Origin of the sequence: Pseudomonas sp. DWRC2-2 (assembly GCF_049897885.1) — a bacterium.
Classification (GTDB): Bacteria; Pseudomonadota; Gammaproteobacteria; order Pseudomonadales; family Pseudomonadaceae; genus Aquipseudomonas; species Aquipseudomonas azotoformans_A.
Window position 1 is genome coordinate 332,091 of the sequence record NZ_JAFCXD010000001.1, and the last position, 229,385, is coordinate 561,475.

The window sequence follows — 229,385 nt, forward strand, 5'->3', positions numbered from 1 at the left end:
CCGCTCCCACATTTGGTTTTGTGCTAGGCAAAAGATCGAATGTGCGCCGCCAGCTCTGCCAACTCAGCATCATCCGCCCGCCCATGATCATGGGACGAGATATAGCCCTCATACGCCTCGAAGAACTTGTCCACCTTCGAACTCAACGGCTTGAACGCACTGTCCGACCCAGTGCCATGCATGGGAAACAACTTCGCATGCAGATGATCCACCCCATAACCCTCCAGCATCATTCCCGTGCGCGCCACATCGGGAAACGCCCGGTCGATCTGCAACGCGGTCTTCTTCGCCGCTATCGCGAGCCCGGCCAACACCTCATCCGACTGCGCAAACGCATAGCTGCCGTAATGCTGTTTGGGAATCACCACGCTGAAACCCGGCGTGTTGGGGAAGATCGACAAAAATGCCATATGCTGGTCGTCTTCCCACAGGATGTGCGCCGGGGAAGTTTTTCGAACAATGCTGCAGAAAATACATTCCATTTGAATCTCCGCCAGTTGGGTCGTGGCGACCATCTAAAGCCAGGATGGGGCGAGCGTCAAAACAAATAGAAACTTTCAGACATGTCCTAAGGACGTATGCGATGAGCAAAACCTACACCCCCGCCACCGCCGCAGCCGACGTCGAGACCACCCTCGCCTGGCTCGGCGGGCGTTGGAAATTGATCATCCTGTTTCATCTGTTCGGCGGCCAGGTGCAGCGTTATTCCGACCTTGAGCGGTTGATCCCGGAGATCTCGCAGAAGATGCTCGCCCAACAACTGCGCCAGCTTGAAGCCGATGGCCTGGTACAGCGCACCGTCTACCCGGTGGTGCCGCCCAAAGTGGATTACCGCATGACCGAATGGGGCCAGAGCCTGTGCCCGGTGCTGGATGGCCTGCTCAAATGGCAGGCCGCCAAGCCTGCGATCTAGACCGTGGGCACGGTGCCGCCGTCGATCACGTACTCGGTGCCACTGATCGACCCGGCGCGGGGCGAGACCAGGAACGCGATCAAGTCCGCCACTTCCTGAGGCTTGGCCGGCCGGCCCAGCGGAATGCCGCCCAGCGCTTGCATGATGATCTGTTTGCCGCCTTCGTAATCCGTGCCCGCCTCATCTGCCAGACGCTCTGCCAACGCGACCGCAGCGTCTGTCTCCACCCAGCCCGGCGAAACCCGCACCACCCGCACACCCTTGGGTGTCACTTCTTTCGACAGGCTCTTGCTGTACGTCGCCAGCGCCGCCTTGGCAGCGGCATAGGCCGTGGTCGATTCCGGCAACGGCAGCTCCCGCTGGATCGACGTGACATGAATGATCACCCCGGCCCCGCGCTCGACCATCCCCGGTAACAACGCCCGATCCACCCGCACCGCCGCCATCAGGTTCTGGCCTAGCGCATTCATCCACTGCTCATCATCGAGCACTGCAAAACCACCACCTGGCGCACTGGAACCGCCGAGGACATTGACGATGATATCCACGCCGCCAAATTGCTCTTTTACCGTCTCGGTAGCGCTGGCACAACCGGCCGCAGTGCCCAGGTCGGCAGCGATGAAATGCACGCCTTCGGGCGTCGAATCCGCCGCCGAACGCGCGACTGAAATCACCTGGGCGCCCTGCTCCTGCAACACGGCAACCACCGCCGCACCGATGCCCTTGGTGCCGCCGGTGACCAGCGCGCGAAGGCCTGTCAGTCCGAGATCAAAGCTCATGGAACCTACTCCTGGATAAACGAAGACCGCAGGATAGGAACCGGGCGGACAGCCCACAAGAACGCACGAAAAGGTAATGGGCTAACCCAAAAGTTAGTGTCTGGGTTCAGGGCCCCTCGTAACACACCCAACTGTAGGAGCCGGCTTGCCGGCTCCTACAGGGGTAATGAGGGCTCGTCCTTACAGGATCGGCGCGCCAAATCTGTTCAGGCGTGGCATCCAGTGATCCAGGATCTGCGCTGATGCCAAAATGTGATGCGCGCGCCCGATCAACAACCGGCGCGGCACAAAACCGATATACCGGGAGTCATCGCTGTTATCGCGGTTGTCCCCCAGCATGAAGTAACTGTCAGCCGGCACAGTGACCGGGCCAAAATTGCGCAACGCCCGCACTGTCGGCATGAACTGCACCGTGCGCTGACGGTTGGCCGCCCGCTCCTTCAGCTTGATCCCCGGCACTGTATGACCGGGCACGATGGGCTCGCTGATGTCCTGCGCATCACTGTAAATGGCCGGCACGCCGTTGACCCACAGCACCTCGTCTTTCATTTCCAGGGTGTCACCGGGAATACCGACGATGCGCTTGATCAGGCGTATGCCATCCTTGGGCGATGAAAACGTCACCACATCGCCGCGCTGGGGGTTGTCGAGCTTGGCCAGGGAAATATCGGTGAGCGGCACCTTGAGGTCATACGCCACGCGGTTGACCAGCACCACATCGCCCTCCAGCAAGGTCGGACGCATGGAGCCGGAGGGGATCGGATTCCAATCGGCCAGGGAGGTACGGAAAACGCCGAAGCACACCCAGAACATGATTGCGTAACGGTAACGGATCAACCAACTTCGCATACATCCTCGCACTGCAGAAAGGGCGTCAGGGTTATTTCTTCGACATTCGGTTTTTGCATGGGCGGATTAAATTAACATTAGCGTCCAAGCGCACAAAAAGGAGTTTCGCGATGGATATCAAATGCTCAGTCTTTATAGCTGCCAGCGTCGACGGCTTCATTGCCCGCTCGGACGGTGATATCGAATGGTTGCACCAACCCGCGTATGAAACCGCCGAGTTGAAGAGTGTGACCTATGAAAGCTTTATCGCTACGGTGGATGCGCTGGTGATGGGCCGAAAAACCCTGGAGAAGGTCCTGTCCTTTCCCGAGTGGCCCTATGAGGGTACGCCGGTCATTGTCCTGTCTCACCAACAACTGGAAATCCCGGCGCATCTGGAAGGCAAGGTTGAGGTCATGGCGGGAGACGTGACCACATTGGTTGCGACGTTAGCCGAACTAGGCATGAAACATCTGTATATCGACGGTGGGCAGACGATCCAGGCGTTTCTTGAAGCCGGCCTGATCAATGAGCTGATCATTACCCGTATCCCGGTTTTGCTGGGGCAAGGTATTCCACTGTTCAGCCAGGTTGCCAGTGGGCATGAGCTGCGCCATGTCGGAACCTACGTGTCGGACAATGGGTTTGTTCAGAGCAGGTATGACGTAGATAGTAAGCATTGAGGCCAAGCCCGCGTCCAAAAAAACGCCCCGAACCAGTCGGGGCGTTTTTCATTCAGCGTTTACCGATCAAACCTGATCAGCCAACCGCCACGTCGTCCCACCCTTCCCGTCTTCCAACACCAAGCCCATCGCGGTCAGTTGGTCGCGGATACGGTCGGATTCCGCCCAGTCTTTGTTAGCGCGAGCAGCCAGACGCGCCTGAATCAACGCATCAACCTCAGCAGCATCCACACGCCCTTCGGCGCCGGCCTGCAGGAAGTCCTCAGGCTTCATTTGCAGAACCCCAAGCACGCTGGCCAGCTCTTTCAAGCGCGCCGCCAGACCCGCCGCCGCGTCGAGATCGCTCTCACGCAAACGGTTGATCTCGCGCACCATCTCGAACAGCACGGCGCAGGCTTCCGGTGTGCCGAAGTCGTCGTTCATCACTTGGGTGAAACGCTCAACGAACGCTTCGCCGCCAGCCGGGGCGACAACGGGCAAACCTTTCAACGCATGGTAGAACCGCTCCAGGGCGCCCTTGGCGTCCTTGAGGTTGTCTTCCGAGTAGTTGATGGCGCTGCGGTAGTGGCTCGACACCAGCAGGTAACGCACAACTTCAGGATGGTACTTTTCCAGCACGTCGCGAATGGTGAAGAAGTTGTTCAAGGACTTGGACATCTTCTCGCCATTGATGCGGATCATGCCGCAGTGCATCCAGGCGTTGGCGTAGGTCTTGCCGGTGGCGGCTTCGCTCTGGGCAATTTCGTTTTCGTGGTGCGGGAACTCCAGGTCGCTGCCGCCGCCATGAATGTCGAAGGTCTCGCCCAGGCAGCAGGTGGACATCACCGAGCACTCAATGTGCCAGCCCGGACGACCGGCGCCCCATGGCGACTCCCAGCTCGGCTCGCCCGGCTTGGTGGCTTTCCACAGTACGAAGTCGAGCGGATCCTGCTTGGCTTCGTCGACTTCGATGCGGGCACCGATACGCAGGTCTTCGATTTTCTTGCGCGACAGTTTGCCGTAGCCCATAAACTTGGCGACGCGGTAGTACACGTCGCCATTGCCTGGGGCGTAGGCGTAACCCTTGTCGATCAGGGTCTGGATCATCGCGTGCATGCCCGGGATGTGGTCCGTGGCGCGCGGTTCCATGTCCGGCTTGAGGATGTTGAGGCGGGCCTCGTCCTCGTGCATCGCGGCGATCATGCGCTCGGTCAGCGCGTCGAACGACTCGCCGTTTTCGTTGGCGCGGTTGATGATCTTGTCGTCGATGTCGGTGATGTTGCGCACGTAGGTCAAGTCATAGCCGCTGAAACGCAACCAGCGGGTCACCAGGTCGAAGGCAACCATGCTGCGGCCGTGGCCGATGTGGCAATAGTCGTACACGGTCATGCCGCACACGTACATGCGCACCTTGTTGCCATCCAGCGGCTTGAAGACTTCTTTGGTCTTGCTGAGTGTGTTGTAGATCGTTAGCACAACGGCTTCCTTAGAGAATCACTGGCCCCACGAATCACGCAAGGTCACGGTACGGTTGAATACCGGGCGACCTGGTTTCGAGTCCTTGATATCCGCGCAGAAGTAACCTTCGCGCTCGAACTGGAAACGGTCTTCCGGCTGTGCTTCGCCCAACGAGGGTTCGGCACGACAACCAGTGAGTACTTGCAGGGAGTCAGGGTTGATGTTGTCCAGGAAGCTGGCGCTGTCTTCGGCCTTTTCCGGGTTCGGCGAGCGGAACAGGCGATCGTACAGGCGCACTTCGCACTCGATGCTGGCAGCCGCTGGCACCCAGTGGATCACGCCCTTGACCTTGCGGCCTTCAGGGTTCTTGCCCAGGGTGTCCGGATCGTAGGAGCAACGCAGTTCGACGATGTTGCCATCGGCGTCCTTGATCGCTTCATCGGCACGGATCACGTAGCTGCCGCGCAGGCGCACTTCGCCATTCGGCTCCAGGCGCTTGTAGCCTTTTGGCGGCTCTTCCATGAAGTCATCGCGGTCGATGTAGATTTCACGGGCGAACGGCAGCTTGCGCACGCCGAGTTCTTCTTTTTGCGGATGACGCGGCAACTCAAGGTTGTCGACCTGATCTTCCGGGTAGTTGGTGATCACGACTTTCAACGGACGCAGCACGCACATGGCGCGCGGGGCGTTGGCGTCGAGGTCCTGGCGGATGCTGAATTCGAGCATGCCGAAATCGACCACGCCGTCGGAACGGTTGGTGCCGACCATGTCGCAGAAGTTGCGGATCGACGCAGGCGTGTAGCCACGGCGACGGAAGCCCGACAGCGTGGACATGCGCGGGTCATCCCAACCGTGGACGTGCTTCTCGTCAACCAGTTGCTTGAGCTTGCGCTTGCTGGTGATGGTGTAGTTCAGGTTCAGGCGGCTGAACTCGTACTGGCGCGGGTGCGCCGGTACCGGCAGGCTGTCCAGGAACCATTCGTACAGCGGGCGATGGCTTTCGAACTCCAGGGTGCAGATGGAGTGCGTGATGCCTTCGATGGCGTCCGACTGACCGTGGGTGAAGTCGTAGTTCGGGTAAATGCACCACTTGTCACCGGTCTGGTGGTGATGGGCATGGCGGATGCGGTACATGATCGGGTCGCGCAGGTTCATGTTCGGCGAGGCCATGTCGATCTTGGCACGCAGCACGCGGGCGCCGTCCGGGAACTCACCGGCGCGCATGCGGGCGAACCAGTCCAGGTTCTCTTCCACCGAACGGTCGCGGAACGGGCTGTTCTTGCCCGGCTCGGTCAGGGTGCCACGGTATTCCTTGGCCTGTTCCGGGCTCAGGTCGTCGACATAGGCCTTGCCGGCCTTGATCAGTTCGACGGCCCAGTCGAACAGCTGGTCGAAGTATTTGGAGGCATAGCGCACTTCACCGGACCATTCGAAGCCCAGCCACTTGATGTCGCTTTCGATGGCGTCGATGTATTCCTGGTCTTCCTTGGCCGGGTTGGTGTCGTCGAAACGCAGGTGCGTGACACCACCGAATTCCTGGGCCAGGCCGAAGTTCACACAGATCGACTTGGCGTGACCGATGTGCAGGTAGCCGTTGGGCTCTGGCGGGAAGCGGGTGACGATCTGCGTGTGCTTGCCCGAATCCAGGTCCGCCTGGATGATCGGGCGCAGGAAATTGACCGGGACGGCAGGTCCGGCCTTGGCATTCGAGGTAGGGTCGACAGTGGGCTTGCTCATAGGATCCTTGAACAGACAAGTACGTGGCCGGGCTAGGCCGACAAAACAAAGGCGATATCATAGCCGATGCTGTCAAGTACCTGACAGGGCGAGGTCGAAAACTGCTGCATTTATTGCACCGGCGGTAAAAAACCACCTCGAAATTCCTGCAGGGCACGCTAAACTGCGCGCCTTGGCCGCAGTTTAGCCATACCGGTCGTGGTGCCCAGGCACCCAAACCCACGAATTCCCTGAAAAGAGTAGTGAACATGACTCAAGTCAAACTGACCACTAACCACGGTGACATCGTCATCGAGCTGAACGCCGAGAAAGCGCCGATCACCGTCGCCAACTTCATCGAGTACGTGAACGCCGGCCACTACGAAAACACCGTTTTCCACCGTGTCATCGGCAACTTCATGGTCCAGGGCGGCGGTTTCGAGCCTGGCATGAAAGAAAAGAAAGACAAGCGTCCAAGCATCCAGAACGAAGCGGACAACGGCCTTTCCAACGACAAGTACACCGTCGCCATGGCCCGTACCATGGAGCCGCATTCGGCCTCCGCGCAGTTCTTCATCAACGTCGCCGACAACGCTTTCCTGAACCACAGCGGCAAGAACGTGCAGGGTTGGGGTTACGCGGTATTCGGTAAAGTGACCGAAGGCCAGGACGTCGTTGACAAGATCAAAGGCGTGCAGACCACCGGTAAAGCCGGTCACCAGGACGTTCCGGTAGAAGACGTTATCGTCGAGAAAGCCGAGATCGTTGGGTGATATTGCTGATTTCAGATTTGCATCTGGAAGAGGAGCGCCCGGATATCACCCGGGCGTTTCTGGATCTGCTCCACACCCGCGCCCGAGGCGCCCAGGCGTTGTACATTCTGGGGGACTTCTTTGAAGCCTGGATTGGCGACGATGGGATGACGCCCTTCCAGCGCTCCATCTGCGAGGCTCTGCGCGAGCTGAGCGACAGCGGCACCCCGATTTTCATCATGCACGGCAACCGCGATTTCCTGATCGGCAAGGCGTTCTGCAAAGCCGCAGGTGCCACCTTGCTCAAGGACCCGAGTGTCGTGCAGCTCCATGGCGAGCCCGTGCTGTTGATGCACGGCGACAGCCTCTGTACCCGCGACGTCGGCTATATGAAGCTGCGGCGCATCCTGCGCAACCCCATTGTGCTGTTTATCCTGCGTCATCTTCCTTTGAGCACCCGCCACAAGTTGGCGCGCAAGCTGCGCAGCGAAAGCCGGGCGCAAACGCGCATGAAGGCTAACGACATTGTTGATGTCACCCCCGAGGAAGTGCCACGGGTGATGCAGCAGTTCGGCGTGCGCACCCTGGTCCACGGCCACACCCACCGCCCCGCCATTCATAAGTTGCAGATTGGTGACCAGGCGGCCAAGCGCATTGTGCTGGGGGATTGGGACAAGCAAGGGTGGGCATTGCAGGTGGATGAGCAAGGGTTTCAGTTGGCGGCGTTTGATTTTGTAAACCCGCAGTTGGCGCTACCCGGCGCCTGATGCACCGCGTTCCGGCTCGCTTTTTTGTGGTGAGCGAGCTTGCCTCGCGCGGGGCAAGCCCGCTCACCACAAAAGCAGGGTCAACCTACCAGTTAGTGGCCGGAAGCTGCCGGCCCCGCCTTCGCGGTAAACGGCGGCTTCGCCAACCACACCAGCAACATCAACCCCATGAACATCCACCCTAGCAACGTGAAGTAGTCCACGGTGGACATCATGTACGCCTGGCTGGTGAGAATCTGATCCAGCTGCGCATACGCCTTGTGCCCTGCCCCGCCCAGCGCCTGCAAGGCATCGCGGGTGGCGGAGTCGTAGGTGGTCATGTTTTCGCTCATGTACGCATGGTGCTGGTCCGCCCGACGGATCCAGATCCAAGTAGTCAGCGACGCCGCAAAACTACCGCCCAAGGTCCGCAGGAAGGTGGCCAGGCCAGCGCCATCGGCAATCTGGTGCGGCGGCAGGTCGGACATCAGGATGCTCAGGGTCGGCATGAAGAACAGCGCCACACCGATGCCCATGAACAGCTGCACCAGGGCGATGTGCTGGAAGTCCACTTCATTGGTGAAGCCAGCGCGCATGAAGCAGCTCAGGCCAATCGCCAGGAACGCCAGGCCCGCCAGCAGGCGCAGGTCGAACTTGTGCGCGTACTTGCCCACGAACGGCGACATCAACACCGGCAGAATCCCGATCGGCGCTACCGCCAAGCCAGCCCATGTGGCGGTGTAGCCCATCTGGGTCTGCAGCCATTGCGGCAGGATCAGGTTGATACCGAAGAAGCCTGCGTAACCCAGGATCAGCACAATGGTGCCGATGCGGAAGTTACGGTAGGCGAACAGCTTCAGGTTGACCACCGGGTGTTTGTCGGTGAGTTCCCAGATGATGAACACCGCCAGGGCAATCACCGAAATCGCCGCACCGATGATGATGAAGTTGGATTCGAACCAGTCCAGGTCATTGCCCTTGTCGAGGATGATCTGCAAGGCGCCGACGCCGACGATGAGGCTCAACAGCCCCACGTAGTCCATCGGTTGATGGCTGGTGACCACGGGGCGTTTCTTCAGCTGGGAACGCACCACCATCACCGCAAAGATGCCGATCGGTACGTTGATGAAGAAGATCCACGGCCAGCTGTAGCTGTCGGTGATCCAGCCGCCGAGGATCGGCCCGGCAATCGGCGCCACCACCGTAACCATCGCAAGCAACGCCAGGGCCATGCCGCGCCTCGCCGGGGGATAGACCGCGATCAGCAGGGTCTGGGTCATCGGGTACAACGGCCCGGCGACTAAGCCTTGCAGCACCCGAAAGCCGATCAGCTCGGGCATCGAGGTGGAAATACCGCAGAGGAACGAAGCCAGCACAAACAGGATGGTCGCCCACAGGAACAGCTTCACCTCGCCAAAGCGGCGGCTCAGCCAGCCGGTCAGTGGCAAGGCAATCGCATTGCTCACCGCGAACGAGGTGATGACCCAGGTGCCCTGCTCCGAACTCACGCCCAGGTTGCCGGAAATGGTCGGCAACGCCACGTTGGCGATGGTGGTGTCGAGCACCTGCATAAAGGTCGCCAGCGACAGGCCAATAGTGGCCATCAACAGGCTGGGTGGCGTGAAGGAGGCGTTATTGCTCATCAGCGTTGCACAGCCTTGGGCGCGGCGAGGCTGTTGTCATGGATCAACTGGTTGATCATGGCGTCGGCTTCAGCGAGTTGGCGGTCATACACATTGGTGGTAAACGAGGCTTTCTGCGGTGCCTGTTGCGCCAATACCGGGCCGCTCTGGTCGTGCAAATCGACGTTGACCAGGGTGCTCAAGCCCACGCGCAGCGGGTGCTTGGCCAACTCATCGGCATTGATATGGATGCGCACCGGCACCCGTTGCACGATCTTGATCCAGTTACCGGTGGCGTTCTGCGCCGGCAGCAGCGCGAACGCACTGCCCGTGCCCGCACCGAGGCTGTCGATGGTGCCGCTGAATTTCACGTCGCTGCCGTAGATGTCCGACTCGATGTCTACTGGCTGGCCGATACGCATGTCGCGCAGCTGGGTTTCCTTGAAGTTGGCGTCGATCCACAGCTGGTTCAGCGGGATCACCGCCATCAACGCGGTGCCCGGTTGCACACGCTGGCCCAGTTGCACGGTGCGCTTGGCCACGTAGCCGGTGACCGGTGCAATCAAGGTGCTGCGCGCATTGGTCAGGTAGGCCTGGCGCAATTGCGCGGCGGCGGCCTGCACGTCCGGGTGGGACGAGATCACGGTGTCATCCACCAATGCGTTGGTGGTTTTCAGTTGCTGCTCAAGGTTGGTCAGCGCGTTTTTCGCCGCGGTCAGGCTGTCACGGGCGTGGGACAGTTCTTCCTGGGAAATCGCCCCGCCCTGGGCCAGGGTTTTACGGCGGTTGAAGTTGTCCTGGGCGGTTTGCACATCGGCTTTCTGTGCATTGACTTGGGCCTTCATGCCGTCGACGTTGCTGTACAGGCCGCGCACCTGGCGCACGGTGCGGGCCAGGTTGGCCTGGGCACTTTGCAGGCCGACGGCGGCGTCGTTCGGGTCGAAGTTGACCAGCACCTGGCCTTCGTGGACCAGGTCGCCATCATCGGCGCCGATGCTGACCACGGTGCCGGTGACCAGCGGGGTGATCTCCACCACGTTGCCATTCACGTAGGCGTCGTCGGTGCTCTCGTTGAAGCGGCCGTAAAGTTCGTACCAGCCCCACACGCCCACCACCGCCAGGATGACGATCAGCGCCAGGCCGATCAGCATCACTTTGCGTTTACGGGGGTTATTGTCCTGGGGTTGTTCAGTTGCGTTAGTGTTTTCGGCAGTGGCCATGACAAATACCTCAAATTATTCCGAGCGGGCGGGGGTGGTCGCGGCCATGTTCCTGGCGTCGTATCCGCCACCCAGGGCCTGCATCAATTGAATCGACAGATCGATCTGCGCGGCATTCAGCGTCGCCAGCTGACGCTGGGCCTGCAGCAATTGCTGCTCGATGCTGAGCACATCCAAGTAGTTGCCGATGCCGGAGCTGTAGCGCTGCACACCGGTGTCGTAGGACTGCTGGGCAATGTCCGCGGCATGTTGCTGGGCCTGGATCTGCCGGCCGGTGTCGCGCAGTTGTGAAAGGGTGTTGCCAATATCGCCCAGGGCTTGCACCAGGGTCTTGTTGTACTGCGCCACTGCCAGGTCGTAGTCGGCGTCGCGGGCATCGAGGTCGGCGCGCAGGCGGCCGCCGTCAAAGATCGGCAGCGAGATCGTCGGCGCAATGTTGAAGAAGCGGCTGGCCGAACCGAACATCGCATCCCCCAGCAACGACTCGGCCCCGGCGCTCGCGCTCAGGTTGAGGTTGGGGTAGAAGCGGGTCTTGCTCGCGTCGATATTCTTGCCGGCCGCTTCGACGCGCCAGCGCGCAGCGATCAGGTCCGGACGACGGCCCAGCAGCTCGGCGGGCAGCACCGATGGCACGGCAACAGCGCTGGGTTTCAGCACGTTGGGCCGAGCGAGTTCACTGCCACGGTCCGGGCCTTTACCGAGCAACACCGCCAGGGCGATCTTGGCGCTTTGCAGCTGTTTTTCCGCGTCGATCAGTTGCGACTGCGAGCTGGCTTCCAGGCTTTCGGTCTGCTGGTACTGGTAGTGGCTGTCGATACCCGAGTTCAGGCGGCGCTGGCCCAGGTCGAGCATCTGCCGGGTGCGCTTGAGGTCGTCGTTGGCCAAGTCCCGCATGATGTGGGCCTGACCCAGGTCGCTGTAGGCCTTGGCCACGTTGGCAGCCAGGGTCAGGCGCGCGGCCTGTTGATCGACCTGGGCGGCACGCGCCTCGCCCAACGCCGCTTCCCAGACGGCCCGCTGGCCGCCCCAGAGGTCGAAGTTGTAGTTGAAGCTGGCGCCGATGTTGCGCACGGTGGAGTAGGCATCGCCTTCGCCCCGTGGGTCCTGGTCTTTGGCCAGGCGCGAGCGTGTCACACCGGCGCTGGCATCCAGGGTCGGCATGCGCTCGGCGTTGGCGGCATAGGCAGCGGCTTCGGCCTGATGGGCACGGGCGCTGGCGACTTGCATGTCGGGGCTGTTCTGCAGGGCTTCCTGGATCAGGCCGTCGAGCTGTGGGTCGCCCAGGCTTTTCCACCAATCGGCGCTGGGCCAGGCCGCGCTCGACAGGGTCACGCCGCTCAACGTCTTGCCGGTTTGCAGGCTAGCCGCGTCGAGGCGTTGGCCTTGGGTGTCGAGGCCGCTGTAGTTGGCGCATCCGGCCATGCTCATGGCCACCAGCACCAGGCTAAGTGCGCGTCTGTTCATTCATTACCTACCCGCTGGATGACGATCGCGTCACCGGCAGCTACCAGAATTTTCTTGAGGATCCGTTCCAGGGTTTGCAACTCGCCAGGCTCCAGGGCGCCGGCCAGTTCGTTCATCGACTGCGCGCCGATGTGCGGCAGCATGTCCGCCAGACGCTGGCCGTCTTCGGTGAGCACCAGCCGCACCTGGCGTCGGTCCTGCTCGGAACGCTGGCGTGCCAGCAGGCCCTTCTGTTCCAGGCGGTCGAGCATGCGGGTCATGGAGCCGCTGTCCAGGGACAGGTTGCGGCACAGCTCCGCCGGGGTATCGACGTCGAACTGGGCAATGATGATCAACACCTTGAACTGCGCGGCGGTTACACCGTGCGGCTCCATATGGGTGTCGATAATGCGGTCCTTGAGCAGCGCCGCCCGGCCTAGAAGCAGGCCAAGATGGCAGTTGCGAAAACTGTCAGGGGTGAAGTGGGGCATCGGAAGTCACCTTATTACTGCCTAGGCAGTGAATGTATGACAAGATGTTACTGCTTAGGCAGCGAATGTCAAATGGAATTATTAGCTTGCTTGGTAATTGCGCGATAAGCGGTTTTAAATGCAAGCAAATGTGGGAGCAAGCCCGCTCCCACATTTTTCACCGAGTAAGGTTTAGAAATCGCGTTTGTAGAAGATATCCAGGGAACTGGCCACACCACTGGCCACTTCCAGATACACCTTCTTGCTCAACAAGTAGCGCAAGGCGATCGTACTGGCCGGTTCGAACACCCCTACCCCATACCGCAGGCTGAGTTTCTCGGTGATCTTGCCGCTGGCCACCACGGCGGTGTTGTTGCCGCTGCCCTGGGTGTCGAGCTCAAAGTCCTGGATCCCCAGGTTCTTCGCCAGGTCCGACGTCACCCCGGCGCTGCCCATCAAACCCAAGCCCAATGCGGCCTGGGCCAGCATGTTGTTATCTTCACCGGTCGTGCTTAGCGGACGCCCCAGCACCAGATAGGACAGCGCCTGTTCCTGGCTCATCGCCGGTTCGGAGAAGATCTGCGTAGTGGGCTGCTCGGCGCTGCCGCTCAGGCGGATACCGGCGATCACATCGTCGGTCTTGCGGATCGCTTCAATATCCAGGTACGGCTGGTCCAACGGCCCGGCAAACAGCAACCGCGCACGACGAACGTCCAGCTTCTGGCCGTAGGCACGGTAACGCCCATCGTTGAGCCACAGCTCGCCACGGGTGTCCATGTTGTCGCCGATATGCACCTGGCCCTGCACCTTGGCGGTGAGGCCGAAGCCTGAGAAGTTGAGCTTGTCTTCACCCACCACTACGTCGATGTCCATCGCCATCGCCATCGGCGGCTTGCCCTCTTCGGTCTGGCTGCCGATGATCACCGTGTCATCCGAGACCTTGACGGTGGACGGTGGCAGTTCGCGTACGGTGATATCGCCGCGCGGAATGTGCACTTTGCCAGCGATGGCCAGCTTGTCGTTCTTCAGGCTGATTTTCAGGTCGGGCGCCACTTCCAGCACGGCGTAGGGTTCCACCGTGACCGGCAGCTGCGAGCCTTGCAGGCTGAGGTCCACCACCAGCGTCTGGCCCCAGTCGATCTGGCCCTTGAGGCTGCCCTGCCCGGCCTTGCCACTGCGCCAGCCACCGTTGAGCTGCACGCTTTCACCCGCAATCAGCGCCTGCACGTTCAAACCTTCCAGGCTGATGGGCAGTTCCGGACCGGAAATCTCGCCGCCCACCAGGTTCACGTTGCCGTTGACCTGGGGCGCCAACAGGCCACCGGAGATGCGCCCATTGCCATTGAGCTTGCCGCTGAGGGTTTCCACCATCGGCACAAACGGCCGCGCCACGGCGAGATCGAGGCCGACCAGGCTGAAATTACCGGTGATCGGCTTGTTCTTCGGCAACGGGTTGATCTGCGCCTGCACCATCAATTCGCCTAGCTTGCCGCCACGAAAACTCAGTTGCGTGTCGATACGCTTGGGATTGAGGGTGGTTTCCAGCTTGAGCGTGTCGTAGGGGAAGTCCAGCCACTGGTCCTTGTCCTTGACGCGCAAGGTGCCGCCACTGGCATCCACGGCGACCACGCCTTTAGGGCCGCTGTCGGGCAGGTCCAGTTGCAGGTCGGCGTTGAGCTTGCCCTGCCAGGCGAAATCCTTTGGCAGGAACGCCGCCAGGCTGTCGATGGGGAATTGCTTGAGGTGGTAACGCAGCTTTGGCTCAGGCATCAGGCGCTGGTCTTCGCCGCACAGGCTCGCCGGGCCGGACACCCAGCAGTGCGCGGCAAATGTCAGCTTGCCATCGGCCATGCGTTCGATCTTCGCCGGGGCTTGCAGCTTCCAGTCCTGGCCGCCGGCTTGGACATCGCCGCTGGCCAGGCGCCCACGCCAGTTGCCTTTGTCGAGGTTGCCATCCAACGCGAGGGCGAGCTTGACCAGCGGCCCGACCAGGTCCAGTTGGACTTTCTGGTTCTTGATATCGCCCTGGGCGCTGGCGGTCAGGGTGCCCACCTGAGTGTCGCCGGATTGGATGCCGCTGCCTTTCAGGTCGATCTTGGCGCGCTGGGCACTGTCGAGGTTGGCGTCGAGGGTGAGGTCTTGCAGGCGGTTATCGGCAAATGCCAGTTGCTGGCCCTTGAGAGCGAGCTTGCCCTGGGGGGCGTTGAGGCTGCCGGCCACGTCGAGTCGACCGTTGACCTGCCCGCGCAATTGCGGCCAGAGCTGGGCCAGGCGCGCCAACTTGATATCGATCTGCCCGGCCAGGCGCTGTTGCAGGCTGCCGCTGCCGTTGATGCGGTTGTCACCCAGGCGGATATCCAGGTTGGCCAGCGTCCACTGCTCGCCCGTGCCTTCCGCCTTGGCCGCCAACACAGCGGTTTGCCCGCGCAGGCGACCCTTGAGGTCGAGGTCGGCGTTCAGCTTGAGTTGCTCGTGCTTGAACTCGCCCTTGCTGCGTAGCGGCCCGGCCAAGGTGCCCGGCAGTTCTGCGACCCAGTACGCCGGGTTCAGCGCCGACAGGTCCAGCGCGGTGTCCCAGGCAATGCCGTCGGCGAATTGCAGGTTCAGGTGGCCTTCGGCCTTGCCCTGGCCGGCGGTGAGTTTCAGCTCGGGCAGGAAAATTTGCTTGAGGTCGCCACTGAACGGCGTGACCACATTGAACTTGCCCGCCGGGCCGTCGAGGTCGGCCTTGAGGTTGCCCAGGTAGTTGCCGTCCTTGTAGGAAATCTCACCATTGAAAGTACGCAGCGCGACTTGTGGCTCGTCGATCACCGGGTAGAGGCGGTGCCAGGGGAAGTCCAGCCAGTCGATTTTGGCATCGGCGCTGAAGCCCTGTTGCCAATCCAATTGGGCCGTCAGCTTGAGGCTCTGTTTGTCACCGGCATTCAGGTCCAGACCGGCGATCTGCGCGCCCTTGGCGTCGACCCGACCTTGCAGCAACAAGTCCACCGGACCTTTTTCCGCAGGCAGCACGGCCTTGCCCAGCAGTTGGTAGCCGCGGCTCAAGTCGCCTTTGGCGGTGAGGTCGAGTTGATTGAGTTGCAGGGTGTCGGGCAGATCGGCGCTGGGTTTGAAACCGTCGGCGGTGATGTGCACCTGGGCTGGAAGGTTGTCCGCCAGAGGTTGCAGTTCGCCCGTGAGCTTGGCTGGCAGGTAACCGCTGCTGTCGGCGTCGAGCTTGAGGGTCTTGAGCAGGTCGCCTTCAACCTTGAGTGCCACCTTCCACGCTGCGCCGCCCGGTGCGTAGGGCAGGCTCAGGTTACCGGTGGCACTCAATGGCCAGTCGCCGGTGGGTTGCAGCAGGCCGGCGAGGTCCAGCACCAGGTCATCCCGTTGCAGGTGTACCGAGTCGATCTGCATGCCGGCCGCCGTCCAATGCGCCGCGAGTTGAAGCCCCTTGAGTTCTTCGCTGCCATTAAACAGAAGGCTGCCAACGCGAACGTCGCCCAGCTGGATGGCTAGCGGCAGTTTCAAATCCGGCAGTTGGATCGGACCGCTGCTTTCTTCGGTGCTCGGTGGAAATTGCAGGCTGACCTGTTCCACATCCAGTTGATTGATGCACAGCGTCATGCGCAACAGGCATGCCGGCGACCAATCAAAGGTGGGGGCCTTGAGTTCGACGCGGCTGCTGTCCTGCTGCCACAACAAATGGTCGGCGCTCCATTGGCCACCCAGATGCCCCTGGAAATTTTCTACCGTCAAACCCGGTACACGGCCCAACGCCCAGCGGCTGCCTGCCTGGGTGCCGAGCACCGACCACACTGCCAACAACAGCACGGCAAGGATGGCCACCACGGCCAGCCCCGCTATTTTCACACCACGCATCACAGCTCAGGCCCCATGGAAAAGTGCAATCGAATGCCGCCCGGATCTTCGAGGGCATGGGCCAGGTCGAGGCGGATCGGGCCGACCGGCGAAACCCAGCGGATACCCACACCGACGCCGGTTTTGAGGCTGGGCATTTCCAGGGTATTGAATGAGTTGCCCTGGTCGATAAAAGTTGCGACCCGCCATTTCTCGGCGATGGAATATTGATATTCAGCGCTCAGGGCCACCATGTAACGGCCACCAATGCGATCACCGCGGTCGTTCTCGGGCGATAGCGTCTGGTACTCGTAGCCCCGCACACTCTGGTCACCACCGGCAAAGAAGCGCAGCGACGGCGGCACCGATTTGTAACCGTTGGTGGCACTGCCGCCCACCTGGGCACGGGCGAGGAAGCGGTGGTTGTCCCACAAGGTGGTCAGGCCTTTGACCATGGCCGTGCCATAAAGCAGGTTGGTATCGGACCCCAGGCCTTCTTTGGCGACCTTGGTGTCGAATTGCAGGCGGTAGCCGTTGTGCGGGTCGATGCGGTTGTCGCTGCGCAGGTAGGAATAGCTGACACCCGGCATCACCAGGTTACTCAGGCCGGAGTCATTGCCCAGACGGTATTCTTCGCGCTGGTACTTGAGCGAAATCACCCGGGTCCAGCCGCTGGGCAACTTGCTGTGCCATTCAGGCCCGAGGGTCAGCAACTTACTGACCGTATCGGTGTTGGCGATTTCTTCGTTCTGGTAGCCACCCGCAAAACGTAGCTTATCAGTGAGCGGCGGATCGAGCGGGATGTCATACCACAGGCCGACGTTCTGCCGGGGCGCCGACAGCTCAGCTTCCCAGCCATAACTGTGGCCCTGGGGGTTGACCCAGTGACGGGTCCAGTTGGCTTTGCCGCGCGGGCCGACGTCGGTGGAAAACCCCAGGCCCAGGCCCATGGTGCGCGGCTTGCGGGTTTCCAGGCGCACGGCCACCGGGATGATGTCATTGGTTGAAGCGGCCGGTGCGGCGTCCACACGCACGCCTTCAAAGAAGCCACTGCCTTGCAGGTTCTGGTTGAGTTCGGCAATCAGTTCGGAGTCGTAGGGCGTGCCGCTTTTGAACGGCACCATGCGTTGCAGCAGGTCTTCGTCAAATGGCGTATCGCCAGCAAAGCTGACTTTGCCAAGGGTGTAGCGCGGGCCGCTGTCGTAGATGAGTTCGATATCGGCGACGCCAGCTTGCGGGTCTACCGCGAGTTTCTGGCTTGTGAAGCGCCCGCTGAAAAAGCCGTAGCGTGAGGCCTGGTTCTGGATCAGACGCTTGGCGTCTTCGTAATGGCCGTGATTGAGCACGGCGCCGGATTTGAGGTCGTTGCTGACGGGCACGCGAAAGGCCTTGAGGTCGGCGGCCTGGCCGTCGACCCGAATGGTCACGTTACGAAAATGCACCGGTTCGCCGGGGTCGATGGTGAGGATCAGGCGCGGGTTCTTGCCGCCCTTCACGTCACTCTCGATCTGTGGCTGATAGAAGCCTAGGGCCTGGGCGGCTTTGCGCGCCTGCTCCTCGGCGCCACGGCTGAACCGCAGCAAGGCTTCTTCATCACGATCGCCCACCCCGCCGATATAGCCTTCGATGTTGGCTTTCAACGCGTCGTTTGAGGGTTTGATCCGCACGTCCAGTTCGCTTTGCGCCAAGGCGCCGCAGCTTGTGAACAGCAGAATCAAGCCGCTGGTAAATCTTCCTGGAAACTTCATAGGCGCGGATGCTACACGACCTGGGGAGCCTCTTTGAACTCGGAAATGTCTGAATAATTCTGTACTAAGCCGTTGCAGCATGTAACGACTGGGGATTGGGGTGAAAAAACACATGCTCCAGGACAGGTCCTACAGCGACTTCACCGATTTCCTCATAGCCCTGACGCTTATAGAACTCCAGATAGCGTGAGTTGCCCGTGTCCAGCACCACGCCAGAAGAATGCGGGTCTTCGGCGCACCAGTTGTGCACGGCCTCCAGCAACTGCTCGCCGTAGTGTTTGCCCTGGAATTGCGGGTGAATGCCCAGCAACGGCAGCACATGCACCGACTCACTGGGCAGGCACGCCAGCACGGCGTGATGGTAGTCGAGGTAACGTCGCGTACCGCGCACGCCCGTACTCAACCACATGCGCAGTTGCCAGGCCCAGCTTTCGGTAATCCCCAGGCGCCGCTGCGGTGGCGCGATCAAAGCGATGCCGATCAGCCGGTCGTTGACGAACAGACCAATGGCCGGCAGTTTCTGAAAGAAGTGCTGCTTGACCAGCTCACGCACGGTGGCGCGTACCCGCTGTTCATAGCCAGGACGCTCGGCTTCGAAGATGTAGGCAAACGTCGGCTCATGCCGATAAGCCTGGTACAGCAAGGAACGGGCTTCGCGGGAATAGCCGCTGTTGAGCAGGCGAATTTCAGCAGTTGCAGTTGAAGTGTCCGGCATACCGTCAATCTCCCTGGGCGCGGCTCAAAAGGCCGCGTTCTTATGGGTACGAACCTACACAGCACCAGTCGTTCCCAGACATTAGCAGTGCAACTGCCCTACCGCCACGCTGGCCCCCGTCCGACTTGTCCGCTAGCATCGCCCTTTTGCCAGGACTGGACTGCCGACCATGAAAATCGTCTCCTTCAATATCAACGGGCTGCGCGCCCGCCCTCATCAGCTGGCGGCGCTGATTGAAAAGCACCAGCCCGACGTGATCGGCCTGCAGGAAACCAAGGTCCACGATGACCAGTTCCCACTCGCCGAAGTACAGGCCCTTGGCTATCACGTGTACTACCACGGCCAAAAAGGTCACTACGGTGTGGCCCTGCTCTCGCGCCAGCCGGCGTTGAGCCTGCACAAAGGCTTCGCCAGCGACGAAGAAGACGCCCAGCGCCGGTTTATCTGGGGCACCTTCGCCGATGAGAACGGCCAACCGGTCACCATCATGAACGGTTACTTCCCCCAGGGTGAAAGCCGCGACCATCCCACCAAGTTCCCGGCCAAGCAGCGCTTCTATGAAGACCTGCAACAGTTGCTGGAAAGCCAGTTCAACAATGACCAGGCGCTGGTGGTGATGGGCGACATCAACATCTCCCCGGAAGACATCGACATCGGCATTGGTGCCGACAACGCCAAGCGCTGGCTCAAGACCGGCAAATGCAGCTTCCTGCCGGAAGAGCGCGAGTGGATGGCCCGCCTGAAAAATTGGGGCCTGGTGGACAGCTTCCGTCACCTCAACCCAGAGGTTGCAGACCGCTTCAGCTGGTTCGACTACCGCAGCCGTGGCTTTGAGGATGAACCCAAGCGCGGCCTGCGCATCGACGTGATCCTGGCCTCCAACGGCCTGCTGTCGCGGGTCAAGGATGCCGGGGTGGACTACGAATTGCGCGGCCTGGAAAAGCCGTCGGACCATGCGCCGATCTGGCTGGAACTGAGCTGATCCCCTGATGGGGCCGAACCCTCGGCCCCGTCATATTTATGCAACCTGCCTGACTTATTCTCGCGGCACTCCCTTTGGCTTGAGAAGGTGCCGGCATGAGGCTGCGCGTTCTGTTCCTGCTGGTGCTGTTTCCCCTCGTCGCTGTGGCCGCTCCCCTTCCCGTTCCTGATCAAGGTCCTGCCTTGCGCATCCAAGGCTCCAATACCATTGGCGCAGCGCTTGGCCCGGCATTGGTCAAGGGCTTGATGGAGCATCAGGGGTTGCAGGCGGTGCACAGCGAACCGGCCGAGGGTGTCAATGAACAGCGCGTGATCGGCAAGACGCGCCAAGGCAAGACGGTGATCATCGAAGTCGCCGCTCACGGATCAAGTACCGGCTTCACGGCGCTAAAAAAATCCACCGCGGACTTGGCGGCTTCATCGCGCCCGATCAAAGACAGCGAACTGGTTGACCTCGAGCCCTTGGGCGACCTGAAAAGCCCTGAAGCCGAACAGGTGATCGCCATCGATGGCCTGGCCATCATCCTCCACCCGCTAAACCCGCTGAACACCCTGAATACCGAGCAGCTGGCGCAGATCTTCAATGGCGAGGTCGCAACCTGGGAGGCGCTCGGAGGCGTCGGCGGGCCGATTCATCTGTATGCGCGGGATGACCAATCCGGCACCTACGACACCTTCAAGGAACTGGTACTGCGCCTGCGTGGCAAACCGCTCGCGCCAGGCGCCACGCGTTTCGAGTCCAGCGAGCAATTGTCCGACGCGGTCAGCCAGGATCCCCAAGGCATTGGCTTTATCGGCCTGCCCTATGTCCGCCAGGCCAAGGCGGTGGCAATTGTGGATGGCGACTCGCAACCCATGTTGCCGTTGAACAGCCTGATTGCGACCGAGGATTATCCACTGTCACGTCGGCTGTTCTTTTACTGGCCGCCATCGAGTCGCAATCCCTGGGCCAAGGCGTTGGTGGACTTCAGCCAGAGCAGCAAAGGCCAGGCAATCGTGGCCGCCAATGGCTTTATCGCCCAGCAGGTACAGGCGATGGCCGTGGAGCCGCGCACGTCGATGCCTGCGGACTATCAAGCGATTGCGCGGGATGCCCAGCGCCTGACGGTGAATTTTCGTTTCGAGGAAGGCAGCGCGAGCCTGGACAACAAGGCCCGCCAGGATTTGCAGCGGGTGGTGGCGTATCTGAAAAGCCACAACAAGCTGGATAAGCAGGTGACGCTGGTGGGTTTTGGTGATGCCAAGAACGATCCGCAGCGGGCGGCATTGCTGTCAAAGTTGCGGGCAATGGCGGTGCGCCGGGAATTGGTCAAGAACGGTGTGGTATTGCGCGATATCCGCGGGTTTGGCGCGCAGATGCCGGTGGCGGCGAATACAGCGGATGAAGGGCGGATCAAGAACCGGCGGGTGGAGGTTTGGGTGTATTGAATACCCGACCTCCCCGCCTATTGCTGTTTATTGCCCGCTGCGCATCAGCTCTTTAGGCACATACTTGCCAATCTCGAACTTACCGATCGCCGCCCGGTGCACTTCATCCGGGCCATCGGCCAGGCGCAAGGTACGTTGCATGGCGTACATATAGGCCAGCGGGAAGTCGTTGGAGACACCGGCACCGCCATGGATCTGGATCGCGCGGTCGATCACCTTCAAGGCCACATTCGGCGCGACCACCTTGATCTGGGCGATTTCGCTTTTCGCGACTTTGTTACCCACGGTGTCCATCATGTACGCCGCCTTCAAGGTCAGCAGGCGCGCCATGTCGATTTCCATGCGTGAGTCAGCGATCTTGTCGATATTGCCGCCCAGGCGCGCCAATGGCTTACCGAATGCAGTCCGGCTGACGGAACGCTTGCACATCAATTCCAGCGCGCGCTCGGCCATGCCGATGGAACGCATGCAATGGTGGATACGGCCTGGACCTAGGCGGCCCTGGGCGATTTCAAAGCCACGGCCCTCACCCAGCAACACGTTTTCGTAGGGTACGCGCACATTGTCGAACAGCACTTCGGCATGGCCGTGGGGCGCATCGTCATAGCCGAACACCGGCAGCGGGCGCACGATTTTCACACCGGGGGTATCCACCGGCACCAGGATCATCGAGTGCTGCTGGTGGCGCGGTGCGTCCGGGTTGCTCAGGCCCATGAAGATCAGGATCTTGCAGCGCGGGTCGCAGGCGCCGGAGGTCCACCATTTCTTGCCATTGATCACCCACTCGTCGCCCTGGCGTTCGGCACGGGCGGCCATGTTGGTGGCATCCGAGGACGCCACATCCGGCTCGGTCATGGCGAACGCGGAGCGGATCTCGCCGCGCAGCAATGGCTGCAACCAGCGTTGTTTCTGTTCTTCGTTGGCGTAGCGCACCAGCACTTCCATGTTGCCGGTATCGGGGGCGGAGCAGTTGAACGGCTCCGGGCCCAACAGCGAACGGCCCATGATTTCAGCCAGCGGCGCGTATTCAAGGTTGGTCAGGCCGGCGCCCAGCTCGGATTCCGGCAGGAACAAGTTCCACACGCCTTCGGCTTTAGCCTTGGCCTTCAGCTCTTCCATGATTGCGGTGGGCTGCCAGCGGTCGCCTTCGCTGACCTGGCGTTCGAACACCGGCTCGGCCGGGTAAACGTAAGCGTCCATGAACGCAGTGACGCGTTCACGCAGTTCCTGAACCTTGGGCGAATAGGCGAAATCCATGAGCAGCTCCCTTCTCTGAGAGGTTGTTTAGGTCATGCAATCGATGCTAGAACAGCGTTGATAATTTACCTAGCCTATTCTCGGCGTGTATTAACATTCATCACCGATATATGATCGACGTATGGCCACCTAACAATAAGAGCGCTACGAAATGAATCTGAGCAAGGTCGACCTCAACCTGTTTATCGTCTTTGACGCGATCTACACCGAAGCCAACCTGACCCGCGCCGGGCAGATTGTCGGCATCACCCAGCCGGCGGTGTCCAACGCTCTGGCACGTCTTCGGGAAACCTTCAACGACCCGCTGTTCGTGCGCACCGCTCAAGGCATGGTGCCCACGCCCATGGCGCAGAACATTATCGGGCCGGTGCGCAATGCGTTGTCGTTGCTGCGGGTGTCGGTACAGGAAAGCCGCATTTTCAACCCGCAACAGGCCGCCAAGACTTACCGCATCAGCATGACCGACCTCACCGAAGCGGTGATCCTGCCGCTGCTGTTTCAACGCCTGCGCCGCCTGGCGCCCACGGTGGTAATCGAGAGTTTCCTCTCCAAGCGCCGCGAAACCACCAAGGAACTGGCCGCCGGGCGCCTGGACTTTGCCGTGGACGCGCCGCTCAACACCGACCCACAGGTACGTCACGTCAAGCTGATGGAAGACCGCTATGTGTGCGCCATGCGCAAAGGCCATCCGCTGGCGGGCAAGGACAAGCTGACTCTGGATGATTACCTGGGGCTGACCCACATCCATATCTCCAGCCGCCGTAACGGCCTGGGCCATGTGGACCTGGCGCTGGGAAAAATGGGCCTGCAGCGCAAGATCGCCCTGCGTTCCCAGCATTATTTGATGGCCTCGCAGGTTTTGCAGCAGACCGACATGGTCATGACCGTGCCCGAGCGCTTCGCCCGCCGCCACGAATTGCATTGGTTCAACCTGCCGGTCAACGACGTGCCGCCGGTGGAAACCCACCTGTACTGGCACGAAAGCACCGACCAGGACCCGGCGAATCGCTGGATGCGCGAGCAGATGATCGAGTTGTGCCAGCAAGTGACGGCCCATGAGAAGAAACTGGATGGCAAGCAGGCTTGACGTTAACGTCAACCTGCCATTAGCTTAGCGCCAAGACTTTCTTGAGCGCCATCCATGAGCACCACCTACAGCATCTCCGACCTCGCCCGCGAGCTCGACATCACCACCCGCGCCATTCGCTTCTACGAAGAACAAGGCCTGCTGGCCCCGGAACGTCGGGGCCAGGAGCGCATCTACTCGGCGCGGGACAAGGTCAGCCTCAAGCTGATCCTGCGGGGCAAGCGTATCGGTTTCTCCCTGGCCGAATGCCGTGAACTCATCGAACTCTACGACCCCACCAGCGGCAACCACGTGCAACTCAATAGCATGCTGGCAAAAATCGCCGAGCGCCGTGAGCAGTTGGAACAGCAACTGCTGGATATCGAACAGATGAAGCTGGAACTGGACACCGCCGAAGAGCGCTGCACCCAGGCCCTGGCCCACACCCTGCGCCAGGCTGGCCATTGATCAGAAGGTAACTGCCATGTCCCTCCCCTCACACGTGCGCCTGGTGGAAGTCGGCCCGCGCGACGGTTTGCAGAACGAAGCCCAGCCCATCAGCGTGGCGGACAAAGTCCGGTTGGTGGACGCCCTCAGCGCGGCGGGCTTGAGCTATATCGAAGTCGGCAGTTTTGTATCACCCAAGTGGGTGCCGCAGATGGCCGGTTCCGCCGAGGTGTTTGCGCAGATCCAGCGCACGCCCGGTGTGACCTATGGTGCGTTGGCGCCGAACCTGCGTGGTTTCGAGGACGCACTGGCGGCTGGTGTGAAGGAAGTGGCGGTGTTTGCGGCCGCGTCCGAGGCATTTTCCCAGCGCAACATCAACTGCTCCATCAGCGAAAGCCTCGAGCGCTTCGCACCGATCATGGCGGCGGCCAAGCAGCACGGTATCAGCGTGCGAGGTTATGTGTCGTGCGTGTTGGGTTGCCCGTACGAAGGTCAGATCGCGCCGGAACAAGTGGCAACAGTCGCGCGGGAGTTGTACGCCATGGGCTGCTACGAGGTGTCCCTCGGTGACACCATCGGCACCGGCACGGCGGGCGCCACGCGGCGGCTGTTCGAGGTGGTCGGCGCCCAGGTGCCTCGGGAGAAATTGGCCGGGCACTTCCATGACACCTATGGCCAGGCCATCGCAAACATCTACGCCAGCCTGCTGGAAGGAATCGCGGTGTTTGACAGCTCTATCGCGGGCCTCGGCGGCTGCCCTTACGCCAAGGGCGCCAGCGGTAACGTCGCGACTGAAGATGTGCTGTACCTGCTCAACGGCCTGGGTATCGAGACGGGTATCGACCTGGAGGCATTGATTGGCGCGGGCCAGCAAATCAGCAAGGTGCTGGGCCGGCCGACAGGGTCACGCGTAGCCAAGGCGCGTAACGCCGGTTGAGTCGCTTAGCCGTGACAATGTGTTACCGCACGCCTACACATCGAGTAACACGGGAACATATTTTGTCGTATTTTCTGCAGGCCGAATCCCACATAAAAATCAAACCATTGATTTTAAAGGATTTTTAAAAGTTGGCACGGCTTCTGCTATCTCTATGGCATAACAAGAATAAAAAGCGCCAAACCTAATAAAAATAAGACGAAACGACTCTGACATAACAAAAACAACACGGCAGAGACGCAGCTAACAGATTTTTTTGGAGAAGATGTGCTTCGCAGGGTACGGCGTGCCGAAACCCGCAACCGGTTAGAGAAAAATAAAACTACCTCAGGTAGCTACCCACTGGTTGGATCGTTAACGAAGAAGCAGATCAGCGCTCAAAAAAATACGTTTGCTCTTGACCCCGGATGGGGGTCGCCAAAAACAGCGGTAAAGGGTAACGGTTGCCAAAAACAACAATAGACCGCCCCTCAATAATAAAAAAAGAGCACGCAACGACAAATTAAAGGGGACCCTCGGGTCCCCTTTGTGCTGTCTGCACTCACCGTTTTAGAGCGATGTTCCGTCTGTTGCCGCGAAATTGTTCAGCACCCTGCGCGTCAGCACTTTCAGGGATCTCTGCTCCAGTGCATGCCGTTCGGCCCCCAACTGATCGAGCTCTCGCTGGTAAAACGCACTTTGCATCGAGCCATTCACCAGGATTTCATCCCTGCGCTTGCCCAATAAGCCCGCCAGGCGGTCGGCCGCCTCGTCGTGGGTGGTCTGCCACTCAGGGCTTGCGTCCTGCTGGCGTTCCAGCTCTGAGAGTTCGAACAATGCATCAACTTTCTCATTGATCGGCTCAAGCTCTGGTGCCATCAGCGTGTTGAGCGCCTGAAGGTAGCGTGCACGAAGGTGTTTCTCCCAGAATGGGCGCCCGACAAAAAAGGCTTCCTCATCAGCAGGCTTGCGTTCGTCCCTGAGCACCTGATCGTACGCCGCATTGAGCGCTGTCTCGGACACATCAGCCTGTTGGGGAAACAACATCTCGCGGGATTTGACCGGCAACGCCAGTCGGTCTGCAAGTCGCGTCCGATAAGCCAGGACAACTTCAACCTGCTCGGTGAACCCTGGCCCTCTCGCCGCAACATCCCGTAGCGCAATGGCGTCTACCAGCATTAAACGAAACAGCTTTCTAGCCGTGCCAATCAATGCACCCTCGGCATTTTCCGTGCCCGCCAGCGCAAGAGCCTTCGCCCCCATCAACTCACTCTCAAGGTTCATGAACTCGACCGACGTGCCGTCCCCACAGGTCACCCGATCATCGGCGGCGGCAAACAACGCCCCACGGATGTCCTGGCTTTCGCTCGCGGCCTCCAGCATGTCCCACACCCGCTCGGCCAATACCGGACGGGCCACTTGGCTGGCATACTCGGCACTGCGGGTGATATCGGCCACGACAGTAAAAAACGCCGCCGACTCAGGGCTGCCTTTCAGTTCATCCCAGACATCTCCACGCCGCGCCAACTCCTCGGAAGGCATTCCCTCCAGCCACAAGCCACGTGCCTCGTCCACAGTGATGTGCTCACCCCACTGCGCCGGATTGAAAGGCTCACCCAGTCGGGCAACCGTAGCGGCCGACAAGGGATTGTCATGCACATTGATGCGCTCAAGATGCTGGTAGGCGTACTCGGGTAAGGTAGTGATCCGGTTTGAATGCAGATCGATGCGGGCCAGGTTGGGCAGTTGCTCGGCGCCGACGGGAAAGGTGGAGATGTCGGTGCCCGCCAGGTAAAGCTGGTTCAAATGGCGCAGGCGGCGCAGGTCGGCCTGCCAGCCCAGGCGACGGTTATCTGCCAGGTTGAGAATCTTCAAACTCTGCATACCTTCCAGGCGAAGACGGCTCGGTTCGGTCAGCTGGATATCATTTCTGCTCAAGTTGAGTTTCGTCAGCCCTGCCCCGCCATTGGCGAATTCCGGTAGTTGCGTAAGGTGGTTGTCGCTCATGTTCAGCCAGCGCAAGCCGCCGAATGCCTTCAGAAACGGCAGTGAACTGTCCGACAGTGCCATTCGACGTAAAACCAGGCTGCCCACGTGATCCATATTCGCGGTAATCGCTGGCAGCTCACCGATCGCCTCATCCGACAGGTTCAGTGCATAGCCGATTGGCGTGCCGTCCCCCGCGAACTCCTCGCGCCCTATCCTGCGCCACGCGGCCTTGAGAGTGCCCGACACTCTGCGCCTGGCGCTTGCATAGCCCGACCCTCCTTCCTTCTGCCAGTTGCTCAGCGTCGTATCCAGTTCAGCGAACTCCGCCTCAAGCTGGGTCAGCTTCGCCAGCAACACAGCGTCTTGCGCATTACCCAGTTCAAGCATCGCCTCGACCTCGTCCATGGACTTTGACGGATAGAGCGACATTGCTTTCATGCGACAAACAGAAGGACGCTCGGCAGCGCCACCCACCGGGCTGAGCGGATAACCGAAACGCCCGTCAGCCAAACGCATGGGTGACTTGAACCCGGCCTTGATCGCTTGCAAGCCCAGTGCACGCCGGCTCGCTGGCTCACTCAACGGCTGTTGCGCTAGCCGCACCTTTAAATGTTGCGCAGCCCTATTGAACTCAGCCCACCGTGTGAACTTGCCACTGCTCGCCATCCAGAGCGCGTTAAAGAACGCATCCTTGTCGCTGCGCCAATACTCTGTTTTTTCCGGACCGCTGTAGAGCCTCCACTCCTTCAGGTCAGAGTGGACAAGACGCAGTTGCCGGGGGGCGCCCAAATCGCCTACGCGGTCGAGTAATGGGCCGTCGTAAGTCCCGCCGCGGAGCTCCAGGGCTACACCCTCCAGTAGCCCGGGCAGGGAAGCCATCTTGTGCAGGGCCAGGCGTACGACGTCCAACGTGAGTGGGTTGTCGAATAAAAGATCGGCATGTGCGCGCATGACACGCGCTTTCTGCACGTAGACACGCGCTTCCTCGGCCAGACGCAACGGCAAACGTGAACGAGACTGCAGGCTTGCCAACTCCTGACTGTTGGCATGGCTCACTATTTCTTCGGCGGCCAGTTTAGGCAGACCGGGAAAATCGCGCTGGATCAATTGAACATTGGCGTCACTGGATACATCACCGGCGGCTATCTCGCGATTGAACAGCTCGCCTTTGGTGCTGTACGCCGCTTCTAGCAAGCAGTCCCGGTAGCGCATCCCCCTTGCGAAGGGTGTGCGCAAATAGTGCATCAACGGGTCAGTATCTTCATCGTCATCTACAAGTTCTTCGCCAGAGGAAGGCAAAGCTTCGGATGAAACATCTCGGGTCCTTAGAAACAGGTATGAGACAGCTTCTTCCGTCATCGTCTTCTCGCCTAACAAGTGGCGGATCTCGCGCTCCGTCAACTGCTCCCTGAATGCTGAAAAGAGGCGACCACTGGCCAGTTCTTCATGTCCGAGCGTGACCGTCGAGGTTGAATCACTCGGGTCAGCTGAACACCACACTTGATTCCCCTCTTCATCGAGCGCCACCAACACACGCGACTCGGGCCACATCCCACACTCGACCAACAACTGTACTTGTGTGTACCAATCGACCTGGCTGAAAACCTCAGGATTAGGGTGCGTTAATTGGTCGATAAATGCCTGATACCTGTTCGCGCATTCGAACCGCCGGAGCATGTCCTTGAACAGCGGCGCAGGCGCTCGATGCTCGATAAATACCCGACGCAACTCATCATCTGTCACACCACTGATCGCCCTGGCTTGCTCAAGCTGGCTATCGCTCAGGCTATCGACGGTGTGTCCCATACGGCGCAACAGGGTCTTGCGATCCCACGTCAACGGGTCTTCGAATTCATGCACCCAGGCTCCCTCGCCGTTGTGTCGCAGGCGTGGCGCATATCGGGAATCGCCTTCAGGGTGCAGTAGCCTGAACTCATCATCAGTGCCGCTGGCCTGGACCTTGTAGTGACCACCGTCCGGTGCCGGCAGGTACAGGCCTGCTTCATGGGCATACAGGCCATGCGCGTTTGGCCGCTGCCCTTCGGACAAAGCGATTCGGTGCACATAGCGACTCGGGTTGAAATCATACAAACGCGGACGCCCGCCGAGTTCTATATGCGCCAGGCGCTTGATGAACGCCGTTTCTTTGGCGGCCACCAGCACCTTGGGCACCGCCAGCCCCGCCAGATTCAAGCCCACCGCTGAAAAGTGTGCCCAGACCGCTTGGGCGTCGTCGTGGGACCAGGCATCAATGCCTTCGCCAATTTCATACACCACCTGCACAGCGGCGACGACCAGCATCACCTCGCCCAGGAACGGCACCACAAAAGCGGCAAGGTTGAGAATATCCAGGGCTGCGCTGCCAAACGACCAGAGCCAGGCGTTGAACACACGATCGTCGACATCCTGGGTGGCCACCACGCTCGTGCTGGCATTGCTCATGATCAATTTTATCCGCTGCTGCGCGCAGTCCATCCAGACATCGCGCCACGGTGGCGCGTAGGTGCCCTGGCGGTGGATGCGGCTTTTCTGTGCCGGGGCAAAATCCTGGTCGTGGGCGTACAGCGCGCCGGGGTCCAGCAACACCTTCAGTTGCGTGAAGAATGCATCCTGATCGGCAAGCGCCACGAACTGGCTGAAAAACTTGCGGTATTCGACACGACACAGCCGCGTCGTCAGGTGGTCGGTAAAGGCCGCGATATGGTCATAGGCCTTGAGCGGATGAAGTGGATCGCCAGGGATATAGATCAAGCACGGCAAGGGCACGAGCTCTGCATTCCTCACATTTGCCCGCCACACAACCGGACCGATGATCAGGATGTTCTCGATCACAACGTTGAGTAATCGCAACGGCGAACACTTGACCGCTTCCCCTTGCCACTTACTCTTCACTTGATCAATCAGCAGGTCATTGATCACCTGACGGTGATCAGTTTCGATGTCGCCCTTCATCAAGGCGATCTCGGCGGCCAGTTTCAACTGGTTCCGATGGCTGGTGATCAGGGTACTGTAGAGCTTGCCAATTCCCGCCGGTGTGGTGGTTATCCGAATCTGGTTGTTGATAAAGGTGCGCACGTACTCGTAGTAGGAACTCCCGAGGTCCAGGTCCCGACACAGTTTTGCAAACTCGTGCGCCTTGATACGCAGCGGAAGTGACTGGACGTTGCCGGGAGAATGCACCTTGGTCGAGGGATACTGATAAAAATTGTAATAGGTAATCAGGTGGCAATCCGTGCAAACCGGCTCGCTGGCTTCGTCCGAGGTAAAGTTGTTCAGCGCCGCTTCCAGCAGGCTGATGCCTCGGTAGAAGTAGAACTGCGGGGCCAAGGTGCTGGCGTGGGTGGTCGGGAGCTCCCTGGGGCCAGGGTCACACTCTTTCTGTTCCATCTTGCGGGCATAGAACACGGTTCTGGTGTCCAGCCGCTGCCCGAACTGTTTTTCGATCGCTGCCGTCAGCAACGGCTCGGCGTACTCTGCCGGCCCCTTGAGATCACTGAACATCTGATCGAGTTGGTTCAATGAGGTCCTGCTGCGCAGGTGGACCGCCCTCATGCGGTCGCGCGCAGTGGTCGACGCCTTTTTGTACCAATCGGGAATGCGCAGGGCCAACGCCCCCAGTTCGGTTTTGCGCGAGTCCAGCGCATCGGTGTACCAGTCCGGTGTGTTGTCGTTGATCACCCGGGCATGGGGGCTCTGTTCAGCCTGACCAGGCCGCGTCGCGGCATCAATCGTGGGCGTTGTCATCGGTATAGCCTTCAAGTGGCGAAATAATCCGCCACTTTAGGCATCGCGTTTCAGCATGGAGCCGTAGACATGCACCGCGTGTCAGGCGTCGTCGCGCAGCTCCTGGATGCTGATCTCACGCATGCGAAATTTCTGGATCTTGCCGGTGACCGTCATTGGAAACTCTTCCACGAATTTGAAGTGCTTGGGCGTCTTGAAATGCGCGATGCGGCCCTTGCACCAGGTTTGCAGTTCAAGCTCATTGGCCACATGGCCGGGATGGAACTTGACCCAGGCAACGATGGCTTCACCGTAGCGCTCGTCCGGAATGCCGATCACCTGCACATCCGCCACTGCCGGGTGGGTGAAGAAAAATTCCTCCAGCTCACGCGGGTATACGTTCTCGCCGCCACGGATGATCATGTCCTTGTTGCGCCCGGCAATGCACACGTAGCCATGGGTGTCCATGCTCGCCAGGTCGCCAGTGTGCATCCAGCCGGCGTCGTCGATGGCGTCGCGGGTGGCGTCAGGGTTGTTCCAGTAGCCGAGCATCACGCTATAGCCGCGAGTGCAGAGTTCACCGATCTCGCCGCGAGCAACGGTGTTGCCGTCGGCGTCGATGATCTTGTTTTCCAACTGCGGCTGGGTGCGCCCGACGGTGGTCACACGGCGTTCCAGATCGTCATCCGCGCCGGTCTGCAAGGACACCGGACTGGTTTCCGTCATGCCATAGGCAATCTGTACCTCGCTCATGTGCATCTCGCTGATCACTCGGCGCATTACTTCTATGGGGCACGTGGCGCCGGCCATGATGCCGGTGCGCAGGGTGGACAGGTCGAACTCGCCGAGGCGCGGGTGATCGAGCATGGCGATGAACATGGTGGGCACGCCATAGAGCCCGGTGGCGCGTTCTTCCGCGACGGTGCTGAGGGTCAACAGCGGATCAAAACCGTCATTGGGATAGATCATGGTGGTGCCATGGGTGATGCAACCCAGGTTGCCCATGACCATGCCGAAGCAGTGGTACAGCGGCACCGGGATCACCAGGCGGTCCTGCGCGGTCAGGCCCAGGCTTTCACCGACCATGTAGCCGTTATTGAGGATGTTGTGGTGACTGAGGGTAGCGCCCTTGGGAAAACCGGTGGTGCCAGAGGTGTACTGGATGTTCACGGGTTGGTCGAAATGCAGGCTGCCCTGGCGGGTGTGCAGATGTTCAGGCGGGATACCTGCGCCGAGGGCCGATAGCTGCGACCAGGGCATGAATCCTGTGGGTGGGCTGGGGTCGAGGCTGATCATGCCGCGCAGGTCAGGCTTCAATTCCTGCAGCATCGCGTGGTAATCGGAGGTCTTGAACGACCCGGCGCACACCAGCCACTGACAGCCGGATTGCTTGAGCACGTAGTCCAGTTCGCTGCTTCGGTAGGCCGGGTTGATGTTCACCAGGATCACGCCGAGCTTGGCGCTGGCGATCTGGCTGATGCACCACTCGGCGCAGTTGGGGGCCCAGATGCCCAGCCGATCGCCGGTCTGCATGCCCAGGGCGAGAAACGCACGGGCGTGCAAATCCACCGTTTCGGCCAGTTGCCGCCAGGTGTAGCGGCGCTGCTGGTGGCGCACCACCAGGGCCTCGCCCTCGGGGAATTGCGCCACGGTTCGGTCAAAGGCTTGGCCAATGGTCATGGCCAGCAAGGTCTTGTCCTGGGAGCCACGGCTGTAGCTCTGGTTCGGTTGATCCATAACGACCCCTGTTGTCTTTTTTGTAGGTTGACGTAAACGTAAACTACGATTGACAGCGCCGCAACGCAAGCTTACGTTAACGTAAAGGTGAGCGCCCTCCCCTGGCGCGCCCTCCACACAAAAACAAAGCTCACATTAAGGTGCCTGTCCATGAGTTACCCGTCCCTGAACTTCGCCCTCGGTGAAACCATCGACATGCTGCGCGACCAGGTGCAGTCCTTCGTGAGCAAGGAAATCGCGCCACGCGCGGCACAGATCGACAGCGACAACCTGTTTCCCGCCGACCTGTGGCAGAAATTCGGCGACATGGGCCTGCTGGGCATCACCGTCCCGGAAGAATACGGCGGCGCCGGCCTGGGTTACCTGGCCCATGTGGTGGCGATGGAAGAGATCAGCCGCGGCTCGGCCTCGGTGGCGTTGTCCTACGGCGCGCACTCCAACCTGTGCGTGAACCAGATCAACCGCAACGGCAACCACGCCCAGAAACTCAAGTACCTGCCCAAACTTATCAGTGGCGAACACGTCGGCGCCCTGGCCATGAGCGAGCCGAACGCCGGTTCCGATGTGGTCTCGATGAAGCTGCGTGCCGACAAACGCGGCGATCATTACGTGCTCAACGGCAGCAAGACCTGGATCACCAATGGCCCCGACGCCAGCACTTATGTGATCTACGCCAAGACGGACCTGGAGAAAGGCCCTCACGGCATCACTGCCTTCATCGTCGAGCGCGACTGGAAAGGCTTCACCCGTAGCAACAAGTTCGACAAGCTGGGCATGCGCGGTTCCAACACCTGCGAGCTGTTCTTCGATGACGTGGAAGTACCGGAAGAAAACATCCTCGGCGTACTCAACGGCGGCGTGAAAGTGCTGATGAGCGGCCTGGACTACGAACGGGTGGTGCTGTCCGGCGGCCCCACCGGGATCATGCAAGCCTGCATGGACCTGATCGTGCCCTACATCCACGATCGCAAGCAGTTCGGCCAGAGCATCGGCGAATTCCAGCTGATCCAGGGCAAGGTCGCGGACATGTACACCCAGCTCAACGCCAGCCGAGCCTATCTCTACGCGGTGGCCCAGGCCTGTGAGCGTGGCGAAACCACGCGCAAGGATGCGGCCGGGGTGATCCTCTACAGCGCCGAGCGCGCCACGCAGATGGCACTCGACGCAATCCAGATCCTGGGCGGTAACGGCTACATCAATGAATTCCCCGCCGGTCGGCTGCTGCGCGACGCCAAGCTGTATGAAATCGGCGCCGGCACCAGTGAGATCCGCCGGATGCTGATCGGTCGCGAACTCTTCAACGAAACCCGCTGAAGGAGCGCGTAATGGCCACCTTGCACACCCAACTCAACCCGCGTTCGGCAGAATTTGCCGCCAACAGCGCGGCGATGCGCCAACAGGTCGACGCCCTGCACAGCCTGCTCGCCCACGTGCAGCAAGGCGGCGGCGCCAAGGCTCAGGAGCGGCACACCTCACGCGGTAAACTGTTGCCCCGCGAGCGTATCAACCGTTTGCTCGACCCCGGTTCGCCGTTCCTCGAACTCAGCCAATTGGCCGCCCATCAGGTGTACGGCGAAGATGTGCCCGCCGCTGGCGTGATTGCCGGGATCGGCCGGGTGGAAGGTGTCGAATGCATGATCGTCGCCAACGATGCCACGGTGAAAGGCGGTTCCTACTACCCGCTCACCGTGAAAAAACACCTGCGCGCGCAGACCATTGCCGAGCAGAATCGCCTGCCGTGCATCTACCTGGTGGATTCGGGCGGCGCCAACCTGCCGCGTCAGGACGAGGTGTTCCCCGACCGCGAGCACTTCGGGCGGATCTTTTTCAACCAGGCCAACATGAGCGCCCAGGGCATCCCGCAGATCGCGGTGGTGATGGGCTCATGCACTGCGGGTGGCGCCTACGTGCCGGCCATGGCCGACGAAGCAATCATGGTGCGCCAGCAAGCCACCATCTTCCTCGCCGGTCCGCCGCTGGTGAAGGCCGCGACCGGTGAAGTGGTGAGTGCCGAAGACCTCGGCGGTGCCGATGTGCACTGCAAGATCTCCGGCGTGGCCGACCACTATGCCGACAGCGATGAACACGCGCTGGCGCTGGCTCGGCGCAGCGTGGCCAACCTCAACTGGCGCAAACAAGGCGAACTGCTGCAACGCACGCCGGTCGCGCCGCTGTACAGCAGTGAAGAGTTGTACGGCGTGATCCCGGCCGACGCCAAGCAGCCCTTCGATGTGCGCGAAGTGATCGCACGGCTGGTGGACGCTTCGGTGTTCGATGAATTCAAGGCGCTGTTCGGCACCACGCTGGTATGCGGCTTTGCACACCTGCACGGCTACCCGATTGCGATCCTGGCCAACAACGGCATCTTGTTTGCCGAAGCCGCGCAAAAAGGCGCGCACTTTATCGAGCTGGCCTGCCAGCGTGGCATTCCGCTGTTGTTCCTGCAGAACATCACCGGGTTCATGGTCGGCCAGAAATACGAAGCCGGCGGCATCGCCAAACACGGCGCCAAGCTGGTCACCGCCGTGGCTTGCGCCAAGGTGCCGAAGTTCACGGTGATCATCGGTGGTAGCTTTGGTGCCGGGAACTATGGCATGTGCGGCCGCGCCTATGATCCGCGCTTCCTGTGGATGTGGCCGAATGCACGCATCGGCGTGATGGGTGCCGAACAGGCGGCCGGCGTGCTGGTGCAGGTCAAGCGCGAGCAGGCTGAACGTGCAGGCCTCGATTTCAGCGCCGAAGAAGAGGCTGCCATCAAGCAGCCGATCCTCGACCAATACGAAACCCAGGGCCACCCCTACTACTCCAGCGCGCGCCTGTGGGACGACGGTGTGATTGACCCGTTGCAGACCCGTGACGTGCTGGCGCTGGCCTTGTCCGCTTCGCTGAATGCCCCCATCGAGCCGAGCCGCTTCGGCGTGTTCCGCATGTAAATGGAGCTGTATCCCATGAGCGATTTCAACACCCTCGAATTGATCACTGACAGCCGTGGCTTTGCCACGCTGTGGCTCAGCCGTGAAGCCAAGAACAACGCGTTCAACGCAGAGATGATCCGCGAACTGATCATCGCCCTCGACCACGTACAGGGTGATCCATCCCTGCGCTTTCTGGTGCTGCGCGGGCGCGGCAAGCACTTCAGCGCCGGGGCCGACCTGGCCTGGATGCAGCAATCGGCTGAGCTGGATTACCACACCAACCTGGACGATGCCCGCGAATTGGCAGAGTTGATGTACAACCTGGCCAAGCTGAAGATTCCGACCCTGGCGGTGGTGCAAGGTGCGGCCTACGGCGGAGCGCTGGGGTTGATCAGTTGCTGTGACATGGCGATTGGCGCGGACGATGCGCAGTTCTGTCTGTCGGAAGTGCGTATTGGCCTGGCGCCGGCGGTGATCAGTCCGTTCGTGGTGCAAGCCATCGGCGAGCGTGCGGCACGGCGCTATGCGCTGACCGCCGAGCGCTTCGGCGGCCAGCGTGCGCGGGAGATCGGCCTGTTGGCGGAAAGCTATCCGATCAGCGAGTTGGATCAACAGGTCGAACAATGGATCGCCAACCTGCTGCAAAACAGCCCGGCGGCCATGCGCGCCAGCAAGGACTTGCTGCGCGAAGTGGGCCACGGCGCCCTCACCCCGGCCCTGCGCCGCTATTGCGAAAATGCCATCGCGCGCATTCGTGTCAGCGCCGAAGGCCAGGAAGGCCTGCGCGCCTTCCTGCAAAAACGTCCACCCAGCTGGCAAGCGCAGGAGCCGCGTTCATGAGTACGTTGACGACTCTACTGGTGGCCAACCGTGGCGAAATTGCTTGCCGGGTGATGCGCACCGCCAAAGCCATGGGCCTGACCACCGTGGCGGTGCACAGCGCCATTGACCGCGATGCACGCCACAGCCGTGAGGCGGATATCCGCGTCGACCTGGGCGGCAGCAAGGCCACGGACAGCTACCTGCAAATCGACAAACTGATTGCTGCGGCCCAGGCCAGCGGCGCCCAGGCGATTCATCCGGGTTACGGTTTTTTGTCGGAGAACGCCGGTTTTGCCCGTGCGATTGAAGCAGCAGGTTTGATCTTCCTCGGCCCGCCCGCCTCGGCCATCGATGCCATGGGCAGCAAATCGGCCGCCAAGGCCTTGATGGAAACCGCCGGAGTCCCCTTGGTGCCGGGTTATCACGGTGAAGCCCAGGACCTGGAAACCTTCCGCGCCGCCTGCGAGCACATCGGTTACCCGGTACTGCTCAAGGCCACGGCCGGTGGTGGCGGCAAAGGCATGAAGGTGGTCGAGGATGTCAGCCAGTTGGCCGAAGCCCTGGCCTCGGCACAGCGCGAGGCGCTGTCGTCCTTTGGCAACGGGCAGATGTTGGTGGAAAAGTACCTGCTCAAGCCACGTCACGTGGAGATCCAGGTGTTTGCCGACCAGCACGGGCATTGCCTGTACCTCAATGAACGTGACTGCTCGATCCAGCGTCGCCACCAGAAGGTCGTCGAAGAGGCGCCAGCACCGGGACTGAGTGTTGAACAGCGCAAGGCCATGGGCGAAGCCGCCGTGCGTGCGGCCCAGGCCATCGGCTATGTCGGCGCAGGCACCGTGGAGTTCTTGCTGGACGCGCGCGGTGAGTTCTTCTTCATGGAGATGAACACGCGGCTGCAAGTGGAACACCCGGTGACCGAAGCGATCACCGGCCTGGACCTGGTCGCCTGGCAGATCCGTGTCGCCCAGGGCGAGGCGCTGCCGATCACCCAGGAGCAGGTGCCGCTGATCGGCCATGCCATCGAAGTGCGGCTGTATGCCGAAGACCCCGCCAATGACTTCCTGCCCGCCACCGGGCATCTGGCGCTGTACCGTGAATCCGCACCGGGTCCTGGCCGCCGCGTGGACAGCGGTGTGGAGCAAGGCGACAGTGTGTCGCCGTTCTACGACCCCATGCTCGGCAAGCTGATTGCCTGGGGTGAAGACCGTGAACAGGCGCGATTGCGGTTGCTGGCCATGTTGGATGAGTTTGCCATCGGCGGGCTGAAGACCAACCTGGGATTTTTGCGACGCATCATCGGGCACCCGGCGTTTGCGGCGGCTGAGTTGGATACCGGGTTTATTCCGCGCTATCAGGAGGAGTTGCTACCCGGGCCTGGAGTATTGAGTGATGCGTTCTGGCAAGCGGCGGGCGCGGCCTTCATTCAGAGCTTGCCGAAGAGTGATGGGCCTTGGGCAGATTCGCGAGGATTTCGCGCCGGGTTACCTGCCGAAGTTTCGTTGCATTTGAGTTGCAATGGCCAGGATCGGTTGGTGACGCTGGCGGCTGATACGCCACAACTACGTGGCGAACATCTGCTGATCGAGCAACAGGGCGTGCGTCACAGCCATCTGGCAGTCCGCAACGAAAGCAGCGTGTTTTTGCGCTGGGACGGCGAGCTGCAGGCCGTCACATTGTTCGACCCGATTGCGGCGGTTGAGGCCAACCAGTCACATCAAGGCGGCCTCACGGCGCCGATGAACGGCAGTATCGTGCGGGTGCTGGTGGAGGTCGGTCAGCAAGTCGAAGCCGGCACGCAACTGGTGGTGCTGGAGGCCATGAAGATGGAGCACAGCATCCGCGCGCCTCACGTCGGGGTGGTCAAGGCGTTGTTCTGCCAGGAAGGTGAAATGGTTGCAGAAGGTTGCGCGTTGGTGGCGCTCGAAACGGCCGTCTAGAACTTCGCCGTGGCTTGAACAACAACCCCCAGGATGTGGCAATCGTCGGTGAATGGCTGCTTGGGGTAGGTGGGATTGAGCGGTACCAGGTAAAGCTGGCCGCTTTCTTCCTGCAACTGGCGGAAGGTCGCCTGAGGGCTCCCGGCCCGTTGGGCGACCACCAGCTTGCCAGGCTCTGCCTGGATGGCCGGGTCGACCAGGATCAGCATGCCCGCACTGACGCTCAAGCCGCTGGGTGCGGTCATGGCGTCGCCTGTGACTGGCAGCCAGAACGCATCCCCCTGAGCAGGGTAATCCGTGAGTTCGAAGCGCACAGCGCCATAGGTCGCACGCTCTTCGCGGACCTCGCACAACCCTTTCCAATCGCTGACCGGGTAGCGGAAATACGGGTTGTAGTTTTTCTGCGCAGGCGCCTCATCGGGCCGTTCGCGAATGTCCAGCGCGACTTCCAAGTACCCCAACCCCAGCGCCGCCAACACCCGGTTCATGTCCACCACGCTGGGTGCACGGCGCTTGTTGAGCCAGTGGCCAACGCCGCCTTGGGACATGCCCAGGCGCTCAGCCAATTCACCCTGCGTGACCTTGCGGTCTTCCATGTTGGCCTTGACCAACGCAATCCAGTTATCCATGGGAGCTGACAATACGTCACGTAGTTTTCAGGGCAATAAACAGTTTGTAGTAATCCATAAAACGACATAAATACGATACGTACTATCATCGGACATAAGGTTTTCGACACCCACTACAGAGTACCGCCCCTTATGACGACCAGCCCGTATCTCCTGCCTGAACCCTCTGAAGACACCGAAATGCACGACCTGCGCAGCAGCGGTGCCGCCCAGCGCGCGTTGGACTTTTACTTGAAAGAAGAGATGCCGGCAGCAGCCCCTGACGGCGCCCTGTTCGCCATCAAGCCGGGCATCAGCCAGGAGGAAGCCCTCGTACACGCCTCAGACCTGTTGCGCAGCGCCGCAGCCACGGCCTATGAATCCGCGAGCAGCCATCAGGGCAATCATCGCGACCTGGCGTTTTCGGTGGTGTATTTGATCGATATGGCGAAAGCGATGGTGGAGCGGTCGTTGCAGGCGCCAGCGGCTCAAGCGAACGGATAACAGGCGCAGAAGAAAAATATTTCTATCTCACGGATAAAAACATTTGACTTGCAAATGATAATGATTATTATTGGACCTAGCTGATCGCGAGATCAGTCGATAGACCAAGGGACCTTAGGTCGGACTCTTGGAATATCTCCTCATCAGGCTAATCACGGTTTTTGACCCGGCTCTTTGGCCGGGTCTTTTTTTTGCCAGTTTCCCTGGCATGGCTTCAGGCTAATGAAGACTGTGTGTTGCTCGATGGCGCGCATGGTAGCAAAAGACCATCGCCAAAAGAAAGCCAGTCGAACGCTCTAGTCCAAACCTTTGCGAAATAGCGCTTGAGAATCAATCTCATAGATTCTAAGCTGCTGCGGCGTCAAGGATGACGCCCCCTCCCCCATGCAACAATTTTGCATCCAGTCTTTACCAGACTCCTGTGTAATATAGCCGCCACAACACTCATATTCAGGCAACCAGACTATGACCGTGGCCTTGACCTCCATCAGGATCAGCACCGATTTCGACAGTGGCAATATCCAAGTACTGGATGCCCACGATTCCCACCAGTTGCTGCTGGCGATCAAACCCGATACCCGTAGCCAACACTTCCAGTGGTTCCACTTCAAGGCCGAAGGCATGCACGTGGGCCACACCCATACCTTCCGCTTGAGCAACGCGGGCAAGTCGTCTTACCCGCACGCGTGGAGCGGCTACAACGCCGTGGCGTCCTACGACCATATCAATTGGTTCCGGGTGCCCTCTCGCTTTGATGGTGAAATCCTGCATATCAGCCTTGAGACCCGCGAGAAGCACGCCTGGATTGCGTACTTCGAACCCTACAGCCGTGAGCGTCACGACTGGCTGATCGAGCAAGCCTTGACCCGCGCCGGTACTCAACTGCTGGCCACCGGTAAAAGTGTCGAAGGCCGTGATATCCAACTGCTGCGTCGCGGCAAAGGTGGCGAAGGCCGCCGCAAGGTCTGGATCATCGCCCAACAGCATCCCAGTGAACACATGGCCGAATGGTTTATGGAAGGCATCATTGAACGCCTGCAACAGGACGGTGACGCCGAGCTGAAAAAACTGCTGAAAGTCGCTGATCTGTACCTGGTGCCCAACATGAACCCGGACGGCGCGTTCCATGGCCACCTGCGCACCAACGCCGCAGGCCAGGACCTCAACCGCGCCTGGCAGAGCGCGAGCCAGGAGTTCAGCCCGGAAGTGTTGTTCGTGCAGCAACAGATGGAAAAGTACGGCGTCGACCTGTTCCTCGATATCCACGGCGACGAGGTAATCCCCTACGTCTTCACCGCCGGCTGCGAAGGCAACCCCGGCTACACGCCGCGCATCGAAGCCCTGGAAAAACACTTCCGCAGCCACTTGAGCGGCTTGACCCGCGATTTCCAGACCACCTACGGCTACACCCGCGACCTGCCGGGCGAAGCCAACATGACCCTGGCGTGCAATGCCGTCGGCCAGCAGTTCGACTGCCTGTCCCTGACCCTGGAAATGCCCTTCAAGGACAACGACGACGCCCCCAACCCGCTCACCGGTTGGTCAGGTAAACGCTCGATGCAACTGGGCAAGGATGTGTTGAGCAGCGTGGCCGATATCGTCGACGTCTTGCGCTAAACCGAGTCGGCGGGCACCCGCCGACAATCCTCAGGCCCCAGCAACCGCCCATCCGCCGAGCGCAACTCCAGCGCTCGCAGCGGCTCGCCGTTGGCGCTGTCCACCATCACCGAGTGCGCCTCGCCTGCCCCATAGAAAAAACCCTCGCCCCACTGCCGCAACCCGATGATCACGTTGAACAGGCCCCGCCCCTTTTCCGTCAGAACGTACTCTTGGTACGCACTGCCATCCGACGCCGGCACGATTTCCAACACCCCATGGGCCACCAAACTGCGCAAACGCGTGGACAAAATGTTCTTGGCCATTCCCAGGCTGCGCTGGAACTCACCAAAACGGCGAATCCCATCAAACGCATCGCGAATGATCAGCAGCGACCAGCCATCGCCAATCGCATCCAGTGAGCGCGCCACCGGGCATTCGGCGCTTTCAAAGCGGGTGAGCTTGACCATCGGGGCTGCCTGTCATCGACCAAAAATGTAGTTGCAATATAAAACCGGAGTCCTTACGGTACAACTGGTTTCATTTTAAAACCACAAAGGATATCCCCATGCCTTCCTCCCCCTTGAGTAACAAAGTGGTGATGCTGTTCGCCATCGCCTGCGGCCTGTCAGTGGCCAATGTCTATTACGCCCAGCCGTTGCTCGACGCCATGGCCGAGACCTTTGCCATGGACCACGCCACTGTCGGCAACATCATTGCCCTCACCCAGGTCGGTTATGGCGTGGGCCTGTTATTGCTGGTGCCACTCGGGGATTTGCTCAACCGGCGCAAGCTCATCGTCAGCCAGCTGCTGCTCTCCACGCTGGCCGTGCTGGTGGTGGGATTGTCCTCAAACAGTTTCTGGCTGTTGGCCGGCATGGCACTGACCGGCCTGTTGGCGGTGGTCGCTCAAGTGCTGGTGGCATTGGCTGCTCATCTGGCGTCGCCCGAACAGCGCGGGCAGGTGGTGGGGTTGGTCACCAGCGGTATCGTGGTCGGTTTGCTGCTGGCCCGCACGGTGTCTGGCGCGATGGCCGACCTGGCGGGATGGCGCTCGGTTTACTTGCTGTCGGCGGGCTTGACGCTGGTGATGGCGATCTTGCTGTGGCGCGTATTGCCAAGCACCGAACAACCGCGCGCCACCGGCACTTATGGTGCGCTGCTCCGCTCGGTCTTCAGCCTGTTCAAGGAGGAAAAGGTCCTGCGTGACCGCGCCGTGCTGGCGATGTTGATTTTCGCCGCCGGCACCGTCTTGTGGACGCCGCTGGTACTGCCCTTGAGCGCCCCGCCGCTGTCGCTTTCCCATACGCAGATTGGCCTGTTCGGACTCGCCGGCGCCGCCGGAGCACTTGGCGCTGCCCGCGCCGGTCGCTTGGCCGACAAAGGCTTTGCCCAGTGGACCAGCGGCACGGCATTGCTGCTGATGCTGCTGTCCTGGATCGCCATCGGTTTTACCCAATCATCGTTGTGGGCATTGGTGCTCGGCGTGATTGTGTTCGACCTGGGCCTGCAAGCCGTGCATGTCACCAGCCAGAGCCTGATCTACGCCGTGCGCCCCGACGCCCAGAGCCGGCTGGTGGCCGGCTACATGCTGTTTTACTCAGTGGGCAGTGCGCTGGGCTCCATCAGCGCAACCGCCCTGTATGCCAGGGCGGGTTGGATCGGGGTGTGTGGCCTCGGCGCCGCCATCAACCTGCTGGCGCTGATCTACTGGCTGACCACACTGCCCCCGAGACCTGTTTCAGTCCTTGCTGCCGGTCATGCTTTGCAGCACGCCGTCACGGCGGATCAACCCATGGAACAACGCCGCCGCCAGGTGCAACAGCACCGTCAGGAATAGCAGATAAGCCAGGAACCCATGGGCCCTGCGCAGCACCGCGAACAACGGCGCGTTCGCCCCCACCAGCGCCGGCAACTGCACCGAACTGCTAAGCATTACCGGGTCGCCCGCCGCCGAAATCATCGCCCAGCCCAGCAGTGGCAATACTAGCATCAACGCATACAACACCAGATGGGACGCCTTGGCCGCCAGCGCTTGCCACAGCGGCAAGTCAGCAGGCAACGGCGGTTGGCGCGTGGAGAAGCGCACGACCAAACGCACGATCACCAAGGCCAGGATCGCGATACCCAGCGGCTTGTGCAGGTGGATCAACCACTCATGGCGCTCCGAAACAGAGGCCGCCAGGCCCGCGCCGATAAACAGCATGGCGATGACCATCAGCGCCATCAGCCAGTGCAGCAGGCGCGCCAGGGGCGCGAAAAACCGGGGTTGGACATTCATGGCTTCGACTCCTGAGGGGCGCTGTGCAACGGGCTGACTTCACCGGCGCGACGCAGGTACGAGCTGGCGTACGCCGCCGAACGGGCCGCCAGCAACGGGTCATTGGAGGCTACGATACCGCTGGGCAGAATCAGTGGATCAAAGTTGATATCGCGGCAATCGCCATTAGCCTGCGGCTGGCTGCTTTGCAGCACCAGGGTGCCGGCATTGATGATTTTATGCTCGCCGGTCCAGGCCTTGCTCGCATCGTCCACGGGATCGCCGGGGTTGGCCAGGGTCATGTTCAACTGCCAGCGCAGCGGCCCGGTCGCCAGGCGCTGGACCAGGTCCTTTTCCAGGAAATCACCGCCCGCAGTCGCGGTATCACCCGCCGCATCCTGGCTCTGCGGCACCACGCCCCAACGCACGGCCTGGCGCTTGCCATCGGCCCCTACCAGGAAGAACGCGTTAATGCCGTTGTAGGTTTCGGTCGCATAACTGGCCGAAGGCTTGGCGGTCTTGACCCACGCCAAGAACGGCGCCGTCTCGGGATGAGCAGCAAAAAATGCCGGCATGCTCGCCGGGTCGGGCTTGCCGGTGGCAGGCTGCGGCGCACCGGCCTTGAGCATTTGGTAGAACGCCTCGGGCGTGCCCACAGGGAACACCGGCATGCTGTTCATGCCGGTGCGCCACTGCTGGCCGTTGGCCTGGCTGAACTGCACGGCAAAACTGCGGATCGGCACACTGCTGTCTGGCGCATAGGGGTTGCCGCTGGGCAGAGCAAACCGACCGATCAGTGGGGTCTTAGCCTCGCTGAACACCTGGGCGCTGGAATAGGCACGGGCTTCTGCGCTGCTCTCGAAATACCCGGCCACGCACACACCCTTTGCATGGTTACGCCGGAAGCCAGGGTGCACGCCGTTGTTGGCTTCCAGGGCATTGACCAGGGTTTTCGGGCGCAAGCGCTGTGGGTCGAGGGTGCCGTTGACGTAGGCAAAAGCCCCCGCCATAACCGCAACCACGGCACCGATACCTGCCAGGCGTGCGATCAGGCTCGCAGTGCTCAGCGGAGGACGGGGCGGTGATGAGTGATCTACCATGAAGGAACTCCAGGGCCAAAGGCCTTAGGGGGTAAACATAAGGTCGGAGCATTAAGACGAACGCCGATCGGCTCTATTCCCTGGCCTTTGATTTATTTCCCAGGGTCGGGAATAACCTTCAACGCCGTACGTCTCTCTAGTCCCAGCGTAGTGACCAGCCAGATTCCCATGCATGAACTCGACGAACAGTTACGTGAACTCATCCCAAGGCTACGGCGTTTTGCCGTGTCCCTGACCCGTAACGCCAGCAGCGCCGACGACCTGGTGCAGTCGACCCTGGAACGGGCGATCATCAGTTGGGCCGACAAACGCGTCGAAGGCGACTTGCGCGCCTGGCTGTTTTCGATCCTCTACCGGCAGTTCCTCGACGCCCACCGCCGCACCCGGCGCTATGCACGCATGCTGGAGTTCTTCACCGGGCGTGACGATGCGCAGCCGTCGGTGGAACGCACGGTGATCGCCCAGTCGACCCTGCAAGCCTTCGATCAACTCAACACCGAGCAGCGCGCGCTGCTGCTGTGGGTTTCGGTCGAAGGCCTGAGCTACAAGGAAATCGCCGAGATTCTCGAGGTGCCCATCGGCACCGTGATGTCGCGCCTGTCACGGGCGCGCCAAGCCCTGCGTCAACTCAGTGATGGCGAAATTGCCAGCCCTTCCCTGCGGATACTCAAATGATCAGCCTGCCCCCCAGCGAACGCGATTTGCATGCCTACGTCGATCACCAACTGCTGGAGAGTGATCGCCGCGTGCTTGAAACCTACTTGGCCGCCCACCCGGATGTCGCCGCCCAGGTCCACGCCTGGCAACACGATGCGCAGTTGCTGCGTGCCGCGTTGGGCGGCGCCCTGCAACAGCCGGCCAACCCAGACCTGGACCCGGCACTGATCCGTCAGCGCATCAAGCGTCAATCACGGCGCCACTTTGCTACGGCCGCCGTGCTGCTGATCGCCGTCAGCCTCGGCGGTGTCGGTGGCTGGCACGCCCGTGAAGCCACCCAGCCGGCCCAACTGCCGATGGCCGATGCGATGCAGGCATTCCGCCTGTTTGCCCAGGACGGCATCATGCCCGCCGACTACAAGGTGCAGGGCGGCGGCACGATGCAAGCCTGGCTCGACCGCTACTTCAACCAGGCGCACCGCCTGCCGGACTTGAGTGCTTCCGGGTTCACACCGATCAGCGGGCGCCTGCTCACCACTGAGCAAGGCGCCGCGGCCATGGTGCTGTACGAGGACCCGCAAGGCCGGCGCATCAGTTTCTATATCCGCCCACCGGGACCGGAAAACGGTTTCCTGCCAAGAGGCAGTCGCAGTGCCGATGGCTTGCAGGCGCAATACTGGTCGGGTGCCGGCTACAACTATGCGGTGGTCAGCCCCGTGGATCAGCCTAGCCCGCCGCTGCTGAAGTTCTAGAAACCGACGTCAAGCACCACGTTGTCCAGGTAAGTGCCGGCGGGAGGCGTGGACTGGTCGGTGTAGATCTTGGCGTTGTAGTTGAACACCTGGCTGCCGATACCCAGGCCGTTGCCGGGGTTGATCTCGGCGGTGGAGCTGTCGCGACGAGCTGCGCTTACACTGCCCCAGCGCGTGGTGCCGGCGCTTTTGAAGATGTCATAGGCCAGGTAGTTGCTGCCCGAGATCATTCGCCGCCGACCGCCCACGCTGACGGCGTTCTGGCCGTCGCTCAAGCCGACGTTGTAGGCACTGCCTTTGGTGCAGGAAATACTGATGGTCTGGCCGGTGACGGCGGTAAACCCGCTGATGACAGGCGCGCTGCCAAAACTGATGTTGGGCGCGGTGATCTGGCAGTCGTTGGTGACCGTCATGCTCACCGTCAATGACGCGGTACCACTGCCAATATCCCGGCCGGCGCAGATGCCGCCGATGCCAATACCCGAACAATAATTCCAGCTCCAGGCGATGCTCAGGGTCTCGGTGTACAGGCCTGCGGCGACGTTACTGCCGGTAATGCTGCTCACGTACAGCGGCAGGGTTTTCGCGCCAGGGCCCGCAATCAAGCCAAAACTCTGAGCGATCCCGCCGGCGCCGCCGAAGTCAAATTGCGCACCGCGCGTGATCGGAAAGCTGGTGGTGTTGTTGCCGTAGATCGTGTAGCCGATCACATCGCCCGTCGGCCCAACCATACCGCCCTGGGTCGAACCGGTGATGGTGGCGTAAAAATGGTCGGTGGAGACCAGCAATGAAATCAACGCCGACGTGCATCGCAACCCCGCGTTGGTCGTCGAACTGGCCTGCGCGGCAGTGCGCACGGTCATTGAACTGATCGAGCCGAAGCCCGCCGGCGCAGTGGTCACCACTGAGCACGCCGCCATCGCCGGTCCCGCAAACATTAACCCCATCAGGCACAGCCAGCCTGTGCGTTTCATTGGCACACCAAAGGCCCGAGCAACGGCACGCCCTGTTGCTGCTCCTCCATCTCAAAACGCGCCTGGCACGTACGCCCCTCGCCTAGCGTGACCTGCAAGGTGTTATGGGCCGAGAGGTTTTCCAGGTACACCAGGCCATCCCAACCCACCACCGCCTGCTGGCCGCTTTGTTCATGCACCACCAGGCTGCCCAGGGGCAATTCCTGATGTTGGGTGTCCACCAGCGTGACACTGGCCGCGAGCACCCGACGCAATGGAAACTCCAGCAGGTAGCCGCTACCACGACGCACCGACACACGCTGCTCCACATTCGGGCTCTGCACGTTGAGCGGGAGGTTCAACGGATCGATTTCATATTTGCCGCGGTAATACGCACTGCTCCAGGGCACCAGCAGATGGCCGTTGCGGTCGGTCTCGCCGACCAACTGGTTTTCATAGCGCACCGGAATCCCGGCGAAACCCTGGGTACTCACCACCACAAAAGCGTCGTTGATACGGTTGGCGGCAAACATATCGCCGCCCATCCACACCAGCGAGCCACTGGCATCCGCCCAGCGCGTCTCGGCGTCGCTGCTGCCGTACACACCGGCCTGCAACTGCACCGACTGCAAGCGCCAGGTCAGGTCGGCCTGCCGGTACGCCGGGCCATCGCCCTGGGCATAACCGAGGTTGTAGCCCACCCCACCTTCGCTCGGCACCGCACGGCTGTAGTTGAGGCGCTGGCGGCTGGCGCCATCTTTGCTGCGCTCGGTACTCACGGCCAGGCTGCCGTTGAGGTCGAACGGGATAACCAGCTGCGCCTGCATCGCCCAGTTGCTATCGCCAATCTCACGGTTGGCCGACAGGTAGAAACTGGTGTTGTGCCACAGGGGTTTGCTCCAGCTCAGGTTGAGCAAGCGCGTGCGCGAGTCGTCCGCTGCCTGTACGTCGAAATAACCTACGCCCAGGCTGCCGAAACGCTCAAGGTTGAGGCTCAAGGTCACCTGCTCACTGCGCTTGCTGAGGCTGGCGTAGGGGGTGTCGACCAGGGTCAGGTCGGCATACTCATCACGCCGCTCGACCCGTTGGTACGACAGGCTGTAGCGCGTGCTGTTGTATGAATACCCCAGGCTCAGTTGCTGGCCGCTGCGTCCTTCGAACTGGCTTTGGCTGACGGCGGTGTTGAGCACGCCGAAGTTGCCCAGCCGCAGGTTGCCACCCAGGCCGCCGAGGGTCAGGTCACTGGACGCCTCGGCATGGCTTTCCAGGGTCAGGTTGTCGGAAACACCATAACGAAAGGTGCCGCTGGCGACGCCAGGCCCGTAGGCGAAATCTTTCAAGGTGTATTCCCGGCGCAAGGAACCGGCGGCCACCGAGAAATCCGTCAGGCCTTTTTGCAGCAGCGAACTCGTCACATAAAACGGCACCGTGGTCGACACCTGGCGACCCAACGCGTCGGTAGTCACCACCACTGCCTCACCCGCACCGTTGATAAACGGCACGTTGGTCAGGGTGTAAGGCCCTGGTTGCAGCAGTGCACTGTCGGACTTGTAGCCGTTGATAAACAGGTCCACCGAGGACGGCACGGCAGCTTCACCGGCAAATTGCGGTAAAGGGTAGGTCACCAGGTCCGGGCGCACGGCGAAGTCCCGTGAGAACTGCACACCGCCCAGGCGTACCGAGCTGCTCCAGGGCAAGGCGCCGCTGATCACGTCACCTGCCTCGTAGGTCAGTAGCCGCTCATCATCGGAGAAACGCCAGGTGGTGTCATAACGCCGGTAGCCATTGTTGAAGGTACTGCTGCTGATCCCATCGGCCAGGGTCTGGCGATACTGCCCGGTGTTGGACAAGGTGCCCCAGTTGTCGAACAGCCGCACTTCGTTCCAGGCGGCGAGGTAGCTGCCGCCTTCGTCAGTGTCGTTGAAGTACAGGTCATAGTTGAGCAAGGCACCGAAACTGCTCATCGCCTGGGTGCGCGGGTAGGTGTTGCGGTTGCCGATAAACTGTTCCTTCAACCACGCCGGCGGCACATCCAGCAGCAGGCGCTGGCCATTGCTGTCGTAGTCACTGTGCAGGCCTGGGATCATGTCCAAACCCACGCTGCCACTCAGTTCACCGGGCAGCTTCATGCCCACATCCTGCAGCGCACTGGCGGGTACGTAGAGTTGCCCGGCGCGTTGATCGACCGCGATGACGCGACCGGTGTCCATCTGGTTGACCACCAGCTCCAGAAACAACTGTGCATCGGCGACAGCCTCCATACTGCTCGGCGGCGGTGGCAGGTCGCCAGCCACGCCTTGGGGCGCAACCATTGCAGCCCATAGCCCGCTTACCACTGCTACCGACGGCCATAGACGACGAGTCCGACCACGACTCACACATGGCGTTGTGTCCTTCAATGGACATCTCCATCCGTTTAAAACCCGGAGCGTCCCGCCCCGCTACACTCGGTTACCGCTTCGGCGCGAGGCTCTCCAACTGTTGCGCCCCGTTGATCCTGACCTGCAGGGGCTGATCAGCCGACAGCGCATCCGGCACCGGCCAGCGCATGGTCGCGCCCGGCAACACGTAGCCCAATAAGCCATCGACCAGGGGTTTGGTCTGCCCGCCCTGCTTGAATGAAGCATCGGTAAGGCGCGCATGCACGGCGCCCTGGTTACGCACCTCGATATAGTTGCGCCCTGCCACCGTGACCTTGTGCCAGCTCAAGTCCGGCTTGCCGGCGCCGTTGGGGTCGCGCTGGCGCGTACTGTCGTCCTTGCTCCACAGGCCCGCGCCATACGCGAACAGCGGCACCGAGTAGCGCATCTGGAAGCGAATCGCCGCTGCAGTGTTCTTGCCCTCTGGCGGCGTCGGCACCTGCAAGGGCGAAGGGATTTCATCGATGATGATGCGGTAGGCCAACTCTTGCCCTGGTGGCACTTCGCGGGTGCGAGTCAGGCGTACCAGTTGTTTTTGCCCCGGCTCGATTCGCGCCACCGGCGGGCTGCCGATCACATCGCGCTGGTTCTGGTATTGCTCGTCGAAGCCGCTCTGGCTCCACGCAAACACACGAATCTGCAGGCTCGCAGTTTCGCTCCCACGGTTTTCCAGCCATAGCGCACTGGCCTGTTGATCGGCCTCCAGCACCGGGTCGATGGGCCAGATCAGCACAGAACTGGCTGCCTGTACGAACCCCGCCGTGCACACCGCACTCAAGGCAATACCCGCGGCCCACAGCCGCCGGGAAGGTGAACGCATAACCCCACTCCTTATACCGATTGCCTTACCACGTCAGCTGCACCTGCAGCGTGTCGCTGTATGTCCCCCCAGGCTGATTGCCCGGCAATTGCACCCGCCCGTAGATCGGCAGGCTGATGTTGTTCGCATCGCTGTACGCCACATTGACGCTCTGGCCGATCCCCAGGCTCTGGCTGAACGTCGCATCCCGAAACAACTGGTAAGCCACCCGCGCGCTGCCGCTGTTGAGCTGCAGATTGCGTCCGGTGCTGCTGTGCAGGCCGCCGTCGACGCTCATGCTCAATGTCACCCCCGGCGTGCATTGCAAGGTGACACCCCCGGTCAACGCCGCCGTGACCGTACTGGTGGCCAGGGCCGAGTAACTGCCGTAGGTCAACGCGCCGTAATTGGAGCCCCCGCCCACAATCAGGCAACCCGGTGTGATGGTCGCGCTCACCTGGAAGCTCTGGCTGGTCACCGCCGACAACGGCAGCGGCACCGCCAGCGCACAGGCCAGCAACGCTCTGAGCCACATCGCTAGAACGTCAGTTCCACGGCCACGGTGTCGGTGTAGGTGCCGGCTGGCAGCCCCGCCTTGCCCACCGCCCGACCGTAGAGGTTGACGGTCTGCGCCACGCCGGTACTGGTGGCGAGGGTGATCACGCCGTCGATTGCCAGCAGCGCGGAATGACCGCTGTCGGTATAGAAGTCGTAGGGCACGAAGTTGCCCGCACCGTCGGCCAATGCACGGCTGCCACCCGGAGACGCACCGTCATGGGCACCCGCGCGCACCTTGACCGCTGGCGTGGTGCCGCTGGAACACAGGATCGACAGCGCCCCGCCAGTGCCGGTGCCACCGAGCAACTGGGCATCGGCGTTGGTGAACAGGCTGTTGGTGGTGCCGAAGTTCAAGCTACCGAAGTTCAGCCCGGTCGCCGCGCCGGAACCGTTGACCTGGCAACTGGCGATCAATATCAGGCTGGAGGTGATCTGCCCGGTGACCGTGGTTGCCGCGTTGAGGTTGGAAGCCATCGCCAGCCCCAGCGCACAAGCGCCTAATCGCGAAACAAGTACATGCATGGTGTTCATCCTCTTGAGTTACCAGTCCAGTGTCACCGTCAACGTGTCGGTGTAGATCCCTGCCGGTAAGGCACTGGTATTTGCCACCACGGAGCCAAACACCGGGATCGGTATCTGGGTGCCCTTGGCCACGACAAAATTGCGTTGCTGGCCGATGCTGTAGGTGCTGCGGCCCTGGGGATCGGCGGACAGCCGATACGGAATCATCTGACGCCCATTGCTCAGGCGCCGCGTGGTGCCATCGCCATTGGTGCCGCCGTCGATAGTCACGGTAAAGCTCGAGACGGACGGGTTGCACGACACCGCCAACGGCGCTTTTTCGCCATCGGTGACGCCTGCGCCCAGCGTGTTGTTCCAGGTCGGGCCCTGGCTGCCGAAGTCGAGCATCGCCGTACCGCCCGTGGGGTTGACCGGCGCGCTCTCGACGCCTTTGCTCACTTCGCAACTGGCAGTGATCACCAGCCGCGCCTGGATAAACCCGGTCGCGACAGCCGCCTGCGCGTCATCCGCCAGCACCAGCAGGCCGCCCATGGCCACAACGGCCAGATAGCGGCTTACCATGTGACCGTGACCTTGAGCAGGTCGGTGTAGCGGCCGACGGCTGGGATGTCCTTGAGCGGCTCGATGCGGCCATACAGCGGCAGATCAACGAAGCCCGCGTCCGGCACGCGACCACTGATCGGCACATCCACCGGCAACGGCACGCTCCGTGCGGCGTCGGCATAAATACGATAGGGAATGGGTTTGATCAAAGGGGTAGCGCTGAGGTAACGCACTTCACCGGTGCCGCCGTGCAGGCCGCCATCCACACGCACCTGATACGGCGTGTCGGGGTTGCACTCCAGGCGCGGCTGGCGCTGGCTGATCAGTGCCGCACTCAGGGGCCCGGCCGGGTCGTCCAGACGCGCGCCGCTGCCGAAATCCAATATGCCAAGTTGCTCGATGCCAGCGCTGCGGGTGGTGCCCACCAACTGGCAGCCCCGCTGCACGTCGATACGCACCTCCACCTGGAGTTGTGCACCGAAAGCCGTGCTGCAGAGCATCGCGCCCATGACTGCCAATACTGCTCGTCCCTTCACTGCCCCAAATCCTTGTACAGGGGTGACTGCTGTGTAGGAGGTTAGTCACTCAGCGAGAAACTGCCAGTCTGGGCAGGTTTACAACCGTGACATGCCTTTTCGAGATGGCATGCAGCGCCCTTCTCTATTGGTCAAAACGCAGCCGTCGCCCTAAAGTGGGCAACCACCGAAACACAGAGTGACTTGCATTGGCCGCGTTTTCCCTGATCCGTCGCCTGCTCGGTAAGAAAACCGACGCCCTCGACGCCTCGCCCATCCCCGCGTTCTTCCAGCAAAAAGCCGAGCAACAGGGGTATACCCTCAGCGCCGGGCAAACCCGAGCCATCGCTGCCCTGGCCCGAGAAACCCGCCTCCTGCTCGCCGGCCAGCCCACCCGTAGCCTGTACCTGCACGGGCCGGTGGGACGCGGCAAAAGCTGGTTGCTGGACGGGTTCTTCCAGGCGTTGCCAATCGCCGAGAAGCAGCGCGTGCACTTTCATGACTTTTTCGCCCAACTGCATCGCGGCATGTTCACGCATCGTCAGCAGGACGATGCGCTGGCCGTGACCCTCGATGAACTGCTGACGGATTGCCGAGTGCTGTGTTTTGACGAGTTTCACGTCCACGACATCGGCGACGCGATGCTGATCACGCGCCTGTTCAAGGCCCTGTTCGAGCGCGGTGTGCTGGTGCTGGTAACGTCCAACTATGCACCGCAGGGACTGCTGCCCAACCCGCTGTACCATGAGCGCTTCAAACCGGTGATCGACCTGATCGATGCACGCATGGAGGTGCTGGAAGTCAGTTCGCCCCAGGATTTTCGCAGCCTGCCCCAGGCCCAGAGCGCACAACGCTTTACCAGCGGTCAGTACGTTTGGCCGGGGACTGCGCACCAGCGCGAAGCCTTAAGTCTTCCCGCTGCCGACTGCCCGCCGCAGCCCCTGGCCGTCGGCAACCGGACCTTGATCTGCCGCCGCCACGCAGGCCGCTCCATCGCGTTCACCTTCAGCGATCTTTGCGAGCAATTGACCGCAGTCATGGACTACCTGCTGCTGTGCCAGGACTACGACCACTGGATCATCGACGGCCTGCCGCAACTGGCGGACTGCCCGATCGCCGTGCAGCAACGCTTCATCAACCTGGTGGATGTGCTTTATGACCGCGACAAGCACCTGATCCTGATCGGCGAGCAGCCCCTCGCGATTGCCCTGGGCGGCGAGGCTATCGACCTCGCCCGCACCGCCAGCCGTCTGGGACAATTGCAACAGGCTGACCCGCAACCCGCGCGCGAACCGGTATCATGAGCGTCATTTACGCCTTCTAGCCGAGTGACCGCGCCGTTCATGCATACCCTCGCCCAACTCAAGGCCGGCCAATTGGCCGGTATCACCCGCCTGGACCTGTCCTGCAGGCTGACTGAATTCCCTCGGGAAATCTTCGAACTGGCCGACTCCCTGGAAATCCTCAACCTCAGCGGTAACGCCCTGAGCCAACTGCCCGACGACTTGCACCGCCTGCCCCACCTGCGCGTGCTGTTCTGCTCGGACAACCGGTTCACCGAGTTGCCGGCAAGCCTTGGCCAATGCGCCAAGCTGAGCATGATCGGCTTCAAGGCCAACCAGATCAGTCATGTGCCCGCCGCCGCGTTGCCGCCGTTGTTGCGCTGGTTGATCCTGACCGATAACCGCATCAGCCAGTTGCCCGACGAACTGGGCAAGCGACCACTCCTGCAAAAGCTGATGCTGGCCGGCAACCAACTGGCGCACCTGCCGGCAAGTCTGGCCAACTGCCACAATCTCGAATTGCTGCGCATCGCCTCCAACCGCCTCACCCAGTTGCCGGATTGGCTGCTGGCACTGCCGAGCCTGACCTGGCTGGCCTATGCCGGCAACCCCGTGGAAATGGCCGTGGACCTAACCGGCGATGACGCCACGCCGAATATTCCCTGGTCCGAACTGGAACTGGCCGAAGTCCTCGGCGAAGGCGCTTCCGGCATTATTCGCAAGGCCCTGTGGAAACCGTCAGGCCAGCCCGTTGCGGTCAAGCTCTATAAAGGCACCATCACCAGCGATGGCTCGCCGCTGCATGAAATGCAGGCCTGCATCGCCGCCGGGCTGCACCCCAACCTGATCAAGGTACAGGGCCGCGTGGTCGGCCACCCGGATGAGCAGGCTGCACTGGTCATGGACCTGATCGACCCGAGCTACCGCAACCTCGCGGCCCTGCCGAGCCTGGCGTCGTGCACCCGCGACATCTATGAACCGGATACGCGCTTCAGCCTGGAAGTGGCACTGCGCATGGCGCGAGATATCGCGTCGGTCGCCGCGCACCTGCACCGGCACGGCATCACCCATGGCGACCTGTATGGCCACAATATCCTGTGGAATGCAGCCGGCGACTGTTTGCTGGGAGATTTCGGCGCGGCGTCGTTCCATGCCACGACGGATAGCCTGGAAACCAGGGCGTTGCAGCGGATTGAAGTGCGGGCGTTTGGGATTTTGCTGGGGGAGTTGTTGGAGCGGGTTGATGAACAGGTCAGTGACGAGCTGGTTAGGCTGGAAAAAAACTGCTGCCAGCCAGAGGTACTGGCGCGGCCGGGGTTCGAGGAAATCGAAACCATGCTGGGTTCTATACAACACCACTAAACCAATGTGGGAGCGGGCTTGCTCGCGAATGCGCAGAGTCAGTCAACATATTGATTGACTGATACACCGCATTCGCGAGCAAGCCCGCTCCCACATTCAGATCACATGTATCCTGCTAAAAATCAGCCTGCCAAGCCGACAAACATATCCTGCACGTCATCATGGTTGTCCAAGCCTTCGAGGAAGGCTTCAACCTCGGCCATCTGCTCATCGCTCAAACCGCTCACCGGGTTTTTCGAGAGGTAGCCCAGCTTGGCCGACAGCACGGTGAAACCCTGCTCCGGCAAGGCTTTTTGTACGGCGTCGAGGTCGGTGGTCTCGGTGATGAACAGGGTAGTGCCTTCTTCTTCACCCTCTTCGAAATCCTGGGCACCGGCTTCGATGGCGGCCATTTCCGGATCGGCGTCCGGGCTGTCCGGCGAGGCTTCGATCAGGCCGACGTGGTTGAAGTCCCAGGCCACGGAACCGGAAGCGCCCAGTTGGCCCTTGCGGAAGGCCACGCGGATTTCCGCCACGGTACGGTTGATGTTGTCGGTCACGCACTCGACGATCAGCGGCACCTGGTGCGGCGCGAAGCCTTCGTAGGTGACGCGGTGGTATTGCACGGTTTCGCCGAGCAGACCGGCGCCTTTCTTGATGGCGCGGTCCAGGGTTTCCTTGGGCATCGAGGCCTTTTTGGCCTGTTCCACCACCAGACGCAGGTGGGCGTTGGTGGAGGTGTCGGCGCCGTTGCGGGCGGCGATGGTGATTTCTTTCACCAGCTTGCCGAAGATCTTGCCCTTGGCATTGGCTGCCGCTTCTTTATGTTTGACTTTCCACTGTGCGCCCATGACTCACTCTCTTTTGTCCATCGCGCCCAAACGTCTACTGGCCGGCGCTTTGGGGGCAGAGTTTATAGCGCAAAAACGCAACGTTCCACCAAAAAACCGTCAGGGCGCCAACTCGAAAAACGCCTGAATCAGGCGCAGCGAGCGGCGCCGCTCCATGCAGCCGAGCATGTGCCGGTTCACCAGCCCATCGCCCTGGACCGGCACCGCACGCACGCGCGGGTCCGGACTGACCTCCATGGACGACACCACGCCTACGCCCAATTCAGCGGCGACGGCTTCGGTCACCGCTTCACGGCTGTCCAGTTCCAGCAGCACCTTGGGCTGTACGCCAGTTGCGGCACAGGCGTCATCGAACGTACGCCGGGTGATGGAACTCGGCTCGCGCAGCACCATGATCACCTCGTTGAGCTGCTCCAGGCGGATCCCTTCGGGCAGCGCCGCCCACGGGTGACTGGCCGGCACCAGCGCGCAAATCCGCGATTCGTTCAAGGGTTGCAGATGCAGGCCGTTGCGTGGCTCCACCTCGGTGAGCACCGCCACATCCGCATGCTCTGACAACAGCGCCGCCAAGGTTTCCTGGGCATTGCCCAAGCGCAGGTTCACGGTGATGCCGGGGTAGCGCGCGCGCAGGCTGGCGATCATCGGCATCACCAGGTGCGGGCCGTCGGCCGCGACTTCCAGGCGCCCGGTGAGCAATTGGCGATTGGCCTCCAGCATCGTCTGCGCTTCGTCCACCAGGCCGAAAATGGCCCGGGTGATCGCCGCCAGCCGCGCGCCCTCCTCCGTCAATTCCACGCGCCTGGCGGTGCGACGCAGCAACGGGATCTGGTAGTGCTCTTCCAGCGCCTTGATATGCCCGGTCACCGCCGGCTGGCTGATGAACAGCCGCGCCGCCGCACGGGTAAAACTGCCCTCGCGGGCCACGGCATCGAACGCACGCAATTGAAACAGGTTCATAGCTATCGGCCTCACTGATAGCTCGCATAACAACAAACAATTTGATTGATGACAAGCCAAACTGCAATTTAGGCGCCGTAGATTCATCCGATGCTTCGCGAGGACTAATAATGACGACGCCCATCCTGCTCACGCCCGGCCCGCTGACCACCTCCGCCCGCACCCGCCAGGCCATGATGGTGGATTGGGGTTCATGGGACGACCGCTTCAACCAGCTCACCGCCAGCGTCTGCGAGCAGTTGCTGGCAATCATCAACGGCGCGGCCAGCCACCACTGCGTGCCGTTGCAAGGCAGCGGCACCTTCGCCGTCGAAGCCGCCATCGGCACCCTGGTGCCGCGCAATGGCAAGGTGTTGGTGTTGATCAACGGCGCCTACGGCAAGCGACTGGCGAAAATCTGTGAAGTGTTGGGCCGCGAGTTCAGCACCTTTGAAACCGCCGAGGACCAACCCACCACCGCTGCCGATGTGGACCGCCTGCTGCAAGCCGACAAGGCCATTACCCACGTCGCGCTGATCCATTGCGAAACCAGCACCGGCATCCTCAACCCCCTGGCCGAGATCGCCCAGGTCGTGAAAACCCACGGCAAGCGCCTGATCATCGATGCCATGAGTTCCTTTGGTGCGCTGCCGATCGATGCTCGCGACGTGCCGTTCGATGCGCTGATCGCCGCGTCAGGCAAATGCCTGGAAGGCGTGCCGGGAATGGGTTTTGTCTTCACCGATAAACAGGCACTGGCTGCAGCCCAAGGCAACTGCCACTCCCTGGCGATGGACCTGTTCGACCAGCACGCCTACATGACCAAGACCGGCCAATGGCGCTTCACCCCGCCAACCCATGTGGTGGCGGCCCTGCACGAAGCGCTGCTGCAATACGCCGAGGAAGGCGGCTTGCCCGCCCGCCATCAACGCTATGCACGCAACTGCCAGGCACTGCTCGACGGCATGGCCGAATTGGGCCTGCGCAGCTTCCTGCCGGCGCAAATCCAGGCGCCGATCATCGTCACCTTCCACGCCCCACACGACCCGCGCTACCAGTTCAAGGACTTCTACGAACGGGTCAAGGCCAAGGGCTTCATCCTGTATCCGGGCAAGTTGACCCAAGTGGAAACCTTCCGCGTGGGCTGCATCGGGCATGTGGATGCAGCCGACATGCACGCCGCCGTCACCGCCATCGCCGACGTACTGCACGCCATGGGCATCACCCTTTCTTCTTCCGGAGCACACGCATGAACTATCAGAACCCCAACACCCTGCAAGCGGTGATCCTCGACTGGGCCGGCACCGTGGTCGACTTCGGCTCTTTCGCTCCCACGCAGATCTTTGTCGAGGCCTTTGCCGAGTTCGACGTGCAAGTTTCCATCGAAGAAGCCCGTGGCCCGATGGGCATGGGCAAGTGGGACCACATCCGCACCCTTTGCGACCAACCACAGGTTGCCGAACGCTACCGCAAGGCGTTCGGCCGCACGCCAACCGATGACGACGTTACCGCCATCTACCAGCGCTTCATGCCGTTGCAGATCGAGAAGATCGCCGAACACTCGGCGCTGATCCCCGGCGCCCTCGACACCATTGCCCGGCTGCGTGTGCAAGGCATCAAGATCGGTTCCTGCTCCGGCTACCCCAAGCAAGTCATGGATAAAGTCGTCGCCCTGGCTGCCACCAACGGCTACATCGCCGACCACGTGGTCGCCACCGACGAAGTGCCCAACGGTCGCCCATGGCCGGCCCAGGCCCTGGCCAACGTGATCGCGCTGGGTATCGATGATGTGGCGGCGTGCGTGAAGGTCGACGACACCGTGCCGGGTATCCTCGAAGGTCGTCGCGCCGGCATGTGGACCGTGGCCCTGACCTGCTCCGGCAATGCGCTGGGCCTGACCTACGAACAGTTCCGCAGCTTGGACGCCGCGACCCTGGCCAGCGAGCGCCAACGCATCGAGGCGATGTTCGAAGGCTCGCGCCCGCACTACCTGATCGACACCCTCAATGACCTGCCTGCGGTCATCAGCGACATCAACGCACGGCTGGCCCGTGGGGAAATGCCGCAGAGCTACTGACCGAGGTCAAAACCACGGCATTTACGCCAGGCAAACCGCTCAAAACCGGCATACAGTTAAAGGACTCCATCACCAAAGAATGGAGGTTTGCCCTGATGAGTGAGGAAACCAGCGATGCCGTGGAAAAACTCCGATACACGTTACAGCACCATGTCGATCGCGTTGCACTGGTTGATGGTGGTGCTGCTGGCGGTGGTCTACGCCTGCATTGAATTACGCGGCCAGTTTCCCAAAGGCAGCGGTGCGCGGACGTTGATCGTCGAGATGCACTTTATGTTCGGACTCACGGTGTTTGTGCTGGTGTGGTTGCGGTTGTTCGCACGCAGCCTGGGCGTGGCGCCGAAGATCGTACCGGCACCGCCGCAATGGCAGAGCCTGTTGGCGACCCTGATGCACGTCGCGCTCTACGCGTTGATGATCGGCATGCCGATTGCCGGTTGGCTGATCGTCAGTGCCGAGGGGCATTCGGTGATGTTCTACGGCATGGAATTGCCGCCGTTGATTGGCGAGAACAAGGCACTGGCCAAGGAGATCGAAGGCTGGCATGTGTGGTTCGGCAAGGTCGGTTATTGGCTGATCGGGCTGCATGCGCTGGCGGGGATTGCCCACCACTACATCCTGCGGGACAACACGGCGTTACGCATGATGCCAGGCAAGCGCGCTAACCCGTGAAGCCCCGGTTGCCCTGAAGGCCGCCGGTGTGGACGAAGATCAGGCGAGTACCGGGGGTGAAGCGCCCGGCCTCGATCTGTTGCTTCAATGCGAGTAAGGCCTTGCCGGTGTAGAGCGGCTCCAAGGGCAAGCCGCAGGCTTGTTGCGTGGCGTCGATGAAGTCGAGCAGTACCGGGTCGACGTTGGCGAAGCCACCTCGGCTGGCGTCCAGCAGTTCATAGCCGCCCTGCACAAGGGCGTCGACGTTCTGTGCCACGCCGTGATCATCCGGCACCGCCATGGCGCCATACACCGGGTGTGCGCCCGCTTCCGCCAGCACCAAACCGGCCAAGGTCGTCCCCGTACCCGCCGCCAACCACCACGCGTCGTAATCCGCCCAGCCCAGCGTGGGCAACTGCGCGCGAACCTGCTCGACCAGCACACCACAGCCAATCGCACCGGCAAGCCCGCCACCGCCTTCGGGCACGGGATGGAGATCGGGATATTGCTCGCGCCAAGGTTGCCAAAAGCCCGGCTCATGCCGCGCACGATAGCCGCCATACCCCAGCCAATGCAGCTGCATGCCGAAGGCTTCCAGGTCTTGGATTGTGGGAGTGTCTTGAGGATGCCCGCGCAGCAGGCCAACCGTGGGAAAACCGAAGCGTTTGCCCGCCGCCGCCAGCGCATGCAAATGGTTGGAGTAGGCACCGCCGAGGCTGATGACGCCGCGAGCGTTTTGCGCCCGCGCCAAGTGCCCGGTGAGCTTGAACCACTTGTTGCCGCTGATGAGCGGGTCGATGCGGTCCAGGCGCAACACGGCCAGCTCGACACCTCCCAGCCAATCCAGGCGCAAAGGTTCAAGCGGTGCGTGGGGCAGCCAATCGAAGGGACCCATCAGGCGGGACCTGCATGAAAAACGGGGCGGTAGTCTAACACCGCCCCGCTTCGGGTCTTACAGCTCCGCAGCGAGGCGCGAGCCCTGGTTGATGGCGCGCTTGGCGTCCAGCTCGGCCGCCACGTCGGCACCGCCGATCAGGTGCACATTCTGACCGGCCGCGACCAGGCCGTCCTGCAATTCGCGCAGCGGGTCCTGGCCGGCGCAGATGACGATGTTGTCCACCGCCAGCACCTGGGGTTCGCCCTCGGCGCCAATGCGGATGTGCAAGCCCTCATCGTCGATCTTCAGGTATTCGACGCTGTTGAGCATCTGCACCTGTTTGTTCTTCAAACCGGTGCGGTGGATCCAACCGGTGGTCTTGCCCAGGCCGTCGCCGACCTTGGAGGTCTTGCGCTGCAGCAGGAACACTTCACGCGCCGGCGCATGCACCTGGGCCTTGATCCCCGCCACGCCGCCCCGGGCTTGCAGCTGGGTGTCGATGCCCCATTCCTTCCAGAACGCTTCGCGGTCCAGGCTGGTGGACACGCCCTGGTGCACAAGGAATGCCGAGACGTCGAACCCGATACCGCCCGCACCGATCACCGCGACGCGCTTGCCCACCGGCTTGCGCTCCAGGATCACGTCCAGGTAGCTCAGCACCTTGGCATTGTCGATGCCTGGAATCGCCGGGGTACGCGGCGCAATGCCGGTGGCGAGGATGATCTCGTCATAACCACCTGCCGTGAGTTGCGCCACATCGACGCGGGTGTCAAGGCACAGTTCGACGTGGGTGGTCTGCAATTTGCGCTTGAAGTAGCGCAGGGTTTCGAAAAACTCTTCCTTGCCCGGCACACGCTTGGCGATGTTGAACTGGCCGCCGATTTCGCTGGCGGAATCGAACAGGGTCACTTGATGACCGCGCTCTGCCGCCACCGTGGCAGCCGCCAGGCCCGCAGGACCAGCACCCACCACAGCGATCTTCTTGATCTGTTTGACGGGCAGGTAATTGAGTTCAGTCTCGTAGCACGCCCGTGGGTTGACCAGGCAGGTGGTCAACTTGCCGCCGAAGGTGTGGTCCAGGCAGGCCTGGTTGCAGCCAATGCACGTGTTGATCTCATCGGCACGCCCGTCGGCAGCCTTGTTGACGAAGTCTGGGTCAGCCAGGAACGGCCGCGCCATGGAGACCATGTCGGCGTCGCCCTCTGCCAGAATCTGCTCGGCGATTTCCGGCGTGTTGATGCGGTTGGTGGTGATCAGCGGAATCTGCACCGCACCGCGCAGCTTGGCGGTGACTTTGCTGAACGCGCCACGGGGCACCTTGGTGGCGATGGTCGGAATGCGTGCTTCGTGCCAGCCGATCCCGGTGTTGATGATCGTCGCGCCAGCACCTTCGATCGCCTTGGCCAACTGCACGATTTCTTCCCAAGTGCTGCCGCCTTCCACCAGGTCGAGCATCGACAGGCGGAAGATAATGATGAAGTTCGGGCCCACGGCCTCACGCACACGGCGCACGATTTCCACGGCCAGGCGCATACGGTTTTCGTAGCTGCCACCCCAACGGTCGGTACGGTGGTTGGTGTGAGCCGCGAGGAATTGGTTAATGAAATAACCTTCGGAACCCATGATTTCCACGCCGTCGTACTCAGCCACCTGGGCCAGCAGCGAGCAGGTGACGAAATCCTGGATCTGCTTTTCGATGCCCTCTTCGTCCAGCTCCTTGGGCTTGAACGGGTTGATCGGCGCCTGGATCGCGCTCGGGGCGACCTGCTTGGGGCTGTAGGCATAGCGGCCGGCGTGGAGGATCTGCATGCAGATCTTGCCGCCCGCCTCGTGCACGGCCTGGGTCACGATCTTGTGTTTCTGCGCTTCTTCGTCGGTGGTCAGCTTGGCCGCGCCAGCGTAAACACCACCCTCGTCATTCGGGCCGATGCCGCCGGTTACCATCAAGCCCACGCCGCCTCGGGCGCGCTCGGCAAAGTAGGCTGCCATGCGCTCGAAACCGCCGGGTTTTTCTTCCAGGCCGGTGTGCATCGAGCCCATCAGGGTGCGGTTGCGCAAGGTGGTAAAACCCAGGTCCAACGGGGCCAGCAGGTGCGGGTAGGCAGCAGCGGTCATGGTCAAGCTCCACAACGGATCATCACGGGACGTGGCAGGCTCGAATGGCCTGCCATCGGTTTATGTCCCACAGACTAAGAGGCAGTGGACGACGGCTCAATGACTGAAACTGACAAGTTATTGATCCAAATGCACAGCGCCCCTTGGCAAGCCCGCTCATGGGCCCTACCCTAGTCGCGAACCCTACACACGGTCTGTTGTCTGTTGCCCCATGCGTAAACTTCTCGCTTTTACCGTCACCATGGCCCTGGTTGCCGCCGTCGCCGCGTATCTGGTCTGGACCCAGGAGCGCCCCGTGGCGCATTACCTGTCGGACCTGCGCATCACCCTCGCCGTCAACGAAGGCCTGCCGGCCGACCGAGGCAACCTGCTGGGCATCCAGCCGGAGCTGTTCCCCGCCGACTACCAGAGCCTGGAACGCCTGCACTTGAAGCTCGCGGCCTACCTGCAAAAAGCCCGCGACCAGGGGCTGATCAACGACAAGACCATCGTCGTGCTACCGGAACACATCGGCACCTGGCTGATGCTCACGGGCGAAAAGAACGAGGTGTATCAGGCTCTCCACGTCAAGGATGCGATGAACTGGCTGTCGGTGAGCAACCCGTTGCTGTTCGCCCGCGCCTGGATCAGCGCCACCGGTGACAACCGCACCGACGACGCCTACCTGCGCATGAAAGCCGACGGCATGGCGCGGGACTATCAAGTCCTGTTCGGTGGCCTGGCCAAGGAGTTCGGTGTCACCTTGGTGGCCGGCTCCATCACCCTGCCCAACCCGAGTGTCAGCCAGGGCCAACTGCGCGTCGGCCATGGCGCCTTGTACAACGCCAGTGTGGTGTTTGCCGCCGATGGCTTGCCGATCGGCGATCCGCAGCGCCAGCTCTACCCGATCTATGACGAGCGCGGCTTTATCGAGCCGGGTGATGAAAACGTCGTCAGTGTGGTCGACACTCCGGCCGGCCGCTTGGGCGTACTGGTGGGCAGCGACAGCTGGTACCCGGACAACTACCGCAAACTCAACGAACGAGGCGCCCAGTTGATCGCCGTGCCGGCCTTTGTGCTGGGCCGCGATACCTGGGACCGCCCTTGGCGCGGCTTCAAAAGCGTGTCCACGCCGACCGAAATCAGCCTCAAGCCCGAAGAACTCAGTGAGGGCGAAGCCTGGCGTCGCCTGACCCTGATCAGCCAGCCACCGGTCAGCCAGGCCAGCGCCGGCATGAGTGTGTTCCTGCGGGGCCAGTTCTGGGACCTGGGCACGGCCGGGCACAGTTTTCTCAGCAGCAACGGGCAAGTCAACGCCGATGGCGAAGCCCGTGGCGCGCGCCTGTTGAATATCTGGCTGTGAAGCCCGTACGGCTGGGTGATCTGTCGGTGGGCTTCGTGCACACCCTGGCCGATGCCATTCACAGCCACGGCCTGGACCCGCAACCGCTGCTGCTGCAATACGGCCTCGACCCGGCGCGCCTCGCCGAAGCGGGTGCACGGTTGTCGATCCCGCGCTATATGCGCCTGGGCCATGCCGCCATCCAACTGACCGGCGACGCGGGCCTGGGCCTGCGCATGGGCCAGCTCAGCCGTTTGAGCCAGGCCGGGCTGGCGGGCGTCACTGCCGCGCAAGCGCCCAACGTACGCGAGGCGGCGCGCGCATTGACTCGCTTTGAAGCGCTGTACGGCTCCAATTATCGCGGGCAGTCGAGCTTTGCCGAAGATGCCGAAGGCGCCTGGTTGCGGTTCTACTCCATCAGCCCCTACAACGCCTACAACCGCTTTGTGGTGGACTCGATCATCGCCGGCTGGCTGCATCAACTGTCGAGCCTGGCCCAGCAACCGGTGCAGGCGCAGCGTATCGACATCGAGTTCGAGGCACCGGAATACAGCGATCAGTACAGCGTGCTGGGAGACATCCACTTCGGTGCCGAGGCCAACCAACTGCGCCTCAACCAGCAGACGTTGGCCCTGCGCAACCCACAGCATTGCCCCAGCACCTGGAACCTGTTGTTACAACTTTGTGAGAGAGAGTTGGAGCAATTGACCCGCACCCGCAGCCTGCGCGAGCGCATTACCCGCTTGCTCGGACCCATGCTCAATGGCGGCCGGGAACCCGACCTGGAAGAAGTGGCGGCACGCTTGAAGCTGCCCACCTGGACACTGCGCCGCAAACTGGCCGACGAAGGCACTCAGTTCCGCGCGATTCTCAATGACACCCGCCGCGACCTGGCCATGACCTACATCCGCGATACGGAACTGGCGTTCGGCGAGATCGCCTACTTGCTCGGTTTTGCCTCGGCCCAGGCGTTTCAACGGGCCTTCAGGCGATGGAACAACCAGACCCCAGGGGAATTTCGCCGCAGTCAGCGGCATTCCGCCTGAAGTCGGTATTACAGCTCTGTAGCGTCGTCAGCCGGTTCCAGCGGGTCCAACTCAATCGCGTGGTACTCCAGCAGTTCTTCCTGGTAATCGTCCATGGTGGACTCCTTCTTGAGTTAAGAGTGGCTTCAGGTAAATGACCTGCATTACCAGCCTAAAGTGCCGTCATGACGAAAAAATGTCGGCGTTATGACGTTCCTGCACCTAAGGATTGAACGTAGCAGCGTTACCGGGATTTAGCACCTGGGCCATGAGAAACCATTGCAATGATTGCAATTGCAATCAAATACAAATTTCCTTTAGGGTAATGGCATTCGTCGCCAGGTAACCCTCCCCATGTCCGCCACTACTGCACACGCCGCGCAACTCTGTATCGACGCACTGAACACCACCGCCACCGTCCACAGCTCACCGCTGTATACCGTAATGAGCATGGCCAACACCCTGGAATCCAGCCGGCAAGCCTGGGTGATTCGCGGCCAGTCACACTCCCGGCGTGTGGGTAACTGGCCCAGTTGGTTTGCACGCAATACCGCCGAAAAACCCTTGCTCTACCTGCACAGCGCGCATTCGTCGGCGCAGTTGAGTGCGTTGTCGGACGCCACACAACAGCGCGGCATCCTGTGCAACGACACTGAAAACCAGCCTTCCGCCTGGCCCAAAGGTACACAACCTTCCCTGCCACTGTGGCTCGCCACCCATCCACGTTGCACACCCTACGACCCTGCTTCCGGCGAGGAAGCCCGGACGATTGTACTGGCAGGCTTGCACACCTTGTATGTCGAGGGTGAGCCGGGGTTTTATTACCTCGCGTTGCATGATCAGCAAAGCGTAGCGGTGCTGAGCACGCAGGATCGCCAGGACGCGCTCAAGGGCATGTACCCCATCACGCGTGACCACACGGGCGACGTACGTTTGCTCGGTGCGGGCAGCGCACTGGAAGACGTGCTGCACGCCGCACGATTATTGAAGCAGGACTGGGACATCACTGCGCAGGTCTGGAGCTGCCCCAGTTACACACGACTGGCGCGCGAGGCTGCAGTAGCTGAACGCTGGAATCGGCTGCACCCTACAGCGCCCAAGCGCAGTTGCCATTTACGTGAATGCCTGGCCACAAATGCAGCGCCGGTGATTGCTGTCACTGGGTATCCGCAGGCGATTGTCGATCAGTTAGCGGGGTATGTGGATGCGCAGTTTGTGCCGCTGGGAGCGGGGTCAGTGCAAGCGGCGGCACCGAGTCGGTATTGGATCGTGGTCATGGCGCTGCGGGCATTGGCGGATGAGGGGCGTATTGCTCTTCAGCAGGTGGAAACAGCGATGGCCCGGTACTCACTCCAATGAACTGGAACGCCGCAAACTGTGGGAGCCGGCTTGCCCGCTCCCACATTGGATCTGCACTGAGTTTCAAGTTTTGCGCCGGCTGCGGGTCTGCCCCCCGGCCTCCATCGCCAGCCCTGCCGTGCGCTCCAATGCATCCGCAAATCCCTGGCGCTGCTCCGGCTCGATCTGCGACAGAAACAGCTCATCCACCGTGCTTTCGTAGATCTTCCACATCTTTTTACGCAACACCCGGCCGGCGTCGGTGATCGAGGCAAACGCCGCGCGACCGTCGCCATCGGAGCGCGAGCGCACGACCAGTTCGTCCTTTTCCAGACGATCAACCAGGCGCGTGAGGTTATAGCGCTCAATGGCCAGCACATCAGCCAGTTCGTGCATACGGCGGGTGCCGTCGGGGCCGCTTTCCAGGCCCCACAGCGCGTCATACCAAGCATACGGCGGCAGGTCCGCCTCGGCCAGGCGCCGCTCGATTTCACGGATGACCGTCCTGTGGGCCCTGACAAAACGGAACCATACATCCGGTTCTTTCGACGACATCCAACACCATCCGGGAGATTTCAAGAAGGTTGCAATAGTAGCTCATCCCGCGCTAGATTCGACCATGTAGTTGCAATTGCAATTACTTTGTCGGCACTCCCATAAGGAGCCCGCCACTTGAAACCCGCCTACCCTGGAGCCTCACATGACCCCGAACAACGCAGTCAGACGCGACGACGATCCACAGGAAACCCGCGAGTGGCTGGAGTCCATCGAATCGGTGCTGTCCACCGAAGGTCGCCCGCGCGCCCACTACCTGATCGATCAGTTGCTGGATTTCGATGTGGCGCGGCATGGCGACTTCTACGGGCGGGTCACCACGCCCTACGTCAATACCATCCCGTTGGACCGCCAACTGCCCTATCCTGGAAACTTGGCCATTGAGCGTCGCACCAACGCGTTTATCCGCTGGAACGCCATGGCAATGGTGCTGCGAGCAGGCAAGCACTCAGGTGTGGGTGGGCACATCGCAACCTATGCGTCAGCGGCCGTGCTGTATGACGTAGGCTTCGACCACTTTTTCCGTGGGCGTACCGATACCTTTGATGGCGACCTGGTGTACATCCAGGGCCACTCCTCCCCTGGCATCTACGGCCGCGCCTACCTGGAGGGCCGCATCAGCGAAGCACAACTCGACAACTTTCGACGTGAGGCCGGTGGCGAGGGCATTTCATCCTATCCGCACCCACGGCTGATGCCTGACTTCTGGCAGTTCCCCACCGTGTCCATGGGACTCGGCCCGATCACTGCCGCTTACCAGGCGCGCTTTATGCGTTATCTGGAATTGCGTGGCCTCAAGCAACATCAGGGCCGCAAGGTCTGGGCCTTCCTCGGCGATGGCGAAATGGACCAGCCGGAATCCCTGGCCGCAATTTCCCTGGCCGGGCGTGAGAAACTCGATAACCTGATCTTTGTGGTCAACTGCAACCTGCAACGCCTGGACGGCCCGGTGCGCGGCAATGCCAAGGTGATCCAGGAATTCGAAAGCCTGTACCGCGCCGCCGGCTGGAACGTGATCAAAGTGATCTGGGGCGGTGGCTGGGACGCGCTGCTGGAAAAAGACCAGAGCGGCCTGCTGCGCCAACGCATGATGGAATGCGTGGACGGCGACTATCAGAACTACAAATCACAGAACGGCGCCTACGTTCGCGAACATTTCTTCGGCAAATATCCGGAGCTGCTGGCGTTGGTTGCGGACATGTCTGACGACGATATCTGGAAACTCTCACGGGGCGGACATGACCCGGACAAGGTCTACAACGCCTATGCCGCTGCCGTGCGCCACACTGGTAGACCTACCGTGATCCTGGCGAAGACCGTCAAGGGTTTTGGCATGGGCGAAGCCGGCGAAGGCCAGAACATCAACCACCAACTCAAGAAAATGGGCGTCGACGCTGTAAGAGCCTTCCGCGACCGCTTCGCCCTGGAAGTGGCCGACGACCAACTCGCCGACATCCCTTACATCAAACCCGCCGCCGACAGCGAAGAAGCCCGCTACTTCGTTGCACGTCGCCAGGCGCTCGGCGGTTATGTACCGGCGCGGCACAGTGCGGTCGAGTCGTTGCAAATCCCTGAATTGAGCGCGTTCGCCACCCAGCTCAAAGACACGGGCGAGCGCGCGATCTCCACCACCATGGCCTTTGTGCGCATCCTCGGCACCCTGCTCAAAGACCCGCACCTGGGCAAGCTGATCGTGCCCATCGTGCCGGATGAATCGCGCACCTTCGGCATGGAGAGCCTGTTCCGTCAGATCGGTATCCATTCCGCCGTCGGCCAGCTCTATACCCCACAGGACGCAGGACAACTGAGCTACTACAAGGAAAGCAAGGACGGACAGATCATGCAGGAAGGCCTGAATGAATCCGGCGCCATTTCCTCTTGGATCGCAGCGAGTACGTCCTACAGCAACCACGGCCTGATGACGGTGCCGTTCTATATCTTCTATTCGATGTTCGGGTTCCAGCGGGTCGGAGACCTCGCCTGGGCAGCCGGCGATGCGCGGGCGCGCGGTTTCCTGTTAGGGGCCACGGCCGGCCGCACCACGCTGATGGGCGAAGGCTTGCAGCACGACGATGGGCACAGCCATATCCTGTCGTCGGTGATTCCGTGCTGTGTATCCTACGACCCGACGTTTGCCTACGAGCTGGCGGTGATCATTCGCGAAGGCATGCGGCGGATGTATGTCGAACAAGAGGACATTTACTACTACATCACCCTGCTCAACGAAAACTACCCGCACCCGGCGATGCCTGATGGCGTGGAAGATGGAATTCTCAAGGGTATGTATAGGCTGGGTGCCAGCAAGCAGGCGCAAGTCCAACTGATGGGCAGCGGCTCAATCATGCGGGAGGTCATGGCGGCGGCTGAACTGCTGGAGAAAGACTTCGGCGTACGCAGCGATGTGTGGAGCGTGACCAGCCTCACCGAATTGCGCCGTGACGGGCATGAGGCCGAGCGCTGGAACCTGCTGCACCCAGAGTACGAGCCAAGGGTGAGTTACGTGGAGCAATGCCTGGTCGGGCACACGGGGCCGGTGGTGGTGGCGACGGACTATGTAAAGCTGTTCGCCGATCAGATCCGCCCCTTCGTACCCGGTCGACGTTTTGTGGCGCTGGGCACCGACGGCTTCGGGCAATCGGACACCCGCGAAAACCTACGCACTCTCTTCGAAGTGGACCGGCACTTCATCGTACTGGCCGCCTTGAAGGCATTGGCGGACGACGGCGTGATCGCGCGTGAAAAAGTCAGTGAAGCCATCAGCCGCTACGGGATCAACGTCGACAAAACGAACCCCGTAGCAGTCTGATTTACTGCGCAGGCGTCGGCAGGGGCGGAATCGCCTCCGTCGGCGGTGGCAGGTCCGGGTTGCTGGTGGCCGGTGCAGGCTCGGCTTGCGGCGCAATCGGCGCAGCTTCGACGGGTGGCGCTACCGGCTGTGAAACAGCGGGTTCTTCCTTCGCAGGCTCGACCTTCTCGGCGGCGGGTGCGGCTTTAGGTTCCGGCACGCCGAGTTCAGCCTTGGGTTTCTCGGGAATGTTCTCGGCCTTCTTCACCTCTTGCGGGAGGAACACGTCCACCAGCGCAAAGTAACGCTCGTAGAACTTCGGCGCGGACACCGTCTCGCTGGCCACCTTCACCATCGAGTCATCGGTGGAGCCGATCGGCATCGACACCGAACCCAGCACGCCCACCCCCAGGCTTGCGGAGTTGTTGACCTTCTTCAGCGCATAGCGATCCTGAAGGGCGTTGGCAAACATCGTCGAATGGTTGGTGCCTTTGCCATCATCGGCACACACCACGTTGAAGCTGATCTGCAGATGGGTCTCGCCGGTCTGCTGGAAGCTCTTGTTGCCCACCACCAGTTTCGGATCGCTGCTGGTGATGATGTAGCCCTGGCTCAGCAAGGCACGCCGCGCGGCTTCGCACGCTGCAACGTCAGTGACCGGGTAATCCCGGGAAAACGTACCGGAGTCGTCGAAATTCTCATGTTCATAAATGGCGGTCTTGGGTGACGAGCAGCCCGCGGCGCCCGCCAGCACCAGCGCCAGCCCGAGGCTACGCAAGTGAAATGATGTCGACATTGAAAATCCTGAGGAAAACGGTCCGGGCGGTATTGTGCAACAGAACGCTGCCTTGGCGCGCGCATTCCTGTCGGTAAAACGTCACAGCCTTACGCGACGCCGCCCGTAGGAAACAGCCCGGCACCCATATGATCAATAAACACGCGCAGTTTGGCCGAGGCATGGCGACTTGATGGCCATAACATCCAGAAGCTCCCCCGGTGCTCCAGATAATCATCCAGCACCCGCTGCAGACGTCCTTCGTTCACCGCCTGATTGACCATGTAGTCCGGCAGACAGGCGATACCCAGGCCTTCGTGCACCACATGGTTGAGGGATTCAATCGTGGTGCTTACCAGCGGGGCACGCAAAACGGGATCCGAGGTGCCGGGAACAAGTCGCAGCGGCCAGTGCTCCAGTTTGCCGGTCGCGCAAAACTTGTGGCGCAGGCAGGCATGCTCGCTCAACTGCTGCGGCTGCTGCGGTGTGCCGTGCTGGCGAAAATACCCTGGTGTTCCCACCAGCACCAGTTGGTAATGCCCCAGGTGGCGGGCCATCAAGCGCGAATCTTCTGGCTTGCCGGTGCGAATCACCGCGTCGAACCCTTCCTCGATCACATCCACCATGCGGTCGGAAAAATCCACATCCAGTTCGATGTCCGGGTAGGCGCGCATGAAGTCGCTGATCACCGGCATCAACAGGCCACGCACTTGCGGCACGCTGATGCGCAACTTACCGCGCGGTGTGGCGCTGGCTTCGGTCAGCTCCCGTTCGGCGGCCTCGACCTCAGCCAGGATGCGCCGCGAGCGCTCAAGGAACAGCGCACCTTCGCCGGTCAAGGTGATGCTGCGCGTGCTGCGGTGAAACAACCGCACGCCCAGGCGCTCTTCCATCCGCGCGATGCTTTTGCCGATGGCTGAAGACGATACACCCAGCACACGCCCGGCGGCGGTGAAGCTGCGGGTCTCCGCCACCTGCACGAAAACGGAAAGGCTGCCCAGGCTGTCCATAAAAAAGTCCTTAATGATTGCGGACGTTGAAGTCCGATAAGTTCGGAACCTTAGCCTGTTTTTCCGCCGACCACAGCCCCCTACCCTGCCTGCTTGCCCTTTTGCATGGATAGAGCACGATGACCTCCCTTACCGATTCCCCCATGAAAGTCCAGCGGGACACGCTGCCATTGGGTGGTTTGCTGGCCTTGGCCAGTGCCGGTTTTATCACCATCCTCACCGAAGCCATGCCCGCCGGTCTCTTGCCACAAATGGGCGAAGGCTTGGACGTGTCACCCGCACTGGTTGGCCAATTGGTCACGCTGTACGCCCTCGGATCACTGCTGGCGGCCATCCCCCTGACGCTGTTGACCCGAGGCTGGCGACGCCGCCCTCTGCTGCTTATCGCGATTGGCGGCTTTGCTTTGGTCAACAGCGTGACCGCCCTTTCCAGCCACTACGGGCTGACCCTCGTCGCACGCTTCTTCGCCGGCGTGTTTGCCGGGCTGCTGTGGGCACTTCTGGCGGGTTATGCCAGCCGGATGGTGGCACCTCATCTGCAAGGCCGCGCGATTGCGGTGGCCATGCTTGGGGCACCGTTGGCGCTGTCACTGGGCGTGCCCGCCGGCACCTTTCTGGGCGCCGTGGTCGGCTGGCGGCTGAGCTTTGCGATCATGACCGGGCTGACATTGGTGCTCTTGGTATGGGCGCGTTGGCAACTGCCGGATTTCGCTGGCGAACCGGCTGGAAAACGCCTGGGCCTGCATCAAGTGCTGGCCTTGCCGGGGATTCGTCCGGTGCTGTGGGTGACCTTGACCTACGTGTTGGCCCACAACGTTCTGTACACCTATATCGCTCCGCTGCTGGTGCCAGCCGGCATTGCTGCGGATATCGACCGAGTGCTGTTGGTGTTCGGCCTCGCCGCTTTGTTGAGCATCTGGCTGGCCGGCGTGCTGATTGATCGTTGGCTGCGCGCACTGCTGCTGATCAGTTGCGCACTGTTTGGCGTGATTGCCTTGGCAATGGCCTTCTGGATGAACGTGCCCGCGGTCATCTATCTCGCCGTCGCGTTGTGGGGCCTGGCGTTCGGCGGGCTGCCTGCATTGCTGCAAACAGCGCTAGCCAAATCAGCGGGTGAGTCGGCGGACGCCGCCCAGTCGATGCTGGTGACCGTGTGGAACCTCGGAATAGCAGGCGGTGGGCTGGCGGGCGGTGTATTGCTTCAGGGCTGGGGCGTTGCCGCGTTTCCGTGGGCGATTGTGCTACTGATGCTACTGGCGCTGATCGGGGCCTCACAGGTTGCGTCCCAACAACTGGCCCGGCCATCCTTCCAGCTCGAACGTTGATAGACGCTGATACCCGCACGTTTCATAAAACCGCACAAGCTCCCCGGTGCCACCGGCATAGCAGTCCACTCGCAGGCGCCTCGCTCCAGCAGCACGGGCTTGGTCGTCGGCGAAGGCCAACAGCCGTCGACCCAGCCCACGGGCACGCACGTCACGCGCGGCGATCAGCAGTCGCACATAGACTTCCGGCTCGCAGGCTGCCGGCACGTAAGGCATCGGCTCGCCCAGCACCAGTGCTGCCAGAATAAGCCCGTCTGGCGCCTCGACCACCCAAGCACCCGGCAACACGCAAGCCTGCGTGACTTGCTCGACTCGCCGTGGCAGTACCGACCAGGGCTCAGTGCCCCATTGAGCGGTATTGCCCCTACTCACGAACCAGGCGATCACACCATCAAACACCTGCAACACTGCCGGGACATCCGCTGCACTCGCGCGACGGATCTCCCACGCCTCTGCTCCTTGAATGGACACGCTTGAAACTCCCTGGCTGGCGTTAACGAGCGACCAGTCTAGCGCACATGAAAAAGCCCCCGGTCTTTTCAGGCCGGGGGCTTTTTTGTTCAAACCGACATCAGAACTTCTTGATGTCAGCCTTGGTTTCCAACTGCTTGCGGTACGCCGCGAAGTCCTGCTGGCCGACACGGGAGGCGAGGAAGCGGCGGTATTGCGCCTTTTCTTCGTCCGTTGGGGCAGCAGCTTCGTTGACACCGTTCAAGCGCACGATCACCAGGCTACCATCCGCCAGGGTCACGGTGGTGAAGGTCGGCTTGTCCTTGGCCGCAGGCTTGGGCATGCGGAACAGGGCTTGCAGCACGGCAGGGTCGATCGCTTCCTGGCCACGGGTGGCCGCTTCAGTGACTTTCCACGCCTGGCCGTCGACCGGCTGGTTCAGCGCAGTCTTGCCATCACGCAGGCTGGCGATCAATTCGTCAGCATGAGCCTTGGCAGCCGCGCTGGCGCGCTCCTTGGCCATCTGCGTGCGAATCGCCGCATTGACGCTTTCCAGCGGCAGTTGCGAAGGCTTCAGATGCTCCTTGGCACGCAGTACGATGATGGTTTCCGGGTCCAGTTCGATGGCGGTGCTGTTGGCGCCTTCATCCAGTACTTCCGGGCTGAACGCTGCGGTGACCACAGCACGGTTGGCCGCAACACCTTCGCCACCGTCACGGCCAAACGGCGCGGAGGTGTGAACGGTCAGCTTCAGGTCGGACGCCGGCTGGGCCAGGTCGGAGGCTTCGAATGCTGCGTCTTCCAATTGCTTGGTCGCTTCGACAAAACGTTGCTCAACCTGCTGGGTCTTGAGTTCTTTGGTCAGCTTGTCTTTCAGGCTGGCAAACGTCGGCACTTGCGGTGCCTCAACGCCCAACAGCTTGATCAAGTGCCAACCGAAGGTGCTGCGTACCGGTGCCGAGACCTGGTCCTTGTTCAACGCGTACAAGGCAGTTTCGAAGTCCGGGTCGTAGACGCCAGGGCCGGCAAAGCCGAGGTCGCCGCCACTGTTGGCCGAACCCGGATCCTGGGAGAACTCCTTGGCCAGGGCTTCGAACTTCTCACCCTTGGCCAGGCGTGCCTGGATTTCTTCGATCTTGGCCTTGGCTTGCGCGTCGGTGACCTTGTCGTTGACTTCGATCAGGATGTGCGCCGCACGACGCTGTTCAGCGAGGTTGGCGGTTTCTTTCTGATAGGCCGCCTGCAGCTCTTCGTCCTTCACGCTGACCTGGTCGAAGAAGGAAGACTTCTTCAGTTCCAGGTAGTCGATGACCACCTGGTCCGGGGTCATGAACTCTTTGGCGTGCTGGTCGTAATAAGCCTTGACCTCGTCGTCGGTGAGTTTCACCGCGGCAGGGTTGGCCTTGATGTTGACGGTGGCGAAGTCGCGGGTCTGTTTTTCCAGACGCGCAAATGCCAGCACTTCGGCATCGGTGACGAAACCGCTGCCAGCAATACCTGCGCGAACCTGACCGATCAGCATTTCCTGGGTCAGCATCTGACGGAATTGCATACGGCTGTAGCCCAGTTGACGGATCACCTGGTCAAAGCGTTCGGCGTTGAACTTGCCGTCCACCTGGAATTCCGGCGTCTGCAGGATTACCTGGTCCAGCGCAGCTTCAGAGAAGCCAAACTTGGAGTCAGCCGCACCTTGCAGCAACAGCTTGCGATCGATCAGACCCTTGAGGGCCGCTTCGCGCAGCAGTTTTTCATCCAGCAGGGAGGCATCGAAATCCTTGCCCAGCTGTTGCATCAGCTGGCGACGTTGCATGTCGACGGCCTGGCTCAGTTCGGTCTGGGTGATTTCTTCACCGTTGACCTTGGCCACGTCCTGCTTACTGTTACCCGAAGCCTGGAAAATGGCCTCGATACCGGTGAACGCCATCAATGCGACGATGATCCCGATAATGGTCTTGGCAATCCAGCCTTGTGAATTGTCCCTGATATTTTGCAGCATGCGTCCCCCAGAAACGGTTGAACTTCAAGAATAGGCAACCGTGGAGCGTGGGTAGAGTACGGATATAAGAAAGGCGCATCCAAGGATGCGCCTTCTCGCAACTGGCGGAGCGGACGGGGGCTTTGGTTCTCCCCCCGGCTTCGCGACCCTATGCATACGTGGGTCTGCCGCCGCTCCGCTCCCAGGTCGAACCTACGTTCGTCCCGGGTAGGTAAAGGCTGGATCGAAGCTTAGTTAACAGCTTCTTTCAGGGCTTTACCGGCTTTGAAACCTGGTTTCTTGGCAGCAGCGATCTGCAGTGCTTTGCCAGTCTGTGGGTTACGGCCAGTGCGAGCTGGGCGGTCAGTCACAGAGAAAGTACCGAAGCCTACGAGGACCACGGAGTCGCCGGCCTTCAGAGCGCCAGTGACGGATTCGATTACTGCATCCAGCGCACGGCCAGCAGCAGCTTTCGGGATATCAGCGGATGCAGCGATAGCATCAATCAGTTCCGACTTGTTCACTCTAAGTCCCCTTATATATCTATTGAGTATGATTCTAAGTTTTTTGGTGAAAGCAAAAACCAGTGCTGAATGGCCTACAGACACTAAGAGCCGCTTTATAACAAGGGCTCTAAAAAGCTGTCAAGGAAGCCCCCCAGGCTTTAACACATTAATGCGTGCTAATTCTTTCCTTGGAATCAGACTCGCGTTTTTCGTCCTTGGCAACTATCTCCGGAGCCACATCCGGCAAGGGCTCCGGCGCGTATTGCAGCGCAATTTGCAGGACCTCGTCAATCCATTTAACCGGTTTAATCTGCAGATCCTGCTTGATGTTGTCAGGAATTTCCTTCAAGTCGCGAACATTCTCTTCAGGAATGATCACCGTCTTGATACCACCCCGGTGTGCAGCAAGCAATTTCTCTTTCAGACCACCGATGGCCAATACCTGACCACGCAGGGTGATTTCCCCGGTCATGGCGACATCGGCGCGCACCGGAATGCCCGTCAATGCCGACACCAAGGCCGTGCACATGCCTACGCCAGCGCTAGGGCCGTCTTTCGGGGTCGCCCCTTCCGGCATGTGGATGTGCGTGTCGTGCTTCTCGTGGAAGTCCAGGGGGATCCCCAGGCTCTTGGCGCGGCTGCGCACCACGGTCTGCGCGGCAGTGATGGATTCAACCATCACGTCACCCAGGGAGCCGGTCTTGATCAGTTGACCTTTACCAGGAATGACAGCGGCTTCGATGGTCAGCAATTCGCCGCCCACCTGGGTCCACGCCAGGCCAGTCACCTGCCCTACCTGATCCTGCTGCTCGGCCAGACCGTAGCGGAATTTCTTCACGCCCAGGAAGTGCTCCAGGGAGTCGGCAACTACCTTCACCGAGAAGCGTTTTTCCAATGCATGCTCTTTGACCGCCTTGCGGCAAATCTTCGCAATCTGGCGCTCCAGGCCCCGTACACCGGCCTCGCGGGTGTAGTAACGCACGATGTCGCGGATCGCCTCGACCTCGAATTCGATCTCGCCCTTCTTCAGGCCGTTGGCCGAAATCTGCTTGGGCGCGAGGTATTTGACGGCGATATTGATCTTCTCGTCTTCGGTATAACCCGGCAGACGAATCACTTCCATCCGGTCCAGCAGTGCCGGCGGGATGTTCATGGAGTTGGAGGTGCACAGGAACATTACGTCGGACAGGTCGTAGTCGACTTCCAGGTAATGGTCGTTGAAATTGTGGTTTTGCTCGGGGTCGAGCACCTCCAGCAACGCCGACGCTGGATCGCCACGCATGTCGCTGCCCATTTTGTCGATTTCATCGAGCAGGAACAGCGGGTTGCGCACGCCCACTTTTGTCATCTTTTGAATCAATCTTCCTGGCATCGAACCGATGTAAGTGCGGCGATGACCACGGATTTCCGCTTCATCACGCACACCACCGAGGGCCATGCGCACGAATTTACGGTTGGTGGCATTGGCAATCGACTCAGCCAGCGAGGTTTTACCCACGCCAGGCGGACCCACCAGGCACAACACCGGACCGCGAATCTTCTTCACGCGCTTTTGCACAGCGAGGTATTCGAGGATGCGTTCTTTGACTTCTTCGAGGCCATAGTGGTCGGCGTCGAGAATGTCTTCGGCGCGCGCCAGGTCCAGGCGCACTTTGGTCTGGGCCTTCCACGGCACTTGCACCAGCCAGTCGATGTAGGAGCGCACCACGGTGGCTTCGGCCGACATCGGTGACATCTGCTTGAGCTTGTTCAACTCGGCAGTGGCTTTGGTCAGGGCGTCTTTCGGGAGGCCAGCGGCATCGATGCGCTTTTTCAGCTCTTCGATTTCGTTGTGGCCTTCCTCGCTGTCGCCGAGCTCTTTCTGAATGGCCTTCATCTGCTCATTCAGGTAGTACTCGCGCTGGCTGCGCTCCATTTGTTTCTTCACGCGACCACGGATGCGCTTCTCGACCTGCAACAGGTCGATTTCGGCATCCAGCAGCGCCAGCACGTGTTCGACACGCGCCGACAGGTCGATGATTTCAAGGATGTCTTGCTTCTGCTCGATCTTCAGCGCCATGTGCGCGGCCATGGTGTCGACCAGGCGACTTGGCTCATCGATGCTGTTGAGGGAAGACAGGACTTCAGCCGGGACTTTCTTGCCCAACTGCACATACTGCTCGAATTGCGAGAGCAGGCTGCGTACAAACACTTCGGACTCGCGCTCAGGGGCCTCGACTTCGTCGATCAGCGCCACTTCAGCGCGCAGGTGGCCATCCACCTCCATGAAACGCTCGACCGCACCACGCTGCTCACCTTCCACCAGCACCTTGACGGTGCCATCTGGCAGCTTGAGCAGTTGCAGCACGGTCGCAATGGTACCGACGCGATACAGGGCGTCTTCGCCAGGATCATCGTCAGCAGGATTCTTCTGGGCCAACAGCAGGATCTGCTTGTCGCCCGTCATCGCGGCCTCGAGGGCTTCGATAGACTTCTCGCGCCCCACGAACAGCGGGATAACCATGTGCGGATAGACGACGACATCACGCAACGGCAGGAGAGGCAATTCAATGGTGGTCTTCATGATTTCGCCTCTATGACAGATGAAAAATAAGCTTGAAACCAAGATGGGGGCTGCATGCAAAAAAAACAAGCTTATTGCCAGCAGTTAAACGCAGTAAACGCCTTGGGGTAAAAAACGCCGTAAAAACAAAGGGGCCCCTGGAGGCCCCTTGTTTATACCGAAACTGCGGAACGCTTACGCGTCAGGCGCAGCCTTGGCAGCCGGCTCACTGTTTTCGTAGATATACAGTGGCTTGGACTTACCTTCTATAACGCTTTCGTCGATCACCACTTTACTCACCTCGGACTGCGAGGGGATTTCGTACATGGTGTCGAGCAACACGCCTTCCAGAATCGAACGCAGGCCACGTGCACCGGTCTTGCGCTCCAGTGCCCGCTTGGCCACCGATTTGAGAGCGTCGGTACGGAACTCGAGGTCTACACCTTCCATCTCGAACAACTTGGCGTACTGCTTGGTCAGGGCGTTTTTCGGCTCGGTGAGGATCTGGATAAGAGCAGCCTCATCCAGCTCGTCCAACGTCGCCAGGACTGGCAGACGACCCACGAATTCCGGGATCAGACCGAACTTGACCAGATCGTCAGGCTCGACTTCACGCAGGGACTCGCCAACCTTCTTGCCTTCTTCCTTGCTGCGCACTTCGGCACTGAAGCCGATGCCGCCACGGGTCGAACGCTGCTGGATGACTTTTTCCAGGCCGGAGAACGCACCACCACAGATAAACAGGATGTTGCGCGTATCAACCTGAAGGAATTCCTGCTGCGGGTGCTTGCGACCGCCTTGTGGCGGTACGGAAGCGACCGTGCCTTCGATCAGTTTCAACAGGGCTTGCTGCACGCCTTCACCGGAAACGTCCCGGGTGATCGACGGGTTGTCCGACTTGCGCGAGATCTTGTCGATTTCGTCGATGTAGACAATACCCATCTGGGCTTTCTCTACGTCGTAGTCGCACTTCTGCAGCAGTTTCTGAATAATGTTCTCGACGTCTTCACCCACGTAGCCAGCCTCGGTGAGGGTGGTGGCGTCGGCGATGGTGAACGGAACGTTCAGCAGGCGAGCGAGGGTCTCTGCCAGCAGGGTTTTACCCGAGCCTGTAGGACCGATCAGCAAGATGTTGCTCTTGCCGAGTTCAACTTCGTCGCCTTTCTTGTCACGCTGGTTCAAGCGTTTGTAGTGGTTGTACACCGCTACGGCCAGAACCTTCTTTGCACGCTCTTGACCAATCACGTACTGGTCAAGGATGCCGCTGATTTCTTTAGGCGAAGGCAATTTATGCGCGCTGCTTTCGGCCTGGGCTTCCTGCACCTCCTCACGGATGATGTCATTGCACAGGTCGACGCACTCGTCGCAGATAAAGACCGAGGGGCCGGCAATCAATTTGCGCACTTCATGCTGGCTTTTGCCACAGAAGGAGCAATAGAGCAGCTTGCCGTTGTCCTCGCCGTTGCGGGTGTCAGTCATTCGTTCGATCCAAATCCGATAGGCTTGCAACACAAGATGAAGGCTTATGCGGGCTTTTTCAAGCCCGCCAGTGGTCGGACATGCCGACCAGCCCTATTTTGAGCAGCTTATATTAAGCGGGGCGCTGGCTGATCACGTCGTCGATCAACCCGTATGCTTTCGCAGCTTCGGCACTCATGAAGTTGTCGCGGTTGGTATCGCGCTCGATTTCTTCCAGGGTGTGCCCGCTGTGCTTGGCCATCAACGTATTGAGGCGCTCGCGAATAAACAGGATTTCCTTGGCGTGGATTTCGATGTCCGACGCCTGGCCCTGGAAACCGCCCAGTGGCTGGTGAATCATCACGCGCGAGTTCGGCAGGCAGAAACGCTTGCCTTCGGCACCGGCGGTCAGCAGGAATGCGCCCATGCTGCAGGCCTGGCCGATGCACGTGGTCGAGACGTTCGGCTTGATGAACTGCATGGTGTCGTAGATCGACATACCTGCTGTCACCGAACCGCCCGGCGAGTTGATATAGAGATGGATGTCCTTGTCCGGGTTTTCCGCTTCAAGGAACAGCAGCTGCGCACAGATCAGGTTGGCCATGTAGTCCTCTACGGGGCCCACCAGAAAGATCACTCGCTCCTTGAGCAGGCGCGAGTAGATGTCGTAGGCGCGTTCGCCACGAGCGGACTGCTCGACAACCATCGGGACCAGGCCGCCAGCGGCCTGGACATCAGAGTTCTGCTGAATATAGGAATTACGGAACATGCTCTGCAGTTACTCCCAAATAGTCATGTCTTGAAAACGCATAAGCCAGCGCGAGGCTGGCTTATGGTTGTATTTCCAACGAGTTGGACAATCAGTCGGCTTGTGCTGCTTCCGCCGGTTTGACTGCTTCTTCGTAAGAGACCGCTTTATCGGTCACCTTAGCCTTCTGCAGAACAGTATCCACAACTTGTTCTTCCAGCACAACCGAACGCACTTCGTTCAGTTGCTGATCGTTCTTGTAGTACCAAGCCACGACCTGCTCAGGCTCCTGGTAGGCCGAAGCCATTTCCTGGATCATTTCGCGAACGCGGTCTTCGTCAGGCTTGAGGTCGAACTGCTTGACCACTTCAGCCACGATCAGGCCCAGCACAACGCGGCGCTTGGCTTGCTCTTCGAACAGCTCGGCCGGCAGTTGGTCAGGCTTGATGTTGCCACCAAACTGCTGAACAGCTTGAACGCGCAGGCGATCCACTTCGTTGGACAGCAGGGCCTTAGGCACTTCGATCGGGTTGGCGGCCAGCAGACCGTCCATGACCTGGTTCTTGACCTTGGACTTGATGGCCTGACGCAGCTCGCGCTCCATGTTCTTGCGAACTTCGGTGCGGAAGCCTTCGATGCCGGTTTCCTTGATGCCGAATTGAGCGAAGAACTCTTCGTTCAGCTCTGGCAGCTTAGGCTCGGAAACGCTGTTGACGGTCACGGTGAACTCGGCGGCTTTGCCAGCCAGGTCCAGGTTCTGGTAGTCAGCAGGGAAGGTCAGGTTCAGAACGCGCTCTTCGCCGGCTTTGGCGCCAACCAGGCCGTCTTCGAAGCCCGGGATCATGCGGTTGGAACCCAGCACCAGCTGAGTACCCTTGGCGGAGCCGCCAGCGAAGACTTCGCCGTCAACCTTGCCAACGAAATCGATGTTCAGCTGGTCTTCGTTCTGGGCAGCGCGGTCGGCCACTTCGAAACGGGTGTTCTGCTTGCGCAGGATTTCCAGCATGTTGTCCAGGTCCGAATCAGCCACTTCGGCGCTCAGACGCTCGATTTCGATACCTTCGAAACCGGCCACTTCAAATTCAGGGAACACTTCGAATACAGCAACGTATTCCAGGTCCTTGCCAGCTTCCAGGGACTTAGGCTCGATCGACGGCGAACCCGCTGGGTTCAGCTTGTGCTCGACAACAGCTTCGTAGAACGAAGCCTGGATCACGTCACCGACAGCTTCCTGGCGCGCATCGGCACCAAAACGGCGCTTGATTTCGCTCATTGGCACTTTGCCTGGACGGAAACCAGCGATCTTGGCCTTCTGGGCAGTCTGCTGCAGACGCTTGTTGACCGCAGTTTCGATGCGCTCAGCCGGCACGGTGATGCTCAGGCGACGCTCGATAGCAGTAGTATTTTCAACAGAAACTTGCATGGATATTCCTCGTTGCACAGACGTTAGCCGGCCATTTCCGACCCCAATCAAGGGCATGCATTCTAGTGGGTCAAACTCAAGAAGTCACCCTACTGCAAATACGCCCGAAAACAGCCGGCAATTTATCGGTACGAAGGCACGGATGCACCTCGCCCCGGTGACAAATACAACCCATCACGCCAGGGCTCTGCGCCGCCCCTCCTATATATAGAAGAAGTCGTCATCCATCTCCCTGACGGCCACCCCCGCAAACAGGGCTGGCAGGCAGCGCAGCATCATCGAGATACATAAATACGACGAAACGCCCTGCCATCGCGCCCCAATACCTGCAGCCGCTGGATATTTCGAACCGCTGAAACCAAAAAAGGCGCCAGACTGTTAAATCTGGCGCCTTTCGAATATGGGGTGGACGAAGGGGATCGAACCCTCGACAACGGGAGTCACAATCCCGTGCTCTACCAACTGAGCTACGCCCACCATATTGCGTTAACAAAGAAACCAAACCACTTCTTTGTCGAGCCCTGCCCTGCCTTTCGACGGGACCAAGCTTTATTTGGTGCGGATGAAGAGACTCGAACTCTTACGCCTCGCGGCGCTGGAACCTAAATCCAGTGTGTCTACCAATTCCACCACATCCGCGCTTGAAGCTCTTAAAGCAAAGGCGCCAGACGATTAATCTGGCGCCTTTTAAAATATGGGGTGGACGAAGGGGATCGAACCCTCGACAACGGGAGTCACAATCCCGTGCTCTACCAACTGAGCTACGCCCACCATATAGCGCTACTTGTGCCAAAGCTGCCTAATGGCGCACCCGGCAGGACTCGAACCTGCGACCATCCGCTTAGAAGGCGGATGCTCTATCCAGCTGAGCTACGGGCGCCTGATTAATCTGTACTCTTGGAGGATTACAAACTAAGTGCTTCCAGCCTTACAGAACAACACGCTATTCTGCTCGACCTTCTTAACCAGTGCTAGGCTGTGCCCGACAAGTGCGACGAATAGTATAGACGCCCTCGAAACCCGTCAAATCTTTTTTGAAAAAAACTGATTTTATTTAAGGGGTTAGGGCAATTTGCAGACCAAGCGCCTTTGCCCTCACGTCCTGGCATGCGAGAATGCGCGCACTTTTCTTCCCCCTCTCGATGGTTAATCACGCGTAATGACTGCACAACTTATCGACGGCAAATCAATCGCCGCCAGCCTGCGCCAGCAGATCGCCAAACGAGTCACCGAGCGCAGCCAGCAAGGCCTGCGCACGCCTGGCCTCGCGGTGATCCTGGTCGGCAGCGATCCTGCCTCTCAGGTTTATGTCTCGCACAAGCGTAAAGACTGTGAAGAGGTCGGCTTTATTTCCAAGGCCTACGACTTGCCTTCCGAAACCACCCAGCAGGCCCTGACCGACCTGATCGACAGCCTCAACGAAGACCCGAAGATCGATGGCATCCTGCTGCAACTGCCATTGCCCGAGCATCTGGACGCCTCCAAATTGCTGGAGCGCATTCGCCCCGACAAAGACGTCGACGGTTTCCACCCTTATAACGTCGGCCGCCTGGCCCAGCGCATCCCACTGCTGCGTCCGTGCACGCCAAAAGGCATCATGACCCTGCTGGAAAGCACCGGTGTCGACCTGTACGGCCTCGATGCGGTCGTTGTCGGCGCCTCCAACATCGTCGGCCGTCCGATGGCCATGGAATTGTTGCTGGCCGGTTGCACTGTGACCGTCACCCACCGTTTCACCAAAGACCTCGCCGGCCACGTCGGCCGCGCCGACCTGGTTGTGGTTGCTGCCGGCAAGCCAGGACTGGTCAAAGGTGAATGGATCAAGGAAGGCGCCATCGTCATCGACGTGGGCATCAACCGCCAGGACGACGGCAAGCTGGTGGGCGATGTGGTGTACGAAACCGCCCTGCCCCGCGCCGGCTGGATCACGCCAGTGCCAGGCGGCGTCGGCCCGATGACTCGCGCTTGCCTGCTGGAAAATACCCTGTACGCCGCAGAGACCCTGCACGCGTAATAACCAGGCGTACTGAAAAAGCCCTGCCTTATCGCAGGGCTTTTTATTGCCCGCAATAAACCCTGTTTTTTCTTAGTTTTTAAGAACTTTCATCGGGTTCTAGAAGAACATTCGACAGTTTCTGATCCATACTCCTAAAATGTAACGGCATTTATCAAAAACCCGTTCCCGAACGGTATTTCCTTACTTTTTTAGCGAGTTCACCCGCGTGAAAATTCGTCTCTCTATTGTCAGCCTATTTTTTGCTTTCACAGGCACCTTCGCGCACGCCGCCGAAACCACCCAGGCCCCGCGTGACACGTCCAAACTGCAAATCGCTTCCGGCAGCGCCATGCTGGTGGACCTGCAGACCAATAAAGTCATTTATTCCAGCAACCCCGACGTGGTGGTGCCAATCGCCTCGGTGAGCAAGTTGATGACCGGCCTGATCGTGCTGGAAGCCAAGCAGAACATGGATGAGTACATCGATATCAACATCAAGGACACGCCGGAAATGAAAGGCGTGTTCTCCCGCGTGAAAATCGGCAGTGAAATGCCGCGCAAGGAGATGCTGCTGATCGCCCTGATGTCCTCGGAAAACCGTGCCGCCGCCAGCCTGGCGCACCACTACCCAGGCGGCTACCCGGCGTTTATCGCGGCGATGAACGCCAAGGCCAAGGCGCTGGGCATGACCAGCACTCATTATGTAGAACCCACGGGCCTGTCGATCCACAACGTGTCCACCGCCCGTGACCTGAGCAAGCTGCTGGCCGCCGCGCGTCACTACCCGTTGCTGAGCCAGTTGAGCACCACCAAGGAAAAGACCGTGTCGTTCCGCAAGCCCAACTACACCCTGGGGTTCTCCAACACCGACCACCTGATCAACCGCGCCAACTGGGATATCAAGCTGACCAAGACCGGTTTCACCAACCAGGCCGGCCACTGTCTGGTGCTGGTGACCAGCATGGGCAACCGTCCGGTGTCGTTGGTGATCCTGGATGCTTTCGGCAAATTCACCCACTTTGCCGATGCCAGCCGTATCCGCAATTGGGTCGAGACCGGCAAGAGCGGTTCGGTGCCGGATGTGGCGCTGCGCTACAAGGCCGACAAGAACCTGAAGAATCGCCCCAACGCTGCGGAAGCCCGTCGCTAAGCGATATAAAAAACGGCGCTTTGATAGCGCCGTTTGTTTATTTGCGTTCCGCCAACACCTTCAGCGCCTGCGCCGCCGCCCGCTCCTGCCCGGCCTGGGCCGTCGCATTCGCCGAGTCCCGCCACCGTTGTGTATCCACATTCGCCGGCAACTGGCTCGGGCGCTGGGTGAGGATCGCCCAACTGCCGGCGCTTTTCCATTTGGACTCAAAGTCGCTGAAGCTCATCAGCAAACGCCGATCCATCCCCGAGCGCAACAACACCGTGCTTTTCTGCTGGTTGAACCCCACCACGACCACGTAGTGCGCGTCCGACCATAGCCCGCCGCCAATCCGCGCCATCACCGGATAACCCGCCGCCACCTGGGCCAGCACTGCCGTCAGCTTGGCCTCCAGCGGATACACCATCAGCCCGTACTCGCGCGCCAGCACCTGCATGTTGCGCTCAAGGTCGGCTTCGCCGCCCGGCAGATGCAACGGTTTATCCAACAGCCCCGGTGTCATGACAATGCCTTGTTGCGACAGCATGCTGGCTAAAGACGTAGGACCGCTTTGGTAAGCCTCGCTGCGAAAAGTCGGCACGCCATTGAGTTCGACACGCTCCGGCAGGCCGGCCAGTCTCGACGGGGTGGAGGAACACGCCGCAAGGCCCAAGGCACACGCGAGGAACAAGGATGTTTTCAGGTTCGACCGTAACCGCAATTTTCTACTCTCTTGATCAACTGCCGGTAAGGGCCCTGATCATAGGACGCTCTGCCACGCGGGTATAGCCCGCAGGCTTAGTAAAGGACGCGGATAGAGCAAAGAAGTTGGACAGACACGACCATTGGTCAATAGCAGGCAACCGCCAGGTAGCTAGACTGTCCATTGAGAAGACTGTGTGTGCCCCCTGCGGGGCGAAAGGAGGCCCGAATGAGCCTTGCAACAACGATTATCCTGTTGATCTGCGGTTGGCTGGCGGTAGCCGGCGCCATGTTGTGGGGGGTGTTGCGCATCACCCGTCGGCACCATCACCCCCACGTCAAACCCGCTGCACCCGCCAAGCCCCATAAGGTGGCGGTACATCACGCCTAGCCCGGCATGCAATTGAAGTCCTGAGTCGCCGCGACTTCCTTGCCGTGACCATCCATCAAGGATGCGCGCACGGTGGTGCCCAGGCTCGACTCCACCAGGGTGTAGTGCTCACCTGCCTTGAAATCCTTGTACTCGACCCGACCCTGGCAGTCCTGCTGGTTGTCGTCGCCTGGCTCTTCTTCGAACAGCGTCACATCCAGGCGATGGTCTCCAGGCGTCACTTCAAAGAAACGTCCGTCATCCACGCGCTTGCCGTCCACGCGTTCGGCCATCAGGTCGTTGGGGGCCTCTTCTTTCAGACCGATCCACGCTTCGCTCGGGTCGGCCTTGGGGATCGGGCCGGCGCACGCCGACAACAACAGCACAGCACCGAGGGCGGGGATCAAAAACAGAGGTTTGAGTGACATGGCAGGGCTCCAAAGAAAGACGATGTGTCCGATGGGCTACAAGCTTGAGGAGCCACCCTTTGTAGAACAAATGAATACATATGAAACGATCTTCAGTCCCTTCCTAAATGTTCCTTCACCTGCCTGAAAGGTGCGTGTTAGGTGGGTCGGGCAAGACTGCCGGGGTTTGCAATCCTGCTCCCTCCGGAGGTTTCACGCATGCTCGGGCTGGTAAAGACCGCACTGCAAAAGCCGTACACGTTTATCGTGTTGGCCATATTCATCTGCATCATCGGGCCGATGGCGGCCCTGCGTACCCCCACTGACGTTTTCCCGGACATCGGCATCCCCGTGGTTGCCGTGGTCTGGCAGTACAACGGCCTCTCGCCGGACGCCATGGCCGGTCGGGTGATCTACACCTATGAACGCTCCCTGAGCACCACCGTCAACGACATCGAGCATATCGAATCGCAATTCCTGCCCGGCATGGGCATCGTCAAGATCTTTTTCCAGCCCGGCGTGGATATCCGCACCGCCAACGCCCAGGTGACAGCGGTGTCACAAACCGTGCTCAAGCAGATGCCGCCGGGCATCACGCCGCCGCTGATCCTCAACTACAGCGCCTCCACGGTGCCGATTTTGCAGATGGCGTTCTCCAGCCCCAGCCTCTCGGAAGCCAAGATCCGCGACTTGGTGCAGAACAACATCCGCCTGCCCCTGAGCGCCCTGCCCGGCCTGGCCATGCCGACGCCCATGGGCGGCAAGCAGCGCCAGATCACGCTGGACCTCGACCCACAGGCGCTGGCCGCCAAAGGCTTGTCGGCCCAGGACGTGGGGAACGCCTTGGCCCTGCAGAACCAGATCATCCCGGTGGGCACCGCCAAACTCGGCCCCAACGAATACACGATCCTGCTCAACAACAGCCCCAAGGCCATCGATGAGCTGAATGACCTGCCGATCAAGACCGTCGATGGAGCCTTGATCACCATCGGGCAAGTGGCCCACGTGCGCGACGGCTCGCCGCCGCAGACCAATATCGTGCGCGTCGACGGCCACCGTGCGGTCCTGATGCCAGCGCTGAAAAACGGCAGCATCTCCACCCTGTCGATCATCGACGGCATCCGCCAGATGCTGCCGCGCATCAACGAGACCTTGCCGCCGTCGCTGAAGACCTCGCTGCTGGGGGACGCCTCGGTGTTCGTCAAACAGTCGGTGGGCAGCGTGGCCCAGGAAGGCATCATTGCCGCACTGCTGACCAGTGCGATGATCCTGCTGTTCCTCGGCAGTTGGCGTTCCACGATCATTATTGCCGCCTCGATTCCCCTGGCCGTGCTGTCGGCGATTGCACTGCTGGCGGTCAGCGGGCAAACCCTCAACGTGATGACCCTCGGCGGGCTGGCGTTGGCGGTGGGGATCCTGGTGGACGACGCCACGGTGACCATCGAAAACATCAACTGGCACCTGGAACAAGGCAAGGCGGTGAAGACCGCGATCCTCGACGGCGCCGCACAGATCGTCGGCCCGGCGTTCGTCTCGCTGCTGTGTATCTGCATCGTGTTCGTGCCGATGTTTTTGCTGCAAGGCATCGCCGGTTACCTGTTCCGGCCGATGGCCCTGGCGGTGATCTTTGCCATGGCCAGTTCGTTCATTCTTTCGCGTACGCTGGTGCCGACCCTGGCGATGTTCCTGCTCAAGCCGCACACGCCGGAGCCAGGCGCCGGGCATCATCCGGAAGATGCATTCATCAACCACCACGAGGGCGAGCAGCACAAGAAACCGCGCAATCGCGTGCTGCAATCGGTGCTGAATTTCCAGCAGGGCTTTGAACGGCACTTCTCGAACATCCGCGACACCTACCATGGTCTGCTGACCTTGGCCTTGGGTAATCGCAAGGGCTTTATCGTCGGTTTCCTGGCTTGCGTGCTGGCGTCGTTCCTGTTGCTGCCGAGCCTCGGCCAGGACTTCTTCCCGGCCACCGACGCGGGTGCATTGGCCCTGCACGTGCGCTTGCCACTGGGCACGCGCATCGAAGAAAGCGCCGCCGCCTTCGACCGCATTGAAGCGCGGATTCGCGAGGTGATTCCCGCCGAAGAACTCGACACCATCGTCGACAACATCGGCATCCCGCTCAGCGGTATCGACATGGCCTACAGCAGCAGCGGCACCATCGGCCCGCAGGACGGCGACATCCAGGTCAGCCTGAAAAAAGACCACGCGCCCACCGCCGATTACGTGAAGAAACTGCGCGAAACCCTGCCGGAAAGCTTCCCCGGTAGCCACTTCGCATTCCTGCCAGCCGACATCAGCAGCCAGATCCTCAACTTCGGCGCCCCGGCCCCGCTGGACGTGAAAATCTCCGGGCGCAGCGATGAAGAAAACCGCGCCTATGCGGTGGAACTGGAGCGGCGCCTGCAGCACGTACCCGGCATCGCTGATCTGCGCATCCAGCAGTCCACCGGCTACCCGTCCTTGCAGGTCAACGTCGACCGCCTGCGCGCCAACGGCCTGGGCATTACCGAACGTGACGTGACCAACAGCATGGTCGCCTCCCTCGCCGGCAGTTCTCAAGTGGCACCAACCTTCTGGCTCAACCCCGCCAACGGCGTGTCCTACTCGATCGTCGCCGCCACCCCGCAATATCGCCTCGACAGCCTGCCTTCGCTGGAAGCGCTGCCGGTGACCGGCGCCGATGGCCAGTCGCAGATCCTTGGCGGCGTGGCCACCATCTCCCGGGTGCAAAGCCCGGCAGTGGTGACCCATTACAACATCGAACCGACCCTGGACCTGTACGCCAACGTGCAAGGTCGCGACCTCGGCGGCGTGGCCCGTGACGTGCAGAAAGTGCTGGATGACACCGCGTCCATGCGCCCCAAAGGCGCGGTGATCAGCCTGCACGGGCAGATCGATGCGCTGCACGAAGCCTTCAGCGGCTTGAGCTTTGGCTTGCTTGGCGCGGTGGTGCTGATCTACCTGCTGATCGTGGTCAACTTCCAGTCGTGGGTCGATCCGTTCGTGATCATCACCGCCTTGCCGGCCGCACTGGCGGGGATCGTGTGGATGCTGTTCCTCAGCGGCACCTCGTTGTCGGTGCCCGCCTTGACCGGCGCGATCCTGTGCATGGGCGTAGCCACCGCCAACTCGATCCTGGTGGTGAGCTTCTGCCGTGAACGCCTGGCCGAACATGGCGATGCGCTCAAGGCCGCGCTGGAAGCCGGTTACACGCGCTTTCGCCCGGTGTGCATGACCGCCCTGGCGATGATCATCGGCATGTTGCCCCTGGCGATTTCCGAGGAGCAAAACGCCCCGCTCGGCCGGGCGGTGATCGGTGGCCTGATCCTCGCCACCACCGCCACCCTGTTGTTTGTCCCCGTGGTCTTCAGCCTGGTCCACGGCCGTCACCCTACTCGCGCCACTGCTGGAGAAACGTCTCATGTCGCCTGATCACAAACCCTCGCGCAAGCGTCTGATGCTCATGGGTGTCGGCGGCCTGACCCTGGCCGCCCTGTTGGTCGCCAACGGCCTGCACGCCCGCACGCTGCACGAACAATCGGTCACCGCCTGGACCGAAACCGCCGCCGTCCCGCAGGTGATGGTGTTCCAACCGCAGCAGAATGCCGCCGGCGACACCCTGCGCTTGCCGGCGCACCTGGAAGCCTGGAGCAAGGCGCCGATTCACGCCCGCGTCAGCGGCTACTTGAAAGACTGGAAAGCCGACATCGGCACCCAGGTCAAAGCCGGGCAAATCCTTGCCGAGATCGACAGCCCCGACCTGGACCAGCAACTGGCGCAAACCCATGCACGGCTGATACAGGAACAGGCCAACGCACGCCTGGCCGAAACCACCGCGACGCGCTGGCAAAACCTGCTCGCCAGCCATTCGGTATCGCGTCAGGAGGCCGATGAAAAAACCTCCAACGCCGCCGCCGCAAAAGCCAACGCCGAAGCCGCCGCTGCCGACTATGCGCGGCTGTCCGCATTGGAAAGCTACAAGACGATCCGCGCGCCGTTCGCCGGCACCATCACCGCACGCAACACCGATATCGGCCAATTGATCAAGGCCGACACCGACAGCGATCCCGAGCTGTTCAACATCGCCGACACCCATCAATTGCGCCTGTATGTGCCCGTGCCGCAGAACTACGCGGCGGTCATCCACCCCGGCCTTGAAGCCGAGCTGACTGTGCCCGAGCACCCCGGTGAGCACTTCAAGGCGCGCCTGATCGGTGATTCCACCGCCATCGACCGCCGTTCCGGCACCTTGCTTGCGCAGTTCGTGGCCGATAACCCTAATGGCGAATTGCTCCCCGGTGACTACGCCGAAACCACCTTGCCGATTCCGGCGGATACCCACGGCGTGAGCATTCCGGCCAGCGCGTTGATCTTCCGTGCCCAAGGCACACAGGTGGCGGTGCTGGATGTGCAGAATCACGTGCACCTGCAGGACATTCACATCGGCCTGGACCTGGGCGAACGCCTGGTCATCGACCAAGGCCTGAAACCCGCCGACCGCGTGGTCGACAACCCGCCGGACGCCCTGCGTGAAGGCGACCCAGTGCAACTGGCCGCCGCCGGAGGTGCGCATGCGCCTAAGGCTTAAACCCCTGGCAGCGCTGACGCTGCTGGCGTTGCAGGGCTGCTCGATGGCGCCGACCTACAAGGTGCCTACTGTTGACCTGCCGGCCGGGTATCGCGAACAGACCAGCGACGGTCCCTGGCACAGCGCGCAACCGTCCGATCAATTGGCCCCCGAATGGTGGACGCTCTACCAGGATTCGCGCCTGAACGACCTGCAACAGCAACTGCTCAAGGCCAACCCCGACTTGGCGGCGGCACTCGCGCACTTCGATGCGTCCCAGGCCTATGCCAGCCAATTGCATGCGGGGTTGTTCCCGCAGATCACCGCCAGCGCGCAGCCATTGCGCCAGCGGCAATCGGACTCGCGGCCGCTGCGAGGGGATACGCAGCCATCGGTGTACAACAGCAACACCGCAGGGTTTTCACTGAGCTACGACCTGGACCTGTGGGGCAAAATCCGCAACCAGGTGGCGGCCGGAGATGCACAGGCACAGGCGTCCGGCGATGATTTGGCGGTGGCGCGCTTGAGCCTGCAACATCAGTTGGCGACCTTGTACGTGCAGCTCAACGGGCTGGATGCCCAGGCTCGGATTCTCAAGAGTTCGCTGGATGATTTCAGCCAGGCATTGCAACTGACTCGCAGCCGATATGAGGGCCAGATTGCGTCGGAGCTCGACCTGACGCGCGCGCAGAATCAGTTGGCCGAAGCCAAGGCGCAATGGGATGAAGTACAGGGCCAACGCAACCTCACCGAACATGCGATAGGCGAATTGGTGGGCGTGGCCGCCAGTAATTTCAGTTTGTCGCCAAGCGAGAGGTTGATTGCGCTGCCGGGGATTCCTTCGCAGCTACCGAGCCACCTGCTGCAACGTCGGCCAGATATCGCGGCGGCGGAACGCCGGGTGTTTGCAGCCAATGCCAATATCGGCGTAGCCAAGGCCGCGTGGTACCCGGACTTCAGCCTGACCGGGCTGATCGGTGGGCAGACGCAAGGCGTCGGTAACCTGCTGTCGGCGGGCAATCGCTATTGGGCGCTGGGCCCACTGGTGAACTTGCCGATCTTTGATGGCGGCCGCTTGAGCGCCAATGAACGCCAAGCCAAAGCCGAGTTTGAAGAAGCCTCGGCGCAATACCGCAGCCATGTCTTGAAAGCGGTGCGCGAAGTCGAGGACAACCTGGCGCAGCTACGAGACCTGCAACAGGAAGCCCAGGATGAGCAGGCGGCGGCGGATGCAGCGCAACACACACAAACGCTGGCGATGAACAGCTACGAGGCCGGCGCGGTTAGCTACCTGGACGTGGTCACCGCACAGACGGCAGCCTTGCAGGCACAACGCACGTTGCAGGCGGTACAGACCCGTCAGTTGCAGGCGAGCGTGGGGTTGGTCACCGCGCTCGGTGGGGGTTGGCAATCTGGCGACCCGGTTTTGCACCAATCAACTTTGCCTGCCCGTCCTTCTGCTTCCCCGTCCGCGCCTCGGTGATCAAACCCGGAATCAACTTGCCCTCGGGCAGGTTTTTCCAAAACCGGCTCGGCAGATGCCCCTCCATCACCTTGGGGTTCAAGCGTGCCGGGTTGAAGATGTGGCTGTAATAGGTCAGCCACATCGCACTGTGGGGGTCCTCGACATTCTGTGCCAGCTGGCGCCAAGCCTCGGGGCACTCGCGCTGATGAACAAGCTGCTCGCCGTCGTAATACACCCCATCCAACGGCGTGGCGATCATCCAGCGATGGCGCCCCATCCGTCCTACAAAATGCTGACTGGCGGACTTCAGGATGTCGTGGGCCGGCTCATGCCAGGCCACATATTCCGGCAACTCCAGCCCCGCCCCGGCCGGTAGCGCGACAAATCGCACAAACGCATGCAGATGGTGCGCCTCGCGACTGACTTGCTTGATCCGCCGCTGCAACTCACTGCCCAACTTGTCGCCCGCCAGCATCGCCGTGCGGTCACCATGACTGACGCGCCACAACACTTCATACAACAGGCTCCAGCGCTGGTCGCCGTGGTAACAGGCGGCCGACTCCAGCAATTCCAGCAGGGCCTTGGGCACCCGCGTCTGGTAAGGCCCCAAGCCTTCGGGAATCGGTTCGTCGGTGGCAAACAGGTCCGCCACCTCGGCCTCGCCCCAGCTCACCTGGCTGGGGTCGACTTGATGGCTCAGTAGCCAGCGCGCCTGCTCGCGCCAGGTGCTGAACAGGTTGTTGCACTCCAGGCTGATCATCCCCACAAGCCCATTTGCTGCGGCTGCGGACGGTCGCGCAATTGCTCGCGCAGCAACACGCTGGTGCTGTCGGCCTGTTGCGGGTGGTAGTCGCTGGTGATGAAAAACGGCTTGGCCTTGGCCAGCACACACCGCATGCGCGTCAGGTCTTCGAAGCGGATCTTGCGCTCACGGCGCAGGTCCACCAGGCGTTGGGTGGTGCGCAGGCCAATGCCTGGGATACGCGCGATCAAGGTCGGTTCGGCGCGGTTCAGGTCCAGGGGGAACACCTCACGGTTTTCCAGGGCCCAGGCCAGCTTGGGGTCGATATCCAGGGCCAGGTGGCCGGGGCCTTGGAAAAGCTCGTTGGCGCTGAAGCCATAACTGCGCAGCAAAAAGTCCGCCTGGTACAAGCGGTGCTCGCGCATCAAGGGCGGTGCTGCCAAAGGCACACTTTTCGGGCTGTTGGGGATGGGGCTGAACGCCGAGTAGTACACGCGGCGCAGCTTGAAGTTGCCGTACAACGCCTCGGCACCGTGGAGGATGGTGCTGTCATCGGTGTCGTCGGCGCCGACAATCAGTTGCGTGCTCTGCCCGGCCGGGGCAAAACGCGGCGCGCGCGGTTCGTTGCGGACCGTCTGCTCGCCGGTGTAGATGGTCTGCATGGCCTGCTTGATTGACACGATCTTTTTTTCCGGCGCCAGGGTCTGCAGGCTGGCCTCGGTGGGCAGTTCGATGTTCACGCTCAGGCGATCGGCATACTTTCCGGCTTCGGCGATCAGTGCCGGATCGGCGTCGGGAATGGTCTTGAGATGGATATAGCCGCGAAAGTCATGCTCTTCGCGCAGCAATTTGGCGACCCGCACCAACTGCTCCATGGTGTAGTCGGACGAACGGATGATGCCGGAACTGAGAAACAGCCCGCTGACGCAATTGCGCCGGTAGAAATCCAGGGTCAGGGTAACCACCTCCTCCGGGCTGAAACGCGCGCGGGGCACGTCGCTGGAGCGGCGGTTGACGCAGTACTGGCAGTCGTAAAGACAGAAGTTGGTGAGCAACACCTTGAGCAGCGACACACATCGCCCGTCCGGCGTGTAGCTGTGGCAAATGCCCATGCCATCGGTGGAACCCAGCCCCGCCTTGCCCTCGGAGCTACGCTTGGGCGCGCCACTGCTGGCGCACGAAGCATCGTACTTGGCGGCGTCGGCGAGGATGCTGAGTTTTTCGATCAACTGCATGGAGGGTTACCGATACTGGTTTTTTGTACAGTATCAGCCAACCCTCCGGGTCACAAGTGCAGCCTGTCAGCTTGCCGTGGCGAGCAACAGGTCCTGCACCGAGCGCCCCTTGCCGCGCCCACGGTCCAGCGCATACAACGACGCGGCAATTTCATCCGCGCGAATCGGCAACACCGACAGCAAAGTATCGCTCAAGCCGTGGCTGGCCTGGCTGAAGCCCTGGATGTAGATACCGGCGTTGCAACGCTCGTCAGTGACGATGCGGTAGTCACGCGCCACCTCGAAGTCACCCAGGTAGTCTTCCAGCGGCGCGAGCAAGGCGCGGTGCGTCTGGCGCTCGTAGCCAGTGGCCAGGATCACCGCGTCGTAGTGATTGATGCTGGTGTCGCCGTTGGCGTTGTTGCGCAGCACCAGTTCGATGCCCAGCGGGCCAGGGGTGGCCTTCTCGACCACGGTCATGGTGCGGAACGCCTGGCGCGCGATGCCGGAGACTTTCTGGCGGTAGAAGATGCCGTAGATACGCTCGATCAGGTCCAAGTCCACCACCGAATAGTTGGTGTTCTGGTATTCGGCGACCAAACGCTCACGCTCGGCACCCTCTTGCTGGAACACCAGGTCGGTGAAGGCCGGCGAGAACACTTCGTTGACGAACGGGCTGTCGTCGGCGGGCTTGAGCGCCGAACCGCGCAGGATCATGTCGACCTGCACCGACGGGAAACTGTCATTCAAGTCGATGAAGGCTTCTGCCGCGCTCTGGCCACCGCCGATGATGGCGATGCGCATGGCCTTGCCCTCGACACACGGCTGACTGGCCATGCGCTCCAGGTATTGGGAATGGTGGAACACCCGACTGTCGCCCTTCAGCGCCTTGAACGCTTCAGGAATACGCGGCGTGCCGCCGGCGCTGACCACCACCGAACGGGTGGTGCGCACATGTTGCTCACCCAGCGCATCGCGGGAAATCACGCGCAGCGCTTCAACCTGCTGCTGGTGCAGGATCGGCTCGATGGCCAGCACTTCCTCGCCATAGCGCGCCTGGGCCTGGAACTGCCCGGCGACCCAGCGTAGGTAGTCGTTGTACTCCATGCGGCACGGGTAGAAGGTGCCCAGGTTGATGAAGTCCACCAGGCGGTCGTGGGCTTTGAGGTAGTTGACGAAGGAATACGGGCTGGTGGGGTTGCGCAGGGTCACCAGGTCCTTGAGGAACGAGATCTGCAGTTCGCTCTGGGTCACCAGGGTATTGCCGTGCCAGCGGTAGTCAGCCTGTTTGTCGAGAAACAGCACGTCCAGTTTGCCCTGGGCCTTTTCGCGCTCCTGCAGGGCGATGGCCAGCGCCAGGTTCGAAGGGCCGAAACCGATACCGATCAGGTCGTGAACCGCGGGCGAAGCAATTGCCTGTGTCATTCCAGTGTCCTCTGGATAAGCCCCTTGGCGGTGGGGCGGGAATACCTTCAAGACCTGAACAACAGGCCGTGTGTTGATAGGAAACGAGGACAGTGAAATAAAATTTAACTGATCATTGATCAGTGCGCTTCCCACTCGCGCATCCGCACCCGGCAGTGCTTCATGGCGTTGACGATGTGTTTTTCCACCAGGGCGCGGGAAATGCACAGGCGTTCGGCGATCTGCAGGTGGGTCAGACCTTCGAGCTTGCGCAGCAGGAAGCTGTCGCGACAGGCCGCCGGTAGCTCCGCCAGAGCGCGTTCGAGCAGCTCCAGGCGCTGGCCGTGGTCGTGACTGGTATGGGGCGAACTGCTGGCGAAGCACTCTTGCGCATCCAGCACGTCCAGGGGTTCGACCTGGCGCAAGGCGTTGCGCCGATGGCCGTCGATCACCAGGTTGAGCGCGGTGCGGTACAAAAAGGCACGGGGTTGTTCGATGGGCGTGTCGCTGGAACGTTCCAGCACCCGAACATAAGCGTCATGCACCACATCCTCGGCCACCTGACGGTTGCCCAGCTTGGCGTTGAGGAAACACACCAGCTCGCGATAGTAGTTTTCCAACATGACTCCCGACCGCCGGGTGGCGGCATTAGGTCCTTGGGTGCAAATAAAGACAGCCTTCAGGTGATGGCAGTTTGAGTGCGTGCAATTTATAGTAATTCTCATCTACTTTTAAAGCAGACTTGCATCAACGGACGATTTTTTTCTTCAAAGGAGCTGTAACTGCTTATGTAACTGCCTAAATCCCCGCGTAATTCCCTCGTTTACTTGTCAGCTCCCCGCAACTGCGGTCCGAACTTTCCTGGCTGGAACCAAAGCATGAAACGCCCTCGACCTGCCCGACGCGCCTTGCTTGTTATCGCGTGCCTGATCCCCATTATCGCTGTCGCGGCCTGGCAAGTGCTGCCGCCGGGGCGTGACACCCTCACCACCGTCACTGTCACCCGCGGCAGTATCGAAAACAGTGTGACCGCCCTGGGCACCCTGCAGCCGCGCCGTTACGTGGACGTGGGCGCCCAGGCCTCCGGACAGATCCGCAAGATCCACGTCGAGGCCGGCGACCAGGTCGAGGAAGGCCAGTTGCTGGTGGAGATCGACCCTTCCACGCAAAAAGCCAAGCTGGATGCCAGCCGCTACGCCATCGAAAACCTCAAGGCCCAGTTGCAGGAGCAAAAGGCCCAGCACGAACTGGCGCGCCAGAAGTACCAGCGCCAGCAACGCCTGGCCGCCGGCAACGCCACCCGTGAAGAAGACGTGCAAACCGCCAAGGCCGAACTGAGCGCCACCCAGGCGCGGGTCGACATGTTCCAGGCGCAGATCCAGCAAGCCCAGGCCAGCCTGCGCAGTGACGAAGCGGAATTGGGCTACACGCGCATCTACGCGCCCATGGCCGGCACCGTGGTCGCGGTGGACGCGCGGGTCGGCCAGACCCTCAACGCCCAGCAGCAGACGCCGTTGATCCTGCGCATCGCCAAATTGTCGCCGATGACCGTGTGGGCTGAAGTCTCGGAAGCCGACATCGGCCACGTCAAACCGGGGATGACCGCCTATTTCACCACACTGAGCGGCGGCAACCGACGCTGGACCAGCACGGTGCGCCAGATCCTGCCGATCCCGCCCAAGCCGTTGAATGAAACCCAGGGCAGCGGCAGCCCCAACAGCACCAGCAAAAGTGGCAGCGGCCGCGTGGTGCTGTACACCGTGCTGCTGGACGTGGACAACAGCGACAACGCCTTGATGGCCGAAATGACCACCCAGGTATTTTTCGTCGCCAGCCAGGTCAAGGACGCCCTCACCGCGCCGGTCGCCGCGTTATCGGGCACGGCCAATGCCAACCAGCAGATCGCCCAGGTCGTGGGCAAGAATGGCCGCATCGAACAACGCCAGGTGCAGGTGGGCATCAGCGACCGCCTGCGCGTCCAGGTGCTCGACGGCCTGAACGAAGGTGATCAACTGCTGATCGGCCCGGCCAACGGCAACGGGGGTTGAGTTGACCACGCCCCTGATCGAACTCAAGCATATCCGCAAGTCCTACGGCGGAGGCGACAGCCCGCAGGTCGACGTGTTGCGCGGCATCGACCTGTCGATCCATGCCGGGGAATTCGTCGCCATCGTTGGCGCCTCGGGCTCCGGCAAGTCCACGTTGATGAACATCCTTGGCTGCCTCGACCGTCCAAGCACAGGCGACTACCTGTTCGCCGGGGAGAACGTCGCCCACCTGGACAGCGACGAACTCGCCTGGCTGCGCCGCGAAGCCTTCGGCTTCGTGTTCCAGGGCTACCACCTGATCCCGTCGGGCTCGGCCCAGGAAAACGTCGAGATGCCGGCGATCTATGCCGGTATCAGCGCCGCCGAGCGCCATGCCCGCGCCCATGCCCTGCTCACCCGCCTAGGCCTGGCGGAGCGCACTGGCAACCGTCCGCACCAGCTTTCCGGCGGTCAGCAACAGCGGGTGTCCATTGCCCGCGCGTTGATGAACGGCGGCCATATCATCCTTGCCGACGAACCCACCGGCGCCCTCGACAGCCACAGCGGCGCCGAGGTCATGACCCTGCTCGACGAACTCGCCAGCCAGGGCCACGTGGTGATCCTGATTACCCACGACCGCGAAGTGGCGGCGCGGGCCAACCGCATCATCGAGATTCGCGATGGCCTGATCATCAGCGATTCAGCCGACGGCAACGTCGTTGCACCGGCATTGGCGAACGGCGCCCTGCAAGCCGTGGACCTGCGCCAGCGCCTGGCCGACGGCGCCGAGCACAATGGCGCGTGGAAAGCCGAGCTGGTAGACGCGGTGCAAGCCGCCTGGCGGGTGATGTGGATCAACCGCTTCCGCACCGCGCTGACCCTGCTGGGGATCATCATCGGCGTAGCCTCGGTGGTGGTGATGCTGGCGGTGGGCGAAGGCAGCAAGCGCCAGGTCATGGCGCAAATGGGCGCGTTCGGCTCCAACATCATTTACCTCAGTGGCTCGTCGCCGAACCCGCGTACGCCGCTGGGCATTGTCACCCTCGATGACGTCCACGCGCTGGCGGCCCTGCCCCAGGTCCAGCGCATCATGCCGGTCAACGGCAGCGAAGCCGGGGTGCGTTACGGCAACGTGGACTACATGGCCTACGTGGGCGGCAATGACACCAATTTCCCGGAGATTTTCAATTGGCCGGTGGTCGAGGGCAGTTACTTCACGGCCGCCGACGAGCGCGCCGCCGCCACCGTGGCGGTGATCGGCCATCGCGTGCGCGAGAAGCTGTTCAAAGGCGAGGTCAACCCGATCGGCCAGTACATCCTGATTGAAAACGTGCCGTTCCAGGTGATCGGTGTGCTGGCGGAAAAAGGCGCCGCCTCTGGCAACAAGGACAGTGACGACCGCGTCGCCATCCCTTACACCGCCGCCAGCGTGCGCCTGTTCGGCAGCTACAACCCCGAGTATGTGGTGATCGCGGCGGCGGATGCGCGCAAGGTCCACGAAGCCGAGGTCGCCATTGATCAATTGATGCAAAAGTTGCACAACGGCAAGCGCGACTACGAGCTGACCAACAACGCCGCGATGATCCAGGCCGAGGCCCGCACGCAGAACACGCTGTCATTGATGCTCGGTTCGATTGCGGCGATTTCCCTGTTGGTGGGCGGCATCGGCGTGATGAACATCATGTTGATGACCGTGCGCGAACGCACCCGTGAAATCGGCATCCGCATGGCCACCGGCGCACGCCAGCGCGACATCCTGCGCCAGTTCCTCACGGAAGCGGTGATGCTTTCAGTGGTCGGCGGTTTGTGTGGCATCGCCCTCGCCTTGTTGGTCGGCGGCGTGTTGGTACTGGCCAAGGTGGCGGTGCAGTTCTCCCTCTTGGCGGTGTTTGGCGCATTTGGTTGCGCACTCGTCACCGGCGTCGTATTCGGCTTCATGCCGGCCCGTAAAGCTGCCCGGCTCGATCCGGTTAAGGCGTTGACCAGTGAATAAACAGTCCTTCTACCTGCCTGCCTTGTGCGTGTTACTCAGCGCCTGCACCGGCAACCCGCCCGCGCTCGACAGCGGGATTGCAGCGCCTGCCGCCTGGCAATTTGCCGAACGCGACGCTGCCCAAGCCACCAACCAGCAATGGTGGACGCAGTTTGGCAGCCCGCAGCTCAACCGTCTGGTCGAACAGGCCCGGCGTGACAGTTTCGACGTCGCCGCCGCCACCGCACGCGTGCGCCAGGCCCAAGCCAGTGCAGTGATTGCCGGCGCGCCGTTGTTGCCGGAAGTGAAGCTCAACCTCACCACCAGCCGCCAGAAGCTGTTGCGCGGCCCGGGTGGACCGGACCTTGACGCAACGCAAAGCGATGACGCCGTCGACAACTTTGGCGCCAACCTCAGCGCCAGCTACGAAGTGGACTTCTGGGGTGGCCGCGCCGCTGCCCGCGACAGCGCCCTGCATAGCCTGCGCGCCAGCGAATTTGACCAGGCCACCGTGGAGCTGACCTTGCTCAGCAGCGTGGCCGACCGCTACGCGCAAACCCTGGCCGCGCAGCAGCGCCAGCAAATCGCCGAGCTGAACCTGGCCAATGCGCGCAACGTGCTCGACCTGGTGCAAACCCGCTATGACGCCGGCTCCGCCACCGCCCTGGAATTGGCCCAGCAAAAAAGCCTGGTGGCCAGCCAGCAACGCCAACTGCCGCTGATCCAGCAACTGGCCGAAGAGTCGCGGATCACGCTGGCCGCCCTCCTCGGCCAACCGGTCCAGACGTTGGATCTGGGCGCAGAGCCGTTCCAGGCACTCACTTGGCCAACGATCGGTGCCGGTATGCCGAGCCAATTGCTCAGCCGCCGTCCTGATATCGCCAAGGCCGAGGCGCAATTGGCGGCAGCACAGGCCGACGTCACCGTGGCCCGCGCGGCCATGCTGCCCGCCATCACCCTCGGCGCAACCCTGGGCTCCGACGCCTACAAGGCCGTGGATGTCCTGCGCAGCCCCTACTACACGCTGACCGCCGGGCTGGTGGCGCCGATCTTCAACAACGGCCGTTTAAGTGCTGAACGCGACAAGGCCCGCGCGCGCCAGGATGAACTGCTGCAAACCTATCGCGGTGCGATCATCAACGGCTTTGCCGACGTAGAAAAAGCCCTCAGCAGCATCACGCGTCTCGACCAGCAGCGCGAATGGCAAAGCGAAGAACTGCAACAGGCCCAGACCGCCTTCCAGATCGCTGAAAGCCGCTACCAGGCCGGTGCCGAAGACCTGCTCACAGTACTGGAAACCCAACGCACCCTGTACGCGGCCCAGGACCAGAATGTGCAACTGCGGCTGTCGCGCCTGCAGGCCAGCATCGCGTTGTACAAGGCATTGGGCGGCGGCTGGCAGACACAGATCCGATAAACAAAACTCCGCTTTCGTACATCAGCTGTCTTCTCGCCCTACATTCTTCGACCAAAGGTCCTTGGTAAAAAAACCGCTCTCACACGGTTGCCCAGGACCTCTTGATGACTGTCGCAAAATACCTGACGTGCGCCTGTCTCTGGGTAACAGCCAGTGCTGCCCAAGAACTGATTCCCCCCACCGCCATTGATTGGCTGCTGGATTGCCCACTGCCCACCGTTGAACGCCTGGACCCCGAAGTGCTGCAACGCACCCAATGCGGGGTCGTGAGCGTGCCGCGCAATTACGCCGCGCCTCGGCAAGGCAATCTGCGTCTCTACCTGACCCGCGTCGGCGCCCGTGACCCGTTGAACCGCGAAGGCGTGGTGTTCGCCCAAGCTGGCGATGCCCCCAAAAGGAACCAGGGCGGCACCTTTGTCATTCACCTGACCAGCCTCTGGGGCTCCTACTCCAACCCGGCGTATCGCACGCTGGTCAACCGCTACGACCTCATCGAACTCAGCCCCCGCGACCTCGGCAACGACAATGGCGTCGAACAGGCCGCCCAGGACCTGGAGTTTGTCCGCACCCAACTGGGCGACGCCCAACTGCTCTACCTAGGCAATGCCGATGCGGCCCGCCTGGGCAACCGGTACGCGGCGCTGTTTCCCGAACGGGTGGCGCGCATGGTGCTGGTCAATGCGCAGCCGTCTGAATCGGCAGCGCCCCAGGTCGAACAATTACGCTTGAAAGAAACGGCCAAACAGGATGCCAGCAGCTGCATCAACCGCTGGGTGGGCGACTTCCTGGTCTTCGGCAAGCAGCCTCCGCCATCCACACGTTGCCTGGATTCGGGCAACGGTGAGTAACCATCCGATTGCGACCTGTTGCCATCGAAAACGACACCCGCCGTTGACGCTGCATCCCGATCGTTATTAAGTGCTATTAATCCGCATTAATACGATAAATCGAACTTATGCTAAGCCGCCCGCTACGACGCAAACGCCAGAAGCTGTCCGATGTGATTGTCGAGTCGGTCAAGCGCTCCATCGTCACCGACGCCTTGAAGCCTGGCGACCGCCTGCCCACCGAACGCGAGCTGATGGAAAGCTTCCAGTGCTCCAAAGGTTCGGCCCGCGAAGCGCTCAAGGCGCTGGAAGTGGAGGGCCTGGTGAGCACACGCACCGGGCCCAGCGGCGGCGCCTACCTGAACCAGGCGGGCACCGAACCGGCCAACCGCGCGTTGCGCAACTACCTGCACTTCCAGCATCTGGACGGCGAACAGGTGTACCAACTGCGCAAAGTCATCGAAGTGGAACTGGCGGTATCGGTACTCGGGCGCTTGAGCGAAGAGGACTACCAGGCCCTGCAGGACAACGTGGATTTTTGCAGCGCTCCCGAAGACAGTGAAGCCGGCCAGCGTGAACAGCGCCTGGCGGAGCTGGAGTTTCATAACCTGCTGGCCAAGGCCTGCCCCAACCCGTTGCTGAGTTTCATGGCGCAGTTCCTCAACGATCTGCTGCGCGACCTGGTGGTGCTGAAAAAAGCCTACAAGCCCAAGCGCAAGCAGTTCGACGCCGCCAACCTCGACTATCACAAGCAGTTGCTGATCGCCTTTCGTGCAGGGGATGAAAGCGCAGTACGCAGCTTGATGCATGAACACATGTGCGATGCCGAACACCACATGACCGCCCTTGAAGGCCAGGTCAGCCCGCACTTTTTGCTGGAGTTCGATCACACCCACTGACAGCCCCCCTCCAATAACAGGCCTGCCCACAGGCCCTTGCTCCACCGTATCGCCATTGCCACTCCTGCCAATAACTAAACCAGGGAGTCACCCCATGCAGCGTCGTACGTTGTTGAAAGCCAGTCTTACCGCAGCCGCCGCCCTCAGCCTCCCGCTGAGCATCCGGTCTGCATTCGCCGTCGAGCCCTTTACCTTTTACGGCCTCAAGTCCATGTCTGGCGCCTTTGCCAGCTATGGCAAGTTTGCCGACATGGGTTCGCGCCTGGCGGTGGAACAGCACCCCGAGCTACTCAGCCGCCCGCTGAACTACAAGGTGATCGACACCGAGGGCAATGCCGGCAAGGCCGTGCGCAAGGTGCAGGAAGCCATCCAACAGGATGGCGCACGGTTCTTCCAGGGCTGCACCCTGTCATCCTCGGCACTGGCGGTGGCCAAGGAAGTGGACAAGGTCGGCGGTGTGTTCATGACCCCGGTGGGCGCCGATGAAGTCACCGGCAAGGACTGCAACAAGGCAACCTTCCGCTGGTCGGTGCCTACCTACGGCGCGATCCGCGAAACCATGGTGCCGCTGATCAAGCTGCTGCCGGACGCCAAGCGCTGGTACACCATCACCCCGCAATACGTGTTCGGCGAAGCGCTGCTCGAAGGCGCGAAGAATGTACTCAAGGAAAACGGCCTGGAACACATCGGCAACAGCTACCACTCGTTGCAGGAGCAAGAATTCTCCGGCTACCTGACCAACGCCATCGCCGCCAAACCCGATGTGCTGGTGCTGCTCAACTTCGGCAGCCAGTCGTCCAACACCCTGCGCCAGGCGGTGAACTTCGGTATCAAGGAACGTATGAAAGTCCTGCTGGTGTGGTCCGCCGGCCTCGACCAGTTCCAGGAACTGGGCAGCGACGTGCTGGAAGGCGTGTATCTCGGCGCGCAGTACTGGCACCAGGTCGACACCCCGCTCAACCGTGAACTGGTCAAGCTCACCCAAGCCAAATACGGCATCAACCCTACCTACCCGCTGGCCGCCGATTACATCAGCACCAAGGTCATGCTCGAAGCCATTATTTCTACCGGCAGCTTCGACGGGCCGACCGTGGCCAAGGCCCTGCAGGGCCTGAGCTACGAAGGGCCCACCGGCAAGGAATCGATCCGCGCCGGCGACCACCAGGTGATCAAGGATTACTACCTGCTGATCGGCAAGGCCACCGCCGACATGGCCGACAAGGATGACCTGGCCAAGGTGCTCAGCGCCGGCCAGTCGTTCCCGCCGGTGGACGCCACGGGCTGCACGCTCGGCTGATCCCCCTGAATTTGGTAGCGCAGGGCCGTGCAAGCGGCCTCCTGCAGAGGGTTCCTGCATGCTTAATCTTTACCTGTTCCAGATCCTCAACGGCCTTGGGCTGGGGATGATCTACTTCCTGATCGCGGTCGGGCTGACGATCATTTTCGGCCTGCTCAACTTCGTCAACTTCGCCCACGGCGCGTTTTTCCTGCTGGGTGCCTACATCTGCTACACCGCCGTGAGCCTCACCGGCAACTTCTGGCTGGCGTTGCTGATTGCGCCGCTGGTGGTGGCCGCGCTGGCCTGGGCCATCGAGCGGTTGTTGATCCAGCGCATCTATCACTTACCGCACATGTTCCAGATCCTGGTGACCTTGGGGATCGCGCTGATCATCCAGGAGGCCAGCGTGATGATCTGGGGCCCGGTCGGCAAAAGCGTCGCCGTGCCGGAACTGCTGCGCGGCGTGCTGGTGGTGGGTGACTTCGTCTACCCCTACTACCGCCTCTTTCTCATCGTGTTTTCCGGGCTGGTCGGCCTGGGCCTGTGGCTGCTGCTGGAACGCACGCGCTTCGGCGCCCTGGTGCGGGCCGGCAGTGAAAGCACCGAAACCGTGTCGCTGCTGGGCACCAACATCTTCCGGCTGTTCTCCATGACCTTCGCCCTCGGCGTGGCCCTGGCCGGTGTCGCGGGCGTGCTGTTCGCCCCGTTGCGCGGCGCGCAGCCCTTTGTCGGCCCGGAAATTCTCGGCGTGGCCTTCGTGGTGGTGGTGATCGGCGGCATGGGCTCGTTCAGCGGTGCGCTGGTCGGCGGTTTGCTGGTGGGCGTGGTGCAAAGCCTGATGACCACACTCTGGCCCCAGGGCGCGAGCTTGATGATCTACGGCGCCATGGCCGTGGTGATTCTGGTCCGTCCCTACGGCCTGTTTGGGAGAGCCTGACATGAGCGAGAAAAATCCCCTGCCGTTTGCCAAGACGCAATCGCGCGCGATGTTGCTGTGGGTGTTGGCGGTGCTGATCGGCCTGCCCTTGATACTGCCCTCGGCGACCCTGGCCACCGAGATCCTGATCTTTGCCATGGCGGCCCTGGCCTGCAACCTGCTGCTGGGCTACACCGGCCTGCTGTCGTTCGGCCAAGGCATCTTCTTCGGGGCCGGCGCCTATTGCGCGGCGTTGCTGATGATCCACCTGCAACTGGGCCTGTTCACGGCGTTGCTCGGCGCCGCCGTGGCCGGTGGTTTCCTGGCGTTGCTGGTGGGCGCCCTGGCGATCCGTCGCACCGGCATCTACTTCGTGATGCTGACCCTGGCGTTCAGCCAGATGGCCTACTTTGTCGCCTACACCCTCAGCGACTGGACCGGTGGCGACAACGGCCTGCTCAGCGTGCCACGCCCGGAGATCCGCATAGGTGAAACCGTGCTGCTGTCACTGGCCGACGCCCGCGCCTTCTACGGCTTTGTCGCGGTGCTGTTCCTGTTGATCTTCATCGGCGCCCGCCGGGTGATCGCCTCGCCATTCGGCAGCACCTTGATGGCGATCCGCGAAAACGAAACCCGCGCCTCGGCCATCGGCTACGACACGCGGCACTTCAAGATCCTGGTGTTTGTGCTGTCCGGCGCCGTCACCGGGATTGCCGGCGCGCTGTACGCCATGCTGCTGCACTTTGTGCCGCTGTCGAATATCGACCTGGCGATGTCCGAGAACATCCTGATCATGACCATTGTCGGCGGCACCGGCTCATTGTTCGGCTCGCTGCTCGGCGCTGGCTCCATCGTGCTGCTCGGGGATTTCCTCTCCGACCTGTGGCCGCGCTGGCTGATGCTGCTGGGGGTGATCCTGATCCTGGTGGTGATCTTCATGCGCGGTGGTTTGTGGGGCGGCCTGGCGTCGCTGTTCGAAAAGGTACGCGGCCATCGCAACACGGCCGCTGTCGCCAAGGAGGAAGGGCTATGAGCATCCTTTTGGAAACCAGAGACCTGGAACTGGCCTATGGCGCGTTCCACGCGGTGAACGGCGTGAACCTCAAGGTCGAGGCCGGCACCATCCACACCATCATCGGCCCTAACGGCGCGGGCAAGACCAGCCTGTTCCACTGCCTCACGGGCGAACGCCAGGCCACCGCAGGGGCGATTCATTTCGACGGCAAGAACCTGATGCGCAAGCCCGCCCACGGCCGCGTCGGCCTGGGCATGGCGCGCTCATTCCAGCTCACCAGCCTGTTCCAGAACCTCAGCGTGCGCGAAAACCTGCGCCTGGCCGCCCAAGGCCGTGACGGCGCGCTCGCGTTGAATTTCTGGCGCCGCGTCGACAGCAAGCGCGAACACCTGGAGATGGCCGACCAGGTGCTGGAACGCCTGCAACTCACCGCCCGCGCCAACACCCTGGCCGGTGAGTTGTCCCACGGCCAGCAGCGGGTGCTGGAGGTGGGCATTTCGATCTGCTCCAAACCGAAACTGTTGATGCTCGACGAGCCCACCTCGGGCATGGGCATCGATGACATCCCGATCATGACCCAGTTGATCAGCGACCTCGGCCGCGACCACACGGTGCTGCTGATCGAACACAACATGAGTATTGTCATGTCCATCAGCCAACGCATCACGGTGATGAGCCACGGCCAAATCCTGGTGGAAGGCACGCCCGAATTCGTGCGCGCCGATGAACGCGTGCGCACCGCTTACCTCGGGGAGGCTGCCTGATGCTGATCGTCGAGAATATCCATTCCTACTACGACAAGAGCCATGTGCTGGAAGGTGTGTCGCTGACCGTCAACCCTGGCGAACTGGTGACGCTGCTGGGGCGCAATGGCGCTGGCAAGACCACCACCTTGCGCAGCATCCTCGGCATCATCTGCCCGCGCCAGGGCCAGATCCACTTCAACGGCCAGGCGCTGGTGGGCCAGAAGATCTTCGAAATCGCCCGTCAGGGCCTGGCATTGGTGCCGGAAAATCGCGGGATTTTCCGCCTGCTCACCGTCGAGGAAAACCTGCGCATCGCCGCACGCAAGACCAGTCGCTGGCAGTTGGAAGACGTGTACGCCATGTTCCCGCGCCTCAAGGAGCGGCGCAAAAACGCCGGCCACGCGTTGTCCGGTGGTGAGCAACAGATGCTCGCCATCGCCCGCGCCCTGCTCAACGATCCCAAGCTACTGATCCTCGATGAACCCACCGAAGGCCTGGCCCCGGTGATCGTCGACGAGTTGGTGAAGATCCTGCGCAAGGTCAAGGACGACGGCCTGCCGGTGCTGTTGGTGGAACAGAACCTGATGGTCTGCGACAAGCTTGCCGACCGCCATTACGTGCTTGAACAGGGCCGCGTGGTCTACGAGGGCAGCGCCGAAGCCTTTCGCGCCGACCCGACCATCAAAAACCGTTACCTGGCCCTGAGTGCCTGACCGGAGACTGCTGATGAATAGTTTTGCGCAACCGCTCAAGAGCGACGCCCCGCTGATCAATCGCGACCGACTGTGGCAGTCGCTGATGGACCTTGCCCAACTCGGCGCCACCGCCAAAGGCGGCGTATGCCGCCTGGCCCTCACCGACCTCGACCGCCAGGCCCGCGACCTGTTTGTGCAATGGTGCGAGGCCGCCGGGTGCAGCGTCACGGTCGACGCTATCGGCAATATCTTTGCGCGCCGCGCCGGGCGCAATCCGGCCCTGCCCCCGGTGATGACCGGCAGCCATATCGACACCCAACCCACCGGCGGCAAGTTCGACGGCTGTTATGGGGTGATGGCCGGACTGGAAGTGATCCGCACCCTGAATGATTTGAACATCGAAACCCAAGCGCCGATTGAAGTGGTGGTGTGGACCAACGAAGAAGGCTCGCGTTTTCCGCCGTGCATGATGGGCTCCGGGGTGTTTGCCGGTAAGTTCAATTTGCAGGACACCCTCGACAAAGTCGATGACCAGGGCCTGTCGGTGGGTGCCGAACTGCAACGCATCGGTTACGCCGGTTCCCGCGCCGTGCTCGGCCACCCAGTGGGTGCGTATTTCGAGGCGCATATCGAACAGGGCCCGGTGCTGGAAGACCAGGCCACTACCATCGGCGTGGTCATGGGCTGCCTGGGCCAGAAGTGGTTCGACCTGACCTTCACCGGCGTCGAAGCCCACGCCGGCCCGACGCCGATGCACCTGCGCAAGGACGCCCTGGTCGGTGCTGCCGAGGTGGTCAGCGCGGTCAACCGCATCGCCCATCAACAGCAACCCCACGCCTGCGGCACGGTCGGTTGCCTGAGCCTGCACCCCGGTTCGCGCAACGTGATTCCCGGCCAGGTGCACATGACCCTCGACCTGCGTCACCTGCATGCAGACAAACTACACGCCATGGTCGATGAAGTGCGCAGCGTAATCGAAGCCACCGCCGCCAGGCACGGGTTGGCGTATGAACTGACGCCAACCGCCGACTTCCCACCGCTGGACTTCGCCCCAGCCTGCGTCAACGCAGTACGGGAAGGCGCCGAAGCCTTGGGCCTGAGCCATATGGACATCGTCAGCGGTGCCGGCCACGACGCGATTTTCGTCGCTGAACTGGGCCCGGCCGGGATGATCTTCGTGCCCTGCGAAGGCGGCATCAGCCATAACGAAATCGAAAACGCCGCGCCGGATGACCTGGCGGCGGGCTGCGCGGTGTTGCTGCGCGCCATGGTCAATGCGGCACAGGGGGACGTGGCATGAGCGAGATCGGCCAACTGACGGCGGTGCAACTGCTACAGCATTTTCGCGACAAGACCTTGTCGCCGGTGGAAGTCACCGAGGATGCCCTGCTGCGTATCGAACGCTTCAATCCGGTGGTGAACGCCTATTGCCACGTGGACCCGCAAGGCGCGCTGAACGCCGCGCGCGCCTCGGAACAACGCTGGCTGAACGGCCAGCCCTGCGGCCCGTTGGACGGCGTGCCGTCTTCGATCAAGGACCTGACGCTGACCAACGGCATGCCGACCCGCAAGGGCTCACGCACCTCATCCGCCGAGGGGCCGTGGGACATCGACGCGCCCTTCCCAGCCTTTATGCGCAAGGCCGGCGCGGTACTGTTGGGCAAAACCACCACCCCGGAATTCGGCTGGAAAGGCGTCACCGACAACCCGCTGTACGGCGTCACCCGCAACCCTTGGGACACCCGCACCACGGCAGGCGGTTCGTCCGGCGGCGCGGGCGCGGCGGCGGCGTTGAACCTGGGCGTGCTGCACCAGGGCAGCGATGCGGGCGGTTCGATCCGGATTCCCTGTGCCTTTACCGGCACCTTCGGCATCAAGCCGACGTTCGGCTATGTGCCTCAATGGCCAGCCAGCTCCATGACCATCCTGTCGCACCTGGGGCCGATGACCCGTACTGTGGAAGACAGCGTCTTGATGCTGCAAACCATCGCCCAGCCGGACGCACGGGATGGCTTGATCGGTGCTCCACGCACCACACCATGGTTGACGCCGGGCACGGATTTGAAAGGGTTGCGCGTGGCCTACAGTCCGAACTTCGGTTACGTAGAGGTCGACCCACAAGTGGCCAAGGTGGTGGCGGAGGCGGTGCGAGGCCTGGAACAACTGGGCGCCCACGTCGAGCAGATCGACCCCGGTTTCAGTGACCCACTGGACGTCTTCAGCACCTTATGGGCAGCCGGCGCGGCACGCCTCACCGGGCCCATGAGCGAGGTACAAAAACAAATGCTGGACCCCGGCCTGCTGCGCATCGCCCAGCGCGGCGAGCGTTTGAGCCTGGACGACTTCAGCGCAGCCCTCGAAGCCCGCGCCACACTGGTGGCGCGCATGGCGGCGTTTCATGAGCACTACGATGTACTGGTGTCGCCGATGATGCCGATCACGGCATTCGAGGCCGGGCACGATGTGCCACCGGGCTCGGGTTTGCAGGAATGGACACAGTGGACACCGTTCACCTACCCCTTCAACCTGACGCAGCAACCGGCAGCCTCGGTGCCGTGTGGGTTGGCGGCAAATGGCTTACCCGTAGGCTTGCATGTAGTAGGCGCGCGATTTGCCGACGAGCAGGTGTTGCGAGTGTGCCACGCCTACGCGAAGGCCTTCCCGAGCAAGCATCTCCTAGCCCCACAAACCCCAACCTGAAATGCCGGCTCCTACAAGACCGCGTATCCACGATGCGAAGCGAGTCGCTTTTGATCTTGATCTTAGGCGCCCCGTCAAACACGCTGGCCGGAATTCGGCAGGGATTTGGGGGGTAAACCGGCAGGGATGCCGGTTTAGCCGCCCCGCGCCATGGATGGCGCGTGGCGGCGGCCCCCCAAATACCTGTCGGATTACGGGCACACCGAGCCTAAGCAAGGTGCCGAGTGTTGGGGCAAGAGCCCTTTGGTTACTTTGGGGCTCTTTTCCAAAGTGACCCGCCGTAAGGGCGGAACCCATACCAGCCGTTACCTAAATAACGGATATGTCCACATCACCACCGCCATCGCAGCCAATCCCCCTCCCACAGTTTCAACCACATTCCATTACACTGTCCCCCATTCATTCCCAGGGGCCTTCATGGACATCGAACTGGCACGCACCTTCCTCGAAATCACCCGCTGCGGCAGCCTGGCCGCCGCCGCCGAGAAACTGCACGTCACCCAGACCGCCATTACCGCACGGGTCAAGAGCCTCGAAAGCCAACTAGGCAGCACACTGTTCGTGCGCAACCGCGCAGGCGCCAGGCTGACCGCCGACGGCGAGGCCTTCGTGGTGTACGCCAACCAATTGCTGCAAACCTGGGAAGCCGCAAAACGCGACCTGCCGCTGCCGGACGGCTATCGCAACGTGCTGCACATCGGCGGCGAAGTCAGCCTGTGCAACCCGTTGATGCTCGGCTGGGCCCAAGCGTTACGCCAACACATCCCCGGCCATGCCCTGCGCACCGAAGTGCGCGAAGGCGACTACCTGTTGCGCCAGCTGGAACTGGGCGTACTCGACGCTGCATTGGTGTTCCAGCCGCAATACTGGCCAGGCTTGCAGGTGGAACAGGTGCTGGAAGAAAAACTGATCCTGGTGCAACTGGTGAGCAACCCAGCGCCCTACGTGTATATCGATTGGGGACCAGGCTTTCGCCAGCAACACGACGCCGCCCTGCCCGACAAGGCCCGTGCCGCATTGAGTTTCAACCTGGGCCCGCTGGCGTTGCAATACATCCTGGAGAACGGCGGCGCCGGCTATTTCCGCACCCGCGTGGTACAGAGTTACCTGGACAGCGGCGTGATGCAGCGTGTGCCCAAGGCACCGGAGTTCAGCTTCCCGACGTACCTGGTGTACTCACGGGCGCGGGATTCGGCGGTGTTGCAGCAGGCGCTGGGGTTGCTGCGTGAGGTGGTCAAGGCCGAAAGCGACTGGTCGCAGCGTTGGGACCCACTGATTTGAAGCAACAATCTGCACCGCGCATGCTAGCCTGCGGGTGTTTCCTATTGCAGCCTGACCGATGAACAAGAAGAAGTCCGTCACTATCAGCGACATCGCCAAGCGGGTCGGCATGACCACCATCACGGTGTCCCGCGCACTGAGCAAACCCGACCTGGTCAAACCGGCCACCCTGGCGCGCATCCTCGAAGTGGCGCGGGAGATGGACTACGTGCCCAACGCCTTCGCGCGCGGGCTCAAGCGCAGTGAAAGCCTGATCATCGGCGTGATCACCGCCTCCGTGGACAACCCGTTCTACAGCGAAATGATCAAGGCGATTTCCCGCGAGGCCAAACAGCATGGCTACACCATCATGCTGGTGGACACCGATGAGCTGGAAGAGCTGGAAAGCAAGGCCGTGGACACCCTGTTGGGCTACCGCGTGGCGGGGATCATCCTGTCGCCGGTCTCGGATGAACCGAGCTACCAGCCCGACTACCTCGAACGCCTGGGCAACGGCAAGACCCCAGTGGTGCTGCTCGACCGCACGATCCACGACAGCCCGTTCAGCCGCGTGGTGCTCGACAACTACCACAGTGGCATCCAGGCCGCGCACTACCTGCTGCGCCAGACCCCGAACCTCAAGCGCTTGCTGGTGCTGACCGGTCCCGAGCACTCGCGCATCACCGTCGAACGCCTCAAGGGCCTGCGCGAAGTGCTGGCCGAACACCCGCAGGTGCAGGTCGAAGTGCAGGCCGGCGACTACACGCTGATGCCGTCCTACCTGCACACCCTCGACTACCTGGCCGAACACTCGGCGCCGGACGCGATCATGGGCTTCAACCAGTTGATCACCCTCGGCGCTCTACGCGCACTGCGCATGCACAACATCGCCCATGACAGCCTGACCATCTGCGGCATCGACCGCCTGCCCTTCGCCGATATCTTCGGCGTGCCCATCGCCTGCGTGGCCCACGATGCGTCCTTGGCCGGCAGCAGCGCGGTGCGCCTGTTGCTCGACCGCCTGGAAGACCCGTTCAAGCCACGGGACAAGGTGGTGATCGCCGGTCAGTTGGAAAATGGCTAGCGGCTGGTGTAGCCGCCGTCGATGGGCAGGCTGACGCCGCTGATCATGCTCGCGGCGCGGCTCAGCAGGAACAGCACCGGCAGGGCGACTTCCACGGTTTCAGCAAAACGCCCGAGGGGAATCGCCGCCAACGCCGGGTCACGCTTGGCCGGCTCGGACCAGGCCATGGCCGCCATCGGCGTGAGCGTCACCGTGGGGTTGACGCTGTTGACGCGAATCCCAAAGCGGCCCCACTCGGCGCATTGCACGCGGGTGATCGCATCCAGCGCGGCCTTGGAGGCGCAGTAGCCGAGGTGATCGTCCAGGGCCACCAGCGAGGCCTGGCTGGAGACATTGACGATGCTGCCAGCGATCTGTGCTTCGATCATTTTGGCCGCTACACGGCTGGCGACCTGGGCAGCAGCCCGGGCGTTGACTTGCATCACCTGATCGAACGCTTCAGCGCTGATGGCGGCAGCCGGCTCCAGGCGCGAGATACCGGCGCAGTTGACCAGGCCATGCAGCGGCGGCAGGTCGTGCAGGGCCTTGTCGAGGGCGACGCTGTCGGCGATGTCCAGGCACAAGCTGTGGCAGCCGAGTTCGGCCAAGGCTTGGGCGTCGCGGCCGAGGGCAAAGACTTCGGCGCCGCTGGCGATAAGCTGTTGGGCGATTTCACGGCCGATGCCGCTGCTGGCGCCGGTGACGAGGATGCGGTGGTGGGTGAAGTCGAACGCTGCGTTCATTCAGTTCTCCTGCAGGCTGTGCATGATCGGTTTCAGGGCGGGATACAGCTTCAGGTACTGAGCAAACGCGCGGTCATACGCCTCGACGTGTTCCGCCTTGGGCTCAGCCCGTAACTCCAGCTGCACCCAGCCCTTGTCCATCGCCCCATCACTCACCAACCCCACCGTATGCGCCGCCAACAACGCCGCCCCCAGCGCCGCTTCCACCTCCTGGACAATGGTGTACACCGGGTAGCGCGTGACATCCGCGATGATCTGCATCCACAGATCCGAATGGCTCGCCCCGCCCACCACGATCAAGCGTGGGTCCAGGGAATGCGCGCCACGGGTGCCCGCTTCGATGTTGTGTCGCAGGGCAAAACTCACCCCCTCCAGCACCGCGCGATACAGGTGAATACGGCTGTGGTAGAGGTTCAAGCCAACAAAACTGCCACTGGCGCGGTCATCCCACACCGGGCTGCGCTCGCCCATCAAGTAAGGCAGGAACAACAAGCCTTCGCTGCCCGCCGGGATGCTCATCGCGCGCTGTTCCAGCAACACCAGACTGTCCTGGCCGGTGGCCTTGGCTTGCTGTTCTTCGGCCTGGCAGAACTGCTCGCGGAACCAGCTCACCGACGCGCCGGCCGTGATCGCACCGCCGAAGATGTACAGGTCGCGGTGGCCATTGTAGACGTGGGGCATGCTCACCAAACCGTGATGGGCATCCACCTGTTGGTTCAGGTAACCCCAGCACATGCTGGTGCCGATCATTGCCACGTGGTTGCCTGGCTGAGTCACACCCGCCGCCAAGGTTGCCATGGCGGCATCGACGCCACCGGCCAGAATCGGTGTGCCCGCCTGCAGGCCCAGGCGCGCCGCCCACTCTTCCAGCAACCCACCGACGACTTCACCGGAATACACCAGGCGCTCCGGCATCATCGCCTGCGGTATGCCCAGCGCATCAAGCATTTCGCCAGACCAGCCGCGCGCCTTCACGTCGTAGACGCCGCCGATGTTGCCGGCGCTGCTATGGTCCACCGCCAACTCGCCGGTGAGGCACCAGTTGATGTAGCTGTTGGGCGGCAGCAGGTAGCGGGTCTTGGCCCACACCTCGGGCTGGTGCTGCTTGAGCCAGAGCATCTTGGTAAAGCCGTAGTAGCTGTCCACCGAGTTGCCGGTAATCGCGAACAGCCGCTCCAGGTCCACCTGCTCGCGCACCCAGGCCACCTGCTCACCGGCGCGGCGGTCCATCCAGATCAGGCACGGGTGCAGCGGCGTGAGCTGCGCATCCACCGCAATCCCCGAGCCGCCGTACAGGCTGCTGATGCAGAGCGCCTTGACCTGCTGCGCCGCCACGCCGGCCTTGGCCATGCATTGCGCCACACAGGCCTCGACGGCATCGAGCCAGACCTGCGGCCATTGCTCGGCCCAGCGCACTTTCGGGGTATCCACGCGATACCCCTGGCTGTGCTGGGCAATGATCGTGCCTTGACCATCCACCAGCAGCGCCTTGGTGCTCTGGGTTCCTATATCGACACCCATCACGTAGTTCATTTTCAGGCCACCGGCTTCAACAGCACCTTGATCGACTTAGTCGAATTGGCCAACGCGAAGGCCTCGGCAAAGTCGTCCAGCGGGAAGTCATGGGTGACGATGCCCTTGGAGGTGACCAGGCCGCGTTCGAACAGGTCGATAGCGATCGGGTAGCAATACGGGCCGAGGTGGGCGCCGCGGACGTCCAGCTCCTTGCGGTCGCCGATGATCGACCAGTCGACGCTGGTCTCGGCGCCAAACACGCTGAACTCGACAAAACGCCCGAGCTTGCGGATCAGGTCCAGGCCCTGGGTCACGCCCGCCGGCACGCCGGTGGTTTCGATGTAGACGTCGCAGCCGTAGTTGTCGGTCAGGCCGTTGATGATTTCGCGGGCGTTGTCGCGCGACGGGTTGATCACCACATCGGCGCCGAATTTTTTCGCCAGTTCCAGGCGCTCGTCGACCATGTCGATCACCACCAGTTTCTTCGGGGTTTTCAACGCAGCGACTTGGACCATGCACAGGCCGAGGGTGCCGGCGCCGGCGATCACCACCACGTCGTCGAGCTGGACATCGCCACGGTTGACCGTATGGATTGAGCAGGCCATCGGTTCCACCAGCGCCGAGTCTTCCAGCGACACCGACTCGGGGATCTTGTGCACGATGGCGGTCTTGGGAATGCGCATGTACTGGGCCATGCCACCTTCGGCCACTTCACGCTGGAAGCCGAAGATATTGTGCACTTCGCACATCCAGTACTTGCCTGACTTGCAGAAACGGCACTTGCCGCACGGCACGATCTGCTCGGCGATCACCTTGTCGCCCACCGCGACTTCGAAGTGCTCTTCGGCGCCCTCGCCCACTTCCACCACATAGCCAAAAAATTCGTGCCCCGGTACCACCGGCGCCTTGACCCACGGGTTATCGCCGCCCCAGAACATTGCGGCGCCCGAGTGGCACTTGCAGTCACTGGCACAGATGCCGCAGGCGGCGATGCGGATCACCAGCTCATTGGCGCGCGCCTGGGGTTTGCCGATGCGTTCCAGGCGATAGTCTTTCGGGCCGTGGCAGACGACGGCTTGCATTTCGGTGTGCTTGTCCATGGTGTCGGGTCCTGTTCTTGTTAGGTATTTATTTGTGGCGCTGACGGCTGATAAAAATCGCCAGCAAAATGATTGCGCCCTTGATCACGCTCTGGACGTAGGGCGACACGCCCAGCATGTTCAGGCCGTTGTTCAACACGCCGAGCAACATGGCGCCGAGCAACGTACCGACGATCACCCCGCGCCCACCGGCAATCGAGGCGCCGCCGAGTACCACGGCGGCAATCGCATCCAGCTCGAACGACACACCGGCATTCGGCTGGCCGCTCATCAGGCGTGAGGTGAGTACCAACCCGGCAATCGCCGCCGTGAGGCCACTGATCCCATACACCAGCAGCTTGAAACGCGCCGCACGCACGCCAGACAAGCGCACCGCTTCTTCATTGCCGCCAATGGCGTAGATGTAGCGACCGATGCGCGTATGTTGCAGCAGCACGTAGGCAGCGAGGTAGGTGAGCAGCATGATCAGGATCGGCACCTGGATGCCGAACAGGCTTTCGCGGCCAAAGAACGCAAACCACTCCGGCAAGCCAGAAATCGGATAGCCGTCGGTGTACATCAGGCCCAGGCCACGGGCGATGCCCATGGTCGCCAGGGTCACGATGATCGGCGGCATGTGCAGGTAGGCCACGAACAAACCGTTGCCGATACCAAAGGCCACGCCAATCAACATGCCTGCGCCAATCGCCAGGCCGGGCGGCAGGCCCGCAACCATCAACCCGGCCGTGAGCGTGCCGGACAAGGCCATCACCGGCCCGACCGACAAGTCGATGCCACCGGTGAGGATCACGCAGGTCATGCCCACCGCGATGATCGCGTTGATCGACACCTGGCGGGCGATGTTCGACAGGTTGCTGGCGGTGAGGAAGGTGTCGCTGGCGAGGATCATCACCAGGGTCACCACCACCAGCCCCACGAACGGATAAAACGCCGGCGAGCGCACCAATCGCGCCAGGTTCAGGCGCAACCGGCTGCTGTCGCCGGTCCTAATGGACGTATTCACTTGAGCCCCCTGTTGCATGGCGCATGACCTCTTGAGGATTGACGGCAGACGCTTCGAGTACCTTGACGATGGCCCCCTTGTGGAACACGGCGACGCGGTCGCACATGCCGATGACTTCCGGCAATTCGGAGGAAATCATGATGATTGCGTAGCCCTGTTCGGTGAGGCTGCGCATCAGCGCGTAGATCTGCGCCTTGGCGCCCACGTCGATGCCACGGGTGGGTTCGTCGAACACCAGCACGTCGCAGTGATGGTTGATCCAACGGGCGATCACCACCTTTTGCTGGTTGCCACCGCTGAGGTTGAACACCCGGCTTTCGCTGCTGGGGGCCTTGATCGACAGTTGCTTCATCAGGCCTTCGACGCTGGCGCATTCGCGGTTTTTGTCGATCAGCCCCGACGCGTTCTGGTATTTGGGCAGGTTGTTCAGCGAGATGTTTTCGCGAATGCTGAAGTCGGTGATCAGCCCTTCGCTCTTGCGGCTTTCCGGCAGCAGGCCGATGCCGTGGGCCAGGGCCTGGGCCGGGTCGTCGAGGGTGATTTTCTCGCCACGCAGCCGCACGTCTTTGCTCACCGACGGCAGCGCGCCCATCATGCCCAGGGCCAACTCGGTACGACCGGAGCCGACCAGCCCGGCAAAGCCGAGGATCTCACCCTTGTGCAGTTGGAAGCTGTTATGAGGGCCGTTGCGCACCAGCTGGATGTCCTTGACCTCCAGCAACAGCGGGCCGCGCTCGGTGCTGGGCTTGGGTGGAAAACTGCATTCCAGGCGGCGCCCGACCATCATCTCGACCAGCCGGTCGATGTCACTGTCGGCCACATCGGTGACGCCCACATTGCCGCCGTCGCGCAACACGCTGATGCGGTCGCACACCTGGAAAATCTCCTCCAGGTGATGGGAGATGAAAATCACCGCCACGCCCTGACGCTTGAGCTCACGCATGATCTCGAACAGCAGCTCAGCCTCGCTGGGCGTGAGGGTGGCGGTGGGTTCGTCGAGCACCAGCAGGCGCGCATCCAGGGCCAACGCCTTGGCGATTTCCACAAACTGCTGCTCGGCCACGCTGAGGTGCTTGACCGCGCATTGCAGGTCGATAGTCACGCCCAGGCGCTTGAACAAGGCCTCGGAAGCCTCGACCATTTCACGCTTGCGCAACAGGCCGAAACGGTTGCTCAGCTCATGGCCAAGGAAAATGTTTTCCACGGCTGTGAGGTAGGGAATCAGGCTGAATTCCTGGAACACGATGCCGATGCCGGCGGCGATTGCATCGCGGTAGGTCGCGAACTGCTGGGCCTGGCCGTCGATCAGGATCTGGCCTTCGTCTTGATGCTCGACGCCGCCGAGGATCTTCATCAGCGTCGATTTGCCCGCGCCATTTTCGCCGAGCAAGGCATGGATCTCACCGCGCTCGACTTGCAGGTTGATGGACTTGAGGGCCTGTACGCCCGGGTAGCGCTTACAGATGTTTTCCAACTTCAGAAGACTGCTCATACCGCCGACCTCATATTCAGAAGGATGACCTGGGCCCCACGGACAGCGTGGGGCCTGGGCGATTTACCAGCTGAAGTCCTTGGCCTTGGCCTGGTCGATCAGGGTGATGTCCACTGGAATGGTGGCCGGCACTTGCGAGCCCCACTTCTTGGCCAGGGCGATGCCCAGGGCCAAGCGGATCTGGTCGCGCGGGTATTGCGCCGAGGTGGCGATGAATTTGCTACCGGGTTTCTGGATCGCCTTGATGGCTTCCGGCGCGCCATCGACGCTGACCAGCTTCACGTCCAGGCCACTGGCTTCGATGGCCGAGAGTGCACCGAGGGAGCCGTTGTCATTCACGCTGAAAATGCCCTTGAGGGTGGGCTGGGCCTGCAACATGTTTTCGGTGACGGTCAGCGCCTGGTCACGTTCCTGCTTGCCGTTCTGGATGCTGACAATCTTGATGTCCGGGTGCTTGGCCACGGCCTCTTTGCAACCGCGTACACGCTCCAGGATCGGCACCACGGCGATGCCGTCGAGGATCGCGATATTGCCTTTGTCGCCGATGTTCTTGGCCAGGTATTCGCAGGCCTGGAAGCCGGCGTCGAAGTTTTTCGAGCCGACGAAGGAATCCAGCGGGCCGTCGGCCTGGGCGTCTACCGCGACGACCACGACACCGGCAGCGTGGGCAGACTTGACCGCCGATTGCACGCCGACCGAGTCCGTGGGGTTGATCAGCAGGATGTCGATGCCTTTTTGCAGCATGTCTTCGACGTCACTGACCTGCTTGGACACGTCGTGACGGGCGTCGGTGATGATCAGTTTCGCGCCGATGGTCGCCCCGGCTTCTTCGAGGGCGTTTTTCATAGTGACGAAATAGGGGTTGTTGATTTCCTGGAAGGACGCGCCGATGCGGATCGGCTTGGCAGCGTCGGCAAATGCCGGGGAGACGGTGCCGAGGGTGATGCTTACAGCCAATAAACACAGGGTTTTCGGGAGCATTTTCATGGCATGATTCTCTGTTTTGTTTTTATTGTTAGAGCAAATGTTATCGTTAACATTTTGCGAGAAGCTAACAAGGAAATGGGGGGTATGCAAGCCCCCATTGGTCGCTTCGGGTAAGCCGGTCACTGCAAAACTCGCACATTCCCTGGCGCCAACTAAGCTCACTTTCCAACAAAAAAACACCGAGCAAGCCGCAATGGACCACCCTACCGAGACCTTTCGCGCCCGTTACCGCGCCTCTGTCGCGCCCCATTACAACCCTTGGCTGCACGCCGGTTTCGTGTTCGGCTACGGCCTTGTGTGCATCGCCCTGGCCTGGTCTTCCACGCATCAGATCAGCGCAGTGCAATGGCTGACCGTGCCGCTGACCCTGGTGTTCTTCAACCTCTGCATCTACCTCGTGCACCGTCACCTCGGCCACCACAAGCACGCCTTGGCCCGGCTGTTCTACGCACGTCACACCGGCGATCATCATAGTTTCTTCACCCCCGGCCACATGACCTACGACAGCCCCCGCGACTGGCGCGTCATCCTGTTCCCGGCTTGGCTGATCGTGCTGCACAGCCTGGCAATCACCCTGCCCGCCTGGTGGTTGCTCAAGCAAGTGAGCCCCAATGTCGCCGGGCTGTTCGCGGGGTGCATGATCCTCGGGTATTTACTTTACGAAGTGTTTCATGCCTGCGAGCACCTGCCCGCCAGCCACCCGGTGGCACGGCTGCCGTGGATCCGCCAGATGCATCAACTGCACGCCCTGCATCATCGCCGTGAACTGATGCAGGGACGCAACTTCAACATCGTCCTTCCCCTGATGGATTACCTGTTCGGCACCCTGCACTGGGAACCGAGCCCCCACGACAACCAGGAATCGTCATGAGTACCCGTCCCAAAAAACTGCGTCATCTGTTGTTTGTCCTGTTGCTGGCGGTGGTCGCCTTTCTGCTGTTGATGCCCACAAAGGTGCAACCCGTGAATTGGACGCCACCCAAGGCGCCGTCGATGAAGAGCGGCCCTTACGCCGAGAATCAGCGCCTCAAGGGCGTGCAGAAAATCGGCGCCCAGGACATCGCCGGGCCCGAAGCCTTGCTGCTGGACGCCCAGGGCTTTTTGATCAGCGGTTTGCATGACGGGCGCATCATCCGCACCTCGCCCGACAGCCGCAGCCTGGAAGTATTGGCCAATACCGGGGGGCGGCCCCTCGGCCTGGCGTTGCACCCGGATGGGCGCTTGATCATTGCCGACGGGATCAAGGGCTTGCTCGCCCTGGATGCAAAACATCAACTCACGACGTTGAGCACCAGCGCCAACGGCGTGCCCTTTGGCTTTACCGATGACGTCACCGTGGACGCCAGCGGGCATTTTGCCTACTTCAGCGATGCCTCGAGCCGCTGGGGCTATGGCCAGGATGGCGAAGCGGTGATCGAACATGGCGGCGACGGTCGGCTGCTGCGTTATGACTTCAGCAACGGCAGCACCGACGTGCTGCTCGACCAACTGCAATTCGCCAACGGCGTTGCATTAGGACCGGACGAAACCTTCGTGCTGGTGAATGAAACCGGCGCGTACCGCATCAGCCGCTACTGGCTCAAAGGCGAGCGCGCCGGCACCCATGACTTGTTTATCGACAACCTGCCCGGCCTGCCGGACAACCTCAGCTTCAACGGCCAGGACCGTTTCTGGGTGGCGCTGTATTCGCCACGCAATCCCTTGCTGGACAGCTTTGCCGGCTATCCGATGTTGCGCAAGGTGATGGTGCGGGCGCTGATGGTGGTGCCCAAGCCTATCGAACGCAAAGCCTTCGTGCTGGGGCTGGATACCGAGGGCAAGGTCATCGCCAACCTGCAGGATGGCAGCCCGGGAAATTATTCGCCGATCACCACCGCGCGGGAATATGGAAACTGGTTGTACCTGGGCTCATTGAAGGGCACGAGCATGGCGCGCCTGCCGTTGGACCTGGCATTGGCGCCCTGACGCAAAAAGGGCATACAGGCGCGCGGCCTGTATGCCCTGGGTACTACGGGTTAAACGTGTTTAGCTCTTGGTGCTGCTCAGCAAGGTCTGTTTGCACAGGTGGCCAAAGCTGACGAACTCCGTGTTATCACCACCGACGCCGATACCTGGGTATTCCAGCACTTCCATGCGCCACACGCCGTAGTTGAAGTCGGTACGCCAGGTGTTCTTATAGCCCTGGGCGTAATCGACGAACGTGGTCTGGAAGTCACCGAAGCAGGTGCCCACATTGATCGTGCCCCCGGCCAGGCCAGCACTGTTGGTGGCCGCCGAATACCCTTTGTAGACGATACTGCCGGTGTTCGGATCGATGTGCTGGTCCAGGTAGACAATCGGGTGCAGCCCCACCAACGGTGCGCCAGTGCTGTCCGAAAGTCCCATGGTCCAGGTCAGGTCGCGGTAGGCCTGGGTGGTCATGTAGCCATAACCCACGTTGGAAGCGGAGTAAGGGATACGCAACACATTGCTTTCGCCCTTCACGTCAGGGTTGTTCACCCGCGGGTTGGAACCAAAGGACAGGTTGTATTTGCCCGTTGCGCTCCAAGGCTCGTTCGGGTGTTGATTCGGGCGAACGCGCACCTTGACCACACCGCCCACACCGGGGCTTGGGATCGACGTCGACACCACGTTGGCCCCTACGGTGACCCACTGGTTACCATCGAAACGCTCAAGGATCCACTTGTTGCGGGTACTGCCACTGGCAGTATCGGCCGTGAGTGCGATACCGACGCTCTGGCCGCGTACGGCTTTGAAGTCAAAGTAATCGACGTCATTGAGGCTGTCGGCATTGCCCTTGATGTAGTTCAGGGTGTCCGGCAGTTGGAACGCGGTATCCGGCGTGTCGTTGGGTTCGTAGGCGTCGATATTGTCGTCCACCGCTACACCGAACTGGAAGCTCGAACCCTGCACGGCCGCATTGGCTTCCATGAACCAGTAGTAGTCACCGGCTGGCACGACGCCGCTGAGGCTTTCGTCCGAGGTGCCCGGATTGTTGGACGTGCCCAGGGGAAGCGGGTTGCCTTGACCATCGTCCTGGAACAGGCTCAACGACATGTCGGTGCCTGCTGTCTGGCCTACCAACAGTGCGTTGATGCGCGCCTTCTTCGGCAGGTTGAAGTGGTAGCACAGCAGGTCGCCGGTTTGTACGCCATTGATTGTGTAGAGCAGGTTCACATCCAGCGTGGTCTCACAGCCCTGCACCAGTGCAGCCTGTACGGCGGCGCGTTGCTGAGCGTCCGCTTTCTTGACCTGGGTTACTGGCGCAGGCGCGGCGTGGTCTTCCACCACAGAGTCGGTCTGGGCCTTCGCGGCAAACGCCGGCTTTTTCTGCTGAGCGCCTGCTTGAAGCTGCTGCTTCAGTGCTGCGGACGCCTGGGTGGCCGGGATTTTTCCGCCGGTTTTCAAGGATTGCTTGATCGTCGGTTGCGGCGCTTGCGCAGCCAGATGAGGGTATTGCTCGGCCAGGGCAAAGGCCGAAACGAAGCAGGAGGCCGCCATGGCCGCGCCCAGCATAAAGGCTTTTTTCGATTTCATTTTTTATCCATCCATAGTTAAAAACTGAAGGTCAGGTGACATCCGGTCACCTGGGATGGAATGTAGAATATGACTGGATGGATGTACAGTATTTTTTATTGAAAATAATCATTCCTATGGAATCGGGATGTCGCACCACCAGCGCCAGACGATCCACACAACGGTCCCTAAGGCCCAAATGTACCCAACGTAATAAGGCCACACCACCCAACGCTTGAGCGCTAAAGGGACAGACGCCAGTTCGGCTTCAGTCACAACACCGGCCTCCATATAGCGTTTTGAATCTGAGAAAAACGCTAGTATCAGCAGCATGCGATATTGCCTGTCGATCCACTGGTTTCGGCACCAGAAGCGCTTATTGTTGCGAACCCTCTCGTTCTGACTGAAATGGCGTTCCACCTCGTCAAGCTTTGTATATTCCGCAAAAATCATCAGTCCCACGATCACAAACATTCCAGCAAACAACACGATGGAATAGATGAGAAAAAGGTCCATGATCAGGTCCCCTCCGGCAGGAAAATCAAATCCCCATCGGCTTCCACGATCCTCCCTCCCAAAAATGAACCAAAACTGCCGAACTCATCACCTCCCACATACCCTCCCGCTGCACCTCCGATAACGCCACAGGCGAGTTCACCTTTTCCCTTCATTCGAATGCCTAAGAACATTGTGCATGCCCGACGAGCTGCGTCTGCACCGACTTTTCCCAGAAAGGCGGCTCCTGCGACTCCACCCGCCAGTCTCCCCGTCTCAACATACTTAGCCCTTCTGCACTGAGCTTCCCTTCCCGTCATACACGCCTCCTTGATCTCCAAACTCGCCACGCCGACGTCCAACGCCAATCCCATGTAAGTCCCTTTGCCCAACCACTTTGACGTCTGCGCAATAGCGCCAATCCTTTGCGCATACCCCGCAATCTCCCCCTTGTGCAAATAGCTCCTGGTCGAAATCCCCAACACCTTCTTCAACGACGCATTACCCTGCAATCCCGTCCCCATCCGTGCAGCCCCTTGCAATTGCCCCTCCAAGCGCCGAAACACCGCCTGGCGCTGCTGGATAAACGCCGCCCTGTCCAACCCGCCGTCTTTCAACCGCTGATGCAGCCGCTCGATGTCCTCCAACGTTTGCGCCACTTCATTCAGGTGCCGTGCCCAGGCCGAGGTCGCACTGCCGACGCCAATAGAGCCATTGGCCATCAAACTCTGCAGCAAATCATAGTTGCCGAGCAGTGCCGTACCCGTCGCCGCATTCAGTGCCAGGTGACGACGGACTTCCTCGGCATGGCGCATCAACCACGCTTCCTCGACCGAGCAATTCATGCTGTGGCTGTCGGGAATAATCACCAGTTGCCCCGGTGCCACCAAGCCGGGCCGCAGGTGCCGATTCAGCACGTCAAAATGATCGGAACGCGGGCGACTCATTCCACCGCCCATCAACCGGGATTTGAGGCTCAGGTAGTCCGTTGCGCGGTCGTTGATAAAGCTCTGCGCCATGCCCCACATCCAGGATGCAATTGAGATGGCGTCGGAATATAAGCAAGCGCCTGCGCCCCGGACACAAGTCCAGGGGGGTCGCTTTACATTTGGGAATCTGCCTACGCAGCGGTGAAATAAAGCCTACAGAAACCGCCCTAATACCCGGTCATTTCCAGGTAACCCACCCCACCGTCAAACCGCACCGGCCCTTCCCAGTACGGAATACTCAGGTTCATCCAGGCGTTCGGGTTGACGGCTTGGGTGGTGATATCCAGCTGTTTGCCGGGGATTTTCAGCGACCAGCGCGTGGGAATCTTGCGACCGCCAATCGTGGTGGTTTCCAACGGCACCAGTTGGATATCCGCGTTGTGCAGCGTCTGCGTCTGGCCTTGCGCGTCGATCCAGGTCCCTGTGAGATAACCCGCGCCGTCGGCTTGCCGCACCCGAAACAGCATCAACTGCTCGCCACGGTCCAGGTGCAGGGAAAACCAGTCCCAGCCGGTCTGGCTGGCGCTCAGGGGTTGGCTGCTCCACTCGCGGTCGAGCCAGGCCGGGCCGGTGACTTGATACACCTTGCCATCGACAGTAACGCTACCACTGGCACTGAAAAACGGCTGGCTGTAGTAGTACGACGCCTGGCCCAGGTCGGACTTGCGGCTGTAGCCCTCGTCACCCTGCAACACCAATGGGCGACTGGAGGTCAGGTGCAGGTCATAGGCGAATTGCGCACCACTGGCCTTGAGTTGCATGTCGGCCAGGCTGCTTACGGCGCCGGGACGGGTGACGAAATTCCAATCGTCGATCCAGGCATTGAACGGCTGCGCCTGGGCTCCGGCCTGGCCCACGCCGCCGCGCGCAAAGCGTTCGGCGGCATAGTGGTGAGTGGCGGACGTCACGGCGGCGTGGCCAAGCCAGATCGTCGAATCGCGCCAGCCCGCCTCGGTCGGCCCGGCCTTGAGCGCATTGCGGAACAAGGTCCACTGCACGCCGAAGACATTGCCCTGCGCGTCCTTGAGGTTGGCGGTGACGTACCACCACTCGATACGAAAGCCCGGATGGGGGCCATGGTCCTCGGGAAAACTGAACACTTTGCCGGGCACCACTTGGGCAAAGTCCGCCGCGTCACTGCCCAGGCCGGCGAAGCTTTCCTGCGGCTCAGGGACTTTGTCACAAGCGACCAGTAAGCAGCACATCCACAACAGCCACTTAATCTTCATTGGCAAACGTCCTCAACAAATCCGCCGGACGACTGCGATACAACTGCCACAACGGCCATGCCGAGGCCAGCAAGGTCGCGAGCATTGCCAACCCGAGCAATTGCGCGAGTTGCCACGGGAATACCTGCAGCGGCAGGCGCCAACCAAAGGCCTGCACATTGATCACCGCGTCCAGGCACCAGGCCAACAGCAAGCCGAGCGGCAAGGCCAAAACCAACGTGAGGACCGCCAGCAGCCAGGTCTGGCCAAGGTTGAGCAGCATCAATTGCCGACGCGTGACGCCCAATGCCCACAGCGGCGCGAGTTGGCCCAGGCGACTCTGGCTCTGGGTCAACAGGCTGATGAACAGCGCCACACCGGCCACGCCCAGCGTCAGGCTGTTCAGGGCAGCGGTGGCGGCGAAGGTGCGTTCGAACACCTGGCTCGACCAGCCTTTGAGTTGCTGTTGATCGACGATACGGCTGTCTTCCAGGGCAAAGGCGCGCTGCACCTCACGCGTCAGCGGTGCCACGTCTGCCGGTGACACCCGCAGGTTGAAACGCGCCGGTGACAGCGTCGTCCAATGGGTCAGCAGGTGCTTGGAATTGACCAGAATATGGCCCTTGGGGTTGCCGTAATCGGCGTAGATCCCGACTATTTTCGGCGTCCAGGTGCCCTGAGGCGTCGGGATGCTCAGGGTATCGCCCAACTTCACCGCGAGCCTGCGTGCCAGTTGCTCGCTGAGCATCAGCGTGTCGCCTTGCTGCAGTTGATCCCACGGCTCGCTCGACGCCTCCAACAGCGGCCAATGCTGGCGATAAGTCGGGTCGTCGACCACGCCAAACAGATCCGCCGGCCAGCCCTGCAATTGCACCGCGACCTGCCAGGTGGGCAGCACCGTCTGCACCCGCGGTTGTTGCGACAACCATAGGCTCAGTTGCTCGGCCTGGGCCGGGTTTTGTGGGTTGAGGTACAGCTCGGCAGTCAGACGCTGCTCCAGCCAGTTGTTGAACGTATGACGAAACCCCGACGTCATGGAGCCTGCCCCGATATTCGCGGCCAGGGCCAACAATAGCGCCATCAGGGCCAGGCTCAACGCCGGCAATTGCTGACGGCAATCAGCCAGAAACCACTGGCCCAGCACCGAACGGCTGCGTCCCAGGAAGGCCTTGAGCAAAGCATTGAGCACCACCGGCAAACCCAGGGCCGCGCCGAGCAGTAACGCAGCCATCAGCACGAAGCCGGCAGCCAGGCTATCACCGAACCCCAGCGCCAGCGCGGTGATCACCAGCGCGGCAGCGGCCACCCACCCTTGCCGCCGTAACCAACGCCCATGGGCCTCATGCCAGGCCTGCGCATTGGCCAGCGCCAACAAGGGCAAGCGCGCCGCCCGCCACAGGCTGCTGGCACCGGCCAGCAACGCGCCGAGCAAACTCAAGCCCAACCCCGCGACCCACCACCAAGGGCTCAGGCTCAACTGCCCCGGCACCTCGGCGCCATACAAACCACGCAGGCTAGCGGCGACATCCGGCAGCAACAGGCTGGCCAGCAGGTAGCCGCTGGCCACGCCCAGCACGCCACCCAGCAACGAAAGCACACCGAGTTCGACACCCAGGCTGACGATCAACAGACGCACACTGACGCCGCAGGCACGCAAGGTACGCAACAGCCCGCGCCGTTGCTCCAGGGCTAGGCCAATGGCGGCGTGCACGATAAACAGCCCGACCACAAAGGATAGAAAGCCCAATGCATCGAGGTTCAGGTGAAAGCTTTCGGTGAGGCGCGCGAGGTTATTGTCCTCGCCCTGCTTGAGTTCCAGCCCGGCGGGCGGCGTGGGCTGGCCAGCGGCGAAAGCCTTGTCCACTAACAGCCGCGACAGGCGCTCAGGCATCTCTAGCACAGGCTGGGCAAAGCCGATGTCGGTGAGCAGCAGTCCAGGTGCCATATCGGCCTGGGTTTGCAGCGGCGGCAGGGTGTGGCCGTTCAAGGTGATGGGCTGCTGACCTTCATGCAGCCCCAAGGCCTGCAAGGTCTGCGGTGCAATCCAGGTACGCCCCGGCGGTTCGAAAAACGCCAGCATCTGTGCCTGGCTCAAACGCTGCCCCGCCACCGCGCCACTGCCGGGCAACGACACCGGGTCGATGCCCATCAATTGCAGGCGCACCTCCTCCCGCCCCCTGAGCTGCACCCGCCCTTGAACCACCGGCGACACCGGCCAGCCGGCTCGACGCAACTGGGCAAAAACGGCTTGGGGAAAACTGGCGCCGTCCGCCGCGCCGAGGCTGGCCTGGGGTTCGCCGCCGATCAATTGGCTGGCGCGGGCATAGCTGTCGCGTGCCTGGCTGTTGAGGGCCTGCACGCCGATCAGCAGCGCAGTGGCCAGCCACAAACCGGTGAGCACGCTGCAGAACTGCACCGGATGGCGCCGCCAGTGGCTGAGCAGCGCGCGCAAGGTCCAATAAAAAACTGCCATTTCAAACAGCGCTCGCCGGCACGACACGACCGCGATGCAACACCACCTGCCGGTCCAGGCGTGCGGCGATGCGTGGGCTATGGGTGACCATCAACAAGCTGGTGGGACTGTCGCGCAACAGGTCCAGCAGCAGTTGTAACACCTCGTCGCTGGTGGCTTCGTCGAGGTTGCCGGTGGGTTCGTCGGCCAATAACAGACGCGGCCTTGACGCCAACGCGCGCCCCACCGCGACCCGTTGCTGCTGACCGCCGGAAAGCTGTTCCGGATAACGCTTGAGCAGATCACCCAGGCCCAGGCGCTCCACCAACTGTGCCTGCCACTGCGGATCAAACCGCCCGGCCAACCGCGCCTGGAACGCCAAATTGTCCTCGACCCGCAGGCTGCCGATCAGGTTGAACTGCTGGAACACCAGCCCGATCTCCGTGCGCCGCCAGTGGGCCAGCTGCGCTTCGCTGAGTTGGTCAAGGCGCTGCTCGCCGACCTGGATGCTGCCACCGTCCACCCGGTCCAGGCCGGCCACCAGATGCAGCAAAGTGCTCTTGCCGCTACCCGACTCGCCCATCAACGCCAGGCTGCTGCGCTCGGCCAGGCGCAGGTCCACACCGGCCAACACCGCCAACGGCCCTTGGGGGGTGGCATAGCTTTTGAACACACCTTGCACCTGCAGCATGAGAACACTCGTTTGAGGGGTGGCAATCGAGAATAACGGCTGTCGCTCCAGGCCATGCAAATTTTTCACATGGATTTCACCGGCTAACCACCCCACGCACTCTAGATTACCGGCCATGGGTCATTCGTCGGCAACTTGTTAGTTGCCATGCCTGACAACTTTTTAACCGCAACATGTTCAGCGAAAAGACAGCCTCCCTGTGACAGCCTCTGGCTTCACTGTGGGCATACGCCAACACGTTGCGCCTAATTAATACAACATTGCCAACACTGCCCATGGTGAATGAAGTGGTTGACCTTACCCTGACCAAACCGCGCTCGCGATGGGCCTTTATCAAGCGCCTGCGACACCTGTGGCTGGGGCTCCTGGTGGTGGGTTTGCTGTTCGCCGCCAGCCTGCTCTGGCATGCATCGCCCAAGGACCTCGGCGTCGGCAATCGCCTGCTCACTTCCCACGTGCTACCCCTCTGGCGCGACGGTGACCTGATCGTGCTGGTGCGCCACGAAGAGCGTTGCGACCGCTCGACCAACCCTTGCCTGGGCCCCGTGGAGGGCCTGACGATCAACGGCAGTCAGAACGCCGAAACCCTGGGCAAAGCCTTTAAAACACTGGGCATGGACGGCAGCGACGTGCTGGCCAGCCCGGCCATCCGCACCGCCCAGACCTTGCGTTTCATGTTCGGTAAAAACGAACTGACTTCTGGCCAGCAAGCCGTCTGCGGCGCAGCCATGGGCGAAGAGTTACTCAGCCACAAAACCCCCGGACGCAACCTGGTTTTCGTCACCCACAGCGGCTGCATTGCCGACTTCGAAAGCACCCTGGGCTTTCCCCATGCCGCCTTCCCCAAATACGGCAGCGCCTTGTTCGTGCAGGTATTGCCCAACGGCAAATTCAAGACGCTGGGCATCGTCAACGGCCCGGACTGGCCCGCCGCGTTAAAACAACTTTAAACACTTCCCTGTCCATTTGTTCAGCAAAAAGACAGCCCTGCTCTGGCATGTTTAGTTGCGCCTTTTAACTAAGGACATCATGACCATTTTCCGTAATTCAGTGAACGCTGTGACTTCTTCTATTACTTCATTACTTGAAATCCCCACAACTAAACGTCAGGGAGCGACGTTTGCATGACTCGATTAAAACCTCTGCCACTGTTATTACTGGCCTTTGTCGCGTTTTACCTGTTGCCCCTGGGCCTGCACGGCTTGTGGATCCCGGACGAAACCCGCTACGCCCAGATCAGCCAGGAAATGCTTCAGAGCGGCAACTGGGTAGCGCCGCATTTCATGGGCATCCGCTATTTTGAAAAACCCGCTGGCGGCTATTGGTTGATCGCCTTGGGCCAAGCGGTGTTCGGCCAGAACCTGTTCGGTGTGCGCATCGCCTCGGCGCTTACATCCGGCTTGAGCGTGCTGCTGGCCTACCTGATCGCACGCCGCCTGTGGAATGACCCGCGCAAAAGCTTTGCCTGCGCCCTGCTCTACCTGAGCTTCGGCCTGGTGGCCGGGCAAGCGGGCTACTCCAACCTGGATCCGCAATTCACCCTGTGGGTCAACCTGAGCCTGGTGGCCCTGTGGTTTGCCCTCGACAGCCACACAGTGCGCGGGCGCCTTTGGGCGTGGACCGTGGTGGGCCTGGCCTGCGCCCTGGGTTTCCTGACCAAGGGCTTCCTGGCCTTGGCGTTGCCGGTGTTGATCGCCGTGCCTTACATGCTCTGGCAACGCCGCCTGGGCGAACTGCTGCGCTATGGCCCGCTGGCCATGCTGGTGTGCTTGTTGGCGTGCCTGCCTTGGGCGCTGGCGATCCATCTGCAGGAACCGGACTTCTGGCGCTTCTTTTTCTGGAATGAACACATCCGCCGCTTCAGCGCCGACAACGCTCAACACGTGCGGCCGTGGTGGTTCTTCCTGCCGATCATCGCGGTGGCATGCCTGCCTTGGGCAGGGTTGCTGCCGAGCACCCTGCGCAAGACCTGGCAGGAAAAGCGCCAACCGGCCATCGCCTTCCTGGCCCTGTGGCTGCTGTTGCCACTGGGTTTCTTCAGCCTGAGCAACGGCAAGCTGCCGACCTACATCATGCCGTGCCTGCTGCCCCTGGCCTTGTTGATGGGGCATACGCTGGTCGACCTGATCAACCAGCATAAAGCCCGCACGATCTGCCTCAACGGCCTGCTCAACTTCGTGATCGGCATGGCGGCCATGGTCGTGCTGATCTACCTGCAAATCGCCCGGCCCTTGTACAGCAACAGCCATGCGGAGATGTTCAGCCTATCCCTGGCGTTTATCGTGTTGCTGGGGTGGATCCTCACCAACCTGCTGCAAGCCTTCCGCCCGCTGACGCTGTGGGCGATGCCAGCGCTGGGCATCGGCCTGCTGGTGATCCTGCTGCCGGCGAGCATGCCGGCGTGGATCGCGGACAACGAAATGCCCGACCAGTTTGTGCTCGAACACCTGGAAGAACTGCAACAGACCCAAGCCCTGCTGAGCAACGAACTGGGGAATGCCAGTGCCTTGGCCTGGCGCCTGAAACGCCCGGAAGTGGCGCTGTACGACACCGAGGGCGAGCTGCGTTATGGCTTGCAGTACGCCGGTTCGGTGCACCGCAAAGTGGAATTGGAAGAGGTGCAGGCCTGGCTCAAGGAACAGCGCCGACTCGGCTCGGTCGGCGTACTGATGCGCGTCAACAGCACCAGTGAAATGCGCGAAGCCGGGCAACTGCCGCCCGGAGGCAAACGCTACTACAAGGGCTCCCTCGAACTGATCATCTACCCGAAATCGCCGTGATGGCGGCTTTCTGGAAGACCGAACGCGGCGCCCTGCTGCTGTTGCTGGGCGTCACTGCCCTGCTGCTGCTGACCGGCCTGGGCGCACGCGACCTGTGGGGCCCGGAAACCCGTTGGGCGAACATCGCCTTGCAGATGCTGCAGAGCGGCGACTACTTCGACCCCTACCTCAAGGGCGCACCGTATTACGACAAACCCCTTCCATCCTACTGGCTGATCACCGCCAGTGCCCACTTGCTGGGTGGCCTCGGTCCCTGGTCACTGCGCTTGCCGTCCGTGATCGGCGCCTGGCTGAGCGTGTGGCTGGTCTACCTGATTGGCGAACAACTGCTGCGCAAGGGCACCGGGCTGATTGCCGGTTGGATGCTCGCCACCACCTTCTACTTCCTGTTCTGGGCGCGCGTGGCCACGGCCGACGTGCTGACGGTGTGTGGTGTGCTGGCGGCGGTGTGGTGGTACTGGCGCGGGCCGGAGGACACGCGGCTGGGTCGCTACACGGTGTTCTTCCTACTGCTGGCCGTGACATCGCTGTTCAAAGGGCTGATCGGCTTTGTGCTGCCCGGCCTGGTGCTGCTGCCACACCTGCTGGCGGAACATCGCTACAAACGCCACCTCAACCTGCGCCTGGTGTGTGCCTTGCTGATCGCGGCGGCGGTGTATGCCGTGCCCTTCGTGCTGTCCCATGTCTACGGTGCCCCCAGCTATGGCAGCAGCGGCCTGGCGTTGGTGTTCCGCGAAAACGTGGTGCGCTTTTTCGACCCGTTCGACCATATGGGCCCGATCTACACCTACCTGATTTACCTGCCCGCCTACACCCTGCCCTGGGTGCCGTGCTGGCTGCTCGGCCTGTGGCTGGCGCTGCGGCACTGGCGCCACACGCCGCGGAACGTGCGCTGGCTGGTGTGGGGCCTGGGCCTGCTGTTCGTGTTCTTCACCGCCAGTGGCAGCCGACGCAGCTACTACGTACTGCCATTGGTGCCTTTCGCCCAACTGCTCGGCGCCTGGTGGGTCAGCGAACGCCTGCGGGCACGGCCAGCCAGCCAGTCACGCTGGTTCAAAGGCTTCGCCATCGCCGCCGCGCTGATGCTGTTGATACTCGGCGTGGCCTACCCCTGGAGCAACAGCAACGGCGGCGTGACCCGCTTTGCCGAAGACGTGCGAACCGAAGCGACCCAAATCGCGCCGTGGGAGCAATGGCAATGGGTGCTGGTGGAAGCGGACAACAAAGTGCCGATGTACCTGCAAAACGGCGGCAAGCCGTTCTACTACGTGGCCGAAACCCAGGACTTTCCGCGCCAGGGTGATAGCGCGGCATTCCTGGCCTGGCTGGAAAAAACCAGCGGCAAAGCTTTCGATCCGCAACGCACCATCATTGTCACGCAGTACGCCAAGGACGATCCCACGCCACTGGCCTACCTGGGCGAGGATCATCGGGTGATTAGCACCCAGCCCGATAATGGCGAGCGGTGGTTTCACACGCGTGAGGATGGAAGCGTGGCGTTCATTCCCCAGCCCAAATAGAAGACGGTCTTATCCTTTTGGCAGACTGGCGGCGTGGATAAATGCCTCATCCAGGCTTTGGGCCTCGTAGGCGTGCATGAAGCCTTGGGCATCAGTAAAACGGTTGAATCGCCTTTGACTCAGCATGTAAAAGTCATCGCAATGGGCGACGATTTCATCGACGTTGTGCGATGAAACCAACACCGCGACACCCTCTGCCGCTGCCCCCTCCAAACAACGCCAGATGTGATAACGAAACTCGGGATCCACACCCGCCGTGGGTTCATCCAGTATCACCAGGTCAGCGTTGGCGCAGAGCAGGGACAACGTAAAAAACCAACGCTTTTCCCCATAACTGCAGAGTGCGGATTTTTTGTTCCATATCTCGCAGTAACGCTCTGCGATGCCGGGGCTCCATTTTTCGATTTTATCGAGTGCATGTTGTTGAGTGACCTTGGTGTCGGAGCAAAACAGCATGGCCATTTTGAAGATGTCGAACATGCGAAATACAGGCGGCGTGCTGATGATCTGCGACAGGTACAGCAGCTTGGAGAAAGAGCTGTTTACCTCACCGCCCTCTATTTTCTTCAGGCCGCACAGCACATCAAAAAAAGTGGTCTTGCCGGAACCGTTTGGGCCGAGAAGGCCTGATATGGAGCCGGCTGCGACTGTCAGAGAAGCCTTATGAAATACGATATGAGTTCCATATCTGACATCAAGAGAATTTACGAGAAGCCTCGCCATCAATAACGACTCCAAACAGGATTAATCAATAAAAAACGACACATCACTAAGAACAAAAATAGAAGTGACACTATAACAACCAAAAAAACCAACCCGCACTCCACCACACCGCCCAACATAATCCTATTCGCCCACCACATCGGGTTAAAAAAACTGACCATAGCCAAAGCCGGACTGACTGAAGTACTACTGACTATCCCAAGAGCCAACATCGTAAGGGACAAAATAGAAAATAGGGTACTCGCATTTTGAAAGCCTAACGGAATCAGCGTCAGCAACAGTGAGGGTATAGAGAAAACTAGAAAACAAACATAAAAGCGCCCTACAATTACGAGATACTCCGCAACATCAAGCCCCTCTGTAAAAACACGGGTGAGTATATAAAATACGGAGCAGTATAATATTGAAACGGCTGAGTATGCAGAAAACTGCCCAACCAGGAAGATAAACTTGGTACGCTCCGTATAAACAAAAGACCGCAGAAAACCACTTTCCCTACGGCCAACTATGTAAAATGCCAGCCCAAACAGCGCCACGTTTGAGGACACAAATGCGTAAAACCATGAAGTGCTCGAGAGATAATCCACTGCCCCATCACTCAGAGGCGCGCGCGCGTATGCAATCAAATAATAGGTAACCGCTGGCGACACCACCGTCCAAAACAACGCAACAGGCTCTCTGAGTTGTTCCTTTATGAATAACACAGCTAGCAGGGCCGGCCTTGACACGAAATAGAAATCCATCATTCACCTCACGGAAACGGAACCATAACGCCTAGCCGAGCGCTAAGCACCGACGACTCGAAATCTTTGGAATACTTATTTATCAGATTAAAATTCTTCGAGTTATTCATATGAAGAAACAGGTCAGGAGAGACAAATTTAACAAAGACTCCCGCCACCCCATTAACCTCTTCAAACTTTGAGTAAAAATAGCCAGAGATATCTAACTTTTTCAGAGCCAACAAAAACTCAGGCAGCGTGAAATCCTGTAGAGACCTTACCCCTCCACACTCCTGCACATTGACAACATCTTGATAGGTCTCATAAGTGTTGCAACTTAAAAAATAACGTATATATGAGTCCTCAAGCTTCGCCTCATCAGAGTCGGTTGCCTTGAACAAATTCATGAAGCGAAATGTCTGCCACAGTTCAAGCAAAGATTTTTCCAAAGCAATAGTCGTATTCGAAGAATAGGCCATACCAGCGCAATAATTCACATGGCGTTCAACTTTTCTCTGCCCATACACAACCAATACGCAACACCCTGGAAACCTAGCATCAGATATATCTAAAAAAGTCACATCCCCCGACATAGACAGAGCGTCATATAAGTGTTTTACTTCCCGACTCACCAACATTTCCCTTACTTGTTTAGAAGGTATCTGCGAACGACACGTTTTCGTTAACCAGAACCTGATAAGAAATTGGCGCTCAAGGTATTCTTTTATCGCCCCTAGAAAGGCTATATCTGGGCACCAGTGGAAACTGCACCCACAGGTGTCCCGCAAAGGGTAGAGCCAGCTATCATCACCGACGCTATGGGACGAGAGCGAAATACAGGCAGTTGGAATAAAACACGCAGAGAAGTCAGAGGCCCTGAGTACTTGACTTAAAGCGAAACTGTGACCATCAACCTCTGCAAGAGAGGTCTTCTTATTCGCAGTCTGAGTAAATGCTTCTGCAAAACCACGAGCTTCACTTTCTGATAAATATTTACTAAGACAACCACGTTCTTTTGCCACAACCTCCCTGTAAAAATGACGGCGTTCGAAATACTCACCTGTAGCGGTTTTTATCGAATTCGAACCTCCTCCGACACCAGACCCATTAACTGTAAGGAAATCCGATATTTCTACCGAGCTTGGCAGGCCGAGTACGCCAGCAGGCTGAAAGAGGATTACTCCGGGCAAATCCGGATTATGCATACCATTAATAAGCTTCATGCTGCTTACCTATAAAATGAACGCACATTGGTAAAAACAGAGCGGGGTTAAGTCCCAAAACCTTACACAGCATCAGGTCCGTATAAGCAGACCATAGCCGACATGACAAACCCAGCGACTTGGCTTGCATTTCGACAAGCATGTAAATTGAACCAATCTCCATGAGGGCCATTCGATACGCACGGTACCGATACTTGAAGAGATTTTTAGGCATATAGACTGCGTAGACTATTGCCAAGCCGGGCGATCCAATTTTATTAGAAGAGAACAGCAGTGCCGCTTTGAGTTCCTCCATCTTAATTTGAACCTGCATCACCTCAAATTTTCGGGATTTCGGAAGCAAGTGGAGTATGTTCCCTGGATAGGGCCAATTAGGATTATCATCAATCATCGAACAGAGGAAAACTTCAACCGGGTACAGTGCACCACCACTAGGATATCCTCTTTTGCAGGAGTCCAAATGCCTTGATAGTAATGGGCATATCAATTTTTCTATATCTGAAAACTCTAATAAGCTTGGTGAAAAACACTCACAAGACTCATTCCTGTACAATGTTTTCTCTCTGTCCTTCTGGGATATATTTATCTCCAGCGTCAGATCCATATCGGGATAAAGAGCCAATTCATTCCCAGTCAGTTGCTCAAGGTTTTTCTCATCCAATCGATGAAGAATTGTGCGACCCTTAATAGCCCCATGAAATGTAAAATTACCTTTATTATGAAACTCAAGCACCTCATCGTAAACTGACGGCTCTACAAACCTAAGATAGTAATCATGCGGAATATTTTTCATTCCCCCGCCCTCAAACAATCACACATATACCAGTGCGAATTAGACTCCTCTGAAACCTGACCATCCATCAGTTGGAGATATGAGCTATGCAGGATATCATCCTGATATTTATGCATATCAACATGTCCCGTGAAAACCTTTACCTTTTTTAATAACTGCACCAACAACGATCATTTCCTGATATAGGCTGAGCTCCTTAGCTGGCACAGCTATACGTTTATTTTTACAAAATGCCAAAATACTGGCCCAATTATTCTTTGCCGTCTTAACCGACTGATTATGAACAAGCCTATCAACACTACAAAAGTGACACGGATTACCTATTTCAGCGATATAAGGCTGACCAATGCAAAAAACGCTGCCCATTTGCCAACAGACGCTAATGGCGCTTTTAGGGGATGCACGTGCGAGGTCAAAATACAATTTTCTAACATGCTCATAATCATACGCATAGCACAACAGCACGATGAAGCATCTAAAATTCGTGACTAACTCAACCAACTCACTTGAAAACGACTTAAACTCTAAACAAGTAGATATCTCACTCTTAAATAGACTTTCAACATCAACCCGACCTGCCCAATCATGAACAACTATCGTTTTCTCAAAATATATTTCTTCAACAGACTTTAGGGGAATTACCCTTTCTAAAAATGAAAAAGCATCATTTTGATTCAATCCATTTTCCGCTAACACCTCATCCAACTCGGCTCTCGTCATTAACTTCGACAACTTTAGTTCCCGAAGGGCTTTTAACAACGACTGAGAATGAATTTTTGAAATCCCGAGATCGGAAACTAGAAGACTCTCCGCTTCAAAGTTTAAGATCTCATAATTGGGTATGATTATATTCATTGCACGATCTCCTGTAGAGGTTTTCTGGTAATCCAGAAAACCTCATTAGGTGAGTGAATAGTGAATTTACTCAACCGCCGATGGAGGCTCCATTATCGAGTTATGGCAGCCCCCGCTTCCCCCGTTACACCCGCCGCCCCCACCACATCCTCCGCTACCACCGCACCCCCCTTGACTCCCCGATGCTCCGGCATTACCTGCGTAAGGGTTGAATCCCTCCTCACTTTCGAAACTAAAAACGAACTCTCCAAACTCTTCGTTGTTCATCTCAAATCTCCAGTTTCGTGCGTGTATAGACTTTAGGTTGCCCGCCATTGAGCAACGAAGCCAAATCTAGTCCGGCTAGAGAATATCGCAACAAAAATAAAAACTTCACGTAGGAAATATAATCACTATCTTTCGGACATTTCACTCACAAACTTAGGAAGATCAACAATTGCCTAGAAGACCAGAAACACCGCCAACCCCGCATCAAAAAATCAATACATGTAAATTTAATAAGTTAGGGATTATCGAACCTTTAGAAAAAGCAAATGCGAATGCAGGCATTTTTTGCAAAACAAAACTTATTCCTACAGACTCGGAGAGAAAATCCGACAAGTGGCACTGCTTAGTTCTGAGGATTTGCGAACAGCGGAGGCAAAACGCGCATTGTGCAGTTTCAACTATGGTCGTGCCTTGGCGTATGTGGGCAACGACCACCGGATAATCACTTCCAGCCGGATAATGGCGAGCGGTGGTTTCACAAGCGTGAGGATGGGAGCGTGGCGTTTGTGCCAGAACGTCGATAGACAGAGGTTTCACCGGTTCAACAGGTCGATCTTCTCCCGCGTCCCCTCATCAATAAGCCCGCGAAGCCTCTCAAACAAAGGATCGGCATCCGTGTAGCCCTTGCCGTAGGTCAGGTTGAATCCATAGTCGAAATCGGGCGGGTTCTTGCCCTGATTGTGCTGGAGAAGAGTCTCCAATTTATCCAGCGCCTTGACGGCCTTGGCCTCGGCAGACTGTGCGGTTTCATAGTCCTCCCAGAGCGCCATTATCTGCGTTTGCAATGGCCCGTCGAGGGCGCGGGTCAGGTGTAGAAGGTCTTTTCTCTCTTGCTCGCTCTTGTCGGGAAACGACGCTTTGTGGATGGCCGGGATGTCGCCATGGATGGCCTCCCCCAGGTCATGGATGACGCACATCTTGAGCAGTTTGAGCCTGTCGAGATGGCTGAATTGATCCTCGAAAACCATCGCCATCAGGCACAGGCGCCAGCTATGTTCTGCCGTGCTTTCGGTGCGCCCTGAGGTGGTGTGGGCGCTGCGGAGTACGTCCTTGAGTTTTTCCGCCTCGCGAATGAAGGCGAGGCGCGCTTTGATCTCTTCGGTGTCCATGGTGTTCTCTGGCTCGGTCGACTGACAGGCTGCGCGACTGCACAGGCGGCCAGACTAGGTCCAGGGCTATCCGGCGTCCACGCATAAGATATGCGTGCGCCCGTGTCAGAGTGTCTCGACCAGGCGCGCGGCCGTTCCGTCCGAGAGGGGGATACGGGTCCAGCGGCAAACACCTTGCGTGATGGGCACGAGCAGCGAGTCATTGGCGCCCGTGGAAAACTCCACGGCAGGCGGTGCCAGGGTTTCGCGCCATCCGGATGCGTTGAGTGCCAGCTCCTTGCGCATGATCTCGGGGGTGGCGAAACGCCAAAGAGAGCAGCCCATCAACTCACTGATCGGGCGCGTGAACTCGGCGGCTCGGCTCGGGGAGCACGCCAGCAGACGGTGGGTCAGGTCGCAGACAAGGTGCATGGGCCGTGGGCTCTCGCTGACCAGCCGGGCCAGGACGTGATCGGCGGCGGCGTCGAGGCGAGCAGCCAGCAGTTGCTCAAGCTGTTTGTGCGCCAACGGGTCCATGGCCTGCACGCCGCTTTCCCAGCGGGAAATGGTCGATTGGGTCACACCGAACACCTGCGCGGCATGGGATTGCTTGACGCGGTGCAGCAGGCGCCAGCGCCTCAGCGCAACGCCAGGCAAGGCCAGCGGTAACAATGTGTCAGACATGTCGAGATCCTCGAGAGGCGACGGGGGGTCAGTTTGATGGATGTGCGCCCACGCCTGCAAATCAACTCTCGGGATTGACCCCGCTTTTGCGCGGCACACCGGCCTCGTCCGTGCCCACTCGCAACCCTGCGACCTGCTCCTGCACCGCCCGTCCCTCTGCCCGATTGCGGATGAACCCAGCGCGGGTAAATCGCTCCAGAAACGGCACCGGCAAGGTCTTGTCCGGTGTCACTGCCGGCTGCTCGGCCACATCACCGAACAGGGTATACGCGGCACTTGGCAAGTGCCGGGTATTGAGGTCACTGGTCAGCCGCCCTTCCTGCAACACAATCGCGCGGTTGGTAACCCGTTGCAGGTCGGACAGGCGCTGGGAAATGTAGAGGATCGCCACACCCCGTGCGCGCTGGCTATCGATCAGGCCAAGCAGGCGTTCGGCGTCGGTTTCCGACAGGGCGGCAGTGGGTTCGTCGAGGATCAGGAATCGGGGTTGCTGTGCAAAGGCGCGAGCCAGCACCAGCAGTTGGCGGTCCGCCTGGCCGAGGCGTTCGACCGGGTGTTGCAGCGGCAGGTCCAGGCCCAGCCCGGCGGCGATGGCTTCGGCACGTTGCAGCAGGTTTTTGCGGTTGAGCAAGAAGTCGGCGTCGGGTTGGCCCAGTTCATCGAGCAACAAGTTCTCGGCCACACTCAGGCCGGGGGCGATCCCATCGTCGGGGCGTTGGTGCACAGCCACGATGCCAACCCGGCGCGCCGACAACGGCGAGGTGAAACGTTGGCGCTGACCATCGACCCACAGCTCACCAGCGTCCGGCGCCAGGCTGCCGCTGAGGATCTTTACCAGGGTCGATTTGCCCGCCCCCGTGGCGCCGAGCAACGCCACGCCCTCGCCCGGATAAATATCCAGGCTGACCTGATCCAGCGCCCGTTGGGCATCAAAGGTTTTGCACAGGCCAAGCAGGCGAATCAGGGGCACGGGGGCAACGGGGTTGCTCATGGCTCATCTCTAAGGCGGAACGGTGACTCATTACAACGCTCTACGGCGCTGATTTATTCCGAACAACAATGAGTTATGTCCCGAATTAAATGCATTACCTCATGAACAATCCAATAGCTGAATCGCATAGCCAAAATCTTTTGAGTTATAAGGCACTTGTCAGCAGTTTGATGAATGCTTTCAGCAGGGCAACCATCAATCCCACGCGGGCCGCGATAGAGTAGTGAGCGGTAGGATTGGTGGCATTTGGTCATGGTTTGTAAAGGGCCAGCAAGGCGCGTCGCTTTTAATTGCAGGACGTTTCCTAGACAATCCTCGCCGCCTTGTGCCTGCTGGGGTCGGTGGCTAGTCTTCGCTCCGTCACTGAACTTCAGTGATCGGGTTTAGCAGCCTGACTTCAATGGGCACACGGTTCACATCTGCGTTTATGGTGGCTGTGCGCGGGGCACCTTCGGGTGCGCTGGTTTTCCTATTGACCGGTCTGCTAACCCGCGTACAGCTGCCACCCGCGTTTAGCAGCGTCGGCGGTAGCTCCTTTACTCAATAGGAGTTGCACCATGAACAAAGCCCTACCCGATCCACCCTGTGACCCCGCCAAAGACCGCGCCGCCTTTAACCGCGCCATTGACCATTACCTGCCTTCACAGGGTTTCCACGCCATCAACGAAGACCTCAGCTTCGAAGACGCCCTGCTCTACACCGCCAGTTTGCTCGACAGCGCTTCAGCGACTGCATTGGATTGCGGCGCGCTGCTGCCCAGCCCTGAGCGGGCCAAGATCCTGGCGGTGTGGCATTTACTCGAAATTGCCAAGACGACTGTGGATCGCTCCATCGCGTGCTTGAAACCGTCGCCTACCCCTGCCTGAACGCGATCAAAAAATGTAGGCGCTGGCTTGCCGGCGGTGGTCGTTAACGATGACGTGGGGGAACCTGACAAAACGTGGCGTCCTCACGTTTTTCGCCGGCAAGCCGGCTCCTACAGAAAACGAAAAGCGTATCCACGATGCGAAGCGAGTCGCTCTTGATCTTGATCTTAGGCGCCCCGTCAAACACGCTGGCCGAACGCAGGCTTGAATCCGTGGGTAACCCGGCAGGACGCCGGGTTAGCCGCGCTGGGCCAAGGATGGCCCATCGCGGCGGCCCGCGGATTCAAGCCTTCGTTCGGGCACACCGAGCCTAAGCGAGGTGCCGAGTGTTGGGGCGAAGCGTTTTGGTTACTTTTGGCGCTCTTCCAAAAGTGACCCGCTGTAAGAGCGGAACCATAAGCCGCCGTTACCGCAGCAATGGATATGTACACCACCAAACCAGCTCCCACAAAAACACATCAGATCCTGCGACGCCGGTTGAGCTGGGGAATGGCCGCCTGAGGAACCTCCACCCGCTCCACCTGCGTCGCCGTCTGCTCCGCCAGTTGCGCCAACGTCGGATGACTGAACAACGTCCGCGCATCCACCTCCAACCCCGCCTTGCGCATCCGCGCCACCAGGTTCACCGCCAGCAACGAATGCCCACCCAATTCAAAGAAATGGTCATGCCGCCCCACCCGTTCAAGCTTCAGCACCTCGGCCCAAATCCCAGCCATCAGCATCTCCACTTCCCCCACCGGCGCTTCATAAGCCCGACTCACCACCGACTCCAACCCCGGCTCCGGCAACGCCTTGCGGTCAAGCTTACCGGCAGGATTGAGCGGCAACGCATCCAATTGCACAAACGCTGCCGGCACCATGTACTCCGGCAACTGCTCCAGCACATGCACGCGCAGGGCTTCCAGGCTCGGAGCCTCCTGACGCGCAGAGAAATAGGCGACCAATCGCTCATCCCGAATCAACACCGCCACTTCCCGCAACGCCGGATGCGCCATCAACCTTGATTCAATTTCCCCCAACTCCAAGCGCACGCCGCGCAGTTTGACCTGGAAGTCATTACGCCCCAGGAATTCAAGGTTACCGTCCGGTAGATAACGCACCAGATCACCCGTGCGATACAGCCGGTCGCCGTCAACAAATGGGCTGTCGATAAACCGTTCGGCGGTCATCTGCTCCAGCCCCAGGTAACCACGGGCCACGCCGACCCCGCCGATATGCAACTGCCCACTGACCCCCATCGGCACCGGCGCATCGTGCTCATCCAATACATACAGCCGTGTGTTGTTGATCGCCCGGCCAATCGGCAATTGCAGCGCAGGCACCGGCGTGCCGGGTTCCAGGGTCCAGACGCTGCTGTCCACCGTGGCCTCGGTGGGCCCGTAGACGTTATGCAGGCGCACCTTGGGCAAGCGCGCCTGCACGCCACGGGCCAGGGCTTCGGTGAGTTCGCCGCCGCCACACAGCACGTCGGTCAGGCTGGTGCACAGGGCCGACTCTTCCAGTTCAAGAAACTGCTGGAGCATGGCCGGCACGAACTTGATCACGCTGATCTGTTGCTCGCGAATCACCTGTGCCAGGTAGGCAGGTTCACGATGCCCATCCGGCCGGGCGAGCACCAACCGCATGCCGTTGGTGAGCGGCCAGAACAGCTCCCACACCGAGCCGTCGAAGCTGAAAGGCGCCCGTTGCAACAGCGCGCCGCCCTCGGCATTGGGGCACAACTGCGAGCCCCAGTGCATCAGGTTACCGAGGCCACGGTGCTCGATCATCACGCCCTTGGGCGTGCCGGTGGAGCCCGAGGTGTACATCACGTAGGCCAGGTTGGCGACGCTCAAGCCCGGCACCAACGGGTTGCCGATCGGGGCCTGGCTCCAGGCGCAGTGGTCGAAGTCGATCACCGGAATCGACACCTCACCCGGCAAGTCGCGGGTCGCCGCGTGCACCAGCAGCGCCACCGGTTGGCTGTCGTGGAGCATGTAGGCCAGGCGCTCGCGCGGGTAGCCTGGGTCCAGCGGCACATAGGCGCCGCCGGCCTTGAGGATCGCCAGCAAGCCCACCACCAGGTCCAGCCCGCGCTCGACGCACAGCGCCACGCGGGAATCCGGTTGCACCCCGCGCTCGCGCAGGTGGAAGGCCAGTTGATTGGCGCGCTCGTTGAGCTCGCGGTAGGTCAGCTGCACCTCGCCGGCCTGCACCGCCACCGCATGGGGGATGTGCCGCGCATGGGCTTCGAACAGCGCCTGCACGGTGAGGGTTTCGGGGTATGCGGTTTCAGTGGCGTTGAAGTCCACCAGCAAGGTGTTCAACTCGCTGGCGGGCAGAACCTGAACTTCACGCAGTGGCGTTTGCGGTGCCTGCTCCAACGCGTCCGTCAGGTTGACCAGCACGGTTTCAAGGTAATCCAACAAGCGTTCGGCGCCGACCTGACGTGGGGCCTTGGCCTTGATCTGGAAACCACTGGCGGTGTCATCCACGGTCAGCATCAGCGGGTAGCTGAGGATGTCTTCACTGCTGAGTAAGGCGATGCCCGGCACCAGGGTCAAGTCGCGCTCGGCATCGGTGTGGCGGTAGTTGAGCAGGCTGTTGAAAAGTGGCGATGCACTGCTGCAACGCTGGGCCAACGCCAGTGAGGCCTGCTCATGGGCGAGCAAGGCGCTGAGTCGAGCGTGGGTATCGCTCAGGGCATCAGCGACGGTTTTCCCGGCCAGGCGCAATCGCAGCGGCAAGGTGTTGATGAACATGCCCAGGGCCCGGTCAGCGCCCTCGCCCGCTTGCAAACGGCCGAGCAACACGGTGCCGAATACCACGTCATCGCGCCCGGCGACACGGCTGAGCACCTGCGCCCAGGCCAAGTGGAACAGGCTCGCGGCACTCACGCCCAACCCTCGCGCCTGGGCACGCAGGCGCTGATTGAGGCGGTCGCTCAGCACGCGTTCGGCTTCATCCGTGCGCGCCCGGTCCGCCTGGCGTTCCTGTAGACCGAAGGCCAGCGTCGGCTCGTCGACATCGCCCAGTTGCTCACGAAAGAACGCCTCATGCCCAGCCTGCCGTGCCGGCGAACGGGCTTGCGTCACCACATTACGATACGGCACCGGCACCGGCAGTTGCGCCTGCTGGCCGAGCAAATGGGCGCGGAGCTCCTGCATCAGGATCGTGGTGGACGTAGCGTCGTTGACCAGGTGATGAAAGCGCAGGCGTGCAACCCAGCGCGGGTGCTGCGGTTCTTCGGCATAGTCCAAGGCCATCAGCGGAGCCTGGCGCAAATCCAGCGGTTCACACGCCTCGCGCAACGGTTCAACGCGTAACAGCGCCTCGCGCCACACCACTTGCATTGGCTGCTCAAGCGCATCCCACACCAGGCTGGTGCGCAGGATGTCGTGGCGGTTGATCACCTGTTGCAGGGCCTGGGCAAACGCGTCCACCTGCTCACGCCGGGCAAAACTGAACAGCGCCTGTTGCTGGTACGGATCGCGCTCGTCGGTGATGTGGTGGTAGAGCAAGCCTTCCTGCAACGGCGCCAGTGGGTAGACGTCCTGCACGTTGGCCGCGCCGCCGGGAATGCTCGCGACAATGCGCGCCAGGTTCTCAGGATCCAGTGCGGCCAGCTCAGGCGCTTCCAACTCGCCGTATTCACTGGCCGCCGCCAAGGCCGCCAGGGTCGGCTGGCCGAACAGCACCTGCACATCGGCACGCAGCCCGACCTGGCGCATGCGTTGCACCAACTGCACGGCCAGCAACGAATGCCCGCCGAGTTCGAAAAAGTGGTCATGACGCCCGATCTGTTGCACCTGCAACAGCTCGGCCCAGAGTTGCGCCAACAGGGATTCCACCCCGGCGTCCGGGGCTTCGTACAGGCGTGTGACAAAGGCGTCCTGGGTCGGCGCGGGCAATGCCTTGCGGTCGAGCTTGCCGTTGGCGGTCAGGGGCAGCGCGTCCAGTTGCGTGTAGGCGGCGGGCAGCATGTAGTCGGGCAGCGAGGCCTGCAGGTGGGTACGCAAGGCTTCGATCTGCAGCGCTTCGCGGGGGACGAACCAGGCGAGCAATTGCCCATCGCGTGACTGCACCACTGCTTCCTGCACCTGCGGATGGGTGGCAAGTGCGGATTCAATTTCGCCCAGTTCGATGCGCATGCCACGGATTTTCACCTGGTCGTCATTGCGCCCCAGGTATTCCAGGTTGCCCTCCGGCAGCCAGCGCGCGAGGTCGCCGGTGCGGTACATGCGGCCTTCCATAAATGGGTCGTCGAGGAAACGTTCGGCGCTCAGCTCGGGGCGATTGAGATAACCCCGCGCGACGCCTTTGCCGCCGACGTACAGCTCCCCCGCGACACCGATGGGCACCGGGCGTTGCTGTTCATCCAGCAAATACACCGTGGCATTGGCGATGGGCGCGCCGATGTGCAAGAGCTGGCCCACTTCCATGCGGCCGGAGGTGGCGACCACCGTGGCTTCGGTGGGGCCGTAGTTGTTGATCACCGCAAAGGACTGCGGCTGGGTAAAGGACCGCAGCCGGTCGCCGCCGATCAGCAGGGTGCGCAAGGTCGGGTGTTGCAGGTTTTGGCTGAAGGCGTACTCGGCCACGGGCGTTGGCAGGAAGCACACCTGCAGCGGCTGCGCCTGCCACCAACAGAGCAGCGCGTCGATATCTTCGGCGCCGTCATGCGCCGGCGGCAGGTGCACCGTGGCGCCCACGCACAGCGCAGGCCAGATTTCCCAGGCCATCGCGTCAAACCCGAAACCGGCGACGCTGGCGGTGTGGCTGCCGGCGTGCAGGTCGAAGGCCTGGCAATGCCAGTCCACCAGGTTCGCGACGGTGTGATGCTCGACCATCACGCCCTTGGGCAGGCCAGTGGAGCCAGAGGTGTAGATCACATAGGCGAGGTTGGCGGCGCTGACCGGCACGCGGGGGTTGGTGCCCAGGTGGAAGGTCGGGCGATCCAGCTGGATCACCGGCACCTCCAGCGCAGGCAAACGCGACAACAGATCGTGCTGGGTGAGCACCACCACCGGGTCGCTGTCTTGCAGTAAATAGTTCAGGCGCTCGGCCGGATGGGCCGGGTCGACCGGCACGTAGCAGGCGCCGGATTTCAGGATCGCCAGCAACCCCACCAGCGTCTCCAACCCGCGCCGCGCCAGGATCACCACGCGGTCGTCCGGCTGTACACCACGCTCCAGCAGTTGATGGGCCAGGGCATTGGCCTGCTGGTTGAGTTGGGCGTAACTCAGTTGCCGACCTTGGTGCACCGCCGCCACGGCGTCCGGCGTACGGGCGGCCTGGGCTTCGATGCGGCCGTGCAGGGTTTGCAGCGGTGCGTTGGGCTGGGCGGTGGCGTTCCACTGTTGCAGCTGCGCCTGTTCGGCGGGCGTCACCAGGGAAAAGTCACTGATCTTCAGCGCCACGTCTTCCAAGCCTTGTTCCAGCAGCCAGGTAAAGCGCTGCGCCAGGGCGAGCACGTCGTCGTGCTGGAAGTACGCTTCGTTGTAGACGCAATGCAGGCACGCGGTGTCCTGGTAACGGTTGCTGCGCAGGTGGATCGCCAGCGGCAACGGCTCATGGTGGTTGGACACCTTGACCGCGCGGGCCTCGGTGGTGCCGTAGCGCAGTTCGTGGTCATCCTGCTCGAAGGACACCGACAGGTCGAACAACTGACCGCGATCGGTGCGGCGCAAGCCCAGCTCACGGTTCATCTCGCTCAGGGGGAAACGCTGGTGGCGGAAGTCCTGCTTGAGCTGGTCACGAACCCCACGCACCACGGCGCTGAACGGCAACTGCTCATCGAACTGCAAACGGACCGCGCTGACTTGGGTGAACAGCCCGACGGTGGAACGAAAACGCGCATTCGAGCGGTTGAGAATCGGCAGCCCCACCACCCATTCCGGGCGCTGGGCGGTGCGGGTGAAATACACATACATCGCCGCCAGCAGTACATGAAATGCCGAAGCCTGGTAACGGTTGGCCACTTGTTCCATGCGGTTGAGCAGCGCCACCGGAAACGCTTGGACCAGGGTATTGCTGGACGCCTTGGCGGTATGCCGGGGCGTCAGTAAGGGCTCCGGCAGCATGCGATATTTGCCCAGCCAATACCCACGGTCGCGGGCATAGCGGGCCGAGGCGTGGTAGCGCTCATCCGCGTCGATGAAGTCGACATAGGACGGCGCCAACGGCTCCGGCTGCCGGCCTTGTTGCAGGTCGGTGTACAGCCGGCCCAGGGATTGCAGCATCTGGCCAAAGCCCCAGCCATCGAGGATCAGGTGGTGGGCCTGGGTGCCAAGGCGGTAGTGATCGTCGTCGAGCTTGACCAGGAAGAAGCGAAACAGCGGCGCGCCCTGCAGGGAGAATGGCAGGGCCATTTGCGCCTGCATCAACGCCTGGCTGGCGGCCTGTGGATCAGCCTCCCCGGCAACATCATGCAGGGCCAGTTCGACGGGCAACGTGGTGGCGAAGGTCTGCCGAGGCAAACCGTTGGCGTCGGTGTGCAGTTGCGTGCGCAACGCATCGTGCTTGATCACCAATAACTCGATGGCGCGCAGCATCAGGTCTGGCGCGATGGGACCGGCGAAGTCCACATAGCCGCCGATGTTGTACAGCGGCGAATCGCTCATACGCAGTTGGTCGAGCCAGATGTCCTGTTGGGCGGCAGTAAGGGGGAAGCTGGAGGATTGCTTCATAAGATCCTTCTCATGGAGTTCAGGCACTGGCCGCGCAGGGAGACCCATTACGACGAATAGGCTGGATTGGAGCATGGGCATAGGGGAGTGTCTGTCACCCTAAACCCGGACATCCAAATGGATAGATTGAGCTTGGCTGATGGTTCACTGCTGAAACGATTAAAGCTGTGTAGGAAATTGGCTATACCTGCCCGCTGTCAGTATTCATTGATTGTTTTTAAATATAAAAATTATTGTTATTTATCAGATAGTTAACTAACTCTAAAAGCCTCTTCTGATTTTTATCGGCCGGAATTACCTCTCAGAAACGTCGAATTAATGACGTGGTTTTTATGGCACGTTGTGTCCCTCGTTTCTGCTACATACGTAGGACAAATCCCCTGGCTAAATACACTCTCGACTACCGACTCTGGTGTGTGAGCAACGGATCGCCCCCGCAGAGGCCCAGAGAGTCTGTTGACGGTTTTCGACATCAAGGATGAGATGGCTATGAGTTTGACCAGCAGTATTGCCAACGCGCAGAGCCCGAATTTCTATGCCGAAATGGGCGAGTTGATTGCCAACAGTGGCCACCCGGATTTCGCCGCACACATGCTGCACCTGGTGGACAAGTGGGTGCCGATCCACCTGGTGGACCTCAGCGAATGGACCCTCGACGAGCTGCGCGACCGTGTGCTCGATATCAAGCTGCTCGGCAGCGCCGGCCAGACCCAGGACCTGCCGCCCCTGGCCCTGAACTCGATGGACGACCACCCGTTGCTGCGGGAAATGCTTGGCATGCAGGACCCGCTGCTGATCCAGCTAAGGGCCAAGGCCAAGAGCGCGTTCCCGCGCGGCACCTCGCACCAGTGCAACCTGGTGTCGCGCCAGGGCAACCGGCGCTGTGTGATTTCGTTTTATCGCCCGCCCAACCATCGTGGGTTTTCACTGGCCGAGTTGTCGTTTCTCAAGTGCCTGTCGGACACCCTGCTGCCATTGATCGAATGCCACGCCCAGAGCCTGCGCCAGGCGCCCCACCCCGAGGCCGAACCGGCCCACACTTTGCTGGAGCAATCCCAATTGCAGCGTGAGTTCTACAAGCGCCTGTCCCTCGGTGAAATCACCCTGTCGGCCCGCGAACAAGAGGTGTGCCTGGGCCTGCTGACCGGCGGCACCGTGCCGCAGATGGCGGAAAAGCTCAGCGTGAAAAACAGCTCCATCGAAACCTACCTCAAGCGCGCCGCCGCCAAGTTGGGCGTGAGCGGTCGGCATGGCCTGGCCAAATGGATGGTTGGCGCCTGATGAATAAATTGAGTGCATTCGCAATGGCAGGGCTGCTCGGCGGCTGCTCGCTGATCCCCGATTACCACCGGCCGGAGGCGCCCGTGCCGGCGCAGTATCCCCAGCAAGGGGTGTACGCACTGGCGCAGTCCGGCACGTCGGACTGGCAGCAGTTGTTTCATGACCCGGCGTTGCAACGGTTGATTGGCGAGGCGTTGGTCAACAACCGCGACCTGCGGGTCGCGGCGCTGAACGTCGAGGCGTTCCAGGCGCAGTACCGCATCCAGCGGGCGGATCTGTTCCCGGCCGTTTCTGCCACCGGCTCCGGTCAGCGTCGGCGTTTGCCGGGGGATGTGACCGGCACCGGCAAGCCTGCCATTACCTCAAGCTATTCCGCGACCCTGGGCATCAGCGCCTATGAACTGGATCTGTTCGGCCGCATCCGCAGCCTCAGCGAACAGGCGATGCTCACCTACCTCGGCACCGAAGAGGCGCGGCGCAGCGCGCAGTTGAGCCTGGTGGCCAACGTCGCCAATGCCTACCTGACCTGGCGTGCCGACCAGGAGCTGCTGGCCCTGGCCCGCCAGACCCTGGTGGCCAACGAACACAGCCTGCGCCTCACCCGCGGCAGCAAAACCGCCGGCAAGGCATCGGCACTGGACGTGGTGCAAGCCAGTACCAGCGTCGAAAGCACCCGCGCCAGCGTGGCCCGTTATGAGCGCCAGGTCGCCCAGGACCTCAACAGCCTCGCCCTGCTGGTGGGCGGTCCGGTAGATGAGCAATTGCCGGCGCGCCCACTGGCGGATGACTGGGTCGCGCGGGTACCGGCCGGCCTGCCTTCGGACCTGCTGCAACGTCGCCCGGACATCCTCCAGGCCGAGTACCAACTGCGCGCCGCCAATGCCAATATTGGCGCCGCACGCGCGGCGTTTTTCCCTTCGGTGAGCCTCACTGCAAACGCCGGCAGCGCCAGTACGGAACTGTCGGGGCTGTTCAAGGGCGGCTCCGGCAGTTGGACGTTCCAGCCGCAGATCAACTTGCCGATCTTCAACGCCGGCAGCCTGCGCGCCAGCCTCGACTACGCCAAGCTGCAAAAGGACATCACGGTGGCGCAGTACGAAAAATCCATCCAGACCGCCTTCCAGGAAGTCGCCGATGGTCTCGCGGCGCGGCAGACCTACACCGATCAACTGGAGGCGCAACGGGATTTCGTCGCGGCCAACCAGCAGTATTACAACCTGGCCGAACACCGCTACCGCAGCGGCGTGGACAGCAACCTCACCTTCCTCGATGCGCAACGTGCGCTGTTCAGCTCACAACAGGCGTTGATCATCGACCGCCTGGCGCAGTTGGTGGCCGAGGTGAAGTTGTACACCGCGCTGGGCGGCGCGTGGCAGGTCAACGCAAGCCCGACTGCCGCAGCCGATACTCCCCCGGCGTCACCTGCGCATAACGAAGGAAAAACCGGCTGAAATACGCCGGGTCCTTGAAGCCCAGCTGGTAGCAGATTTCGTTGGCGGAGCTGCCGGTGAACAGCAGCAGGCGCTTGGCTTCCTGCATCACCCGTTCCAGGATCAGGCGCTTGGACGGCAGATCGGCCAGGCGCCGGCACACCTCATTCAGGCGTGCTTCGGTCACACCAATCCCCTCGGCATAACGCGCCAGCGGCCAGTGCTCCAAGTAGTGCGCCTCGATCAACTCGTTGAAGCGATGGAAGATGCGCAGGTCTTCATGGCGCGTCGGCCGCGCCGGTAACGAATGGGCGCACAGCCGCAGCAGGCGAATCATGATCAGCCGCGTAAGGCTGTCCAGGGCCGCCGCACGCCCTGCCCGCTCGGCGTTGATCTCATCGCTCAACTCTTCGAACAATCGATCCAGGCCTTGGTCACCCGCCGTCAACGCCACACAGGCGGCGCCGGACGCCAGGCTGGGGTCGGCGTCGATCAATCCCCACACCAACTGCTGACGCACGGTCAGCACATGCCCGTCGGCATCCGCCTCGGTGACAAAGGCGTGGGGCACCGTAGGCGGCGTGAGGAAAAACATCGGCCCGGACTCCACATACTGGCGGTCATCCAGGTACACCCGCACCGCGCCACTTTTTACGTAATGCACCTGGAAAAACCGGTCATGTCGGTGCACGGGCATGTTGCGCCCGAAAAAACCCGCCAGGTTACCGAGCTGGTCGTAATGCACCTCGGCATCGCTGTAACGCTGGTCGTAGACCTGCCCGATATTGATGTTGGGAATCGGCTGCACGCTGCCCCCTTGTTGTTATTTGAATGCCACCGGAGTTTGCCACGCTTGACGGTAGTTAACATATTAATTATAACGTTAACAACTTAACGAACTGCCTATGCAGCAGTCGCCACCGCCAGGAGAAACGCATGAGCCGTACCCTGCATGATGTTGCCAGCGGCACCCTGTTTGGCGTTGCGCTGAACTACCAGGGCCTGCTGGACCAGCATCTCGCCGCCTTCCAGCAGGCGCCCTACCAGAAGCCGCCGACCCAGCCGGTGCTGTTTATCAAGACCCCGAACACGCGCAACCAGCACGACGCGGTGGTGCTGCATCCCAAGGGTGAACGCCTGCAACCCGGCCCTGCGTTAGGCGTGGTGATCGGCCAGCGCGCCAGCCGCGTCAGCCTGGACAATGCCATGGCCCACGTGGCCGGTTATGTGGTGGTCAACGAATTCAGCCTGCCGGAAGACAGCTACTACCGCCCCGCCGTCAAAGCCAAATGTCGCGATGGGTTCTGCGCGCTGGGGCCGGCGTTGGTGCCACGGGAACAGGTGGACAACCCCAACCAGCTGAGTCTAAAGCTATGGGTGAATGGTGAACTGCGCCAGGAAAACTCCACCGCTAGCTGGGTGCGGGACATCCCGCAATTGATCGCCGAGATCAGCGAGTTCATGACCCTGCACGCTGGCGACGTGCTGATCACCGGCACGCCCGAAGGCCGTGTGGATGTGGTGCCGGGCGACACCGTCGAAGTGGAGATCAGTGGCGTGGGCCGCCTGACCAGCCATATCCAGGCGGAGACCCCAGCATGAAACGCGCCCGCATCCGCTATGAAGATAAAATCCACGCCGTAACGGTAGAACCCGAAAATGCCGTGCGCCTGAAGGACGGTCGCCTGCTCGCGGAGGATCAGGTCGAGTGGCTGCCCCCAGCCACCGGCAACATGTTCGCCCTCGGCTTGAACTACGCCGATCACGCCGCCGAATTGGCCTTCACGCCACCGACCGAGCCGCTGGCTTTCATCAAGTCCGTCGGCACCTACACCGGCCACCGCCAGGTCACCTGGCGCCCGGACAACGTCGCCTACATGCACTACGAGTGCGAGCTGGTGGCGGTGATCGGCAAGGCCGCACGCAACGTCAAACGTGCCGATGCGCTCGACTACCTGGCCGGCTACACGGTGTGCAACGACTACGCGATCCGCGACTACCTGGAAAACTACTACCGCCCCAACCTGCGCGTGAAAAACCGTGACGCCACCACCCCGGTCGGCCCGTGGATCGTCGATGTGGCCGACGTGCCCGACCCCGGCAACCTGACCCTGCGCACCTGGATCAACGGCGAACTGCGCCAGGAGGGCAGCACCCGCGACATGATTTTCGACATCCCCTACCTCATCGAATACCTGTCCAGCTTCATGACCCTGCAACCCGGCGACATGATCGCCACCGGCACGCCCGAAGGCCTGGCCGATGTGGCGCCCGGCGATGAAGTGGTGGTGGAAGTCGAAGGCGTGGGCCGCCTGGTCAACCGAATTGTCAGCGAGGCGGAGTTCTTCTCTGCCCGGAAAGAGGCGTAAGCAGCATGATCAAACACTGGATCAACGGCCGCGAGGTCGAAAGCAAAGACACCTTCATCAACTACAATCCGGCCACCGGCGAAGCGATGGGTGAGGTTGCCAGCGGCGGTGCGCAAGAAGTCGCCCAAGCCGTGGCAGCCGCCAAAGAGGCCTTCCCCAAATGGGCCAACACCCCGGCCAAGGAGCGCGCACGCCTGATGCGCAAGCTGGGTGAATTGATCGAACAGAACGTGCCGCACCTGGCCGAGCTGGAAACCCTCGACACCGGCCTGCCGATCCACCAGACCAAGAACGTGCTGATCCCAAGGGCGTCGCACAACTTCGACTTCTTTGCCGAAGTCTGCACGCGCATGGACGGCCACAGCTACCCGGTAGACGACCAGATGCTCAACTACACGCTCTACCAACCGGTAGGCGTGTGCGGGTTGGTGTCGCCGTGGAACGTGCCGTTCATGACCGCCACCTGGAAGACCGCACCATGCCTGGCCTTGGGCAATACGGCGGTGTTGAAGATGTCGGAACTGTCGCCGCTGACCGCCAATGAACTGGGACGCCTGGCGGTGGAAGCCGGGATCCCCAACGGCGTGCTCAATGTGATCCAGGGTTACGGCGCCACGGCTGGCGACGCGCTGGTGCGCCATCCGGACGTGCGGGCAATTTCCTTTACCGGCGGCACCGCCACCGGCAAGAAGATCATGCAGACCGCCGGCCTGAAGAAGTACTCCATGGAGCTGGGCGGCAAGTCGCCGGTATTGATCTTTGAAGATGCCGACCTGGAACGCGCCCTTGATGCAGCCCTGTTCACCATTTTTTCCCTGAACGGCGAGCGCTGCACCGCCGGCAGCCGGATCTTTATCCAGGAAAGCGTCTACCCGCAGTTCATCGCCGAGTTCGCCGCCCGAGCCAAGCGCTTGATCGTCGGTGACCCACAAGACCCGAAGACCCAAGTCGGTTCGATGATCACCCAGGCGCATTACAACAAGGTCACCGGCTACATCAGGATTGGTCTCGAGGAAGGCGCCACCCTGCTTGCCGGCGGCCTGGAACGCCCGACCAACCTGCCGGCGCATTTGAGCAAAGGCCAGTTCATCCAGCCGACCGTGTTTGCCGACGTGAACAACAAGATGCGCATCGCCCAGGAAGAAATCTTCGGCCCGGTGGTGTGCCTGATCCCGTTCAAGGACGAAGCCGAGGCCCTGCAATTGGCCAATGACACCGAGTACGGCCTGGCCTCCTACATCTGGACCCAAGACATCGGCAAGGCCCATCGCCTGGCGCGCGGGATTGAAGCCGGCATGGTATTTATCAACAGCCAGAACGTACGCGACCTGCGCCAGCCGTTCGGCGGGGTCAAAGGCTCCGGCACCGGGCGTGAAGGCGGCCAGTACAGCTTCGAAGTGTTTGCCGAGATCAAGAACGTGTGCATTTCCATGGGCAGCCATCACATCCCGCGTTGGGGTGTGTAACGCCGGGTCATGCGCTCCAACAAAAATAATGAATCTGGAGAATCATCATGGGCGAAGTGGTCCTGGCGGCGAAGATCTGCCACGTACCGTCGATGTACCTGTCGGAACTGCCCGGCAAGCATCACGGCTGTCGCGAAGCGGCGATTGCCGGGCACAAGGAAATCGGCCGTCGCGCCCGCGAGCTGGGCGCCGACACGGCGGTGGTGTTCGACGTGCACTGGCTGGTCAACAGTGGTTACCACGTCAACTGTGGCGAGCAGTTCCAGGGCACCTACACCAGTAACGAGCTGCCGCACTTCATCAAGAACATGGACTACGCCTACCCCGGCTGCCCCGCGCTGGGCGAGTTGATCGCCGCCGAGGCCAACGCGGCCGGCGTGCGCAGCATGGCCCATAACATCCCGAGCCTGGAGCTGGAATACGGCACGCTGGTGCCCATGCGCTACATGCACATGGGTGTGCCGGAGGATGAGAAATTCAAAGTCATTTCCATCGCCGCCTGGTGCGCGTGGCATCGCCTGGAAGACAGCTTCGCATTCGGTGCCGCTGTGCGCCGGGCCATCGAAAAGAGCGACCGCAAGGTGCTGGTGCTGGCCTCCGGCTCGCTGTCCCACCGTTTTTCGGATGACCGCCAGGCCGAAGCAAACATCCACAACTGGACCCGCGAGTTCGACAAGCAGGTAGACCTGCATGTGGTGGAAATGTGGAAGCAAGGCCGCTTCAAGGCGTTCTGCGCGATGCTGCCGGACTACGCCGAACACTGCTTCGGCGAAGGCAAGATGCACGATACCGCCATGCTTTTGGGGCTGCTTGGTGGGCCGGATTATGCCAAGCCCGCAGAGATCATCACGCCGCCGTTCGGCAGTTCGGGCACCGGTCAGATCAACGCGATTTTCCCGCTGTAAACCTGGGAGAAACCCATGCCGCACTTTATCGCCGAGTACACCGACAACATCGAACAACAGGCCGACCTGCCCGGCCTGTTTGAACAGGTCCACCGCGTGCTGGGAGACAGTGGCGTGTTCCCCCTCGGCGGTATCCGCAGCCGTGGCGTGCGCCTGGACACCTGGCGCATGGCCGATGGCAAGCACGACTACGCCTTTGTGCACATGACCCTCAAGGTCGGCCACGGTCGCGACCTGGACACGCGCCAGGCAGTGGCCGAGGCGTTGTTTGCGGTGATCACCACGCACTTCGCCGAGCTGCAGGCGCAACGCTTGTTGGCGCTGTCGTTCGAGATGGTCGAGCTGCATCCACAGCTGAATTTCACGCAGAACAACGTGCATGCGTTCCTGAATAACCCGACGCGGTAGATCCCGTCGCTCCCCTCACGGCCTCTCAGACAAAAAGTACAACATCATGAGCACAGCCCAATCGACTGCCAGCCGTGTGCTGGCCGAGCACGACCGTACCCATCGTTCAGTGACCTGGCGCCTGATGCCTCTGTTGCTGGTGTGTTATCTGTTCGCCCACCTGGACCGCATCAACATCGGCTTCGCCAAGATGCAGATGAGCAGCGACCTGCACTTCAGCGACACGGTGTACGGCTTCGGCGCCGGGTTGTTCTTTATCGCCTATGCGCTGTTTGGCGTGCCGAGCAACCTGGCGCTGGACCGCGTCGGCCCCCGGCGCTGGATCGCCAGCCTGATGGTGGTGTGGGGATTGCTGTCCACCGGCATGCTGTGGGTGGAGAGCGCCCGGGGTTTCTATGTGCTGCGCTTTCTGCTGGGGGTGGCCGAGGCCGGTTTTTTCCCAGGCATCCTGGTGTTTCTCAACCGCTGGTACCCGGCACGCCGCCGCGCCCAGGTCACGGCGTTGTTTGCCATTGCGGTGCCCATGGCCGGCGTGCTGGGCGGGCCGTTGTCCGGGGCGATCCTTGAACATTTCCATGATGTAGGCGGCCTGCGCGGCTGGCAGTGGATGTTCCTGATCGAAGGCCTGCCGGTGGTGCTGCTCGGGCTGGTGGTGCTCAAGTGGTTGCCGGACGGTTTCGACTCGGTGCACTGGTTGACGGCCGAGCAAAAACTTCAGTTGCACACCCAACTGCGCAGCGAAGAACAGCGCAAGACCATCACCTCGTTCGGCGGCATCCTGCGCGACCCGCAGGTGTGGTTGCTGGTGGCGGTGTATTTCGCGGTGATGCTGGCGGTGAACACCCTGGCGTTCTGGATGCCCACGCTGATCCACGGCGCCGGTATCGGCCGCGACAGCCAGGTCGGCCTGCTCAGTGCCGTGCCGTACCTGGCCGGGTGTTTCTTCATGATCGGCCGCGGGCGTTCGTCCGACCGCCACCGCGAACGTCGCTGGCACCTGTGCGTGCCGCTGCTGATGGCCGCCGTCGGCATCGCCGTGGCCGGCCTGGCGCCGGGAAATCCATTGCTGGTGATGGTCGGGTTGGTCGTCGCTGGCATGGGCGCCAGCGCGGCCTTGCCAATGTTCTGGCAACTGCCGCCAGCGTTTCTCTCCAACACCACCCAGGCGGCCGGCATCGCCATGATCAGCTCGTTCGGTAGCGTCGCCGCGTTCCTCGCGCCCTACCTGATCGGCTGGATGCGCGACGCCACCCAGAGCGCCAGCCTGGCGCTGTACGTACTCGCTGTATTTATCGCCCTCGGCGGCCTGCTGGTGCTGCGCACCCACGCTGCCATCGTCAATCCCCGTTAAGGACCGTTGCCATGCTCGACTCCCAGCAAATTCTTGCGGCCGCTGCCCACCTGGACCGCGCCGAACGCAGCCGCGAACAGGTGCGCCAGTTTTCCCTCGACTACCCCGGCATCACCCTTGAGGACGCCTACGCCATCCAGCGCGCCTGGGTTGCGCAAAAAATCCAGGACGGCCGTACGCTGAAGGGCCACAAGATCGGCCTCACCTCGCGGGCCATGCAGGTCTCGTCAAACATCACCGAACCGGACTACGGCGCCCTGCTCGATGACATGTTCTTCGACGAAGGCAGCGACATTCCCTTCGAACGTTTCATCGTGCCGCGGGTGGAAGTGGAGCTGGCGTTTATCCTCGGCAAACCCCTCAAGGGCCCGAACTGCACGGTGTTCGATGTGCTCGACGCCACCGAATGGGTGATCCCCGCGCTGGAAATCATCGACGCGCGCATCCAGCAGGTCGACCCGCACACCCACGCGACGCGCAAGGTCTTCGACACCATCTCCGACAACGCGGCGAATGCCGGCGTGGTGCTGGGTGGCCGTGCCGTGCGCCCCACCGAGATCGACCTGCGCAAAGTGCCGGCGGTGCTGTACCGCAATGGCGTGATCGAGGAATCCGGCGTTTCCGCCGCCGTGCTCAACCACCCGGCCAAGGGCGTGGCCTGGCTGGCAAACAAACTGGCGCCCTATGACGTGACCCTGCTGCCGGGGCAAATCATCCTCGGTGGCTCGTTTACGCGCCCGGTCGCGGCCCGCCCTGGCGACACCTTCCACGTCGACTACGACCTGCTCGGCTCGATTGCCTGCCGCTTTGTCTGAACCCTGGAGGATTGTCATGGACATGCCCATCAACCGCTTCAAACAACGCCTGCGCAACGGCGACGTACAGATTGGCCTGTGGCTCGGCCTGGCCGACGCCTATTGCGCGGAACTGGCCGCCAACGCCGGTTTCGACTGGCTGCTGATCGACGGCGAACACGCGCCCAACCACCTGCGCGGCATGCTCGCCCAGTTGCAGGCCGTGGCGCCCTACCCCAGCCAGGCGCTGATTCGCCCGGTGATCGGCGACAGTGCGTTGATCAAGCAACTACTGGACATCGGCGCCCAGACCCTGCTGGTGCCCATGGTCGAAAGCGCCGCCCAGGCCCGCGAACTGGTGCGTGCGATGCGTTATCCACCCCAAGGGATCCGGGGTGTGGGCAGTGCACTGGCGCGGGCTTCACGTTGGAACAGCATCCCTGGCTACCTCGATCTGGCGGATGAACAGATGTGCCTGCTGGTGCAGATCGAAAACCTTGAGGGCCTGGCGAACCTGGATGAGATTGCCGCCGTCGAGGGCGTAGACGGCGTGTTCATCGGCCCGGCGGATTTGAGTGCGTCGATGGGGCATCGCGGCAATCCTGGGCATCCCGAGGTGCAGGCGGCGATTGAGCACGCCATCGGGCGCATCGTGCAGTCGGGCAAGGCGGCGGGCATACTCAGTGCGGATGAAAACCTGGCGCGGCGCTACATCGAGTTGGGCGCGACGTTTGTCGCAGTCGGTGTGGACACCACGGTGTTGATGCGCGGGTTGCAGGCGCTGGCCGGGACATTCAAAGGCGCGCCGGCGCCACCCCATGGCGTCGGCGTGTATTGAAGCCGCTCAACGCTTGAGGTTGATGTTCTTCAAGTCATCCAGCAGACCCAACAGGGTCTGCAACTTCTCCTCGCCCAACTGATCCTGCAAACGCTGGTAGTTGGCCTCCATGCATTGGCTCATGGACTCGAAACTCGCCTTGCCCTTGTCGGCCAATGTCACCAGCACCCGGCGCTGGTCCTGCTCGGCTTTGCGCCGGTGCACCATGCCGGCGGTTTCCATGCGTACCAGCACGCCGGTCATGCTCGGCTTGAGGATGCAGGCCAGTTCCGCCAACTGGTAGATCTCCAGCTCACCGTACTGTTCAAGGATGCGGATGATCCGCCATTGCTGTTCGGTCAGGCCGTGTTCGTTCAAGGACGGACGGAAAAAACTCATCGCGGCTTCGCGGGCTTGCAGCAGGGTCAAAGTCAGGGACTGGCGAGGTTTGAGCATAGGATCAGGGTCACGAAGTATTTAGTTAATAATTTAACGAAACTCTAGCATTCCCGGCCGGCGAGCGCGCTATAACTTGTCTAGCGCACCGCCCATGGCGCGCAGAATCAAAAGCCTGGGCACGCAGGATCAAGACTTCCACCCCGCCAGGGCCCCTAATGGAGGCATCCGCTTTAGAGCCTTCCTTCACCTTTTCAGGCTGCGCCATGATCAACATCGAAACCCCCACATATTACACCGCTACCAAGAAATACAACCTCAGCTTCCCGACCCTGGAACAGGACATCGACGCCGATGTGGTGGTGATCGGCGGCGGTTTCTCCGGCATCAACACGGCCCTGGAACTGGCGGAAAAAGGCATCACCAATATCGTCGTGCTTGAAGCGCGTTACCTGGGCTTCGGTGGCACCGGCCGCAATGGCGGGCAGATCATGGCGGGCATCGGCCATGACCTGGAGAAGATCAAGAAAGACGTCGGCGAAGACGGCCTGCGCCAGGTGTTCGAGATCAGCGACCTGGGCGCCGACATCATCAAGAGCCGCATCGCCAAGTACAACATCGACGCGGACTTCTGCCACGGCTACGGCTACATGGGCTTCAACGCCCGCCAGGAAAAAACCCTGCGCGCCTGGGAAAAGGACTTCAAGTCGATCAACAGCCAGCACGAGATCCGCTTTCTCGGCGGCGCCGACGTGCAGCAGATCATTGGTTCCAAAGCCTACAGCAGCGCCCTGCTGCACATGGGCGGCGGGCACGTGCATTCGCTGAACCTGTTGCTGGGCGAAGCCACCGCACTGGCCAGCCATGGCGTGCGGATTTTCGAGAACAGCCCGGCGTTGGAGGTCAGCTACGGCGAGCGCATCACCGTGCGCACCGGGCGCGGTTCGGTGCGCGCCAGCAAGTTGCTGTGGGCCTGTGACAGTTTCCTCAACAAGCTGGAGCCGGAGCTGCACCGTTCGACCATCAACACCTACGCGTTCCAGATGATGACCGAGCCATTGTCCGAGGAGCTGATCCAGCGCATCAGCCCGATTCGCGGGGCCTACAGCGACATCCGCCCGGTGATCGACTACTACCGCGTCACCAACGAGAACCGTCTGCTGTTCGGCGCCGCTACGCCGCTGGTGGAGCATATTCCCGGCGACCTCAAGGCGTGGAACCGCAACCTCATGCTGAAGATCTTCCCCTACCTCAAGGACGTGAAGATCGACCTGGCCTGGGGCGGTCCCATGGCGTGCAGCCCCAACCTGTTCCCGCAGATCGGCACCTTGTCGGGGCGCAGCAACGCGTTTTTCGTGCAGGGCTATTCCGGCTTCGGCGTGACCCCCAGTCACATTATCTGCAAGGTCCTGGCCGAAGGCATGAGCGAAGGCTCGGCGCGCTATGACCTGGTCAGTTCGATTCATCGCCCGACCATCCTCGGCAAGGACGCGATCCGTCCCTTGCTGCTGACAGCGGGCAAATCCTGGCACCAACTTTCCGGTTATTGGAACGGGCGCCGCTAACCCCCTTTTTTCCTCATCAGGAGCAACCGCCATGACCCTCACTACGCTCAAACACAACATCCAGCTGTCGGAACTCGACCCCTGGGGCACCGTGGCCGACCTCGGCTCGCAGATTCTCGAAGGCGAAGTGCGTGCCTTCGGCAAGATGACCTTCGGCGCGCCCACCGACCCGGTCAGCAGCGCCTATTTCGGCACCACCCAGGGCAAGTTCCGCATGGTCTACCCGTTCACCGAACAAGCCACGGTGGTCACCGGCGAAGTGCTGCTCACCGACGAGTCCACCGGCCAAACCACGCGCTACAAAAGCGGTGATAGCTGGTTCGTGACCAAGGGCACGCCGGTGTTGTGGGAAGTGCTCAGCGAAAGCTTCGTCAAACACTACTTTGCCGTTGTGTAAGGGAGACGTGGCCATGACGAGTTCTTCTGACTGGATCACCGTCGGCGCGCTGGCCGACGGTTTCGCCCCGGACGCGTTCATCCTGCCCAACCTCGCCGAATTGGCGGGCCAGACCTTCACCCTGCACTTCGCCAACGGCTGGCAGATCGAGCACCGCTTCGAGCAGGACCGCCTGGCCTGGCACGCTGCCGACGGCCACTCCAGCGGCAGTGCGGCGTACCGCGCCACTTCGATCCGTCCAGGCCTGTATTTGGTCGATTTCATCAAGCATGAGGCCGGGCACAGTTGGTCGATCAGCCTGGTGCTGGACACGCCGAATGCCTCATTCACTGCAGTGATCGGGCGCCTGCCTGAACCGGCTGAAACCCACGAAGGTCTTTATCACCGCGCCCTCGCCGGTAAACCGCTGACCTCGGTCGAAGTGGACTTCCTCCACGGCAGCCTCGACCGCCCATGGCTGGCCGGCCTCTGCCTGCATGCACCGACCGACGAACTGGTTGGCCTACGCAACCGATACCGCTACAGCCCCAGCGAAGTCTACGAACACATCTACCTCAACGAGCGCTTCTACGTCTGGCAGTGCCTCAAGGGCGTGGAGCACGGCCTGTGCGACACCGACCGCTGCCATTACTACAAGATCGCCGAGCAGCTGTACCTGTTCGTGTGGCAGGAGAAGATCGTGCCTACCCTCGGCCTGGTGCTGATCGACCTGCAGCAGCACCGCAGTGACGGCAAGATATTCGGTTATGCGGGCGCGTCCTTCGATGCGCTGTCGAACTTCCCGATCAGTTCGTATTGCCAGGTGCTCAACCGTACGGAGTATCCCGATGACTGAGCCGCGCACGGTGGTGATCACCGGCGCCGGTACGGGCATCGGCGCCGCGTGTGCCCGCCTGTATGCCCAGGAAGGTGCACGCCTGGTGCTGATCGGCCGGCGGCGTGAGCCACTGGAACAGGTGGCGCAGGACACTGGCGGCCTGATCCTGGTGGGCGATGCCGCCTGCCCGCAGACTTGGGAAGGGTTTATCCAACAGATCCGCGAGCGTTATGGACGCCTTGATGTGCTGCTGGCCTGTGCCGGCGGGCATGGCCTGGGCAGCGCGACCCAGACCAGCCCAACCACCTGGGAAAGCGCCCTGCGCAGCAACCTGGACAGCGCGTTCTACAGCGCCCGCGCCTGCCTGCCACTGTTGCAGGAAAGCACGGGGACTATCGTGCTGATCGGCTCCATCGCCTCCCTGGCGGCGGGGCCCGAGGTGTGCGGCTACACCACGGCCAAACATGCGTTGCTCGGGCTCAATCGCTCGCTGGCGCGGGACTATGGGCCGCACGGTGTGCGAGTGAACGCGGTGTGCCCCGGCTGGGTGCACACGCCCATGGCCGATGCGGAGATGCAGCCGTTGATGGATGCCTATGGCGACACCTTGCAGCAAGCCTATGACCGGGTCTGCGCCGACGTGCCACTGCGCCGTGCGGCCAGTGCCGAAGAGATCGCCAAGGTGTGTCGCTTCCTGGCCTCCAGTGATGCATCGATCATTACCGGAGCGACGTTGGTAGCAGACGGCGGTTCAAGCATTGTCGATGTACCCACCCTGGCGTTCGCTCACTTGGAGAATGCCCATGCGTGACCTGGATTTCAGCGGGCAAGTGGTGCTGGTCACCGGCGGCGCTCAGGGAATCGGCCGGGGCATCGTCGAGGCGTTTGCCCTGCGTGGCGCGCAGGTGGTGATTGCTGATCGCCAGTTGGAACAGGCTCAGGCCGTGGCGACCGAGTTGTGCGCGCAGGGCTATCGGGTTGAAGCAGCAGGCGTCGACCTGGCCGAAGCACAGGCGGTGTTCGAGTGCGTTCAAGGGCTGCCACAACTGGATATCCTGGTACACAACGCCGGGTATTTTCCGCTGACGGCCTTTGAAGACGTCACCCCGGACATCCTGCATCGCACGTTGGCAGTCAACCTGTCGGCGCTGTTCTGGCTGACCCAGGCTGCGTTGCCGGCGTTTCGCGAACAAGGCCGAGGCTGCGTGCTGGTGACCTCTTCGGTGACCGGCAACCGTGTCGGTTATCCGGGCCTCAGTCACTACGCGGCGTCCAAGGCCGGGGTCAACGGTTTTATCCGCAACGCGGCGCTGGAGCTGGCGCCGTTGAAGGTGCGGGTCAATGGCGTGGAACCGGGCATGATCGCCACACCGGCGATGGGTAACCTGGGTGATACGACGCTGAATGACAGCATCGCCAGCCGCGTGCCACTTGGGCGCCTGGGCGAGGCGGCGGATATCGCCGGGGCCATGCTGTTCCTCGCCTCCGACCTCGCCAGCTACATCACCGGGCAGACCCTGGTGGTGGACGGTGGGTCCACCCTGCCAGAAGTCTGACCCGCCTACGCCCCCACCGCCTGCATCCGGCTCGACCGGAAATCCTTGGGCGACACCTCGAATTGCTTCTTGAACGACCGGCTGAAATGCGCCGAATCGGTAAAACCCCACTTGTAGGCAATCGAGGTGATCGACTCACTGCGCAGGAACGGGTTGGTCAAGTCATCCGCACTGCGTTTGAGCCGAGCGCGCTGGATGTAGCGGCAGACGCTGTCGTCCTGCTCTTCAAACAGACGGTACAGGTGGCGTACCGAGATGTTCAGCCGATTGGCCAGGCCGATCGGGCTGAGGCCGGGCTGGCTCAGGGATTCATCGATGACCTTCTGCACATAGCTGCGCAGGTTGTTGCCCTGCAACAGTGCCAAGCCTTCGCGGCATTCGTCGCCCTGCTCCAGCGCCGAGCCGAGCAGCGACACGAAAGCGCTTTGCAGCGCCTCCACTTCACCTGCGCCGTCTTCGGTGTCGTCCTTGCAGAGTTGGTCCATCAGCACATGCAGCATGCGTCCGCAGGCCTTGGTCGAGGAGATCTTGCCGAAGGCGCGCGCGTCGCCGCCCAGGTGCTTGCACACTTGCGGGCGTGACAGGGACAGCGAGGCGTGTTCGATGAGGCCGAAGGGGGTGATTTCGATGGAGCCTACCGAGTCCATCAGCAGCATCTCGCCGGGGGCCAGTTGCAGGGTCTGGCCGTTTTGCACGATCTGTGAGTAACCGCTGCGTTGGCTGACGAGGAAGCAATCCTGGTCGTTGTCGTGGTCGGCGTGGTGCGCCGGGCGTTTGATCAGCCCGGCATTGGTGCGCAGGAGAGCGACGCCGCGTGGCAGGTCTTTGATCTCGCCGATGAACAGTGAGCGGTTGAATGCCAGTTCGGTGTCGAAGTAACCGCACGCGGCGCGTAGGTCGCGGGTCCAGGTGTCCAGCCCGTCGTGGGCATGCTGTGGGATGCTCATGGGGTGTCTCCGCAATGGATTCTTTTTGTTGTTCTGGCGCAATAGTTAACATGTTATCTATATGTGCGCAACAACAACCTGTTTGCCCTTTGCAGAAGCACTAATGATGCCAATCAGAGGTTCAACAGCACTCGATTCAATCCGGCCAGCGCCGCGAGTAAATGACTGCGTTGCGCGGGGCTTAATGCGATGTAGCGTCGAAAGGCGGGTAAACGATTGACCACCTCACTGCCGCCCATATGCTCCAGGCGCACGCACCATTGCTGACCTTGCAGTTCGATGCGCAGGCGCTTGAAATCCAGTGGCATCATTGCCTGGAACAGCGCGGTGTCCGCTAGTAATCGCGCCTGTAATTCACGGCACAGGGTCTGGTTTCCGGAACGGCGCCTGACACGAATGCCAGTGCGTCGAATCGCGCCGCCATGGTGCACCTCGAAGCTCGCGGTGCCTCCTGTCGCGGTGGGTACACGCAGTACGAACTCTGTCAGCACCAGGTGCATCAACAACTGCGACTCGGTGCGCTCGACTATCTCGAACGCCACGCCGTCCACTTCAAGTGTCGCCAACCCGAGGTTGCGCCGCAGGTGCGCCAGGGTCACTCCCGGTCGATAGCCTGCCGGCGCGCGCTCGGCGCGAAACAGTTCAAACAGTCTTTGCCGCAAAGTCGCCATAACGCTCATCGGCCAGCTCCGGTTGATGACTGAATTCCTTTGCCAACACGTCCTCCACGCAAGCTGGCTTGAAGGGGTTGACCTTTTGCACCACCAGGGTCCAGAACAGCGCGTACGCGGCGGTGCCGCCCAACATCACACCGAACGGCACGTAGATGTCCGCCGGGTTCATGCCCGGCGGCGTGATGAACCACATGCCGAGCAGGATGCCGATGCTCGACACGATCTGTGGCAGTGGGAACCACGGCGAGCGATACGCCCGTGGCAGGTCCGGCCGACGGATGCGCAGGCTCACCACCGAGATCGTCACCAGCAGGTAGGCAAAGCTCCACGCACACACCGCCGCCAGCACCAGGTGCATGATGTTGTCGGTGTTGCCGCCCAGGTACAGCGCGTGCAGGCAAGGAATCAGCATCGCCACCAGGATGCACAGCAGCGGCGTCTTGAAGCGTGGGTGCAGGTAGGTGAAAACTTTGGGCAACGCGCCGTCCACCGCCATGCCGTAGAGAATGCGTGGCACGCCGGCCATCAAGGTGTTGATGGTAGCTGCGCCGGCAAACAGGAAGCCGATGCCCAGCCAGAGCGGACCGATTTGGCCCATCACCTGCTCGGCGAATTTGGGGATGGCCATGGGCGTGTCCAGCAGGTGCACGCCGGAGGCGGCATCGAGTACCACGTTTTCGACTTGGCGTTTCATTGCCGCGCCGTAGATGAACATGCACGTGGCCACGCCCATCAGCCCCAGCATCATGGCGCGCGGCATGACCTTGGCCGATTGGCGCAGGTCTGGTGCCAGGGGTGTGACGAACTCGCAGCCGACGAACATGAACATCGCCATGCCCACCAGCGATAGCACGGTGATCAGCTCGGTGCCCACCAGCGACTCACCGAACCAACCGTCCAGCTGCGCGGCGGGCGCGGCGATCAGGCCCAGCACGCCGAACACCATCAAGGTGGTCCACATGCCGAAGGTGAGGATGATTTCCGCTCGGCCAAATGCGCTGACGCCAAACGCATTCAGCACACCAAAGACGATCACAAAGCCGACGCCCAGCAACCACGAACCGCCGGCCGACTCGGCCAAGGTGTTGAGGTGTTCGAAGTTCACCAGGGCCATGACCCCGGACAGGATGGTTTCGGCGGTGCCGGCGAACACATGCACGATCAGGTACGCCGACAAGGTGCCGGTGATCGCGAAAAACCGTCCCATGCCGCAGTTGATGTAGTCGTACACCGAGCCGGTGGTGGGCAGGATCGAGGCGGCCTCGGCGAAGGTGGTGGCCTGGGCGAGCATCATCACCACGGCGATCAGCATCGCCAGGGCGAACGCACTGCCGCCGATGCCAAAGCCCATGGTGGCGGTGAGGATCACCGGGCTGGCCATGATCAGGCCAATGGTGCTGGCCAAGGCGGTGGGGAAACCTACCGTGCCTCGGTTGAGGTGCGCGGTGAGTCGGTCGTTGATCGACATGATGGGGTCCTCGAAAGCGGTTTTTTTTAATGTGTCAGCACTCTGCGCCCCACTCGAGTTGATCGTCTTGCCCCTGTCTGCCGCCGGTTTTGTTGCTCCCTGCCACAGCGTAGGGCGTGGCGGCCTGGGTCAATTCCCTGGCACGCAGAGAAAAGACTTCGCCCCCCGCGCTCGCCCTAATGCGCCCTCACTCTTAACCAAGATGGGGACAATAACAATGGAGCACACACTGAAAAATCGTCGCCTGCGCCAGGCGGTCGGCCTGGGCATTGCGCTGCTGATGGGCCAGGCCCAGGCCATCGAGTTGTATGCCGATGCCGACACCACGGTCACCGGCAACTTCCTCGCCGTGTACGGGATGTTCAACAGCCCGAAGAACTACGATGGGCGCAGCGGCGGTTCCACCTGGCGTGAGGCCTTTATCAAATATGGCCTGAGCGTGGACCAGAGCTTCGGCGCCTTGGGCGGCGTGTATGGCACGGCCAACCTGGTGAGTTCCGGCACCTGGGGCGATGGCGATGCATCCGGGGTCACCACGGGCAAGGAACGCACCACCAAGTTTGACGAAGCTTTTGCCGGCTGGCGCTCCGGCGATCTGTTCCCGGCCTTGGGCAAGGACGGCGTGGACCTGTCGTTCGGCCGCCAAATCATCATGCTGGGCGACGGTTTCCTGATCAATGATGACGGCCCCAACCTCGGCAAGGGCGTGGGCGATGGGGAGTTCAACCGTGGCGGCGCGTACTACATCGCCGCGCGTCATGCGTTCGACAAGACCGCCGTGATCCGCCTGGGTGGCAAGGACGGCGTGCATGGCAGCCTGATGTGGATCAAGTCCGACAACCCCGCCCAGGCCATGACCGAAATGGCCGCCGGCACCCTGGAATACAGCGCAGCGCCGGGCACCCTCGGGCTCACCTACATTCACGGCATCGACGTGGACGAGCGCTTCGCCAGCGACGTGCAGCGCCAACGCAAGGGCATGAACCTCTACAGCCTGCGCGGCGCCGGCAATGCCGGTATCGACAACGCGCACTTCGCCTTTGAACTAGCCCGCCAGGACCGCCGCGACAGCCAGCAGAACGCCGGTTACGCCGAAGCCGGCTACACCTTCGCCGACCTGCCCTGGTCGCCAGACCTGACCTACCGCTACGCGCGCTATTCAAAGAACTGGGACGGGATGTTCGCAGGCTTCAACCGGGGCTACGGCACCTGGGTGCAGGGTGAAGTGGCCGGCAACTACTCGGGCCCCTACAACACCAACACCTCAGTGCAGCACGTGGGCTTCAAGGTCAAACCGCTGGAAAACCTTACCCTCGGCGCGTTGTTCTTCGACTACAACACGGTCAGCACCCGTGGCCAACTCAATCTGGATGGCCGCGAGCTGGACCTGTACGCCGAGTGGGCGGTGAACGAGCACCTGATCATCACGCCGCTGCTGGGCCTCTACAAGCCCAACAAGGATGCCGAGACCGGCGGCAACCAGGTCGGTGGCAACGGCACCAACGTCTACAGTCAGTTGGTGGTCGCCGTGCCGTTCTGAACCGTCTCGGGCGCGCACGGACGCAGCGCCTGGACCTCGGCATAAGCGCCCTGGTGATACAGCAGTGGCGCACGCCCGAAGTCATCAAAGGCCACCACCTTGCCGATCATGATCCAGTGGTCGCCGCCGTCCACCTGCTGGTATTTCTCGCAGTGGAACCGCGCCGAGCAATCGGCGAATACCGGCGAGCCACCCTCCCCCGGTTCGTACTCGATCAGGGCGAAACGGTCTTCACGGGGGCGCGCAAAGTTGTTGGACAAATGCACCTGGTCAGCGGCCAGCACATTCACCGCAAAATGGCTGGCCTCTTCGAACACTTCATGGCTGTTGGAGCGTTTGTCGATGCTCCACAACACCAGCGGCGGGTCGAGGGACACCGAGTTGAAACTGTTGGCGGTCACGCCCACCTTGCGCCCGGACGCGGTGGCGGCGGTGACCACGGTTACGCCGGTGGCAAAGTTGCCCAGGGCACGGCGAAAGGCCCGTGGGTCGAAACGGCAGCTGTCAGACATGCAAGACTCCCGGGCGCCATCGGATGGACGCCCTGATTGTTGTGAGGGGAAGAACGCGCTACACCATGCTCGGGTCCGGCTCCAGGCCCATCAGCTCACGGCCGAGGATCTGCGCGCAGACGTCGTAGTCGGTGTAGGCATGGGCACCGGTCATGTGGGAATCACGGAACAGGCGTTGCATTTCGTTGTGTTCGAACCAGGCATTGCCGCCAGCAGCTGCGAACAGCCGGTCCACGGCGTCGATGCACATTTTCGTCGCGTAAGCCTGGTTGGTGCGCCAGAACGCCAGGGTTTCGCGGCTCGGGTAGCGATGCGCGGCGCTGTGTTCCGCGTGGTCCTGCCAGGTCTTTTCGAGGAATGCGCGGGCGGCGGCCACCTGGTGGGTGGATTCGGCCAGGCGCATCAACGCAGGCGTCGCAGCGCCGACGGCGGCACCGGTATAGGCACGCACGCGGTTTTTGGTTTTTTCGCGGAACACCTCCAGCATGCGCTCGGCCACGCCGAGGCTGACGGTGGAAAACCCGCTGGCAAAATACGGGCGGTAAGGCGCGTAGAAAATCTGGCTGTCGGGATAAAGGCCGAAACCTGCGGACTTGCCTTCCATCATGTCCTTGGCTTTCTGGATCCGGTGTTCGGGCACCCAGGCGTTGTCGATGACCAGGGTCTTGGTGCCGCTGCCCTTCATGCCGGCGGCGAACCAATCGTCACGGATCTGGTAGTCACTGCGCGGCAGCACGGCGAAGCAGTAATCCTGGCCGCCTTCGGCGTTCTGCCGACGGCAGCCGACAATCGCCCAATCGCCATGGTCACAGCCGCTGCTCCAGCCCATTTCACCGCTGAAGTGCACACCGCCCTCGCCCTCCACCACCCGGCCAAACGGCGCAATACTGCTGCTGGCGGTGGCGTGCGGGTTTTCGCCCCAGATCTCCTGCTGCAACTGCGCCGAAAACAGCGCCAGTTGGTGGCTGTGGGTGCACAACAAGCTCATGGCCCAGGCGGTGCTGGCGCAACTGCCGGCAAGCAAGGCGATGCAGTCGGCGAACTCGGGCAGCGAAAGTTCCAGCCCGCCAAAGGCCTTGGGTTGAAAGGCGCGGTGCAGGCCGATGCTTTTGAGCAAGGCGATGTTTTCATCCGGCACTTGGCGCTGCTGCTCGGCTCGCGTGGCATTCGCGGCAATCAGGGGCAGGAGGGGCTTGAGGTCTTCAAGGAGCGGGTTTGGCTTTTTCATGGACGGCCCTGCTTATTATTGGAAGTCCGGCGGGCGCTCCGGGTTGAGGAACGACGCCTGATGCAGGGCCAGTATCGATGGGCGCGCGCAGGTGGAAAATGCACGTTCCGCAGGCAAGGTTGTACTTTTCATAGGCACGGCAGCCATAGGCATAAAGCCTGGCAGGCAGAGTCAAGCCATGACCCGGTGCCTTGGTTACCCTCGGGCTTTCCTTTGTGAACTGCCAGGAACCTGCCATGAGTGATATCCCGCTGCTGCCCCAAGTCGAAGCCTTTCTGCGTCGGTCCCATGGGCTGTTCATCGACGGCGTCAACGTGCGCAGCCATTCCAGCCAGACCCTGGCCGTGACCAACCCGGCCACCGGCGAGGTGATCGCCCAGGTGGCCGATGCGGACCTGACGGATATTGACGCAGCGGTGGACTCCGCCAACCGTGGCTTCCAGTTGTGGTCCCAGGCGTTACCCGCGACACGCGGCAACGTACTGCTCAAGCTCGCGGACTTGCTGGAACGCAACCGCGAAGAACTGGCGCAGATCGAGACCTGCCAGTCCGGCAAGATCATCCAGATTGCCCGCGCGTTCGAAGTCGACCAGGCCGCGCATTTCCTGCGTTACTACGCAGGCTGGGCGACCAAGCTCAGCGGCCAGACCCTCAGCCCGTCACTGCCCTCGTTCAACGGCGAGCGTTACACCGCGTTCACCTTGCGTGAACCGGTGGGCGTGGTGGTGGGCATCGTGCCGTGGAATTTCTCCACCATGATCGCCATCTGGAAACTCGCCTCGGCGCTGGTGACCGGCTGCAGCATCATCATCAAGCCCAGCGAATTCACGCCGCTGACCCTTCTGCGCATCGCTGAACTGGCCGTCGAAGCCGGGTTGCCAGCCGGTGTGCTTAACGTGCTCACCGGCGGCGGACATGTCGGCAAAGGCCTGGTGGAACACCCTGGCACCCACAAAGTGTCCTTCACCGGCTCCGTGTCGACGGGCATCGCCGTCGGCCGCAGCGCCATGGGCGCCGGCCTCACCCGTGCGACGTTGGAACTGGGCGGCAAGAATGCCGCGGGCTTCCTGCGCGATGTGGACGTGGACAAGGCGGTGGACGGCATCATCGAGGCGGGCTTTTTGCACTCGGGACAAATCTGCGCGGCGGCCGAGCGCTTCTTTGTGCACCGCTCGCAAATGGACGCTGTACTGGACACACTCAGCCAGCGCCTCGGCCGCCTCAACATTGGCTCGCCACTCGATGAACGCACCGAATTCGGCCCGGTCACCCACCACCAGCACCAACTCAAATTGCTCGGCTACTTCAGCCAGGCCCGCGCCGAAAACAATACGATCATCCACGGTGGCACCCTGATTGACCGTCCCGGCTGCTACGTCGAACCCACGGTGATCCTGGCCAACAGCATCAACGACACCCTGCTCAACGAAGAAACCTTCGGCCCCATCGCCACCTTCCTGCCCTACGACAGCGAAGACGAAATGCTCGCCCTGATGAACAACGGCCCCTACGGCCTCAGCGCCAGCCTGTGGACCAACGACCTGGGCAAGGCCCTGCGCATGGTGCCGGCGATCCAGGCCGGCACCGTCTGGGTGAACATGCACACACTGCTCGACCCGGCGGTGCCGTTTGGCGGCAGCAGGTCGTCGGGGGTGGGACGGGAGTTTGGCAGTGCCTTTATCGAGGATTACACCGAGCTGAAGTCGGTGATGATTCGGTACTGAAGGTGCGGGTAACGACCATGACTTCTGTGGCGAGCGGGTTTGTTGTGGTGAACGAGCTTTCTGTGGCGAGCGGGCTTGCCACAACAAGCCCCCTCACCACAATAAGCCCGCTCGCACCGAATCCCCACCGGCCCCACCACCTGACTTGTACTCACGCCTGCGCTATCACTGCCTCCGCCTCGATCTCGATCAACCACTCCGGCAACGACAACCCGCTGACGATAATCCACGAGGACGGCGGCGGGTTGTGCGGGAAGCGCTGGCGCAGCGCCTGTGCGATAGGCTCCTGCTGGTCGCGGGCGGACTCGGCGATGTACAGCCGCAACATGATCACATGGGACAGATCCCCGCCGACTTCGGCCAGCACCTTGTGGATATTGTCCAGCGCAGTGGCAGTCTGCTCGGCCATGCCTGGGCCGACCGTGCGCTCGTCCGCATCTACCCCCACCTGGCCGGACAGCATGATGCGCCGACCCTGTGGCACTTCAAGGGCCTGGCTGAAGCCGTATTGCAGGGAGTTGAATACCGTCGTGGGATTGATGACCTTTCGTTGCATGACGCTTCCTTGTTGTCGGTAGGAAAACAAGGCTAACCCATTGGACGGAGGCAACCCGGTGATTCAATATCTGGCAACATTTTAACCCCTGCTGGCTCCGCAACCACCGGACCGTTCTTACATAACTTTCGGGTTGCGTCCGATGAACCTCGCCGCTAACCTTCGCGGGTCGCTGCAAATTCAGCGAATGGGTGTGGTAGCCCAGTTCTTTCATAGACCCCAAAACGCTCACGGGCGTTTTTTTGTGCGGGCTGCTTTGTGGCGGCTGTGCATGGGAGGCTTCGGCCTGCCGGGTTTCTATGACCGGTCTACCACCCCGTGTACAGTCGCCTCCTTACTTCGTGTGGTAGCGAAATGGAGGTGCTCATTCATAGGAGCTTCGCCATGAAAAAAGTCACCCCCAATCCCCCGCCATCCCCCTCGGATGACAATCCGCAACTTCCTCCCGACGTCATTTTCACCGTCCGTCCCGGACTCACTACCGAAGCCGCCTTGAGCAATGCCAGCGAGATGCTTGATTCAGCGGCTGTCCTTGCCTATGACTGCGCCGAACACCTTGATGGGCCAAGCCGTAAAAAGGTGCTGGCGGTGGTCCAGATGGTCGAGATTGCACAGTTGTTAGTCGATGAGGCACTAAACCGGGAATGCCCGGTGGCCTGATCCAACACGCAATTCCCTGTGGGAGCCCAGCTCCCACATCTATTTGGGCGTCGTCTGCTACCAACGCCCCATCGCCAGACTGAACGGCGAAAACTCCGCGAACTGCCACCGCAACGCCAACGCCGCCGGGCGGCGCACCACCTGTTCCACCGTCACCGTCCACAGTCGCTGGGCGCCCTCGAACAGCGCCACTTGCGGGCCGTCCAGAATCAACGTGGTGCGCCCCGTCACTTGCAGCACGTCCCCCGATTCAAAGTCGATGAACAACAACCCCGCCAACGGGTTGGCTTGCAGGTTGCCCAAAGTGGCGAAAAACAGGTTGCCGGCAAAGTCTGGGATGGTCAGTACGTTGCCTTCGACCCGTACAAAACCCGTGTTGCCGCCTCGATGAGAAACATCCACCGAACGTTGGCCGTCCAACTCGACGTAGCTGGCGACAAACAGCGTGTCAGCGTTGCGGATCAGGGTTTGGGCGGCTGCGTCCAGGTCGTTGAAGCGTTCGACCACCGTGCCGGGTTTACGCGCGATGCCGTCGACCGGGCGCAGTTGGATGTACTTGGGGCAATTGCCGAAGGTGTGCACCACGTCGACCGAAAAGCCGTCGTGATCGAGTGCGCCGACACGGCCGTTCATGCGATTACGGCGCCGGGTGTTGAGGTCGATGCCCAGCAGGCCGATGGCGGCCCCCTCACGCAGGGCGTTGCGGGCCGGGTCGGTCGCGGACGGCAGGCTGTCGATCTGCAGGGTCTGCGGGTCCGGCGAGTGGGCAAAGCCTGGCGCGCCTTCGATCATCGTCGCCCAAGGGAGGCCCTGCTCGTCCACCGCACCCAGTATCAGGTAAGGCAACAAGGGGTAGAAATCCCGGTGCTGTTCCGGCAGGTGATCACGGATCACCTTCGGCCCGACCACCGCCATGCGGTCGGCCACGCCCACCGCCTCTTGTATCTGCCGTTCGCCGGCATGCCAGGGAGATTGTTCGATCAGGTTCATGGCGAGCACCTCAGGTTGGATGTGTCGATGCTGCGCCCTGCAAGCCGGTGTGAGAATCACCACGCCAGGCAATCCACCATTACGCCAGCTGAAATGCCGGGTGTTCGCGCAGCGCCATGACGCAGTGGTCGACAAAACTGCGCACGCGCATTGGCGCATTGCGGCCTTCGCGGTACACCACCTGCACAGGCAGTGGCGGCGGTTCAAAATCCGGCAAGACGCGACGCAGTTGCCCACTCTGCAGGTGTTCGTGCACCGGATAACTCAGGCAGCGGATCAACCCCGCACCCTGCACCGCCGCATTGATCGCGCCCTGTACTGTGGCGCAGCCGAGTCGGGCGCGGGCCTTGAGTGGGTAGCCCTGGAAATCCCAATGCACCCGATGGGCGCTGGCGATCAGCCGGTGCTGCTTGAGGTCGTCCGGGTGTCGGGGCTCGCCGTGAGCGGCGAGATAGTCGGGGCTGGCGCAGAGAATAGGCCGCACCTGCCCCAGCGGTCGGGCAATCAATGATGAATCGGGTAGTTCACCGACGAGGATGGCGACGTCGAGCCCTTCTTCATGCAGGTTCGGATAATAGTCGTGGTAGCTGACGACCAGGTTCACCTCGGGATAGCGGTCCAAATAGTCAGCCAGGACCGGCGCCATCACATAACGACTGAACAGGAAGGGCAAAAACACCCGCAAGTTGCCCTGGGCCTGCACGTGCAGCCCCTTGGCCGAGGCTTCGGCGGCGTCCACCGCAGCGAGCAGGCGTACGCAGTCCGCCAGGTAGGCGTTGCCGGCGTCGGTGAGGCTCACGCCGCGCGTGCTGCGCGCCAGCAACGGCACGCGCAAACGTGCTTCCAGGCGGGCAATCGCGCGTACCAGGGTCGGGCCCGAGACCTGAGCGTCACGCGCCGCCGAGGCCAGGCTCGGCTGCCCAGCCAGCGCGGCGAACAACTGCATATCGCGATAACGCTCCATCAGCTGCGCCGTTTCATCGCCGGGTTCAGGGCAGCGTCCTGGCCCAGGCGATGGGTGAGGAAATCGACAAAGGTGTTGATCTTGGCCGGCACCCGGCCATTTTTCTGGAACACTACCTGGATCGGCAGCGGCGCCGACTCATAGGCTTGGAGGACAATCTCCAGTTCACCCGCCGCCACCGCCGCGGCGATTTGATAGGACAACACCCGCGTCATGCCCCAGCCTTGGCGCGCCAGGTTGATCGCCGCATTGTTCGCCGTGACCACCAGACGCGGTTCGATGGAGACGGTCACGGGTTGGCCGCCGTCGACGAATTCCCAGCCACTCACCAGTGAGCTGGACGACGACGTGGCGATCTTGGCCTCACGCAACTGCGACGGATGCGTAGGCCGCCCGTGTTGTTCGAGATAGGCCGGCGCTGCGCAGACCACCCGGCGCACTTCGCCGACCTTGATCGCCTGCTGCCCCGGTTCATGCAAGTGACCGATACGCACCGCCACGTCCACCCCTTCGTCGGTCATGTTGACCACACGATCGACCAGCAAGGCGTTGATGTTCACCAAGGGAAATCGGTCCAGGTACTCCCCCAGCACCGGTGCCACATACAGCTCGCCAAACAGCACCGGCGCGGTCACCGTCAAATGGCCGCAGGGGATGGAATAACTGCCCGCCGCCGCTTCCTCGGCTTCATCGAGCTCGGCCAGGATGCGCCGGCAATCTTCGAGGTAACGCTGGCCGGCTTCGGTGAGGTGCAAGCTGCGGGTGGTGCGCGCCAGCAATTGGGTGCCGATGCGTTCCTCCATGGCGGCGATCGCACGTGTCACGCTGGGTGGCGAGGTTTTCAGGCGGCGCGCGGCAGCGGCGAAGCCCTCCTCCTCGGCCACCGCCAGGAACACCTGCATTTCATGAAATCGGTCCATCGGTACGCCTCTAGAAAATTAGTGCGACTGCAACCCCACCGCCGTACGCGGCATGCCCACGAACCCCGGCAACGCCTCGATACTGGCGAGCCAGGCGCGTACATGAGGGTAGTCGGCCAGCGAAACATTGCCTTCCGGCGCGTGAGCGGTATAGGTGTAGAACGCCACATCGGCAATGGTGGGTTGCTCGCCGGCCAGGAAACGGCTCTGGCTCAGTTGCGCTTCCACCAGTTTCAGCAACGCATGGGAACGGGTAATGGCGTTGACGGTGTCGACTTCGGCACCAAACACCGTGGCCAGTCGTGCAGAGGCAGGCCCCGCATGCAGCTGGCCGGCAGCGGTCGACAGCCAGCGCTGCACACGGGCTTGGCCCACCGGGTCGATCGGCAGCCATTGGCCTTTGCCGTAGGTGTTCGCCAGGTAAATCAGGATCGCGTTGGAGTCCGCCAGCACGACACCATTGTCATCGATGGCTGGCACCTGGCCGAACGGGTTGATGGCCGCAATGAATTCGGGCGTTTTGTGGGCGGCTTGCTTGAGGTCCACCAGTACATAATCCGTAGGCAGGTCGAGCAGCGACAGCATCAGTTCGACGCGGTGGGAGTGGCCGGACAACGGGAAACCGTAGAGTTTGATCATGAGAGGCTCCAATAAAGTGGGGTATCAACGCCCCGCATGTTCCGCCGCTGCCCCGGCTGTTGGAATGACCAGGATTTACAATCCAGCATTTCGTCCGGTGAAACAATCTCACTCAGCGTTCCTGAAGCCGGTCCCGCAAAAACCGATGGTTCACCGAAAACAACCGCCGGTAAGTCAGCAACACTGCCCCGACGGTGCCCAACGCCGACGAAGCGGCAATCAGAAACATGATCACGATCTGATACCGCACCGCATCCACCGGGCTCTCCCCCGCCAGCACTTGCCCGGTCATCATGCCGGGCAGGCTGACGATGCCCACCACGGTCATCTGGTTCAGCGTCGGGACCATCCCGGCGCGCACAGCCTGGCGGATGGCGTCCTGCGCGGCTTCCCAGCGCGAGCCGCCGAGGGCGAGGATCATTTCGATGGTGTTGCGTCCCGACGTCAGTTCCTGGGTCATGCGTTCGATCCCCAGTGACACGCCGGTCAGGGTGTTGCCCAGGATCATGCCGAGGATCGGGATCGCATACTGCGGCTCGTACCACGGGTGGATGCGGATCACCGCAAACAAACCCACCGCCGTCACCAGCCACGAACTGCCCCACACCGAGAGGATGCTGTCCACGCGCTGCCCCCGGTACGTCCGCCGCCCGCGCCCCGCCGCCGAGATGCCGGCGATCAGGGTCATGGCGCACATCAACGGCAGTACCACGTACCAATAGGCGAACTCGAACACCCAGCCGAGCAGGTAACCGATGGCCAGCAGCTGCACCACCGTGCGCACCGCCGCCCACAACAACTGGCGCTCCAGGCCCAGGCGCAGCAGCAGCGAGAGCGCGCCGTTGACCAGGATCAGCGAGGCGGCGATGCCCATGTCCAGTGCGGTCAGATTCTGATAGTTCATGGCTGGGTCGCTCCACTCAATACACCGGCGCTCATCTGCCAATGGATGTTGCTCATGCGCCGGGCCTGGTCCAGGTCGTGAGAGACCCAGATACAGGCCCGGGCGCGATCAGCCGCAAACCAGGCGTCGATCAGCGCTTCCACTTCGCGGGATGAGGTGGGATCGAGGGCGGCGGTGGGTTCGTCGAGCAACAGCACTTCGGGACTGAGTTGCAGGGTGCGGATCAACGAAACCACTTGGGATTCACCGCCCGACAGGTCGGCGGCGCGCTTGGCCAGAAAGTCCGGGGTCTTGCCAGCGTGACCCAGCAGCGTGGTCACCGTGGCAAGGTCGAAGCGGCGTTTGCGCGAGGTCTTGAGGCTGAAAGGGAAACGCAGGTTGTCTTCCACCGTGCCGTCGAGCAGTGCCGGGCGTTGCGACAGGTAGCTGATGTGGCAGCGGTAGTGGGGAATCTGCGCGTTGCCGATCGGCTGGCCATTCCACAGGATCTGCCCGGAACTGGGCGCGTCCAAAAGCGCCAGTGCACGCAGGAACACACTTTTGCCGGAGCCGGACGCGCCGGTGATCGACACGCGGTCGGCGGCATTCAAGGTGAAATCGGTGGGCTCGAGCAAGGCCACGTGGCGGCGCTCGTCCATGCGCGTGAGGGCGCGGGTTTCGATCAGTGCGCTCATGGACGCGGTGTTCCTCTCAATCTGGATGAGGCAATGGTGAGGCACACTCGCCGGGATTTCATTCAAAAAATTCAAACTATCGCAGCCGGTGTGGCTCAGAACTCTAGGTTCAGCATTACCGAGGAGGCAACATGCAATACCGACAACTGGGCCATTCCGGCCTGCTGGTATCCGAAATCATCCTGGGCACCGTGCCCTTTGGCGGTCGCGCCGAGTTTGAGAAATGCGGATCGGTGGATGTGCCCCTGGCCAAACGCATGTTCGATATCGCGTTCGACGCGGGGGTGAACATGGTCGACACCGCCGACCTCTACTCCCACGGCCTGGCCGAAGAAGTCGTCGGCAAAGCCTTGGGTGACAAACGCAACGATATCCTGCTGGCCACCAAGGGCCGCAGCCCGGTGGACGACAACCCCAACAACTCAGGTTCTTCACGCTACCATCTGATTCGCGCGTGCGAAGCCAGTTTGAAACGCTTGGGCACCGACCATATCGACCTCTACCAACTGCACAACTGGGACGGCATGACCCCCATCGAGGAAACCCTTGAAGCGCTGCGGCTGCTGGTGGGTTCGGGGAAAATCCGCTACTTCGGCACCAGCAACTTCACCGCCTGGCAAATGATGAAGACCCTGGGCAAGGCCGAACTGCACGGCATGCTCAAACCCATCACCCAGCAGATCTACTACACACCAGAATCCCGCGAAGCCGAGTACGAACTGCTGCCGCTGGCACTGGACCAGTCGGTGGGCACACTGGTGTGGGGCCCAATGGGCGAAGGCCTGTTGACCGGGTCCACCCGTCGTGGCCACAAGCCGCCCGCCAACACCCGTCAGGGTAGCGGTTGGCCAGAACCCTACGTGCATGACCAAGAGCGTGCGCTCGACATCATCGAAACCCTTGCCGCCGTCGGTGATGAGCACGGCGTCTCGGTCGCCCGCACGTGCCTGGCATGGCTCAAGGATCGACCGGGGATCACTTCGCTGATCGTCGGCGCCCGCACCGAAGCGCACTTGCGCGACAACTTGGCCGCCACTGAATTGAAGCTCACCCAGGAACAGTCCTCACGCATCGAAGCCGTGACGCGTCGCCAGCCGTTGTACCCCTACTGGCATCGCTTTACCGCCGGGATCGACCGCTTTGATCCGGCGGAGCAGCCGTTTCTGGCAGAGCATCAGAAGACCCTGGATGCGCGCAAGGACAAATAACGCCCGGTAGCCTTGTGCGCAAGGCTGCCTCTTTCTATGCATCTTGTCGGCAGGCGGCCTGGGCAAAGCACAGCCTGCTCGCTAGACTCGCGCTCCTATAAAAGGAGCCCTCATGGACGAACCGAAAGCATCCAATGCCCCCGCCTCCCGTTTGAGCGCAGCGTGGCTGTGGCGACTGATAAAGCGCCAAAGCCTGCCGATCATGCTGCTGTTGTTTGCGCTGTTTTACTCAAATGGCTACGCCTATCTGGAGGCGTATAACAACGCGCTCGGCGTGCCCGTCAACCGTCTCGGCTACGACACTTATCACTACGTGGTGTACGGCGGAAACGACATTCTGGTCAAACTGGCTGCCTTGCTTATCGTCTGCGCAGCGGTCCTGGTGTTCGCTTGCCTGATGTACTTCACCGAAAACCCTGACCGTGTTTTACCCACTCGGGAACTGGGCACCCACACACGTCGCTATCGAATGCTGCGCAGGCTGGAGAAGAGCTACAGAAAAGCCCCAACGCCGATATCCGGCACACTGCTGATCAGCCTTCTGGCATTTTTTGCCTGGATCATCTGGTCGCTGGCGTACGCGCAGTCGATGGACCATGGCAAGCTGAGAGCCTACGAAGAGATTCGTGATTGCAAGCCTTCAATCCTCCAACTCAGCAACCTCGATGTGGTCACTGCCTGTATCGTCGGCGAAAGCGACGACCTGTTGTACCTGGTGGAAAAACACAGTGAGGGCGGCGAAGTCCGGTTCCAGAAACGCCGAGTTCCCAAAGACAGTATCCGTTCGACCACGGGGCCCGAAACGCTGCTGAAAAAGCCCGGCTGACCCATGTATTTGCAATCGGGCGCAGCACTGCCTATATTTCCCGCCTGGCGCTCTCTACGCCACCTTCCGCGGAAAGGGCTGCGCCCAAGACACTGCAACACCCTCTTTTTTCTACGACTCCCCACCTTGAAGCGGAAAAGGTTTGTGCAAGGAGATCGTATGTCCCGCCACTTCAATACCGATGGCCGCCTCAACCTTGAGCAACAGCGCAAGCGCGCCAAGGAACTGCTGCCACGCCTCAAAGCCGAAGACCCGAACGCTACCTTGTCCCAGGCACAATGGGAAATCGCCAAACAGCTGGGTTTCAGCAGTTGGCCCAAGCTCAAGGCACATGTCGACGCCATCGACTTCGCCGCTCGCCACCCCGACTTTGCCGCCAGCGACGAAGCCCGTACCACCCATTGGCGCTGCGGCAATGACATTGCCCACAGCCTCCAACTGGCGGGGTTCAAAGGGCAGTTCCGGATGCTCACCGACCCACTGTGCATGGGGCCGGTCCGCGAGTTGCCCAGCCAAGCCTTCCGCGCCATGCGCAGCGCTTTTATCAGCCAGGCCTTTGCTATCGATCAAGCCGATTCGGCTCGGCGCATCGACACTGAATACGACCACCTCGAAGCCTTGGCCAGCGCCGAACACAGTGTGCTGTGGTGCGAAGCGGATGCCTATGACCAACTGTTCCTGATCCGCGCACTGGCGGGTCTTGAGCAAGCACCGCGCAAGCTGGAACTGATCGAGGTCGACCGCATTCCCGGCGTGCAGCGTTTTATCGGCATCGGCCAACTGGCGCCGGATGTGTTGGCGTGGCTGTGGCCGCAACGGCGCTTGATTGATGATGACGCCGTGGAACTCGCCAAAGAGGCCTGGTCGGCGTATTGCGACAGTTCGCCAGTCAAGTGGGCGGAAATGGCCCACCACAAGCATCCTGCCCTGCCCTTGTTGGCCCCGGCGCTGTTACGCCAGTTGCAGGAACTGCCAGGCGCGCGCGATGGCTTATCCCTGACCGAACGCCTGGCCCTGACGTACCTGGCCGACGTCGGGCCAACACCCTTCGGTCGGGTATTTGCCGAATTGATGGCCAAGCGCGAACCACTGCCGTTTCTGGGGGACATGATGTTTCATGCGCTGATGCGGCCGTTGATTGACGGTGACGCCCCCTTGCTCACAGAGTCCGATACGCACAAGGACTGGCCGCAACGCGAGTTGAGGCTGACGCCCCTGGCGCATCAGGTACTGAGCGGTGATGCGTATTGGCTCGACCATGCCAGCCATGAGCGTTGGGTCGGCGGCGTGTCCTTGAGGCCCGGCCAGCCCCATTGGACGATAGACCAAGACGCCGTGCCCCACTGGCGTGGCTGACGCCTCACCGCTTGGGTGACAAGCCGATGGCACACGCAACCACCGCCGGGTCTCCCTGGAAGGTGGTTCGCGTGGCAATTGACAGCTTGCTCGTACGCGGCGCCGCGCCGTCCGTATCCACGGCTCGCAACGTCGGCCGCTCCACCGACGGCACGGCGTGCGCCGGGTCGACGATTTCCATGCAGCGGCGCAACGAGTTGAGGTCCGGTGACTGTGACAGCGCCAAATGCAGGGTCTGGCTCACGGACACAGAGACCAGCGAACTCTGCGCGCATTGGCCGTCATAAATCAGCGTATGGCGAATCAGTCGGTTGTCGTGGCAGTACTTCAGCAGGTTCACCTGTCGCGAGCGCACCAGCGCAGTGTCGATGATCAACAGGTCGAATGCCACGCCTTCCGAGCGCGTCAACGCTTGCAGCTCATCGAAGGAACTCAGCGGGGCGATGCGGTAATAGCCCAGCTGGTTGAGCATTTTCTCGATCTTGATTCGCTGCAGTAGGTCCGCATCGGCAATCAGCAGGCGTAACGCTTTATTGGGCATAGGGTAAACCTGACAGTTGGGCATCAGCGTCGATCATTCAACGGTGATCACGGTAACCGTCCGCAACGAGGCCTGACTTTAAGGCGAATCTGAAACGGTTACCCTGGGCATGCCAACTCTTTTAAGAATCGCCTCAAAGCCTTTCCCTCCACGCCTCCCTACCATGGCCCGCGTCTCGAACGCCGCCATGGAATTTCTCTGTGTTCATGTTTCTACTGCGCCTACTGCTGCTGACCGGCGTACTGCTGACCCTCGCACCGCCGGCCCGGGCGGCACTGAAAATCGAAGGCACGCGCCTGATCTACCTGGGCCAGGACAGGGGCGCCAACATCGGTGTGGTCAACCAGGCCGCCCGCGAAGTGGTGGTGCAAACCTGGATCAGTGGGGAAGACACGCCGCCCAATGGCGACGTCCCTTTTGTCGCCACCGAACCCCTGGTTCGGCTGGGGCCCGGCGAGCATCACCAACTGCGCATCCTGTACGCCGGCGAGGGGTTGCCCACACACCGTGAATCGCTGTTCTGGCTCAACATCCTGGAAATCCCGCTCAAGCCCGACAGCCCCAACAGCGTGCAGTTCGCGATCCGCCAACGCCTCAAGCTGTTCTATCGCCCGCCGACGCTGGCCGGCGGTTCGGCGCAAGCGGTGCAGCAGTTGGTCTGGAGCACGGACGGGCGCCGTGTCACGGTCAGCAATCCCAGTGCGTTTCACGTGTCGCTGGTCAACCTGCACGCCGACACCTGGGCCCTCAGTGATTACCTGCTGCTCAAGCCCAACGAGAGCAAAACCCTGGACGCACCGGGCGCGATCATCAAAGGCACCCCCCTCCACTTCACCGAAATCACCGATATCGGCTTGCAGGCCCGCCACAGCGCGGTGCTCAAGTGATAGACCGCGAGGTATTTGCACCTATGTCACTCACCCGACGACTTCTGCCGATGCTGCTCTGGGCCTGCGCGGCCCTACCGGCCACCAGTCACGCCCTGGCCTGTCGCGAAGACGGCAGCGGCTCGATCATCACCCAGGAAGCGCTGGGGACCGCGCTCGCGGTGGCCGCCGATGCGCCCAACGGCACCATCATCTGGGAGTCCGGCCCGCGCACGACAAATGTGATCTGCAAGGACGACTACAACCATGGCCGTGAAGAGGTGTATTTCTACGTCAACCCGGCCAACGTGAGTATCGGCACCGGTATCCGCGTGGGCATCCGCTACAACAACCAGCCGATCACCCAGAGCACCGGCAAGGTCGGCACCGGGTTCTTTTCCGACCGGGGCTGCACCGCCAACTGTGTGGGCTGGGACAAGGCGCGCTTTACCCTCAACTTCAGTGTCTTCATCGAGAAATACGACCCTACGCCACCCAGTGGCCAGGCCAGTACGCTGACCTCCTATCGCGTGTTCCAGCTGGACGGCGTGCGTGGCCTCAACTCACGGCCCAACAGCAATTTCAACTACGTGGTGACGGGCATGAACGGCATCCGATTCGTGCCCTGTACGCCGGAGCTGACCATCACCCCCAGCGTGGTCAACTTCCCGACGCCTTCGCGCAAAGCGGCGATCGGTGAAGTCGCCAGCACCGCGAACTTCAGCCTGAACCTGCGCAAGGGTTGCGACACGCCCTACACCGTCAGTGCGCGCTTCGCGACCACGCCTGGCGGTGGCGCAGTGGTCAATGGCCTGCTGGTACCGGACAACAACAGCTCGGTGGGCATCGCATTATCCCGCGCTGAGAGCCAGCAACAGCTGCCTTTCAACAACTGGTTCACGTTGCAGGAACTGATGGGGCTGGGCCAGAGCCATGATGAGTTCCGTGCCGACCTGAAATGGCGCACCCTGCCGATCCCCGGCGCGTTTGACGCCGCCGTGGTGGTCGATATGTATTACAAATAGCTGACTTTTAAGGATCGTCTTATGCCATCGGTGTCGGCCGGCACTTAAAGTCTGCCGATGCGATTGAAAAGTTATCTGCTCCAGATCAACCCCGTCCTCTCCCGACCCGAAGCTGCCAGAAGGCTGCTGCGTATTTTTGCGACTGTGCTGCTGATCGGCATATTGAGCGGGGTCTACACTTTTCTGCTGTCCACCTTCAACAATGATATTTCCCAGCGCCGCGGCTACATGAGCAGTGCCATCGCCGAGGCCCACACCTTTTTCACCAACCGCGAGGCCTTGCTCGAAAGCCTTAGCCTGTCGGCGGTACGGCGGCCCTCGAAAACCCCGGTCTACACCTTCTCTCCGGAAGAACAGCACCTGCAACTCGGCGATTCGCCGGACAACCAGTGGAGCATCTGGCTGACCACGCGGATGCGTGAGTACCTCAAGGCCAAACAGCTCAACTTGTTGTACGTGAACGCGGGGCCCACGCCGCAGGTGACACGGCTGTACGATGCCACCACCCAGGTGCTGCCGATTTCCAAGTGCCTGCTCAACCGCCTCAAGGCCGTGCAACACGGCGATCCCAGCACACTCAATGAGTTATGGCTGAGTGACAGGACCGAGGGCCATTCGCACCTGTACATCTTTATCCGCCTGGATGAACGCGACCCTGAATCCGGCTGGCTCGGCATGGAGATGGAAAGCCGCGAAGTGTCCTCCGCCCTCAGCGACAAAAGTGCCGGCGAGTTCATGATGCTCAGTTCCCAAGGCATGCTGGTGTTCACCAACAGCGACAACGCACAGCTCAGCCAGCAACGCCTGAGGCCGGGAGAGGACAGCTTTTTCGGGTTTGTCGGCAACGGCTGGTTGCCCGATCACCTGGTGATCCGCAAGCACCTGAAATCCTCGGACTGGCAATTGATGTACTCCATCGACCTGCGCGCGGTGGTCAGTGGCCTGTGGAAGCAGTTGCTCGGCTCGCTGCTGTTCTGCTTGTTCAGCGTGACGCTGATTTGGCTGGTGATGCGCCGGGTTGACCAACGCTTCATCATCCCCTCGATCCATCGCATCCAGGCCTTGATCGAAAGCGAAGCGTTCGGCCGCGATGTGATCCAGACCGCGCCTGTCGCGCTGTGTGTCTTGCGCCGTACCGACGGCCAGGTGGTGTTGGAAAACACCTTGGCGCAGCAATGGCTGGGGGCCGGTCCGGAGCGCGAAGCCTTGCGCGACGGCTGGATCGAGCAAGCCTTCGCGAACGGACCGTCCGAACGCAGCGACTACTTTGAAACCATCGACGGTCGTCACCTCTACCTCAGCAGTGCGCCCACTCGCTACAAAGGCGAAGACGTGTTGTTTTGCGCCTTCAGCGACATCAGCGCACGCAAGCAGGTCGAAGCGGCGCTGGAAGAAGCCCGGCAATCGGCCGATGCCGCCAACGCGGCGAAAACCCTGTTTCTGGCGACCATGAGCCACGAGATCCGCACGCCGTTGTATGGCGTGCTCGGCACCCTCGAACTGCTGGCGCGCACCCAACTGGACACCCAGCAGAAAGACTACCTGCACGCAATCGAAGGCTCCTCCTCGACCTTGTTGCAACTGATCTGCGATGTGCTGGATGTGTCGAAGATCGAAGCCGGGCAACTGGCCCTGGAGTTGAGCGAATTCTCGCCGCTGGACCTGGTACACGAAATCATCCAGGGCTACGCGGCAGCCGCCCAGGGCAAAGGCCTGCAACTCTATGCCTGCTTCGACCCCAAGCTACCGGAACGCTTGATCGGCGACGTGACCCGCATCCGCCAGATCCTCAACAACCTGCTCAATAACGCCGTGAAGTTCACCGACTACGGACGCGTGGTGCTGCGCGTCAAAGTCCTGGGGCGCGACGGCGAGCGTTCCAGCCTGCTGTGGCAGGTCTCGGACACCGGCAAAGGCATCGCCCAGGAAGACCAGGCGCTGATTTTCGAGCCGTTCTACCAGAGCGAAGGCAACACCAACGTGGTCGCCGGCACCGGCCTGGGCCTGCCGATCTGCCAGCGCCTCACCGAGTTGATGAACGGCAATATCCGCATGGTCAGCGAATTGGGCCTGGGCAGCAGCTTCAGCCTGACCTTGCCCCTGGAAGAAGCCCCCACCCCACCCCTGCCAGCCCTGCTGGCCGAAACCATTTACATCGCCTCGCCCATCCCGGAACTGGCGAACGCGATCAGCGGCTGGCTACGCCGCTGGGGCGCACGCGCGCAGACCGCCCTGCCGGCGCAGACTGACGGGCACCTGCTGTTGCAACTGCACCCCGGCAACGTTGACCCGTTGCTGGTCGCCGACTGGGCGGGCCCGGTCATCCATGCCAGCAGCAACGCCAGCAGCCCCCCGCCGGATGAGGCCGGCGCATGGCACGTCAACCTCAACCACCTGAGTGCGATCCATCAAGCGGTCAGCCAGGCACAGGGGTTGTGGGTGGCACGCGCCGACGAACAGACACGCCAGCGCGACCTGAAAAAACTCAACCTGCACCTGCTGGTGGCGGAAGACAACATCATCAACCAGCTGATATTGCGCGACCAACTGGAAGAACTCGGCTGCACCGTGGAGTTGGCCGCCGATGGTCATGAAGCGTTGCAGCTCTACACCGCCGGCACCTTCGACGTGGTGCTGACCGATGTGAACATGCCCCACATCAACGGCTACGAACTGGCGCGGGAACTGCGGCGCCAGGGCTGCCCGTTGCCGATTATCGGGGCCACCGCCAACGCGATGCGCGGCGAGGCCGACCTGTGCCTGGCCGCCGGCATGAACCATTGCCTGGTCAAGCCTTTCGCGTTGCGGGCGCTCTTCAATTCCCTGGCGCCTTATGCACGGATCATTCATGAAGCCCCTTAGTATTTTGATCGTCGAGGACCATCCTCTGCAGCACATCTACTTGCAGCACCTGCTCAGTGAGTTGGGGGATTTCATGCTCGAAGCCGCCCAGGATGGCAAAGAAGCGCTGGAACGTCTTCGCCAACGGGACTTCGACCTGGTGCTCACCGACCTGCTGATGCCCGGCATGGACGGTGTGCAATTCATTCAAAGCCTGGCCAGCCTGCGCTGCAAGCCGGCACTGGCGATCATGAGCGTGGCGTCGCGGCGCATGTTGATGGCCGCCAGCCTGGTGGCCAAGAACCTGGACGTGGAAGTAATCGGGCTGATCTCCAAACCGGTGGCTGCCGACGCCCTGCGTAGCCTGGTCGAGCAACTCAGGCACAAGATGCGCACGCCCTCCCCTCTGCCGACCAAACACCTCGACATCGACCGTCACACGCTGATCCAGGCCATGGGCAACGGCCAGTTGCAAGCCTGGTTCCAACCCAAGAAGTCCCTGGCCAACGGTCGCATCGTCGCCGCCGAAGCACTGGTGCGCTGGATGCACCCCGAGCAAGGCGTGATGTTGCCCGGCGCCTTTCTGGAGGCGATCAAAGCCTTCGAACTGGAAGAGCGTCTGTTGTGGCTGGTACTCAAACAGGCAATCTATGCGCAAAAACAATGGTGCCTGCGCGGCTATGACATCCCTGTGTCGATCAACCTGCCGACCCATTTACTCAACAGCCATGACCTGGCCGACCGTTTGCTGGAGTTCGTGCTGCTGCACGACGGCATCCCCGGCATGATCTGTTTTGAGCTGATGGAGTGCTCGGTGCCCCAGGACATCAGCAACTTCTACGCCGGTGCCTGCCGCCTGCGGATCAAGGGGTTTGGCTTGTCCCAGGATGATTTCGGCAAAGGCTACAGCTCGTACCTCAACCTGGTCTCCACGCCGTTTACCGAACTCAAGATCGACCAGGCGCTGGTCCAGGGCTGCCACGACAACGAAGGCATGGCATCGGCCCTGGCGAGCATCATCAGCCTGGGCCGCAAGCTGGGCCTGACCGTGGTTGCCGAAGGGGTGGAAACCCCACAACAACTGGCCCTGCTGCGCAAGATCGACTGCAATCAGGTGCAGGGGTTCTTGATCTCCCACGCGGTATCTTCCGAACAATTTCAACAACTTCTGAACAATGATGGCCCCGCGACATCTCATTAGGCGCCAGGCACGGATCTTTTGTTGCAGAGAGGGGCTAAGCTCCATCCAGTGCCGATTTTTTCTCCGCCTGCGGACGTCCTTGATGAAGCACAACAACGCGATCCTCGAAGCCTTCACCCGAAGCTCATTGCGCTTGAACAAAGGCCTGATGCTGATGTTCGGGGTCGCGTTGCTGCTGGCCCTCACCAACTACTGGTCGCTGCAACGGGGCGTCGATATCCGCTATGGCGCCATGCGGTTTCACTTCGCCCGACTGATGGAAAACCTGGCGCAGCAGGAAGCGTTCCTCAAGAACTTGGCGCATCCCGGCATCCAGGCCGAATTGTTGCGCGCCACCAACGTCCAGGTCAGCCTCAAAAGCCGTATGGTCGACACTCGTCGCACCTTGTACGAGGGCCAGAAGTACTCATTCTCGGTGCCATTCAGCGTGGCGTTCGATGAGCAGCGCGTGGGTGTCAGCGCCCGGCCGCGGATATTCGCGTTGGGCGCTCATCTCACCAGTTACTACAGTGCCTTTTGGTCCTCCTCGCCGTACGGGGCGCCACAGACGTTCGTGTTCAACCGCCAGGCGAATTACACCATTGATATCCCTGCCGTGGACACGCCGCCGGGGCGGGTCAACGCGGTGCAGGAAGCCCTGGCGCAGACGCCGCCGGGCCTGGAACCCGAGCGCGTGTACTGGCAGGCCGGGCCCGCGCCTGAGCATTTGCTGGCCTATATGGGTATTGCGCTCGACGGCCCGGACTCGGCTGTGGTCGGCACGCTGCTGGACCTGGCCCAGGCCGACGACGTACAGCGCGCGCTGGAGCGCTCTGCGTTTGATCGCATCACGTTGATTGCCCCTGACGGTCATCGGCTGATCGGACCGGAAGTCGTTGGCGCTCCGCTCAGCGACGGCGTGCACTTCACCTCGAACGGTTTCGTATTCAAGATTTCCCAGGCCGGTGACCAGCCCTGGAGCGCGATCTATGGCTTGAGTTACGCACGTTATTTCCACTACGCCGTGTGGCCGCTGAGCAGCCTGGCCTTGTTCCTGGGCAGCCTGCTGGCGCTGGGATGGGCTGGCAGCCGCTGGTATCGGCGCCAAGTGATTGCACCGGCACGCCTGGCCCACGAGCACATTGCCGAAAGCGTGGCGTTCAGCCGCGTGATCATCGACACCGCCCCCACCGGGTTATGCGTGGTGCGCCGCAGCGACGGCGAAGTGTTGATCGAGAACCAGCGCGCCCAGCAATGGCCGGGCACCGCACGCCTGGTCGCGGCCATGGCCGGCGCCCACGACAGTGCCGAGAGCGGCGAGACGCACCTGGAGATCGAAGGCCGTCACCTGCAGATCGGTTTCGTGTCCACACGTTATCAGGCGCAGGACGTGCGCCTGTATGCGTTCAATGACATCACCCGGCACATCGAGGATGCTTCGGCGCTGGAAGACGCACGCCGCGTCGCCGACGCAGCCAACGAAGCCAAGACCCTGTTCCTGGCGACCATGAGCCATGAAATCCGCACGCCTCTGTATGGCGTGCTTGGCACCTTGGAGTTGTTGGGCCTGACCGACCTGGACCCGCATCAGAAAACCTACCTGCACACCATCCAGCGCTCGTCCGCCACGCTGTTCCAGCTGATCAGCGATGTGTTGGATGTGTCGAAAATCGAGTCCGGGCAAATGGCGATCGAGGCCGTGGAATTCTGCCCGCTGGACATGCTCGAAGACACCCTGCACACCTACGCCGCCTTCGCCCAGCGCAAGGGCCTGCAACTCTACAGTTGCATCGACCCGCAACTGCCGGACAGCGTCATGGGCGACCCGCTGCGTATCCGCCAGATCCTCAATAACCTGGTGAGCAATGCGATCAAGTTCACCGACATCGGCCGCGTGGTGATCCGTGCCAGGGTGCGCGCGCACGACGCTGAGCAGGTGGAGCTGGAATGGCAGGTGACCGACTCCGGCGTGGGTATCGCGCAGGCACAGCAGGCCAAACTGTTCGATCTCTTTTACCAGGCGCCAGACACCGCAGGTGAAGGCGGTGCGGGCTTGGGGCTGCCCATCTGCCGGTGGCTGGCGCAGATGATGGACGGCCAGATCAAGGTCGTCAGCGAGCCCGGACTGGGCAGCAGCTTTACCTTGAAAATACGCTTGCCGGTGTGTGCCGCTGCGCTGACGAATCTGCCCCTGGTGGAACCCAGCACGACGCCGGTGTATGTGCAGGCGCCGGTGCGTGAATTGGCGCAATCGATGTGCGACTGGCTCAACCGCTTGGGCATTGCAGCCGCCGTGGCTGCGCCGACCCAGGAACCGGGGGCCCATCGCGCCGTGCTGGTGGATATGTTGCCCGATCAACCTGCGCGACCCTGGATCGGCCAACGCGTCATCTGCCTGCCGGGCGCCCACAGCCCACCCTTGCCGACTGAGCAGGGCTGGGTGGTCGACATGCACGATGTGCGGGCCATTGCCGCCACCGTATCCCTGGCGCAGCACGGCAAGCACGAACCACCACCGACGGCCCAGCCACAGAGCGCCGGACGGTTGGGGCTGCGCATCCTTGTGGCCGAAGACAACCCGATCAACCAGGCCATCATCAAGGAGCAACTGGAAGCGCTCGGCTGCTCGGTGAGCCTGGCCTCGAACGGCGAACAGGCCTTGCACCTGTGGCAACCGCAGGCCTTCGATTTGGTGCTGACCGACGTGAACATGCCCTTGATGAACGGCTACGAACTGGCCAGGACCCTGCGCGAACACGCGCCCCGCTTGCCGATCATCGGCGTCACGGCCAATGCCATGCGCGAAGAAGGCGTGCGCTGCCTGGCCGTCGGTATGAATGCCTGGCTGGTCAAGCCCCTGAGCCTGCAAACCCTGCGCGCGCAGTTGATCAAGCTGTGCAAGGTAGCACCGCCCACCGAAACCTTTGACGACACCGTGCACCTCTCGGACAAGATGCGCCCGCTGTTTATCAGCAGTGTGCAACAGGACCTGCTGTGTATTGGCGAAGCGCTGGAACAGCGCGATGCCCACCGCCTCGGCCAACGCCTGCATTCAGTCGCCGGTGCCCTCGGCGCGGTGCAGGCCAACAGCCTGGCCCAGGCCTGTATCGAGCTGGAAAGCGCACTTAACCGTGGCAGCCTCGACACTGCGCTGACGCTCAAGGTGAAGACGGTCATGCAACGCCTCTCGGCCGTCCTGGATACGCTCCAGCCCGGGCCCACTCCCCTCACTTGAACTGGCACTACGGACGGCCCCTTATGAAAACATTCAACGTGGTTATCGCGGACGATCACCCGATCGTGCTGCTCGGGGTGCGCGAACTGGTCGAGCGCGACACGCGCTTCCAGGTCGTGGGCGAGGCCGTCTGTTCGGCCGGCCTGATCGAGTTGCTGCAGCGCCAGGGCGCCGACATCGTGATCACCGACTACAACATGCCGGGCGACTCGCCCTACGGCGATGGCCTGAAGCTGGTGGAGTACCTGAAACGGCATTTCCCACAGGTGCAGATCCTGATCCTGACGATGATCTCCAACCACCTGATCCTCACCCGTCTGCAGGAACTGGGGGTGGTCGGCATCATCCAGAAAAGCCAGCTGCACACCGAGATCCAGCTGGCACTCAAGGCCATCGCCCAGCAAAGCGCCTATCGCAGCCTGGAACCGCCCAAGACGTCGGTGATCGAGACCCTCACCGCCATCGACGAACGCTTCTCGACGTTGTCACCCAAGGAGTTCGAAATCCTGCGTTTATTTATCTCGGGCATGAGTGTCAGTGATATTGCGCGCAGCCAGAACCGAAGTTCCAAGACCATCAGCGCACAAAAAATATCGGCCATGCGCAAACTTGAAGTCAGCAGCGATCAAGACCTCCTGGCGTATTGCCTGGCGCGTAATATCTTCAACTAAGCGGTCACTTAAAAGCCATTCAAGGACAATGGCTTCCCCTTTATCTACTGGTCTCAACCCCTCCATAAGTGCAACTAACCCTGCCTCTTAAGCGCTTATAAGAATCGTCTTATTCGCCCGCTAGCCCTCGCCTCTTACTATTTCCCGGCAGTTCAGAAACCGCACTTTCCAACTCACACTTATGGACATCATCATGAAGAAGTTTTCCCTGGCTGTTATCGCTTCGGCCATTCTTTGCGCCTCCGGCAGTGCATTCGCCGAAGAACCGGTCGCACCGAAGCCAACCCTCGGCGGCAGCGGCAAAATCACCTTCACCGGCGTGATCAACAACGACGCTTGCTCGGTGGACGGCGCCAACTCCGACCGCACCATTTCGGTAGACATGGGCAACGTCTCGATCAAGGACATGGGCACTGCCGAGAACCCAACTGCCGGCCGTGTGACCGCCAAAGACTTCAACCTGAACGTCAACTGCAACCAGGGCACCAAAGTCGCGATGATTTTTGACGCCAACAACGGTGGTTCGGGCCTGGTGACTGGCAAGAACGTACTGGCGCTGAACCCAGGTTCGGCCACCGCGCAAAACGTCGGCATCGCCCTGCTCGACAGCAAGGGCACGTTGATCGACCTCAGCTCGCCGGCCACCGCACGTATCGAAAGCACCATGCATGGCCAGGGCACCGAAGGCGGCGACGCCACCCTGAGCTTTGCCGCCGCCTACGTCACCACCGGTGCCGCCGGCGCATCGACGGCCGGTCGCGGTGACGCCACCCTGCCGTTCATCCTGCAATACGAATAACCCCGGCGCCCGAGCACCGAACGCGCGAGGCCCTGCGGCCTCGCCATTCTTTTTCTGATGACACCGGATAACCCTCATGCTGCCTCGTTCTATCGCCGTGGGCCTCGGGCTGCTGGGCATGCTCATGGCTGCCCAGGCCGCCGCCAGCATTTCATTGAATGCCACCCGTATCGTGTTCGATGGCGACCACAAAGAAGCCAACATCACCGTGCGCAACGGTAACCAGGATGTGTTGATACAGTCCTGGGTTGACCGCAACGATGCCAGCGGCAGCCGCGCGCCGTTCGCCGTTACCCCGCCGTTGGCACGGGTGTTTGCCAAGGAACAGCAACTGCTGCGCATCTTGTATGAAGGCGCCGGCATGCCCACCGACCGCGAGTCGGTGGTCTGGCTCAACGTGCAGGAAATCCCCAAGGCCAGCGCCGCCGAAAACACCTTGCAGTTGGCCATCCGCCAACGCATCAAGATTTTTTTCCGCCCTGCCGGCTTGCCTGGCAGTGCGTTGCAAGCCCCTGCCCAGCTGGAGTGGGCGCTGACCAAACGCGGCGCGCAAACCCTACTGAACGTGAAAAACCCGACGCTGTACCACGTGTCCATGGCCGACATAAAGGTGCAGGCGCAACTGGCCAGTGACTCCACCATGGTCGCCCCAGGCGAGGAAAAACAGTTCCCGCTGAACGCTCCGGTGGCCGCTGGCACGGTGCAGTTGTCGTTCTCCAGCATCAATGACTACGGCGCGCAGAACCATTACACCGCCGCCCTGGCGGGTGGTGTTGCCCACGCCACCGAGTCACGCCTCAAACCCTGAGCACTTCGCCTCACGCTTGCTCGCCCACCCGGGATGCCACAGGTCTTCGCATGTCTTTTCTTTCCAGCAACAGGTCCGCATGTGACGCACTGAAATTGAAGACGCTGTGGCTGGCGATTGCCGCCTGCCTGCCCGCCTGGGCCCTGGCCGACGAGGCTGCGCAGACCTTCAACACCACCTTCCTGCAGGGCTCGCAGTCACCCGTCGACCTGCAACAGTTGCTGTCGGCCAACAGCGTGTTGCCGGGCACTTACCGTGTCGACCTGTACAGCAACGAAGTGCTGGTGGGCCGCCGTGATATCGACTTCAAGCGCAACCCGCAAAACGACCAGGTGCAAGCCTGCCTGACCCTCGACCTGCTCAAGCAACTGCGGATCGACATGGCCCGCTTGCAAGCCCAAGGCAAAATCGACCCGCAGCAGCCGCAGGACTGCTACCCGCTGCCAGCACTGATCGAAGACGCCACGGTGCGCTACGACAGCAGCCGCCTGCGCCTGCTCGCAAGCATTCCGCAAGTGGCCATGCAGCGCGGGCTGCGCGGGTATGTCGACCCGCAGCTGTGGGACGACGGCGTGCCGGCCGCGTTCATCAACTATCAGCTCAACAGCAGCCGCACAGCCGGTGACTACGCCACGCGCATCGCCAATAACCTGGGCCTGCGCAACGGCATCAACCTGGGCGCCTGGCGCTTGCGCAACGAATCGAACCTGAGCGGCGGCACCGGGCGCAAGAACACCTACACCAGCAACCGTACCTACGTGCAGCACGACGTGACGGCGATCAAGGGCCAGTTCAGTGCCGGTGAGATTTTTTCCGACACCGACCTGTTCGACAGTGTGCGTTATCGCGGGGTCAAACTGGCCTCCGACGAAGGCATGCGTGCCGACAGCGAACGCGGCTACGCCCCGGTGATCCGTGGTGTGGCGCAGACCAACGCGACGGTGGAGATCCGCCAGAACGACTACATCCTCTACACCGCCAACGTCGCACCGGGGCCGTTCGAGATCAACGATATCTACCCCAGTGGCTCCAACGGCGACTTGCAGATCACCGTGATCGAAGCCGACGGCACCCGTCGTGTGACGATGCAGGCGTTTTCCAGCTTGCCGATCATGGTGCGTGAGGGGCAAGTCAAGTACAGCCTCTCGGCGGGCCGGTTCAATAGCAACACCGAGGGCTTGGCCACTCCGCGTTTCCTGAGCGGCACCCTGGCGTATGGCTTGACCAGCAACCTCAGCGGCATCGTCGGCTTGCAGGCCAGCGAAGACTACAACGCTTTGTCCCTCGGTGCCGGACGCAACACTGCGTTGGGCGCGGTGTCGCTGGATGTCACCCATTCTTCAAGCAAGGCCCAGGGGCAAACCACCCAGGGCAGCAGCGTGCGCGCGTTATACGCCAAGACGTTTGCCGGCACCGACACCAACTTCACCCTGGCCGCCTACCGTTACTCCACCGAGGGTTATCGCAGCTTCAGCGACCATGTCGAAGACATCAGCGACAGCATCCGCGTGCGCAGCGGCCATTCGAAAACTCGCACCGACCTCACCATCAACCAGAGCCTGGGGCGCAACCGCGAATTTGGCAGCCTGTATGTGAACGCCAGCGACCAGCGCTACTGGAATCGTGGCGGCTCGCAGAGTTTTTCCGCCGGCTACACCAGCAACTGGGGCAACCTGAGCTACAACCTCGGCGTGACCCGGACCAAGCAGATTGTCACGTGGGGTGAGCCGAGCAGTGACACCCAGGTGAACCTGTCCATCTCGTTCCCTCTGGGCAGCCAGGCCCGTGCACCCCGAGCGTTTGTCACCACCAGCAGCCAACACGGCGACACCACCACCCAGGCGGGCATCAACGGCTACGTCGCCGACGCCAGCGACACGTTCTACTCGGTACAGGCCGGGCACAGCGACACCATTGGCGATTCCGGCTCGGTGAACATCAACAGCCGCACCTCGGTGGCGGATGTGAGCCTGGGCTACAGCCAGGGCCAGGGCTATAACTCGCAGAACCTCAACCTTGCAGGTTCGGTGGTGGCACATGGCGGTGGGATCAACCTGGGGCAGACCGTCAGCGAGACCTTTGCACTGGCTGAGGTGCCGGGTATTTCCGGGGCGAAGATCAGCAGCTACAGCGGTGTGGAGACGGGTTACAACGGCTATGCGGTGATTCCAAACGCGCAGCCTTACCGGGTCAACTGGGTCAGCCTGGACACCCGAGACTTGGGCGGCGATGTGGAAATCACCAACGCCACCCAGCAAGTGGTGCCGCGTCGGGGTGCCATCGTGGTTGCACGCTACAGCGGCACCACGGGGCGACGGGTGTTGTTCGAGTTGTTGGATGCGCAGCATAAGCCGCTGGGGTTTGGGGCTTCGTTGGAGGACTCGACGGGCAAGCAGTTGGCGATTGCTGATCCGAATGGGAATGCGTTGGCGTTGGTGGGGGAGGATCAGGGGACGTTGGTGATCAAGTGGGGTGAGCGCAGTTGCAGTGCTTCGTATGCGTTGGGGGTGCAGAACAAGGCGTTGAATTATGAGCGGCAGGTGTTGGTGTGTCGGCCTTGATGTATTGAGTACATATCCGTTCTTTGGGTAACGGCTGAAATAGGTTCCGCCCTTACGGCGGCTCACTTTTGAAAAGCCGGAATGCCGGCCCAGCCAAAAGTAAGCAAAAGGCTCTTGCCCCAACACTCGGCACCTCGCCTAGGCTCGGTGTGCCCTTAATCCGACAGTGATTTGGGGGGCCGCCGCCACGCGCCATCCATGGCGCGGGGCGGCTAAACCGGCATCCCTGCCGGTTTACCCCCCAAATCCCTGCCGAATTCCGGCCAGCGTGTTTGACGGGGCGCCTAAGATCAAAATCAAAAACAAAGCCAGAGCCAGAGCCAGAGCCAGAGCCAGAGCCAGAGCTGAGTTGGATCTGCTTTTCTGTGGGAGCTGGCTTGCCTGCGATGGCATCAACTCGGTGTACCTGATGTACTGAGATGTCTGCATCGCAGGCAAGCCAGCTCCCACATTTGAACCGAGATCGGCTTGCAATACCGGTCGGCTCGAAGGCCGCCGCGGTTGTTTTTGATTTTGATCTTAGGCGCCCCGTCAAACACGCTGGCCGAACGCAGGCTTGAGTCCGTGGGTAACCCGGCAGGACGCCGGGTTAGCCGCGCTGGGCCAAGGATGGCCCATCGCGGCGGCCCACGGATTCAAGCCTTCGTTCGGGCACACCGAGCCTAAGCGAGGTGCCGAGTGTTGGGGTAAGAGCGCTTTGGTTACTTTCGCGCTTTTCGAAAGTGACCCGCCGTAAGGGCGGAACCAATATCCGCCATTACCGCAGCAATGGATATGTACACCACCACCACCACCACCACCACCACCACCACCACCCACATTTCGCCCGAGACCAGCGTCGAGAAACCGGTCCACTCTAAGGCCGCCGAGCTTCTGCTTTTGATCTGGGCCGCCCCGTCAGTGGACGACTACGCAGTGTTCGATGTGGCCGGCCGCTACACCACCAGAGTCGGCGATTACGATACTGTGCTGCACCTGACCGTCGACAACCTGTTCCTGGGAGCGCCGCGTACAGCGCGGTTATCCGCCACCGTCAATTTCTGAGGCTGAGTGTTTATGCGTAATCTGATTTACTCCAGTGTGTGCCTGCTCTCCACCGCCCTGGTGGGCTGCCAGCAACAACCGCCCGCCAACGATCAATTGGACGCGGTGCTGTGGACCCAGACCTCCATCGAGCACGAGCTGATTTATCGCCAGGTATTCGCCAGCGCCACCCGCCAGCTGGACACGGCCCTGGCCGACCCGACGTGGGACGCCTTGCCCTTGCCGCCACGCAACCTCGCCGGCCTACCGCCAGCAGTGGTGGTGGATATCGACGAAACCGTACTCGACAACGTGCCACTCAACGCGCGGGACATCCGCACCAACCAGGTCTACTCCTACGACCGCTGGAACACCTGGGTCGATCAGGCCAAGGCGCAGGCGCTACCCGGCGCCGTCGAGTTTTTACAGGCGGCTGACCAGAAGGGCATCACCGTCTACTACATCACCAACCGTGAACACAGCCAGGTCCAGGCCACCGTCAACAACCTGCGCCTGCGTGGCTTCCCGGTAGAACGCAACGAACAGGTACTGGCCGCCAGCACGCCGACCGGTCACTGCGAGCAGGCCGGCTATGGCAAGAACTGCCGCCGCCAATGGGTCGCCAGCCACGCCCGTGTGCTGATGCTGGCCGGTGATTCTTTCGGGGACTTCGTGCAAGCCGAACACAACACCCTGGCCGACCAGCGCAAAGCCGCCGCGCCGTACCTGGCGTGGCTTGGCCAGCGCTGGTTCCTGCTGCCCAACCCAACCTACGGCAACTGGTACAGCGCCCCCTATGGCGACCAGGAAAAACTGCCTTTCGAACGCAAGCGCCAACTCAAGCAACAGGCGCTGCACCTGGAAAACTAATGCTTGAGAGAACCCTATGTCGCCGCTGGAAATCGTCGCCGTTTTCTCAACATCGCCGGCGTCTGGCTCACCGCTCCACGGATGCGCTGATGCTGGCCTGGCAACGTGACTTGCGCGAGCAGGAACATATAACCAAAGCGTCGGTTTACAGCGTTTAATATCATTAAACATAAGTGCATCTATCGCGTTTAAATATAAAAAACCCGCTTGGATGCTTTTATGAACTTACGCACTGCCGCCGCCCTCAGCGTCACCCTCCTTTTGGCTAGCCCGGCCGTGTTTGCTGGGCAGACGCTGGACCGCATCACCCAATCCAGGCAATTGGTCGGCGTGTTGATGGAAAATTACCCACCGTTTTCTTTCCTCAACGAACAAAACCAGTTGGACGGCTTTGACGTCGATGTGACCAAGGCCGTGGCCGAAAAGCTCGGAGTGAAGCTCAAGCTGGAAACGCCCTCCTGGGAAGTCATTGCCGCCGGCCGCTGGAATGGCCGGTATGACGTGTGCATCTGCTCCATGACCCCCAGCGCGGCGCGCGGTCAAGTGTTCAACTTCCCGTTCGAGTATTACGCCTCGCCTGCCGTGGTGGTGGTCAATGCCGGTGACAACGCCATCCAGTCGGCGGTCGACCTCACCGGTAAAAAAGTCGGCGTGGGCAGTGCGTCCACCTACGAGGCCTACCTGGCCAAGGACCTGGTGATCGAAGGCGCCAGCAAGCCGATCGACTATCCGTTCAAGGCTGTACAAGCCGTGCCCTATGACAACGAAACCATCGCCTTCCAGGACCTTGCGCTGGGCACCGGCAAACGCCTGGATGCGATGGTCACCAACCTGGTGACCGCCAAGGAGCGCATCGAGCACGACCCACGCTTCAAAATCACCGGCGATGTGCTTTACGCCGAACCCAATGTGGTGGCCACCGAGAAAGGTGATCCGCAATGGGATGCCAAGCTGACCCAGATCCTGGCTGAGCTGAAAAGCGACGGCACGCTGGCGAAGATTTCCCAGAAGTGGATCGGCTCAGACATCACCCAATGAGTGTTTTCCCCACCCCACCCTCCACACTGAAACCGCCGCCGGTCAAACGCGCACGGCTGTCGTTCCGTGTTCGCCTCTGGCTGACCTGGGGCGTGATGCTGTGCCTGTTCACTGGGATGTTCCTGAGCTTCGATCTGCAGTTCGCTATCGTGGCGGCCAAATGGCAGAACCTGGTCGGTCTGCACCTGTCGCCCCAAGGCTTTTTGCAGGGTGCGGCGCTGACCCTGTTCCTGTGCTTCTGCTCGATATGGCTGTCGGTGGCCCTGGGGTTCGCCACGGCCCTGGCGCGATTGTCGAGCAGTGCGGTGGCGTTCGGTATCGCCAGTTTTTACGCCTCGTTCTTTCGTGGCACGCCGCTGCTGATCCAGATTTTGCTGATTTACCTCGGCCTGCCCCAATTGGGCGTCGTGCCGGGTGCGATCAGTGCCGGGATTATTGCGTTGTCGCTGAACTACGGCGCTTACCTGAGCGAAATCTTCCGTGCCGGTATCCTCGGCGTGTCCCAGGGCCAGCGCAATGCAGCCGCGGCACTGGGCATGAGCCGCGCGGTGACGTTCTGGCAGATCGTACTGCCCCAGGCCATGCGCACCATTATTCCGCCGACCACCAGCCAGTTCATCTCGATGCTCAAGGACTCATCCCTGGTCTCGGTGATGGGCGTGTGGGAGGTGATGTTCCTCGCACAATCCTATGGTCGATCGTCCTACCGCTATATCGAAATGCTCACCACTGCCGCCGTTATCTATTGGCTACTGTCCATCGGTCTGGAGCTGATCCAGGCGCGACTGGAGCGGCATTACGGCAAGGCTTATCTCCACGGGCGCTAGCCCTCTCTTTGTCTGCAGGAAGCACCATGTCCGATCCTACCCCACTGTTATTCGGCCTTTATGAACAAGCCAGTGTCGGCTGCGGCGGCGCGCCCAGCCTGTGGACGCATCCCGCCGATGAAAGGCTGGGGATCAACACGCTCAAGTACTGGTCGAACCTGGCTCGCACGGCGGATGAAGCCAACCTCGACCTGATGTTTTTCGGTGACGTGCTGGGCTTTTACGACGTGTTTGGCGGCTCCGAAGCCATGGCGCTGAAATGGGCGGTGGAAGCCCCGGCCAACGATCCGCTGACGATCATTCCAGCCCTGGTGACCCTCACCGAAAAGCTCGCTTTTGGCGTGACCGTCACCACCACCTACGAGCATCCGTTCACCCATGCCCGGCGCTTCAGCACCCTGGATCATTTGTCGGATGGGCGGATCGGCTGGAACATCGTCACCTCCTACCTGTCCAGCGCAGCACGTAATTTCGGCCTGGAGCAGATGATCAAGCACGATGACCGCTATGAACGCGCCGAAGAGTTTCTCGACGTGGTGTACAAGCTCTGGGAAGGCAGTTGGGCGGATGACGCGGTGATTGCCGACAAGCTGGCGCAAACCTACGCCGATGGCACACGGGTACGGCCGATCCAGCATGCCGGCGAACATTACCGCGTTGCCGGGCCACACCTGACGTCGCCGTCGCCGCAACGCACGCCATTGCTGATCCAGGCCGGCTGGTCGGCACGCGGCCGGCAGTTTGCGGCCAAGCACGCGGAGTTGGTGTTTATCGCCAAGTCCAACCCGCTGGAAATCCGCCAAGGCCTGGAAGACATCTGGCGCCAGGCCCAAACCCGTGGCCGACGGGCCGCCGATGTGAAGTCACTGACCGTGCTGCGTATCGTCACCGCGCCCACCGCCATCGAAGCACAGCAAAAATACGACGCCCTGCAAAGCAACTATCACCTGCAGGCACAGCTGGTGAGTTACGCCGGCGACACCGGCATCGACATCAGCCGCTACGCCGACAACGAAGCGCTGTCGACCCACACCGAAGGCATGACCTCCTACGTGATGAGGCCCGATGGCAGCGGCAAACCACTGACGGCCGGTGAAGTGCGCCAGCGCTTTGCCAATGTCACCCGTGGCAGCGACCTGATCCTGGTCGGCACCCCGGAGCAGATTGCGGAAAAGATCGAGGAACATGCGCGTATCTCAGGTACCAGCGGCTATATGCTCAACCCGCTGATCAGCCCTGGCTCGCTGAATGACTTTGTCGAGCACGTGATCCCGGCCCTGCAAAAACGTGGCCTGTACCGCACCACCGCGCAAACCGGCACGCTGCGCTCGCGTCTGAGCGTCGATGGCAGCGATCGCCTGCCACCCTCGGCCCATGGCGCGTCGTTCCGCTTTGCGTAAAGCCTGCGTGGGATCAGGTGACCTGCGCCACCCGTCCCGGAATATCCGCCAACAAACTGCGCGTGTAGTCAGTACCCGGTGCGCTGAAAATCTGCTCGCAATCGCCTTGCTCCACCACCCTGCCCGCGCGCATCACCACCACATGATCGGAAATCTGCCGTACCACTGCCAAATCGTGAGAGATAAACAGGTAGCTCAACCCCAAGCGTTCCTGCAACTGCGCGAGCAATTTCAAGATCTGCCCCTGGATCGACGCATCCAGCGCCGACAACGCTTCATCCAGCACCAGTAACTGCGGTTCCAACGCCAGCGCCCGGGCAATCGCCACTCGCTGCCGTTGCCCACCGGACAACTCCACCGGTCGACTGCCCAGCATCCGCGCCGGCAACTCAACCTGTTCCAGCAAGGTCGCCGCGCGCTGCCGACGCCAGGCGCGGTCGCCAAGGTCAAAGGCCTGCAGCGGCTCGTTGATGATCTGCTCCAGGCTCAACCGTGGGTTCAACGACGCATAGGGGTTCTGATAAACCACCTGGATCCGTCGTCGCAAGGCCAGCCAATCGCGACGTGAAACACGGCTGATGTCTTGCCCCTCAAACACCACACTGCCGCTGTCCAGCTGCTCCAACCCGAGAATCAACCGCGCGGTGGTGGACTTGCCCGACCCCGACTCACCCACCAGGCTGGTGGTGCCATGGTGTGGCAGGTGGAAGGACACATCCTCCACCGCCAACGGCGCCGGATGGCGCCAGGTGGAGAAGTCCTTGCGCAATCCCTGCACCGTCAACAACGGCGTTTGATCCGCTGGCACCCCACTCACTTGCCTGCGACGCTGCACCAACAGGCTCGGCGCCGCCTGCAACAGTTGCCGGGTGTAAGCGTGCTGGGGTGCCTGAAAGACCTGCCTGGCCTCACCGGTTTCGACGATACGCCCCTGGTGCATCACCAGCAGCCGGTCCGCGCGGTCCAAGGCCACGCCCAAATCGTGGGTGATCAGCAACACGGCGGTGCCGCGCTCGCGGGCCAGGTTTTGCAGACGGTCGAGGATCTGCCGCTGCACCCCCACATCCAGCGCGCTGGTGGGTTCGTCGGCGATCACCAGCGGGGGGTCATTGGCCAAGGCGATGGCGATCAGCACGCGCTGGCGCATGCCGCCGGACAATTGATGGGGATACCCGCGCGCCACCCGCTCAGCGTCTACCAGGCCAACTTCACGCAACAGGTCCAGGCTGCGTCGGCGCGCCAGCGGTTTGGGCACGCCATGCAGGGTCAGGGCTTCCACCAACTGCTGGCCGATGCGTTTCACCGGGTCAAGGGACAGCGCCGGATCCTGCGGCACAAACCCCACGCTACGCCCGCGAATGCTTTGCCACTGGCGTTCAGTGGCGTGGGTCAACGCCTGGCCCTCGAGAAGGATGCTGCCCGATTCGATCTGCGCATTACTCGCCAGCAAGCCCACCAGCGCCGCAGCGGTGGTGGATTTGCCGGAGCCGGACTCTCCGACAATCGCCAGGATCTCACCGGCCTTGAGTTGAAAATCGATACCCGCCACACCTTCCGTTCGCCCGTCTTGACCGTGGTAGGCGATGCGCAGGTTGCGTACGTCCAACAAGATTTGCTCGCTCATCGTGTCGCTCCTTGATCCTGTTGCAACGCCCGCGCCAGTTGGTTGGCCGACACCACCACCGCCGCCACTACCAGGCCCGGCAGGCTGGTGTACCACCAGGCGGCAATCATGTAGTTGCGCCCTTCGGCCACCAACAGGCCCCATTCGGGTTGCGGCGGCGGTGCGCCAAAACCAAGAAAGCTCAGGGCCGAGACCGACAACACCGCACTGCCAAACTCCAATGCGGCCAGTGCCAACACCGGCGCGCTGGCATGCGGCAGGATATGCCGGCCGATGAGGGTCCACGGCCCCACACCACAGGCAGAAGCGGCCTCGACAAAGGTACTGGCGCGCCAACGCAGCACCTCGCCGCGCACCAGGCGCGCGAACGTCGCCACCGACGACAAGCCCACCGCCAGGGCAATGTTCACCGTTCCAAACCCCAGCACCGTGATCACCGCCATGGCCAGCAACAGCGCAGGGATCGCCATCAGCACTTCCACGCAGCGCATCAGCACGGCATCGACCCAGCCGCCGAAAAAGCCGGCCAGCACGCCCAGCACAATGCCGCTGAACAAGGCGATCAACACCGCCAACAACGTCGCGCGCAATGACAGGCCAGCGCCATACACCGTGCGGCTATAGAGGTCGCGCCCAAGATGGTCAGTGCCAAACCAATGGGCCGTGGACGGGCTTTGCAAGGCGTTGGCTGGCACACCGAGCAGCGGATCGAACTGCGTGAACAGCTGCGGCCATAAGGCCCAGCCCAACACCAGCAGCAACACGATCACGCCCAGCGGCAGCAGCGGACGCCTGCGCAGTACGTTGAAATAACGCGGCCGTGGCAACACGGCAGTCAAGGCAAGGCTCATCGTGCAGCTCCGCGAATACGTGGGTCGAGCAGTGGGTACAGCAGGTCCACCAGCAAGTTGACGGTGATAAAGATCAGCGCCGCCAACACCACCACACCCTGCACCACCGGGATGTCCTGGCTGCTGACCGCGCCTTGGGCCAGGCGCCCGATACCTTCGCGGGAGAACACGGTTTCGGTGACCACGGAACCGGCCAGCAGCGAGCCGACAATCACCCCGCTCAGGCTGAGGATCGGAATCACGGCGTTGTGCAGCACATGGGTCAACAGCACACGCAAGGGGCTCATACCCTTCGCGCGCAGGGCGTCCACAAAGGGCAAGCGCGAAGTGGCGGCCAGCGAGCGCGCCAGCACCTGGGCAATCACGGCACTGGTGGGAATGGCCAGTGTCAGCGTGGGCAGAACCAACGAAGCGGGGCCCTGATTACCCATCGCCGGAAACCAGTGCCAGCCAAAGGAAAACCACTGCAACAGCAACAATCCCACCCAAAACGTCGGCAGCGACACCGCTACCGCCGGCAACCCGAGCAACACATCCCGCAACCAGCGCCGGCGCGTCAGGCTGGCAACCAGCGCCAGCCCCACGCCCAACACCAACGACACCAGCAATGACACCAACGCTAACGCCGCCGTCTTCGGCAGCGCCTCGGCCAACGACGCCGACACCGGCTGGCCACTCTGAATCGAGTCACCCAAATCCAGCTGTACCGCGTGCCACAGCGCGATGCCGTACTGCACCACCAGCGGCTCGTCGAGGTGATACTGCGCGCGCAGTGCTGCCACTTGCTGCTGATTGACGGTGGTCTGCTCGCCGTTCTGATTGAGCATGATGCTCACGGGGTCACTGGGCAGCGCGTACAAAATCACGAACGACAGGCTGAACGCAGCCCATAGCACCAGCAGCGCCTGCCCGCCCCGGGCCAACAGGTAGAACCCCGCGCCCTTCATGGCTGCAACCAGGTGTCGAAGAATTGCAGCCGCGATGACGCTTCGTAATGCAGGCCGTGCACGTGCTTGCCATGGGCCAGGACGGTGGCCAGTTCCACCAGCGCGATCGCGTGACCGTCGCGCAGCAACCGCTCACTGGCCTGGTCGATCAACACCTGGCGCTTCGCGCTGTCGAGGGTTTCGGAGGACTCGCGCAACAGGCGATCGACTTCGCTGGGTTCACGCTTGTTGATGTTGTAGCCCTGCGCGTAATACACCGTACGCAGTACGTCCGGATCGGCGCGTGTAAGGTTGAGGAAACGCACGCTGAAATCACCACTGGCCTGGATTGCCGTGACCTGGCTGATGGTGGATTTATTCAGCTGGAAGTCGATGCCCACGCCCTTCAACTGCTGCTGCACGAGTTCCAGGATCGGCGTCTGCTGCCAGTAATCCAGGCGAAACGACAAGCGCTTGCCGTCCTTGACCCGCACCCCATCGGCGCCCACCTGCCAGCCCGCGTCATCCAATAGTTTGCGTGCACCTTCGGGGTCGTAGGCCAGCAGGCTGGAGAGATCGCGGTACAGCGGCGTGCTGCTGGCCAGTAATGCGGTGGCGGGTTTCTGGTAGCGCGAAATGATGCGCTGCAACTCGGCTCGATCAATTGCCTTGCTCAGCGCCTGGCGCACCTTGATATCGGCGAACAACGGTGTCGACTCATTCAGCGCCAAGTTGAAGACCACCCCCGGATTGGCACGGGTCAGCAGCACCAGGCCCTGGCCTTCGATGCTCGGTTCATCCTGCGGCGCCACGCTGGTGTTCACCTCGATTTGCCCGGACGCCAGACTGCCCAGGCGCACGCCGGATTCGGGAATGATCAGGAATTCGATGCCGTCCAGCCACGCCTTGCCCTTATGGGCCGCCAGGGACGAACCCCAGGCGTAGTCTTCACGACGGGTCAGCGAGACCTTCTGGTTATGCACAAACGACTTGAGCACAAATGGCCCCGAGCCGACCAATTGGCCCTGGCAGCGGTCGCCGGAAGGCAGCGCCAGGTTCGCCGGCGACAACAGCCCCAAGGTCATGGTCGAAGTGGCTTGCAGGAATTGCGCATTGGGTTGTTCGAACTCGACGACCACGGTGTGGCTGTCCGGCGTGTCGATGCGCTTGAGCCCAGCCAGGTAGGTCGAGCCCAGGATCGACCGCGCGCCCAACGCCACAATGGCGTGCAGGTTGGCCTTGACCGCCGCCGCATCCACCGCCGCGCCGTCACTGAACGTCGCGCCCTGACGCAACACAAAAGTGAAGCGCCGCGAGTCTGCATCCACGTCCCAGCGTTCGGCCAGCCACGGTACGATTTCACCCGTGACCGGGTCCTGGTCGGTCAAGGAGTCCACCAACTGCCGCCCCACATTCAGCGCCGTGTTGTTACCCGCCTGCTGCGGGTCGACACATTGCGGATCGCCGTCCAACGCCACGCGCAGTGTGCCCCCGCGCTGAGGCTTGCCGGCTTCGGCCTGGGTGACCTGGTCGGATGGCCCGCCGCACGCCGCCAGCAACAGCGCCAGCATCGCGACTGAAAGCGGCTTCATGAACGCGCCCCTTGATGACGGTTGGTGATGTACGGCAAGCCGAGATTCTCGCGCAGCGTCTGGCCCTGGTATTCACGGCGGAACAAGCCCCGGCGCTGCAACTCCGGCACCACGCCGTCGGCAAAGTCGGTGATGCCGTGATGCAAACCGGAGAACATCACGTTAAAGCCATCGGCGGCACCGCGTTCGAACCACTCCTGGAAGTCATCCGCCACGCTTTGCGGCGTGCCGATGAGGATGCGATGCCCACCGGCCGTGAGTTTGTTGAACAGCTCACGCACGGTCGGGCGTTCGCGGCGGATCAGGTCGAACACCAGTTTCTGCCGGCTTTTATGGGTGTTGGTGTCGAACTGTTCGGGTGGCAACGGCACCAATGAATCGAATGGCAACTCCGACAGATCGAAACCCAGGCTGGTAAAGCGCGAAATGGAACTGAGGAAGGCTTTCGGGTCTTGCAGCTCCTGCAATTGGTCGTACTTGGCCTGGGCTTCGGCCTGGGTGCGACCAATCACGGTGGACACCCCCGGCAGCACTTTCAGGTGCTCGGGGTTACGCCCCAAACCGGCGGCGGTTCGCTTGATCTCCTGGTAGAACGCCTGACCCTGCTCCACCGTGTGTTGAGCGGTGAAGATCAACTCCCCGGCCCGCGCTGCCAGACGCCTGCCGGCATCGGACGAGCCGGCCTGGGCAATCACCGGATAACCCTGCACCGGACGCGCAGCATTGAGCGGGCCTTGCACCTGGAAGTATTTGCCGTGGTGGTTGAGCACCTGCAACTTGTCGGTATCCAGCCACTGCCCGGACGCTTTGTCCTGGATAAACGCGTCGTCGGCCCAGCTGTCCCACAAGCCGGTAACCACGTCGTAGAACTCTTCGGCACGCTCATAACGGTCGGCATGCCTGATGTGGCCGTCGCGGTTGAAGTTCTCGCCGCCGCCCAGGGAAGTCACCAGGTTCCAGCCCACCCGGCCACCGCTGAGGTGGTCGATATTGGCGAACTTGCGCGCAATGTTGTACGGCTCGTTGTAAGTGGTGCTCGCGGTGGCGATCAAGCCGATACGGCGCGTCGCCAACGCCAGCGCCGGCAGCAGCACCAAGGGGTCCCAGCGCACACTGTTGGGGCCGCGCGCCAGGGCGAGCGGGTCGAGGTCGACGTTCACCGTGTCATTGAAGAACAGCGCATGAAAACGCGCGGCCTCCAGTTTTTCGGCGATCCAGCGGTAGTGCTCGAAGTCGCGGAACGAGTCGCTGGCCGCACTCGGGTGGCGCCACGCGGAACCCATGATGCCGGCACTGGGGATGAAGGCGCCGAGCAGGATTTGTCGGTCTGGTTGGCTCATGTCGCAGTCCTCATCAGAAAGCGTAGGTGGCGCGGGTGTACCAGAACGCACCGTAGGGATCGAACGGCGAGATGCTGCCGAATTTCGGAAAGCCGTTGATATCGCCTTGGGGGAAGGCGTTGTTGTCGGCCTTGACGTTGAGGATGTTGTTGGCGCCCACCGCCAGGTTCAGTGCTTTGGTGAAGTTGTAGGCCACTTCCAGGTCGGTCAGCCATTTAGCGCCGTAGGTCACGTCATACGCGGGGTTGGTGTCGCGGGCGATGACCTTGTCGTAGCGATTGACGGAGGCGTTGATGTCGAAATCGTCGACCTTCCAGTTGGCACTGAGGATCAGCTTGGTCTTGGGGTTGGCCACGGTCAGGTAACCCTGGGCCACGCGGTCGAACAGCACCAGGCTGCTGCCCACGGCAGTGAGGGCGGCCGGCGTCGATTTGATGCTGTCGATCGTGGTTTTGTTGTAGTTGGCTGCCACACCATATTTGACGGTACCCAGGGCGCCGTAGTCGACGCGGTAGTCGGTGACCAGGTCGATGCCGCGGGTGGTGGTGTCAGCGGCATTGGTGAAGTACTTAACCCGGTAGCCGGGACGGTAACCGTTGGCCTGCAATATCTGGTCGACGCCGCTGCCGAACAGAAAGCCGGTCTGGGCGATGCGGTCGCTGATCTCGATCTGGTAGGCGTCCAGGGTGATGTTGGCTTCCGGCACAGGCTTGTACGCAAAGCCGATACTGATGTTGCGCGACTTCTCTGGCTTCAGGTCTTCTGCGCCAAGGGCCTGGGCCAGCGGCGAATCGACGCGCACCGACTTGGCTTCGACGAATTGCGCGACACCATTGACGGTGGTGTATTGGTTGGCGGTCTGCGCATACACCGACTGCGACAGCGACGGTGCCCGGAAGCCGTTGCTGAGCGTGCCGCGCAGGGCGAATTCCGGGGTGAAGTCATAACGCAGCGAGAGCTTGCCGCTGCTGGTGTTGCCCGAGCTGTCATCGTAATGCTCGAACCGTCCCGCCACGCCCACGTAGAATTTTTCGGTAGGGTTGAGCCCTACGTCCACATAGCTGGCGTAGCTGTTGCGGCTGGCCTGGCCTTCGTCTTCCGGGGTCAGGGTGATCGCGCCCTGGGCACCTACCGCGCCGGGTTGCCCCGCCAGTGGGCCGCTCGGGTAAACGTAACCGCCATTGAGGTAGGACAGAGGGTTGCCGGACTCGGTCTTGTAGCGCTCATGCCGGTGTTCAAGGCCTGCCGACACCTGCAATGGCTTGCTCAAGCCGACTTCAAAGGCGCGGGTCAGGTCGAGGTTGTTGGTCCACTGGTCGAAGTAGTTAGTGTAGGTGGTGAAGTGCGTGGGGCTCGACGGGCCGAGGGAAGCGTTGAGGGTCTCATCCGCGCCGGCCACCCCTTTGTCACGACCAAACGTCGAACTGAGGTCCCAGTTCCACTCGGCGACTTTGCCTTTGCCCCCGGCGGCGACTTGGTAGTCGGTCTCGCGCAGGGTGTAGAACGGCGCGGTGCCGTCGGGGTAGATCGACGCAATGATGTTGGTCGAGTTAGGCCGCCGGTAGTTCTGCCCGCCCCGCGCATCACGGTTGCTGAGGGTGGAGAACGAATACAGGGTGACATCGTCCAGCGGCAATTCGGCGTTGTAGGCGACGTTGATCGCCTTGATTTTCGGCAGGCCGTTTTTCTGCACATCCTTGTCGTTGGCCTCGCGCGGATCGGCGGAGCCGTCGGGCTGGCGATAGTAGAACGCGCCGGTCGCATCCCGCGCGCGCACGGCGGTCTGCTGGGACTTAGCGTCCAGGGACAGGTTGAAAAAGCCGTCGTTGGGCAGCGCAAAACCATTGTTGAGGGTCTGGCGAATAGTGCCGCCATCACCCTTGGTGTACTCGCCGTAGGAGGTGCTGACCGAACCGCCATTGTCGTTCTGCTTGAGGATGATATTGATCACCCCGGCAATCGCATCCGAGCCGTATTGCGCCGAGGCGCCATCGCGCAGCACTTCAATATGGTCGATGGCGCTGACCGGGATCATGTCCAGGTCCACCGGGTTGGTGCCGTAGGCCGCCGTCGAGTCGAGGTTGATCACCGCGCTGTTGTGACGGCGCTTGCCATTCACCAGTACCAGCACATTGGAACCGTTGAGCCCGCGCAGGCTGTAGGGCCGCGCGATGCTGTCGTTGGACGTGCCAGAGGGACGCTGGGAAAACGATGGCAGGGTTTTCTGCAAGGCGGTGCGCAGGCTGCTGGAGCCGGTTTTTTCCAATTGCTGGGCGCTGATCACATCAATCGGCGACGGGCTGCTGGTGACGGTGCGCGCCTCACTGCCCCGGGAGCCCGTGACGATCACCGTGTCGAGCGTGTCATCAGTGGCGGCGGCATAGGCAGGCAACAGGGTGAAGCTGGCCAGCATCAGTGGGGCGAGTTGCAACGTAGAACGGTAGGCAATGGATTTCATGGCAGGTCAACTGTTCAGAATAGGGTTGAAGTCGTCACGCCACAGCGGTCGTGCATCGACGCGTTGGCGGATCAAATGGTTTTGGTAGAACAGGTCAGCCACCTGTTGCTGGGAGTGAAGGGTGTCGGCATCGGTGCCCACCAGGCGGGCGGGTCGGCTGCGCTGCTGGAACTGGCGCAGGTACAGGGCGCGATCGATACCGGTCAGCGCTTCACTGCGCTCGGCCCAGCGTTCGGGATGGGCGTTGACCCAGGCCCAGGTGGCTTGCTCACGCCGCAAGAAATCGCCTACCTGGCTGCGGCGTTGAGGGTCGGCCAACACCTGTTGCGTGGTCGCGATCACGTAGTTGCCGGAGTAGTAGCGGCTGACGTCCGCCAGCAGCTCGCCCTCCATTTGGCTGGTGGCCTGCAACGCGCTGATGCCGCCCGTGGCGATGGCATCCACATGACCGTTGCGAAACGCGGTGAGCGCGTCCTGCATGGGCAGCGGCACCGCCGTCACGTCGGCCAGGGACAGGCCGTTCTGATGCAGCAGGTTCAACACGAAATAGTGCGTGTTGGTAGCCCGCACGTAGCTGATGGTCTTGCCTTTGAGGTCCTGGACCGTACGAATGCCACTGTCCTTTTTCACCACCAGGCGGGTGTCGTTCTGGTCGCCCTGGTAGACCGCCACCAGCGCAATCGGCACCTGGGCAATCGAGGCGAAAATCGGTGGGATCTCGCTCATGAATGCATAGTCCAAGTGACCACTGCGCAACGCTTCCAGCACCAGGTTGCCGCCGCTGACATCCACCCATTCCACCGGGTATGGCGTGTGCGCCTGACCGGCGTCGGCGAGAAAAGAGGCCGCCGTGCCTTTGTAGCGCCACACACGCAGCGGTTCGACAGCCTCGGCCTGACGCCCCAGCAGGGCACCGGCCGCAAGAACACCGCTGGCCCGCAGCAATTGCCGACGAGAGAGGGAATGCATGGGCGCGCCTCAGTTGAACAGGTCGGGTTCTTCGGTGCGGATCTGATCCCACAACGGCAAGAAGTTGAGCCAGGCGAAAAACTCGTGCCGCGCCTTGTCGAGCCCCTCCTCCCAGGCATCCGGCGCAGGAATCAGCGGCGTCCCGGCCGAATGCGCCAGCAGGTGCACACGGGCGGTATCTTCGGCGAGGATAAAACGCCACGCGGCGCTTTCCACGGTCTCACCGGTGACCCACAGGCCGTGGTTCTGCCACACCAGCAGGTTGTGTTGGCCGAAGGTCTCGACAAAGGCCTGGCTGACGATGTCGCGATCCTGCTCCAGCGCCCCGCTGGCGGTGCGCAAGGCGTGGCGCTGGAAGATCACCTGGTCGCCCTGAAACGCGCCGGACTCGGCGGTGATCGGGTCGAACAGGCGGCCCAACGACGACCAGACCCGGCCATGAAAACCGTGGAAATGAGCGATGCCCACCACCTCCGGGCGCGCCTGCTGCAGGTCGTGATGCAACTCCAGGGCGCTGGTGTTCAGTAGCCCTTGGCCCTCCACCACTTGGCCTTGGCTATCGACCCGCAGCAAGTGGGAGACCGTGATTTGCGAGAACGGCACGCCCAAAGGGTTGATCCAGTAATGCTCCGGGTGCACCGGGTCACGGGCGGTGAAGTGGCCCGCTACACCCACTTCGAAACCCAGGCGCCCGAACAGACGATAGGCCGCAGCGAGGCGTTGTTTGCGGTGCAGGCGTTCCTGCAGGGGATCGTCGTGCTTGGGCACGGCGCGCAGGGCCAGGCGGTTGTTGTCGTAGGGCAAGGTGTAGATGGTTTGCGGGAATAGCTCGGCGTGGCTCATGACGGGTGCATCCTGATCTTTTTTTAGGCGAACGAGACCGTGGCTCGGCGGGACCGGCAACGAAAACGCAAGGACGGTGTGGCGGTGGGGAAAGCGGTCAGGTCGTCATGATCAGGGGGGCCCTCGCAGGTGGGTGTGGTCAGTGCTCTCCTCCACCATGCGAGGGGTCGGGTCGAGTGTGGTGTCTCTGTACTGAAAGGTATTCGTCTAAGAAACGCCTGTAAAAGTCTTTGTAGTCATATGCTAATAATCAGGTTTTTTTAATATGATTGGCTTATATGATGAGGTAATTGCATTTTTAGATGAGGGGTGGATCCGTTTTTTGGGTAACGGCGGCTTATGGTTCCGCCCTTACGGCGGGTCACTTTGGAAAAGAGACGGAATGCCGGCCCAGCCCAAAGTAACCAAAGGGCTCTTGCCCCAACACTCGGTACCTCGCCTAGGCTCGGTATGCCCGTAATCCGACAGTGATTTGGGGGGCCGCCTAAGATCAAAATCAAAAACAAAGCCAGAGCCAGAGCCAGAGCCAGAGCCAGAGCCAGAGCCAGAGCCAGAGCCAGAGCCAGAGCCAGAGCCAGAGCCGATTGATATCTACCTGATGTAGGAGATCAAAATTGTGGGAGCGGGCTTGCTCGCGAAAGCGGTGGATCAGTTAGAGATGCAATCGCTGACACGCCGCCTTCGCGAGCAAGCCCGCTCCCACATTTGAAACTGAGACTGGCCTCCAGAAACCGGTCGGCTACCAGGCCGCCGCGCTTTTGCTTTTGATCTGAGGCGCCCCGTCAAACACGCTGGCCGAACGCAGGCTTGAATCCGTGGGTAACCCGGCAGGACGCCGGGTTAGCCGCGCTGGGCCAAGGATGGCCCATCGCGGCGGCCCACGGATTCAAGCCGGAGTGAGGGCACACCGAGCCTAGGCGAGGTGCCGAGTGTTGGGGCGAAGACCTTTTGGTTACTTTTGGGGCGTTTGCCAAAAGTGACCCGCCGTAAGGGCGGAACCATAAGCCGCCATTACCGCAAAAATGGATATGTACACCCCCCCGCCACTTCCTAAGCCACCCGCCCCACCGCATACCGATTCACCGGCACTGGCAACCCCAAATGCCCACGCAACGTGCTGTGACTGTACTCACTGCGAAACAACCCCCGCTCCCGCAACAACGGCAATACCTGATCGGTAAACCGCGCAAAATCCTCCGGCGCGCCCACGTGGATATTGAACCCATCCACCGCACCCTCCACAAACCAACGCTCGATCTCATTCGCCACGGTCTTGGGCGAGCCGACGAAACTGGAAAACGGCTTGGCAAAGCGCAACGCCGCCTGGCGCAACGTCAGCCCCTGTTCACGAGCAACCTGCTTGATGTTCTCCGCATGCCCGCGATACCCGTTACTCCCCAAGTCGCCCAACTCCGGAAACGGCTCATCCAGTGGGTACTGGCTAAAGTCGTGGTAATTGAACGGCCGCCCCAACTGCACCAGCGCCTTACCAAGATCCAGCTCGCCATTGCGTTCACGATCAATGGCCTGCGCCTGTTCATCGGTGTCCGCAATGATCGGCGAAATACCCGGCAGGATGGTGACGTGGTCAGGGTTACGCCCAGCGGCGGCGGTGCGTTTTTTGATGTCGCTGTAGTACGCCTGGGCATCTTCGAAATTGCCCACACCGGCGAAAATCCCTTCGGCATAATTCGCCGCCAGGCTGCGCCCGGATTCGGAGATACCCGCCTGGAAAATCACCGGTTGGCCCTGGGCCGAACGGGCAATATTGAGTGGCCCGGTGACCGAGAAAAACTCGCCGTGGTGATCGAGGCGGTGTTGGCGTTGCGGGTCGAGGAACACTTTGGCTTGCTTGTCGCGCACAAAGGCGTCGTCTTCATAGGAATCCCACAGTCCCTGCACCACGTCCAGGTGTTCGGCCGCGCGGCGATAGCGCTCGGTGTGGTCGATGTGTTGCTCACGGCCAAAGTTTCCCGCCGCGCCTTCCAAGCCGGTGGTGACCACGTTCCAGCCGGCGCGGCCGCCGCTGATGTGGTCCAGGGACGCGAACTGCCGCGCCACGTTGAAGGGTTCGGTATAGGAGGTCGTGAGCGTCGCCACCAGGCCGATTTTCGAGGTCGCCCCGGCGATGGCCGAGAGCAGCGTCAAGGGCTCCAGGCGGTTGAGAAAATGCGGCGCGGAATCCGGCGTGATGTAGGGGCTGTCGACGATGAACACCAGGTCGAACTTGGCCGCTTCGGCCTGCTGTGCCTGGGCGCGGTACCAGTCGATATCCACACTCGCATCGCCAGGGATTTGTGGGTGCAACCATTCGTTTTGTGCGGTGCCGACGCCGGTGAGAATGGCGCCGAATTTGAGTTGTCGAGGTGAGATGGGCATCAAGGTATTCCTCCGTGGATGGCCGCGGTGGCCGGTGGAGAATGACCTTAATGCCCGTAGGCAGGGCTTGTGAAAGGCTTTGTAGATCTATGCTAATTATTAAAATTAATGATCTCTAGCAAATACCGTTATCCGAGTACTGCATAACGATCTGTCAGGCTCAGCGACGTGCGCTGACCGCCGAAGCGTCGTTGGACACGATCACTTCCACACGGCGATTCAACTGGCGTGACTGTGCGCTCTGGTTATCAGCAACCGGGAACTGCTTGCCGTAGCCGATGACGGCTATCCGCTCGATCCCCACGCCGAGTCGTTGCAAACCACGCGCGACCGCTTGGGCACGTCGCTCGGACAGGCTCTGGTTGTAGGCATCGCCTCCCACGCTGTCAGTGAAACCCTCTACCCGCACCTGACGCTCCGGGTTCTGCACCAGGAAGTTCGCCAGCCCCTGGAAGTCCCGCTGGCTGCCGGCTTTCAAATCGGCCTTGCCGGTGTCGAACAGCACGTCGCCAAAGGTGATGACCTGGCCACGTTCGGTCGGCTGGGCTTTCATCGCCTGCAAGGCCTTGAGCTGCGCGGTGCGCACGTCGAGCTGCACCTGGGTACGGTCGACCGCGATGTTGTCGAGCTGGGCATCGGTCTTGCGGCCGACGATGGTCTGCTCGGCCAGGGCGATTTTTTGCGTGGCAAGGTAGGCGAGTTGGTCGAGCTGTGGGTCGGTACGGTCGTGCAACGACACCTGGTTGGCGCGGTCCAGCGCGTTGGAAGCGATACGGGTTTCAACCGCCGCCAGGGTGTTGGATTCCGGCTTCTGCTGCAGGCTGGAGAACTGGCTGCGCGCTTGCAGCAATTGCGGGTTTTCCGGCGGCGTGGCGCAACCGGCAAACGCCAGGCTCAGGGCCGAAAGCACAGGAATGAAAAAAATGGCACGCATGGCTGGATCCTCAGTGGGTAGTCGCGGGGGCGTTGAGCATTTCCTGCTTGAGCACCTGAATGCCCTCTCGCGCCTGCTTCAAGACCTGTTGTTTACGCACGGCATTGGCCTTGGCCTCGGCCAGGCTGGCGTCGGCTTCGATCTGGTCGGCCAGGGCGTCCACCTCGACGTACTTCATTTCACCGATGGCCTGGTCCATGCGCGCCAGCTTGTCCTGGGCGGTTTTCATTTCCAGCGGTGCGAACTGGGTGGCTTGCGCCGCCAAGGCCCGCCCCACCGCATCACGGGCCAGGGAGATCTTTACCGCCGGCGGCTGCGGCGTGGCACAGCCTGCCAGTACCCCGGCGACAATCACGGCCCAGGCCGAGCGGCGCAGGCGTTGGCTCACACTGGTCATCTTCATGTGTTGACTCCTAAGCATGTTCTTACGGCTGCCGGGCGATGGGAGCGGCCCCGCCGTATCGCTTGTGTTCAAGCGATCGCGCCATCCTAGGAGGAAAAATACAGGCTGGAAGAATGAAAAATCCCACCTAGTTGTGGGATTTTTCTCAGAGCAAGGGTAAGTCTTACGACGTACGCGCAGCGACCGCCTCAACTTCAATCAACGCACCGGGTAGCGGCAGCGCCACCACTTGCAACGCCGTACGCGCTGGCTTGTTCGGCTGCTCAGGGGTGCCAAAGAACTGCGTATAGCCCGCCTGCAAGCCAGCGAAATCCAGCTTGCCGCCCGTCTCTTCGGCCCCTACCAGGAACACCCGCAACTGCACGATATCGCCCAGGTCCAGGTCTTGCTGGCGCAGGATCTTGCGCAGCTTGTTGAATACCGACACCGTCTGCACTTCGGTCGTGCCATAGGCGGCTGGCGTGCCCACCGGGGCGTTTGCGTCGTGCAGGTCGGGCAAGGTGCCACTGACAAAAATCAGGCTGGCAGAAGCCGGTACGGTGACGGTCTGCGAGATCGGAAAATCGCCGACGCTGGTGCGTTGAATGCTGTCGCTCATGATGAATCTCCTTATGACGCGGCAAGTGCCGCGCTGTGCTGTTGCTGGATAACCCGCTCGGCCAGTTGCCCGACCACATGGCGCGCCGAGTTGGCCGCCGATTCCTGCCAGATGCCTACGCCGCTTTGCACCAGTCCATCGCCGGCGAAATACACACGGCCGTGGCCGGCTTCGAGCAAGGCGCTGGCGTCGGCCGGGAAGTGTTCGCGTTGCAGCCACGGGCCTTCGCTGTAGGGGATCTGTTCCCAGGACACTGCCAGCGGGTTGCGCAAGTGTTTGGAATAACCGGGGTGCAGCAGTTCCACGGCCTCTTTCGAGGTGGCGTACTGCTGGTCGAAGGGTTGCGCACCAAATACGTCGGCGCCCTCGCCGGTCACGTAGCCCGCTACCAGCAAGCCTTCGCGGGTGTTGAGGTCGTTGCTCGGGTACCACAGCAGGCGTGCCGGGTGTTCGATCCACGACAGGCCGCCGTAGGTGCGGTAGTCGGTTTCCCAGAATCGCGGCGACTGCCACGCCACTTTGGTTGCCTGGTCGCTGCGGGTGCTGAGCAAGGCCGCCTTGATCGGGTCGCTGAAGTCGGTGTCGAGCTTGGCCAGCAGCGGCAGCGGCAGGGTCGAGATCAGGTAGTCGGCGCGCACCACCTGTTCGCGACCGCTGAGCTTGTCGTGGTACGTCACCGCTACGCCGTCTTCCAACTGACGGATCTGCCGCACCTGGGCGCCTAATTGCACATACCCCTGGACGCGCTGGTAGAAGGCATCCGTGATGCGGTCCATACCACCGACCGGTTGGAACATGGTGGCGGAGAACTCCGGGAATTCCGTGTGCAGTAACGCGCCCCACAGTTCCGGGTGCAGCAGTTGATCGAGTGATAACGGGCGACGACTGGCGGGCAACGCGCCGGGATGGGCAGGCGACTCCAGGTGCCCCGAACGGATCGTGCCCTCAAAGGCCAGCGCCTGTGACAGGTCGCCATACACCTGCAGGAACGCCAACAGCCGCGTGCGCTCCTCAGCGCTCAACACATCATCGAGGGCATCGCGCTGCACCGCCTTGGCCAGCAACCCGGACACCTGCCCCCGTGCATCGTTGATGGCCTGGCCGACGGTGAAAGCCGGCTTGCTCACATCCGGCCGCACTTGGGCACCATGGCTGCTGTTGACCAGCACTTCTAGCGGCACGCCAAGTTCGCTGCAATAGTCGAGAATAGTGCGGTGCTGGCTCGGGATTCGTGCCGGGCCCGCATTAAAGTAATGCCCTGGGTCGAACGCAGCTGTTTGCGAGCGGCCGTCCTTGTAGTCCACACGATCGCCGTTGCGGATAGTCCAGGTCCGGCCACCCACGCGGTCACGCGCCTCCAGCACTTGCACCTCGAACCCGGCGCGGGTCAGTTCCAGTGCCGTCACCAGCCCCGCGATGCCAGCACCCAACACCAGCACGCGGGTGCCCTGCCCCAGGCCCGCCTTGAGTTTCAGCGGTTGCGGACGGCGGTGTGACGACGGTCCCAGGCCCAATGCCGCCAGTGCCTCCTTGACGGCCTGTTCGCCGCCTACCGCAGCAATGCTCGACAGCGCTTCACGTCGTGTCAGTCCCATGTTCGATGCTCCTTAATCCGGCAGGCCCGGTGGGTTGATCAGCGACGTGTCGACGCGCTCGATATCCAGGCCCCAGCGTTGCAGCACCTGTTCGTATTGACCGCCGGCAATCGCGCCTTCCAGGGCGGTGTGGATCGGCTTGACCAGGCCGTTGTCCTTGCGCGTGGTCACCGCGATATCCGCTTTCAAAGGCCAGCCACCATTGACCGTGCCGACAAGCTTGATACCGCCGGTGATTGCCGCCGAATAGGCGTACACCGAGTTGGGCCCGAACAGCGCATCGCTGCGCCCGGATTGCACCGCCAGTTGCGCGGCGGCCTGGTCGTCGAAGTACTGCAACAGTGCCGGCTTGAGCCCGGCTTTTTCATTGGCGTCGTTCCAGGCCAGCAGGACCTTTTCCTGGTTGGTGCCGGAGCCGACGATGATCTTCAGTCCGGCAATGTCCTCGGCCTGCTTGATCGCGCTGATCTTGCTGGTGCTCTTCACATAGAACCCGAGCACGTCCTGGCGGTAAGTCGCGAAGTCGAAACGCTTCTTGCGCGCCTCGGTCACCGTGACGTTGCTGATCACCGCGTCGTACTTGCCCGAGCTGACGCCCAGGGGCCAGTCTTCCCAGCTGGTCTGCACCACGTTGAGTTGCAGACCCAGGCTGTCGGCGACCAACTGCGCTGTATCGGCCTCGCTGCCGATGGTGGTCTTGTCGTCATTGGCCAGCAGCGCCAGGGGCGGCCCGGCCACACCGGACACGGCCACAGTGAACTTGCCCGGCTGGGCGAACTTGAAGCCCGGCGGGATCTGCGCGATGGCCGCTTCGTTACGCGGTACATGAATGCGCGGGCGGTCGGGGCTGAGGTCGACCTGTTGCACGGCGAATGCGCTTTGCGCAGTGCTGACGGCCAGCGTCAACAGGGCGATACGAGCGGTAGAGATAAGCATGGGCAGTCACTCCTTGAACTAAAGCACCTTGCCGAGAAAGGCCACAGTGCGGGGATGTCGGGGTTGGCGGAAAATCTGTTCCGGCGGGCCTTCTTCGATCAACTGGCCGTCGCAGAGGAACACCACGTGGTCGGCCACTTCACGGGCAAAGCCGATTTCGTGGGTGACGATCACCAAGGTCACGCCCAACTGCGTCAGGCCCTTGATCACGTCGAGCACTTCGCCCACCAGCTCCGGGTCGAGGGCCGACGTGGGTTCATCGAACAGCAGCACTTTGGGGTCGAGCGCCAAAGCGCGGGCGATGGCGACACGCTGTTGCTGGCCGCCGGAGAGCTGGCGCGGGTAGGCATCGACCTTGTCCGCCAGGCCGACCTTGGCCAGCAGCTCGGCCGCCTTGGTCTGGGCTTCGGCCTTGCTCCAGCGTTTGTGGGCCAGGGGCGCCTCGGCGACGTTCTCCCAGGCGGTGAGGTGCGGGAACAGGTTGAAGTTCTGGAACACAAAACCCACGTCGATGCGGCGCTTGAGAATCTCGCGTTCTTTCAGCTCGTAGAGCAGGTCCCCTTTGCGGCGATAGCCAACGTATTCACCGTCAATGGTGATATGCCCGCTGTCGATCTTCTCCAGGTGGTTGATGGTGCGCAGCAAGGTGGACTTGCCCGAGCCGGACGGCCCGAGGATCACGGTGACCTTGCCGGGGTCGATGGTCAGGTCGATGTCTTTCAACACCTGTTGGTTGCCAAAGCGCTTGCCCACGCCCTGGATCTGGATGCGCCCGGCGCGAGCTTCACTCATGGGTTTTCTCCTTGACCCAGCGGCGTATGCGTTGCAACGGCGTGGGCGGCAGCACCCGTGCCGTGCCACGGGCAAAATGGCGCTCGACGTAGTACTGCGCGCTGGTCAGCACGGTGGTGATGATCAAGTACCAGACCGTCGCCACGATCAGCAGCGGGATCACCGCCTGGGTGCGGTTGTAGATGACCTGCACGGTGTAGAACAGCTCCGGCAAGGCCAGTACGTAGACAATCGAGGTGCCCTTGACCAGGCCGATGATTTCATTGAAGCCCGACGGCAGGATCGAACGCAGCGCCTGGGGCAGAATGATCCGAAAAATCCGTCGCGAGGCCGGTAAACCCAACGCTGCAGCGGCTTCATGCTGGCCGGCATCGACACCGATCAGCCCGCCGCGAATGATCTCCGCCGCGTAGGCCGCCTGCATCAGGCTCAAGCCCAATACGGCCACGGTGAATTGGCTGAGCACGTCTACGGTGGACCACTCAGCGAACACCACTGAGGTGAACGGCACGCCGAGCACGATGTGGTCATACAGGTAGGCAAAGTTGTACAGGATGATCAGCACCAGCAGCGCCGGCATCGAGCGGAAGAACCAGATATAGCCCCAGGCCAACGCCGCCAACAGTGGTGAGCCCGACAGCCGCGCCAACGCCAGCGCCGTGCCAAGAACGATGCTGAACACCGTGCTGAGCAGCGTCAGCAGCAGCGTCTGCCCCAGCCCGCGCAGCACCGACGGCGAGAAAAACCACTGGCCGAACACGCCCCATTCCCAGCGCGGGTTGGTGGCCAGGGAATGCACGATGGCCAGCAGCACCAGCGCTGCAAAGATCGACCCGGCCCAGCGCCAGGGGTGCCGCGCAGGCACCACTTGCAGTGCCTTGATCGGCGTGGAGACACGGGCCTGGCGCACCGGGCTGGGCGAGTCAATCAGGTCATAGGATTTGGCGACGATGGGCATGGTGAATTCCTCGGCCTCAGAAGGCATAGGTCAAGCGGGTGTAGTAGTACCCGCCGGTAAAACCGTAGGGCGAATAGACGCCATAGCTGCTGACCATGGTGCTGCTCGGCACCCCTTGTTTCTTGGGGTAGATGTCGAACAGGTTCTTGGCGCCGACAGCGATGTTCAGGTCCTTGGTGAGGTTGTAGCCAAGGTCGAGGTCGGTGATCCACTTGGCGGCGTAGATACGGTCCAGGTTGCGATTGGCCGACGAGTTGACCTCTTTGTAGGAGCCGTAGCGGGTCAGGGCCAGGTTCACGTTGAAGCGGTCGATACTCCAGTCGCCACCGAGGATCAGCTTGGTGCTGGGCTGCACGCCGGTGATCAGGTTGCGCGCCTCGCGGTTCATCAACTCGTAGGAGGTGCCCAGGATATTGGTGGACTCCTTGTAGTTGAGGATCCGCGTCTGGTTCCAGTTGAACGCGGCGGTCCACTTCACCGCACCATACTGGCCGAGGTCCTGGCTGTAGTTGCTGACCAGGTCGAGGCCTTTGGTGCGGGTGTCGGCGCCGTTGATGAAGTACTGGCCGCCGGAAGTGGAGTTGATGCCATTGTTCTGTAATACCTGGGTGATCTCGGGGCCGAGCAAGGTGCCGGTGAGGGTGATGCGATCGCGCAGGTTGATCACGTAGGCATCGGCGGTGAAGCTCAAGCGATCAGTCGGTGTGAGAGTGAAACCGAGGCTGAAGTTGGTTGAGCGCTCCGGCTTCAATTCCTGGGCGCCGAGGGCTTGTGCGGCAGCAGAGCCTACGGGCAGCACGCCGTAGTTGATCGACTGATACACGCCGTCGACCACGCCATAGGTGGTCGACCGCGCACTGAACAGGCTGTTGGCCAAAGACGGCGCGCGGAAGCCGTTGCTCACCGTGGCGCGCACGGCGAATTGCGGGTTGAAGTCATAGCGGGTGGTCAACTTGCCGCTGCGGGTGGCGCCGACGCCCTGGTTGTAGTGCTCATAGCGAAACGCCGTGCCGACGTACCAGTCCGGCACTGGGTTGAAGCCCACATCGACATAACTGGCCAGGCTGTTGCGCGAGGCGCTGCTTTCTTCATCCGGCGAAATGCCGTTGGTGACCTGCGCGCCCGACGACGCGCAATTGCCCGGCGCCACGCAGTAGCCGCCATTGGCATAGGACTCATAGTCGCCGGCCTGCACCTCGTAGGTGTCGCGCCGATGTTCGAAACCGACGCTCAGGTCCAACGGCTTTTGCAGGCCAATATCGAAGCCGCGCTTGAAGTCGAGGTTGGTGGTCAGCTCGGTGGAAATCCAGGTGCCGGAGGTGAAGTGATTCGGCGTGGCCTCGCCCAGCGATGGGTTCTGGTTGTGGGTGGTGCCCTGCTCCGCGTCGTTGCGCCCATAGGTGGTGGACAAGTCCCAGTCCCACTCGCCTACCGTGCCTTTACCGCCGAATGCCGCCTGGAAATCGTCTTCATCAATGAACCAGGTCGGCGTGTAGCCACCGGGGTAACCGTTCGGCCCGGTGGTGATGGTGTTAGTGATGGTCGGCAGACGGAAGTTCTGGCCCTGCTCGGCCTTGCGGCGTGAATAGGTGGTGAATGAGTACAGGCTGAAGCTGTCGTCGATCGGCAACTCGGCGTTGTAGCCCAGGGTCAGCAGGTTGGTCTTGGGCGTGCCGTAGCCGCCGTACGTCGAGCGTCCGGCTTGCTCGTAGGCTTGCGCGTAGGTGTAGCCGTTGGCGCTGGCCTTGTTGTCGTCATTCTGGCTGCGGGCGTCCAGGGCCAGTTGGACAATGCCGCCATTGCCGATCTCGAACCCCTTGTTGAGGCTTTGTTGCACGGTCTGTTTCTTGCCGTCATACCCCTGGCCGACGTTGGTTACCGAAGTGCCGCTGGTGTCGGCCTTGAGGATCACGTTGATCACCCCGGCGATAGCGTCGGAGCCATATTGCGCGGCGGCGCCGTCGCGCAGGACTTCCACGTGGTCGATGGCGCTGATGGGGATCAGGTCCAGGTCGGCCGGGGCCGCACCGGTATTGATGCCATTGATATTCAGGGTGGCCGCGGTGTGACGGCGCTTGCCATTGACCAGCACCAGCACTTCGGCGGCGCTCAGACCCCGCAGGTTCGGGGCGCGGGCGATGCCGCTGGCGTCCCAGCCGGTTTTTTCCGGCAGGGTCAGCGATGGGATCACGGCGCTCAGGGCTTCCATGAGGCCGGGCTTGCCGGTGTTCTGTAATTGCTTGGCGCTGACCACATCGATCGGCACCGGGCTGCTGGTGACGGTGCGTTGCTCGGCGCCGCGGTTGCCGGTGACCACGACGGTGGACAGGGTACTGTCGTCCTGGGCTTGGGCGGTGTTGGCCAGGAGGGCCAGGGCCAGTGCGGCGGTGGGTTGTAGGGCTCGCTTCATAGGTATTCCTGCGTTTCCAAATCGCGGAGTCGGGCAGTTACGCGGGCGGGCGCGGTGCTCGGTTTTTTTTGGGGTGTCGGGCGATTTGGGAAGCTAGGTGTGGGGCGAGGTTTGAATTGGCAACATGCGTTGAACTCCCTTCCAACGATTCTGCTGCGGGGGTGTCAGCGCAGAATCCGAATCTAGATTGGTACCATCCGAGGTCAGGGGTAGGCTGTTGAGTTCAAACATAACGGAATGGATTTTAAAAATATAATGCTATTTGGGCATAAGCTAATATTCTTGGATTTCATTATTTGCTTGATGATTTATTCGTATTGGTAATGTTTTTTTTGCAACTGGCCGAGAGTACATATCCGTTGCTGCGGTAACGGCCGCTTATGGTTCCGCTCTTACAGCGGGTCACTTTTGGAAGAGCGCCAAAAGTAACCAAAAACGCTTCGCCCCAACACTCGGTACCTCGCCTAGGCTCGGTATGCCCGTAATCCGACAGTGATTTGGGGGGCCGCCGCCACGCGCCATCCATGGCGCGGGGCGGCTAAACCGGCATCCCTGCCGGTTTACCCCCCAAATCCCTGCCGAATTCCGGCCAGCGTGTTTGACGGGGCGCCTAAGATCAAAATCAAAAGCAAGAGCACAGCGGCCTGACAGCCGGCTTGAGTGGTGTAGAGCAAAGGCAAGGGCAAACGCGGTCCCTTGTAGGAGCTGGCTTGCCTGCGATGGTAATTAACGGTGACGCGGGTAACCAGACAAAACGCGGCGTTCTCATGTTTTTCGCCGGCAAGCCGGCTCCTACAGGGACCGCGTATCTACGATGCGAAGCGAGTCGCTTTTGATTTTGATCTTAGGCGCCCCGTTAAACACGCTGGCCGAACGCAGGCTTGAATCCGTGGGTAACCCGGCAGGACGCCGGGTTAGCCGCGCTGGGCCAAGGATGGCCCATCGCGGCGGCCCACGGATTCAAGCCGGAGTGAGGGCATGCCGAGCCTAGGCGAGGCACCGAGTGTTGGGGCGAAGGCCTTTTGGTTACTTTTGGGTCCTTCCAAAAGTGACCCGCTGTAAGAGCGGAACCATAGGCGGCCGTTACCTAAATAACGGATATGTACACCTACCTACCAGGCCGCAACAACTGCATCTGCTGCCGATAATCATCCGTCACCTGCCGCGCCTGCCCACTACTGGTAATCACCTTAGGCGTAATCAACACAATCAACTCCGTCCGATCCTTCGACTTGCTCGTACTCCCAAACAACCACCGCAACCCCGGCACCCGACCCAGATACGGCACCGCACTCACACTCTCCCCGTTGTCCTGCTTGATCAACCCCCCCAGCAACACCGTCTGCCCACTCTGCACCGCCACCTGTGTCGACACCGAACGCGTCGAAATGCGCGGATTCACCGGTGTGTCGCTATTGGCACTCTGACTCTCGGCATCACTGACCTGCTGCTGAATATCCATGTACACCAACCCACCCGGATTGATCCGTGGCACCACATCCAGAATCACCCCGGTCTGCACATACTCGACACTGCTCAAGGTGGTGTCCGCATCCCCGGTATTCACCGTGGTCTGGTTGATCGGAATGTTGTCCCCCACCTGAATCTGCGCCGGCTGGTTGTTCATCACCACCAGCGACGGCGCCGACAACACCTGGGTACGGCCATTGGTTTCCAGCGCATGCAACGCCACCTGCAAATTCGAACTGACGAACGAGTAGAACAACGAATCCGTCGCCCCCAACCCGGCCCCACCACCGCCCAACGCGCCCTGGCTGCCGGAAGCATTGGCCACGGTGGTGCTGGAGGAGTTGCCCGCCAGCCGCCCCAAATACCACTGCACGCCCAGGTCCAGTTCACCGGTGAGCTTGACCTCAAGAATGCGCGTCTCGATCTGCACTTGCAGCGGCGGGTTGTCGAGGCGTTTTATCGCCGCTTCGATCTCTTTCCACTGTGCCGGACGGGTGCGCACCAGCAACTGGTTGCTGCTCTTTTGCGCGGTGATGCGGGTGCCGGCTTCGAGGGCGTTGGTGGGGGCGACTTCCTTCTCTTCCGGCTCCGGCGCTTCGGCGGCAGGTGGGTTGTTCTGCAGGCCGCCGGTATTGAGCGACGACAGGGTCGTCGTGCGCAGGCCTGGCGCGACCTTCGCCGGTGTGTCGTCCTTGATCGCGCCGGTGCCGTAGATTTGCCGCAGGTACTTGGCCAAATCAGCAGCCTTCATGTTGCGCACGTCGTAGACATACATCTGCGGCTCGTTGCCGCCGCCCTCGTCGATGGTACGGATCCAGTCGCCCACTTCGCTGAGGTACTGCGGCTGGGAAGAAATCGCCACCACCGAGTTGGTCCGCTCAATCGGCAAAAAACGCAGCATGCCGGCCAGGGGCATGCCGCTGTCAGGGCCGAACAGGCTTTGCAACTGGGGCATCAACTCGGCCACGGAAGCCCGTTGCAGCCCGAAGACGCCCACCGACATGCCCTTGAGCCAGTCCACGTCAAAGGTGTCGATGGTGTCCTGGTAGTTGGCCAGCTCATCCGGAGTGCCAGCCAGGCTCAACACATTGCGCGCCGGGTCCACCAGCAAGAACGCGTTCTCGCGGGCGAAGGGTTTGAGCAGTTTCTGCATCTCGGTGGCGGAGATGTAGCGCAGTGGAAACAACCGCGCCGACAGGCCGCTGGACGGTTGCGCCACGCTCATCTGCGGCACCAGCTTGCCCGCCACTGCCTGGTTGGCGGGCAGGATCACGTAGCGATCACCCTGTTTGATCATCGCGTTGTCGGTCCAGGACAGCAGGGTTTCGAGGATCGACAGCGCCTGTTGTTTGTCCACCGGCTTGGAGGTGGAAAAGCTCACGTTGCCTTTTACGCCTTGGGTGATGCTGTAGTTTTCGTGCAGCAGGTCGCCCATCACGCTGTTGATCACCGCTTCAATGGGCTGGTCGGCGAAGTTGAAGACGATATCGCCACCCTCCTCTTTCGCCACCGGCTGCGCTGCCGGCGCGCGCACGAACTGTTGGTTGCCACGGATCAGTTGGCGCTGCGTTGGCGTTTTAACCGCAGGCGGTGGACTGTCCGGCGCGGTGTGCTCGGTCGGCGGGCGTTGCGAGCCGGTGCCTTGCAGGGCTTCGTGCAGCAGGTCGTCGTCCGGATCGAGGCGGTCGGGGAAGGATCCACAACCACTCAGGACAAGAGCGGTCGCCAGGCAAAACGTTGAGGTGCGCATGTCGATCAAGGGAGAGGCTCGCGGGGCAAAGTAATGGGGGGCCGGGTGGACGGCGGCGGTAGGCGCTTGGCGTAGAAGCTCAAGGTTTGCGTGCGGCCGTCCAGGCTGAATCGGGCGGATTGCGGGGTCAGGTGGTCCAGGCGCCAGCCGTTGGGCAAGGCCTGGCCGAGGCGGACCGTCAGGGCGCGGCCGTCGGCCTGCTTGAGCATGGCCATTTGCAGATTGCCGGTGATCATGATGCCGCTGAGGGTCAGGTTGGCCAGGCTGGTGACCTGGGCTTTGCCCACGACGCGATCCGGGCTGCGATCCGGGCTGAACAGCGGCGCTTGCCACGTGGCGGCGAGGTGTTCCAGCGGGACGCTCGGCGCGATCTGCACCCGGGCGGTGGGATGGCCGCGCGTGGGCGCGTCAGGCAGCCATTGCGGCTCATCACCGATGCTGCTGAGGATCACCGCCATCAACACGCCCAGCAATCCCGACAAGCCGAGCAGGCCCCACTCCACGGGGCGTAATCTGCTGATCATGGCGTCACCCGCGCCGGTTGCAGGTAACCGCGCACCAGCAGGTGCACCACCAACTTGCCTGCACCGCCATTGGCTGGTGCCTGCTGGCTGCGGCGGATGCGCAGTTCATCCACGAACAAGAACGGCGGCTGGTATTCCAACTCATGCAACAGCGCTTCCAGCGGTTCGATGGCGCAGTCGAGGGTCAGGCTGACCTTGACCTGGCGATACGGCTCGCCGTCGTCCTGCTCCGGCGTGATGGGCTTGCGCTGGGTCAGGCTGCAACCGCCGCCGAGGTTGGCGTGGCTGTTGATCAGATCGGCAAGGCGCTGCATCAGGTCGGCGGCCACCACGTCGGGGTCATCCCCCGGCAACAGGCTGGTGCTGCTGGCCGGGTCCTGGCGAGCTTGCTCAAGCTGCTGGCGCAGCGCATCACGTTGACGCAACACGCCGGCATAGCGTTGCTGTTGCTCGCGCAACTGTTCGGCCTGTTCGCCCATGTCGCGCAGGGGGCCGGCGAACCAGCTGTCGACCAGCAGCCAGTAGGCCGTGCCGAGCACCAACGCCAACACCAGCAAGGCAGTGCCGCGGCGTTCACGGGGCGTGAGGGGTCGGCGCATCGGTGGCCTCCTGGCGTAGGTGGGCGCGCAAGGCAAACTGGTCCTTGCCGGTGCGGGCATCGGGTTGGATCACCCCTTCGAACTGGGCGTTCTCCAGGCTGCGGCAGCCTTTGATACGGGTAATCAGTGCGCTGGCCTTGGCGCTTTGACCTGAGAGGGAAATCTCGCCGTCCTTGACGTCCAACTGATCCAGCCAGGTGTCGGCGGGCAGGCAAGTGGTCAGGTCGTTGAGTAGCGCGGCCAGGGGCGGTTGCGCCAGTTTGCGCCGGATGAGGTACTGGGCCGCGCCACGGGTATTGAGCAGTTGCTGGCGCAGGGCATGCACTTCGGCGACCTCGGCTTTCTGTTGCTGCACACTGGCGTGCATGGCGTCGATGACGCGTTGACGGTCGTTGAGCCACAGCAGCATCGCCGCGATCAGCAAGGCCCCGCACAACCACGGCAGGCTGCGTTGCAAACCCATGCCCGGCGGACGCTGGCGCGGGCGCAGCGGCGGGGGCAGCAGGTCGATGCCGAGGTTGGCCGCATCCACGCGATGGGGATGCAGGCCGAGCGCGGCGCAGTCGATGAGGATCGGGTCCAGGCGTTCGCGCAGGATCGCCACCAGCGTGACCTCAAGGTGCGTCGGCGTGCGCCGCTCCTGGCGCGCGACGAAGTAGAGTTGGTCGGCCTCGAATGGGGTGTAGCGGTCCAGTTCATAACCCACCACCGTGTTGAGGTTACGCCCGGCGGCCAATGGCAGTTGCACGTGTTGCAGCAGTACGTCATCCGCGCCAAGCATCAGCACCTGGCGCGTGCTGTCCGACGCAACCGACGCCGCCAACGGCCAGTGGTGGATCTGCTCCGGCGGTTCTGGCCGTGCCAGCCAACTCGGCACACAGGCGCGCAACTCCGCGAGCCACAAGCGCCAACCCTGTTGCAGCAGGCTACCGCGCCAGTGTCGGGCGATGGGTTCCAGTCGATTCATTCTTGCCAACGCAACAACCGATAGGGTTGTGCGCTGTCCTCCGATGGGCTCAATAAAACAGTGACTTGCAGCCGCGCCTGATAACCACCGGGGCGCTCAGCGCGGCTGTCGACCACCAGTACTTCGCCAGGGTCGACACCTTCGGCGTTCTGGCGCGGCAGGTTCAGCGCCTTGCGCATCAGCGGGCTGGCGAAGGCGGGATCGGGGCGATCCAGGTCGCTCCACAAGGTGATCTCGGGCAGCAACTGGCTGTAGAGGGTTTGGGTCATGCCAGGCAGTTGGCGCACTTCTTCCAGCACCCGGAACGGCGCCAGGCCTTGTTGGCGGCGTGTTTGGAGAGCCTTGGACAGTTGCGTCGCCTGGGCCGGGGTGGCGCCGCAGGCCAGGGCCAGGCGGGTGAAGTCCTGCGCCTCGGCGTTGATCAGGTAGAGCTTGCCGCGCTCACTGCGCAGGCTGACGTGCAGTTGGGCATCATCAAACGTCAGGGGGATCTCGCGACCATCGGCCACCCAGCGCCGGTCGGTCATGACCAGGGCGATACCGGCTTCGGCGGCCAGCACGGTTTGTGTGTGCTGGCGCAGCCACAGGGCCTGGCGGCTTTCCAACTGCACCCAGCCGGCCAGGCCGCCCAGCAACACGCTGAGCAACGCCAGCACCCACAGCACCAGCAGCAGGGCCGCACCGCGTTGGCGCCTCACTCTTCCACGCTCCCGCTGGACAGGTTCAAGCGCAGGGCAATCACCTGGGTCACCCAGGGCACCGGGCCGTCGACGTTGGCGGCGATGCGCACGGCCGCAGGCAAGCGCCTGGGCCATGGCCAGTCACTGACCCAACCGGTGGGCTGACCCAGCGCAGACACGCCGCGATAACTGAATTGCAGGCCCTCAAGGTGGTTCAGCAACACCTGGGGTTCACGTTGAGAAAACCCGACCTGCAAATCCTGTTCGACCTGTTGCAGGCTGAACCGGTGGATTCCACCACCGAGCACGCCGGGCAAGGTCGAGACGAATTCCAGCCGCTGCGCCGTGCCAACGAAAAACCCATCCCCCTCGCCCACCGCCAGCGGCAACGCCTCGCTGATCGCCGTGCGTAAAAACTGTTGAGCGGCGCGCACTTCGTCCAGGCTCACGGTATACGCCTGGGCCTTGGACACGGCGCGATTGGCACCCAGCAATGCGCCCCCAACCAGCACCAGCAAAACGCCCAACAAACTGAGCACCACGAGGATTTCCAGCAAGGTAAAGCCCTGCTCGCGGCGCTTCACAGGCGCGCCTTCAAGGTGCTGAAACGGGCCTGGTGCGGACCCTCACTGAGGACCAGGTCGAGGCGAAAAATATGGGTTTGTTGTCGGGTACTGGTCAGTTGCCAGCGGATGCCGTCCAGTTCGCCCTGGCTGACGCCGTTGCTCAGTCGCCCTGCAGCCTCCTGATCGAAAATCGTCAGCGCCGCATGGGTAAGCCGATCACTGTGGGCCACCTGGGACAACGAGCGCGCGCTTTGGCCGAACGCAACCAGCAGCACCGTGCTGCACACCGCCATCAGCGTCAGCGCGGCAAGCATTTCCAGCAGCGTGAAACCGCCTTGCCGCTTCATGGCAGCGCCTTGGATTGCACGCTGCCGGTGAGCCAGCCGATATCGATGCGCCAACGCCGGGTGCCACTGGCCACCAACAGATTGCCACCGGTGGAGCTGCCGTCGGGATAGAACTCGACGCCAGGGCCCACCTGCTCCGCAGTGTGCAGCGTCACTTGCAGCTCGGACGGCCACCGTTGCAGCGCACGTCCCGGCGCCTGGAACGTACGGCCTTCCATATCGAATGAAGTCCGTGCCGCCTGCCCGCTGACTATCGCCCCCGCCCGCGTGGTGCGCAGCGCCTCCACCATCTGCCCCACAGCGCGGCGTTCTTTTGCCGCCTGCAGGCCCTGGCGTACGCCCAGCCCCAGCAAGCTGGCGGCGAG

194 protein-coding genes, 4 tRNA genes and 2 pseudogenes (1 of these 200 only partly in view) are annotated in these 229,385 nt (G+C 61.5%); 89 read left to right on the plus strand and 111 right to left on the minus strand.

Annotation, left to right across the window (positions count from 1 at the left end; genetic code table 11):
- Positions 1-23: 23 nt before the first annotated feature.
- Positions 24-482, minus strand: coding sequence for an HIT family protein (locus ACP7EW_RS01795; protein ID WP_426214885.1), 459 nt, complete (start codon positions 480-482; stop codon positions 24-26).
- A gap of 101 nt (positions 483-583) precedes the next feature.
- Between ACP7EW_RS01795 and ACP7EW_RS01800 the strand changes: the two genes are divergently transcribed.
- Complete coding sequence (locus tag ACP7EW_RS01800) at positions 584-913, plus strand: winged helix-turn-helix transcriptional regulator (protein WP_426214887.1); 330 nt, start codon at positions 584-586, stop codon at positions 911-913.
- Here ACP7EW_RS01800 and ACP7EW_RS01805 read toward each other — a convergent pair.
- Both ACP7EW_RS01805 and lepB read right to left on the minus strand, forming a co-directional pair.
- The gene (locus ACP7EW_RS01805; RefSeq protein ID WP_426214889.1) at positions 910-1,692 is read right to left on the minus strand and encodes an SDR family oxidoreductase; all 783 of its coding nucleotides are present in this window, start codon (positions 1,690-1,692) and stop codon (positions 910-912) included. The two genes, ACP7EW_RS01800 and ACP7EW_RS01805, sit on opposite strands and share 4 nt — an antisense overlap.
- A gap of 180 nt (positions 1,693-1,872) precedes the next feature.
- Positions 1,873-2,541 (minus strand): signal peptidase I, encoded by a 669-nt coding sequence (lepB, locus tag ACP7EW_RS01810; protein ID WP_426214891.1) that lies wholly within the window; start codon positions 2,539-2,541, stop codon positions 1,873-1,875.
- 110 nt (positions 2,542-2,651) lie between these two features.
- On the opposite strand from lepB, the gene ACP7EW_RS01815 reads away from it, so the two are divergent.
- A complete protein-coding gene (locus ACP7EW_RS01815) occupies positions 2,652-3,203 on the plus strand; it encodes a dihydrofolate reductase family protein (RefSeq protein ID WP_426214893.1) in 552 nt (183 codons plus the stop codon).
- Between the two features lie 66 nt (positions 3,204-3,269).
- Here the strand turns inward: ACP7EW_RS01815 and cysS are convergent, their stop codons facing one another.
- Together cysS and ACP7EW_RS01825 are read right to left on the minus strand one after the other, a co-directional pair.
- A complete protein-coding gene (cysS, locus tag ACP7EW_RS01820; protein ID WP_426214895.1) occupies positions 3,270-4,658 on the minus strand; it encodes a cysteine--tRNA ligase in 1,389 nt (462 codons plus the stop codon).
- 18 nt (positions 4,659-4,676) lie between these two features.
- Positions 4,677-6,377, minus strand: coding sequence for a glutamine--tRNA ligase/YqeY domain fusion protein (locus tag ACP7EW_RS01825; protein ID WP_426214897.1), 1,701 nt, complete (start codon positions 6,375-6,377; stop codon positions 4,677-4,679).
- 248 nt (positions 6,378-6,625) lie between these two features.
- Here ACP7EW_RS01825 and ACP7EW_RS01830 point away from each other — a divergent pair, with 248 nt between their 5' ends.
- Both ACP7EW_RS01830 and lpxH read left to right on the plus strand, forming a co-directional pair.
- Positions 6,626-7,129 carry a peptidylprolyl isomerase gene (locus ACP7EW_RS01830; RefSeq protein ID WP_016977438.1) on the plus strand — a complete coding sequence of 168 codons (504 nt, stop codon included), beginning with the start codon at positions 6,626-6,628 and terminating at the stop codon, positions 7,127-7,129.
- Entirely contained in the window at positions 7,126-7,875 is a 750-nt protein-coding gene (gene lpxH, locus ACP7EW_RS01835; protein ID WP_016977437.1) for a UDP-2,3-diacylglucosamine diphosphatase, read from the plus strand. The genes ACP7EW_RS01830 and lpxH overlap by 4 nt, the downstream gene beginning before the upstream one ends.
- A 92-nt stretch (positions 7,876-7,967) precedes the next feature.
- Here the strand turns inward: lpxH and ACP7EW_RS01840 are convergent, their stop codons facing one another.
- From ACP7EW_RS01840 to ACP7EW_RS01870, 7 genes are all read right to left on the minus strand, one after another.
- Complete coding sequence (locus tag ACP7EW_RS01840; RefSeq protein WP_033903219.1) at positions 7,968-9,497, minus strand: DHA2 family efflux MFS transporter permease subunit; 1,530 nt, start codon at positions 9,495-9,497, stop codon at positions 7,968-7,970.
- Positions 9,497-10,696, minus strand: a complete 1,200-nt coding sequence (locus ACP7EW_RS01845) for an efflux RND transporter periplasmic adaptor subunit (RefSeq protein WP_426214899.1) — start codon at positions 10,694-10,696, stop codon at positions 9,497-9,499. The genes ACP7EW_RS01840 and ACP7EW_RS01845 overlap by 1 nt, the downstream gene beginning before the upstream one ends.
- A gap of 15 nt (positions 10,697-10,711) precedes the next feature.
- On the minus strand, positions 10,712-12,160 hold the full coding sequence (locus ACP7EW_RS01850; protein WP_426214901.1) for an efflux transporter outer membrane subunit: 1,449 nt from the start codon (positions 12,158-12,160) through the stop codon (positions 10,712-10,714).
- On the minus strand, positions 12,157-12,630 hold the full coding sequence (locus tag ACP7EW_RS01855; protein WP_033903222.1) for a MarR family winged helix-turn-helix transcriptional regulator: 474 nt from the start codon (positions 12,628-12,630) through the stop codon (positions 12,157-12,159). The genes ACP7EW_RS01850 and ACP7EW_RS01855 overlap by 4 nt, the downstream gene beginning before the upstream one ends.
- Positions 12,631-12,801: 171 nt before the next feature.
- Positions 12,802-16,473: a translocation/assembly module TamB domain-containing protein gene (locus ACP7EW_RS01860; RefSeq protein ID WP_426214903.1), complete on the minus strand. Its 3,672-nt coding sequence runs from the start codon at positions 16,471-16,473 to the stop codon at positions 12,802-12,804.
- Positions 16,473-18,200, minus strand: a complete 1,728-nt coding sequence (locus tag ACP7EW_RS01865) for an autotransporter assembly complex protein TamA (RefSeq protein ID WP_426214905.1) — start codon at positions 18,198-18,200, stop codon at positions 16,473-16,475. The genes ACP7EW_RS01860 and ACP7EW_RS01865 overlap by 1 nt, the downstream gene beginning before the upstream one ends.
- Positions 18,201-18,264: 64 nt before the next feature.
- Positions 18,265-18,915, minus strand: coding sequence for a GNAT family N-acetyltransferase (locus ACP7EW_RS01870; protein ID WP_016977423.1), 651 nt, complete (start codon positions 18,913-18,915; stop codon positions 18,265-18,267).
- A 169-nt stretch (positions 18,916-19,084) separates the two neighbouring features.
- On the opposite strand from ACP7EW_RS01870, the gene xthA reads away from it, so the two are divergent.
- On the plus strand, positions 19,085-19,897 hold the full coding sequence (gene xthA, locus ACP7EW_RS01875; protein ID WP_426214907.1) for an exodeoxyribonuclease III: 813 nt from the start codon (positions 19,085-19,087) through the stop codon (positions 19,895-19,897).
- 95 nt (positions 19,898-19,992) lie between these two features.
- Entirely contained in the window at positions 19,993-21,324 is a 1,332-nt protein-coding gene (locus tag ACP7EW_RS01880) for a substrate-binding domain-containing protein (RefSeq protein WP_426214909.1), read from the plus strand.
- 27 nt (positions 21,325-21,351) lie between these two features.
- Here ACP7EW_RS01880 and ACP7EW_RS01885 read toward each other — a convergent pair whose 3' ends face one another.
- Positions 21,352-22,581, minus strand: coding sequence for an acyl-CoA dehydrogenase (locus ACP7EW_RS01885; RefSeq protein WP_426214911.1), 1,230 nt, complete (start codon positions 22,579-22,581; stop codon positions 21,352-21,354).
- Between the two features lie 151 nt (positions 22,582-22,732).
- Between ACP7EW_RS01885 and ACP7EW_RS01890 the strand changes: the two genes are divergently transcribed.
- The 3 genes from ACP7EW_RS01890 to ACP7EW_RS01900 are packed head-to-tail and all read left to right on the plus strand — an operon-like array spanning position 22,733 to position 25,031.
- Positions 22,733-23,668, plus strand: coding sequence for a LysR family transcriptional regulator (locus ACP7EW_RS01890; protein WP_016974062.1), 936 nt, complete (start codon positions 22,733-22,735; stop codon positions 23,666-23,668).
- 54 nt (positions 23,669-23,722) lie between these two features.
- Positions 23,723-24,115 carry a MerR family transcriptional regulator gene (locus ACP7EW_RS01895; protein WP_038844104.1) on the plus strand — a complete coding sequence of 131 codons (393 nt, stop codon included), beginning with the start codon at positions 23,723-23,725 and terminating at the stop codon, positions 24,113-24,115.
- 16 nt (positions 24,116-24,131) lie between these two features.
- Positions 24,132-25,031, plus strand: coding sequence for a hydroxymethylglutaryl-CoA lyase (locus ACP7EW_RS01900; protein ID WP_426214913.1), 900 nt, complete (start codon positions 24,132-24,134; stop codon positions 25,029-25,031).
- Between the two features lie 549 nt (positions 25,032-25,580).
- Here the strand turns inward: ACP7EW_RS01900 and ACP7EW_RS01905 are convergent.
- Both ACP7EW_RS01905 and ACP7EW_RS01910 read right to left on the minus strand, forming a co-directional pair.
- Positions 25,581-30,743: an NEL-type E3 ubiquitin ligase domain-containing protein gene (locus ACP7EW_RS01905; RefSeq protein WP_426214915.1), complete on the minus strand. Its 5,163-nt coding sequence runs from the start codon at positions 30,741-30,743 to the stop codon at positions 25,581-25,583.
- An 81-nt stretch (positions 30,744-30,824) separates the two neighbouring features.
- A complete protein-coding gene (locus ACP7EW_RS01910; protein WP_426214917.1) occupies positions 30,825-32,459 on the minus strand; it encodes an AMP-binding protein in 1,635 nt (544 codons plus the stop codon).
- 150 nt (positions 32,460-32,609) lie between these two features.
- Here ACP7EW_RS01910 and ACP7EW_RS01915 point away from each other — a divergent pair, with 150 nt between their 5' ends.
- From ACP7EW_RS01915 to ACP7EW_RS01930, 4 genes are read left to right on the plus strand one after another with little or no spacing between them, the layout of a single operon-like run.
- Positions 32,610-33,773, plus strand: a complete 1,164-nt coding sequence (locus ACP7EW_RS01915) for an isovaleryl-CoA dehydrogenase (protein WP_426214919.1) — start codon at positions 32,610-32,612, stop codon at positions 33,771-33,773.
- A gap of 11 nt (positions 33,774-33,784) precedes the next feature.
- Positions 33,785-35,392 carry a carboxyl transferase domain-containing protein gene (locus ACP7EW_RS01920; protein ID WP_178950809.1) on the plus strand — a complete coding sequence of 536 codons (1,608 nt, stop codon included), beginning with the start codon at positions 33,785-33,787 and terminating at the stop codon, positions 35,390-35,392.
- A 15-nt stretch (positions 35,393-35,407) separates the two neighbouring features.
- Entirely contained in the window at positions 35,408-36,214 is an 807-nt protein-coding gene (locus ACP7EW_RS01925) for a gamma-carboxygeranoyl-CoA hydratase (protein WP_426214921.1), read from the plus strand.
- Positions 36,211-38,136 carry an acetyl/propionyl/methylcrotonyl-CoA carboxylase subunit alpha gene (locus tag ACP7EW_RS01930; protein ID WP_426214923.1) on the plus strand — a complete coding sequence of 642 codons (1,926 nt, stop codon included), beginning with the start codon at positions 36,211-36,213 and terminating at the stop codon, positions 38,134-38,136. Before ACP7EW_RS01925 ends, ACP7EW_RS01930 begins: the two co-directional genes overlap by 4 nt.
- On the opposite strand, the gene ACP7EW_RS01935 is transcribed toward ACP7EW_RS01930, so the two are convergent.
- Positions 38,133-38,765 (minus strand): LexA family protein, encoded by a 633-nt coding sequence (locus tag ACP7EW_RS01935; RefSeq protein ID WP_426214925.1) that lies wholly within the window; start codon positions 38,763-38,765, stop codon positions 38,133-38,135. The two genes, ACP7EW_RS01930 and ACP7EW_RS01935, sit on opposite strands and share 4 nt — an antisense overlap.
- Positions 38,766-38,897: 132 nt before the next feature.
- On the opposite strand from ACP7EW_RS01935, the gene ACP7EW_RS01940 reads away from it, so the two are divergent.
- On the plus strand, positions 38,898-39,248 hold the full coding sequence (locus tag ACP7EW_RS01940) for a DUF6124 family protein (RefSeq protein WP_426214927.1): 351 nt from the start codon (positions 38,898-38,900) through the stop codon (positions 39,246-39,248).
- A gap of 465 nt (positions 39,249-39,713) precedes the next feature.
- Positions 39,714-40,865 carry a M14 family metallopeptidase gene (locus ACP7EW_RS01945; RefSeq protein WP_426214929.1) on the plus strand — a complete coding sequence of 384 codons (1,152 nt, stop codon included), beginning with the start codon at positions 39,714-39,716 and terminating at the stop codon, positions 40,863-40,865.
- On the opposite strand, the gene ACP7EW_RS01950 is transcribed toward ACP7EW_RS01945, so the two are convergent.
- Positions 40,862-41,314, minus strand: a complete 453-nt coding sequence (locus ACP7EW_RS01950; RefSeq protein ID WP_177110611.1) for a winged helix-turn-helix transcriptional regulator — start codon at positions 41,312-41,314, stop codon at positions 40,862-40,864. The two genes, ACP7EW_RS01945 and ACP7EW_RS01950, sit on opposite strands and share 4 nt — an antisense overlap.
- 98 nt (positions 41,315-41,412) lie before the next feature.
- Between ACP7EW_RS01950 and ACP7EW_RS01955 the strand changes: the two genes are divergently transcribed.
- A complete protein-coding gene (locus ACP7EW_RS01955) occupies positions 41,413-42,684 on the plus strand; it encodes an MFS transporter (protein ID WP_426214931.1) in 1,272 nt (423 codons plus the stop codon).
- On the opposite strand, the gene ACP7EW_RS01960 is transcribed toward ACP7EW_RS01955, so the two are convergent.
- Both ACP7EW_RS01960 and ACP7EW_RS01965 read right to left on the minus strand, forming a co-directional pair.
- Entirely contained in the window at positions 42,586-43,125 is a 540-nt protein-coding gene (locus tag ACP7EW_RS01960) for a cytochrome b (protein ID WP_426214933.1), read from the minus strand. The two genes, ACP7EW_RS01955 and ACP7EW_RS01960, sit on opposite strands and share 99 nt — an antisense overlap.
- Positions 43,122-44,204, minus strand: a complete 1,083-nt coding sequence (locus ACP7EW_RS01965) for a catalase family peroxidase (protein ID WP_426214935.1) — start codon at positions 44,202-44,204, stop codon at positions 43,122-43,124. Before ACP7EW_RS01965 ends, ACP7EW_RS01960 begins: the two co-directional genes overlap by 4 nt.
- A 168-nt stretch (positions 44,205-44,372) precedes the next feature.
- Between ACP7EW_RS01965 and ACP7EW_RS01970 the strand changes: the two genes are divergently transcribed.
- Together ACP7EW_RS01970 and ACP7EW_RS01975 are read left to right on the plus strand one after the other, a co-directional pair.
- Positions 44,373-44,879 carry an RNA polymerase sigma factor gene (locus ACP7EW_RS01970; RefSeq protein WP_016976147.1) on the plus strand — a complete coding sequence of 169 codons (507 nt, stop codon included), beginning with the start codon at positions 44,373-44,375 and terminating at the stop codon, positions 44,877-44,879.
- Positions 44,876-45,613 (plus strand): anti-sigma factor family protein, encoded by a 738-nt coding sequence (locus ACP7EW_RS01975; RefSeq protein ID WP_426214937.1) that lies wholly within the window; start codon positions 44,876-44,878, stop codon positions 45,611-45,613. The genes ACP7EW_RS01970 and ACP7EW_RS01975 overlap by 4 nt, the downstream gene beginning before the upstream one ends.
- Here the strand turns inward: ACP7EW_RS01975 and ACP7EW_RS01980 are convergent.
- The 7 genes from ACP7EW_RS01980 to ACP7EW_RS02010 all read right to left on the minus strand — a co-directional run bounded on the left by ACP7EW_RS01980 (position 45,610) and on the right by ACP7EW_RS02010 (position 51,917).
- A complete protein-coding gene (locus ACP7EW_RS01980) occupies positions 45,610-46,587 on the minus strand; it encodes a Csu type fimbrial protein (protein WP_426214938.1) in 978 nt (325 codons plus the stop codon). The two genes, ACP7EW_RS01975 and ACP7EW_RS01980, sit on opposite strands and share 4 nt — an antisense overlap.
- The gene (locus tag ACP7EW_RS01985; RefSeq protein ID WP_426214940.1) at positions 46,584-48,878 is read right to left on the minus strand and encodes a fimbria/pilus outer membrane usher protein; all 2,295 of its coding nucleotides are present in this window, start codon (positions 48,876-48,878) and stop codon (positions 46,584-46,586) included. The genes ACP7EW_RS01980 and ACP7EW_RS01985 overlap by 4 nt, the downstream gene beginning before the upstream one ends.
- A gap of 139 nt (positions 48,879-49,017) precedes the next feature.
- Entirely contained in the window at positions 49,018-49,806 is a 789-nt protein-coding gene (locus tag ACP7EW_RS01990; protein ID WP_426214942.1) for a fimbrial biogenesis chaperone, read from the minus strand.
- 25 nt (positions 49,807-49,831) lie between these two features.
- Positions 49,832-50,320, minus strand: coding sequence for a Csu type fimbrial protein (locus ACP7EW_RS01995; protein WP_426214943.1), 489 nt, complete (start codon positions 50,318-50,320; stop codon positions 49,832-49,834).
- A gap of 2 nt (positions 50,321-50,322) precedes the next feature.
- Positions 50,323-50,865 (minus strand): Csu type fimbrial protein, encoded by a 543-nt coding sequence (locus ACP7EW_RS02000; RefSeq protein WP_025999725.1) that lies wholly within the window; start codon positions 50,863-50,865, stop codon positions 50,323-50,325.
- A gap of 18 nt (positions 50,866-50,883) precedes the next feature.
- On the minus strand, positions 50,884-51,426 hold the full coding sequence (locus ACP7EW_RS02005) for a Csu type fimbrial protein (protein ID WP_038844070.1): 543 nt from the start codon (positions 51,424-51,426) through the stop codon (positions 50,884-50,886).
- Positions 51,420-51,917, minus strand: a complete 498-nt coding sequence (locus tag ACP7EW_RS02010; protein WP_426216361.1) for a Csu type fimbrial protein — start codon at positions 51,915-51,917, stop codon at positions 51,420-51,422. Before ACP7EW_RS02010 ends, ACP7EW_RS02005 begins: the two co-directional genes overlap by 7 nt.
- Before the next feature lie 215 nt (positions 51,918-52,132).
- Between ACP7EW_RS02010 and zapE the strand changes: the two genes are divergently transcribed.
- On the plus strand, positions 52,133-53,227 hold the full coding sequence (gene zapE / locus ACP7EW_RS02015) for a cell division protein ZapE (RefSeq protein ID WP_426214944.1): 1,095 nt from the start codon (positions 52,133-52,135) through the stop codon (positions 53,225-53,227).
- A 39-nt stretch (positions 53,228-53,266) separates the two neighbouring features.
- Positions 53,267-54,568, plus strand: a complete 1,302-nt coding sequence (locus tag ACP7EW_RS02020) for a protein kinase (protein ID WP_426214945.1) — start codon at positions 53,267-53,269, stop codon at positions 54,566-54,568.
- A gap of 122 nt (positions 54,569-54,690) precedes the next feature.
- Here ACP7EW_RS02020 and ACP7EW_RS02025 read toward each other — a convergent pair whose 3' ends face one another.
- Together ACP7EW_RS02025 and ACP7EW_RS02030 are read right to left on the minus strand one after the other, a co-directional pair.
- Positions 54,691-55,398, minus strand: coding sequence for a YebC/PmpR family DNA-binding transcriptional regulator (locus ACP7EW_RS02025; protein ID WP_016976136.1), 708 nt, complete (start codon positions 55,396-55,398; stop codon positions 54,691-54,693).
- A gap of 99 nt (positions 55,399-55,497) precedes the next feature.
- Complete coding sequence (locus ACP7EW_RS02030) at positions 55,498-56,355, minus strand: LysR substrate-binding domain-containing protein (RefSeq protein WP_033903251.1); 858 nt, start codon at positions 56,353-56,355, stop codon at positions 55,498-55,500.
- A gap of 110 nt (positions 56,356-56,465) precedes the next feature.
- Between ACP7EW_RS02030 and ACP7EW_RS02035 the strand changes: the two genes are divergently transcribed.
- From ACP7EW_RS02035 to ACP7EW_RS02045, 3 genes are all read left to right on the plus strand, one after another.
- Positions 56,466-57,587 (plus strand): 2-aminoethylphosphonate--pyruvate transaminase, encoded by a 1,122-nt coding sequence (locus ACP7EW_RS02035; RefSeq protein WP_426214946.1) that lies wholly within the window; start codon positions 56,466-56,468, stop codon positions 57,585-57,587.
- On the plus strand, positions 57,584-58,411 hold the full coding sequence (gene phnX / locus ACP7EW_RS02040; protein WP_426214947.1) for a phosphonoacetaldehyde hydrolase: 828 nt from the start codon (positions 57,584-57,586) through the stop codon (positions 58,409-58,411). The genes ACP7EW_RS02035 and phnX overlap by 4 nt, the downstream gene beginning before the upstream one ends.
- A gap of 114 nt (positions 58,412-58,525) precedes the next feature.
- Positions 58,526-59,083, plus strand: coding sequence for a cytochrome b (locus ACP7EW_RS02045; protein ID WP_016976132.1), 558 nt, complete (start codon positions 58,526-58,528; stop codon positions 59,081-59,083).
- On the opposite strand, the gene ACP7EW_RS02050 is transcribed toward ACP7EW_RS02045, so the two are convergent.
- Positions 59,073-59,957, minus strand: a complete 885-nt coding sequence (locus tag ACP7EW_RS02050; RefSeq protein WP_426214949.1) for a 1-aminocyclopropane-1-carboxylate deaminase/D-cysteine desulfhydrase — start codon at positions 59,955-59,957, stop codon at positions 59,073-59,075. The two genes, ACP7EW_RS02045 and ACP7EW_RS02050, sit on opposite strands and share 11 nt — an antisense overlap.
- A gap of 57 nt (positions 59,958-60,014) precedes the next feature.
- Positions 60,015-62,054, minus strand: a complete 2,040-nt coding sequence (locus tag ACP7EW_RS02055; protein WP_426214951.1) for an FAD-dependent oxidoreductase — start codon at positions 62,052-62,054, stop codon at positions 60,015-60,017.
- A 211-nt stretch (positions 62,055-62,265) separates the two neighbouring features.
- Between ACP7EW_RS02055 and ACP7EW_RS02060 the strand changes: the two genes are divergently transcribed.
- The 3 genes from ACP7EW_RS02060 to ACP7EW_RS02070 all read left to right on the plus strand — a co-directional run bounded on the left by ACP7EW_RS02060 (position 62,266) and on the right by ACP7EW_RS02070 (position 65,759).
- Positions 62,266-63,396: a carbon-nitrogen hydrolase family protein gene (locus ACP7EW_RS02060; RefSeq protein WP_061448965.1), complete on the plus strand. Its 1,131-nt coding sequence runs from the start codon at positions 62,266-62,268 to the stop codon at positions 63,394-63,396.
- A complete protein-coding gene (locus ACP7EW_RS02065; RefSeq protein WP_033903258.1) occupies positions 63,393-64,421 on the plus strand; it encodes an AraC family transcriptional regulator in 1,029 nt (342 codons plus the stop codon). Before ACP7EW_RS02060 ends, ACP7EW_RS02065 begins: the two co-directional genes overlap by 4 nt.
- A 333-nt stretch (positions 64,422-64,754) precedes the next feature.
- Entirely contained in the window at positions 64,755-65,759 is a 1,005-nt protein-coding gene (locus tag ACP7EW_RS02070) for a transketolase-like TK C-terminal-containing protein (protein WP_426214954.1), read from the plus strand.
- Positions 65,760-65,822: 63 nt separating this feature from the next.
- On the opposite strand, the gene ACP7EW_RS02075 is transcribed toward ACP7EW_RS02070, so the two are convergent.
- Positions 65,823-66,293: a MarR family winged helix-turn-helix transcriptional regulator gene (locus ACP7EW_RS02075; RefSeq protein ID WP_426214956.1), complete on the minus strand. Its 471-nt coding sequence runs from the start codon at positions 66,291-66,293 to the stop codon at positions 65,823-65,825.
- A 145-nt stretch (positions 66,294-66,438) separates the two neighbouring features.
- Between ACP7EW_RS02075 and aceE the strand changes: the two genes are divergently transcribed.
- Positions 66,439-69,099: a pyruvate dehydrogenase (acetyl-transferring), homodimeric type gene (gene aceE / locus ACP7EW_RS02080; protein ID WP_426214958.1), complete on the plus strand. Its 2,661-nt coding sequence runs from the start codon at positions 66,439-66,441 to the stop codon at positions 69,097-69,099.
- Position 69,100: 1 nt separating this feature from the next.
- Here aceE and ACP7EW_RS02085 read toward each other — a convergent pair whose 3' ends face one another.
- On the minus strand, positions 69,101-69,874 hold the full coding sequence (locus tag ACP7EW_RS02085) for a DUF2242 domain-containing protein (protein ID WP_033903262.1): 774 nt from the start codon (positions 69,872-69,874) through the stop codon (positions 69,101-69,103).
- A gap of 89 nt (positions 69,875-69,963) precedes the next feature.
- Positions 69,964-70,863 (minus strand): LysR substrate-binding domain-containing protein, encoded by a 900-nt coding sequence (locus ACP7EW_RS02090; protein ID WP_426214960.1) that lies wholly within the window; start codon positions 70,861-70,863, stop codon positions 69,964-69,966.
- A 119-nt stretch (positions 70,864-70,982) separates the two neighbouring features.
- Between ACP7EW_RS02090 and ACP7EW_RS02095 the strand changes: the two genes are divergently transcribed.
- Positions 70,983-72,188: an MFS transporter gene (locus ACP7EW_RS02095; protein ID WP_426214962.1), complete on the plus strand. Its 1,206-nt coding sequence runs from the start codon at positions 70,983-70,985 to the stop codon at positions 72,186-72,188.
- Here the strand turns inward: ACP7EW_RS02095 and ACP7EW_RS02100 are convergent.
- The 11 genes from ACP7EW_RS02100 to ACP7EW_RS02150 all read right to left on the minus strand — a co-directional run bounded on the left by ACP7EW_RS02100 (position 72,135) and on the right by ACP7EW_RS02150 (position 82,170).
- The gene (locus ACP7EW_RS02100; protein ID WP_426214964.1) at positions 72,135-72,659 is read right to left on the minus strand and encodes a GNAT family N-acetyltransferase; all 525 of its coding nucleotides are present in this window, start codon (positions 72,657-72,659) and stop codon (positions 72,135-72,137) included. The two genes, ACP7EW_RS02095 and ACP7EW_RS02100, sit on opposite strands and share 54 nt — an antisense overlap.
- A gap of 100 nt (positions 72,660-72,759) precedes the next feature.
- Entirely contained in the window at positions 72,760-74,634 is a 1,875-nt protein-coding gene (locus ACP7EW_RS02105; RefSeq protein WP_269131221.1) for a SurA N-terminal domain-containing protein, read from the minus strand.
- 230 nt (positions 74,635-74,864) lie between these two features.
- Entirely contained in the window at positions 74,865-75,137 is a 273-nt protein-coding gene (locus tag ACP7EW_RS02110; protein WP_003174819.1) for an HU family DNA-binding protein, read from the minus strand.
- 148 nt (positions 75,138-75,285) lie between these two features.
- On the minus strand, positions 75,286-77,682 hold the full coding sequence (gene lon / locus ACP7EW_RS02115) for an endopeptidase La (protein ID WP_033903268.1): 2,397 nt from the start codon (positions 77,680-77,682) through the stop codon (positions 75,286-75,288).
- Positions 77,683-77,856: 174 nt separating this feature from the next.
- Positions 77,857-79,140 (minus strand): ATP-dependent Clp protease ATP-binding subunit ClpX, encoded by a 1,284-nt coding sequence (gene clpX, locus ACP7EW_RS02120; protein ID WP_010209414.1) that lies wholly within the window; start codon positions 79,138-79,140, stop codon positions 77,857-77,859.
- 112 nt (positions 79,141-79,252) lie between these two features.
- Positions 79,253-79,888, minus strand: coding sequence for an ATP-dependent Clp endopeptidase proteolytic subunit ClpP (clpP, locus tag ACP7EW_RS02125; protein ID WP_033903269.1), 636 nt, complete (start codon positions 79,886-79,888; stop codon positions 79,253-79,255).
- 91 nt (positions 79,889-79,979) lie between these two features.
- Positions 79,980-81,290 (minus strand): trigger factor, encoded by a 1,311-nt coding sequence (gene tig / locus ACP7EW_RS02130; RefSeq protein WP_038848420.1) that lies wholly within the window; start codon positions 81,288-81,290, stop codon positions 79,980-79,982.
- 401 nt (positions 81,291-81,691) lie between these two features.
- Positions 81,692-81,767, minus strand: a tRNA-His gene (locus tag ACP7EW_RS02135).
- A gap of 77 nt (positions 81,768-81,844) precedes the next feature.
- Positions 81,845-81,929 (minus strand) — tRNA-Leu (locus tag ACP7EW_RS02140).
- Positions 81,930-81,985: 56 nt separating this feature from the next.
- Positions 81,986-82,061: transfer RNA gene (locus ACP7EW_RS02145), tRNA-His, on the minus strand.
- A 32-nt stretch (positions 82,062-82,093) separates the two neighbouring features.
- Positions 82,094-82,170 (minus strand) — tRNA-Arg (locus ACP7EW_RS02150).
- 279 nt (positions 82,171-82,449) lie between these two features.
- On the opposite strand from ACP7EW_RS02150, the gene folD reads away from it, so the two are divergent.
- Positions 82,450-83,304: a bifunctional methylenetetrahydrofolate dehydrogenase/methenyltetrahydrofolate cyclohydrolase FolD gene (gene folD, locus ACP7EW_RS02155; RefSeq protein WP_426214967.1), complete on the plus strand. Its 855-nt coding sequence runs from the start codon at positions 82,450-82,452 to the stop codon at positions 83,302-83,304.
- A gap of 208 nt (positions 83,305-83,512) precedes the next feature.
- Positions 83,513-84,436 (plus strand): D-alanyl-D-alanine endopeptidase, encoded by a 924-nt coding sequence (gene pbpG / locus ACP7EW_RS02160; RefSeq protein ID WP_033903272.1) that lies wholly within the window; start codon positions 83,513-83,515, stop codon positions 84,434-84,436.
- A 37-nt stretch (positions 84,437-84,473) separates the two neighbouring features.
- On the opposite strand, the gene ACP7EW_RS02165 is transcribed toward pbpG, so the two are convergent.
- On the minus strand, positions 84,474-85,136 hold the full coding sequence (locus ACP7EW_RS02165) for a C39 family peptidase (RefSeq protein WP_426214969.1): 663 nt from the start codon (positions 85,134-85,136) through the stop codon (positions 84,474-84,476).
- 210 nt (positions 85,137-85,346) lie between these two features.
- On the opposite strand from ACP7EW_RS02165, the gene ACP7EW_RS02170 reads away from it, so the two are divergent.
- Entirely contained in the window at positions 85,347-85,508 is a 162-nt protein-coding gene (locus tag ACP7EW_RS02170) for a hypothetical protein (RefSeq protein ID WP_177075369.1), read from the plus strand.
- Here ACP7EW_RS02170 and ACP7EW_RS02175 read toward each other — a convergent pair.
- Positions 85,505-85,915, minus strand: a complete 411-nt coding sequence (locus ACP7EW_RS02175; RefSeq protein ID WP_426214971.1) for a hypothetical protein — start codon at positions 85,913-85,915, stop codon at positions 85,505-85,507. The genes ACP7EW_RS02170 and ACP7EW_RS02175 overlap by 4 nt on opposite strands.
- Positions 85,916-86,113: 198 nt before the next feature.
- Between ACP7EW_RS02175 and ACP7EW_RS02180 the strand changes: the two genes are divergently transcribed.
- From ACP7EW_RS02180 to ACP7EW_RS02190, 3 genes and pseudogenes are all read left to right on the plus strand, one after another.
- Positions 86,114-89,335 carry an efflux RND transporter permease subunit gene (locus ACP7EW_RS02180; RefSeq protein WP_426214973.1) on the plus strand — a complete coding sequence of 1,074 codons (3,222 nt, stop codon included), beginning with the start codon at positions 86,114-86,116 and terminating at the stop codon, positions 89,333-89,335.
- The gene (locus ACP7EW_RS02185; RefSeq protein ID WP_426214975.1) at positions 89,325-90,491 is read left to right on the plus strand and encodes an efflux RND transporter periplasmic adaptor subunit; all 1,167 of its coding nucleotides are present in this window, start codon (positions 89,325-89,327) and stop codon (positions 90,489-90,491) included. Before ACP7EW_RS02180 ends, ACP7EW_RS02185 begins: the two co-directional genes overlap by 11 nt.
- Positions 90,475-91,887, plus strand: a pseudogene (locus ACP7EW_RS02190) (efflux transporter outer membrane subunit); the annotation flags it as partial. The gene ACP7EW_RS02185 and the pseudogene ACP7EW_RS02190, both read left to right, overlap by 17 nt.
- Here the strand turns inward: ACP7EW_RS02190 and ACP7EW_RS02195 are convergent.
- The 4 genes from ACP7EW_RS02195 to ACP7EW_RS02210 all read right to left on the minus strand — a co-directional run bounded on the left by ACP7EW_RS02195 (position 91,856) and on the right by ACP7EW_RS02210 (position 95,918).
- A complete protein-coding gene (locus tag ACP7EW_RS02195; protein ID WP_033903276.1) occupies positions 91,856-92,695 on the minus strand; it encodes a TIGR03915 family putative DNA repair protein in 840 nt (279 codons plus the stop codon). The pseudogene ACP7EW_RS02190 and the gene ACP7EW_RS02195 overlap by 32 nt on opposite strands.
- Positions 92,692-93,912, minus strand: coding sequence for a putative DNA modification/repair radical SAM protein (locus ACP7EW_RS02200; protein WP_426214977.1), 1,221 nt, complete (start codon positions 93,910-93,912; stop codon positions 92,692-92,694). Before ACP7EW_RS02200 ends, ACP7EW_RS02195 begins: the two co-directional genes overlap by 4 nt.
- A 66-nt stretch (positions 93,913-93,978) precedes the next feature.
- Complete coding sequence (locus ACP7EW_RS02205) at positions 93,979-95,316, minus strand: lysine N(6)-hydroxylase/L-ornithine N(5)-oxygenase family protein (protein ID WP_016974872.1); 1,338 nt, start codon at positions 95,314-95,316, stop codon at positions 93,979-93,981.
- A gap of 119 nt (positions 95,317-95,435) precedes the next feature.
- Positions 95,436-95,918: a sigma-70 family RNA polymerase sigma factor gene (locus tag ACP7EW_RS02210; RefSeq protein ID WP_033903279.1), complete on the minus strand. Its 483-nt coding sequence runs from the start codon at positions 95,916-95,918 to the stop codon at positions 95,436-95,438.
- Between the two features lie 255 nt (positions 95,919-96,173).
- Here ACP7EW_RS02210 and ACP7EW_RS02215 point away from each other — a divergent pair, with 255 nt between their 5' ends.
- The 14 genes from ACP7EW_RS02215 (at position 96,174) to ACP7EW_RS02280 (ending at position 112,132) form a co-directional block, all read left to right on the plus strand.
- On the plus strand, positions 96,174-97,343 hold the full coding sequence (locus ACP7EW_RS02215; RefSeq protein ID WP_426214980.1) for an efflux RND transporter periplasmic adaptor subunit: 1,170 nt from the start codon (positions 96,174-96,176) through the stop codon (positions 97,341-97,343).
- Between the two features lies 1 nt (position 97,344).
- Positions 97,345-99,315: a MacB family efflux pump subunit gene (locus ACP7EW_RS02220; RefSeq protein ID WP_426214982.1), complete on the plus strand. Its 1,971-nt coding sequence runs from the start codon at positions 97,345-97,347 to the stop codon at positions 99,313-99,315.
- A complete protein-coding gene (locus ACP7EW_RS02225) occupies positions 99,308-100,711 on the plus strand; it encodes an efflux transporter outer membrane subunit (RefSeq protein WP_033903282.1) in 1,404 nt (467 codons plus the stop codon). The genes ACP7EW_RS02220 and ACP7EW_RS02225 overlap by 8 nt, the downstream gene beginning before the upstream one ends.
- 104 nt (positions 100,712-100,815) lie before the next feature.
- Positions 100,816-101,559, plus strand: a complete 744-nt coding sequence (locus ACP7EW_RS02230; RefSeq protein WP_426214984.1) for an alpha/beta fold hydrolase — start codon at positions 100,816-100,818, stop codon at positions 101,557-101,559.
- Positions 101,560-101,666: 107 nt separating this feature from the next.
- Positions 101,667-102,437 (plus strand): FadR/GntR family transcriptional regulator, encoded by a 771-nt coding sequence (locus tag ACP7EW_RS02235; protein WP_426214986.1) that lies wholly within the window; start codon positions 101,667-101,669, stop codon positions 102,435-102,437.
- Positions 102,438-102,531: 94 nt separating this feature from the next.
- Positions 102,532-103,734 carry an ABC transporter substrate-binding protein gene (locus ACP7EW_RS02240; RefSeq protein ID WP_426214988.1) on the plus strand — a complete coding sequence of 401 codons (1,203 nt, stop codon included), beginning with the start codon at positions 102,532-102,534 and terminating at the stop codon, positions 103,732-103,734.
- 58 nt (positions 103,735-103,792) lie between these two features.
- Complete coding sequence (locus tag ACP7EW_RS02245) at positions 103,793-104,653, plus strand: branched-chain amino acid ABC transporter permease (RefSeq protein ID WP_016974865.1); 861 nt, start codon at positions 103,793-103,795, stop codon at positions 104,651-104,653.
- A gap of 1 nt (position 104,654) precedes the next feature.
- Positions 104,655-105,665 carry a branched-chain amino acid ABC transporter permease gene (locus tag ACP7EW_RS02250; RefSeq protein WP_061448974.1) on the plus strand — a complete coding sequence of 337 codons (1,011 nt, stop codon included), beginning with the start codon at positions 104,655-104,657 and terminating at the stop codon, positions 105,663-105,665.
- Entirely contained in the window at positions 105,662-106,411 is a 750-nt protein-coding gene (locus ACP7EW_RS02255) for an ABC transporter ATP-binding protein (protein WP_426214991.1), read from the plus strand. The genes ACP7EW_RS02250 and ACP7EW_RS02255 overlap by 4 nt, the downstream gene beginning before the upstream one ends.
- On the plus strand, positions 106,411-107,106 hold the full coding sequence (locus ACP7EW_RS02260; RefSeq protein ID WP_028617000.1) for an ABC transporter ATP-binding protein: 696 nt from the start codon (positions 106,411-106,413) through the stop codon (positions 107,104-107,106). The genes ACP7EW_RS02255 and ACP7EW_RS02260 overlap by 1 nt, the downstream gene beginning before the upstream one ends.
- Before the next feature lie 13 nt (positions 107,107-107,119).
- Positions 107,120-108,388, plus strand: coding sequence for a Zn-dependent hydrolase (locus ACP7EW_RS02265; RefSeq protein WP_426214993.1), 1,269 nt, complete (start codon positions 107,120-107,122; stop codon positions 108,386-108,388).
- Positions 108,385-109,788 carry an amidase gene (locus tag ACP7EW_RS02270; protein ID WP_426214995.1) on the plus strand — a complete coding sequence of 468 codons (1,404 nt, stop codon included), beginning with the start codon at positions 108,385-108,387 and terminating at the stop codon, positions 109,786-109,788. Before ACP7EW_RS02265 ends, ACP7EW_RS02270 begins: the two co-directional genes overlap by 4 nt.
- Positions 109,789-110,205: 417 nt before the next feature.
- Positions 110,206-111,069, plus strand: coding sequence for a LysR family transcriptional regulator (locus ACP7EW_RS02275; protein WP_016974860.1), 864 nt, complete (start codon positions 110,206-110,208; stop codon positions 111,067-111,069).
- Between the two features lie 58 nt (positions 111,070-111,127).
- Positions 111,128-112,132 (plus strand): LacI family DNA-binding transcriptional regulator, encoded by a 1,005-nt coding sequence (locus ACP7EW_RS02280; RefSeq protein WP_033903294.1) that lies wholly within the window; start codon positions 111,128-111,130, stop codon positions 112,130-112,132.
- Here ACP7EW_RS02280 and ACP7EW_RS02285 read toward each other — a convergent pair.
- The 6 genes from ACP7EW_RS02285 to ACP7EW_RS02310 all read right to left on the minus strand — a co-directional run bounded on the left by ACP7EW_RS02285 (position 112,129) and on the right by ACP7EW_RS02310 (position 118,951).
- Positions 112,129-112,854 carry an SDR family oxidoreductase gene (locus tag ACP7EW_RS02285; protein WP_426214998.1) on the minus strand — a complete coding sequence of 242 codons (726 nt, stop codon included), beginning with the start codon at positions 112,852-112,854 and terminating at the stop codon, positions 112,129-112,131. The genes ACP7EW_RS02280 and ACP7EW_RS02285 overlap by 4 nt on opposite strands.
- On the minus strand, positions 112,855-114,387 hold the full coding sequence (locus ACP7EW_RS02290; protein WP_426215000.1) for an FGGY-family carbohydrate kinase: 1,533 nt from the start codon (positions 114,385-114,387) through the stop codon (positions 112,855-112,857).
- Positions 114,388-114,389: 2 nt separating this feature from the next.
- Positions 114,390-115,469: an alcohol dehydrogenase catalytic domain-containing protein gene (locus tag ACP7EW_RS02295; RefSeq protein WP_038849047.1), complete on the minus strand. Its 1,080-nt coding sequence runs from the start codon at positions 115,467-115,469 to the stop codon at positions 114,390-114,392.
- 28 nt (positions 115,470-115,497) lie between these two features.
- Complete coding sequence (locus tag ACP7EW_RS02300; protein ID WP_033903298.1) at positions 115,498-116,490, minus strand: ABC transporter permease; 993 nt, start codon at positions 116,488-116,490, stop codon at positions 115,498-115,500.
- Positions 116,456-117,964, minus strand: a complete 1,509-nt coding sequence (locus ACP7EW_RS02305) for a sugar ABC transporter ATP-binding protein (RefSeq protein WP_426215002.1) — start codon at positions 117,962-117,964, stop codon at positions 116,456-116,458. Before ACP7EW_RS02305 ends, ACP7EW_RS02300 begins: the two co-directional genes overlap by 35 nt.
- A 63-nt stretch (positions 117,965-118,027) precedes the next feature.
- Positions 118,028-118,951, minus strand: coding sequence for a substrate-binding domain-containing protein (locus ACP7EW_RS02310; protein ID WP_038849054.1), 924 nt, complete (start codon positions 118,949-118,951; stop codon positions 118,028-118,030).
- A gap of 193 nt (positions 118,952-119,144) precedes the next feature.
- Between ACP7EW_RS02310 and ACP7EW_RS02315 the strand changes: the two genes are divergently transcribed.
- Together ACP7EW_RS02315 and ACP7EW_RS02320 are read left to right on the plus strand one after the other, a co-directional pair.
- A complete protein-coding gene (locus ACP7EW_RS02315) occupies positions 119,145-119,822 on the plus strand; it encodes a sterol desaturase family protein (RefSeq protein WP_426215003.1) in 678 nt (225 codons plus the stop codon).
- Complete coding sequence (locus ACP7EW_RS02320) at positions 119,819-120,916, plus strand: SMP-30/gluconolactonase/LRE family protein (RefSeq protein WP_426215005.1); 1,098 nt, start codon at positions 119,819-119,821, stop codon at positions 120,914-120,916. The genes ACP7EW_RS02315 and ACP7EW_RS02320 overlap by 4 nt, the downstream gene beginning before the upstream one ends.
- Positions 120,917-120,976: 60 nt before the next feature.
- Here the strand turns inward: ACP7EW_RS02320 and ACP7EW_RS02325 are convergent, their stop codons facing one another.
- The 6 genes from ACP7EW_RS02325 to ACP7EW_RS02350 all read right to left on the minus strand — a co-directional run bounded on the left by ACP7EW_RS02325 (position 120,977) and on the right by ACP7EW_RS02350 (position 128,302).
- Positions 120,977-122,488, minus strand: coding sequence for a hypothetical protein (locus ACP7EW_RS02325; RefSeq protein ID WP_426215007.1), 1,512 nt, complete (start codon positions 122,486-122,488; stop codon positions 120,977-120,979).
- A gap of 114 nt (positions 122,489-122,602) precedes the next feature.
- On the minus strand, positions 122,603-122,983 hold the full coding sequence (locus ACP7EW_RS02330; RefSeq protein ID WP_426215009.1) for a hypothetical protein: 381 nt from the start codon (positions 122,981-122,983) through the stop codon (positions 122,603-122,605).
- A gap of 2 nt (positions 122,984-122,985) precedes the next feature.
- On the minus strand, positions 122,986-123,981 hold the full coding sequence (locus ACP7EW_RS02335; protein ID WP_426215011.1) for a hypothetical protein: 996 nt from the start codon (positions 123,979-123,981) through the stop codon (positions 122,986-122,988).
- A 137-nt stretch (positions 123,982-124,118) separates the two neighbouring features.
- Positions 124,119-125,180: a lipocalin-like domain-containing protein gene (locus ACP7EW_RS02340; RefSeq protein WP_426215013.1), complete on the minus strand. Its 1,062-nt coding sequence runs from the start codon at positions 125,178-125,180 to the stop codon at positions 124,119-124,121.
- A complete protein-coding gene (locus ACP7EW_RS02345) occupies positions 125,170-127,632 on the minus strand; it encodes an FtsX-like permease family protein (RefSeq protein WP_426215015.1) in 2,463 nt (820 codons plus the stop codon). The genes ACP7EW_RS02340 and ACP7EW_RS02345 overlap by 11 nt, the downstream gene beginning before the upstream one ends.
- Position 127,633: 1 nt before the next feature.
- The gene (locus tag ACP7EW_RS02350; RefSeq protein ID WP_426215017.1) at positions 127,634-128,302 is read right to left on the minus strand and encodes an ABC transporter ATP-binding protein; all 669 of its coding nucleotides are present in this window, start codon (positions 128,300-128,302) and stop codon (positions 127,634-127,636) included.
- A 275-nt stretch (positions 128,303-128,577) separates the two neighbouring features.
- Here ACP7EW_RS02350 and ACP7EW_RS02355 point away from each other — a divergent pair, with 275 nt between their 5' ends.
- The 3 genes from ACP7EW_RS02355 (at position 128,578) to ACP7EW_RS02365 (ending at position 132,602) form a co-directional block, all read left to right on the plus strand.
- Positions 128,578-129,252 carry a histidine phosphatase family protein gene (locus tag ACP7EW_RS02355; protein WP_314530050.1) on the plus strand — a complete coding sequence of 225 codons (675 nt, stop codon included), beginning with the start codon at positions 128,578-128,580 and terminating at the stop codon, positions 129,250-129,252.
- A gap of 174 nt (positions 129,253-129,426) precedes the next feature.
- Positions 129,427-131,082 (plus strand): lipid IV(A) 4-amino-4-deoxy-L-arabinosyltransferase, encoded by a 1,656-nt coding sequence (gene arnT / locus ACP7EW_RS02360; protein WP_426215019.1) that lies wholly within the window; start codon positions 129,427-129,429, stop codon positions 131,080-131,082.
- Positions 131,082-132,602 carry an ArnT family glycosyltransferase gene (locus ACP7EW_RS02365; protein WP_426215021.1) on the plus strand — a complete coding sequence of 507 codons (1,521 nt, stop codon included), beginning with the start codon at positions 131,082-131,084 and terminating at the stop codon, positions 132,600-132,602. The genes arnT and ACP7EW_RS02365 overlap by 1 nt, the downstream gene beginning before the upstream one ends.
- Positions 132,603-132,611: 9 nt before the next feature.
- Here the strand turns inward: ACP7EW_RS02365 and ACP7EW_RS02370 are convergent, their stop codons facing one another.
- From ACP7EW_RS02370 to ACP7EW_RS02405, 8 genes are all read right to left on the minus strand, one after another.
- Complete coding sequence (locus ACP7EW_RS02370; RefSeq protein ID WP_426215023.1) at positions 132,612-133,325, minus strand: AAA family ATPase; 714 nt, start codon at positions 133,323-133,325, stop codon at positions 132,612-132,614.
- On the minus strand, positions 133,325-134,068 hold the full coding sequence (locus ACP7EW_RS02375) for an ABC transporter permease (RefSeq protein WP_426215025.1): 744 nt from the start codon (positions 134,066-134,068) through the stop codon (positions 133,325-133,327). Before ACP7EW_RS02375 ends, ACP7EW_RS02370 begins: the two co-directional genes overlap by 1 nt.
- 8 nt (positions 134,069-134,076) lie before the next feature.
- A complete protein-coding gene (locus ACP7EW_RS02380) occupies positions 134,077-135,270 on the minus strand; it encodes a YcaO-like family protein (protein ID WP_426215027.1) in 1,194 nt (397 codons plus the stop codon).
- Positions 135,257-136,063 (minus strand): SagB/ThcOx family dehydrogenase, encoded by an 807-nt coding sequence (locus ACP7EW_RS02385; protein ID WP_426215029.1) that lies wholly within the window; start codon positions 136,061-136,063, stop codon positions 135,257-135,259. The genes ACP7EW_RS02380 and ACP7EW_RS02385 overlap by 14 nt, the downstream gene beginning before the upstream one ends.
- 117 nt (positions 136,064-136,180) lie before the next feature.
- Entirely contained in the window at positions 136,181-136,918 is a 738-nt protein-coding gene (locus tag ACP7EW_RS02390) for an McbB family protein (RefSeq protein ID WP_426215031.1), read from the minus strand.
- An 800-nt stretch (positions 136,919-137,718) separates the two neighbouring features.
- Positions 137,719-138,294 (minus strand): HD domain-containing protein, encoded by a 576-nt coding sequence (locus ACP7EW_RS02395; RefSeq protein ID WP_426215033.1) that lies wholly within the window; start codon positions 138,292-138,294, stop codon positions 137,719-137,721.
- Between the two features lie 105 nt (positions 138,295-138,399).
- Positions 138,400-138,957 (minus strand): helix-turn-helix domain-containing protein, encoded by a 558-nt coding sequence (locus ACP7EW_RS02400; RefSeq protein WP_426215035.1) that lies wholly within the window; start codon positions 138,955-138,957, stop codon positions 138,400-138,402.
- A gap of 61 nt (positions 138,958-139,018) precedes the next feature.
- Positions 139,019-139,948, minus strand: a complete 930-nt coding sequence (locus tag ACP7EW_RS02405) for an ATP-binding cassette domain-containing protein (RefSeq protein ID WP_426215037.1) — start codon at positions 139,946-139,948, stop codon at positions 139,019-139,021.
- Between the two features lie 557 nt (positions 139,949-140,505).
- Here ACP7EW_RS02405 and ACP7EW_RS02410 point away from each other — a divergent pair.
- Positions 140,506-140,814 carry a DUF6124 family protein gene (locus ACP7EW_RS02410; RefSeq protein ID WP_028617021.1) on the plus strand — a complete coding sequence of 103 codons (309 nt, stop codon included), beginning with the start codon at positions 140,506-140,508 and terminating at the stop codon, positions 140,812-140,814.
- 458 nt (positions 140,815-141,272) lie between these two features.
- Here the strand turns inward: ACP7EW_RS02410 and ACP7EW_RS02415 are convergent, their stop codons facing one another.
- Complete coding sequence (locus tag ACP7EW_RS02415; RefSeq protein WP_426215039.1) at positions 141,273-147,482, minus strand: amino acid adenylation domain-containing protein; 6,210 nt, start codon at positions 147,480-147,482, stop codon at positions 141,273-141,275.
- A gap of 489 nt (positions 147,483-147,971) precedes the next feature.
- Between ACP7EW_RS02415 and ACP7EW_RS02420 the strand changes: the two genes are divergently transcribed.
- Positions 147,972-148,763 (plus strand): helix-turn-helix transcriptional regulator, encoded by a 792-nt coding sequence (locus tag ACP7EW_RS02420; RefSeq protein WP_426215041.1) that lies wholly within the window; start codon positions 147,972-147,974, stop codon positions 148,761-148,763.
- Positions 148,763-150,214, plus strand: coding sequence for an AdeC/AdeK/OprM family multidrug efflux complex outer membrane factor (gene adeC / locus ACP7EW_RS02425; protein ID WP_426215043.1), 1,452 nt, complete (start codon positions 148,763-148,765; stop codon positions 150,212-150,214). The genes ACP7EW_RS02420 and adeC overlap by 1 nt, the downstream gene beginning before the upstream one ends.
- On the opposite strand, the gene hpaA is transcribed toward adeC, so the two are convergent.
- Positions 150,141-151,001, minus strand: coding sequence for a 4-hydroxyphenylacetate catabolism regulatory protein HpaA (gene hpaA / locus ACP7EW_RS02430; RefSeq protein WP_178950922.1), 861 nt, complete (start codon positions 150,999-151,001; stop codon positions 150,141-150,143). The genes adeC and hpaA overlap by 74 nt on opposite strands.
- 128 nt (positions 151,002-151,129) lie before the next feature.
- Between hpaA and ACP7EW_RS02435 the strand changes: the two genes are divergently transcribed.
- The 8 genes from ACP7EW_RS02435 to hpaI are packed head-to-tail and all read left to right on the plus strand — an operon-like array spanning position 151,130 to position 158,324.
- On the plus strand, positions 151,130-151,795 hold the full coding sequence (locus ACP7EW_RS02435; RefSeq protein ID WP_426215046.1) for a fumarylacetoacetate hydrolase family protein: 666 nt from the start codon (positions 151,130-151,132) through the stop codon (positions 151,793-151,795).
- Complete coding sequence (locus ACP7EW_RS02440; protein WP_426215048.1) at positions 151,792-152,562, plus strand: fumarylacetoacetate hydrolase family protein; 771 nt, start codon at positions 151,792-151,794, stop codon at positions 152,560-152,562. Before ACP7EW_RS02435 ends, ACP7EW_RS02440 begins: the two co-directional genes overlap by 4 nt.
- Positions 152,563-152,567: 5 nt before the next feature.
- Positions 152,568-154,028, plus strand: coding sequence for a 5-carboxymethyl-2-hydroxymuconate semialdehyde dehydrogenase (gene hpaE / locus ACP7EW_RS02445; protein WP_426215050.1), 1,461 nt, complete (start codon positions 152,568-152,570; stop codon positions 154,026-154,028).
- A gap of 47 nt (positions 154,029-154,075) precedes the next feature.
- Positions 154,076-154,933 carry a 3,4-dihydroxyphenylacetate 2,3-dioxygenase gene (hpaD, locus tag ACP7EW_RS02450; RefSeq protein WP_426215052.1) on the plus strand — a complete coding sequence of 286 codons (858 nt, stop codon included), beginning with the start codon at positions 154,076-154,078 and terminating at the stop codon, positions 154,931-154,933.
- Positions 154,934-154,948: 15 nt separating this feature from the next.
- Entirely contained in the window at positions 154,949-155,341 is a 393-nt protein-coding gene (locus ACP7EW_RS02455) for a 5-carboxymethyl-2-hydroxymuconate isomerase (RefSeq protein WP_426215054.1), read from the plus strand.
- A 46-nt stretch (positions 155,342-155,387) separates the two neighbouring features.
- Positions 155,388-156,692, plus strand: a complete 1,305-nt coding sequence (locus ACP7EW_RS02460; protein ID WP_426215056.1) for an MFS transporter — start codon at positions 155,388-155,390, stop codon at positions 156,690-156,692.
- Positions 156,693-156,703: 11 nt separating this feature from the next.
- The gene (gene hpaH, locus ACP7EW_RS02465) at positions 156,704-157,507 is read left to right on the plus strand and encodes a 2-oxo-hept-4-ene-1,7-dioate hydratase (protein WP_269131261.1); all 804 of its coding nucleotides are present in this window, start codon (positions 156,704-156,706) and stop codon (positions 157,505-157,507) included.
- A 16-nt stretch (positions 157,508-157,523) separates the two neighbouring features.
- Positions 157,524-158,324 carry a 4-hydroxy-2-oxoheptanedioate aldolase gene (gene hpaI, locus ACP7EW_RS02470; protein ID WP_426215058.1) on the plus strand — a complete coding sequence of 267 codons (801 nt, stop codon included), beginning with the start codon at positions 157,524-157,526 and terminating at the stop codon, positions 158,322-158,324.
- A gap of 6 nt (positions 158,325-158,330) precedes the next feature.
- Here hpaI and hpaR read toward each other — a convergent pair whose 3' ends face one another.
- On the minus strand, positions 158,331-158,759 hold the full coding sequence (gene hpaR, locus ACP7EW_RS02475) for a homoprotocatechuate degradation operon regulator HpaR (RefSeq protein ID WP_061449003.1): 429 nt from the start codon (positions 158,757-158,759) through the stop codon (positions 158,331-158,333).
- 206 nt (positions 158,760-158,965) lie between these two features.
- Between hpaR and ACP7EW_RS02480 the strand changes: the two genes are divergently transcribed.
- Genes ACP7EW_RS02480 through ACP7EW_RS02500 form a run of 5 tightly spaced genes read left to right on the plus strand, consistent with a single transcriptional unit; the run spans position 158,966 to position 163,034 of the window.
- Positions 158,966-160,264 (plus strand): NAD(P)/FAD-dependent oxidoreductase, encoded by a 1,299-nt coding sequence (locus ACP7EW_RS02480; RefSeq protein WP_426215060.1) that lies wholly within the window; start codon positions 158,966-158,968, stop codon positions 160,262-160,264.
- Positions 160,265-160,295: 31 nt separating this feature from the next.
- Positions 160,296-160,661 (plus strand): cupin domain-containing protein, encoded by a 366-nt coding sequence (locus ACP7EW_RS02485; RefSeq protein WP_061449004.1) that lies wholly within the window; start codon positions 160,296-160,298, stop codon positions 160,659-160,661.
- 13 nt (positions 160,662-160,674) lie between these two features.
- Entirely contained in the window at positions 160,675-161,496 is an 822-nt protein-coding gene (locus tag ACP7EW_RS02490) for a molybdenum cofactor biosynthesis F family protein (RefSeq protein ID WP_426215062.1), read from the plus strand.
- Positions 161,489-162,289, plus strand: a complete 801-nt coding sequence (locus tag ACP7EW_RS02495; protein WP_426215064.1) for an SDR family NAD(P)-dependent oxidoreductase — start codon at positions 161,489-161,491, stop codon at positions 162,287-162,289. Before ACP7EW_RS02490 ends, ACP7EW_RS02495 begins: the two co-directional genes overlap by 8 nt.
- The gene (locus tag ACP7EW_RS02500) at positions 162,282-163,034 is read left to right on the plus strand and encodes an SDR family oxidoreductase (RefSeq protein ID WP_426215066.1); all 753 of its coding nucleotides are present in this window, start codon (positions 162,282-162,284) and stop codon (positions 163,032-163,034) included. The genes ACP7EW_RS02495 and ACP7EW_RS02500 overlap by 8 nt, the downstream gene beginning before the upstream one ends.
- A gap of 5 nt (positions 163,035-163,039) precedes the next feature.
- Here ACP7EW_RS02500 and feaR read toward each other — a convergent pair whose 3' ends face one another.
- The 3 genes from feaR to ACP7EW_RS02515 form a co-directional block, all read right to left on the minus strand.
- A complete protein-coding gene (gene feaR / locus ACP7EW_RS02505) occupies positions 163,040-163,981 on the minus strand; it encodes a transcriptional regulator FeaR (protein ID WP_177112959.1) in 942 nt (313 codons plus the stop codon).
- 113 nt (positions 163,982-164,094) lie between these two features.
- Complete coding sequence (locus ACP7EW_RS02510) at positions 164,095-164,661, minus strand: DUF3156 family protein (protein WP_426215068.1); 567 nt, start codon at positions 164,659-164,661, stop codon at positions 164,095-164,097.
- Positions 164,624-166,123, minus strand: coding sequence for an APC family permease (locus ACP7EW_RS02515; RefSeq protein WP_426215070.1), 1,500 nt, complete (start codon positions 166,121-166,123; stop codon positions 164,624-164,626). Before ACP7EW_RS02515 ends, ACP7EW_RS02510 begins: the two co-directional genes overlap by 38 nt.
- 217 nt (positions 166,124-166,340) lie before the next feature.
- Between ACP7EW_RS02515 and ACP7EW_RS02520 the strand changes: the two genes are divergently transcribed.
- Positions 166,341-167,663 carry a hypothetical protein gene (locus ACP7EW_RS02520; protein ID WP_426215072.1) on the plus strand — a complete coding sequence of 441 codons (1,323 nt, stop codon included), beginning with the start codon at positions 166,341-166,343 and terminating at the stop codon, positions 167,661-167,663.
- Between the two features lie 32 nt (positions 167,664-167,695).
- Here the strand turns inward: ACP7EW_RS02520 and ACP7EW_RS02525 are convergent.
- Both ACP7EW_RS02525 and ACP7EW_RS02530 read right to left on the minus strand, forming a co-directional pair.
- Positions 167,696-168,175: pseudogene (locus ACP7EW_RS02525) on the minus strand (flavin reductase family protein); the annotation flags it as partial.
- Positions 168,176-168,233: 58 nt separating this feature from the next.
- Complete coding sequence (locus ACP7EW_RS02530; protein WP_269131272.1) at positions 168,234-169,403, minus strand: p-hydroxyphenylacetate 3-hydroxylase oxygenase component; 1,170 nt, start codon at positions 169,401-169,403, stop codon at positions 168,234-168,236.
- A gap of 236 nt (positions 169,404-169,639) precedes the next feature.
- On the opposite strand from ACP7EW_RS02530, the gene ACP7EW_RS02535 reads away from it, so the two are divergent.
- Complete coding sequence (locus tag ACP7EW_RS02535; protein WP_426215074.1) at positions 169,640-171,127, plus strand: aldehyde dehydrogenase family protein; 1,488 nt, start codon at positions 169,640-169,642, stop codon at positions 171,125-171,127.
- 151 nt (positions 171,128-171,278) lie between these two features.
- Here the strand turns inward: ACP7EW_RS02535 and ACP7EW_RS02540 are convergent, their stop codons facing one another.
- Positions 171,279-171,683 carry a RidA family protein gene (locus tag ACP7EW_RS02540; RefSeq protein ID WP_426215076.1) on the minus strand — a complete coding sequence of 135 codons (405 nt, stop codon included), beginning with the start codon at positions 171,681-171,683 and terminating at the stop codon, positions 171,279-171,281.
- Positions 171,684-172,067: 384 nt separating this feature from the next.
- Between ACP7EW_RS02540 and ACP7EW_RS02545 the strand changes: the two genes are divergently transcribed.
- The gene (locus ACP7EW_RS02545) at positions 172,068-172,343 is read left to right on the plus strand and encodes a DUF6124 family protein (protein WP_426215078.1); all 276 of its coding nucleotides are present in this window, start codon (positions 172,068-172,070) and stop codon (positions 172,341-172,343) included.
- 57 nt (positions 172,344-172,400) lie between these two features.
- Here ACP7EW_RS02545 and ACP7EW_RS02550 read toward each other — a convergent pair whose 3' ends face one another.
- The 6 genes from ACP7EW_RS02550 to ACP7EW_RS02575 all read right to left on the minus strand — a co-directional run bounded on the left by ACP7EW_RS02550 (position 172,401) and on the right by ACP7EW_RS02575 (position 177,434).
- On the minus strand, positions 172,401-173,333 hold the full coding sequence (locus tag ACP7EW_RS02550; protein WP_426215080.1) for a pyridoxamine 5'-phosphate oxidase family protein: 933 nt from the start codon (positions 173,331-173,333) through the stop codon (positions 172,401-172,403).
- Between the two features lie 79 nt (positions 173,334-173,412).
- Positions 173,413-174,297 (minus strand): LysR family transcriptional regulator, encoded by an 885-nt coding sequence (locus tag ACP7EW_RS02555; RefSeq protein ID WP_426215082.1) that lies wholly within the window; start codon positions 174,295-174,297, stop codon positions 173,413-173,415.
- Positions 174,297-175,217 carry a LysR family transcriptional regulator gene (locus tag ACP7EW_RS02560; RefSeq protein WP_177112750.1) on the minus strand — a complete coding sequence of 307 codons (921 nt, stop codon included), beginning with the start codon at positions 175,215-175,217 and terminating at the stop codon, positions 174,297-174,299. Before ACP7EW_RS02560 ends, ACP7EW_RS02555 begins: the two co-directional genes overlap by 1 nt.
- 18 nt (positions 175,218-175,235) lie before the next feature.
- Positions 175,236-175,856, minus strand: a complete 621-nt coding sequence (locus ACP7EW_RS02565) for a glutathione S-transferase family protein (RefSeq protein ID WP_426215084.1) — start codon at positions 175,854-175,856, stop codon at positions 175,236-175,238.
- Between the two features lie 112 nt (positions 175,857-175,968).
- Entirely contained in the window at positions 175,969-176,760 is a 792-nt protein-coding gene (locus ACP7EW_RS02570) for an ABC transporter permease (protein ID WP_426215086.1), read from the minus strand.
- On the minus strand, positions 176,757-177,434 hold the full coding sequence (locus tag ACP7EW_RS02575; protein WP_426215088.1) for an ABC transporter ATP-binding protein: 678 nt from the start codon (positions 177,432-177,434) through the stop codon (positions 176,757-176,759). Before ACP7EW_RS02575 ends, ACP7EW_RS02570 begins: the two co-directional genes overlap by 4 nt.
- A 131-nt stretch (positions 177,435-177,565) precedes the next feature.
- Here ACP7EW_RS02575 and ACP7EW_RS02580 point away from each other — a divergent pair, with 131 nt between their 5' ends.
- From ACP7EW_RS02580 to ACP7EW_RS02590, 3 genes are all read left to right on the plus strand, one after another.
- Entirely contained in the window at positions 177,566-178,642 is a 1,077-nt protein-coding gene (locus ACP7EW_RS02580; RefSeq protein ID WP_061449022.1) for an aldo/keto reductase, read from the plus strand.
- 112 nt (positions 178,643-178,754) lie between these two features.
- Positions 178,755-179,468 (plus strand): hypothetical protein, encoded by a 714-nt coding sequence (locus tag ACP7EW_RS02585; protein WP_426215090.1) that lies wholly within the window; start codon positions 178,755-178,757, stop codon positions 179,466-179,468.
- 159 nt (positions 179,469-179,627) lie between these two features.
- Positions 179,628-180,824 carry a DUF1835 domain-containing protein gene (locus ACP7EW_RS02590; RefSeq protein ID WP_426215092.1) on the plus strand — a complete coding sequence of 399 codons (1,197 nt, stop codon included), beginning with the start codon at positions 179,628-179,630 and terminating at the stop codon, positions 180,822-180,824.
- A 4-nt stretch (positions 180,825-180,828) separates the two neighbouring features.
- Here the strand turns inward: ACP7EW_RS02590 and ACP7EW_RS02595 are convergent, their stop codons facing one another.
- The gene (locus tag ACP7EW_RS02595) at positions 180,829-181,365 is read right to left on the minus strand and encodes a chemotaxis protein CheY (protein WP_426215094.1); all 537 of its coding nucleotides are present in this window, start codon (positions 181,363-181,365) and stop codon (positions 180,829-180,831) included.
- 206 nt (positions 181,366-181,571) lie between these two features.
- Between ACP7EW_RS02595 and ACP7EW_RS02600 the strand changes: the two genes are divergently transcribed.
- The 14 genes from ACP7EW_RS02600 (at position 181,572) to ACP7EW_RS02665 (ending at position 200,509) form a co-directional block, all read left to right on the plus strand.
- Positions 181,572-182,252, plus strand: coding sequence for a fimbrial biogenesis chaperone (locus ACP7EW_RS02600; protein WP_426216364.1), 681 nt, complete (start codon positions 181,572-181,574; stop codon positions 182,250-182,252).
- 23 nt (positions 182,253-182,275) lie between these two features.
- Positions 182,276-183,256, plus strand: coding sequence for a fimbrial protein (locus ACP7EW_RS02605; protein WP_038849123.1), 981 nt, complete (start codon positions 182,276-182,278; stop codon positions 183,254-183,256).
- A 57-nt stretch (positions 183,257-183,313) separates the two neighbouring features.
- Positions 183,314-186,118, plus strand: a complete 2,805-nt coding sequence (locus ACP7EW_RS02610; RefSeq protein WP_061449027.1) for an ATP-binding protein — start codon at positions 183,314-183,316, stop codon at positions 186,116-186,118.
- The gene (locus tag ACP7EW_RS02615) at positions 186,105-187,298 is read left to right on the plus strand and encodes an EAL domain-containing response regulator (protein WP_061449028.1); all 1,194 of its coding nucleotides are present in this window, start codon (positions 186,105-186,107) and stop codon (positions 187,296-187,298) included. The genes ACP7EW_RS02610 and ACP7EW_RS02615 overlap by 14 nt, the downstream gene beginning before the upstream one ends.
- An 82-nt stretch (positions 187,299-187,380) precedes the next feature.
- The gene (locus tag ACP7EW_RS02620; protein ID WP_426215097.1) at positions 187,381-190,512 is read left to right on the plus strand and encodes a response regulator; all 3,132 of its coding nucleotides are present in this window, start codon (positions 187,381-187,383) and stop codon (positions 190,510-190,512) included.
- 23 nt (positions 190,513-190,535) lie between these two features.
- Entirely contained in the window at positions 190,536-191,183 is a 648-nt protein-coding gene (locus ACP7EW_RS02625; RefSeq protein ID WP_025854954.1) for a response regulator, read from the plus strand.
- Between the two features lie 193 nt (positions 191,184-191,376).
- Positions 191,377-191,982, plus strand: coding sequence for a fimbrial protein (locus ACP7EW_RS02630; protein WP_269131289.1), 606 nt, complete (start codon positions 191,377-191,379; stop codon positions 191,980-191,982).
- Positions 191,983-192,058: 76 nt separating this feature from the next.
- On the plus strand, positions 192,059-192,790 hold the full coding sequence (locus tag ACP7EW_RS02635) for a fimbrial biogenesis chaperone (RefSeq protein ID WP_038849134.1): 732 nt from the start codon (positions 192,059-192,061) through the stop codon (positions 192,788-192,790).
- Between the two features lie 50 nt (positions 192,791-192,840).
- On the plus strand, positions 192,841-195,351 hold the full coding sequence (locus ACP7EW_RS02640; protein WP_426215100.1) for a fimbria/pilus outer membrane usher protein: 2,511 nt from the start codon (positions 192,841-192,843) through the stop codon (positions 195,349-195,351).
- Between the two features lie 768 nt (positions 195,352-196,119).
- A complete protein-coding gene (locus ACP7EW_RS02645; RefSeq protein ID WP_426216415.1) occupies positions 196,120-196,395 on the plus strand; it encodes a hypothetical protein in 276 nt (91 codons plus the stop codon).
- A 12-nt stretch (positions 196,396-196,407) separates the two neighbouring features.
- Positions 196,408-197,244 (plus strand): 5'-nucleotidase, lipoprotein e(P4) family, encoded by an 837-nt coding sequence (locus ACP7EW_RS02650; protein ID WP_426215102.1) that lies wholly within the window; start codon positions 196,408-196,410, stop codon positions 197,242-197,244.
- A 219-nt stretch (positions 197,245-197,463) separates the two neighbouring features.
- A complete protein-coding gene (locus ACP7EW_RS02655) occupies positions 197,464-198,282 on the plus strand; it encodes a transporter substrate-binding domain-containing protein (RefSeq protein ID WP_038849547.1) in 819 nt (272 codons plus the stop codon).
- A complete protein-coding gene (locus ACP7EW_RS02660; protein ID WP_426215103.1) occupies positions 198,279-199,109 on the plus strand; it encodes an amino acid ABC transporter permease in 831 nt (276 codons plus the stop codon). The genes ACP7EW_RS02655 and ACP7EW_RS02660 overlap by 4 nt, the downstream gene beginning before the upstream one ends.
- Before the next feature lie 26 nt (positions 199,110-199,135).
- On the plus strand, positions 199,136-200,509 hold the full coding sequence (locus ACP7EW_RS02665; RefSeq protein ID WP_426215105.1) for an LLM class flavin-dependent oxidoreductase: 1,374 nt from the start codon (positions 199,136-199,138) through the stop codon (positions 200,507-200,509).
- A 13-nt stretch (positions 200,510-200,522) separates the two neighbouring features.
- On the opposite strand, the gene ACP7EW_RS02670 is transcribed toward ACP7EW_RS02665, so the two are convergent.
- The 25 genes from ACP7EW_RS02670 to ACP7EW_RS02790 form a co-directional block, all read right to left on the minus strand.
- Positions 200,523-202,133, minus strand: a complete 1,611-nt coding sequence (locus ACP7EW_RS02670) for a dipeptide ABC transporter ATP-binding protein (RefSeq protein WP_426215107.1) — start codon at positions 202,131-202,133, stop codon at positions 200,523-200,525.
- On the minus strand, positions 202,130-202,984 hold the full coding sequence (locus ACP7EW_RS02675) for an ABC transporter permease (protein ID WP_426215109.1): 855 nt from the start codon (positions 202,982-202,984) through the stop codon (positions 202,130-202,132). The genes ACP7EW_RS02670 and ACP7EW_RS02675 overlap by 4 nt, the downstream gene beginning before the upstream one ends.
- Positions 202,981-203,931 (minus strand): ABC transporter permease, encoded by a 951-nt coding sequence (locus ACP7EW_RS02680; RefSeq protein WP_426215111.1) that lies wholly within the window; start codon positions 203,929-203,931, stop codon positions 202,981-202,983. Before ACP7EW_RS02680 ends, ACP7EW_RS02675 begins: the two co-directional genes overlap by 4 nt.
- Entirely contained in the window at positions 203,928-205,502 is a 1,575-nt protein-coding gene (locus tag ACP7EW_RS02685) for an ABC transporter substrate-binding protein (protein ID WP_426215113.1), read from the minus strand. Before ACP7EW_RS02685 ends, ACP7EW_RS02680 begins: the two co-directional genes overlap by 4 nt.
- Positions 205,499-206,842, minus strand: a complete 1,344-nt coding sequence (locus tag ACP7EW_RS02690) for an LLM class flavin-dependent oxidoreductase (protein WP_426215115.1) — start codon at positions 206,840-206,842, stop codon at positions 205,499-205,501. Before ACP7EW_RS02690 ends, ACP7EW_RS02685 begins: the two co-directional genes overlap by 4 nt.
- Before the next feature lie 13 nt (positions 206,843-206,855).
- Positions 206,856-209,300, minus strand: a complete 2,445-nt coding sequence (locus ACP7EW_RS02695) for a TonB-dependent receptor plug domain-containing protein (RefSeq protein WP_426215117.1) — start codon at positions 209,298-209,300, stop codon at positions 206,856-206,858.
- Positions 209,301-209,306: 6 nt separating this feature from the next.
- On the minus strand, positions 209,307-210,269 hold the full coding sequence (locus ACP7EW_RS02700) for an ABC transporter substrate-binding protein (RefSeq protein WP_426215119.1): 963 nt from the start codon (positions 210,267-210,269) through the stop codon (positions 209,307-209,309).
- 9 nt (positions 210,270-210,278) lie between these two features.
- Positions 210,279-211,112, minus strand: coding sequence for a class II aldolase/adducin family protein (locus ACP7EW_RS02705; RefSeq protein WP_426215121.1), 834 nt, complete (start codon positions 211,110-211,112; stop codon positions 210,279-210,281).
- Positions 211,113-212,162: 1,050 nt separating this feature from the next.
- Entirely contained in the window at positions 212,163-213,491 is a 1,329-nt protein-coding gene (locus ACP7EW_RS02710) for an LLM class flavin-dependent oxidoreductase (protein ID WP_426215123.1), read from the minus strand.
- A 160-nt stretch (positions 213,492-213,651) separates the two neighbouring features.
- A complete protein-coding gene (locus tag ACP7EW_RS02715) occupies positions 213,652-214,425 on the minus strand; it encodes an OmpA family protein (RefSeq protein ID WP_038846319.1) in 774 nt (257 codons plus the stop codon).
- Between the two features lie 10 nt (positions 214,426-214,435).
- Entirely contained in the window at positions 214,436-214,828 is a 393-nt protein-coding gene (locus ACP7EW_RS02720; RefSeq protein ID WP_033900064.1) for a DUF4398 domain-containing protein, read from the minus strand.
- A 163-nt stretch (positions 214,829-214,991) separates the two neighbouring features.
- Positions 214,992-215,426 carry a RidA family protein gene (locus ACP7EW_RS02725; protein WP_426215125.1) on the minus strand — a complete coding sequence of 145 codons (435 nt, stop codon included), beginning with the start codon at positions 215,424-215,426 and terminating at the stop codon, positions 214,992-214,994.
- Positions 215,427-215,437: 11 nt separating this feature from the next.
- Positions 215,438-217,021: a flavin monoamine oxidase family protein gene (locus tag ACP7EW_RS02730; RefSeq protein WP_426215127.1), complete on the minus strand. Its 1,584-nt coding sequence runs from the start codon at positions 217,019-217,021 to the stop codon at positions 215,438-215,440.
- A gap of 12 nt (positions 217,022-217,033) precedes the next feature.
- Positions 217,034-217,957: an ABC transporter substrate-binding protein gene (locus tag ACP7EW_RS02735; RefSeq protein WP_038846314.1), complete on the minus strand. Its 924-nt coding sequence runs from the start codon at positions 217,955-217,957 to the stop codon at positions 217,034-217,036.
- An 18-nt stretch (positions 217,958-217,975) separates the two neighbouring features.
- Complete coding sequence (locus tag ACP7EW_RS02740; RefSeq protein ID WP_033900057.1) at positions 217,976-218,749, minus strand: amino acid ABC transporter ATP-binding protein; 774 nt, start codon at positions 218,747-218,749, stop codon at positions 217,976-217,978.
- Entirely contained in the window at positions 218,742-219,707 is a 966-nt protein-coding gene (locus ACP7EW_RS02745) for an amino acid ABC transporter permease (protein WP_426215130.1), read from the minus strand. Before ACP7EW_RS02745 ends, ACP7EW_RS02740 begins: the two co-directional genes overlap by 8 nt.
- A gap of 16 nt (positions 219,708-219,723) precedes the next feature.
- Positions 219,724-222,117 carry a TonB-dependent receptor plug domain-containing protein gene (locus ACP7EW_RS02750; protein ID WP_426215132.1) on the minus strand — a complete coding sequence of 798 codons (2,394 nt, stop codon included), beginning with the start codon at positions 222,115-222,117 and terminating at the stop codon, positions 219,724-219,726.
- Positions 222,118-223,225: 1,108 nt separating this feature from the next.
- Positions 223,226-225,337: a type II secretion system secretin GspD gene (gspD, locus tag ACP7EW_RS02755; RefSeq protein WP_426215134.1), complete on the minus strand. Its 2,112-nt coding sequence runs from the start codon at positions 225,335-225,337 to the stop codon at positions 223,226-223,228.
- Positions 225,338-225,342: 5 nt separating this feature from the next.
- Complete coding sequence (locus tag ACP7EW_RS02760; protein WP_426215136.1) at positions 225,343-225,861, minus strand: hypothetical protein; 519 nt, start codon at positions 225,859-225,861, stop codon at positions 225,343-225,345.
- Positions 225,858-226,460 (minus strand): type II secretion system protein GspM, encoded by a 603-nt coding sequence (gene gspM / locus ACP7EW_RS02765; RefSeq protein WP_033903056.1) that lies wholly within the window; start codon positions 226,458-226,460, stop codon positions 225,858-225,860. The genes ACP7EW_RS02760 and gspM overlap by 4 nt, the downstream gene beginning before the upstream one ends.
- Positions 226,435-227,427 (minus strand): PilN domain-containing protein, encoded by a 993-nt coding sequence (locus ACP7EW_RS02770; RefSeq protein WP_426215138.1) that lies wholly within the window; start codon positions 227,425-227,427, stop codon positions 226,435-226,437. The genes gspM and ACP7EW_RS02770 overlap by 26 nt, the downstream gene beginning before the upstream one ends.
- Positions 227,424-228,125, minus strand: coding sequence for a type II secretion system minor pseudopilin GspK (locus tag ACP7EW_RS02775; RefSeq protein WP_426215140.1), 702 nt, complete (start codon positions 228,123-228,125; stop codon positions 227,424-227,426). The genes ACP7EW_RS02770 and ACP7EW_RS02775 overlap by 4 nt, the downstream gene beginning before the upstream one ends.
- On the minus strand, positions 228,122-228,691 hold the full coding sequence (locus ACP7EW_RS02780; RefSeq protein ID WP_426215142.1) for a prepilin-type N-terminal cleavage/methylation domain-containing protein: 570 nt from the start codon (positions 228,689-228,691) through the stop codon (positions 228,122-228,124). Before ACP7EW_RS02780 ends, ACP7EW_RS02775 begins: the two co-directional genes overlap by 4 nt.
- Complete coding sequence (locus tag ACP7EW_RS02785) at positions 228,688-229,020, minus strand: type II secretion system protein (RefSeq protein WP_061449051.1); 333 nt, start codon at positions 229,018-229,020, stop codon at positions 228,688-228,690. The genes ACP7EW_RS02780 and ACP7EW_RS02785 overlap by 4 nt, the downstream gene beginning before the upstream one ends.
- Positions 229,017-229,385 carry the 3' portion of a pilus assembly FimT family protein gene (locus ACP7EW_RS02790; protein ID WP_426131794.1) on the minus strand. Its footprint extends 57 nt past the window's final position, so the window shows 369 of its 426 coding nt (coding positions 58-426); its start codon lies beyond the right edge, outside the window; it ends in the stop codon at positions 229,017-229,019. The genes ACP7EW_RS02785 and ACP7EW_RS02790 overlap by 4 nt, the downstream gene beginning before the upstream one ends.

What these genes read in the sequence shown, in the direction of transcription:
- ACP7EW_RS01795 (WP_426214885.1), bottom strand. Translation starts at nt 482, where the DNA reads ATGGAATGTATTTTCTGCAGCATTGTTCGAAAAACTTCCCCGGCGCAC.
- ACP7EW_RS01800 (WP_426214887.1), top strand. Translation starts at nt 584, where the DNA reads ATGAGCAAAACCTACACCCCCGCCACCGCCGCAGCCGACGTCGAGACC.
- ACP7EW_RS01805 (WP_426214889.1), bottom strand. Translation starts at nt 1,692, where the DNA reads ATGAGCTTTGATCTCGGACTGACAGGCCTTCGCGCGCTGGTCACCGGC.
- lepB (WP_426214891.1), bottom strand. Translation starts at nt 2,541, where the DNA reads ATGCGAAGTTGGTTGATCCGTTACCGTTACGCAATCATGTTCTGGGTG.
- ACP7EW_RS01815 (WP_426214893.1), top strand. Translation starts at nt 2,652, where the DNA reads ATGGATATCAAATGCTCAGTCTTTATAGCTGCCAGCGTCGACGGCTTC.
- ACP7EW_RS01825 (WP_426214897.1), bottom strand. Translation starts at nt 6,377, where the DNA reads ATGAGCAAGCCCACTGTCGACCCTACCTCGAATGCCAAGGCCGGACCT.
- ACP7EW_RS01830 (WP_016977438.1), top strand. Translation starts at nt 6,626, where the DNA reads ATGACTCAAGTCAAACTGACCACTAACCACGGTGACATCGTCATCGAG.
- ACP7EW_RS01840 (WP_033903219.1), bottom strand. Translation starts at nt 9,497, where the DNA reads ATGAGCAATAACGCCTCCTTCACGCCACCCAGCCTGTTGATGGCCACT.
- ACP7EW_RS01845 (WP_426214899.1), bottom strand. Translation starts at nt 10,696, where the DNA reads ATGGCCACTGCCGAAAACACTAACGCAACTGAACAACCCCAGGACAAT.
- ACP7EW_RS01850 (WP_426214901.1), bottom strand. Translation starts at nt 12,160, where the DNA reads ATGAACAGACGCGCACTTAGCCTGGTGCTGGTGGCCATGAGCATGGCC.
- ACP7EW_RS01855 (WP_033903222.1), bottom strand. Translation starts at nt 12,630, where the DNA reads ATGCCCCACTTCACCCCTGACAGTTTTCGCAACTGCCATCTTGGCCTG.
- ACP7EW_RS01860 (WP_426214903.1), bottom strand. Translation starts at nt 16,473, where the DNA reads ATGCGTGGTGTGAAAATAGCGGGGCTGGCCGTGGTGGCCATCCTTGCC.
- ACP7EW_RS01865 (WP_426214905.1), bottom strand. Translation starts at nt 18,200, where the DNA reads ATGAAGTTTCCAGGAAGATTTACCAGCGGCTTGATTCTGCTGTTCACA.
- ACP7EW_RS01870 (WP_016977423.1), bottom strand. Translation starts at nt 18,915, where the DNA reads ATGCCGGACACTTCAACTGCAACTGCTGAAATTCGCCTGCTCAACAGC.
- xthA (WP_426214907.1), top strand. Translation starts at nt 19,085, where the DNA reads ATGAAAATCGTCTCCTTCAATATCAACGGGCTGCGCGCCCGCCCTCAT.
- ACP7EW_RS01880 (WP_426214909.1), top strand. Translation starts at nt 19,993, where the DNA reads ATGAGGCTGCGCGTTCTGTTCCTGCTGGTGCTGTTTCCCCTCGTCGCT.
- ACP7EW_RS01885 (WP_426214911.1), bottom strand. Translation starts at nt 22,581, where the DNA reads ATGGATTTCGCCTATTCGCCCAAGGTTCAGGAACTGCGTGAACGCGTC.
- ACP7EW_RS01890 (WP_016974062.1), top strand. Translation starts at nt 22,733, where the DNA reads ATGAATCTGAGCAAGGTCGACCTCAACCTGTTTATCGTCTTTGACGCG.
- ACP7EW_RS01895 (WP_038844104.1), top strand. Translation starts at nt 23,723, where the DNA reads ATGAGCACCACCTACAGCATCTCCGACCTCGCCCGCGAGCTCGACATC.
- ACP7EW_RS01900 (WP_426214913.1), top strand. Translation starts at nt 24,132, where the DNA reads ATGTCCCTCCCCTCACACGTGCGCCTGGTGGAAGTCGGCCCGCGCGAC.
- ACP7EW_RS01905 (WP_426214915.1), bottom strand. Translation starts at nt 30,743, where the DNA reads ATGACAACGCCCACGATTGATGCCGCGACGCGGCCTGGTCAGGCTGAA.
- ACP7EW_RS01910 (WP_426214917.1), bottom strand. Translation starts at nt 32,459, where the DNA reads ATGGATCAACCGAACCAGAGCTACAGCCGTGGCTCCCAGGACAAGACC.
- ACP7EW_RS01915 (WP_426214919.1), top strand. Translation starts at nt 32,610, where the DNA reads ATGAGTTACCCGTCCCTGAACTTCGCCCTCGGTGAAACCATCGACATG.
- ACP7EW_RS01920 (WP_178950809.1), top strand. Translation starts at nt 33,785, where the DNA reads ATGGCCACCTTGCACACCCAACTCAACCCGCGTTCGGCAGAATTTGCC.
- ACP7EW_RS01925 (WP_426214921.1), top strand. Translation starts at nt 35,408, where the DNA reads ATGAGCGATTTCAACACCCTCGAATTGATCACTGACAGCCGTGGCTTT.
- ACP7EW_RS01930 (WP_426214923.1), top strand. Translation starts at nt 36,211, where the DNA reads ATGAGTACGTTGACGACTCTACTGGTGGCCAACCGTGGCGAAATTGCT.
- ACP7EW_RS01935 (WP_426214925.1), bottom strand. Translation starts at nt 38,765, where the DNA reads ATGGATAACTGGATTGCGTTGGTCAAGGCCAACATGGAAGACCGCAAG.
- ACP7EW_RS01940 (WP_426214927.1), top strand. Translation starts at nt 38,898, where the DNA reads ATGACGACCAGCCCGTATCTCCTGCCTGAACCCTCTGAAGACACCGAA.
- ACP7EW_RS01945 (WP_426214929.1), top strand. Translation starts at nt 39,714, where the DNA reads ATGACCGTGGCCTTGACCTCCATCAGGATCAGCACCGATTTCGACAGT.
- ACP7EW_RS01950 (WP_177110611.1), bottom strand. Translation starts at nt 41,314, where the DNA reads ATGGTCAAGCTCACCCGCTTTGAAAGCGCCGAATGCCCGGTGGCGCGC.
- ACP7EW_RS01955 (WP_426214931.1), top strand. Translation starts at nt 41,413, where the DNA reads ATGCCTTCCTCCCCCTTGAGTAACAAAGTGGTGATGCTGTTCGCCATC.
- ACP7EW_RS01960 (WP_426214933.1), bottom strand. Translation starts at nt 43,125, where the DNA reads ATGAATGTCCAACCCCGGTTTTTCGCGCCCCTGGCGCGCCTGCTGCAC.
- ACP7EW_RS01965 (WP_426214935.1), bottom strand. Translation starts at nt 44,204, where the DNA reads ATGGTAGATCACTCATCACCGCCCCGTCCTCCGCTGAGCACTGCGAGC.
- ACP7EW_RS01970 (WP_016976147.1), top strand. Translation starts at nt 44,373, where the DNA reads ATGCATGAACTCGACGAACAGTTACGTGAACTCATCCCAAGGCTACGG.
- ACP7EW_RS01975 (WP_426214937.1), top strand. Translation starts at nt 44,876, where the DNA reads ATGATCAGCCTGCCCCCCAGCGAACGCGATTTGCATGCCTACGTCGAT.
- ACP7EW_RS01980 (WP_426214938.1), bottom strand. Translation starts at nt 46,587, where the DNA reads ATGAAACGCACAGGCTGGCTGTGCCTGATGGGGTTAATGTTTGCGGGA.
- ACP7EW_RS01985 (WP_426214940.1), bottom strand. Translation starts at nt 48,878, where the DNA reads ATGGTTGCGCCCCAAGGCGTGGCTGGCGACCTGCCACCGCCGCCGAGC.
- ACP7EW_RS01990 (WP_426214942.1), bottom strand. Translation starts at nt 49,806, where the DNA reads ATGCGTTCACCTTCCCGGCGGCTGTGGGCCGCGGGTATTGCCTTGAGT.
- ACP7EW_RS01995 (WP_426214943.1), bottom strand. Translation starts at nt 50,320, where the DNA reads ATGTGGCTCAGAGCGTTGCTGGCCTGTGCGCTGGCGGTGCCGCTGCCG.
- ACP7EW_RS02000 (WP_025999725.1), bottom strand. Translation starts at nt 50,865, where the DNA reads ATGCATGTACTTGTTTCGCGATTAGGCGCTTGTGCGCTGGGGCTGGCG.
- ACP7EW_RS02005 (WP_038844070.1), bottom strand. Translation starts at nt 51,426, where the DNA reads ATGGTAAGCCGCTATCTGGCCGTTGTGGCCATGGGCGGCCTGCTGGTG.
- ACP7EW_RS02010 (WP_426216361.1), bottom strand. Translation starts at nt 51,917, where the DNA reads ATGGGCGCGATGCTCTGCAGCACGGCTTTCGGTGCACAACTCCAGGTG.
- ACP7EW_RS02020 (WP_426214945.1), top strand. Translation starts at nt 53,267, where the DNA reads ATGCATACCCTCGCCCAACTCAAGGCCGGCCAATTGGCCGGTATCACC.
- ACP7EW_RS02025 (WP_016976136.1), bottom strand. Translation starts at nt 55,398, where the DNA reads ATGGGCGCACAGTGGAAAGTCAAACATAAAGAAGCGGCAGCCAATGCC.
- ACP7EW_RS02030 (WP_033903251.1), bottom strand. Translation starts at nt 56,355, where the DNA reads ATGAACCTGTTTCAATTGCGTGCGTTCGATGCCGTGGCCCGCGAGGGC.
- ACP7EW_RS02035 (WP_426214946.1), top strand. Translation starts at nt 56,466, where the DNA reads ATGACGACGCCCATCCTGCTCACGCCCGGCCCGCTGACCACCTCCGCC.
- phnX (WP_426214947.1), top strand. Translation starts at nt 57,584, where the DNA reads ATGAACTATCAGAACCCCAACACCCTGCAAGCGGTGATCCTCGACTGG.
- ACP7EW_RS02045 (WP_016976132.1), top strand. Translation starts at nt 58,526, where the DNA reads ATGCCGTGGAAAAACTCCGATACACGTTACAGCACCATGTCGATCGCG.
- ACP7EW_RS02050 (WP_426214949.1), bottom strand. Translation starts at nt 59,957, where the DNA reads ATGGGTCCCTTCGATTGGCTGCCCCACGCACCGCTTGAACCTTTGCGC.
- ACP7EW_RS02055 (WP_426214951.1), bottom strand. Translation starts at nt 62,054, where the DNA reads ATGACCGCTGCTGCCTACCCGCACCTGCTGGCCCCGTTGGACCTGGGT.
- ACP7EW_RS02060 (WP_061448965.1), top strand. Translation starts at nt 62,266, where the DNA reads ATGCGTAAACTTCTCGCTTTTACCGTCACCATGGCCCTGGTTGCCGCC.
- ACP7EW_RS02070 (WP_426214954.1), top strand. Translation starts at nt 64,755, where the DNA reads ATGTCCGCCACTACTGCACACGCCGCGCAACTCTGTATCGACGCACTG.
- ACP7EW_RS02075 (WP_426214956.1), bottom strand. Translation starts at nt 66,293, where the DNA reads ATGTCGTCGAAAGAACCGGATGTATGGTTCCGTTTTGTCAGGGCCCAC.
- aceE (WP_426214958.1), top strand. Translation starts at nt 66,439, where the DNA reads ATGACCCCGAACAACGCAGTCAGACGCGACGACGATCCACAGGAAACC.
- ACP7EW_RS02085 (WP_033903262.1), bottom strand. Translation starts at nt 69,874, where the DNA reads ATGTCGACATCATTTCACTTGCGTAGCCTCGGGCTGGCGCTGGTGCTG.
- ACP7EW_RS02090 (WP_426214960.1), bottom strand. Translation starts at nt 70,863, where the DNA reads ATGGACAGCCTGGGCAGCCTTTCCGTTTTCGTGCAGGTGGCGGAGACC.
- ACP7EW_RS02095 (WP_426214962.1), top strand. Translation starts at nt 70,983, where the DNA reads ATGACCTCCCTTACCGATTCCCCCATGAAAGTCCAGCGGGACACGCTG.
- ACP7EW_RS02105 (WP_269131221.1), bottom strand. Translation starts at nt 74,634, where the DNA reads ATGCTGCAAAATATCAGGGACAATTCACAAGGCTGGATTGCCAAGACC.
- lon (WP_033903268.1), bottom strand. Translation starts at nt 77,682, where the DNA reads ATGAAGACCACCATTGAATTGCCTCTCCTGCCGTTGCGTGATGTCGTC.
- clpX (WP_010209414.1), bottom strand. Translation starts at nt 79,140, where the DNA reads ATGACTGACACCCGCAACGGCGAGGACAACGGCAAGCTGCTCTATTGC.
- clpP (WP_033903269.1), bottom strand. Translation starts at nt 79,888, where the DNA reads ATGTTCCGTAATTCCTATATTCAGCAGAACTCTGATGTCCAGGCCGCT.
- tig (WP_038848420.1), bottom strand. Translation starts at nt 81,290, where the DNA reads ATGCAAGTTTCTGTTGAAAATACTACTGCTATCGAGCGTCGCCTGAGC.
- folD (WP_426214967.1), top strand. Translation starts at nt 82,450, where the DNA reads ATGACTGCACAACTTATCGACGGCAAATCAATCGCCGCCAGCCTGCGC.
- ACP7EW_RS02170 (WP_177075369.1), top strand. Translation starts at nt 85,347, where the DNA reads ATGAGCCTTGCAACAACGATTATCCTGTTGATCTGCGGTTGGCTGGCG.
- ACP7EW_RS02175 (WP_426214971.1), bottom strand. Translation starts at nt 85,915, where the DNA reads ATGTCACTCAAACCTCTGTTTTTGATCCCCGCCCTCGGTGCTGTGCTG.
- ACP7EW_RS02180 (WP_426214973.1), top strand. Translation starts at nt 86,114, where the DNA reads ATGCTCGGGCTGGTAAAGACCGCACTGCAAAAGCCGTACACGTTTATC.
- ACP7EW_RS02185 (WP_426214975.1), top strand. Translation starts at nt 89,325, where the DNA reads ATGTCGCCTGATCACAAACCCTCGCGCAAGCGTCTGATGCTCATGGGT.
- ACP7EW_RS02195 (WP_033903276.1), bottom strand. Translation starts at nt 92,695, where the DNA reads ATGATCAGCCTGGAGTGCAACAACCTGTTCAGCACCTGGCGCGAGCAG.
- ACP7EW_RS02200 (WP_426214977.1), bottom strand. Translation starts at nt 93,912, where the DNA reads ATGCAGTTGATCGAAAAACTCAGCATCCTCGCCGACGCCGCCAAGTAC.
- ACP7EW_RS02205 (WP_016974872.1), bottom strand. Translation starts at nt 95,316, where the DNA reads ATGACACAGGCAATTGCTTCGCCCGCGGTTCACGACCTGATCGGTATC.
- ACP7EW_RS02210 (WP_033903279.1), bottom strand. Translation starts at nt 95,918, where the DNA reads ATGTTGGAAAACTACTATCGCGAGCTGGTGTGTTTCCTCAACGCCAAG.
- ACP7EW_RS02215 (WP_426214980.1), top strand. Translation starts at nt 96,174, where the DNA reads ATGAAACGCCCTCGACCTGCCCGACGCGCCTTGCTTGTTATCGCGTGC.
- ACP7EW_RS02230 (WP_426214984.1), top strand. Translation starts at nt 100,816, where the DNA reads ATGACTGTCGCAAAATACCTGACGTGCGCCTGTCTCTGGGTAACAGCC.
- ACP7EW_RS02235 (WP_426214986.1), top strand. Translation starts at nt 101,667, where the DNA reads ATGCTAAGCCGCCCGCTACGACGCAAACGCCAGAAGCTGTCCGATGTG.
- ACP7EW_RS02240 (WP_426214988.1), top strand. Translation starts at nt 102,532, where the DNA reads ATGCAGCGTCGTACGTTGTTGAAAGCCAGTCTTACCGCAGCCGCCGCC.
- ACP7EW_RS02245 (WP_016974865.1), top strand. Translation starts at nt 103,793, where the DNA reads ATGCTTAATCTTTACCTGTTCCAGATCCTCAACGGCCTTGGGCTGGGG.
- ACP7EW_RS02250 (WP_061448974.1), top strand. Translation starts at nt 104,655, where the DNA reads ATGAGCGAGAAAAATCCCCTGCCGTTTGCCAAGACGCAATCGCGCGCG.
- ACP7EW_RS02255 (WP_426214991.1), top strand. Translation starts at nt 105,662, where the DNA reads ATGAGCATCCTTTTGGAAACCAGAGACCTGGAACTGGCCTATGGCGCG.
- ACP7EW_RS02260 (WP_028617000.1), top strand. Translation starts at nt 106,411, where the DNA reads ATGCTGATCGTCGAGAATATCCATTCCTACTACGACAAGAGCCATGTG.
- ACP7EW_RS02265 (WP_426214993.1), top strand. Translation starts at nt 107,120, where the DNA reads ATGAATAGTTTTGCGCAACCGCTCAAGAGCGACGCCCCGCTGATCAAT.
- ACP7EW_RS02270 (WP_426214995.1), top strand. Translation starts at nt 108,385, where the DNA reads ATGAGCGAGATCGGCCAACTGACGGCGGTGCAACTGCTACAGCATTTT.
- ACP7EW_RS02275 (WP_016974860.1), top strand. Translation starts at nt 110,206, where the DNA reads ATGGACATCGAACTGGCACGCACCTTCCTCGAAATCACCCGCTGCGGC.
- ACP7EW_RS02280 (WP_033903294.1), top strand. Translation starts at nt 111,128, where the DNA reads ATGAACAAGAAGAAGTCCGTCACTATCAGCGACATCGCCAAGCGGGTC.
- ACP7EW_RS02285 (WP_426214998.1), bottom strand. Translation starts at nt 112,854, where the DNA reads ATGAACGCAGCGTTCGACTTCACCCACCACCGCATCCTCGTCACCGGC.
- ACP7EW_RS02290 (WP_426215000.1), bottom strand. Translation starts at nt 114,387, where the DNA reads ATGAACTACGTGATGGGTGTCGATATAGGAACCCAGAGCACCAAGGCG.
- ACP7EW_RS02295 (WP_038849047.1), bottom strand. Translation starts at nt 115,469, where the DNA reads ATGGACAAGCACACCGAAATGCAAGCCGTCGTCTGCCACGGCCCGAAA.
- ACP7EW_RS02300 (WP_033903298.1), bottom strand. Translation starts at nt 116,490, where the DNA reads ATGCAACAGGGGGCTCAAGTGAATACGTCCATTAGGACCGGCGACAGC.
- ACP7EW_RS02305 (WP_426215002.1), bottom strand. Translation starts at nt 117,964, where the DNA reads ATGAGCAGTCTTCTGAAGTTGGAAAACATCTGTAAGCGCTACCCGGGC.
- ACP7EW_RS02310 (WP_038849054.1), bottom strand. Translation starts at nt 118,951, where the DNA reads ATGAAAATGCTCCCGAAAACCCTGTGTTTATTGGCTGTAAGCATCACC.
- ACP7EW_RS02315 (WP_426215003.1), top strand. Translation starts at nt 119,145, where the DNA reads ATGGACCACCCTACCGAGACCTTTCGCGCCCGTTACCGCGCCTCTGTC.
- ACP7EW_RS02320 (WP_426215005.1), top strand. Translation starts at nt 119,819, where the DNA reads ATGAGTACCCGTCCCAAAAAACTGCGTCATCTGTTGTTTGTCCTGTTG.
- ACP7EW_RS02325 (WP_426215007.1), bottom strand. Translation starts at nt 122,488, where the DNA reads ATGAAATCGAAAAAAGCCTTTATGCTGGGCGCGGCCATGGCGGCCTCC.
- ACP7EW_RS02330 (WP_426215009.1), bottom strand. Translation starts at nt 122,983, where the DNA reads ATGGACCTTTTTCTCATCTATTCCATCGTGTTGTTTGCTGGAATGTTT.
- ACP7EW_RS02335 (WP_426215011.1), bottom strand. Translation starts at nt 123,981, where the DNA reads ATGGCGCAGAGCTTTATCAACGACCGCGCAACGGACTACCTGAGCCTC.
- ACP7EW_RS02340 (WP_426215013.1), bottom strand. Translation starts at nt 125,180, where the DNA reads ATGAAGATTAAGTGGCTGTTGTGGATGTGCTGCTTACTGGTCGCTTGT.
- ACP7EW_RS02345 (WP_426215015.1), bottom strand. Translation starts at nt 127,632, where the DNA reads ATGGCAGTTTTTTATTGGACCTTGCGCGCGCTGCTCAGCCACTGGCGG.
- ACP7EW_RS02350 (WP_426215017.1), bottom strand. Translation starts at nt 128,302, where the DNA reads ATGCTGCAGGTGCAAGGTGTGTTCAAAAGCTATGCCACCCCCCAAGGG.
- ACP7EW_RS02355 (WP_314530050.1), top strand. Translation starts at nt 128,578, where the DNA reads ATGGTGAATGAAGTGGTTGACCTTACCCTGACCAAACCGCGCTCGCGA.
- arnT (WP_426215019.1), top strand. Translation starts at nt 129,427, where the DNA reads ATGACTCGATTAAAACCTCTGCCACTGTTATTACTGGCCTTTGTCGCG.
- ACP7EW_RS02365 (WP_426215021.1), top strand. Translation starts at nt 131,082, where the DNA reads ATGGCGGCTTTCTGGAAGACCGAACGCGGCGCCCTGCTGCTGTTGCTG.
- ACP7EW_RS02370 (WP_426215023.1), bottom strand. Translation starts at nt 133,325, where the DNA reads ATGGCGAGGCTTCTCGTAAATTCTCTTGATGTCAGATATGGAACTCAT.
- ACP7EW_RS02375 (WP_426215025.1), bottom strand. Translation starts at nt 134,068, where the DNA reads ATGGATTTCTATTTCGTGTCAAGGCCGGCCCTGCTAGCTGTGTTATTC.
- ACP7EW_RS02380 (WP_426215027.1), bottom strand. Translation starts at nt 135,270, where the DNA reads ATGAAGCTTATTAATGGTATGCATAATCCGGATTTGCCCGGAGTAATC.
- ACP7EW_RS02385 (WP_426215029.1), bottom strand. Translation starts at nt 136,063, where the DNA reads ATGAAAAATATTCCGCATGATTACTATCTTAGGTTTGTAGAGCCGTCA.
- ACP7EW_RS02390 (WP_426215031.1), bottom strand. Translation starts at nt 136,918, where the DNA reads ATGAATATAATCATACCCAATTATGAGATCTTAAACTTTGAAGCGGAG.
- ACP7EW_RS02395 (WP_426215033.1), bottom strand. Translation starts at nt 138,294, where the DNA reads ATGGACACCGAAGAGATCAAAGCGCGCCTCGCCTTCATTCGCGAGGCG.
- ACP7EW_RS02400 (WP_426215035.1), bottom strand. Translation starts at nt 138,957, where the DNA reads ATGTCTGACACATTGTTACCGCTGGCCTTGCCTGGCGTTGCGCTGAGG.
- ACP7EW_RS02405 (WP_426215037.1), bottom strand. Translation starts at nt 139,948, where the DNA reads ATGAGCAACCCCGTTGCCCCCGTGCCCCTGATTCGCCTGCTTGGCCTG.
- ACP7EW_RS02410 (WP_028617021.1), top strand. Translation starts at nt 140,506, where the DNA reads ATGAACAAAGCCCTACCCGATCCACCCTGTGACCCCGCCAAAGACCGC.
- ACP7EW_RS02415 (WP_426215039.1), bottom strand. Translation starts at nt 147,482, where the DNA reads ATGAAGCAATCCTCCAGCTTCCCCCTTACTGCCGCCCAACAGGACATC.
- ACP7EW_RS02420 (WP_426215041.1), top strand. Translation starts at nt 147,972, where the DNA reads ATGAGTTTGACCAGCAGTATTGCCAACGCGCAGAGCCCGAATTTCTAT.
- adeC (WP_426215043.1), top strand. Translation starts at nt 148,763, where the DNA reads ATGAATAAATTGAGTGCATTCGCAATGGCAGGGCTGCTCGGCGGCTGC.
- ACP7EW_RS02435 (WP_426215046.1), top strand. Translation starts at nt 151,130, where the DNA reads ATGAGCCGTACCCTGCATGATGTTGCCAGCGGCACCCTGTTTGGCGTT.
- ACP7EW_RS02440 (WP_426215048.1), top strand. Translation starts at nt 151,792, where the DNA reads ATGAAACGCGCCCGCATCCGCTATGAAGATAAAATCCACGCCGTAACG.
- hpaE (WP_426215050.1), top strand. Translation starts at nt 152,568, where the DNA reads ATGATCAAACACTGGATCAACGGCCGCGAGGTCGAAAGCAAAGACACC.
- hpaD (WP_426215052.1), top strand. Translation starts at nt 154,076, where the DNA reads ATGGGCGAAGTGGTCCTGGCGGCGAAGATCTGCCACGTACCGTCGATG.
- ACP7EW_RS02455 (WP_426215054.1), top strand. Translation starts at nt 154,949, where the DNA reads ATGCCGCACTTTATCGCCGAGTACACCGACAACATCGAACAACAGGCC.
- ACP7EW_RS02460 (WP_426215056.1), top strand. Translation starts at nt 155,388, where the DNA reads ATGAGCACAGCCCAATCGACTGCCAGCCGTGTGCTGGCCGAGCACGAC.
- hpaH (WP_269131261.1), top strand. Translation starts at nt 156,704, where the DNA reads ATGCTCGACTCCCAGCAAATTCTTGCGGCCGCTGCCCACCTGGACCGC.
- hpaI (WP_426215058.1), top strand. Translation starts at nt 157,524, where the DNA reads ATGGACATGCCCATCAACCGCTTCAAACAACGCCTGCGCAACGGCGAC.
- hpaR (WP_061449003.1), bottom strand. Translation starts at nt 158,759, where the DNA reads ATGCTCAAACCTCGCCAGTCCCTGACTTTGACCCTGCTGCAAGCCCGC.
- ACP7EW_RS02480 (WP_426215060.1), top strand. Translation starts at nt 158,966, where the DNA reads ATGATCAACATCGAAACCCCCACATATTACACCGCTACCAAGAAATAC.
- ACP7EW_RS02485 (WP_061449004.1), top strand. Translation starts at nt 160,296, where the DNA reads ATGACCCTCACTACGCTCAAACACAACATCCAGCTGTCGGAACTCGAC.
- ACP7EW_RS02490 (WP_426215062.1), top strand. Translation starts at nt 160,675, where the DNA reads ATGACGAGTTCTTCTGACTGGATCACCGTCGGCGCGCTGGCCGACGGT.
- ACP7EW_RS02495 (WP_426215064.1), top strand. Translation starts at nt 161,489, where the DNA reads ATGACTGAGCCGCGCACGGTGGTGATCACCGGCGCCGGTACGGGCATC.
- ACP7EW_RS02500 (WP_426215066.1), top strand. Translation starts at nt 162,282, where the DNA reads ATGCGTGACCTGGATTTCAGCGGGCAAGTGGTGCTGGTCACCGGCGGC.
- feaR (WP_177112959.1), bottom strand. Translation starts at nt 163,981, where the DNA reads ATGAGCATCCCACAGCATGCCCACGACGGGCTGGACACCTGGACCCGC.
- ACP7EW_RS02510 (WP_426215068.1), bottom strand. Translation starts at nt 164,661, where the DNA reads ATGAGCGTTATGGCGACTTTGCGGCAAAGACTGTTTGAACTGTTTCGC.
- ACP7EW_RS02515 (WP_426215070.1), bottom strand. Translation starts at nt 166,123, where the DNA reads ATGTCGATCAACGACCGACTCACCGCGCACCTCAACCGAGGCACGGTA.
- ACP7EW_RS02520 (WP_426215072.1), top strand. Translation starts at nt 166,341, where the DNA reads ATGGAGCACACACTGAAAAATCGTCGCCTGCGCCAGGCGGTCGGCCTG.
- ACP7EW_RS02530 (WP_269131272.1), bottom strand. Translation starts at nt 169,403, where the DNA reads ATGAAAAAGCCAAACCCGCTCCTTGAAGACCTCAAGCCCCTCCTGCCC.
- ACP7EW_RS02535 (WP_426215074.1), top strand. Translation starts at nt 169,640, where the DNA reads ATGAGTGATATCCCGCTGCTGCCCCAAGTCGAAGCCTTTCTGCGTCGG.
- ACP7EW_RS02540 (WP_426215076.1), bottom strand. Translation starts at nt 171,683, where the DNA reads ATGCAACGAAAGGTCATCAATCCCACGACGGTATTCAACTCCCTGCAA.
- ACP7EW_RS02545 (WP_426215078.1), top strand. Translation starts at nt 172,068, where the DNA reads ATGAAAAAAGTCACCCCCAATCCCCCGCCATCCCCCTCGGATGACAAT.
- ACP7EW_RS02550 (WP_426215080.1), bottom strand. Translation starts at nt 173,333, where the DNA reads ATGAACCTGATCGAACAATCTCCCTGGCATGCCGGCGAACGGCAGATA.
- ACP7EW_RS02555 (WP_426215082.1), bottom strand. Translation starts at nt 174,297, where the DNA reads ATGGAGCGTTATCGCGATATGCAGTTGTTCGCCGCGCTGGCTGGGCAG.
- ACP7EW_RS02560 (WP_177112750.1), bottom strand. Translation starts at nt 175,217, where the DNA reads ATGGACCGATTTCATGAAATGCAGGTGTTCCTGGCGGTGGCCGAGGAG.
- ACP7EW_RS02565 (WP_426215084.1), bottom strand. Translation starts at nt 175,856, where the DNA reads ATGATCAAACTCTACGGTTTCCCGTTGTCCGGCCACTCCCACCGCGTC.
- ACP7EW_RS02570 (WP_426215086.1), bottom strand. Translation starts at nt 176,760, where the DNA reads ATGAACTATCAGAATCTGACCGCACTGGACATGGGCATCGCCGCCTCG.
- ACP7EW_RS02575 (WP_426215088.1), bottom strand. Translation starts at nt 177,434, where the DNA reads ATGAGCGCACTGATCGAAACCCGCGCCCTCACGCGCATGGACGAGCGC.
- ACP7EW_RS02580 (WP_061449022.1), top strand. Translation starts at nt 177,566, where the DNA reads ATGCAATACCGACAACTGGGCCATTCCGGCCTGCTGGTATCCGAAATC.
- ACP7EW_RS02585 (WP_426215090.1), top strand. Translation starts at nt 178,755, where the DNA reads ATGGACGAACCGAAAGCATCCAATGCCCCCGCCTCCCGTTTGAGCGCA.
- ACP7EW_RS02590 (WP_426215092.1), top strand. Translation starts at nt 179,628, where the DNA reads ATGTCCCGCCACTTCAATACCGATGGCCGCCTCAACCTTGAGCAACAG.
- ACP7EW_RS02595 (WP_426215094.1), bottom strand. Translation starts at nt 181,365, where the DNA reads ATGCCCAATAAAGCGTTACGCCTGCTGATTGCCGATGCGGACCTACTG.
- ACP7EW_RS02600 (WP_426216364.1), top strand. Translation starts at nt 181,572, where the DNA reads ATGTTTCTACTGCGCCTACTGCTGCTGACCGGCGTACTGCTGACCCTC.
- ACP7EW_RS02605 (WP_038849123.1), top strand. Translation starts at nt 182,276, where the DNA reads ATGTCACTCACCCGACGACTTCTGCCGATGCTGCTCTGGGCCTGCGCG.
- ACP7EW_RS02610 (WP_061449027.1), top strand. Translation starts at nt 183,314, where the DNA reads ATGCGATTGAAAAGTTATCTGCTCCAGATCAACCCCGTCCTCTCCCGA.
- ACP7EW_RS02615 (WP_061449028.1), top strand. Translation starts at nt 186,105, where the DNA reads ATGAAGCCCCTTAGTATTTTGATCGTCGAGGACCATCCTCTGCAGCAC.
- ACP7EW_RS02620 (WP_426215097.1), top strand. Translation starts at nt 187,381, where the DNA reads ATGAAGCACAACAACGCGATCCTCGAAGCCTTCACCCGAAGCTCATTG.
- ACP7EW_RS02625 (WP_025854954.1), top strand. Translation starts at nt 190,536, where the DNA reads ATGAAAACATTCAACGTGGTTATCGCGGACGATCACCCGATCGTGCTG.
- ACP7EW_RS02630 (WP_269131289.1), top strand. Translation starts at nt 191,377, where the DNA reads ATGAAGAAGTTTTCCCTGGCTGTTATCGCTTCGGCCATTCTTTGCGCC.
- ACP7EW_RS02635 (WP_038849134.1), top strand. Translation starts at nt 192,059, where the DNA reads ATGCTGCCTCGTTCTATCGCCGTGGGCCTCGGGCTGCTGGGCATGCTC.
- ACP7EW_RS02640 (WP_426215100.1), top strand. Translation starts at nt 192,841, where the DNA reads ATGTCTTTTCTTTCCAGCAACAGGTCCGCATGTGACGCACTGAAATTG.
- ACP7EW_RS02645 (WP_426216415.1), top strand. Translation starts at nt 196,120, where the DNA reads ATGGATATGTACACCACCACCACCACCACCACCACCACCACCACCACC.
- ACP7EW_RS02650 (WP_426215102.1), top strand. Translation starts at nt 196,408, where the DNA reads ATGCGTAATCTGATTTACTCCAGTGTGTGCCTGCTCTCCACCGCCCTG.
- ACP7EW_RS02655 (WP_038849547.1), top strand. Translation starts at nt 197,464, where the DNA reads ATGAACTTACGCACTGCCGCCGCCCTCAGCGTCACCCTCCTTTTGGCT.
- ACP7EW_RS02660 (WP_426215103.1), top strand. Translation starts at nt 198,279, where the DNA reads ATGAGTGTTTTCCCCACCCCACCCTCCACACTGAAACCGCCGCCGGTC.
- ACP7EW_RS02665 (WP_426215105.1), top strand. Translation starts at nt 199,136, where the DNA reads ATGTCCGATCCTACCCCACTGTTATTCGGCCTTTATGAACAAGCCAGT.
- ACP7EW_RS02670 (WP_426215107.1), bottom strand. Translation starts at nt 202,133, where the DNA reads ATGAGCGAGCAAATCTTGTTGGACGTACGCAACCTGCGCATCGCCTAC.
- ACP7EW_RS02675 (WP_426215109.1), bottom strand. Translation starts at nt 202,984, where the DNA reads ATGAGCCTTGCCTTGACTGCCGTGTTGCCACGGCCGCGTTATTTCAAC.
- ACP7EW_RS02680 (WP_426215111.1), bottom strand. Translation starts at nt 203,931, where the DNA reads ATGAAGGGCGCGGGGTTCTACCTGTTGGCCCGGGGCGGGCAGGCGCTG.
- ACP7EW_RS02685 (WP_426215113.1), bottom strand. Translation starts at nt 205,502, where the DNA reads ATGAAGCCGCTTTCAGTCGCGATGCTGGCGCTGTTGCTGGCGGCGTGC.
- ACP7EW_RS02690 (WP_426215115.1), bottom strand. Translation starts at nt 206,842, where the DNA reads ATGAGCCAACCAGACCGACAAATCCTGCTCGGCGCCTTCATCCCCAGT.
- ACP7EW_RS02695 (WP_426215117.1), bottom strand. Translation starts at nt 209,300, where the DNA reads ATGAAATCCATTGCCTACCGTTCTACGTTGCAACTCGCCCCACTGATG.
- ACP7EW_RS02700 (WP_426215119.1), bottom strand. Translation starts at nt 210,269, where the DNA reads ATGCATTCCCTCTCTCGTCGGCAATTGCTGCGGGCCAGCGGTGTTCTT.
- ACP7EW_RS02705 (WP_426215121.1), bottom strand. Translation starts at nt 211,112, where the DNA reads ATGAGCCACGCCGAGCTATTCCCGCAAACCATCTACACCTTGCCCTAC.
- ACP7EW_RS02710 (WP_426215123.1), bottom strand. Translation starts at nt 213,491, where the DNA reads ATGCCCATCTCACCTCGACAACTCAAATTCGGCGCCATTCTCACCGGC.
- ACP7EW_RS02715 (WP_038846319.1), bottom strand. Translation starts at nt 214,425, where the DNA reads ATGCGTGCCATTTTTTTCATTCCTGTGCTTTCGGCCCTGAGCCTGGCG.
- ACP7EW_RS02720 (WP_033900064.1), bottom strand. Translation starts at nt 214,828, where the DNA reads ATGAAGATGACCAGTGTGAGCCAACGCCTGCGCCGCTCGGCCTGGGCC.
- ACP7EW_RS02725 (WP_426215125.1), bottom strand. Translation starts at nt 215,426, where the DNA reads ATGAGCGACAGCATTCAACGCACCAGCGTCGGCGATTTTCCGATCTCG.
- ACP7EW_RS02730 (WP_426215127.1), bottom strand. Translation starts at nt 217,021, where the DNA reads ATGGGACTGACACGACGTGAAGCGCTGTCGAGCATTGCTGCGGTAGGC.
- ACP7EW_RS02735 (WP_038846314.1), bottom strand. Translation starts at nt 217,957, where the DNA reads ATGCTTATCTCTACCGCTCGTATCGCCCTGTTGACGCTGGCCGTCAGC.
- ACP7EW_RS02740 (WP_033900057.1), bottom strand. Translation starts at nt 218,749, where the DNA reads ATGAGTGAAGCTCGCGCCGGGCGCATCCAGATCCAGGGCGTGGGCAAG.
- ACP7EW_RS02745 (WP_426215130.1), bottom strand. Translation starts at nt 219,707, where the DNA reads ATGCCCATCGTCGCCAAATCCTATGACCTGATTGACTCGCCCAGCCCG.
- ACP7EW_RS02750 (WP_426215132.1), bottom strand. Translation starts at nt 222,117, where the DNA reads ATGAAGCGAGCCCTACAACCCACCGCCGCACTGGCCCTGGCCCTCCTG.
- gspD (WP_426215134.1), bottom strand. Translation starts at nt 225,337, where the DNA reads ATGCGCACCTCAACGTTTTGCCTGGCGACCGCTCTTGTCCTGAGTGGT.
- ACP7EW_RS02760 (WP_426215136.1), bottom strand. Translation starts at nt 225,861, where the DNA reads ATGATCAGCAGATTACGCCCCGTGGAGTGGGGCCTGCTCGGCTTGTCG.
- gspM (WP_033903056.1), bottom strand. Translation starts at nt 226,460, where the DNA reads ATGCGCCGACCCCTCACGCCCCGTGAACGCCGCGGCACTGCCTTGCTG.
- ACP7EW_RS02770 (WP_426215138.1), bottom strand. Translation starts at nt 227,427, where the DNA reads ATGAATCGACTGGAACCCATCGCCCGACACTGGCGCGGTAGCCTGCTG.
- ACP7EW_RS02785 (WP_061449051.1), bottom strand. Translation starts at nt 229,020, where the DNA reads ATGAAGCGGCAAGGCGGTTTCACGCTGCTGGAAATGCTTGCCGCGCTG.